Origin of the sequence: Agromyces sp. NPDC056389 (genome assembly GCF_042262385.1) — a bacterium.
GTDB lineage: Bacteria > Actinomycetota > Actinomycetes > Actinomycetales > Microbacteriaceae > Agromyces.
The window spans coordinates 1469726-1700411 of record NZ_JBHJPN010000001.1 but is presented as its reverse complement, the minus strand read 5'-3'; the positions used below and the strand labels follow the sequence as shown (position 1 = coordinate 1700411).

The 230686-nt window shown below is 69.8% G+C and carries 197 protein-coding genes, 3 tRNA genes and 1 pseudogene (2 of these 201 cut by a window edge); 134 read left to right on the top strand and 67 right to left on the bottom strand.

Translation table 11 applies throughout. The features are described 5' to 3' along the window. The 6 genes in view from ACFCVM_RS07910 to ACFCVM_RS07885 are tightly spaced (at most 55 nt apart) and all read right to left on the bottom strand, a layout consistent with a single transcriptional unit that may run on beyond the window. Nucleotides 1-60, bottom strand: the start of a protein-coding gene (locus ACFCVM_RS07910) for a RidA family protein (protein WP_375835572.1). The gene continues 327 nt to the left of window position 1, outside the view; the window shows 60 of its 387 coding nt (coding positions 1-60); the start codon lies at nt 58-60; its stop codon lies off the left edge, out of view. 1 nt (nt 61) lies between these two features. Then, on the bottom strand, nt 62-919 hold the full coding sequence (locus tag ACFCVM_RS07905; protein WP_375835571.1) for a fumarylacetoacetate hydrolase family protein: 858 nt from the start codon (nt 917-919) through the stop codon (nt 62-64). Continuing rightward, the gene (locus tag ACFCVM_RS07900) at nt 916-1377 is read right to left on the bottom strand and encodes a nuclear transport factor 2 family protein (RefSeq protein WP_375835570.1); all 462 of its coding nucleotides are present in this window, start codon (nt 1375-1377) and stop codon (nt 916-918) included. Before ACFCVM_RS07900 ends, ACFCVM_RS07905 begins: the two co-directional genes overlap by 4 nt. Then, entirely contained in the window at nt 1374-2651 is a 1278-nt protein-coding gene (locus ACFCVM_RS07895) for an FAD-dependent monooxygenase (RefSeq protein WP_375835569.1), read from the bottom strand. The genes ACFCVM_RS07900 and ACFCVM_RS07895 overlap by 4 nt, the downstream gene beginning before the upstream one ends. A 55-nt stretch (nt 2652-2706) precedes the next feature. Continuing rightward, entirely contained in the window at nt 2707-3501 is a 795-nt protein-coding gene (locus tag ACFCVM_RS07890) for a dienelactone hydrolase family protein (RefSeq protein ID WP_375835568.1), read from the bottom strand. 49 nt (nt 3502-3550) lie between these two features. After that, nucleotides 3551-4450 (bottom strand): LysR family transcriptional regulator, encoded by a 900-nt coding sequence (locus ACFCVM_RS07885; RefSeq protein ID WP_375835567.1) that lies wholly within the window; start codon nt 4448-4450, stop codon nt 3551-3553. A 320-nt stretch (nt 4451-4770) separates the two neighbouring features. Between ACFCVM_RS07885 and ACFCVM_RS07880 the strand changes: the two genes are divergently transcribed. From ACFCVM_RS07880 to hpaD, 6 genes are all read left to right on the top strand, one after another. Continuing rightward, a complete protein-coding gene (locus ACFCVM_RS07880) occupies nt 4771-5817 on the top strand; it encodes an amidohydrolase family protein (protein WP_375835566.1) in 1047 nt (348 codons plus the stop codon). A 97-nt stretch (nt 5818-5914) separates the two neighbouring features. Continuing rightward, entirely contained in the window at nt 5915-6931 is a 1017-nt protein-coding gene (locus ACFCVM_RS07875) for an ABC transporter permease (protein WP_375835565.1), read from the top strand. A gap of 93 nt (nt 6932-7024) precedes the next feature. Beyond that, a complete protein-coding gene (locus tag ACFCVM_RS07870; RefSeq protein WP_375835564.1) occupies nt 7025-8212 on the top strand; it encodes a substrate-binding domain-containing protein in 1188 nt (395 codons plus the stop codon). Further along, nucleotides 8209-9846, top strand: coding sequence for a sugar ABC transporter ATP-binding protein (locus ACFCVM_RS07865; protein WP_375835563.1), 1638 nt, complete (start codon nt 8209-8211; stop codon nt 9844-9846). The genes ACFCVM_RS07870 and ACFCVM_RS07865 overlap by 4 nt, the downstream gene beginning before the upstream one ends. Then, entirely contained in the window at nt 9843-11192 is a 1350-nt protein-coding gene (locus ACFCVM_RS07860) for a DUF3500 domain-containing protein (protein WP_375835562.1), read from the top strand. The genes ACFCVM_RS07865 and ACFCVM_RS07860 overlap by 4 nt, the downstream gene beginning before the upstream one ends. Nucleotides 11193-11260: 68 nt before the next feature. Continuing rightward, on the top strand, nt 11261-12256 hold the full coding sequence (gene hpaD, locus ACFCVM_RS07855) for a 3,4-dihydroxyphenylacetate 2,3-dioxygenase (RefSeq protein ID WP_375835561.1): 996 nt from the start codon (nt 11261-11263) through the stop codon (nt 12254-12256). Nucleotides 12257-12390: 134 nt separating this feature from the next. On the opposite strand, the gene ACFCVM_RS07850 is transcribed toward hpaD, so the two are convergent. Both ACFCVM_RS07850 and ACFCVM_RS07845 read right to left on the bottom strand, forming a co-directional pair. Next, complete coding sequence (locus ACFCVM_RS07850) at nt 12391-13581, bottom strand: hypothetical protein (protein ID WP_375835560.1); 1191 nt, start codon at nt 13579-13581, stop codon at nt 12391-12393. 34 nt (nt 13582-13615) lie between these two features. Continuing rightward, the gene (locus ACFCVM_RS07845; protein ID WP_375835559.1) at nt 13616-14176 is read right to left on the bottom strand and encodes an RNA polymerase sigma factor; all 561 of its coding nucleotides are present in this window, start codon (nt 14174-14176) and stop codon (nt 13616-13618) included. Between the two features lie 106 nt (nt 14177-14282). Between ACFCVM_RS07845 and ACFCVM_RS07840 the strand changes: the two genes are divergently transcribed. The 3 genes from ACFCVM_RS07840 (at nt 14283) to ACFCVM_RS07830 (ending at nt 17852) form a co-directional block, all read left to right on the top strand. Continuing rightward, entirely contained in the window at nt 14283-14762 is a 480-nt protein-coding gene (locus tag ACFCVM_RS07840; protein ID WP_375835558.1) for a pyridoxamine 5'-phosphate oxidase family protein, read from the top strand. A gap of 254 nt (nt 14763-15016) precedes the next feature. After that, a complete protein-coding gene (locus tag ACFCVM_RS07835) occupies nt 15017-16453 on the top strand; it encodes an MFS transporter (RefSeq protein ID WP_375835557.1) in 1437 nt (478 codons plus the stop codon). 46 nt (nt 16454-16499) lie between these two features. Further along, complete coding sequence (locus tag ACFCVM_RS07830; protein WP_375835556.1) at nt 16500-17852, top strand: hypothetical protein; 1353 nt, start codon at nt 16500-16502, stop codon at nt 17850-17852. 38 nt (nt 17853-17890) lie between these two features. On the opposite strand, the gene ACFCVM_RS07825 is transcribed toward ACFCVM_RS07830, so the two are convergent. Further along, nucleotides 17891-18313, bottom strand: coding sequence for a helix-turn-helix domain-containing protein (locus tag ACFCVM_RS07825; protein ID WP_375835555.1), 423 nt, complete (start codon nt 18311-18313; stop codon nt 17891-17893). 71 nt (nt 18314-18384) lie between these two features. Here ACFCVM_RS07825 and ACFCVM_RS07820 point away from each other — a divergent pair, with 71 nt between their 5' ends. Beyond that, nucleotides 18385-18825 carry a hypothetical protein gene (locus ACFCVM_RS07820; RefSeq protein WP_375835554.1) on the top strand — a complete coding sequence of 147 codons (441 nt, stop codon included), beginning with the start codon at nt 18385-18387 and terminating at the stop codon, nt 18823-18825. Between the two features lie 180 nt (nt 18826-19005). Next, nucleotides 19006-20232 (top strand): hypothetical protein, encoded by a 1227-nt coding sequence (locus tag ACFCVM_RS07815; RefSeq protein WP_375835553.1) that lies wholly within the window; start codon nt 19006-19008, stop codon nt 20230-20232. 120 nt (nt 20233-20352) lie between these two features. Here ACFCVM_RS07815 and ACFCVM_RS07810 read toward each other — a convergent pair whose 3' ends face one another. The 5 genes from ACFCVM_RS07810 to ACFCVM_RS07790 form a co-directional block, all read right to left on the bottom strand. Beyond that, nucleotides 20353-21273 (bottom strand): G5 domain-containing protein, encoded by a 921-nt coding sequence (locus ACFCVM_RS07810; RefSeq protein ID WP_375835552.1) that lies wholly within the window; start codon nt 21271-21273, stop codon nt 20353-20355. A 105-nt stretch (nt 21274-21378) separates the two neighbouring features. Then, entirely contained in the window at nt 21379-22251 is an 873-nt protein-coding gene (locus ACFCVM_RS07805) for a YDG/SRA domain-containing protein (protein WP_375835551.1), read from the bottom strand. A gap of 113 nt (nt 22252-22364) precedes the next feature. After that, complete coding sequence (locus ACFCVM_RS07800; protein ID WP_375835550.1) at nt 22365-22766, bottom strand: (deoxy)nucleoside triphosphate pyrophosphohydrolase; 402 nt, start codon at nt 22764-22766, stop codon at nt 22365-22367. A 20-nt stretch (nt 22767-22786) separates the two neighbouring features. Continuing rightward, a complete protein-coding gene (locus ACFCVM_RS07795; RefSeq protein WP_375835549.1) occupies nt 22787-24424 on the bottom strand; it encodes a DNA/RNA helicase domain-containing protein in 1638 nt (545 codons plus the stop codon). Between the two features lie 76 nt (nt 24425-24500). Then, nucleotides 24501-24821 carry a nucleotide pyrophosphohydrolase gene (locus ACFCVM_RS07790; RefSeq protein ID WP_375835548.1) on the bottom strand — a complete coding sequence of 107 codons (321 nt, stop codon included), beginning with the start codon at nt 24819-24821 and terminating at the stop codon, nt 24501-24503. Between the two features lie 182 nt (nt 24822-25003). Here ACFCVM_RS07790 and ACFCVM_RS07785 point away from each other — a divergent pair, with 182 nt between their 5' ends. Both ACFCVM_RS07785 and ACFCVM_RS07780 read left to right on the top strand, forming a co-directional pair. Continuing rightward, the gene (locus ACFCVM_RS07785) at nt 25004-26308 is read left to right on the top strand and encodes a hypothetical protein (RefSeq protein ID WP_375835547.1); all 1305 of its coding nucleotides are present in this window, start codon (nt 25004-25006) and stop codon (nt 26306-26308) included. Nucleotides 26309-26419: 111 nt separating this feature from the next. Then, nucleotides 26420-26692 (top strand): DUF4242 domain-containing protein, encoded by a 273-nt coding sequence (locus ACFCVM_RS07780; protein WP_375835546.1) that lies wholly within the window; start codon nt 26420-26422, stop codon nt 26690-26692. A gap of 31 nt (nt 26693-26723) precedes the next feature. Here the strand turns inward: ACFCVM_RS07780 and ACFCVM_RS07775 are convergent, their stop codons facing one another. Then, entirely contained in the window at nt 26724-29618 is a 2895-nt protein-coding gene (locus ACFCVM_RS07775) for an AAA family ATPase (protein ID WP_375835545.1), read from the bottom strand. A gap of 167 nt (nt 29619-29785) precedes the next feature. Between ACFCVM_RS07775 and ACFCVM_RS07770 the strand changes: the two genes are divergently transcribed. Then, nucleotides 29786-30058 (top strand): hypothetical protein, encoded by a 273-nt coding sequence (locus ACFCVM_RS07770; protein WP_375835544.1) that lies wholly within the window; start codon nt 29786-29788, stop codon nt 30056-30058. 76 nt (nt 30059-30134) lie between these two features. Here the strand turns inward: ACFCVM_RS07770 and ACFCVM_RS07765 are convergent, their stop codons facing one another. Then, nucleotides 30135-32330, bottom strand: coding sequence for a glycosyl hydrolase 53 family protein (locus ACFCVM_RS07765; protein WP_375835543.1), 2196 nt, complete (start codon nt 32328-32330; stop codon nt 30135-30137). 147 nt (nt 32331-32477) lie between these two features. Continuing rightward, nucleotides 32478-34466, bottom strand: a complete 1989-nt coding sequence (locus ACFCVM_RS07760) for a beta-galactosidase (RefSeq protein WP_375836682.1) — start codon at nt 34464-34466, stop codon at nt 32478-32480. Nucleotides 34467-34777: 311 nt separating this feature from the next. On the opposite strand from ACFCVM_RS07760, the gene ACFCVM_RS07755 reads away from it, so the two are divergent. The 4 genes from ACFCVM_RS07755 (at nt 34778) to ACFCVM_RS07740 (ending at nt 39105) form a co-directional block, all read left to right on the top strand. Next, entirely contained in the window at nt 34778-36085 is a 1308-nt protein-coding gene (locus ACFCVM_RS07755) for an ABC transporter substrate-binding protein (RefSeq protein ID WP_375835542.1), read from the top strand. Between the two features lie 73 nt (nt 36086-36158). Next, a complete protein-coding gene (locus ACFCVM_RS07750) occupies nt 36159-37142 on the top strand; it encodes a carbohydrate ABC transporter permease (protein WP_375835541.1) in 984 nt (327 codons plus the stop codon). 99 nt (nt 37143-37241) lie between these two features. After that, nucleotides 37242-38069, top strand: a complete 828-nt coding sequence (locus tag ACFCVM_RS07745; RefSeq protein ID WP_375836681.1) for a carbohydrate ABC transporter permease — start codon at nt 37242-37244, stop codon at nt 38067-38069. 19 nt (nt 38070-38088) lie between these two features. Further along, on the top strand, nt 38089-39105 hold the full coding sequence (locus ACFCVM_RS07740) for a LacI family DNA-binding transcriptional regulator (RefSeq protein ID WP_375835540.1): 1017 nt from the start codon (nt 38089-38091) through the stop codon (nt 39103-39105). 60 nt (nt 39106-39165) lie between these two features. Here ACFCVM_RS07740 and ACFCVM_RS07735 read toward each other — a convergent pair whose 3' ends face one another. Together ACFCVM_RS07735 and ACFCVM_RS07730 are read right to left on the bottom strand one after the other, a co-directional pair. Next, nucleotides 39166-39786, bottom strand: a complete 621-nt coding sequence (locus tag ACFCVM_RS07735; RefSeq protein WP_375835539.1) for a dihydrofolate reductase family protein — start codon at nt 39784-39786, stop codon at nt 39166-39168. 15 nt (nt 39787-39801) lie between these two features. Then, the gene (locus tag ACFCVM_RS07730; RefSeq protein ID WP_375835538.1) at nt 39802-41190 is read right to left on the bottom strand and encodes an FAD-binding oxidoreductase; all 1389 of its coding nucleotides are present in this window, start codon (nt 41188-41190) and stop codon (nt 39802-39804) included. Nucleotides 41191-41352: 162 nt separating this feature from the next. On the opposite strand from ACFCVM_RS07730, the gene ACFCVM_RS07725 reads away from it, so the two are divergent. After that, on the top strand, nt 41353-41718 hold the full coding sequence (locus tag ACFCVM_RS07725; RefSeq protein WP_375835537.1) for a hypothetical protein: 366 nt from the start codon (nt 41353-41355) through the stop codon (nt 41716-41718). A 160-nt stretch (nt 41719-41878) separates the two neighbouring features. Next, entirely contained in the window at nt 41879-43336 is a 1458-nt protein-coding gene (locus ACFCVM_RS07720; RefSeq protein WP_375835536.1) for a cellulase family glycosylhydrolase, read from the top strand. Nucleotides 43337-43430: 94 nt separating this feature from the next. Here the strand turns inward: ACFCVM_RS07720 and glsA are convergent, their stop codons facing one another. Together glsA and ACFCVM_RS07710 are read right to left on the bottom strand one after the other, a co-directional pair. Continuing rightward, the gene (gene glsA, locus ACFCVM_RS07715; RefSeq protein ID WP_375835535.1) at nt 43431-44651 is read right to left on the bottom strand and encodes a glutaminase A; all 1221 of its coding nucleotides are present in this window, start codon (nt 44649-44651) and stop codon (nt 43431-43433) included. 62 nt (nt 44652-44713) lie between these two features. Next, nucleotides 44714-45235 (bottom strand): hypothetical protein, encoded by a 522-nt coding sequence (locus ACFCVM_RS07710; protein WP_375835534.1) that lies wholly within the window; start codon nt 45233-45235, stop codon nt 44714-44716. Between the two features lie 165 nt (nt 45236-45400). Between ACFCVM_RS07710 and ACFCVM_RS07705 the strand changes: the two genes are divergently transcribed. Further along, nucleotides 45401-46612, top strand: a complete 1212-nt coding sequence (locus ACFCVM_RS07705; protein ID WP_375835533.1) for a sensor histidine kinase — start codon at nt 45401-45403, stop codon at nt 46610-46612. After that, entirely contained in the window at nt 46609-47220 is a 612-nt protein-coding gene (locus tag ACFCVM_RS07700; RefSeq protein WP_375835532.1) for a DNA-binding response regulator, read from the top strand. Before ACFCVM_RS07705 ends, ACFCVM_RS07700 begins: the two co-directional genes overlap by 4 nt. 31 nt (nt 47221-47251) lie before the next feature. Here the strand turns inward: ACFCVM_RS07700 and ACFCVM_RS07695 are convergent, their stop codons facing one another. Further along, nucleotides 47252-47833: a TetR/AcrR family transcriptional regulator gene (locus ACFCVM_RS07695; RefSeq protein WP_375835531.1), complete on the bottom strand. Its 582-nt coding sequence runs from the start codon at nt 47831-47833 to the stop codon at nt 47252-47254. Nucleotides 47834-47929: 96 nt separating this feature from the next. On the opposite strand from ACFCVM_RS07695, the gene ACFCVM_RS07690 reads away from it, so the two are divergent. After that, complete coding sequence (locus ACFCVM_RS07690) at nt 47930-48553, top strand: NAD(P)-dependent oxidoreductase (protein ID WP_375835530.1); 624 nt, start codon at nt 47930-47932, stop codon at nt 48551-48553. 47 nt (nt 48554-48600) lie between these two features. Here the strand turns inward: ACFCVM_RS07690 and ACFCVM_RS07685 are convergent, their stop codons facing one another. After that, nucleotides 48601-48888, bottom strand: a complete 288-nt coding sequence (locus ACFCVM_RS07685) for a DUF1905 domain-containing protein (RefSeq protein WP_375835529.1) — start codon at nt 48886-48888, stop codon at nt 48601-48603. Nucleotides 48889-49103: 215 nt separating this feature from the next. Here ACFCVM_RS07685 and ACFCVM_RS07680 point away from each other — a divergent pair, with 215 nt between their 5' ends. Further along, nucleotides 49104-49316: a hypothetical protein gene (locus ACFCVM_RS07680; protein ID WP_375835528.1), complete on the top strand. Its 213-nt coding sequence runs from the start codon at nt 49104-49106 to the stop codon at nt 49314-49316. A gap of 69 nt (nt 49317-49385) precedes the next feature. On the opposite strand, the gene ACFCVM_RS07675 is transcribed toward ACFCVM_RS07680, so the two are convergent. Then, a complete protein-coding gene (locus ACFCVM_RS07675; RefSeq protein WP_375835527.1) occupies nt 49386-50480 on the bottom strand; it encodes a hypothetical protein in 1095 nt (364 codons plus the stop codon). Nucleotides 50481-50616: 136 nt separating this feature from the next. On the opposite strand from ACFCVM_RS07675, the gene ACFCVM_RS07670 reads away from it, so the two are divergent. From ACFCVM_RS07670 to ACFCVM_RS07660, 3 genes are all read left to right on the top strand, one after another. Beyond that, nucleotides 50617-51318 (top strand): hemerythrin domain-containing protein, encoded by a 702-nt coding sequence (locus ACFCVM_RS07670; protein WP_375835526.1) that lies wholly within the window; start codon nt 50617-50619, stop codon nt 51316-51318. A gap of 225 nt (nt 51319-51543) precedes the next feature. Beyond that, complete coding sequence (locus ACFCVM_RS07665) at nt 51544-52056, top strand: methylated-DNA--[protein]-cysteine S-methyltransferase (RefSeq protein WP_375835525.1); 513 nt, start codon at nt 51544-51546, stop codon at nt 52054-52056. 121 nt (nt 52057-52177) lie between these two features. Next, on the top strand, nt 52178-52615 hold the full coding sequence (locus ACFCVM_RS07660) for a hypothetical protein (protein WP_375835524.1): 438 nt from the start codon (nt 52178-52180) through the stop codon (nt 52613-52615). A gap of 26 nt (nt 52616-52641) precedes the next feature. On the opposite strand, the gene ACFCVM_RS07655 is transcribed toward ACFCVM_RS07660, so the two are convergent. After that, complete coding sequence (locus ACFCVM_RS07655) at nt 52642-53454, bottom strand: MOSC domain-containing protein (RefSeq protein WP_375835523.1); 813 nt, start codon at nt 53452-53454, stop codon at nt 52642-52644. Between the two features lie 62 nt (nt 53455-53516). On the opposite strand from ACFCVM_RS07655, the gene ACFCVM_RS07650 reads away from it, so the two are divergent. Then, on the top strand, nt 53517-53891 hold the full coding sequence (locus ACFCVM_RS07650; RefSeq protein WP_375835522.1) for a VOC family protein: 375 nt from the start codon (nt 53517-53519) through the stop codon (nt 53889-53891). Between the two features lie 24 nt (nt 53892-53915). On the opposite strand, the gene ACFCVM_RS07645 is transcribed toward ACFCVM_RS07650, so the two are convergent. Beyond that, nucleotides 53916-54362 carry a pyridoxamine 5'-phosphate oxidase family protein gene (locus ACFCVM_RS07645; RefSeq protein ID WP_375835521.1) on the bottom strand — a complete coding sequence of 149 codons (447 nt, stop codon included), beginning with the start codon at nt 54360-54362 and terminating at the stop codon, nt 53916-53918. 114 nt (nt 54363-54476) lie between these two features. On the opposite strand from ACFCVM_RS07645, the gene ACFCVM_RS07640 reads away from it, so the two are divergent. Then, complete coding sequence (locus ACFCVM_RS07640) at nt 54477-55016, top strand: MarR family winged helix-turn-helix transcriptional regulator (RefSeq protein WP_375835520.1); 540 nt, start codon at nt 54477-54479, stop codon at nt 55014-55016. Next, entirely contained in the window at nt 55013-55879 is an 867-nt protein-coding gene (locus ACFCVM_RS07635; protein WP_375835519.1) for a 3-hydroxyacyl-CoA dehydrogenase, read from the top strand. Before ACFCVM_RS07640 ends, ACFCVM_RS07635 begins: the two co-directional genes overlap by 4 nt. 31 nt (nt 55880-55910) lie before the next feature. Here the strand turns inward: ACFCVM_RS07635 and ACFCVM_RS07630 are convergent, their stop codons facing one another. Further along, nucleotides 55911-56873 carry a transcriptional regulator TrmB gene (locus ACFCVM_RS07630; protein WP_375835518.1) on the bottom strand — a complete coding sequence of 321 codons (963 nt, stop codon included), beginning with the start codon at nt 56871-56873 and terminating at the stop codon, nt 55911-55913. A 137-nt stretch (nt 56874-57010) separates the two neighbouring features. Between ACFCVM_RS07630 and ACFCVM_RS07625 the strand changes: the two genes are divergently transcribed. Continuing rightward, nucleotides 57011-60922: a S8 family serine peptidase gene (locus ACFCVM_RS07625; RefSeq protein ID WP_375835517.1), complete on the top strand. Its 3912-nt coding sequence runs from the start codon at nt 57011-57013 to the stop codon at nt 60920-60922. 75 nt (nt 60923-60997) lie between these two features. Here ACFCVM_RS07625 and ACFCVM_RS07620 read toward each other — a convergent pair whose 3' ends face one another. Beyond that, nucleotides 60998-62275 carry a nitrate/nitrite transporter gene (locus ACFCVM_RS07620; protein ID WP_375836679.1) on the bottom strand — a complete coding sequence of 426 codons (1278 nt, stop codon included), beginning with the start codon at nt 62273-62275 and terminating at the stop codon, nt 60998-61000. A 210-nt stretch (nt 62276-62485) separates the two neighbouring features. Here ACFCVM_RS07620 and ACFCVM_RS07615 point away from each other — a divergent pair, with 210 nt between their 5' ends. The 6 genes from ACFCVM_RS07615 to ACFCVM_RS07590 all read left to right on the top strand — a co-directional run bounded on the left by ACFCVM_RS07615 (nt 62486) and on the right by ACFCVM_RS07590 (nt 73157). Next, nucleotides 62486-63502: a LacI family DNA-binding transcriptional regulator gene (locus ACFCVM_RS07615; RefSeq protein ID WP_375835516.1), complete on the top strand. Its 1017-nt coding sequence runs from the start codon at nt 62486-62488 to the stop codon at nt 63500-63502. A gap of 114 nt (nt 63503-63616) precedes the next feature. Further along, a complete protein-coding gene (locus tag ACFCVM_RS07610) occupies nt 63617-64882 on the top strand; it encodes an ABC transporter substrate-binding protein (RefSeq protein ID WP_375835515.1) in 1266 nt (421 codons plus the stop codon). 7 nt (nt 64883-64889) lie between these two features. Next, nucleotides 64890-65855: a carbohydrate ABC transporter permease gene (locus ACFCVM_RS07605; RefSeq protein ID WP_375835514.1), complete on the top strand. Its 966-nt coding sequence runs from the start codon at nt 64890-64892 to the stop codon at nt 65853-65855. Further along, entirely contained in the window at nt 65848-66714 is an 867-nt protein-coding gene (locus tag ACFCVM_RS07600) for a carbohydrate ABC transporter permease (RefSeq protein WP_375835513.1), read from the top strand. The genes ACFCVM_RS07605 and ACFCVM_RS07600 overlap by 8 nt, the downstream gene beginning before the upstream one ends. Nucleotides 66715-66725: 11 nt before the next feature. Then, entirely contained in the window at nt 66726-67940 is a 1215-nt protein-coding gene (locus tag ACFCVM_RS07595; RefSeq protein WP_375835512.1) for a Gfo/Idh/MocA family protein, read from the top strand. 114 nt (nt 67941-68054) lie between these two features. Then, nucleotides 68055-73157, top strand: a complete 5103-nt coding sequence (locus ACFCVM_RS07590) for a discoidin domain-containing protein (RefSeq protein WP_375835511.1) — start codon at nt 68055-68057, stop codon at nt 73155-73157. A gap of 87 nt (nt 73158-73244) precedes the next feature. Here the strand turns inward: ACFCVM_RS07590 and ACFCVM_RS07585 are convergent, their stop codons facing one another. The 3 genes from ACFCVM_RS07585 to ACFCVM_RS07575 form a co-directional block, all read right to left on the bottom strand. Continuing rightward, the gene (locus tag ACFCVM_RS07585) at nt 73245-76394 is read right to left on the bottom strand and encodes a M14 family zinc carboxypeptidase (protein WP_375835510.1); all 3150 of its coding nucleotides are present in this window, start codon (nt 76392-76394) and stop codon (nt 73245-73247) included. Nucleotides 76395-76592: 198 nt separating this feature from the next. After that, on the bottom strand, nt 76593-78710 hold the full coding sequence (locus tag ACFCVM_RS07580) for an ABC transporter ATP-binding protein (protein ID WP_375835509.1): 2118 nt from the start codon (nt 78708-78710) through the stop codon (nt 76593-76595). After that, a complete protein-coding gene (locus ACFCVM_RS07575) occupies nt 78707-80440 on the bottom strand; it encodes an ABC transporter ATP-binding protein (RefSeq protein ID WP_375835508.1) in 1734 nt (577 codons plus the stop codon). Before ACFCVM_RS07575 ends, ACFCVM_RS07580 begins: the two co-directional genes overlap by 4 nt. Nucleotides 80441-80706: 266 nt before the next feature. On the opposite strand from ACFCVM_RS07575, the gene ACFCVM_RS07570 reads away from it, so the two are divergent. The 4 genes from ACFCVM_RS07570 (at nt 80707) to ACFCVM_RS07555 (ending at nt 84204) form a co-directional block, all read left to right on the top strand. Beyond that, the gene (locus tag ACFCVM_RS07570) at nt 80707-82386 is read left to right on the top strand and encodes an acyl-CoA dehydrogenase family protein (RefSeq protein WP_375835507.1); all 1680 of its coding nucleotides are present in this window, start codon (nt 80707-80709) and stop codon (nt 82384-82386) included. Nucleotides 82387-82439: 53 nt separating this feature from the next. After that, nucleotides 82440-83021 (top strand): hypothetical protein, encoded by a 582-nt coding sequence (locus tag ACFCVM_RS07565; RefSeq protein WP_375835506.1) that lies wholly within the window; start codon nt 82440-82442, stop codon nt 83019-83021. Nucleotides 83022-83281: 260 nt separating this feature from the next. Then, on the top strand, nt 83282-83854 hold the full coding sequence (locus tag ACFCVM_RS07560; protein ID WP_375835505.1) for a hypothetical protein: 573 nt from the start codon (nt 83282-83284) through the stop codon (nt 83852-83854). Between the two features lie 62 nt (nt 83855-83916). Beyond that, nucleotides 83917-84204, top strand: coding sequence for a hypothetical protein (locus ACFCVM_RS07555; RefSeq protein ID WP_375835504.1), 288 nt, complete (start codon nt 83917-83919; stop codon nt 84202-84204). Nucleotides 84205-84234: 30 nt separating this feature from the next. Here ACFCVM_RS07555 and ACFCVM_RS07550 read toward each other — a convergent pair whose 3' ends face one another. Then, the gene (locus ACFCVM_RS07550; protein WP_375835503.1) at nt 84235-85221 is read right to left on the bottom strand and encodes an N-acetylglucosamine kinase; all 987 of its coding nucleotides are present in this window, start codon (nt 85219-85221) and stop codon (nt 84235-84237) included. A 119-nt stretch (nt 85222-85340) separates the two neighbouring features. Between ACFCVM_RS07550 and ACFCVM_RS07545 the strand changes: the two genes are divergently transcribed. The 5 genes from ACFCVM_RS07545 (at nt 85341) to ACFCVM_RS07525 (ending at nt 91058) form a co-directional block, all read left to right on the top strand. Further along, complete coding sequence (locus ACFCVM_RS07545) at nt 85341-86642, top strand: sugar ABC transporter substrate-binding protein (protein ID WP_375835502.1); 1302 nt, start codon at nt 85341-85343, stop codon at nt 86640-86642. 19 nt (nt 86643-86661) lie between these two features. Continuing rightward, nucleotides 86662-87657, top strand: coding sequence for a carbohydrate ABC transporter permease (locus ACFCVM_RS07540; protein ID WP_375835501.1), 996 nt, complete (start codon nt 86662-86664; stop codon nt 87655-87657). Further along, a complete protein-coding gene (locus ACFCVM_RS07535) occupies nt 87654-88484 on the top strand; it encodes a carbohydrate ABC transporter permease (protein ID WP_375835500.1) in 831 nt (276 codons plus the stop codon). The genes ACFCVM_RS07540 and ACFCVM_RS07535 overlap by 4 nt, the downstream gene beginning before the upstream one ends. A gap of 2 nt (nt 88485-88486) precedes the next feature. Then, the gene (locus tag ACFCVM_RS07530) at nt 88487-89947 is read left to right on the top strand and encodes a glycoside hydrolase family 3 protein (protein WP_375835499.1); all 1461 of its coding nucleotides are present in this window, start codon (nt 88487-88489) and stop codon (nt 89945-89947) included. A gap of 184 nt (nt 89948-90131) precedes the next feature. After that, nucleotides 90132-91058, top strand: coding sequence for a MurR/RpiR family transcriptional regulator (locus ACFCVM_RS07525; protein ID WP_375835498.1), 927 nt, complete (start codon nt 90132-90134; stop codon nt 91056-91058). Here ACFCVM_RS07525 and ACFCVM_RS07520 read toward each other — a convergent pair. Next, nucleotides 91031-92188: a YbdK family carboxylate-amine ligase gene (locus ACFCVM_RS07520; protein ID WP_375835497.1), complete on the bottom strand. Its 1158-nt coding sequence runs from the start codon at nt 92186-92188 to the stop codon at nt 91031-91033. The genes ACFCVM_RS07525 and ACFCVM_RS07520 overlap by 28 nt on opposite strands. Nucleotides 92189-92368: 180 nt before the next feature. Here ACFCVM_RS07520 and ACFCVM_RS07515 point away from each other — a divergent pair, with 180 nt between their 5' ends. Further along, a complete protein-coding gene (locus tag ACFCVM_RS07515; protein WP_375835496.1) occupies nt 92369-92743 on the top strand; it encodes a YciI family protein in 375 nt (124 codons plus the stop codon). A gap of 6 nt (nt 92744-92749) precedes the next feature. Then, nucleotides 92750-93982, top strand: coding sequence for an RNA polymerase sigma factor (locus tag ACFCVM_RS07510; protein ID WP_375835495.1), 1233 nt, complete (start codon nt 92750-92752; stop codon nt 93980-93982). Between the two features lie 80 nt (nt 93983-94062). Here the strand turns inward: ACFCVM_RS07510 and ACFCVM_RS07505 are convergent, their stop codons facing one another. From ACFCVM_RS07505 to ACFCVM_RS07495, 3 genes are read right to left on the bottom strand one after another with little or no spacing between them, the layout of a single operon-like run. After that, nucleotides 94063-94887: an NINE protein gene (locus ACFCVM_RS07505; protein WP_375835493.1), complete on the bottom strand. Its 825-nt coding sequence runs from the start codon at nt 94885-94887 to the stop codon at nt 94063-94065. Beyond that, nucleotides 94877-95704, bottom strand: a complete 828-nt coding sequence (locus ACFCVM_RS07500) for a sulfite exporter TauE/SafE family protein (protein ID WP_375835491.1) — start codon at nt 95702-95704, stop codon at nt 94877-94879. Before ACFCVM_RS07500 ends, ACFCVM_RS07505 begins: the two co-directional genes overlap by 11 nt. 47 nt (nt 95705-95751) lie before the next feature. After that, nucleotides 95752-96309, bottom strand: a complete 558-nt coding sequence (locus ACFCVM_RS07495) for a VanZ family protein (protein ID WP_375835490.1) — start codon at nt 96307-96309, stop codon at nt 95752-95754. A gap of 365 nt (nt 96310-96674) precedes the next feature. On the opposite strand from ACFCVM_RS07495, the gene ACFCVM_RS07490 reads away from it, so the two are divergent. From ACFCVM_RS07490 to ACFCVM_RS07480, 3 genes are all read left to right on the top strand, one after another. After that, nucleotides 96675-96878, top strand: a complete 204-nt coding sequence (locus ACFCVM_RS07490) for a cold-shock protein (protein WP_022893782.1) — start codon at nt 96675-96677, stop codon at nt 96876-96878. Between the two features lie 441 nt (nt 96879-97319). Further along, the gene (locus ACFCVM_RS07485) at nt 97320-97526 is read left to right on the top strand and encodes a cold-shock protein (RefSeq protein ID WP_022893778.1); all 207 of its coding nucleotides are present in this window, start codon (nt 97320-97322) and stop codon (nt 97524-97526) included. Between the two features lie 214 nt (nt 97527-97740). Then, nucleotides 97741-98070 (top strand): zf-TFIIB domain-containing protein, encoded by a 330-nt coding sequence (locus tag ACFCVM_RS07480; protein ID WP_375835487.1) that lies wholly within the window; start codon nt 97741-97743, stop codon nt 98068-98070. Between the two features lie 46 nt (nt 98071-98116). On the opposite strand, the gene ACFCVM_RS07475 is transcribed toward ACFCVM_RS07480, so the two are convergent. The 3 genes from ACFCVM_RS07475 to ACFCVM_RS07465 are packed head-to-tail and all read right to left on the bottom strand — an operon-like array spanning nt 98117 to nt 100945. Next, nucleotides 98117-98818 (bottom strand): type 1 glutamine amidotransferase domain-containing protein, encoded by a 702-nt coding sequence (locus tag ACFCVM_RS07475; protein WP_375835485.1) that lies wholly within the window; start codon nt 98816-98818, stop codon nt 98117-98119. Between the two features lie 41 nt (nt 98819-98859). Next, entirely contained in the window at nt 98860-99699 is an 840-nt protein-coding gene (locus ACFCVM_RS07470; protein WP_375835483.1) for an aldo/keto reductase, read from the bottom strand. A gap of 34 nt (nt 99700-99733) precedes the next feature. Beyond that, on the bottom strand, nt 99734-100945 hold the full coding sequence (locus ACFCVM_RS07465) for an MFS transporter (protein ID WP_375835481.1): 1212 nt from the start codon (nt 100943-100945) through the stop codon (nt 99734-99736). 119 nt (nt 100946-101064) lie between these two features. Here ACFCVM_RS07465 and ACFCVM_RS07460 point away from each other — a divergent pair, with 119 nt between their 5' ends. Beyond that, nucleotides 101065-101523, top strand: a complete 459-nt coding sequence (locus tag ACFCVM_RS07460) for a MarR family winged helix-turn-helix transcriptional regulator (RefSeq protein ID WP_375835480.1) — start codon at nt 101065-101067, stop codon at nt 101521-101523. A gap of 38 nt (nt 101524-101561) precedes the next feature. On the opposite strand, the gene ACFCVM_RS07455 is transcribed toward ACFCVM_RS07460, so the two are convergent. Continuing rightward, nucleotides 101562-102473 (bottom strand): LysR family transcriptional regulator, encoded by a 912-nt coding sequence (locus tag ACFCVM_RS07455; protein ID WP_375835478.1) that lies wholly within the window; start codon nt 102471-102473, stop codon nt 101562-101564. Nucleotides 102474-102603: 130 nt separating this feature from the next. Between ACFCVM_RS07455 and ACFCVM_RS07450 the strand changes: the two genes are divergently transcribed. The 6 genes from ACFCVM_RS07450 (at nt 102604) to ACFCVM_RS07425 (ending at nt 109201) form a co-directional block, all read left to right on the top strand. Next, entirely contained in the window at nt 102604-104199 is a 1596-nt protein-coding gene (locus ACFCVM_RS07450; protein WP_375835477.1) for an ABC transporter substrate-binding protein, read from the top strand. Between the two features lie 74 nt (nt 104200-104273). Continuing rightward, nucleotides 104274-105290: an ABC transporter permease gene (locus ACFCVM_RS07445; RefSeq protein WP_375835475.1), complete on the top strand. Its 1017-nt coding sequence runs from the start codon at nt 104274-104276 to the stop codon at nt 105288-105290. Continuing rightward, nucleotides 105287-106180 (top strand): ABC transporter permease, encoded by an 894-nt coding sequence (locus tag ACFCVM_RS07440; protein WP_375835473.1) that lies wholly within the window; start codon nt 105287-105289, stop codon nt 106178-106180. The genes ACFCVM_RS07445 and ACFCVM_RS07440 overlap by 4 nt, the downstream gene beginning before the upstream one ends. Next, nucleotides 106177-107151, top strand: a complete 975-nt coding sequence (locus tag ACFCVM_RS07435) for an ABC transporter ATP-binding protein (protein ID WP_375835471.1) — start codon at nt 106177-106179, stop codon at nt 107149-107151. The genes ACFCVM_RS07440 and ACFCVM_RS07435 overlap by 4 nt, the downstream gene beginning before the upstream one ends. Beyond that, on the top strand, nt 107148-108014 hold the full coding sequence (locus ACFCVM_RS07430) for an ATP-binding cassette domain-containing protein (RefSeq protein ID WP_375835469.1): 867 nt from the start codon (nt 107148-107150) through the stop codon (nt 108012-108014). The genes ACFCVM_RS07435 and ACFCVM_RS07430 overlap by 4 nt, the downstream gene beginning before the upstream one ends. Then, a complete protein-coding gene (locus ACFCVM_RS07425) occupies nt 108011-109201 on the top strand; it encodes a serine hydrolase domain-containing protein (protein WP_375835467.1) in 1191 nt (396 codons plus the stop codon). The genes ACFCVM_RS07430 and ACFCVM_RS07425 overlap by 4 nt, the downstream gene beginning before the upstream one ends. Before the next feature lie 49 nt (nt 109202-109250). On the opposite strand, the gene ACFCVM_RS07420 is transcribed toward ACFCVM_RS07425, so the two are convergent. Next, nucleotides 109251-109670 (bottom strand): VOC family protein, encoded by a 420-nt coding sequence (locus ACFCVM_RS07420; protein ID WP_375835465.1) that lies wholly within the window; start codon nt 109668-109670, stop codon nt 109251-109253. A gap of 204 nt (nt 109671-109874) precedes the next feature. On the opposite strand from ACFCVM_RS07420, the gene ACFCVM_RS07415 reads away from it, so the two are divergent. The 3 genes from ACFCVM_RS07415 to ACFCVM_RS07405 are packed head-to-tail and all read left to right on the top strand — an operon-like array spanning nt 109875 to nt 111257. Beyond that, nucleotides 109875-110315, top strand: a complete 441-nt coding sequence (locus tag ACFCVM_RS07415; protein ID WP_375835464.1) for an ArsR/SmtB family transcription factor — start codon at nt 109875-109877, stop codon at nt 110313-110315. Beyond that, on the top strand, nt 110312-110785 hold the full coding sequence (locus tag ACFCVM_RS07410) for an SRPBCC family protein (protein ID WP_375835462.1): 474 nt from the start codon (nt 110312-110314) through the stop codon (nt 110783-110785). The genes ACFCVM_RS07415 and ACFCVM_RS07410 overlap by 4 nt, the downstream gene beginning before the upstream one ends. A 31-nt stretch (nt 110786-110816) precedes the next feature. Further along, nucleotides 110817-111257 carry a VOC family protein gene (locus tag ACFCVM_RS07405; RefSeq protein WP_375835460.1) on the top strand — a complete coding sequence of 147 codons (441 nt, stop codon included), beginning with the start codon at nt 110817-110819 and terminating at the stop codon, nt 111255-111257. Nucleotides 111258-111375: 118 nt separating this feature from the next. On the opposite strand, the gene ACFCVM_RS07400 is transcribed toward ACFCVM_RS07405, so the two are convergent. Further along, nucleotides 111376-111987: a GyrI-like domain-containing protein gene (locus ACFCVM_RS07400; RefSeq protein ID WP_375835458.1), complete on the bottom strand. Its 612-nt coding sequence runs from the start codon at nt 111985-111987 to the stop codon at nt 111376-111378. Between the two features lie 154 nt (nt 111988-112141). Between ACFCVM_RS07400 and ACFCVM_RS07395 the strand changes: the two genes are divergently transcribed. Next, the gene (locus tag ACFCVM_RS07395; protein WP_375835456.1) at nt 112142-113131 is read left to right on the top strand and encodes an aldo/keto reductase; all 990 of its coding nucleotides are present in this window, start codon (nt 112142-112144) and stop codon (nt 113129-113131) included. Nucleotides 113132-113152: 21 nt separating this feature from the next. On the opposite strand, the gene ACFCVM_RS07390 is transcribed toward ACFCVM_RS07395, so the two are convergent. Beyond that, nucleotides 113153-114475: a sugar MFS transporter gene (locus ACFCVM_RS07390; protein ID WP_375835455.1), complete on the bottom strand. Its 1323-nt coding sequence runs from the start codon at nt 114473-114475 to the stop codon at nt 113153-113155. 244 nt (nt 114476-114719) lie between these two features. On the opposite strand from ACFCVM_RS07390, the gene ACFCVM_RS07385 reads away from it, so the two are divergent. Further along, the gene (locus ACFCVM_RS07385; RefSeq protein ID WP_375835453.1) at nt 114720-115364 is read left to right on the top strand and encodes a hypothetical protein; all 645 of its coding nucleotides are present in this window, start codon (nt 114720-114722) and stop codon (nt 115362-115364) included. A 70-nt stretch (nt 115365-115434) separates the two neighbouring features. Here ACFCVM_RS07385 and ACFCVM_RS07380 read toward each other — a convergent pair whose 3' ends face one another. Then, a complete protein-coding gene (locus ACFCVM_RS07380) occupies nt 115435-117897 on the bottom strand; it encodes a phosphoketolase (RefSeq protein WP_375835451.1) in 2463 nt (820 codons plus the stop codon). Nucleotides 117898-118015: 118 nt separating this feature from the next. Here ACFCVM_RS07380 and ACFCVM_RS07375 point away from each other — a divergent pair, with 118 nt between their 5' ends. Both ACFCVM_RS07375 and ACFCVM_RS07370 read left to right on the top strand, forming a co-directional pair. Next, nucleotides 118016-118936, top strand: a complete 921-nt coding sequence (locus ACFCVM_RS07375) for an AEC family transporter (protein WP_375835449.1) — start codon at nt 118016-118018, stop codon at nt 118934-118936. Between the two features lie 64 nt (nt 118937-119000). Next, nucleotides 119001-119723, top strand: a complete 723-nt coding sequence (locus tag ACFCVM_RS07370; protein WP_375835448.1) for a DUF1353 domain-containing protein — start codon at nt 119001-119003, stop codon at nt 119721-119723. 12 nt (nt 119724-119735) lie between these two features. Here the strand turns inward: ACFCVM_RS07370 and ACFCVM_RS07365 are convergent, their stop codons facing one another. Beyond that, nucleotides 119736-121943 carry a hypothetical protein gene (locus ACFCVM_RS07365; RefSeq protein WP_375835446.1) on the bottom strand — a complete coding sequence of 736 codons (2208 nt, stop codon included), beginning with the start codon at nt 121941-121943 and terminating at the stop codon, nt 119736-119738. A 319-nt stretch (nt 121944-122262) separates the two neighbouring features. Here ACFCVM_RS07365 and ACFCVM_RS07360 point away from each other — a divergent pair, with 319 nt between their 5' ends. Both ACFCVM_RS07360 and ACFCVM_RS07355 read left to right on the top strand, forming a co-directional pair. Continuing rightward, on the top strand, nt 122263-123006 hold the full coding sequence (locus tag ACFCVM_RS07360) for an LGFP repeat-containing protein (RefSeq protein WP_375835444.1): 744 nt from the start codon (nt 122263-122265) through the stop codon (nt 123004-123006). Between the two features lie 102 nt (nt 123007-123108). Beyond that, on the top strand, nt 123109-125592 hold the full coding sequence (locus tag ACFCVM_RS07355; protein WP_375836677.1) for a DEAD/DEAH box helicase: 2484 nt from the start codon (nt 123109-123111) through the stop codon (nt 125590-125592). A 39-nt stretch (nt 125593-125631) separates the two neighbouring features. On the opposite strand, the gene ACFCVM_RS07350 is transcribed toward ACFCVM_RS07355, so the two are convergent. Further along, nucleotides 125632-126564: an EamA family transporter gene (locus ACFCVM_RS07350; RefSeq protein ID WP_375835443.1), complete on the bottom strand. Its 933-nt coding sequence runs from the start codon at nt 126562-126564 to the stop codon at nt 125632-125634. A 242-nt stretch (nt 126565-126806) separates the two neighbouring features. Between ACFCVM_RS07350 and ACFCVM_RS07345 the strand changes: the two genes are divergently transcribed. The 6 genes from ACFCVM_RS07345 to ACFCVM_RS07320 all read left to right on the top strand — a co-directional run bounded on the left by ACFCVM_RS07345 (nt 126807) and on the right by ACFCVM_RS07320 (nt 137166). After that, nucleotides 126807-131369, top strand: coding sequence for an ExeM/NucH family extracellular endonuclease (locus tag ACFCVM_RS07345; RefSeq protein ID WP_375835442.1), 4563 nt, complete (start codon nt 126807-126809; stop codon nt 131367-131369). 153 nt (nt 131370-131522) lie between these two features. Beyond that, nucleotides 131523-133553 carry a DNA helicase RecQ gene (recQ, locus tag ACFCVM_RS07340; RefSeq protein WP_375835441.1) on the top strand — a complete coding sequence of 677 codons (2031 nt, stop codon included), beginning with the start codon at nt 131523-131525 and terminating at the stop codon, nt 133551-133553. A gap of 258 nt (nt 133554-133811) precedes the next feature. Next, complete coding sequence (locus ACFCVM_RS07335; RefSeq protein ID WP_375835439.1) at nt 133812-134489, top strand: helix-turn-helix transcriptional regulator; 678 nt, start codon at nt 133812-133814, stop codon at nt 134487-134489. A 162-nt stretch (nt 134490-134651) separates the two neighbouring features. After that, nucleotides 134652-135683: an ATP-binding cassette domain-containing protein gene (locus ACFCVM_RS07330; protein WP_375835437.1), complete on the top strand. Its 1032-nt coding sequence runs from the start codon at nt 134652-134654 to the stop codon at nt 135681-135683. Continuing rightward, complete coding sequence (locus tag ACFCVM_RS07325; RefSeq protein ID WP_375835435.1) at nt 135680-136510, top strand: ABC transporter permease; 831 nt, start codon at nt 135680-135682, stop codon at nt 136508-136510. The genes ACFCVM_RS07330 and ACFCVM_RS07325 overlap by 4 nt, the downstream gene beginning before the upstream one ends. 119 nt (nt 136511-136629) lie before the next feature. Then, nucleotides 136630-137166: a hypothetical protein gene (locus ACFCVM_RS07320; RefSeq protein WP_375835433.1), complete on the top strand. Its 537-nt coding sequence runs from the start codon at nt 136630-136632 to the stop codon at nt 137164-137166. A gap of 89 nt (nt 137167-137255) precedes the next feature. On the opposite strand, the gene ACFCVM_RS07315 is transcribed toward ACFCVM_RS07320, so the two are convergent. Further along, complete coding sequence (locus ACFCVM_RS07315) at nt 137256-138503, bottom strand: TetR/AcrR family transcriptional regulator (protein WP_375835432.1); 1248 nt, start codon at nt 138501-138503, stop codon at nt 137256-137258. Nucleotides 138504-138626: 123 nt separating this feature from the next. Here ACFCVM_RS07315 and ACFCVM_RS07310 point away from each other — a divergent pair, with 123 nt between their 5' ends. The 6 genes from ACFCVM_RS07310 (at nt 138627) to ACFCVM_RS07285 (ending at nt 145558) form a co-directional block, all read left to right on the top strand. Continuing rightward, a complete protein-coding gene (locus ACFCVM_RS07310) occupies nt 138627-139439 on the top strand; it encodes a histidine phosphatase family protein (RefSeq protein WP_375835430.1) in 813 nt (270 codons plus the stop codon). A 98-nt stretch (nt 139440-139537) separates the two neighbouring features. After that, nucleotides 139538-141385 carry a glycoside hydrolase family 3 protein gene (locus tag ACFCVM_RS07305; protein ID WP_375835429.1) on the top strand — a complete coding sequence of 616 codons (1848 nt, stop codon included), beginning with the start codon at nt 139538-139540 and terminating at the stop codon, nt 141383-141385. Nucleotides 141386-141555: 170 nt separating this feature from the next. After that, entirely contained in the window at nt 141556-141972 is a 417-nt protein-coding gene (locus ACFCVM_RS07300) for a hypothetical protein (RefSeq protein WP_375835428.1), read from the top strand. Continuing rightward, complete coding sequence (locus ACFCVM_RS07295; RefSeq protein ID WP_375835427.1) at nt 141973-142371, top strand: hypothetical protein; 399 nt, start codon at nt 141973-141975, stop codon at nt 142369-142371. A gap of 176 nt (nt 142372-142547) precedes the next feature. After that, the gene (locus tag ACFCVM_RS07290; RefSeq protein WP_375835425.1) at nt 142548-144677 is read left to right on the top strand and encodes an acyl-CoA dehydrogenase; all 2130 of its coding nucleotides are present in this window, start codon (nt 142548-142550) and stop codon (nt 144675-144677) included. 119 nt (nt 144678-144796) lie between these two features. Further along, nucleotides 144797-145558 carry a TetR/AcrR family transcriptional regulator gene (locus ACFCVM_RS07285; protein ID WP_375835423.1) on the top strand — a complete coding sequence of 254 codons (762 nt, stop codon included), beginning with the start codon at nt 144797-144799 and terminating at the stop codon, nt 145556-145558. Between the two features lie 16 nt (nt 145559-145574). Here ACFCVM_RS07285 and ACFCVM_RS07280 read toward each other — a convergent pair whose 3' ends face one another. Together ACFCVM_RS07280 and ACFCVM_RS07275 are read right to left on the bottom strand one after the other, a co-directional pair. Further along, complete coding sequence (locus ACFCVM_RS07280) at nt 145575-145754, bottom strand: HPP family protein (protein WP_375835422.1); 180 nt, start codon at nt 145752-145754, stop codon at nt 145575-145577. A gap of 30 nt (nt 145755-145784) precedes the next feature. Next, nucleotides 145785-146798, bottom strand: coding sequence for a malate dehydrogenase (locus ACFCVM_RS07275; protein ID WP_375835420.1), 1014 nt, complete (start codon nt 146796-146798; stop codon nt 145785-145787). Between the two features lie 300 nt (nt 146799-147098). On the opposite strand from ACFCVM_RS07275, the pseudogene pip reads away from it, so the two are divergent. The 6 genes and pseudogenes from pip to ACFCVM_RS07245 all read left to right on the top strand — a co-directional run. Further along, a pseudogene (pip, locus tag ACFCVM_RS07270) lies at nt 147099-148049 on the top strand (prolyl aminopeptidase); the annotation flags it as partial. Between the two features lie 252 nt (nt 148050-148301). After that, a complete protein-coding gene (locus tag ACFCVM_RS07265) occupies nt 148302-149180 on the top strand; it encodes a neutral zinc metallopeptidase (protein WP_375835418.1) in 879 nt (292 codons plus the stop codon). Nucleotides 149181-149277: 97 nt separating this feature from the next. Next, on the top strand, nt 149278-149535 hold the full coding sequence (locus ACFCVM_RS07260) for a hypothetical protein (protein WP_375835417.1): 258 nt from the start codon (nt 149278-149280) through the stop codon (nt 149533-149535). Between the two features lie 205 nt (nt 149536-149740). Next, a complete protein-coding gene (locus tag ACFCVM_RS07255) occupies nt 149741-150388 on the top strand; it encodes a hypothetical protein (RefSeq protein WP_375835415.1) in 648 nt (215 codons plus the stop codon). Nucleotides 150389-150390: 2 nt separating this feature from the next. After that, nucleotides 150391-151743 (top strand): MFS transporter, encoded by a 1353-nt coding sequence (locus tag ACFCVM_RS07250; RefSeq protein ID WP_375835414.1) that lies wholly within the window; start codon nt 150391-150393, stop codon nt 151741-151743. Next, the gene (locus ACFCVM_RS07245) at nt 151740-152747 is read left to right on the top strand and encodes a TolB family protein (protein WP_375835412.1); all 1008 of its coding nucleotides are present in this window, start codon (nt 151740-151742) and stop codon (nt 152745-152747) included. The genes ACFCVM_RS07250 and ACFCVM_RS07245 overlap by 4 nt, the downstream gene beginning before the upstream one ends. Before the next feature lie 25 nt (nt 152748-152772). Here ACFCVM_RS07245 and ACFCVM_RS07240 read toward each other — a convergent pair whose 3' ends face one another. After that, nucleotides 152773-157527, bottom strand: a complete 4755-nt coding sequence (locus tag ACFCVM_RS07240) for a DUF4082 domain-containing protein (protein WP_375835411.1) — start codon at nt 157525-157527, stop codon at nt 152773-152775. Between the two features lie 335 nt (nt 157528-157862). On the opposite strand from ACFCVM_RS07240, the gene ACFCVM_RS07235 reads away from it, so the two are divergent. The 12 genes from ACFCVM_RS07235 to ACFCVM_RS07180 are packed head-to-tail and all read left to right on the top strand — an operon-like array spanning nt 157863 to nt 171348. Beyond that, the gene (locus ACFCVM_RS07235) at nt 157863-158960 is read left to right on the top strand and encodes a Gfo/Idh/MocA family protein (RefSeq protein ID WP_375835410.1); all 1098 of its coding nucleotides are present in this window, start codon (nt 157863-157865) and stop codon (nt 158958-158960) included. After that, on the top strand, nt 158957-159952 hold the full coding sequence (locus ACFCVM_RS07230) for an NAD-dependent epimerase/dehydratase family protein (RefSeq protein WP_375835408.1): 996 nt from the start codon (nt 158957-158959) through the stop codon (nt 159950-159952). Before ACFCVM_RS07235 ends, ACFCVM_RS07230 begins: the two co-directional genes overlap by 4 nt. Continuing rightward, nucleotides 159949-161109, top strand: a complete 1161-nt coding sequence (locus ACFCVM_RS07225) for a DegT/DnrJ/EryC1/StrS family aminotransferase (RefSeq protein ID WP_375835406.1) — start codon at nt 159949-159951, stop codon at nt 161107-161109. The genes ACFCVM_RS07230 and ACFCVM_RS07225 overlap by 4 nt, the downstream gene beginning before the upstream one ends. Further along, nucleotides 161106-161741 (top strand): acetyltransferase, encoded by a 636-nt coding sequence (locus ACFCVM_RS07220; protein ID WP_375835404.1) that lies wholly within the window; start codon nt 161106-161108, stop codon nt 161739-161741. Before ACFCVM_RS07225 ends, ACFCVM_RS07220 begins: the two co-directional genes overlap by 4 nt. Continuing rightward, complete coding sequence (locus tag ACFCVM_RS07215; RefSeq protein WP_375835403.1) at nt 161738-162886, top strand: DegT/DnrJ/EryC1/StrS family aminotransferase; 1149 nt, start codon at nt 161738-161740, stop codon at nt 162884-162886. Before ACFCVM_RS07220 ends, ACFCVM_RS07215 begins: the two co-directional genes overlap by 4 nt. Further along, complete coding sequence (locus ACFCVM_RS07210; protein ID WP_375835402.1) at nt 162883-164172, top strand: glycosyltransferase family 4 protein; 1290 nt, start codon at nt 162883-162885, stop codon at nt 164170-164172. Before ACFCVM_RS07215 ends, ACFCVM_RS07210 begins: the two co-directional genes overlap by 4 nt. Beyond that, complete coding sequence (locus ACFCVM_RS07205) at nt 164169-165410, top strand: glycosyltransferase family 1 protein (RefSeq protein ID WP_375835400.1); 1242 nt, start codon at nt 164169-164171, stop codon at nt 165408-165410. Before ACFCVM_RS07210 ends, ACFCVM_RS07205 begins: the two co-directional genes overlap by 4 nt. Beyond that, nucleotides 165407-166930 (top strand): lipopolysaccharide biosynthesis protein, encoded by a 1524-nt coding sequence (locus ACFCVM_RS07200; RefSeq protein WP_375835398.1) that lies wholly within the window; start codon nt 165407-165409, stop codon nt 166928-166930. Before ACFCVM_RS07205 ends, ACFCVM_RS07200 begins: the two co-directional genes overlap by 4 nt. After that, complete coding sequence (locus tag ACFCVM_RS07195; RefSeq protein ID WP_375835397.1) at nt 166927-168267, top strand: glycosyltransferase family 4 protein; 1341 nt, start codon at nt 166927-166929, stop codon at nt 168265-168267. The genes ACFCVM_RS07200 and ACFCVM_RS07195 overlap by 4 nt, the downstream gene beginning before the upstream one ends. After that, entirely contained in the window at nt 168264-169847 is a 1584-nt protein-coding gene (locus ACFCVM_RS07190; protein WP_375835396.1) for an acyl-CoA ligase (AMP-forming), exosortase A system-associated, read from the top strand. The genes ACFCVM_RS07195 and ACFCVM_RS07190 overlap by 4 nt, the downstream gene beginning before the upstream one ends. Beyond that, on the top strand, nt 169844-171070 hold the full coding sequence (locus ACFCVM_RS07185) for a pyridoxal-dependent decarboxylase, exosortase A system-associated (protein ID WP_375835395.1): 1227 nt from the start codon (nt 169844-169846) through the stop codon (nt 171068-171070). The genes ACFCVM_RS07190 and ACFCVM_RS07185 overlap by 4 nt, the downstream gene beginning before the upstream one ends. A 20-nt stretch (nt 171071-171090) precedes the next feature. Next, nucleotides 171091-171348: an acyl carrier protein gene (locus ACFCVM_RS07180; protein WP_375835394.1), complete on the top strand. Its 258-nt coding sequence runs from the start codon at nt 171091-171093 to the stop codon at nt 171346-171348. Nucleotides 171349-171378: 30 nt separating this feature from the next. Here ACFCVM_RS07180 and ACFCVM_RS07175 read toward each other — a convergent pair whose 3' ends face one another. Further along, nucleotides 171379-172242: a hypothetical protein gene (locus tag ACFCVM_RS07175; protein ID WP_375835393.1), complete on the bottom strand. Its 864-nt coding sequence runs from the start codon at nt 172240-172242 to the stop codon at nt 171379-171381. 158 nt (nt 172243-172400) lie between these two features. Here ACFCVM_RS07175 and ACFCVM_RS07170 point away from each other — a divergent pair, with 158 nt between their 5' ends. Both ACFCVM_RS07170 and ACFCVM_RS07165 read left to right on the top strand, forming a co-directional pair. Continuing rightward, a complete protein-coding gene (locus tag ACFCVM_RS07170; protein ID WP_375835392.1) occupies nt 172401-173273 on the top strand; it encodes a glycosyltransferase in 873 nt (290 codons plus the stop codon). After that, nucleotides 173270-173923 carry a polysaccharide deacetylase family protein gene (locus ACFCVM_RS07165; RefSeq protein WP_375835391.1) on the top strand — a complete coding sequence of 218 codons (654 nt, stop codon included), beginning with the start codon at nt 173270-173272 and terminating at the stop codon, nt 173921-173923. Before ACFCVM_RS07170 ends, ACFCVM_RS07165 begins: the two co-directional genes overlap by 4 nt. Before the next feature lie 13 nt (nt 173924-173936). Here the strand turns inward: ACFCVM_RS07165 and ACFCVM_RS07160 are convergent, their stop codons facing one another. Next, entirely contained in the window at nt 173937-174638 is a 702-nt protein-coding gene (locus ACFCVM_RS07160) for a hypothetical protein (RefSeq protein ID WP_375835390.1), read from the bottom strand. A gap of 103 nt (nt 174639-174741) precedes the next feature. Between ACFCVM_RS07160 and ACFCVM_RS07155 the strand changes: the two genes are divergently transcribed. The 3 genes from ACFCVM_RS07155 to ACFCVM_RS07145 all read left to right on the top strand — a co-directional run bounded on the left by ACFCVM_RS07155 (nt 174742) and on the right by ACFCVM_RS07145 (nt 178070). Further along, nucleotides 174742-175578, top strand: coding sequence for a hypothetical protein (locus ACFCVM_RS07155; RefSeq protein ID WP_375835389.1), 837 nt, complete (start codon nt 174742-174744; stop codon nt 175576-175578). Next, a complete protein-coding gene (locus ACFCVM_RS07150; protein WP_375835387.1) occupies nt 175575-176894 on the top strand; it encodes an O-antigen ligase family protein in 1320 nt (439 codons plus the stop codon). Before ACFCVM_RS07155 ends, ACFCVM_RS07150 begins: the two co-directional genes overlap by 4 nt. 108 nt (nt 176895-177002) lie before the next feature. Further along, nucleotides 177003-178070, top strand: coding sequence for a glycosyltransferase family 2 protein (locus ACFCVM_RS07145; protein ID WP_375835385.1), 1068 nt, complete (start codon nt 177003-177005; stop codon nt 178068-178070). Between the two features lie 44 nt (nt 178071-178114). Here the strand turns inward: ACFCVM_RS07145 and ACFCVM_RS07140 are convergent, their stop codons facing one another. Continuing rightward, nucleotides 178115-179119 carry a hypothetical protein gene (locus ACFCVM_RS07140; protein WP_375835383.1) on the bottom strand — a complete coding sequence of 335 codons (1005 nt, stop codon included), beginning with the start codon at nt 179117-179119 and terminating at the stop codon, nt 178115-178117. Nucleotides 179120-179298: 179 nt separating this feature from the next. Between ACFCVM_RS07140 and ACFCVM_RS07135 the strand changes: the two genes are divergently transcribed. Together ACFCVM_RS07135 and ACFCVM_RS07130 are read left to right on the top strand one after the other, a co-directional pair. Further along, nucleotides 179299-180198: a glycosyltransferase family 2 protein gene (locus ACFCVM_RS07135; RefSeq protein ID WP_375835382.1), complete on the top strand. Its 900-nt coding sequence runs from the start codon at nt 179299-179301 to the stop codon at nt 180196-180198. A gap of 50 nt (nt 180199-180248) precedes the next feature. Next, complete coding sequence (locus ACFCVM_RS07130; protein ID WP_375835380.1) at nt 180249-181457, top strand: glycosyltransferase; 1209 nt, start codon at nt 180249-180251, stop codon at nt 181455-181457. Here the strand turns inward: ACFCVM_RS07130 and ACFCVM_RS07125 are convergent. Together ACFCVM_RS07125 and ACFCVM_RS07120 are read right to left on the bottom strand one after the other, a co-directional pair. Then, nucleotides 181423-182781 carry a DUF4082 domain-containing protein gene (locus tag ACFCVM_RS07125; protein ID WP_375835378.1) on the bottom strand — a complete coding sequence of 453 codons (1359 nt, stop codon included), beginning with the start codon at nt 182779-182781 and terminating at the stop codon, nt 181423-181425. The genes ACFCVM_RS07130 and ACFCVM_RS07125 overlap by 35 nt on opposite strands. A 61-nt stretch (nt 182782-182842) precedes the next feature. After that, nucleotides 182843-183472 (bottom strand): acyltransferase, encoded by a 630-nt coding sequence (locus tag ACFCVM_RS07120; RefSeq protein WP_375835377.1) that lies wholly within the window; start codon nt 183470-183472, stop codon nt 182843-182845. Nucleotides 183473-183782: 310 nt separating this feature from the next. Between ACFCVM_RS07120 and ACFCVM_RS07115 the strand changes: the two genes are divergently transcribed. Continuing rightward, nucleotides 183783-184229 (top strand): VanZ family protein, encoded by a 447-nt coding sequence (locus ACFCVM_RS07115; protein ID WP_375835375.1) that lies wholly within the window; start codon nt 183783-183785, stop codon nt 184227-184229. A gap of 5 nt (nt 184230-184234) precedes the next feature. Beyond that, a complete protein-coding gene (gene lhgO / locus ACFCVM_RS07110) occupies nt 184235-185452 on the top strand; it encodes an L-2-hydroxyglutarate oxidase (protein WP_375835374.1) in 1218 nt (405 codons plus the stop codon). A 3-nt stretch (nt 185453-185455) separates the two neighbouring features. Here the strand turns inward: lhgO and ACFCVM_RS07105 are convergent, their stop codons facing one another. Together ACFCVM_RS07105 and ACFCVM_RS07100 are read right to left on the bottom strand one after the other, a co-directional pair. After that, complete coding sequence (locus tag ACFCVM_RS07105; protein WP_375835372.1) at nt 185456-186979, bottom strand: sugar transferase; 1524 nt, start codon at nt 186977-186979, stop codon at nt 185456-185458. A gap of 310 nt (nt 186980-187289) precedes the next feature. After that, nucleotides 187290-188231, bottom strand: coding sequence for an EamA family transporter (locus ACFCVM_RS07100; protein WP_375835370.1), 942 nt, complete (start codon nt 188229-188231; stop codon nt 187290-187292). 151 nt (nt 188232-188382) lie between these two features. On the opposite strand from ACFCVM_RS07100, the gene ACFCVM_RS07095 reads away from it, so the two are divergent. Both ACFCVM_RS07095 and ACFCVM_RS07090 read left to right on the top strand, forming a co-directional pair. Then, nucleotides 188383-189426 (top strand): zinc-dependent alcohol dehydrogenase family protein, encoded by a 1044-nt coding sequence (locus ACFCVM_RS07095; RefSeq protein WP_375835368.1) that lies wholly within the window; start codon nt 188383-188385, stop codon nt 189424-189426. A gap of 78 nt (nt 189427-189504) precedes the next feature. Continuing rightward, complete coding sequence (locus ACFCVM_RS07090) at nt 189505-190299, top strand: DUF2510 domain-containing protein (protein WP_375835366.1); 795 nt, start codon at nt 189505-189507, stop codon at nt 190297-190299. A gap of 50 nt (nt 190300-190349) precedes the next feature. Here the strand turns inward: ACFCVM_RS07090 and ACFCVM_RS07085 are convergent, their stop codons facing one another. Next, complete coding sequence (locus tag ACFCVM_RS07085) at nt 190350-191792, bottom strand: MFS transporter (RefSeq protein WP_375835364.1); 1443 nt, start codon at nt 191790-191792, stop codon at nt 190350-190352. 151 nt (nt 191793-191943) lie between these two features. Here ACFCVM_RS07085 and ACFCVM_RS07080 point away from each other — a divergent pair, with 151 nt between their 5' ends. After that, on the top strand, nt 191944-192957 hold the full coding sequence (locus tag ACFCVM_RS07080; protein ID WP_375835363.1) for a PHP domain-containing protein: 1014 nt from the start codon (nt 191944-191946) through the stop codon (nt 192955-192957). Between the two features lie 55 nt (nt 192958-193012). Next, nucleotides 193013-193393 (top strand): DUF2255 family protein, encoded by a 381-nt coding sequence (locus tag ACFCVM_RS07075; RefSeq protein WP_375835361.1) that lies wholly within the window; start codon nt 193013-193015, stop codon nt 193391-193393. A gap of 26 nt (nt 193394-193419) precedes the next feature. Here ACFCVM_RS07075 and ACFCVM_RS07070 read toward each other — a convergent pair whose 3' ends face one another. Further along, the gene (locus ACFCVM_RS07070) at nt 193420-194304 is read right to left on the bottom strand and encodes an alpha/beta fold hydrolase (RefSeq protein ID WP_375835360.1); all 885 of its coding nucleotides are present in this window, start codon (nt 194302-194304) and stop codon (nt 193420-193422) included. 254 nt (nt 194305-194558) lie between these two features. On the opposite strand from ACFCVM_RS07070, the gene ACFCVM_RS07065 reads away from it, so the two are divergent. After that, a complete protein-coding gene (locus tag ACFCVM_RS07065; RefSeq protein WP_375835358.1) occupies nt 194559-196484 on the top strand; it encodes a glycoside hydrolase family 5 protein in 1926 nt (641 codons plus the stop codon). Nucleotides 196485-196543: 59 nt separating this feature from the next. Here the strand turns inward: ACFCVM_RS07065 and ACFCVM_RS07060 are convergent, their stop codons facing one another. Together ACFCVM_RS07060 and ACFCVM_RS07055 are read right to left on the bottom strand one after the other, a co-directional pair. Further along, nucleotides 196544-197662: a metallophosphoesterase family protein gene (locus ACFCVM_RS07060; protein ID WP_375835357.1), complete on the bottom strand. Its 1119-nt coding sequence runs from the start codon at nt 197660-197662 to the stop codon at nt 196544-196546. Beyond that, complete coding sequence (locus ACFCVM_RS07055) at nt 197659-199737, bottom strand: DUF5054 domain-containing protein (RefSeq protein WP_375835356.1); 2079 nt, start codon at nt 199735-199737, stop codon at nt 197659-197661. Before ACFCVM_RS07055 ends, ACFCVM_RS07060 begins: the two co-directional genes overlap by 4 nt. A gap of 243 nt (nt 199738-199980) precedes the next feature. On the opposite strand from ACFCVM_RS07055, the gene ACFCVM_RS07050 reads away from it, so the two are divergent. The 4 genes from ACFCVM_RS07050 (at nt 199981) to ACFCVM_RS07035 (ending at nt 205160) form a co-directional block, all read left to right on the top strand. Continuing rightward, a complete protein-coding gene (locus ACFCVM_RS07050) occupies nt 199981-200958 on the top strand; it encodes a carbohydrate ABC transporter permease (RefSeq protein WP_375835354.1) in 978 nt (325 codons plus the stop codon). Between the two features lie 137 nt (nt 200959-201095). Further along, the gene (locus ACFCVM_RS07045; RefSeq protein WP_375836675.1) at nt 201096-201902 is read left to right on the top strand and encodes a carbohydrate ABC transporter permease; all 807 of its coding nucleotides are present in this window, start codon (nt 201096-201098) and stop codon (nt 201900-201902) included. Nucleotides 201903-201974: 72 nt separating this feature from the next. Beyond that, complete coding sequence (locus ACFCVM_RS07040; RefSeq protein ID WP_375835353.1) at nt 201975-203303, top strand: ABC transporter substrate-binding protein; 1329 nt, start codon at nt 201975-201977, stop codon at nt 203301-203303. Between the two features lie 78 nt (nt 203304-203381). Then, nucleotides 203382-205160, top strand: a complete 1779-nt coding sequence (locus ACFCVM_RS07035) for a beta-galactosidase family protein (RefSeq protein ID WP_375835352.1) — start codon at nt 203382-203384, stop codon at nt 205158-205160. 35 nt (nt 205161-205195) lie between these two features. Here the strand turns inward: ACFCVM_RS07035 and ACFCVM_RS07030 are convergent, their stop codons facing one another. Continuing rightward, complete coding sequence (locus ACFCVM_RS07030) at nt 205196-206239, bottom strand: LacI family DNA-binding transcriptional regulator (RefSeq protein ID WP_375835350.1); 1044 nt, start codon at nt 206237-206239, stop codon at nt 205196-205198. A 47-nt stretch (nt 206240-206286) separates the two neighbouring features. On the opposite strand from ACFCVM_RS07030, the gene ACFCVM_RS07025 reads away from it, so the two are divergent. The 3 genes from ACFCVM_RS07025 (at nt 206287) to ACFCVM_RS07015 (ending at nt 210049) form a co-directional block, all read left to right on the top strand. Further along, nucleotides 206287-208503, top strand: a complete 2217-nt coding sequence (locus ACFCVM_RS07025) for an alpha-galactosidase (protein ID WP_375835348.1) — start codon at nt 206287-206289, stop codon at nt 208501-208503. Further along, entirely contained in the window at nt 208500-209345 is an 846-nt protein-coding gene (locus tag ACFCVM_RS07020; RefSeq protein ID WP_375835347.1) for an EamA family transporter, read from the top strand. The genes ACFCVM_RS07025 and ACFCVM_RS07020 overlap by 4 nt, the downstream gene beginning before the upstream one ends. A gap of 470 nt (nt 209346-209815) precedes the next feature. Further along, nucleotides 209816-210049, top strand: a complete 234-nt coding sequence (locus tag ACFCVM_RS07015; RefSeq protein ID WP_375835345.1) for a hypothetical protein — start codon at nt 209816-209818, stop codon at nt 210047-210049. A gap of 65 nt (nt 210050-210114) precedes the next feature. Here the strand turns inward: ACFCVM_RS07015 and ACFCVM_RS07010 are convergent, their stop codons facing one another. Beyond that, a complete protein-coding gene (locus ACFCVM_RS07010; RefSeq protein ID WP_375835343.1) occupies nt 210115-210318 on the bottom strand; it encodes a hypothetical protein in 204 nt (67 codons plus the stop codon). Nucleotides 210319-210982: 664 nt separating this feature from the next. Between ACFCVM_RS07010 and ACFCVM_RS07005 the strand changes: the two genes are divergently transcribed. Continuing rightward, complete coding sequence (locus tag ACFCVM_RS07005) at nt 210983-214561, top strand: tetratricopeptide repeat protein (protein WP_375835342.1); 3579 nt, start codon at nt 210983-210985, stop codon at nt 214559-214561. A 732-nt stretch (nt 214562-215293) separates the two neighbouring features. On the opposite strand, the gene ACFCVM_RS07000 is transcribed toward ACFCVM_RS07005, so the two are convergent. From ACFCVM_RS07000 to ACFCVM_RS06990, 3 genes are all read right to left on the bottom strand, one after another. Beyond that, nucleotides 215294-215366 (bottom strand) — tRNA-Phe (locus tag ACFCVM_RS07000). Nucleotides 215367-215437: 71 nt separating this feature from the next. Beyond that, nucleotides 215438-215511: transfer RNA gene (locus ACFCVM_RS06995), tRNA-Asp, on the bottom strand. Nucleotides 215512-215564: 53 nt separating this feature from the next. Continuing rightward, a tRNA-Glu gene (locus tag ACFCVM_RS06990) sits at nt 215565-215637 on the bottom strand. A 314-nt stretch (nt 215638-215951) separates the two neighbouring features. Between ACFCVM_RS06990 and ACFCVM_RS06985 the strand changes: the two genes are divergently transcribed. Together ACFCVM_RS06985 and ACFCVM_RS06980 are read left to right on the top strand one after the other, a co-directional pair. Then, nucleotides 215952-217181, top strand: a complete 1230-nt coding sequence (locus ACFCVM_RS06985; protein WP_375835341.1) for a M23 family metallopeptidase — start codon at nt 215952-215954, stop codon at nt 217179-217181. Next, complete coding sequence (locus ACFCVM_RS06980) at nt 217174-218445, top strand: C40 family peptidase (protein ID WP_375835339.1); 1272 nt, start codon at nt 217174-217176, stop codon at nt 218443-218445. The genes ACFCVM_RS06985 and ACFCVM_RS06980 overlap by 8 nt, the downstream gene beginning before the upstream one ends. A 93-nt stretch (nt 218446-218538) precedes the next feature. Here ACFCVM_RS06980 and ppa read toward each other — a convergent pair whose 3' ends face one another. Then, nucleotides 218539-219024 (bottom strand): inorganic diphosphatase, encoded by a 486-nt coding sequence (gene ppa / locus ACFCVM_RS06975; RefSeq protein ID WP_375835337.1) that lies wholly within the window; start codon nt 219022-219024, stop codon nt 218539-218541. Between the two features lie 94 nt (nt 219025-219118). Here ppa and tilS point away from each other — a divergent pair, with 94 nt between their 5' ends. From tilS to ACFCVM_RS06910, 13 genes are all read left to right on the top strand, one after another. Further along, nucleotides 219119-220174 (top strand): tRNA lysidine(34) synthetase TilS, encoded by a 1056-nt coding sequence (gene tilS, locus ACFCVM_RS06970; protein ID WP_375835336.1) that lies wholly within the window; start codon nt 219119-219121, stop codon nt 220172-220174. Nucleotides 220175-220302: 128 nt separating this feature from the next. Then, nucleotides 220303-220854 (top strand): hypoxanthine phosphoribosyltransferase, encoded by a 552-nt coding sequence (gene hpt / locus ACFCVM_RS06965; RefSeq protein ID WP_375835335.1) that lies wholly within the window; start codon nt 220303-220305, stop codon nt 220852-220854. A gap of 42 nt (nt 220855-220896) precedes the next feature. Beyond that, nucleotides 220897-222582 carry an MFS transporter gene (locus ACFCVM_RS06960; RefSeq protein WP_375835334.1) on the top strand — a complete coding sequence of 562 codons (1686 nt, stop codon included), beginning with the start codon at nt 220897-220899 and terminating at the stop codon, nt 222580-222582. A 43-nt stretch (nt 222583-222625) separates the two neighbouring features. Beyond that, nucleotides 222626-223342, top strand: coding sequence for a DUF2652 domain-containing protein (locus tag ACFCVM_RS06955; protein ID WP_375835332.1), 717 nt, complete (start codon nt 222626-222628; stop codon nt 223340-223342). Between the two features lie 97 nt (nt 223343-223439). Beyond that, entirely contained in the window at nt 223440-225458 is a 2019-nt protein-coding gene (gene ftsH / locus ACFCVM_RS06950) for an ATP-dependent zinc metalloprotease FtsH (RefSeq protein ID WP_375835330.1), read from the top strand. Between the two features lie 41 nt (nt 225459-225499). Beyond that, nucleotides 225500-226096 carry a GTP cyclohydrolase I gene (gene folE, locus ACFCVM_RS06945; protein ID WP_375835329.1) on the top strand — a complete coding sequence of 199 codons (597 nt, stop codon included), beginning with the start codon at nt 225500-225502 and terminating at the stop codon, nt 226094-226096. Continuing rightward, the gene (gene folP / locus ACFCVM_RS06940) at nt 226089-226901 is read left to right on the top strand and encodes a dihydropteroate synthase (protein WP_375835328.1); all 813 of its coding nucleotides are present in this window, start codon (nt 226089-226091) and stop codon (nt 226899-226901) included. Before folE ends, folP begins: the two co-directional genes overlap by 8 nt. Then, nucleotides 226894-227280, top strand: coding sequence for a dihydroneopterin aldolase (gene folB, locus ACFCVM_RS06935; protein WP_375835326.1), 387 nt, complete (start codon nt 226894-226896; stop codon nt 227278-227280). Before folP ends, folB begins: the two co-directional genes overlap by 8 nt. Next, nucleotides 227277-227762 carry a 2-amino-4-hydroxy-6-hydroxymethyldihydropteridine diphosphokinase gene (folK, locus tag ACFCVM_RS06930; RefSeq protein ID WP_375835324.1) on the top strand — a complete coding sequence of 162 codons (486 nt, stop codon included), beginning with the start codon at nt 227277-227279 and terminating at the stop codon, nt 227760-227762. The genes folB and folK overlap by 4 nt, the downstream gene beginning before the upstream one ends. Beyond that, nucleotides 227759-228232 (top strand): DUF3180 domain-containing protein, encoded by a 474-nt coding sequence (locus tag ACFCVM_RS06925; protein WP_375835323.1) that lies wholly within the window; start codon nt 227759-227761, stop codon nt 228230-228232. Before folK ends, ACFCVM_RS06925 begins: the two co-directional genes overlap by 4 nt. Further along, nucleotides 228225-228755, top strand: coding sequence for a PH domain-containing protein (locus ACFCVM_RS06920; RefSeq protein WP_375835322.1), 531 nt, complete (start codon nt 228225-228227; stop codon nt 228753-228755). Before ACFCVM_RS06925 ends, ACFCVM_RS06920 begins: the two co-directional genes overlap by 8 nt. Then, on the top strand, nt 228752-230605 hold the full coding sequence (locus ACFCVM_RS06915; RefSeq protein ID WP_375835321.1) for a PH domain-containing protein: 1854 nt from the start codon (nt 228752-228754) through the stop codon (nt 230603-230605). Before ACFCVM_RS06920 ends, ACFCVM_RS06915 begins: the two co-directional genes overlap by 4 nt. Then, nucleotides 230595-230686 carry the 5' end (the start) of a Rossmann-like and DUF2520 domain-containing protein gene (locus tag ACFCVM_RS06910; protein WP_375835320.1) on the top strand. 667 nt of this gene lie beyond the right edge of the window, so 92 of the gene's 759 nt are visible here — the first part of the coding sequence; the start codon lies at nt 230595-230597; its stop codon lies off the right edge, out of view. Before ACFCVM_RS06915 ends, ACFCVM_RS06910 begins: the two co-directional genes overlap by 11 nt.

Sequence of the window (230686 nt, the reverse complement as noted above, 5' to 3'; positions counted from 1 at the left end):
GGCAGGAATCGGGTTGCGATGCACGTGACCCGGAAGGTGGATGCTGCGGCGACGAGGCATCTCAACGCCCCTCGAGCACCACGCGGTTCTCGATCGCGCCGAGCCCGTCGATCTCGGCACGTACGACATCGCCGTTCACGAGGAATCGGCCCGTCGGTGCACCGATGCCCGCGGGCGTGCCGGTGGCGAGGATGTCGCCCGGCATGAGCGTCATGACCTGCGTGAGGTAGGCGATCTGCTCGGAGATGTCGTAGATCATGTCGTCGGTGCGGAAGCGCTGCCGCTCGTCGCCGTTCACCGTCAGGCGCATGTCGAGCGCGAGCGGGTCGTCGATCTCGTCGTCGGTCGTGAGCCACGGGCCGATCGGGCCGTGCGTGTCGAACGACTTGCCGAGCGTGAACGTGGGGGAGCGCTTCTGCAGCCAGTCGCGCACCGAGACGTCGTTGACGACGAGGTAGCCGGCGATGACCGAACGTGCGTCTTCGACGGCGACGTGCCGGCAGCGCCGGCCGATCACCACGCCGAGCTCGATCTCGTAGTCGAGCGCGTCCGACACGAGCGGCTTCTCGATGTCGTCGAACGGTCCGTTGATGCACGAGACCTGCTTGTTGAACCACATCTGGCTCGTGGGGGTCGGGATGCCGGCGGCCGCGGCCTCGACCGCGTGCTCGCGGTAGTTCATGCCGATGCCGAGGAACTTCTGCGGGTCGTCGATGGGCGCCTCGAGCCGCACCTCGGCGATGCGGTGCACCGGCCCGCCGGCACCCTCGATCGCGGCGCGCAGCTCGCCGAGTCGCGGCAGGATCGCCCGGAGCGAGGTGCCGACGCCGGGCACGTCGCTGAGGTCGGTGACGGTGTCGCCGTCCACCCGGCCGATCCTGATCGGGCCGTCGTCACTGCGGAACCGTGCGAGCTTCATCGGGTCTCCTGTCGTGCCTGGGCGTCCTGCTCGGAGGGCAGCGCGCCCCAGGCCTGCTCGGCGGTCGGCGTCAACTGGAAGAGGATGAACCGCCAGCCGTACGAGGCATCCGCTGCTCTCACCAGCACCTGGGTGGCGACGCCGCCGAGGGTGCGCTCGCCGCCCTCCTTGGTGCGGAGCCGGTTCTCGAGGTCGCCCGTCATGACGGCGACGTCGCCGATGAGGCGGATGTCGAGGTCGCCGCGCTTCGTGCCGAGGTAGGGCCTGCGGGTCGCGACGTGCTCGAGCAGCTGCGTCTTCGAGTGCGTCAGTCCGGGGGCGTGGATGTGCACGAGCGTCTCGTCGAAGAGCGCGTCGAGGGTCGCGAGGTCGCCGTCGAAGAGGGCCTGCAGGCGGCGTTCCTCGACCGCGCGCAATGCCCCGGCGGTCGCGGCATCCGCCGTCGTCACCTTGGTCATCGCGCAGCTTCCTCAGCGTCGCGGGTGCGGAAGCCGGTTGCCTCCCCGGCCTCGAAACCGGGTCGTGGCTGGCCGACCAGGCGGTGGTAGCCGCTGAAGATCTCATCGGCCTCGGCCAGGGGCAGCACCTGCTCGATGTCGTCGAACGGCTTGCCGTCGGTGCGCTCGGCGACCATGCGGCGGATCACCTCGTAGCCCTCGCCGCGCATCGACATGATGATGCGGTTGACGCCTTCGCGGCGCGCGGCGTCGTAGGCGACGAAGGCGGCGTGCGGGTCGTCGTGGTTCGCGAGCTGCTCGGCGACGACGCGCGCGTCGAGGAACGCCTGGCACACGCCGTTGCCGCCGCGCGGGTACATCGCGTGCGCCGCGTCGCCCAGCAGCACCACGCGGCCGTCGACCCAGTCGTCGAGCGGTTCGTGGCGGATGAGCGGGAAGAGGTAGACCTCGCGCGCGTCGCGGATCAGCTGCTGGATGTCGACGTAGTCGATGTCGACCGTCTCGTAGAGCGGCACGATGTCGTCGACGGAGCCGAGCTGGTTCCAGTCCTCGATCGTCTCCTCGCCCTCCTTCTCGACCACCCAGTTGACCAGCTGCTTGCCGGTGCCCTCGAAGTCGTCGACGATCGGGTACACGATCATCGTCGAGATGCGGGGGTCGCCGATGTGCAGGATCGTGTGGCCGTCGCGGATCGGTTCACGGAGTGTGGTGCCGCGGTACATCGTGATGCCCGAGTAGACGGGCTCCGCCTGGTTCGGGTGCATCTGGCGGCGCACGGGCGACTTGATGCCGTCGGCGGCGATGACCCCGTCATGACGCACCTGCTCGGTGCGGCCGTCGCGGTGCTCGATGTCGAGCGTGACGCCCGTCTCATCCTGCGTGTACTGCACGACCCGGGCGCCGAGCACCACCGACTCCTCGCCGAGTCGCTCGAGCACCGTGCGGTAGAAGAGCATCTGCAGCGAGCCGCGGTGCACGAAGCGCTGCTCGTGCTCGTAGCCCATGTGCACGCCGCACTTCTCGGCGTAGATCTCCTGGCCGTAGTGGTTGTAGAAGATCGAGTCGACGGCGTCGACCGACATGGCGCGGAACTCCTCGAGCAGCCCGAGCTCCTCGATCTCCTTCGTGCCGTAGACCTTGATGTCCACGCCCACGCCGAGGGGCTTCAGTTCGGGGACGCTCTCGTAGATGCGCGTGCGGATTCCCTGCTGGTGCAGGCGCAGGGCGGTGACGAGGCCGCCGGGCCCCGCACCGATGATCGCGATGTCGTGCATAGTGGAATGGATCCTCTCTCATGCGCGCACGTTCGCGCGCTGGTCGTGTCGACGCTCAGGCGCCGTCGCGAGCCTCTTCGCCGAAGCGCTCGGCCAGAAACTGCCGGGTCGACTGCCACGAGCGCGCCGTTGCGCGTGCGCTGTAGCCGACGCCGGGCGGCATGCCCGGCAGGTCGGATCGCGGGTTCGTGTACGCGTGCCTCACGCCGCTGTAGAGGTCGACCTCCCAGCCGATGCCCGCGCCGTCGAGGTCGGTCTCGAGCGCCGAGCGGTGCTCGGCCGTGGCCATCGGGTCGGCCGAGCCGGTGCACACGAGCACGTCGATTCCGGATGTCGCGGCCGACCAGTCGCGGTCGAGCAGGTCGAGGCCGCCGTGGATGCTGACCGCGCCGACGACGTCGCCGCCCGTGCGCACGAATTCGAGTGCGCCGGCCCCGCCGAAGCAGTAGCCGAGCGCCACGATGCGCTCGGCGTCGACCTCGGGCCGGGCCGCAGCGGTGCGATGGGCGGCGGCGACGCGCGCCATCCATTCGACGCGGTCGGCCGCCATGGCGCCGATGAGTGGGCCGATGTCGGGGCCGCCCGCCGGCTGGTGCCGATCGCCCCACACGTCGGCGGCGAACACGGCGTAGCCGAGCTCGGCGTACCGCCGGGCGTGCGCGATCGTGTCGTCGCCGAGGCCGAACGCGTCGTGCAGCAGCAGCACGGTCGGCAGGCCGACGGCGCCCTCGGGGGCGACGAGCAGGCCGATCATCCGAGTGCCGTCGTGGCCGTATTCGACGTCGTGAGTCTGGATGTCGCGAGTCTCCATGTCAGGAGTCTCGATGTCACGGGCGGTCAGCGCAGGCATGGCGCTCCTCTCGGGGAACGCGGCGCCGGGCGCCGGCTGCGGCGACTCGTCAGCTCGACGGAGCGCGCTTGAACCAGTCGGTGATGAACCTGAGGAAGATCTTGACCCGCTCGGGAGTGGCGTCGCCGGGTGCGTGCAGTGCGTACAGCGAGCGCGTCGGCGGGGGCAGGTGCGGCAGCACCTCGACCACCTCGGCTGCGCGCGTCGAGTGCTGCACGAGGGTTCGCGGCACGTGGCCGATGCCGCATCCGAGCTCGATCATCTGCTCGATGATCGAGTAGGCGTTCGAGGTGAACGCCGGATCCTGCACGCGGAGCCGCGTCGCCTGATCGCCCTCGCCGAGATGCCACACCGGGTCGCCGGTGTGCGTCAGCAGGTCGTGATCGCTGAGCTCCGGCGGCGACGCCGGCGTGCCGCGGCGTTCCAGGTAGCCCGACGACGCGGCCAGCATGAACGGCAGGTCCGTGATGCGTCGCACCTTGACCCGCGAATCCGACGGATGCCGCGCATGGAACGCGATGTCGAATCCCTGGTCGAGGAAGTCGTGCGTGCGGTCGGAGATGCCGCCGAGCTGCAGCTTGACGCGGATGCCGGGGTGCTCGAGCCGGAACTCGCCCACTGCGAGACCGAGCTCCTGCAGGCCGATCCACTTCGGGCTGATGATCGACAGCCGGCCCTCCGACGAGCGCTTCGTGTGCGACAGCGTGGCATCCTGCTCGTCGATCTCCGACAGGATTCGCTCCGCGAACTCCGCGTACTGCTCGCCGTCGAGCGTGAGCGAGACCGACCGGGCCGTGCGGTTCACGAGTCGCACGCCCAGCTGGTTCTCCAGGTCGGCGACATGACGAGAGACGAGCGAGGGCGAGATGCTGAGCTCGGCCGCTGCGGCGCTGAACGAGGGCGCATGTGCGACTGAGACCAGCGTCCGCATGACGGCGAACCGGTCCACGACTACGCTCCTTCAGGTCCGTGACGCTGCGGATCGCGCTCCGGGGGAGGCGTCCGCACGGGTTCGAAGTATATCGACGCACGTCATGCCTCCCTCTGGGTGCGTGCCGCTCCGGATGCGGAGCGGCGTTCGGTTCCGCCCGGCGACAGCCGGGCGTGATTGCAGGCTAGCCACGGGGAGGGCGTGACGGACCCGCGATCTGTGCAAACTAAGCGTGCAGGCCGCGGCCTGTCGCCCGGGGCATCCGCAACGTACATTTGCGGCCAGTGCCACTCGCACCGCACCATCGCCCCACCGCCCACGCAGAGGAAGCCGGACCAATGACGGTCGTCGACATCAACATCCACCACCTGCCCGAGGATCTGTTCTCGAACGAGAAGATCCTGAACGGGTTCCTCGGCAGCGCGCCGCGCGGCTTCGGCGAGATCGCCCGGGTCGAGACGATGGAGTCCGGCAAGCGGCACCTCATCCTCGAGAAGCCAGCCGGCCACCAGAACCTCAACTACGTCGAGGGCGACTACTCGGCCGACGCGAAGCTCGCCGCGATGGACGAGGCGGGCGTCGACTACGGCATCATGCGGGTGCCGGTGTGGCAGGAGTGGCTCGACCTCGAGACCTGCAAGGCGGTCAACGACAACGCGTTCTCGATCGCCGAGCGCTCGGGCGGCCGGCTCTTCGCCACCGTGTGCCTCCCGCCGTGGGGCCGAGCCGACATGATCGACGAGCTCAAGCGCTGCGTCGATCGCGGCGCCGTCGGCGTGCAGCTCGCCTGCCACTACGGGCAGCTCTACCTCGACGACCCGACCTTCGAGCCCTACCTCGAGGTGCTGAACGAGCTCGGGCTGCCCGTGATCGTGCACCACACCCCGCTGCCGGTCGAGTGGCGCTCGGTCGTCGACTACACGAACCTCCGCCGCGAGTACGGCCGCATCATCGACCAGTCGACCGCCGTCGGTCGCGAGCTCTTCAGCGGCATGTTCGACCGTTTCTCGAACCTCCGCTTCATCCACACGATGCTCGGCGGCAACTGGTTCGCGAACACGGCGCTCATGACGCCCCACCGGCCGAACAAGGCGGAGGCGCTGCAGCGGCTCGACCCGACCGGCGGCGAGAAGATCCAGCAGTACCTGCGCGAGAACATCTTCTTCGACCTCACGCACCCGCACTCGTGGGGCAAGACCCAGATCGAGGCCGCGCTGCAGATCAACGGCGCCGACCACTACCTCTTCGGCTCCTCGTTCCCCGTCTTCTACAGCTGGATGAGCCAGGGCGTCGAGTTCATGAACCACGAGGTCGAGATCTCGGCCGCCGACCGCGAGCTCGTCATGTCGGGCAACGCGAAGCGCATGTTCGACCTGCCCATCTAGTCCAAGAATCTGTCGTCACAGGACGGCACCCAGATCCCGCGGCGCACACGCCGCGAGCCGAGTCGCGCGACGAAGCGCAGACAGGAGTGACCGCGCCATGCCCGGTTCCGCGATGAAGACCATCCCCGAGACGGCCGTCGTGCAGCGCGTCGACCCGACGCCGCCGCCGCGTTCGTGGGCCAGGGACATTCCCCAGCGGTTCGCCGTGATCGGCGTCTGGATCGCGATGGCGGTGCTGTTCGCGGTGCTCCTGCCGCAGACGTTCCTCACCTACGGCGCGTTCCGGGCGATCTTCGGCGGGCAGCAGGCGCTCGTCTTCCTCGCGGCCGCCCTGCTCGTCACCATCATCGTCGGCGAGTTCGTCGACATGTCGGTCGCGGCGAACTTCGGGTTCGCGGCGATCGTCGTGCCGGTGCTGTACACGACGTACGGCTGGAACGTGTGGCTCGCGATCATCACCGCGATCGTCGCCTCGACGCTCGTCGGGCTCGTGAACGCGTGGCTCATCGTGAAGGTCGGCGTCAACACGATCGTCGTGACGCTCGGCATGTCGACGGTGCTGCTCGGCATCTCGCTCGGCATCGCGAACATGACCGCGGTGAGCGGGCTGCCCGGCTGGCTCGGCCAGGCGCTGCAGTTCAACCTCCTCGGCCTGCCGATCACCTTCTACCTGGGCCTCGTGCTGATGCTCGGGTTCGCCTACGTGCTCGCCTTCACGCCGCTCGGTCGCAACATGCGCTTCGTCGGCGCGAACCGCGAGGTGGCGAGGCTCGCCGGCGTGCGCGTGACGCGCATCCGCATGGGCGCCTTCGTCATCGCCGGCCTGATCGCCGGACTCGGCGGCGTCATCGCGGCCTCGGCGACGGGCGGTTTCGACCCGAACGTGGCGAACATGTACCTGCTGCCGATGTTCGCGGCGGTGTTCCTCGGCACCGCGATCCTGCAGCCGGGCCGCTTCACCCCGCTCGGCGCGCTCATCGCCGTCTACTTCCTCGCGACCGGCGTACTCGGCCTGCAGCTGCTGGGCGCCTCGTCGTGGGTCTCGAACGTCTTCTACGGCGGGGTGCTGGTCATCGCCGTCACCCTGTCGACCGTGCTCAGCCGAAGACGCTGAAACCGCACCATCCGCACCGAATCGAACCGAACCGCACCGCACCGCACCGCACCGCACCATCCGCTCCTCGCAACGACGCCCAGGAGGCACACCATGCACATCACTCCCACCACCAGCACCAACCGACGGTCGCGCCGCGGGCGCGCCCTCGTCACGGCCGGCACGATCGGCGCCGCCGTCATCCTGCTCTCCGCCTGCTCGGGCGGGGCGACGGCCGACCCCTCGGCCTCGCCGGGCGCGAGCGACGGCTCAGCCTCCGACCTCGAGGCGGCGGTCGCGGCGCTGCTCGAACCGCGGGACGAGTACCCCGTGCCGACCGAGCCGACGGGCGACGTCGCGTCGCTCGCCGGCACGACCGTCTACTACGTGCCGCTCACCCAGCAGTCGCCGCAGTTCAACGTCACCGGTGAAGCGGTGACCGAGGCGTTCGCCGCGGTCGACGTCGACGTGCAGATCTGCAACGGCAACGCGACGCCGACCGAGATCGACTCGTGCATCACCCAGGCGACGCAGGCCGACGCCGCCGCGATCATCACCGACGCGATTCCCTACGGCATGGCGTCGAATGCACTCGACGCGGCGCAGGCCGCCGGCATCCCCGTCGTGCTGAACAACAACTACGAGATGCCCGAGCACCCGGCATCCGAGACGCTGCAGTACGGCCCCGACGCCGCCGTCGACCAGCTCGTCGGCCTCTTCCAGTGGATCGCGCTCGACTCCGGCGGCACCGGCAACGTGCTCTTCAACGAGGCCACCGACGGCTCGGCGGCGCTCACCGCCGAGGAGGCGCTCGCGCAGGCCAACGAGGTGCTGCCCGACGGCGAGATCATCGTCAACGAGATCTCGAGCTCGAACTTCCCCCTCATTCCATCGTCGACGAGTTCGGCGCTGCTGCAGCACCCCGAGATCGGCTACGTGTTCCCGCAGTTCGCGAACCACCTCCAGCCGACGCAGGGCGGTGTCGAGCAGGCCGGTCGCCTCGCCGACACCAAGGGCGCCGTGAGCGCCGCGCAGCTCGGCGCGCTGCAGCAGCTCGAGGCCGACAACTTCCTCTACGCCGCAGCCGGCCAGGCCTCGGTGTTCCAGGGCTGGGTCGCCGCCGACATCGCGATGCGCATGCAGCTCGGCACGGAGCTGCCCGAGTACGAGATCCCGTTCCGGCTCTTCACGCGCGACACGATCGGCGACGTCGAGCTGACCGCCGAGGCCGAGGCATCCGGCGAATGGTTCGGACCGGCCACGTTCCGCGACGACTTCCTCGCGATCTGGGGCGCCGAGTGACGACCCCGCACTCGTCGGTGGCACGGGCGGCGACGCCCGTGCCACCGGCACCCCGACTCTCGGTGCAGTCGCTGAACGTGACGTTCGGCTCCACCCGGGTGCTGCACGACGTCGACGTCGTCGTCGCGCCGGGGGAGATCCACGGCCTCGTCGGCCAGAACGGCTCGGGCAAGTCGACGTTCGCGAAGGTGCTCACCGGCCTGAACCTCCCCGACGAGGGCGCCGTGGTGGCCATCGACGGCTCGCCGTTGCCGTTGCCGATCCGCCCGCACCAGGCGCGCGACTACGGCATGTCGGTCGTGCACCAGAACCTCGGGCTCGTGCCCGAGATGACCGTGCTCGAGAACATGCGCATGGGCCGCCTCGAAGGCCACGGCCTCTTCCGCCGCATCGACTGGGCGAAGGAGCGCGCCGAGGCGATGCTCGCGTTCGAGCGCATCGGCCGGCTCGTGCCGCTCGACTCCCGGGTGTCGTCGCTCAGCGAAGAGGACCGCACCGCGGTCGCGATCGCGCGAGTGCTGCAGGATGCTACCCCGGGCGCCGGCCTCATCATCTTCGACGAGTCGACCCGCGCGCTCGGTCGGCGCGCGCTCGAGAACTTCTACCAGGACCTCGACGACATCGTCGCCACCGGCACCTCGGTGCTGCTCATCACGCACCGCCTCGAAGAGATCGTCGACGGCGCCGACAGCGTCACGGTGCTGCGCGACGGCCGCGTCGTCGAATCCGCACGGCCGGTCGAGGGGCTCACCGAGGCCGAGCTGACCACGCTCATCCTCGGCCGCACGATCATCGACCTCGGCGAGCGCATCGTGCACGAGCGCCACGACGACACCCCCGAGCTGCGCGTCGAGGGCCTCACGGGCCTGCGCCTGCGCGACCTCTCGTTCTCGCTGCACCAGGGCGAGGTGCTCGGCATCACCGGCATCGGCGGCTCGGCGTACGACGACGTGCCCTACCTGCTCGCCGGAGTCACTCCGGCCGAGGGCGGCACGATCGAGCTGCCCGATGAGACGATCGAGCTCACGGGGCTCGACCCCGCTCGCGCCATCGAGCACGGCATCGCGATCGTGCCGCAGGGCCGCGAGCACGCGGGCCTCGCGATGAGCGAGACCGTGCTCGAGAACGCGGCGTTCCCGCAATCGGCCCGGCGTCGCCCGCTCTCGCGGCTGCAGCTCGCAGCGGAGCGAGCGCTCGTCGACGACTGGATCGGGCGACTCGACGTGCGCCCGCCGCGGGCGGACGCGATCGTCGGCACCTTCAGCGGCGGCAACGCCCAGAAGGTCTTCATCTCGAAATGGCTCGCGACCGACCCGCGGATGCTGCTGCTGCACGAGCCGACCCAGGCGGTCGACGTCGGCGCGCGGCAGACGATCGTCGAGGCCGTGCGCTCCGCCGCGGAGGATCGCTTCGTGATCGTCGCCGGATCGGATGAGAACGAGCTCGCGCTCCTCTGCGACCGAGTGCTCGTGCTCGTCGACGGCCGCATCGACCAGGAGCTCACGGGCGAGCTGTCGCCCGACCGCATCGTCGAGGCGATCTACTCGGGCAGCTCCCGCGCGAAGCTGCGCGACCGCACGCTGACGGGCAGACTCGATGCACCCGGCCCAGAGGAAAGGCAGGAACGATCGTGACCGCAGATGCAGGAGCAGGTGCAGGCACGGGAGCCGCCGCCGGCGCAGCCGACGAGCAGCTCGACGGCTTCTTCTCGACCGCGCGGGTGACCGCGCGCGACGAGGCGATCGAGCTCGCCGGCACCGACTTCCGCCGGTTCCTCTACGACCACGACGACGAGACGCTCGCGCCGTGGCGGGGCATGGGCTACCAGGAGTTCTCCGACGCGCGCCGTGACGACCGGTTCCTGCAGGCGCTGCTCGACGAGTGGAACGCGAAGCTCGACGAGCCCTTCGCCGGCGTCACCTCCGACGGGGTCGTACGGCCCGGGCTCTACGAGCTGGCCGAGCGCGGCGACGACGCCGAACTCGTCGCGGCAGCCGAGCACGCGATCGCGACGCTCTCGGACTCCCAGCAGTACGCGTTCCTCCACCCGCTCGACTCGAACGAGTGGCGGGCGTGGAGCAACCCCGAGTTCGTCTTCCACCGCGTGGGCCTGCGGCTCGAAGACCTCTCCGAGGAGCAGGTCGCCGCGATGCTCCGGCTCGTCGAGGCGTCGCTCAGCGCCGAGGGGTACGAGCGCGTGCGCGAGGCGATGCAGCTGAACGGATTCCTCGGCGAGCTCGTCGACCTGCCGACGATCCTGAACGACCGCAGCTACTGGGTCGCGCTCTACGGCGATCCGGTCGCGGGCGGGGCATGGGGGTGGCAGCTGTTCGGCCACCACGTCGCCGTGCACTTCGTCACCGTCGCGGGTCGCCACGTCGTCGCGCCCGTCTTCATCGGCGCCGAGCCCGCGCTCTCCGACGGCGAACGGCCGCCGATCTTCGAGGCGCGCGAAGAGACCGCGCTCGAACTCGCGGCCTCGCTCACCGACGAACAGCGGGCGGCCGCGGTCGTCTACACCTCGGTGCTCGACCCGAAGATGCCCGCGGGGCGCCTGCACCCGGCCGACGAGCGGCACGTCGCCGGCGCGTTCCACGACAACCGGCTCATCCCGTACGAGGGCATCTCGGCGTACGACCTCGACGACGAGCAGTGGGCGCTGCTGCTCGACCTCGTCGAGGACTACCTGCTGCTGCTGCGCCCCGATCAGCGCAGGCTCACTCGCGCCGACGTCGAGGAGCACCGCGACGAGACCTGGTTCGTCTGGTACGGCGGCACCGACGGCACGCAGCCGTTCTACTTCCGCATCCAGAGCCCGGTGATCGTCGCCGAGCTCGACCACCACGCCGGGGTGTGGCTGAACAACCGGGTGCCGCAGCGCTTCCACGTGCACTCGACCCTGCGCCTGCCGAACGGCAACGACTACGGCCGCGCCTACATCGAGCAGTGGCGCGCGCGACAGGGCGACGCGCAGGCCTGACCGGCTCGTTCACCGCACCCGCACCACGCACCCGCATCACCGCACCACCGCACCACGAGGAGCCAGACATGCTGCCCACCACGAACTTCGACCCGCCCTTCGCGATCACCCGCGCGAGCCACGTCTCGCTCGCGGTCACCGACCTCGAGGCGAGCCGCGACTTCTACCGCGACGTCATCGGGCTCGTCGTGACCGAGGAGGCCGACGACGTCGTGTACCTCCGCGGGCTCGAAGAGGCGGCGCACCACTCGCTCGTGCTCGAACGCGCCGACGAGGCGAAGGCCCTGCGCGTCGGCCTGCGGGTGCGGGAGGACCGCGACATCCTCGCCGCCGAAGCCTGGTGCCGGTCGAACGGTGTCGAGCATGAACGTGTCGAGCGCCCGCACCAGGGGCCGACGCTGCAGTTCACCGACGCCGTCGGCACGCGCATGGAACTCACCTCGTCGATGGCGCAGGTGCCGCGCAAGATGCAGGAGTTCCACGAGTTCGTCGCGGGTGCGCCGCAGCGCCTCGACCACTACCAGGTCGTCACCTACGACGTGCAGGCGGCGACCGACTTCTGGACCGGCCTCGGCATGCGCATGTCGGAGTACACCGCGACCGATGGCACCGACGAGCTGTGGGGCACGTGGATGGAGGTCAAGGGCAACACCCACGACCTCGTCTTCACCAACGGCCGCGGCCCGCGGTTGCACCACTTCGCCTACACGGTGCCCGACGCGACCGCCCTGCTGCATGCAGCGGATGTCGCGGGCTCACTGGGCTTCGGCGACGAGATCGACCGCGGGCCCGGCCGTCACGGCATCTCGAACGCGCTGTTCCTCTACCTGCGCGACCCCGACCAGCACCGCGTCGAGCTGTTCACGACGCACTACCAGTTCATCGACCTCGAAGACCAGCCGATCCGCTGGGACGCCAGCAACCCCCGCCGCGCGCAGCTCTGGGGCATGCCCGCCTCGCGCCGCTGGTTCTTCGAGGCGAGCGAGTTCCCGGGTGCCGAGGTGCACGACCCGCGGCTGCAGGCGACGCCCGCGACGCTCGAAGACGTGCTCAGCCTGCACTGACCGGCCCGGCCGCTGGGAGCGGTCGCCGGGGGGCGTCCGAGAGCAGATGCGACTGAAACGGCGGCGGCGGATGCCGCGGCTCGCGCCGCGGCATCCGCCGTTCTCATCGTGCGTTCGCGTCGTCGCGACCTTCGTCAGCGGTTGCTGCGCTGAGCCAGCACCGCCTCGGCGAGTGCGATCGCCGTGTCGCGGTCGCTCGCGCCGACCGTGAGCCAGTCCTGGTCGATCCTGAGGTCCACCGCGCAGCTCCCGTCGAGGGCATCGTCGCATCGGATCGCTGCGGCATCGTCGGGCCGATTGCCGACGAGCTCGACTCGGGAACTCGTCCCGGCGAGCAGCATCCGTTCGAACGCCCAATGTCCGCCACGCAACCAGTCCACGTCCGCCACGCCTGCCTCGGTTTCGGGGATCAGCCACCGGCAGCCCGCATTTCCGGCAGTACGGCGAGCCTCGTCCGTCGAGCTCCAATTCCCATGCGGACCCTTCGGCCAGGTGACGGCATCGGAGGCCCCGGTGATGGATCGTGCACTGTCGAGCGGGAGGATCCCCTCGCAGTCTTCAACGGTCGTCATGCTCGTCTGCTCGGGACTGCTCGGCGGCGCGGCGGGCCCGGCTGCGGCGACCGAACTCATGATCGCGTCGACCACCGGCTGCCACGCTGACGCGTGGAGGGCGTTCGAATCACCGCCCTCCGCGGTGACCGTCACCCAGGCATCGCCGAGCACCGCGGTTCCGATGCAGCTGCTCTCGTTGCAGAAGTTCTGGTCGGCGGGCTGGCCATAGGCAGCCGCGGCTTCGCTCCACCCGGCCAGTGGACGAGGAACAACCGACACCATGAGCCCGGCGTACTCGGAGTTCCAAGCGGCCTGCATGCTGTCCATTGCGATGCCGTTCGACCACTCGCAGACGGTGCCGCCAACTGCGAGAACCGACGAATGCGTCGGGATGCCGATGCCGACGCCGGACTCGGTGACAATGGGATCGGTCGGTGAGACGTCGCCGGCGAAGAGGTCGGTCACAAGGGCTCCGTCGACCAGCGTCTCGCAGGAGAGGTCGTAGCGTGGCGCCGGTTGCCCTGACGACACCGCATACTCACTCGGAGTGGGTGTCGGTGCCGACGGGGCGGGTGTCGGCGTGACATCCGCTGCCGGTGCAACGCTCTCGGGAGCTGACACGACGCCGAGCGCGAAGGCGGCGCCGGCGCCGAGGCCGAGAAGAACGACGATTCCGAGAATCAACCCGGCGACTCGGTCGCCCGCAGCCGATCGCTTCTTCGGCGGGGGTTCGTGTGCGGCCCGTTCGAGCACGTTGTGTTTGACTGACACGAGCAGGCGTGTCAGTTCGTCACCTGTCGGTGGTTCAGACCTCATCGAGGGTCACCGCCTTCTTCAGTCGGGTACGGCTTCGGGATACTCGTTGCTTCACGGCACCGACGCTGAGGCCGAGTTGCTCGGCGGCGTCGGCATAGGGCATTCCTTCGATGAGGCACAGTTCGCACACACGCCGATCGACGGGTTCGAGGCGCTCGATCTCGTCGAGCACCCAGCGCAGGTCGTCGCGAGCCGTCTCGGAGTCGTGATGCTCCTGCACCGTCTTCGCGGCCCTGATCGAATTCTCATCGAGTTCATCGGCGCGGTTTCGTGCCGCTTTGCGCAGGACATTCATTGCGAGGTTCCGGCACGTCACGAGCAGCCACGGCAGCAGCGACGCCTCGGCGATCGTGATCCCGGCAGCCTTGCGCCACATCGTCAGGAACGTGTCTTGAACGATTTCTTCGACGTCCTGACGGTTCGCCGCGAGTGCCCATGCGTACCGTGTCACTGCAGCAGCATGCCGATCGAACACGATCGGCAGTGCTCGCTGGTCGCCGCTCGCCAACTTCGTCAGAAGATCGGCGTCGGTGCCTTCATTCTCGTCCACGTGCACCTCCTCACCTTAGAGATGTCGCTCGATGCGAAAAGGTCACACGTACGATGCAGGGTCGGGTCTCTCGTGGCCGGCGCCGTACTCGGCTACCGTGGCGCCCATGCAGAGCGATGCGGCACCGAACTCGCCCGGAACGCCATCCGAGATGGCGCAGCGTCTGATCGAGCAGAACACCTATCTCACCCTCGCGACCAGCGACGGAGGCGGGCGTCCGTGGGCGAGCCCCGTCTGGTTCGCGCCGCGCGGCCTCGCTGAGTTCTACTGGGTGTCGCGAACCGGCCGACGGCACTCGCGCAACATCGAGGCGCGCCCCGAGGTGGCGCTCGTGGTCTTCGACTCGACGGCGCCCGTCGGCCATGCCGAGGCCGTGTACGTCGATGCGGTCGCCGGCCAGGTCGACGACGTCGACCTCGCGGCCGCGCTCGCGGTCTACAGCGGGCGTTCGGTCGAGCGTGGGCTTCCGGCTTGGGATGCCTCGGCGGTGACTGGCGATGCTCCGCACCGCCTGTACGTGGCGCGCGCGATCGACGTGTTCGTGCTCGACGAGACCGAAGGGCGCGTCAGCGTTCCCGTGAGGTGAACGGCCGACCCGCATCTCGCCGACTCGGCGCCCATCGGCTTCTGCTTTGTCCGGTGCGTTTGCCAGTTCCCCCTCAGCGCTGAGGCGGAACTGGCATACCTGCTTGGCAACTGTCTCTGCAACGCCAGCGTCGGGGCCATCGACCGTATCTCGGCCGATCCGCGGGAACGTGTCGATCTCGCCCGCTGCGATTCGACGCATGAGTAGAGGCATCCGCTTCTGGAACATCCGCTCTCATGACGTAGGAGAAGATCGTGTCGACTCCCCGGGCCCTTCGGCCGCTGCGCAACCCCGCCTACCGCTGGCTCGCGGCGGCGCTCGTGTCCTCACTCGTCGGTTCCGGCATCTGGCTGGTCGCGCTCGTCTGGCAGATCGTGGCGATCGGTGGCGGCGCGGCCGAGCTGTCGCTCGTCGCGGGCGCGTCGGCGGTCGGCATGCTGCTGACGACGCTGCTCGGCGGTGCGCTCGCCGACCGCATCCCGCAGCGGAGGATCCTCGTCGTCGTCGAGATCGTGCGCACCGCGAGCGTCGGTATCGTCGCGCTGCTGTCGCTCACGGGCACCCTCGCGGTCTGGCAGCTCGCCGCGGTGGCCCTCGTCGGCGGCGTGATGGCCGGGCTGTACTACCCGGCCTACTCGGCGCTGCTGCCGAGCGTCGTGCCCGAAGACCAGCTGCTCGCCGCAAACGGGTTCGAGGGCATGGCCCGTCCCGTGCTCATGCAGGCCGCGGGCCCGGCGCTCGCGAGCGCGCTCATCGCGGTCTCGTCGCCCGGTGCGGCACTCGCCGTGGCCGCGCTGACAGGTGCAGCAGCGGTCGGATTCCTCGTGAAGGTGCCCGACCTGCCGCTGCGGAGCGAGCAGCTGGGCGAACCGGCCGGCGAACGCGGCGAGCATGGCGAGCACGGCGAACAGTCCGAGGCGGGCATCGGCGGCACGCGGCATCCGGCAATCGCATTGCTCGTCGACGTGCGCGAGGGCTTCGTCTACATGGCCCGCACGCCCTGGCTGCTCGGCACGCTCGGGTTCGCGTCGCTCCTCATCCTGCTGATCATGGGGCCGTTCGAGGTGCTCGTGCCGTTCGTGATCAAGGATGCCGCCGGCGGCGGCCCGCAGGAGCACGCGCTCATTCTCGCGGCGTTCGGCATCGGCGGCGCGTTCGGCTCGATGGTCGTCGCCTCGCTCAGGCTGCCGCGTCGCTACCTGACGGTGATGAACCTGCTGTGGGCATTCGGATGCCTCCCGCTCGCGGTCTTCGGACTGACCGACCAGATCTGGCTCATGGCGATCGCGGCGTTCACCGTCGGTGCGGCGTTCAACGGCGGCGTCGTGATCTGGGGAACGCTGCTGCAGCGCCGGGTGCCGCCGGCCATGCTCGGGCGAGTCTCGAGCCTCGACTTCTTCGTCTCGCTCGCGTTCATGCCCGTGTCGATGGCCATCGCGGGGCCGGCGGGGGAGACGGTCGGGCTGCCCGTGGTGTTCCTGATCGCGGGGGTCGCACCGGTCGTGATCGGCGTGGTCGCGATCGTGGCGGCGAGGATGACGCGCGACGAGATCGCGCATCCGCTCGACGCGGGCGATGACGCGGTGGCCGAAGCGGTGACCGATGCCGTGGCTGACGCGGGTGACGCGGGTGATGCGCCTGCCGAAGGTGCGGATGTCAGCACCCAGGGCCTCGTGCCGGTCGGGGCGTGACCGACCGCCTCAGCAGCCTCCCAGCCGCGCCCATAGGATCAATGGCATGGCCGGATTCTGGGGCAAGCGCAAGCGTGACGAGCAAGAACTCAACGCTCAAGATGCCGTCTTGGCGCAGCGGGCCGGCAGCGCCCTGGTCGCCGCCGATGAGCGCGTGCGCGTCACCGCCGACGAGCTCGCCTTCGCCGATGCCGAGCTCGGCCACGACGCGACCGCCGAGCTGCGCACCGCGCTCGCCGCGGTGAAGGAGCACCTCGGCGAGGCGTTCCGTCTGAACCAGCTGAACCACGACGAGATTCCCGACACCGCCGAAGAGCTGCGCACGCGCAACGCCCGCATCGTGCAGCTCTGCGACTGGGCCGAAGACGTGCTCGACGAGCACATGTCGACCCTCGCTGACAAGATCGCGCGGGCGCGCCGGGCTCCCGAGATCATCGCCGGAGTGCGAGCGGATGCCGCGCGCCTCCGCCTCCGCATTCCGCAGGCCAGCGAGACCATCGACCGGCTGGCCGCCCGCTACGCGCCCGAGGCGCTCGCCCAGGTCGAGGCCAACCCCGCGCAGGCCGAGCAGCTGCTCGGATTCGCCGAGCACAGCGCCGGTGTCGCCGAGCGTCGCCGCGAGGCCGGGCAGCGCGAGCAGGCGAACCTCGCGCTCGAGGCCTCGACGGAATCCGTGCGCCGTGCCGCGACCCTGCTCGACGCGGTGGAGACGTTCGAGGTCGAGGCGCTGCGCGCCGAGTCGACGCTGGCCGCGATCGTCGAGGACTCGCGCGGCGACGTTGTCGCCGCGCTCAAGGAGCCCCAGTCGGCCGGGGTCGCGACCGCGATCACCGCGCTGCAGGGAGCCCTCGCCTCCCTTCCGGCGGCCGGTGTGAACACCGACCCGTTCTCCCTGCTGAGTCGCCTGCGCGATGCGAATTCAGGGCTGGATGCCGCGATCGCCGCGGCCCGCGAGCGCGCTGCGCGCCCGATCCCGCCGCTCGAACACGTGCACCACGCCATCGACGACGCCGACCGGCAGCTCGCGGTTGCCCGCGACGTCATCGCCGGCCATCGCGGCTGGATCGGCGCCGATGCCCGCACTCGCCTCGCCGAGTCCGAGCGCGTGCGCGTCGACCTCGACCGCTTCCTCGGCACGCCCGCCGCGACGGTTTCTGTCATCGACGAGGATCACCGTGAGCAGGCGATGCTGATGGCGAGGCGCGTCGCCCACCTCGCGGCCGAGGCACTGCAGCTTGCGCAGCGCGATATCGACTCGTCACGCCCGCAGGATCGCGGGCAGTGGGGCGGCGACAACTGGGGTGGTGGCGGCCGACGTGGTGGCGGGTCGTCGGATGTGATGGGCGGGATCCTCGGCGGGCTGGTGATCGGGAGCATCCTCGACGGGATGTTCGACTAGGCCGCCCGCTCGACTCGGGTAGAGCCGTGGCTGGTGCGTCAACGGCGCCCTTGTTCGATCCATGAGGCGCTGACATTGCATGCCTCCGCCCAGACGCGGACGGTCGCGCCGTGTGGCTGCACGACCCCTCGCTCGGCGTTGCTGATCGTCGCACGAGAGATCCCAGCGGCCCGGGCGAGCTCGTTCTGCTCCAGACCGGCCGTCTCGCGGGCCTTCCTCAATCTGTCGGCGATCGTCCACTTCGGAATGGTCGTGCCATGTCCGCGGTCTCCACCACCCGTCGACGCGTTGGGCTTCGGTGTTCGGACAGAGTCGCTCGGAACCCGCCATCGTCCATTGACCTTGTAGGCGCCAGGAAGTTGGTCATGTGACAACCATCGATGCAGGGTTCGTCTCGAAACTCCGGCGATCGCGAGGTAGCCATCGAATGTGAGATAGTCGGCGGTAACACGTGGATGCATGATGTGACGGTATCGCAGAGGCCATCGGATGGAAACATGACATTTGGGCTGTCATGACATGTCAGGGTGACATGTCACCCTCGATTCTGCTGCTCGAGCACGTGCACCACGCCATCGACGACGCCAACCGGCAGCTCGCGGTCGCTCGCGATGTCATCGCAGGTCACCGCGGCTGGATCGGCGCTGACGCCCGCACTCGCCTCGCCGAGTCCGAGCGCGTGCGCGTCGACCTCGACCGCTTCCTCGGCACGCCCGCGGCGACCGTTTCTGTCATCGACGAGGATCATCGCGAGCAGGCGATGCTGATGGCGAGGCGCGTCGCGCACCTCGCGGCCGAGGCGCTGCAGCTCGCACAGCGCGACATCGACTCGTCACGCCCGCAGGACCGCGGGCAGTGGGGTGGCGACAACTGGGGCGGCGGCGGTCGACGTGGCGGCGGGTCGTCGGATGTGATGGGCGGGATCCTCGGCGGGCTGGTCATCGGAAGCATCCTCGACGGGATGTTCGACTGAGACTGATGCCGCCCGGGGTGCCGGGCGGCGCGTGCCAGGCGCACGCCGTGCCAGGTCGTGGCGTGCGTGAGTCCCTTTCGCCGTAGCGTGCTTCGAGCGGCGAACTTACGATGGATCATGGCCGGGTTCCGGATCGGGCGCAGACGCCCTGCGCAACTTCTCGAGGTCCACGACGCTGACTTGGCGAAGCAGGCTGGGCAGGTCCTCGTCGTCACAGACGACCGCATTCGAATCGCCGCCGAAGAGCTCGCCTTCGCCGAGGCCGAGCTGGGGGCCGACGCCACCACGCCACTGAGCGAGGTGCTCGTCGAGGTTCGCAGACGCTTGAGTGACGCGTTCCGTCTGAACCGGCTCAATCACGATGCGATCCCCGGCACCGTCGACGAAGTGCGCGCTCGCTACCTGCGCATCGTGGAGCTGTGCGGATGGGTCGACGACGTGCTCGAAGAGCACACCTCCGGACTCGCCGACCGGATGCGGCGGGCGCGGCGCGCGCCCGAGATCATCGCCGGTGTGGGAGCGGACATCGAGAGCCTGCGCCCACGGATCCCCGTCGCGGGCGACACCATCGAACGGCTTTCTGCTCGCTATGCGCCCGGGGCGCTGGGCCAGATCGAGGCGAACCCTGCGGAGGCCGATCAGTTGCTCGGGTTCGCCGAGCACAGCGTGCGCGTGGCCGAGCGGCGGCGATCGGCAGGGCAGCGCGAGCAGGCGAGCATCGCGCTCGAGGCATCCGTCGAATCGGTGCGCCGAGCAGCGACCCTCCTCGATGCGGTGGAGACCTTCGAGGTGGAGGCGTTGCGAGCGGAGTCCGCGCTGGCCGCGATCGTCGAGGATTCCCGTCGGGATCTCGCCGCGGCGCTCGAAATGCCCCGCTCCCGCCGCGTCGCAGACGCGATCGGCGAGCTGCAGGCAGCCCTCGCCGCCCTCCCGCCGACCGGCGTCAACACGAACCCGTTCGCCCACCTGAGCCGACTGCACGACGCTCGCGGGGTGCTGGATGCCGCCATCACGTCGGCCCGCGAGCGCGCATCGGATCTGATTCCCCTGGTCGACGACCTGCCCCACGCGATCAAGGACGCAGACCGACAGCTCGACATCGCCCGGGATGCCATCGCCGCTCACCCGGGATGGATCAGCCCCGAGGCGCTCACGAGCCTGGCCGAGTCCGAGCACGCCCGGATCGATCTCGGCCACTTCCTCGGCGGCTCGGGGGCGGTCATCGCCACGACCGACCTGGAGCGCCGAGAGCAGGTGATCGCGATGGCCCGGCGGATCGCATCACTCGCGAGCGAGTCCCTGCAGCGGGCTCGGAACGACATCGAAGCGGCGCGGCGTCATGCGCGACCGCTCGGGTCGCGTGGCCGGGCCGGATCGGTCGCCGACGAACGACGCCTCGTGGGCTGAGCGGCTCGAGGGATTGCGTTGATCTTCGCCCACCTCGGTCGACGCGAGATGGGCGATGATAATCACCCCAAATTCAACGAACGAAAACGCGAACAGTCCCACAACTAACGAGGGACGGGACTACGCGTCGCAGGCGATGCCGTCGCCGTCTCGGTCGAGGTCATAGACGTCGGATCCAACGATCCATACAGGCCCCTGCACATAGTCGGGCCCGTTGCCACTTCCTCCAGCACAGTCGACGTCAGACGAGATCGGTACGCAGGCACCCTCGTAGTTTGGGTCGCATCCGTTGTTGGCGGGCGGCGGGGGAGGCGGCTGGCGGGAACCGACCGCAATGACCTCGTTCACCGGCTGCACGGCGATGACTTCTTCGACCACTTCTCGCGAGACCTCAACGCCATCGACCTCAATCACTCGTATCCGAGTAACCTTCTGGCCGTTTGCGCCGGGAGTCGCCACAGCTGTGAGGCCCACGTCAAGATTCGGGTCGTCGATGTTCGATGTCGTGAATGCGATGGGAGCCTGCTCCTCGATAATCACTTCCTTCCGCACGGGAGTAGGTGTCGGAGTTGGCGTCGCAGCCCGCGGCGCACTCGTCGGGGCGTCGACGAAAGTCGCGACCTGCTGTGCGGCTGGTTGGCTCGCTGTGAGAGCGGCCCCACCGATGCTTGACGCGAGTATGCCTCCGACGAGAAGCGACACGGCGACCGGGCGTGTTCGAATGCGGAGCCGACCGATTGGACCTTTAACGACAGCAAATAGGCCGATTGCGACGGCAGCGAGGCCAGCGATGAGAAGCAACGCGGCGGGGCCCCAGAAGGCAAGGATGACCACAACGACTACGGAGAAGGTGATGATCGCAGCCTTCAGATTGCCTCCTCGCGTCGCTGTCACCGCGGCGACGGGCCCCTCCGGTGTGGGTCCGCGGTCGATCACTGCCCCAGTGGTCGCATCAAGATAGAAGTCGGTCCACTGCTCGCCATCCCAATATCGCCGCTGGCCCGAACCGTCGTCGAACCAGCCTTTCGCAGCAGCGGGCATGGACGTACTCCTTCGGACGGGTCTCCCGCGACGCTAGCCCGTCAAACGTCAGGGAGCGCGCCCCAGTACTGGGGGCCTGTTGAGTTTCCTTCCCGATGTCGGGCGTTACCTCACCCGCCAGAGAGACCGGTGATACTCCACGTTCGCTGAATCGACGCGGTGATCACGACGCCATCGCAATTGCTCGATCGGTTCATTCGTGTTCGCGTCGATGGCCACCATGTCGTTCGAGATGTACATGCCGCCAATATCGAGCTGAGTGTGGTGGTTTGGACAAAGGCACAGCAGGTTGTTGCGGTCGTCGTGACCTAGGTGAGGTCGGCCAAGTGGACGAACATGCGCGCCCTCTGCGTAGAGGCGTCCTTCGTACGCCCCGATCTGAATCCCACAAACTTGGCAGGAGTAGTCATAGAGCTTCTTGATGGACCGCGACATCGCGGTATCACGAATGCGTCGTGAGACTGTGACGTTCCGGAATGAAGGGTCCAGTTCAATCTTCGGCGCGGGCTCGACGGCCGTCTGCTCTTCGATCGCGTCCAGGCGGTATAAAACAACCTGAAAACCGTTGGTGCCTTCATCAGTCCACCAAGATGAAACGCTGTAAAGGCCTGAGTAGACGTATCCGTTCGGCGGGGCGAATGGTGAGCCCTTGTGGGGTCCGCGGATGACTCGCACCGGGAGCCCCCGAACCATGCTTGTGATGAGGCCGGCGTTCCCGGGGGCGTCAGGAGTCTGGTCCGCGATCTGCCGTCGCGAGTTCGGATCTTTGCCGCCGTGGCCTGTGTAGATGATGTAGGCACCGCGGTCCTGATCGTCGGCGTACCCGCCGGAGACGACGATAGAGTCAGCGCCTTCGGCGGCGGTGCCACTGATGCCCGCCTGAAGCGGGCGATGGACGAACGCATCGTGCAGCTCGCGACGGTCGATGAAGAACTGCCCGGCATGAACGCCGTCGGGAGTGCCGAAGAATCGAGCCATGCGTGAACCGTATTCGCTACTGCAGGAACGACGCGCTCAACACGCCCGAGGCGGTGGCGAGCCTGCGGTGACACTAAGGCGAGACCACAGTGTCGCTAACACAAGCCCCGCGTCTAGCTACTCGACCGGGCGATAAGTGCGGCAACTGCAGGAAGGTCCGGTTCTGCCCAGTCGAGACTTACGAGCTCGTTGAGGTCGAACCAACCAAGCCGATCGTGGTCCGTGCTTTGAACCGGTCGACTGTCGAGGAGGGTCACTTCGTACGTGGCCAAATCGATGATGACGTCACCGACTCTCGTTTGAGATCGATCCAACAGATCACCGACTGCCACGTCTACCTCAAGCTCCTCATGCAGTTCTCGCGCGAGAGCGGCTCTTGGGTCTTCGCCCACCTCGATTTTTCCGCCAGGGAACTCCCATCGGCCGGCCGCTGCTTTGCCCGGTGCTCGACGGCACGCGAACAGCTGCCCTTCGTCGAAGATCGCACCGGCGACAACCTCAAGCTCGACCGTCATGGCACGAACCTATCGTGCGGTCAGACCGCGATGAACTGCCGGAGGTGGTTTCGGAGATCCGGATCGCACACGTACACAAAGGTGCCACGGGCGCCGCGCGTGAGCAGGACACCGTAGATGTTGCTCACGAGTCGGAGCAGATCGTCGTCGTCGTATTTGATGCCGAGCCGAGGGTTGTTCTCCTTCCCTTTCGTGTCGTGGTAGCTGGCACGGTCAAAGATGAGCTTTCGCTGGAGTGGGTCGTAGCGCAGATCAGGCCCGATGATTACGCCGGCGTAGTTGAGGTCGTATCCCTGCACGGTATGAATCGAGCCGACCTCGTCAATAGCACCTCTTGAGTTGATCCAATCGACCGCGGTGCGGTTCCATTGCAGGTGGCACCCGTCCAACTCGATGTCATACTCCTTCGAGTTCTTCTTGCTCCGCCACGGCCACGCGAATCCGGCTACGAGCCGGGCGAGGCCACCTGCCGCATCCTTCTCTCGGAGCTGCTGGCACATGTCGAGCAGGTTGTCGTAGAGGCGGAATTCGTATCCAGGGAACTCCTGGTAGGAAACGTCTACTGCCGGCTCAGGTGAAAGGATACGGCGGACGTAGTCGACATAGTCGGCGCCCCCTCGAACGCGCATCTGAGACCAGAGCGGATAGACCCTCCCCTTTGCCTTCGTTGACCTCACGAGGCCGTTCAACGTCTCGGTCGGAAGATCGGCTGGCCGAACGCGCTGTGCGCTATCAAGCAAGAAGAGTTGATGGCGGCTCTGGGCAATGATCCAGTCGAGCTGAGTCCACGACGTATCGTCCGATCCGAAGAGCTGAAGATTGATCTCAGTGAACTTGGCGTTGAGCACGCCTGATGCCTGATTGGCGCGCTGGTTCAGGCGGTGTGTTTCGTCGACGATGAGGATATCGAATGGGTCGTTGCTTTCGCCGACTTGGAACGGCGACAGCACCATGTCGGCGCTCAGACCTGGTGTTCGGGCGAACACCTGCCTGATTGAAGCGCGCAGCGACTGTTGCGGAACGACGAGCGCGATTCGTAAGTCCTCGAGAAGCTCACGGTGACCCTCGGCAAAGAACTCCGCGAACATGGAGTCGCCGCTGAGGTCCTCGGGGGCGGGGATAGTCGCGATGTCTCGAAGAAGCTTGGTCAGGTAGATCGCGACGATCGTCTTCCCAGTGCCTGGGTCGCCCTGGACAACGATCGTGCTCGGCTGATCCGTCTCAAGATCGAGAAAGAGCCCTTCGAGGATGTCCTCCATTGCAATCGCCTGATCTGGGGTGAGGGCCTTGAACGGCGAGAGCTTGAACAGATCGCTGTTCATGATCTCCGCCACTGGTCTCTCGAAGACGTTCGCCGCACGGAGCTCTTCGAAGATCTCGTCGAATTTGTCGCGGTAGTTGGCTCGGTCGAAGTAGTCGGAATCCGTAATGCCGTCATTTCGATTCAGCACCCGGTACTTGCCGTCGCCGGCGAGCAATCGAATCAACTGAGACTCAAGGTCGAGGCAGACAGACTTGTTGAAGGTCTCGTCGAGGATGACCCGGACGTCGTCGAGATGCTGCTTCTCTGGAGCGGCAAGATGCTGCCGCATCCGGGCAGCAAGATTGACTGACTCACCGACGTACACATCACGGGAGCCATTGAGGGTGTAGACCACAGGCCAGTTCGAATAGCGGGCATCGAGGTGCGAGAGCGACCTGACGGATTCGGAAACGAATGGAATGCGTTTGACCCTAGAGTTCGTCATACTTCACAGCCCGACCACGCGCTTTCTCGACGGGATACTTGAGCTTGGTCGACGCCAACTTTGCGAGGACGATTTCGTTCGGGTCTACCCCGAGTGCGTCCGTGAGCAGAAGACAGTACGTAAGTACATCGGCGAGTTCGGCGTGGACGCGTGTGGGTTCCGGCTCAGCTCCCCATTGGAAGCACTCGAGTAATTCCCCAGCCTCAATCGCGATGCTCTTCGCAAGGTTCTCCTGAGAGTGGAACTGGCCCCAGTCGCGCTCCGCGACAAAGGACCTCAGTGCGTTGATCACGGCCTCGTCAGTCACGTTGTCACCGTAACAGCGGAGCAATTGCCGGCATCGACCGGCACTCGGCTTGTTTCCACATCTGCAGCTGCAGCGTTGCAGTCTCGTTCCCAGCCGCTACGCCCGGGACCATTCCATATGATGAACAGACCGCTGCGAAGAAACTGATCCGTGCGCGAGTCACCAGGAGTATCCTCACCCCCATGGGGCGATTCATCGTCCCGGCACTGCACCAGGTCATCGTCGACCTGGCCGATGCCGGCGCCGACACCGAGCTGCTCGCGGCAACGCCGGGCAGCAGCCTCAGCACGGCCATTCTGCCGATCATCGCGCTCGTCGCTTCGCTGACCGCCGCGGTCTGCGTCGGCACGCTCGTCGTCGCGTGGCTGCGGCCGCCCCCGCCGGGCGATGCGCTGGCCATCGTCGACGCTGAGACCGCAGGAGTGCTGCCGGTCGGGTTCGTGTCGGGGGAGGCCGCGACGCGGTGGCTGCCCGCGACGGTCGTGCTTCTCGCTGTCAACAGGGTCATCGCGATCGAGGATCGCCGCGACATCCGTGAAGCCGCCGACCTTCCAGAGGGGGAGCGAGGGCGGGCGAAGGACATCCGTCTGGTGTTCGACGGCGACTATCCGCTGGCGGCTCGCAGCGACGTCGAGAACGAGGGCGCCGACGGCACGGTGATCGCCATGCTCGCGCCTGGACTCGTGGGCGGGTCGCGCACGCTTGCGCGTGGCACGAGCGTCGATGTCGACCGGGTCGTGAAGAACAACCCGCAGCTGCTCGCGGTCACGCGCGACGGGTTCCGCGACGCGGCGGCCTGGTATCGCGAGAAGCGCCCCGGCCTGCGATTCCGGGTGACGACGTACGCGGGCCTCACGGGCGTGGTGCTCGGGTTCATCAGCCTCACACTGCGCGACGATCCCTCGAAGTCGGTCGCCTGGAGCGCGATCGTGATCGGCGCGGCGGCGGTCGCGGTGCGCGTGTTCCTGCCGCGGGCGATTCCGCTGAACGCGGCCGGCATGCAGTTGCGCGCGCGGGCGAACGAGCTGCGGGCGGCGATCGAGGGGGCGGATGTCCCGTCCGTCGCCGCAGGCGAGAAGCTGTTGCCGTGGGCGGTCCTGTTCGGCGAGGCATCCGTGCTGCGCAGCTTCGCGGAGGTCGCGGCGACGTCGGGCACCGCGCCGACTTGGTACCGCTCGACGGCCCCGCTCTCGGTCGATCGCCTCGCGTCGTGCCTCGCGATTATCGCGGCCGAACTCGTGCAGCCCATCGGCGTGGGCGGCGGCCTGCTTCAGCGCACCGACGACTCCCGATTCGGCGTGCCGATGATCGCCGACACCAAGGGGTGGGGCGGCGGGTACCTCGCGGGCGGCGACGGCACGTTCGGCGATGGTGGTGGCGGCGGATACGGCGACGGAGGCGGCGGGTTCGACGGCGCAGGCGGCTTCGACGGGGGCGGCGGCTTCGACGGCGGCTTCGGCGGCGGCGACGGTGGCGGGGGCAACTGAGCGACCCGCGGCATCCGATCCAGCGCCCCGCGGCATCCGATCCAACACACTGAGGCCGCCGCGGCGCATCAGGAGTAGCCTGTGCCCCACACGCGCAAAGGGGGACTACCGATGCCGTACTTCATCATCGAGCGCAACTACGCCGAAGACGTTCCGGTGCCGCTCGAAGCCGCCGCCGACATCAACCTCATCAACGATGAAGAGGACGTGCGGTGGCTCTACTCGTTCCTGTCGGTCGACCGTCGCAAGAGCTACTGCCTCTACGAGGCGGCGTCGATGGAGGCGATTCGCGCGGCGGCCGTGCGCGCCGGCATGCCCGCCGACGTCATCACCGAGGTCGACGGTCGCATGATGCCGACCGGACTGCTCGCCGCCGTCGGCTGACGGCAGCCGGCACACGACGGCAGCCGCACGCCTAGACGGCGTCGCCCGCGAGCCCGTGCTCGCGCGCGAACATCGCCGCCTGGGTGCGGTTGACCGCCCCGATCTTCGTCAGGATGTTGCGCACGTGGTTCGCCGCCGTGTGCTCGCTGATCACGAGCGCCGAGGCGATGTCGCGGTTACTGCGCCCCTCGGCGATGAGCCCGATGACCTCGCATTCGCGCGCGGTGAGTCCGTTCGCGCCCCCAGCGGATGCCCCGGTGCCGGCGTGGAGCGCCCGCAGCACCTTCACGAGGCCCGCCGGCTCGGCGATCGCGAGTGCTCGGGTGGCGAGTGCGCTCGCCGCGGGCGATCGGGGGTCGGCCCGGCGCAGATGCGCCGCGTGGGCGGCGAGGGCCCGGGCGGCATGGAGCGAGGCGTCGCTGCGGTCGGCGAGGTCGAGCGCGGCGTCGAAGCGTTCGCTGGGCGAGCCGAACCCGCAGAGGGACTCGACCTCGCCGAGGTAGCAGTCGGCGGCGCCGAACGGCGCGATGAACAGGCCCGACATGAGGTTCAGCCCCGCGTACTCCTCGAGCCAGGGGTGCAGCACCGCGGCGGTGGCGGTGTCGCCCAGCCAGAGCGCCGCCTCGGTCATGAACACGAGGCGGGCGGGCCAGTCGCTCGAGTTGCTCGGCTCGGCCTCGGTGTGCTCGAGCATCCACGCGAGCGTGCGGCGCGCGGGCCGCTCGAGTTCGAGCTCGGTGTAGAGCGCGAGCAGCCCCGGCGCCCACCGCTCGGTCGGCGACTCGTCGCCGCTGATGAGCGGCCGCACGGCGTCGAGCCGGCCCGACTCGCGGCGCACCATGTAGTCCTGCAGCGCGCTCGCCGCCGACGTGGCGTCGCCGCGGAACACGCTCTCGCGGCGCCGAGCCCGCCGCGCGGCCGTGTCGGCGCTGTCGAGACGGCCCGCGACGAGGGCGCGCGTGTACCGCACGCACTCGATCCAGTAGCTCCAGTGGCGTTCCCAGTTGCGGCTCATCTCATCGAGCTCGCGTTCCGAGTCGTCGAGGCCGACGCGATCGCCGACGAGGTACGAGAACGCCGCGTGGTGCATGGTCGCTGCACCGTGCCAGTCGTTCTCGGCCGAGCGGGTCAAGCCGATGAGCTCCGCGGCGCGCTCGAGGCGCCCGGTGATGCCCCGCGGCCGGAGCGTGAGCGTCACCGAGGCGCGCAGGGTCGCCGCGAGCAGGTGCTGGTCGCCATGGGCGCGGGCGAGGGCGACCGCCCGAGCCGCGATCGGCTCGGCCGCGTCGATCGCGCCCGTGAACGCCGTCGCCCGGGCGAACGCACCGAGCGCCTCGATGTAGAGCGGATCGTCGTCATCGGCCGGCACCGCCTCGAGCGCATCGGCGAGCATGTCACGGGCACGGAATCCGGGCAGACCGGGGCGCCACGAGGCATCCTCGTAGCCGATCGCCGCGCGCAGGCGCTGCCGCGCGTTGCCCACCTCGCTCGCCTGGCCGAAGAGTGCGCGGGCACGAGCGGTGTCGGCGGCGAGATCCCAGCACTCCGCCGCACGCAGCAGCAGATCGGCGCGGTTATCGGCGTCGGGCGTGATCTCGGCCGCCCGCACGAACAGCGCGCCCGCGTCGTCGTGCGCGATGCGGCCCTTCGCGAGTTCGGCCGCCCGTGCGAGATACGTGACCGCCCGATCGCCGAAGCCGAGGGCGCGCGCCGCCGTGTAATGGTGCGCGAGCCGCTGCACGAGTCGCGGCGCTGCCGGGAAGTCGGCCTCGAGCGTCTGCGCGATGCGCGCGTGCGTGCGCAGCACCTCGGTCGCGGGAATGACGTCGATGATCGCCTGCCGCGCGATCGCGTGCGTGAAGCGGTAGTGGTCGCCCGCGCGCCGCGGCGGCTCGATGAGGCCGCCGCGCACCGCGGCATCCATCGCCCCCAGGGTCTCCTCGACGGATGCCTCGCTGATGCCGAGCACTTCGGTGAGGTCGACCTCCTGGCCGAGCACGGCGGCGAGCACGAGCACCGACCGCTGGGTCTCGTCGAGCCGGGCGATGCGCGAACGGGCCATGTCGCTGACCGTGTCGGGCAGCTCGATGACGCGCTCGCCGCCGTGCCGATCGGCCTCGACCACCGGGCGCCACATCGCGCGCAGCAGGAACGGATTGCCGCCCGTGAGCTCGTGCAGCACGTCGGCCGAGTCGAGTGCGCGCTCGCGGGGGAGCCCGGCGCGGGCCACGACGTAGTCGGTGATCTCATCGACGGTGAAGGGCGCGAGCGCGATGCGCTGCACGCCGTGCAGCCGGGCGAGCGGGGTGAGCGAGTCGGCGAGCGGCTGCGAGCGGTCGGGCGGTGAGTTGCGGAACGTGCCGACGAGCAGCACCCGCCGGTCGGTGGTGCCCTCGACGACCCGGCTGAGCAGTCGCATGGCCGCCGGCCCCGCCCAGTGCAGGTCGTCGAGGGCGAGCACCACCGGGCGGGTCGTCGCCGCCGCACGCAGCACCTCGACGACCGCGGTGTACACGCGCTCCTGCCCGGTCGAGCGGTCGGCGGCATCCTGATCGGCCTGCTCGAGCACCCGTTCGAGCAGCTCGACCGATTCGAGAGCGGATGCCGCGGCGGCATCCGCTCGGTAGGCCGGAAGCACTGCTCGCAGCGGTTCGTCGAAGGGCTCGAACGGGGCGCCGATCTCCTGGATGCAGGAGCCGGTGAGCACCGCCGCACCGCTCGCACTGAGCCGGGTGCAGACCTCGCTCACGAGCCGGGACTTGCCCGACCCGGCGTCGCCGCTGATGAAGACCGCCCGCCCGGCACCTGCGAGCGCGTCGGCCCATGCGGCATCGAGCGCCGCGACTTCGTCGTGTCGCGCGATGAACGGGGGCTGGCCGGAGGTCGTCCAAACCGCCGGCAGCGCCGGGGCGGACCAATCCCGCATGCCCCTCACGATAGTCCGCGGTCGCGCGCACGGCGATGACGCGAATTGACTACGCGAGCGTGCGCTCGAAGATGGTCGGCTCGCGTCATGTGGCGCGGCCGCGCCCTTCCTACCGTGAGTCCCAGCGGTGCTCTTCCAGGAGCCCGCATCACGGAAGGAAAGGGATCATGAACGCACGTGCGTTCCTCATCATCCCGGCCGTGCTGACCCTGGGCGTGCTGGCCGGTTGCGGCCAGACCGACGGCGGCACCGGCGGGGGAGCGGGCGACGGTTCGACCCGCGTCAAGATGGGGTCGACCGAGGTCTGTCACATGGCCGCGTACATTCGCGAACGGGCCCCCGAGGGGCTCTGCGATGGGGCCGGGAATGCCCCCGCGACCGAGGACGTCGAGGGAGCCGTCGTCGTGGACGACGACCTGTCACCGCTGAGGGGCGAGTGAGGTGGCGATCGAGACCAACGGCTGAGACGACGAAGGTGGGCGGATGCTGCGGCACCCGCCCACCTCGTCGTGCGGCCTACTTCTGCTTGATCCGCTTGAGCTGTTTCACCGCCTTCTCGACGAGCTTCGTCACGTCCTTCACATCGCGCGCCGTTGCGCGGGACCCCGCGAGCACGACCTCGCCGGTCGCGACGGCGTCGTCGAGGTTCGCGAGCGAGGCATCCGTGTACTTCGATCGATCGACGGCCGCGGCACTCGCGAGCGCCGCCTCGAGCTTCGCGGTGTCGGCCGGGGCGGCCGACGACTCGGGAGCGACCAGCCGCACCTCGTCGAGCACGCCCCATGCGCCCGCCGACAGCGAGAACTCGGCCGCGATCTCGACGATGCCGTCGGCGCCGACGACCACCTGGGGCACGGTCGCAGTGTGGAACTCGTTCCACGCCGTGAACTCCATCGGTGCGCTCCACGATCCCGCCGAGGTCGTCGCCGAGAGCACTCGGCTGTCGGTCGACGGGCTGTTCGTGCCCTGCGTCGTCGCCTCGAGCACGTAGGTGCCGGCGGGCACGCCCGTGAGGGTCTGCTTCGCCGACGTCTCGTAGGCCCAGCCGTTCCAGAACGTCACGCCGAAGTCGCCGGCCGATGCGTCGGCGGTCTCGGCGCGCGCCGCCGGCTCGGTGAGCCGCCACGCGCTCATGTCGCTCGCCTCGAAGCCGGGGTTCTGCACGAAGTTCGGCGCGACCACGTCGACGGTGGCCACCACGCGCAGGCCCGACTCGGTCGTGCCGGGAATCGAGTAGGAGCCCGGCCCGCGGATCCACTCGACCGCACGGCTCCACTCGACCGACGGATGCTCCGTGCTGCCGTCGTTGAAGTTCACGGCGATCGTCTCGGGCAGGCTCACCGGCGAGCCATCCGTCACGGTCACCGCGACCGGCTCGATCGTCGTGATCGCGCGCGGGGCGACCGCGCCGGTGACGACGTACTCGAAGGTGCGGAGGGACTCGAGCGGCGTGCCGTCCCACGCGAAGAGCGACTGGTTGTCCCACGCCGAGCCGCCGTAGAACTCGCCGACGTGCACGGGGTCGTAGTCGCTCGCGGCGCTCGTCGCCCAGCCCGAGCCGTCGCGCTCCCAGAGCACGCGGTTCGCCTCGACCGCTGCGGCGGGGCCGACGGGCAGCCAAGCCGGCTCCCAGTAGAAGACGCCGAGGCCCGCGTCGCCGACGGCGGTGACCGCGGCGATCACGTCGCGCAGCTGCGTAGCCTGGCCCTGCACGCTCACGGGGTACTGACCGGTGGTGCCGGCCGCGCCGATGACGTTGCCGTACCCGTCGCCGTCGTCGAGGGTGCGCGCCCACGACGTCTCAGCGACCATGACCTGCTTGCCGTAGCTCGTCGCGATGTCGCTCAGCACCGAGGTGAGGTTCTCGGTGGTGCCGTGCCAGAACGGGTAGTACGAGCTCGCGAAGACGTCGTAGTCGACGCCGAACTGCGCGAGGCCGGCGGCGTAGGTCGCGTAGCGGCCGGGCGTCTCGGGGTTCGTGAAGTGCACCGCGACGAGCGCGTCGGGCAGCGTCTCGCGGGTGGCGGCGCTGCCCGCGGCGACGAGCGCCGCGAACTGGGCGTCGATCTCGCGGCCCGGGCGGGTGTGCCCGGCGATGGCGTTGTTCGTCTCGTTGCCGATCTGCACCATCGAGACGTCGACGCCCGCCGCCTCGAACGCCTGCAGTGACGACACGGTGAAGTCGTGCAGCGCGGTCACGGTCTCGGCGTCGGAGAGCCCGGCCCAGGCCTTCGGCGCGAGCTGGCGGCCGGGGTCGGCCCAGAAGTCGGAGTAGTGGAAGTCGACGAGCACCTCGAGGCCCGCCGCGGTCGCCCGCTGCCCGATCTCGACGGCGCGCGCGACGTCGACGTCACCGCCGCCATAGCCGCGTCCGGCCGCGTCGAACGGGTCGTTCCAGACCCGCACGCGCACGGTGTTCACGCCGTCGGCCGCGAGCACGTCGAACAGGTCGGCGGGCGCCCCCGACTCGTCGCGGAAGACGACGCCGCTCTCTTCGAGCGAGAGCACCGTCGACACGTCGACGCCGTTCACGAAGTCGGGCGAGAGCCCGTCGACCTTCTCGACGGAGATGCCCGCCTCGACGGGGCCGTCGCCCGGGGCATCAGCCGATTCGGATGCCGCGGCCGCCGAAGCGCCGGCGGGTATCGCGATCAGGGTGGCGAGCGTCGCCGCAAGGGCGGCGGCCCCGGCCCTTCTTGGATGTCTCTGCACGATCCGTTTCCCTCTCGATCTGGCAGCCTCGCGGGTCGCCGCCCGAGTCGGGCGAACGGATCCGCGACGTTGCGGTGTTCGTTCTGGTGGTGCTGGTGGTGCTGGTCGGGTGGGCGGCTGCGGTGCGGCAGCCGCCCGTCGGTGCGGCTAGCCTTCGTTCGTCGAGAGCCGGATGACGCGGGTGCCGCCGGCGGGCACGAGCGTCGAGGCATCCGTCGCCGCACCGGTCGCGACGTCGACGCCCGCTGCCGCGATCACGGCGTCGGTCTCGGCGTGGTTGATCGCGACGAGGTAGTGGGTGCCGTCGCCCGAGACGCGGATGACGCGTTCGAGGCCGGGCGGCGGCGTGGTGACCTCGAGGCCGGCGTCGGCGAGCACGCCGCCGATGAACGCGGCGAGTTCGCCGCCGTCGAGCTTCGTGGAGAGGTACCAGGCGGCGCCGTCGCCGAGCGCGTTGCGGGTGACGGCGGGCAGGCCCGCCGCCGGCCCGTCGACGAAGCGCTCAACGGCGGCCGCGCCCTCGAGGTGGATCTCGTCGGTCCACACGGCGCCGGTCGACCCGTCGGTGAGGGCGACGACGCCGCCCTCGCGAAGCGGCTGGAACTCCTCGATCGCAAGGCCGAGCACCTCGCGCAGGCGGCCCGGGAACGGACCGGCCGGCACGGCGTCGAACTCGTCGACGATGCCCGAGAAGTACGACACGGCGAGCACGCCGCCGCCCGCCACGTAGCCCTGCAGGTTCGCGGCCGAGGCCTCGTCGAGCAGGTACAGCGACGGCGCGAACACGGCCGAGTAGCCCGACAGGTCGGCGCCCGGGTGCACGAAGTCGACGGTCACGCCGAGCTGCCACAGCTCGGAGTAGAACGCCTCGAGTCGTTCGCGATGCGAGAGGTCGACCGAGGGCCGCCACTCGAGCTCCTGCGCCCAGAACGACTCGGTGCTCCAGATCACGGCGACGGATGCCTCGACGCGGCTGCCGCGCAGCTCCGACAGGTCGCCGACGAGCTCGCCGAGCCCCACGACCTCCTTCCACACGCGCGACGAGCGGCCGGCGTGGGGGAGCATCGCCGAGTGGAACTTCTCGGCGCCGAAGCGGCTCGCCCGGAACTGGAAGAACATGATCGCGTCGGCGCCGCGGGCGAGATGGGCCATGCTGTTGCGCGCGAGCTCGCCGGGGCGCTTCGCGACGTTGCGCGGCTGCCAGTTGACGGCCGAGGTCGAGTGCTCCATGAGCACCCACGGGCGGCCGGCCGCGAGCGAGCGGGTGAAGTCGGCGTCCATCGCGAGCATGACGTGGGCGTCGATGCGCGAGGCCGTGAGGTAGTGGTCGTTCGAGACGATGTCGACCTCGGGCGCCCACTTCCAGTAGTCGACCGAGGGGCAGCTCGTGGCCATGAAGTTCGTCGTGATCGGCTGCGCGGCATGCCGGCGGATCGCGTCGCGCTCGAGCACGAAGCACTCGAGCAGCGCGTCGGAGCTGAACCGCTTGAAGTCGAGCTGGTGGGCCGGGTTCGAGACGCTCGCCGACTGGCGGGGCGCGTCGACCTCGTCCCACTCGCCGTACACCTGCCCCCAGAACGTCGTGCCCCACGCGCGGTTCAGCGCGTCGAGCGACCCGTAGCGATTCGCGAGCCAGTGCCGGAAATTGACGACGGATGCCTCGTCGAAGCTCTCGGAGACCGGGGCGCCGTACTCGTTGTGCACGTGCCACATGACGACCGCGGGGTGCTGCGCGTAGCGCTCGGCGAGCCGCTCGGCGATGGCCGCCGCCGCGCGGCGGTACTCGGGGCTCGACGGCGAGACGATGCCGCGCGAGCCGAAGCCGAGGGCCACGCCGTCGCGGGTCACGGGCCGTGCCTGCGGGTACGCCTTCCAGAACCAGGCCGGCGGCACGGTCGTGGGCGTGCCGAGGTCGACGTCGATGCCGGCGCCCGCGAGCAGGTCGAGCACCTCGTCGAGGAAGGCGAAGTCGTACTCGCCCTCGCGCGGCTCGAGGAGCGCCCACGAGAAGATGCCGACGCTCACGAGGTTCACGCCGGCCTCGCGCATGAGCTCGATGTCCTCGAGCCAGGTCTCGCGGGTCCACTGCTCGGGGTTGTAGTCGCCGCCGAAGCGGATCGCCGAGGTGCCGGGCATCCAGCCGCTCGACGACGAAGCGGAAGCGGAAGCGGTTGCGCTCGCCGTGGCGGTGGTCGCCTCGGCGCCCGTGACGGGGGCTGGGCGTGAGGTCGGCGCAGGCTGCGAAGGCATGGAGTGTTCTCCCTTGAAACTGTGTGCGGTCACAGTTCTAACACAGGATGAGATCGTTACGCCATCTGTTGATCCCGGAGTTGACACGAAAGCGTGGCTGTGCGTTACTGGGATCGCTCACAGGCACAACGTGGTCCTCTCTCGATCGCGTGCGGCCACGGGGCATCCGCAATCACAGCTTTCGACAAGGAGGACGAATGCGTGCAGCATTCCGCACCGGCGCCGTTGCAGCCGTTGCCGCAGCAGCGCTGATCATGACCGGTTGCTCGGCAGATGCAGGCTCAGAGGGCAGCGCCGACGACCCGGTGGAACTCACCTACTGGGCCTGGGCGCCGAACCTCGACAAGGTCGTCGACCTCTGGAACGACGAGAACCCCGACATCCAGGTCACCGTCAACAAGCAGGACGGCGGCGACCCCGCGATCACCAAGCTGCTCACGGCGATCAAGGCCGGCAGCGGCGCACCCGACCTGATCCAGGCCGAATACCAGAAGATCCCGACGCTCGTCTCGAGCGACGCGCTCGCCGACCTCGCCGGCACGAGCGCCGCCGACCTCTCGGGCGAGTTCCCGTCGGGCGTGTGGGACTCGGTCACCCTCGGCGGCGACGCGCTCTACGCGATCCCGCAGGACACGGGGCCCATGATGTTCTACTACCGCGACGACATCTTCACCCAGCTCGGCCTCACCGTGCCCACGACATGGGACGAGTACGCCGAGACGGCACGCGCACTGCACGCGGCCGACCCCGCCAAGTACCTCGGCACCTTCTCATCGAACGACGCCGGATGGTTCGCCGGGCTCGCCCAGCAGGCCGAGGCCGAGTGGTGGTCGATCGACGGCGACGCCTGGGGCGTCGGCATCGACGAGGAGCCCACCCAGAAGGTCGCCGACTACTGGGGCGGACTCGTCGAGGAGGGCGTCATCGACAACAAGCCGATGTACACGCCCGAGTGGAACGCGGCCCTGAACGACGGCACGCAGGCCGGCTGGCTCGGCGCCGTCTGGGGCCCGGGCGTGCTGAGCGGCAACGCCGCCGACACCGCCGGGCTGTGGAAGGCCGCGACGCTGCCGAACTGGGGTTCCGACGCCTCCAACGGCAACTGGGGCGGCTCGTCGACGGCGGTCACCTCGCAGTCGAAGCACGTCGACGCCGCGGTGAAGTTCGCCACCTGGCTGAACACCGACCCCGACGCCGTCGCGGCCCTCGTCACCGAGACGGGCATCTACCCGGCCTCGACGGATGCCGCGGCATCCACCCTCTCGGAGGCGCCCGAGTTCTTCAGCAACCAGCCCGACTTCTACGACGTCGCGGCCGAGGCCGCGCAGTCGGTCGCGCCCTTCCAGTACGGCCCGAACGTGAACGTCGCCTTCAGCGCCTACAACGACGAGTTCGCGAAGGCCGCCGAGTCGAAGACCCGTCAGGCGTTCCTCGACGCGGTCGCAGCGATGCAGCAGATCACGGTCGACGACCTGGAGTCCAGCGGCTTCACCGTCGCCGAATAGCTCGAGTACGAGGGGGCGCTGCGCCGCGGCGCCCCCTCGCACCAGTTCCACTCGCCCCTGGAAGGACCGACACATGACCGCAACGGTCGACGCCCCGAGCGACGGAACCCGGCCGGTACGGCCGGCGCCGCAGCATCCGGCGAAACGGCGCAGCGCCGCCCGCCGTCACGTCACCCCGTGGATGATGCTCGCGCCCGGCATCGTGCTCTTCACGCTGTTCATGGCCGCGCCGATCCTCTACACCTTCGCGCTCTCCTTCCAGAAGGAGCTCGTGTCGGGGCTCGGCCTCGGCTCGGGCTCGCGCACCCGCGCCTTCGCCGGCCTCGAGAACTACATCGCGACGTTCACCGACCCCGAGTTCCTCGCGAGCGTCGGCCGGGTGCTCGTCTACGGACTCATCCTCGTGCCGACGATGCTCGGCCTCGCGCTGCTCTTCGCGCTGCTGCTCGACGCGCGGCGCACGGGAGCGAAGGGCTTCTCGCGGGTCTCGATCTTCCTGCCGTACGCGGTGCCGGCGGTCATCTCCTCGCTGCTCTGGGGCTTCCTCTACCTGCCCGCCGTCAGCCCCTTCTACTGGATCTTCGAACAGCTCGGCTGGGACGACGTGCCGTCGCTCCTCTCACCCGGCCTCGTCGTGTTCGCCATCGCGAACATCGGCCTGTGGGGCGGCGTCGGCTTCAACATGATCGTCATCTACACCTCGCTGAAGGCGGTGCCGACCGAGATCTACGAAGCCGCGCGCATCGACGGCGCGAGCGAGCGCCAGATCGCACTGCGCATCAAGGTGCCGATCATCATGCCCGCGCTCATCATGACCGCGCTGTTCTCGATGATCGCGACGCTGCAGGTGTTCGCCGAGCCGACGACCCTGCGGCCGCTCACCAACAGCCTCTCGACCACCTGGTCGCCGCTCATGTACGTCTACCGCGACGCGTTCACGCGCGACGACATCTACTCGGCCGCCGCCACCTCGGTGATCATCGCCGTGGCGACGTTCGCCATCTCCTTCCTGTTCCTCCGCGTCGTGCAGCGACGCGCCTTCGGCCAGGAGGACTGAGCCGTGACCATCACCAACCAGACCCGCGCCATGGTCGTGCCCGACTTCGACGAGGCATCCGATCGCCGCAGCCGAAGGGGCGCGAAGGGCGACCAGCGGATGCCCCTGGCCGTCGGCACCACCGCCGTGCTGCTGCTCGGCGCCCTCTACTGCCTGCTGCCCGTCGCCTGGGTCGTCATCGCCTCGACGAAGGACGCGTCGGAGCTGTTCTCGACGTTCACCTTCGCGCCGAGCACGCACCTGTGGGACAACATCGTCGAGCTGACGAACTACCGCGACGGCCTCTACTGGCGGTGGATGGCGAACACGGCCCTCTACGCCGGCTTCGGCGCGATCGTCTCGACCTACGTCTCGGCGCTGTCGGGCTACGCGCTCGCGAAGTACGTGTTCCCGGGCAAGAACGTCGTGTTCCGGGTGCTGCTCATGGGCGTGCTCGTGCCGGGCGTCATCGTCGCGATTCCGCAGTACCTGCTGCTCGCGCAGGTCGGGCTCACGAACACCTACTGGTCGGTGCTGCTGCCGCAGCTCATCAGCCCCTACGGCATCTACCTCGCCCGCATCTACGCGGCGGCCGCCGTGCCGACCGACATCATCGAGTCGGCCCGCACCGAGGGGGCGCGCGAGCTCTCCATCTTCCACCGCATCGCGTTGCCGATGATGGGGCCGGGGCTCGTGACGATCTTCCTGTTCCAGTTCGTCGCCGTGTGGAACAACTTCATGCTGCCCTACATCATGCTCGGCAACGACGAGCTGTTCCCGATCACGGTGGGGCTCTCGGGGCTCCTGAACCAGGGGGCGTCGCTGCCGGCGATGTACACGCTCGTGATCACGGGAGCGCTGCTGTCGATCGTTCCGCTCATCGCGCTCTTCCTCGTGTTGCAGCGGTACTGGCGCGTCGACCTCGCTGCCGGTGCCGTGAAGGCATGACCACTCATACACTGGCCACGTGACTGAGAACGCGCCCCGCCGGCGTCCTACCATCGAGGACGTCGCCCGCGAGTCCGGGGTGTCCCGCGGCACGGTCTCCCGCGTGCTGAACGGCGGTCACTGGGTGAGCCCCACCGCCCGCGAGGCCGTCGAACGCGCCATCAAGAAGACCGGGTACCGCATCAACCCGCACGCGCGGAACCTCGCGACGGCCCGGGCGAACTCGATCGCGTTCCTGCTCACCGAGTCGCACGACCGGCTCTTCGAGGACCCGAACTTCGCGGTGCTCATGCGCGGGGCGGCCGATGCGCTCGCCGAACGCGACCTGCCGCTCGTGCTGCTCATGGCGGGCTCCGACGACGAGCAGCGGCGCGCGACCGAGTTCATCACGGCCGGTCACGTCGACGGCGCCCTGCTCGTCTCCTCGCACCTCGGCCGGGAGGGCTTCCTGAAGTCGCTCGTCGATGCCGAGGTGCCCGTCGTCGCGTGCGGAGTGCCACTCGGCTACGAGCGCCGCATCGGCTACGTCGCCGCCGACGACCTCGAGGGCGCCCGCGACATGGTGGCCTACCTCCGCGACTCGGGCCGGCGACGCATCGCCACCATCAGCGGGCCGGTCGACACCTCGGGCGGCATCGGCCGACTCGAGGGCTACCGGCTCGAGCTCGGCGACGCCTTCGACGAGCGTCTCGTCGCCGTCGGCGACTACTCCCGCGCGAGCGGGGCGCAGGCCATGGCCGAGCTGCTCGAGCGCGCGCCCGACCTCGACGCCGTCTTCGTCGCCAACGACGTGATGGCCGCGGGCGCTGTCGAGGTGCTGCAGTCGCGCGGGCGCCGTGTGCCCGACGACGTCGCCGTCGCCGGGTTCGACGACGCGCCCATTGCGACGCGCGTCGATCCGGCACTCACGACGATGCGCCAGCCCTTCGAGCGCATCGCCCACGAGATGGTGCGCATGCTGCTCGACGTGATCGACGGCCGACCGGCCGGGCGCATGACGCTGCCGACCGAGCTCGTGCGGCGCGAGTCGGCCTGATCGCGGGTCGGAGCTGAAGCCGCGGCTGGCGCCGGTCTCTGTCAGCAACCCTCGGCGGCGTCAGCCCGCATGGCCCGCGGTGCCCGCGGCGCTCGCCGTATCGCGCGGCGCGTAGCGCGACAGCGTGATGCCGGTGCTGGTCGTCAGGCTGCTGAGCAACGTCAACTCCTGGTGCACCCCCTCGAACATGCGCTGACCGGTGCCGAGCAGCACGGGGTGGATGATCAGCACGTACTCGTCGATCAGCCCGGCACTCGCGAGCGCGCGCACGAGCTCGCCGCTGCCGAGGATCGAGAGGTCACCGCCATCCGTCGCCTTCAGCTCGGCGACCGTCTGCGCGGCGTCGCCTGCGACGACCGTGGAGTGCTGCCAGTCGAGTTCGAGTGAAGGGTTGCGCGTCACCACGTACTTCTCGGTGCGGTTGAGGTGCTCGGTGAACGGGTTGCCGTCGGTCTGGTGCGGCCAGAATGCGGCCATGTTGTCGTAGGTGCGATGACCGAAGAGCATCGCGCCGGTCTCGGCCATGCCCTTGCCCATCTCGGCGCCGAGCTCGGGATCGGCGTTCGCGCCGAGCGCCCAGCCGCCGAGGGCGAAGCCGCTGCGGGTGTCTTCGTCGGGCGACATCGGCGCCTGCATCACGCCGTCGAGCGAGATGTTGTTGGTCACCGTGATGGTGCGCATGTCGGTTCGTGCCCCTCAGCCCGGCGGGATGTTCTGGTTCAGCCGGAAGAGGTTGCCGGGGTCGTACGTGCGCTTGAGCGCCTTCAGCCGGTCGTACTTCTCCGGGCCGTACGCCTGGCGGATGCGCTCCTCGCCCTCGTCCATGAGGAAGTTCATGTAGACGCTCGTGTGGAAGGGCTCGAGCGCCGACCAGAAGTCGCGGACCCACTCGCGTTCGGCATCGAAGCCCTCGGACGACGCCGTCGCCGCGTTGATGTTGAACGTGTGCCCGACGCCGCGTCCGCTGAACGCCATCTCGTCGTCACCGACCCGCGCGACCGCACCGCCGACCTGCCAGATCGGGAAGCTCGTCAGCGGCGACTGGATGCGCCGCGTGTGCTCGACCGTGATGTCGATGACCTCGTCGCTCAGCTCGGCGACGTCGCACGAGCGGAAGTAGTACCAGCGACCGGGAGGGAACGACGGGTCGAACATCGCCTGGTGCTCGATGAAGGGCTTCGGCACGCACTGGTCGAGCACCGGCGAACCGAACTGCTTCATCGGGCGCACGACCCGCTCGCCCTCGTCGACCGGCCCCGTGTAGCAGCAGACCACGCCGACGATGAGCGTGCCGTGCAGCTCCGGGGGAACGAAGGGGAGCGGCGGCGCCTTGCGATGCATCACGATCGTCATCAGCTCGTCGGGCGCATCGGCGATCCAGTCGCGGTAGAAGCGCAGCACCTGCGGCGACTGCTCGATGGGCCAGAAGATGGGGCCGGCGACGACGGTGGGGCCGACCTCGCACAGGTTGAAGCCGAAGGCGGTGACGATGCCGAAGTTGCCGCCGCCGCCGCGCACGCCCCAGAACAGGTCGGCGTTCTCGGCCTCGCTCGCGATCACGCGCTCGCCCTCAGCCGTGGTGAGCTCGACCGACGACAGCTGGTCGATGCTCAGGCCGTACTTGCGCATGACCCACCCGATGCCGCCGCCGAGCGTCAGGCCGGCGACACCGGTGTGCGTGACGATGCCGCTCGGCACCGCGAGCCCCGACGGCTGCGTCGCACGGTCGACGTCGCCGAGCAGTGCCCCGCCCTGCACATGCGCCGTGCGCGCCTCGGGGTCGACGGTGACCGACCTCATCGGCGCGAGGTCGATCACGATGCCGTCGTCGCACACCGAGAGCCCGGGAAAGCTGTGTCCGCCGCCGCGAACCGCGACGGGCAGGCCGGTTCGGCGGGCGAACGTGAGCGCCGCACCGACGTCGTCGGCTCCGACGCATCGGGCGATCACGGCGGGACGGCGGTCGATCGAGCCGTTCCAGACCCTGCGGCACTCGTCGTAGGCACCGTCGTCGGGCCGCACGATCTCGCCAGCGAACCCCGATTCCAGCTCGCTGAACGCGGCTGCATCGACCGCCACGGCCATGCCGTCAAGCTACTCCTCGGGTCTCGTGCCCGCCAGCGGGAATCGAGCCGGGCGCGGCACCCGACACAACCCGGGTCCGGCGCCCGACACGACCCGCCGAGACATCCGCTCGATCGTCGCGGTATCGTCGTCTGGCCATACGACCGAAGGAGCTCGAAGCCCATGCCCGAACTCATCCTCGCCGGTACCGACCAGCAGACCGTGCCCGTCGTGATCTCGATCGCACAGGGCCTCGGCTACGAGGCGACGCAGCCGTCGCAGTCGAGCATCAAGCTCGAGCGCGGCAACCTCACCAAGACGCTGCTGCTCGGGGCGATGGCGGGCAAGAACTTCCACATCTCGTTCACGTTCGACATCGGCGTCGACCAGCACGGCAACACGTGGCTGCGCTTCGACCAAGATGGAGCGCTCGGCGCGGTCAAGGGCGGCGCCATCGGCTACGCGAAGAGCAAGAACGCCTACGGCGAGTTCATCGACGCGATGCGCGCCGAGACGACGCAGCGCGGGCTGCCGCTCGGCGAGCGGTAGCGCGCGGAGGGCGCGCTGAGCGGCGTTGCGGCGGGCGACGAGGGGGCGCTGCGGCGGGCTGCGATCGAAAGCGGGGTAAGTTCTCCGGATTACTAGGTCATTTGACCCACTTGCCCTACGCTCGATCGCACACGGTCGTTCGATGCGCAAAGGAGCGCCAATGCCCACCCTCTTGCACCGCGCCGCAGCAGGGCTCGCCCTCGCCACTGCGGCCGCGCTCGCCCTCGTTCCGACGGCCGCGGCGGCGGCCGCGCCGGCGGGCGCCGAGACGAGCAACTCCCGCACTGCCGGCAAGCCGGGCCACGGGGCATCCGGTCATGGGAAGAAGTCGACCGTGACCACCCCCGACGGCCGCGTCTTCATCACCGACGAGCAGGGCCGCGCGCTGCAGCTGCGCGGCTACAACGCGGCCAAGTACGTGCACGACCGGCTGACGCCCGACGACATCGAGTCGATGGCCGACCAGGGGTTCAACTTCCTGCGGCTCGTCGTGCAGTGGCAGTACTTCGAGCCGGAGCAGGGCGAGTACGACGAGGCGTACTTCGACTACGTCGAATCGGTGCTCGACGCGGCCGACCGCGAGGGCGTGCACGTCATGCTCGACATGCACCAAGACGTCTACGGCCCGGTGTTCGGGGCTTCTGGAGCGCCCGAGTGGGCGACCCGCACCGACGGGCTGCCCTTCGTCGACGACCCGGCGAACTGGTTCAACAACTACTTCCAGCCCGCGGTGATGCGCGCGTTCACGCACCTCTACGACGATGCCGACCTGCGCGCGGCGCAGCAGCAGCTGTGGGTCGAGGTCGCCGACCGCTTCGAGGGCCACGACAGCCTGCTCGGCTACGACCTGTTCAACGAGCCGTTCGGCGAGTTCGCCGAGGGCGAGGACTGGGTCACCGCCTCGGCGCGCATCGAGTCGACCAAGATCAGCGACATGTACGACCGGCTGATCGACGCGGTGCGCTCGGTCGACGACGAGTCGTGGATCTTCGTCGAGCCCACCGTGCTCGTCGGCTACGGCGTGCCCACGCAGCTCCGCACCTTCGACGACCCGAAGGTCGGCTACGCGCCGCACTTCTACAACACGGGCGTCGAAGAGGGCGGCGACTGGACCGGCGACGACTTCGTCGTGAACTACGAGGCCGCGATCTCGGCCTACCCCACGGCGAACGGCATGCCGATGATCGTCGGCGAGTGGGGCGTTCCGAACTCGCGCACGCCGGGCAACGCCGCGCTCGTCGCCGCGCAGGTCGCCGCCATGGAGCGCTTCGCGAGCGGCTGGTCGATCTGGTACTACTGCCGCGCAGACGGCGGCGGCTACTGCGCGATGGATGCCGCGGGCGGGGCCGCTCCCGGCAACGAGCCCGCATTCGGGCCGTACGCTCGAGCGATCTCCGGCGTGCCCGGTGCCGAGCACTTCGACGCGGCGAGCGGCGACTACACCGTGAGCTACACGGCCGGCCCCGGCCAGACCGAGATCTGGGTGCCGGAGACGGCCTACGAACGGGCGCCGAAGGTGTCGATCACGGGCGGCAAGGCGCACTACAACGCGAAGAAGCAGACCCTGCGCATCACGGCGAAGCCGGGGTCGGCGGTCACGCTGACGCTCGAGAGGTGAGCACCCGCTGACGCGTTTCCCATGACCGCGGCGCCGGCTCGATCCTCGGATCGCCGGCGCCGCAGCATTTCGCGGCAGCCACTCGGTCGACGACTCAGTCGAGCGAGAGCACGCCCTCGGGGTCGCGCACCGCGACGCGGGCGCTGCCATCGGGCGCGCGGCCGACGAGTTCGGGCGCCGCCGCGAACACGCGCTTCGATCCGTCGCCGACCCGGGTCACGCCCGTGAAGTCGAGCACGAGGCACGCGTCGTCGCTCACGAATGGGGCCAGTCGCGTGAGCACCTCTTCGGCGCCCGAGAACATGATCTCGCCGCGCAGCACCGCGACCGTGTCGACGCCCTCGCGCTCGAGCGAGGCGATCGGCGAGAGCGGCACCCCGTGGTGCTGCAGCATGTGCAGGCCGTGCCGCTCCGACAGCAGTTCGAGGGTCGCGACGCCGCGCACGCTGTTGCCGCGGGCATCGAGGCGCGGGCTGAACGTGCCGATGCCGAACTGCCCAGGCTGCACCGCCGCGATGCCGCCGCCGACCCCGCTCTTCGCCGGCAGTCCGACTCGCACGAGCCAGTCGCCCGAGGCGTCGTACATGCCGCAGCTCGTCATGACGGCGGTGGTCCAGCGGGCCGCGTTCTCGCTGACCACGCGTTCGTCGGTGACCGGGTTCACGCCGCCGGTGGCGAGCGTCGCCGCCATGATCGCGAGGTCGCGGGCGTTCACGGTGAGCGAGCACTGTCTGAAGTACGCGGTCGTCGCGACATCCGCCGTCGACCCGAGCGTGCCGGCCGAGCGGGTCAGGTGGGCGAGCGCGAGGTTGCGATCGCCGGTGGATGTCTCGGAGGAGAAGACCTCCTCGTCGACCTGCAGGTCGCGGCCGGCGAACCGCTCGATGCCGGCTCGCACGACCTCGAACTTCTCTGCGGCCGTGTCGCCGCGCATGAGCGACGTCGTCACGATCGCGCCGGCGTTGATGAGCGGGTTCAGCGGCCGGCCGGTGTCGGCCTCGAGGCTGATCGCATTGAACGGCTCGCCGCTCGGTTCGAGGCCGACGTGCTTCGTGACCTGGTGGAGGCCGAGCGCGTCGACCGCGAGGGCGAACACGAACGGCTTCGACACCGACTGGATCGTGAACTCCGCATCGGCGTCGCCGGCCTCGTGCACGACCCCGTGGGTGCTGGCGAGCGCTGCGCCGAGTTGCTCCGGCTCGACGTTCGCGAGCTCGGGGATGTAGCTCGCGACCTCGCCGTCGGTGCGTTCTCGCACCGCCTCGAGCACGGAGTCGAGCGCGTGTCGTACCGGATCTCGCAGATCGGCTGGCATGGGGTCAGCATACGACCGGGTCGCCGCGTGAGCGAGACCCGGTCGTCGTCTGGGCGGGGCGGTCAGCGCGACAGCGAGACCCCGAGCGTTGCGAGCACGCCGAACACCGTGCCCCACAGCACGATCGAGATGATCTGCCAGAAGATCACGGCATTGCGGTTCGCGCCGAACGACACCATCGCGGCGGAGGTGAACTGGCTCGGCAGGATGGCCGGGCCGACGAGGCTCACCCCGGCGACGCCGTACTTGTCGAACGCCCGGCGGATCTTCTCCCGTCGCGGCGACTCGTCGGGTGCCTCACCGACGTCGGACCCTGAGGCCGACCCGGCGGCAGCCCCGCGGGCGGCCTTGCCGGCGACGACCTTGCCGCGCACACCGTGCGCCGTCATCACGAAGATCAGCATCGAGATGACGTTGCCGACGACGGCCACGCCGATCGCGAGGGCGGTCGGCAGCCCGATCAGCACGCCGATGACCGCGCCGAAGTACGAGTCGATGAACGGGATCGCCGCGACGAGCATCACCCCGAACCACTGGAGGAACGAGGGGAGGGAGGTGGTGAAGTCCTGCAGGGCGTCGATCACGACGAGTCCTTTCGTAGGGAGTGTGAAGCTGCTCGGTCGGTGCCGGATGGCGTGGTTCAATCCTTCGCGGTGGGGCACCGCGGCGGCAGTGCCGCGGTGTCAGGCGATCGCGTGGGAATCCGCACCTCGGACCGTGACAAATGTCACTGCCCTAGGCTCGAATCCATGCCCGCCGAACCCGCCCGCAGTGTGCAGACCACGTGGTTGTACACGCTCGGGTCGATCGTCTTCTTCTTCGGATTCCTCGACCTCGTCGTCGTGCTGTCGATGCTCGAGACCTACTTGCGCACCGACGACGTCGTCACGGCCGTGCTCGTCGTGCTGCTGCTCGTCGCGTCGGCGATGCAGCTGCGGTACTGCTGGTTCCTGCGCGTCGGTCGCGGCGGCGGCCTGCCGAACCCGTGGTGGACCGCGTCGCTCGTGGTACCAGCACTTGCCGTCTGGGTGCTCGGCCTCTTCTCATCGGGCAACGAGCTCGCGGCCGCGGTGCCGCTCTGGGCGGCTGCCTCCCTCGTCGCCTGCCTGCTGCCGAAGCCGCAGCGGCGCCTCGTGCTGCTCGTCGGCCTCGTCACGGTCATCGCGCACCCGATGCTCGCCACCGCCGTGACGGGGGTGCCGTTCTCATTCGGGCGCAACTCCGACACGTGGATGATCGCCATCTTCGCCGCGATGCTGCCGATCATGCTGCTCACGAGCATGTGGTGGTGGGAGGTCGTGGTGCAGCTCGACCGGCATCGCCGCACGGCCGCCGAACTCGCCGTGACGCAGGAGCGACTGCGCTTCGCCTCCGACCTGCACGACATCCAAGGGCACCACCTGCAGGTCATCTCCCTGAAGTCCGAGCTCGCCGAGCGCATGCTCGAGATCGACCCGGCCGCCGCCCGCGAACTCGTGCACGAGACCCGCCTCATCGCGAAGCAGGCCCTTGAAGAGACGCGCTCGCTCGTCGCCGGCTACCGGCACGTCGCCTTCGACGACGAGCTCGAGAACGCCCGCGAGGTGCTCACCGCGTCGGGCGCCGAGTGCACCCTGCGACTCGGCCAGCTGCCCGCCGACGCCCTCGCGCAGAGCGCGCTCGCGTCGGTCGTGCGCGAGGCGACGACCAACATCCTGCGACACAGCGAGGCCACGACGGTGACGATCGAACTGACGACGACGGCCGAGCGCACGGAGCTCGCGATCGCGAACGACGGCGTGCCGGTGGCGGATGCCCCGGCGCCCGGCCTCGCCGCCTTGCGTGCCCCGGGCTCGGGGCTCGCCGGCCTGCGCGAGCGGCTCGCCGCCGTGGGCGGCACGCTCGAGACGTCGACGGATGCCTCGCGCGCCCGCTTCGAGCTCCGGGCCACGGTGCCCGTGGGTGCGCGGGTGACGGCATGAGCGGCGGCATCCGCCTGCTCATCGCCGACGACGAGCACCTCATCCGCGGCGCCCTCGTCGCGCTCCTGAATCTGGAGCCCGACATCGAGGTCGTCGCGAGCGCCGACAACGGCGTGACCGCCGTCGAACTGGCGATCGCGACCGCGCCCGACGTGTGCCTGCTCGACCTCGAGATGCCGCACGCCGACGGGCTCGAGGCCGCCGCGCGAATCCTCGCCGAGGTGCCGACGCGCGTCGTGATCGTGACCCGGCACGCGCGCCCAGGTGTGCTGCGGCGCGCGCTGGCGTCGAAGGTCTCGGGGTTCGTGCCGAAGTCGACGCCCGCCGAAGACCTCGCGCACGTCATCCGCGACGTCGCAGCGGGGCGCCGCTACATCGACCCCGAGATCGCCGCGACCGCGCTCACGGCGGAGCGCTGCCCGCTCACCGATCGCGAGCTCGACGCGCTGCGCTTCAGCCGCTCGACGACGAACGTGCAGCAGATCGCCGAACGCCTGCACCTCGCGCAGGGCACCGTGCGCAATTACCTGTCGTCGGCTATGACGAAGCTCGACGCGTCGTCGCGGCACGAAGCCGCCGAGAAGGCGTGGCAGCAGGGCTGGATCTGAGGGCTGCGCACGCGCGGTGCGGCGCTGCCGATCAGGGCGCGAGCCCCGGCACGAGCATCTCGACGCTGCGCTCGGCGAAGGCCGCGGCATCCGTCACTTCGCGCTCGCCTTCGTACGCGGCGAGGAATGCGCGGTGGAACGCGACACCCACGATCAGCCGAGCGGCCGACTCGAGATCGGCATCCGCGCGGATGCGTCCGGTCGCCTGCTCCTCGCGGAGCAGGCGTGCAACGAGTGGCACGACCCTCTCGGGGCCGTAGCCGCGCGCACGCACTCCCTCGCGATGCTCGGCGAGCAGTTCGGGCGCGCCGAAGATCGACGCCGACATCGGAAAGGTGCGCGTGAAGAACGAGAGCAGCGCGGTCACGATGCCCGCGAGCGTCTCGGGCAGCGCACGGTCGGTTGCTTCGGGCAGTTCGATGCGCGGCATCCGCTCGGTGAGCACGGCGAGGAAGAGCTCCTGCTTGTCGGCGAAGTGCTTGTAGATGAGCGCTTCGGAGCACCCGGCGGCGCGGGCGAGCTCGCGGGTCGTCGCGCCGACCACACCACGATCGACGAGCACGATCGCGGCGGCGTCGAGGATGCGGTCGCGGGTGGTGGGGAGCTGCGGCATCCTGGCCTTCCACTTGACAGGTGAGTGTTTGCTCACCGTATCATCGAAGCGGGTGAGTAAATGCTTACTCACCCGACTTCGACCGAGGGATGAGTCATGAGAATCGCAGTACTGGGAGCTTCGGGCCGCACCGGCGGCCTCATCGTCGACGAGGCGCGAGCGCGGGGCCACGAGGTGGTCGCGGTCGTGCGGCGACCGGCATCCGCGCCGAGCGGCGCCACCGAGCGCATCGCCGAGGGGCGCGACGCCGACGCGCTCTCCGCCGCGCTCGAGGGCGTCGACGCTGCGGTGTTCGCGATCGGGCCGACCTCGGCCAGCACCGACCACACCGTGATGCGCGAGAGCATGCCGGCACTCGTGACCGCCATGCGCGCCGCCGACGTGCGACGTCTCATCGTCGTCAGCGCGAGCGGGCCGTTCAGCGACGGCGACGACCCGTTCCTGAGGTTCGTCGCGAAGCCGATCGTGCAGCGCATGCTGCGCGAGCCCTTCTCCGACTTCGTCGCGACCGAGCCCGTCGTGCGATCGAGTGCGCTCGACTGGACGATCGTGCGACCGCCGCAGCTCAAGGACGGCGAGGCGCGCGGCCGCTACCGTCGCGCGAACGGCGGGGGAGTGCCGTTCGGCATCTCGATCCGCCGGGCCGACCTCGCCGCCGCGGTGCTCGATGTGCTCGACGACGACGCAACCGTCGGGGCGACGATCACCGTCGCGGCGTAGGCGAAGGACGGTGCGGCCGCGCGGTCGTGCCGGTGCTCGGCGTCGGGTCAGCCGTCGAGCACGTCGAGGTCGACCTCGATCTCGTCGCCCTCGCCGATGCCCTCGGCTTTCAGCACGGCCTTCTTGAGCGGCAGCGCGTAGGTGTCGCCGCCCGGGAAGATCGAGGTGCTCCAGGTCGTGCCGCCGACCGTCGCGACCACGCGCACGGAGTCGAAGCCGCGCGGCATCCGCGGCTGGTCGGAGATGTCGGCGCTCGGCTCGGGCGGCACGTCGACGAAGAACCAGTTGCGTCGCGCGGTCCATTCGTAGATCTCGGCGGTGAAGCGGATGCGCATGTCGCGATCGTACTCGTGGCCGATGAGACCGGCGCCGCGACGTCAACCGGGCGCGTCTAAGGTAGGGCGGTTCATCTGAGGTGGCCGGCGCCCGTCTGAGGTGCTGATTCCCGCCGAAGATGAGGCACTCGCCCGATACGCACCCCCTACCTCAGCGAGGAATCTGGTCTCAGTGGCCGGAACCCGGCCCAGCAGGTCTCGAAGGGATCGGAATCATGAACCTCGCATACGGCTACGTTGCACAGACGCTGCAGATGCACGACGAGCTCGACGCGGGTCGCCTCAACGAGCGGCGTCGGAACGCCGCCGACCGCCGAGCGCTGGAGGGCGAGCGCGCCGACGGCGGTCACGGCCTCGCAGGCCGGTTCGCCGAGTGGCGTCAGGGCCGCTCGCGGCAGCGCATCCACGGCCTCCCGGCCGCGCACTGATCGGGCGACCGTCTCGGTCGCTCCTGGTCCGGCCCCGCCTCATGGGCGCGGGCCGGAGTTCTGCGTCGGTCAGCCGGCGGCCGCGATGACCTCGCGGTGCAGGGCGAGCAGGCTCGCCGTGCGGTCGGCCGGACCGCGGCCGAAGCCGCACTCGGTGCCGATGCCGAACGAGCCGACGCCCGCGGCCGCGAACGCCTCGCGGGCGGGAGCGATGCGGGCGAGTGCACCGTCGACGCCGTCTTCGTGGTGCACGAGGCCGAGGAACGGCGTCGTCCCGGCGGGCAGCGCCCACCCCGCCAGCGGCGCGAAGTACGCGGCATCCGCGCGCTCGATCGGCACGGGCAGGTGCACCCAGTCGATGGGCCGGTCGAGCTGGGCCCCGAGGGCGTTCGCGACGGCGACGAGTTGGCCCGCGTCGGTCGGCTCGACGAAGTGCTTCTCGGCGACGTCGCCGTAACAGAGGTGGAACCCGAGCTGCGCTCCCGCAGGCACGTGAGCGGCGAGTTCGGCGGCCAGCCCCGCGATCGCATCGACGAGCCCCGGGGCCTCCGCGACGCCCTCGGCGAAGAAGGCCTCGAGCGGGCCGCCGCCGAGGCTCACGCCTTCGAGGTAGGCGAACTCGGTCGCCAGGTCGATCTGCACGGCGAGGTCGTCGGCCGGAATCGCCGCGGCGATGCGGTCGACCTCGGCCGCGAGGGCCGCGGCGTACGCCGGGTACACGGCGGCGCGATCGGCCGGCGCGACATACGTCGTGATGGGTGCGAGCGGCGACGGCAGGCACACCTGGAAGCGCGTGCCCGCGGCGATGACGCCCGCGTCGCGCAGTCGTGAGAAGTCCGCATAGCTCGACGCCGCGGCATCCGCGTAGCCGAGCGAGCCGAACTCGAGGTCGGATGCCTCGACCGAGCCGTCGAGCACGAGCGGGCGCAGGTCGAAGCCCGCGACGATGATCGGGTCGATCGGCACGCGGGCGAGCCCGTCGACGGCGTCGAACGCGGCGCCCTGGAACAGGATCCAGTGGAACCGCTCGCCGACCTCGCCGTCGGGGATGCGCGCGAGCTCGCCGCCGAGCTCCGCTGCGACGACGCGGAAGGTCGCCTCGGCGGTGGGCTGGTTGATCGATCCGACGAGGTGAGCACCGGTGACGCGGGGGAGTTCAGGCATCCAGCAATCGTAGATCGGCGCCGCGGCGCATGACGCGAGAGCATGCCGAACACCCCTCGGGCGGGGTCTTGCCGCGGCATCCCGCTCGTCGTAGGGTCGCATGCGACGTCGCCACTCACCGACGATCGGAGTCGACATGCCCGCCACCGCGCTTCCCTCGAACGGCGATCCGCTCGGCCCCGCGAGCGGACCGAAGACCTGCGATGCGAGCGGCATGGCCGAGATCCACCGCTTCTTCCGTGCCGGGTTCGGCGAGGGTCGCGCGCTCGTCGAGGGCGTCAGCGAAGCGGATGTCTCGCATGCCGACGTCGTCGGCGACCACCTCTCGATGCTCTCGGTCGGGCTGCACGCCCATCACGAGGGCGAGGACACGATGCTGTGGGGTGCGCTCGAGCAGCGCGCGCCCTCGTGCGCCGTGCACGTCGCGCGCATGAAGGAGCAGCACGCGCTGATGCTCGTGCACCTGAACTCGCTCGACGCCGCGCTCCCGGCCTGGCGGGCGAGCGGCCGGTCGACGGATGCCGCGGGCGTGCTCGCCGCCCTCGACGGCATCACCGCAGCCCTCGCCGCGCACCTGCCCGACGAGGAGACCAACATCGTGCCCGTCATGGAGGTGACGCTCACGCCCCAGGAGGTCGACGCGCTCGCGGATCACGGCCGCAAGGCGACTCCGAAGGGCAAGACCTTCGTGCAGCTCGGCGCGATCCTCGCGGCGCAGCCCGATGGCGGCGCCGAGTGGCAGCGCACGCACCTGCCGGCGCCGGTGCGGCTCATCTGGCGCGTGGTCGGCAAGCCGAAGTACGAGGCGAATCGCGCCGCGTTGCTCGGGCGGCGGTGATCGGGCGGTCGCTTTCGTCCGGTCACCCCGTGATCGCACGTTGCACTCGTCCGTGGCCGCACTCGACTCGTCGTCCCAGATTCTGTGTGCCAGTTCCTCCTCATCGATGAGGGGGAACTGGCATATCGATTCACGGAACATCACGACTCGATTCGCGGAGCATCATGACTGATTTCCGCTACCGGAGCAGGGCGACGGCGGCCCGGCGAGGGAGATGATGGAGTCATGACCCGACGCCATGCCATGCTGCCGACAGCGCTCGGCGAGCTGCTCGTCGTCGCCGACGGCGAGGCGCTGGTCGGCATCTACTTTCCGGGACACTGGCACCCACCGGCATCCGGTTCGATCGGTGTCGAGGTGGAGGCCCGCGGCGACGCCCTCATGACGCGACTCGGTGCCGAGCTCGCCGAGTACCTCGCCGGCGATCGAGCGGCGTTCGACCTGCCGATGGCGCCGGTCGGCGACGAGTTCCAGCAGGCCGTCTGGGCGATGCTCCGCGACATCCCGATCGGCACGACGACGAGCTACGGCGAACTCGCCGCGCGGCTCGGCGACCGCAACCTCGCGCGTCGTGTCGGCAACGCCGTCGGGCGCAACCCGCTCAGCATCATCGTGCCGTGCCACCGAGTGGTCGGCGCCGACGGGTCCCTCACGGGCTACGCCGGCGGACTCGAGCGCAAACGCCACCTGCTGGAGCTCGAGGGCGCACCGGTCGTCGCGCAAGGGCGGCTCTTCTAGCGGATACCGCCCCCGACACCAACGGGACGCCGGGCCGGAAGGGAATGGCCGCGACGTACAATCGCGGTGAGGGCGAAGCCCCAGGCCGAGATTCCGGCACCGGTGCGACGGAGGGGCCAGGATGTTCCGTTCGAAGAAGAAGCTCGATGATCTGATGGCGCAGCTCAGGCCCGACCTGAGTCGCGAATCGCTCGGCGTCGGGCCCGACTTCCCGGGCGTCGCCCCGAACCCGCTCCTGAGCGGTGATGCGCGGAAGCGCAATGCGGAACTGCGTACGGGCGCGCTCGCGCTCGGCGTTCTCGTCGACTGGCGGGAACTCAACAGCAACCCACGCGTGGTCCTGATGTTCGACGTCGAGACCGCCGACGGCATCTCGTTCCGCGGTATCGCAGACGAAGACCTCACGATCACCGAGCTCACCCGGCTCGCCCCCGGACAGGCGTTGCCCGTGCGCTACCGGCCTGCCGTCATGGACCACTACGTCGCCCTTGCGCGCGACGCGGACCCCGCCCATGTGCAGCAGCTCTCCGACGAGATCGCCGGCCGCAAGCGGACCTGACCCGAAGCCATCGGCCGGGTGCGGTCCTAGGCGTCGGTGACGGGTCGCACCGCGTCGCCGACCGCGATCGATCCCGCCGACTGCGGCACCATGAGCACGCCGAACCACGTCTGGCCGCCCCATCGGCGGTGCTTCGCGAGCGTGCGGATCGGCTCCTTGCCGCGAGTGATGGTCTCGGGGTCGATCGTCGTCATCACGCAGCGGTCGCAGACCTTCGTGATGCGGAAGCGCACCTCGCCGAGGTCGACGAACGGCCAGCCGTCTTCGGCGAACGGCTCGTCGCCGTCGATCACGATGTTCGGCCGGAAGCGCAGCATGTCGAGGTACGGCGTCTCCTCATCAGTCCAGGCGTTGAGCTGGGCGAGCGACGCCTCGCTCGCGAGCAGAACGGGGGCGGAGTCGGCCAGGGTCAGTCGATCCCCGGCGAGGCCGCCGTTCTTCGGGTTCACCGTGCGTTCGCGCGGATCGGGCTGCCAGACGAGTCGTGCATCCATGCCGAGCCGCGCGCTCAGCCAGGCGGCGGCCTCGTCGCCGGCGGGCAGCGCGCTGCCCTGACGCGAGTGGCCGACGGGGATCGGCGCGGCATCCGTCGGGAGGTCGACCCGGAGCGGGTCGCCGGCGCCTCCGCGCTCGCCGAGCAGGAGCCCGCCGTCGGCGAGCAGCTCGGCCGTCAGCGCGAGCATGCCGTTCTTCTCGCGAGCCGTCACCTGGGCGCCGGATGCGTCGACGACGCCCCAACGACGATCGCCCGCGAGACCCCACGGCAGCACCTCGGCTGAGTCGACGTCGAACCCGGCGAACGACTTGACGGGATGGATCCGGAGGCGGGTCACGTGCATTCGAGCATGCTAGCGAACCCCGCCGGGTCGGTCCTGTCGGTGGCCGGTGGGAGCCTTCGGGCATGGCAATCCATGAACATCGCATCCCGCTGACCATCGACTACGTCGAGATCTCCGCCACCGACCTGGCCGCCGCGCAGGCGTTCTACGGCGAGGCGTTCGGCTGGCAGTTCACGCCGTACGGCGACGAGTACGTCGGCATCCGCACGTCGGCCGAGGCCGAGGGCGAAGAGGCCGGCGGGCTCACCCTGGCCGCCGAGATCCCGAAGGGCGGACCGCTCGTGCTGCTCTACAGCGACGACCTCGATGCCACGCTGGCCGCGGTCACCGCCGCCGGCGGCACGGTGATCAACGGTCCGTACGAGTTCCCCGGCGGTCGTCGCTTCCACTTCACCGATCCGAGCGGCAACGAACTCGGCGTCTGGTCCGAGCGGTAACCCGCAACGCGTGCCCCGGCAGGCTCACCAGGCGATGAGCTTGACCGGGGTGACGCGGAGCACGGTGCTGTAGCGCGCGGCCATCGAGGCGGGGGTGAGCTCGAGCGGCGGCAGGTCGTCGGCGTACTTCGCGAAGTAGTCGTCGCCGATTCGGGGCATCCACTCGGGCGAAGCGCCGTCGAACACCTCGACGGTGCCCTGCAGCACCGTCAGCTGCTCCTCGTCGGCGCCCGATTCGAGGTGCACGAGCACCTTCGGATCGCGCTTCGCGTTGCGCACCTTCACGGCGCCCGGTTCGCTCAGCACGATGACGGCGCCGTCGTGCCAGAGGTACCAGACGGGCACGGCGTGCGGAAAGCCGCTGCGGCTCGTGCTCGTGAACCACGCGATGCGCTCGACGGCCAGGCGGGCGAGGGCGCGCGCGTGCAGATCGTCGGCGGGGTCGAGCACGAGCGGTGCGGCGTCGGTCATCGTCTTCCTTCGTTCGGCGTTCTCCGACGCTACCGGGCGCGACGGGTTCAGCCAGATTTGTGTTGCGGAATGCAACAGACAAGCCTATTGTTGCAATAAGCAACAGGAGGAGCCATGGCCAGCGGATCGAACAGCGGAACGCCGACGGAGCGCGGCAGCGCGACGGCCGACATCCTGCGTGCGCTCATCGTCATCAGCCGCCGTGGCGTCGCCGACGCGCGCATCGCGAACATCAGCCTGAGCATGACCGACCAGTCGATCCTCGGCTACATCGTCGACCACCCCGGTTGCCGTTCCATCGACATCGCGCAGGCGTTCCGCCTGAACCGCTCCACCGTCTCGCGTCAGCTCTCGGGCCTCATGAAGCTCGGCGTCGTCAGCGAGAAGTCGGATGCCTCGGGCCGCGGCCGCCCGCTCGAGCTCACCGATTCGGGCTGGGCGGCCTACGACGAGGCCATCGGCATCCTGCAGTGCGTGGTCGACGAGAACCTCGACGGCTGGACCGACGCCGAGGTCGCCCGCTTCGCTCACGACCTGCAGCGATTCAACACCGGCGCCGCGGGGGAGACCCGCCCGCGGCATCCGTTCGAGGCGCCTCCCGCGTCTCACGACAGCGCCCCACAAGGGACGGAAGGAAAGAAGGAACAGCAATGACCGCACTGCGCAACATCACCGTGCTCGGCACCGGAGTGCTCGGCTCGCAGATCGCGTACCAGACCGCCTATCGCGGCTTCGACGTCGTCGCGTACGACATCGACGGTGCCGCGCTCGAGGCCGCGAAGCAGCGCTTCGCCGGACTCGCCGACACGTACGTGGCGGAGGGAGTCGAGGGTGCCGCCGACGGCACGGCGCAAGAAGCCCTCGGCCGCATCACCCGCTCATCCGATCTCGGCGAGGCCGTGGCGAATGCCGACCTCGTGATCGAGGCGATCCCCGAGAACCTCGAGATCAAGCGCTCCACCTATGAGCAGCTCGCGGCGCTCGCTCCAGAGCACACGATCTTCGCCACCAACTCCTCGACGCTGCTGCCGAGCGACCTCGCGTCGTTCACCGGCCGTGCCGACCGATTCCTCGCGCTGCACTTCGCGAACCGGGTCTGGGCGCACAACACCGCAGAGGTCATGGGCACCGAGGCCACGAGCCCCGAGATCTTCCAGGCCGTGGTCGAGTTCGCCGGCGAGATCGGCATGGTCCCGATCGAGATCAAGAAGGAGAAGGCCGGCTACCTGCTGAACTCCCTGCTCGTGCCCTTCCTCCAGGCGGCCGGCGAGCTGCTCGTCGACGGCATCGCCGAGCCCGACGCGATCGACAAGACCTGGCGTATCGGCACCGGCGCCCCGATGGGGCCGTTCCAGATCTACGACATCGTCGGCCTCACGACGGCCTACAACATCTCGATGATGGGCGGCGCGAAGCAGCAGGCGTTCGCCGCGCTCATCAAGGAGCGCTACATCGACCAGGGCAAGCTCGGCGTCGCCACGGGCGAGGGGTTCTACAGCTACCCGAAGGGCGAGTAGCCGCGAGCGCCGGGGTCGCAGCACGCGTGGGTCAGACCCACGACCGTCGCGCGGCCTCGGCGCCGAGCTGTATCCGGGTGGTGACGCCCGCTGTTTCCATGAGCTCGGCGACGCGCCGCTGCACGGTGCGCACCGAGATGCCGAGCTGCGCCCCGGCCGCTGCGTCGGTGAGACCGAGCAGCAGGAGCTTCAGCAGGTCGCGGTCGACCGCGTCGTGCGTTCCCGGCAGTTCGCCGGTCGAGATGAACCCGGTCGAGGTCGCCCAGTACTCCTCGAAGATCGCGATGACGAGGTCGAGCAGGCCGCTCGGATGCACGAGCAGCGCCCCCGATGAACGATCCTCGCCGCGTGAGCGCATCGGCAGCAGCGCCATGTCGTCGTCGGCGATGATGAGCCGCGTGGGCAACGTCGGCAGCACGCGGATCTCTTCGCCGTAAGGTGCGGACTCGCGCGCGGCATCGATGAACCCGGGCCACTCGAGCACCGCCTTCTCGACGATCACGCGATAAGTCACGCCGCGCTCGAGGGCGTCGTCCTCCGCGGTGTTCTGCTCGGCGTCGAGGAATGCCACGTCGCTCAGCATGAACACCCGCACCTGTTGCCTGGCCGACGCCTGCAGCTGGGCGAAACGCTGGCGCACGGCATCCGCACCGATCACGACGTCGACGACGTCGGGCGTCTCCCGCTGGGCCGCCCCGCGCCGGTAGATCTCGCTCAGTTCGACGAGCGCCTCGTGCGCCTGGGTGAGGCGCCGCTCGCGATCGAGGAGCATCGGCTGCAGCGCGAGCGACGGCGGCGAGGCGACGACCCGATCGGGGGCGGACGCCTGCCTCGCGAGCAGGCCGAGTCGCTCGAGCTCGGCGACGATCGCGCCCACCTCGGCGGGCGACTTCGCGACGGATGCCGCGAGCTCGTCGACGCTCGCCGACGGCGACTGCAGGATGAGCCGGTACAGCGCGGTGTGCTCGTCGTCCAGTCCGATCGCTTCGAGCACGAACGCCTTCCGTTCCTCGTCACGCCGATCCGCCGTCGTGGCGGATCGAAGCCATGGCATCTCTCCGCCACCACACTAGCCACCGGCCCGTGAGAGGTTGCTTGGCAAGTCAGTCCGAACGCGTGAGAGGTATCCCTATGCCACGAAGCATCAGACCATCCGCACATCGACGCCGATCGATCGCAGCCGCCATCAGCGGGCTCGCGATCGGTGTCGCCGGCGTCGGCGCGGCCGCACTTCCGGCCATCGCCGACCCGGCCGGGGGCGGCACCCCGCCCCCGGCCTCGACGTCGGCACCCGCCCCGGCGGGCGGATCGCACACCGTCACCCTCATCACCGGCGACCGGGTCACCGTGACCGATCTCGCCGGCGGCACGCACGCGGTCGAGATCGACCCCGTCGACCCCGGCGAGGGGTTCCAGACCCTCGACGTCGCGGGCGAACTGCACGTGCTGCCTCGCGGAGCGATGCCGTACGTCGCTGCGGGCGTCGTCGACGGCGACCTCTTCAACGTCAGCCGGCTCATCGAGTACGGCTACGACGACGCGTCCGTCGATGCGACGCCCGTCATCCTCGAACTCGAGGGCGACGCGGCAGCGCGCAGCTTCGCGGCACCCGTGCCGGGCGTCGCGCTCGGCACGCCGCTCGCGAGCATCGGCGGTGCAGCCGCATCGGCCGATCACGCGAGCGCCGAATCGACCTGGGCCGCGTTGACGGATGCCGCGGCATCCGATGCCCGGAGCTTCGGCGCCGATGAGCCCGACGCGGTGAGCCTCGGCGGCGGCGTCGCGGCGATCCACCTCGACGGCAAGGTGCAGGCGACGCTCGACGAGAGCGTTCCGTACATCGGCGCACCCGAGGCGTGGGCGGCCGGGTTCACCGGCGACGGCGTGACGGTCGCGGTGCTCGACACCGGCTACGACGACACCCACCCCGACCTCGCGGGCCGCGTGCTCGCCGAGTCGACGAGCTTCGTTCCCGACGAACCCGTCTCGGACGACCCCAACGGCCACGGCACCCACGTCGCCTCGACGATCGCCGGAACCGGCGCCGCGAGCGGCGGCACCCACCGCGGCGTCGCCGACGGCGCCGACCTGCTCGTCGGCAAGGTGCTGAGCAACGCGGGCGAGGGCCAGGACTCGTGGATCATCTCCGCGATGGAGTGGGCCGCCGAGCGCGCCGACATCATCTCGATGAGCCTCGGCACGCGGTACGGCGACGACGGCACCGACCTCATGTCGGTCGCGCTGAACGAGATCTCGGCCGAGACCGACGCGCTCTTCATCGTCGCCGCCGGCAACTCCTCGGCACCCGAGACGGTCGGCTCACCGGGTTCGGCCGCGAGCGCGCTCACCATCGGATCGGTCGACGACCCGAGCGGAGAGCTGTCGTGGTTCTCGAGCCAGGGCCCGCTCGTGCGCTCGGGCGCGATGAAGCCCGACCTCGCGGGCCCCGGCAACGACGTGACCGCCGCCCGATCGGCCGACAGCCCGGGCGAGGGCTCGTACATCGGCATGAGCGGCACCTCGATGGCGACCCCGCACGTCGCGGGCGCCGCGGCGATCGTGAAGCAGCAGCACCCCGAGTACACGGCGGCGCAGCTGCGAGCGGCGCTCACGAGCACGGCGACGGATGTCGGGCTCACGCCCTACCAGGTCGGCGCCGGCGTCGTCGATGTGGCCGAGGCGATCGAGGCCGACATCGTGGCTTCGGGTTCCGGCGACTTCGGCATGCTCTCGTGGGGCGAAGACGACGCCCCCGTCACCCGCACGATCGAGTACGCGAACCGCGGTGACGCCGAGGCGACGATCGAGCTGACCGCGACGCTCACCGACACGACGCCCGGCGCGGGCGGCGGCGGTCTCGAACCCGGACGCGCGGCCGCCGAGGCATCCGACGTGCTGACGATGGATGCAGCTTCGCTCACGATCCCGGCCGGCGAGACCCGCTCGGTCACCCTCACCGCCGACCCGGCGAAGGTGCCCGCCGGAGCGCAGCTCTCGGGCACGCTCACCGCGGCGATCGACGACGACACCGTCACGCGCACCGCGCTCGGCATCATCGCCGAGGCCGAGCGCTACGACCTCACCGTCACGGCGACCGACTTCGACGGCGAACCGCTCGCGACCTACGGATGGATCTGGAACGCCGAGACCGGTTGGTACACCTCCTTCGGGGTCGACGGCGAGACCACGCTGCGGCTGCCCGCGGGCCTCTACTCGGTGATGTCGTTCATGGACGTCGCCCGAAACGCCGACACCCAGGCGATCGCGCTCGTCGGCGACCCCGACGTCGTGCTCGAGGGTGCGACGACGGTCGCGTTCGACGCCCGTGCCACCGAGCCCGTCACCGTCGACGTCGGCGAGAAGGGACTCGAGGCGACGGTGCGCCGCATGGACTACCAGGTCGACGGCTTCACCGGCAGCGCCATGGCCCCCGTCTGGGTCGATGAGCTCTACGCGCAGCCGATGGACGCGCCAGAGGCCGAGAGCTTCGACTTCACGACGAGGTGGCGACTGCAGGAGCCGACCCTGTCGCTGAAGGCCGGCAAGGAACAGCTCGACCTCATCGCACAGGCGGGATCCACGCTGCTCGACGGTGAGATCCGCGCACGTGCCGTCGACGTCGGACTCGGCAGCGCCGAGGAGTTCGCGGCGGTCGACGTGACGGGCAAGGTCGCGGTCGTGACCCGCTCCGACGTCGTCTCGGCTCCCGAGCGTTCGGCCAACGCCGTCGCCGCCGGGGCGGCACTGCTCCTCGTCGTGAACGACGCCGACGGCGAGCTCAGCGAGTGGGTCGGCTCCGCCGACTACCTCGCCGACACTCCCATCCCGGTCGCCGCGATCAGCGGCGTGCAGGGTCGACATGTGCTGGAGGCGATCGCGAAGAAGAAGGTCACCGTCGCCGGTGAGGGCATCGTCGACGCCGACGAGATCTGGGACATCGCGCGCTACAGCGACGGCGTCATCCCCGAGAACCTCGACTACCGGCCACGCAAGCTCGCCCGCATCGACACGACGTACTACGGAGCGCCCGCCCTCGTCGGCGAGTTCCGGTGGGACTTCGTGCCGGGCGTCGAGTACGGCACGGGCTATCCGATGCGCACCACGCGCGGCCTCGAGCGCACCGAATGGGTGAACACCGACCAGGTCGAGTGGTACCAGGACGCGACCGTCGTCGACGCCGGGTGGCAGATCCGGGACGTCAAGCGCGGCTACGCGCCGGGCGAGCAGCTCGAGTCAAGCTACTTCGGCGCGATCGTGCGGCCCAACGTCGGCCCGGGCTACTGGGCGCCGAACCGCAGCGGCGACTACGCGCAGGTCAACCTGCCGTCGTGGGCCGACGGCGCGACCCCCGACCGCACCGGTGCGTTCGACACGTACTCCGGCGCTGAGGACCGGTCGCAGCTCATCGAGGTGTACCTCGACGGCGAGCTCGCCGACTCGTCGGCGTACCAGGGTGCGACCGTCTGGGGCATCCCCGACGGCGAGTCCGAGTGGCGCGTCGTCGACACTGCGACGCACGACGGCACGTACCTCGAGTCGTCGACGTCGACCAGGACGGAGTGGACGTTCACCTCGACCGGATCGGCCGACGACCGCGCTCGCCAGCTGCTGCCGATGATGCAGGCGTACTACGAGGTCGACCTCGACGAATCGGGCGTCGCCGGAGCCGGGCGCAAGCGCGGTGCCCCGGTGAAGCTCGAGCTCGAGCTCGGGCACGTCGCCGAGGCATCCGGCATCGCGGCCATCGCCGACGCGACGCTCGAGGTGCGGATCGACGGCGGCGAATGGAAGCCCGTCGCGCTCGACGTCACCTCGGCCGACGGCACGGTCGACGAGCCGTCGGAGGACGGCCCGCCGATGTTCTCCGAGGGTCGCGACGTCGTCACGGCCTACGCCGCGAAGCTCCGGGTGCCCGACGCGGGTGCATGGGTCGACCTTCGAGTGACGGCGACGGATGCCGCGGGCTCGACCTTCACCCAGGAGATCGAGCGGGCGTTCGAGGTCGCTGCGGCGAAGAAGGGCGGCGGGCACGGCGGGCACTGACCGCGACCGAAGAGGTCGCCGGTTGCCGGTGATCCGATGAACGGCTGAGGCTCGAGCGACACCGACGCTCGGGCCTCAGTCGTCGCGGTCGGCGCTCGGCTTCTCGTTGCGCCTGCGGCGCGGTTCGTCGAGCCCGATGTGCACGCGCGTGCGCTTGCGCTCGAAGACGATGAACCCAGCACCGAGCGCCCAGAGCGGCAGTTGGGTGAGGAAGGCCAGGCGGAACGCCGCGAGGCTGTACGTGTCGGGCGTGCCGGCGCCCTGCGCGTCCATCGCGACGCCGATGAGCAGGATCGCGAGCAGCGCGGCGAGGAACCCGCCGACGTTCACGATGCCCGTCGCGGTGCTGAGCCGGTGGCTCGGGTTGTAGGTGCGGGCGTGGTCGAAGCCGATCATCGATGCCGGGCCGCCGGTGCTGAGCGCGAGGGCGAGCGCGAAGAGCAGCCAGAGCGGAGCGGGGCCCGGCCACAGGATGACGGCGAGCCACGCGACGACCTGGATGCCGATGATCGGCAGTACGAGCATGCGCGAGCGCCGCATCGGGTGACGACTCGAGAGCGCCCCGATGACGGGGCCGACGACCATGCCGGCGACGACGTAGACGCTGAAGATGAGCGAGGCCATCGCGGGCGTGAGGCCCTCGCCGACCGTGAGGAACGGGAATCCCCAGAGGAGGATGAACGCCGTGCCCGAGAACGGCGTCGTGAAGTGCGACCAGAACGCGAGCCGCGTCGCCGGGTGCGCCCACGACTCCGTGAACCCCTGGCGGAGGTCGGCCGACGACGTCACGGCTCGAATGGCGCCCGTCCGGGTGTCGACGCTCACGTCGGCGTCGCGACCGGGCGGGCGATTGCGGATCACGGCGAACGTCAGGACGGTGAAGAGCACGCCGAGCCCGGCGAGGCTGCCGAACGCGACGGTCCAGCTCGTGGCGTGCATGAGCGCAGCCAGCGGAAGGATCGCGAGCAGCTGGCCGCCCTGGCCGACGATGCCGGTCAACTGCACCATGAACGGCGCCTGCCGCACGGGGAACCAGACCGCGACGACGCGCAGCACGCTCGGGAAGATCGCCGCATCGCCGGCGCCGAGCAGGATCCGGGCGAGGATCGCGGTGCCGACGTCGGGCGCGAACGCCATCACGAGTTGGCCGGCCGCCATCAGGAACATGCCGATCGTGATGATCGGGCGCGCGCCGAACCGGTCGAGCAGCACCCCGACGGGGATCTGCATCGCGCCGTAGACGAAGAGCTGGATGACCGCGAACATCGAGAGCGTCGAGGCATCCGCGTCGAATCGCACGGCGGCGTCGACGCCGACCGCCGAGAGCGAGGTGCGGTTCGTCACCGAGAGCATGTAGGCGGCGACGCCGACGCCCCACACCAGCCAGAGACGCCATGGGCGCACGGGCTCGGGCAGGATCGTCACGGGCTCCCCACTGCGGCTCATCCGACGACGGACGACTCCGGTCGGTGGTTCCAGCGTATCCCGAGGGGCCGGGCCCGAGCGGCGGTCGTCTGCTCGCAGGCCGGCCGGTGGTCGTCTTCCCACTAGGCTTCTGGGATCATGAGCCGAGCATCGGGGGAGTCGCGCGCGCGAGTGACGCTGCGCGACGTCGCGGCCCATGCCCGCGTCTCGGTGGCGACCGCGTCCTACGTGCTCTCCGGCACGGAGCAGGAGGGGGCGCGGTACTCCGACGAGACCGCCGAGCGGGTTCGGGATGCCGCGGCCGAACTCCAGTACCTTCCCAACCGCATGGCCCGTTCGGTGCGCACCGGGCGAACGGGCGTCATCCAGCTCGTCCTGCACATGCTCGGCGACCCCTGGACCTTGAGCATCGCGGAATCGTTCACCGAGCGGGCACCGGAGCACGGGCTGACGACGTTGATCGCCATGGACTCCGACTTCGCAGCGGCGCTCGCCCGGAGCGAGTTCGACGCGGCGTTCGTGGCGGCCGCCGGCGTCGCGGAGACCGCGCAGTGGCGCGCGGTGCTCGGGCCGCTGGCCCGCAAGGTCGCGGTCTACTCCCCGGTACTCGAGCCCGACGGATTCGACGTGATCCGGTTCGACGATCGGCGGGCCTCGCGGGTGGCGGTGGAGCACCTGCTCGAGCGTCGCCGTCGCGTCGGTTGCCTGGCGGTCGCGGCCGACGTCGACCAGCCACGGGGGAGCGCTCGCCGCCAGGAGTACATCGAGGTGCTGCGCGAGGCGGGCCTCGGTGTCGCCGAGGGCGATATCGCGGAGTACGAGAAGGACCTCCTCGACCCGTATCGGGCGGCCCGCGCGCTGCTCGACCGTGCGGACCGCCCCGACGCCGTCTTCGCCGAGGCGGACTTCGCCGCATTCGCGGCAGTGCACACGGCGCGGGAGCTCGGGCTCCGCGTGCCGGAAGACGTCACCGTCATCGGCATCGGCGACTCGCGGCAGTCCGAGCACGCCGACATCAGCTCGGTCGGTGCAGTGGACATGCGCGCGCGGATCATCGAGTTCGTGCTCGAGCGCGCGCTGGATGCGACGACGCCGACGAACCGGATCCTCGACCTCGAACCGACGCTGTTCGCGCGCGGATCGACGACGCCGTAACCAGCCTTGACGCAAACGTCACATCTTTGCTAGCTTCTGCGTAATCGTTTAAGCAACTTCCGCTGTCCAGCGGAATCGACTGGCGCCGCAGTGCTGCGGCGGAGAGGAATCGACATGCGATCACGAGTCTTCCGGTACGGCATGGGTGTGTTGGGAGCGGCTGCGGCGGCGAGCCTCGTCCTCACCGGCTGCTCCTCCGGCGGCGGTCAGGCCGCCGGCGACGGGCCGGTCACCCTGAACTACACGATCTGGGACCAGAACCAGGAGCCCGCGTTGCGCGAGGCGGCCGACGCGTTCGAGGAGCAGAACGAGAACGTCACGGTCGACATCACCGTCATCCCGTCCGCCGACTACTGGACGAAGATCCAGATGCAGCTCTCGGCGGGTTCCGGACCGGACGTGTTCTGGGTGAACGGGCCGAACTTCCAGCTGTACGCCTCGAACGACCAGCTCGCTCCGCTCGACGACGCGGGCATCGACACCGGTGACTACCCGGAGTCGCTCATCGACCTGTACTCGTACGACGACACGCTCTACGGGGCACCCAAGGACTACGACACGATCGGCGTCTACTACAACAAGGCGCTGTTCGACCAGGCCGGCCTCGAGTACCCCGCCGCCGGATGGACGTGGGACGACTTCGTCACCGCCGCCGAGAAGATCACCGACCCGGCGGCCGGCGTCTACGGCACGGCGGCCGCGCCCTACGGCCAGATGACCTACTACAACACCGTCTTCCAGGCCGGCGGAGAGGTCCTCACCGACGACGCGACGAAGTCCGGCATGGACACGCCCGAGGCGGCGGAGGGCGTGCAGCTCTGGGTCGACCTGATCGAGAAGGGTGCATCGCCGACGCTGCAGCAGCTTGCGGACACCTGGCCCGGCGACACGTTCAGCTCGGGGAAGATGGGCATGTTCTTCGACGGCTCATGGGCCGCCGGAACCTACAGCTCGGCCGAGGCGATCAAGGACGTCGTCGGCGTCGCCCCGCTCCCGGCCGGCCCCGTCAGCGACACGTCCGTCATCCACGGCCTCGCCAACGCGGCATCCGCGAGCTCGAAGAACGTCGAGTGGGCGAAGAAGCTCGCCGTGTTCCTCAGCGGTGAGGAAGGCGCCGAGATCCAGGCGAAGACCGGCACGGTCATCCCCGCCTTCAACGGCACCCAGCAGGAGTGGGTCGATGCGCTGCCGACGATCGACGCGCAGATCTTCCTCGACGAGGTGGCGAACGCGACGCCCCTGCCGATCTCCAAGAACACCGCGGCCTGGATGCCCATCGAGGAGAAGTACATGAAGGAGATCCTCTCTGGGCAGACCGACACCGAGACAGGTCTCGCCGCCATGGCCGAGGAGATCGACGCGAAGCTCGCCGAGGAGTAGGGCGAGCATGATCGACACCGCCATCGACGAGGTCGCCCCGGGCGCTGCCATCGCGCAGCGCCCGGGCGGCCCCGCCGCACCGAAGCGCCGGTCGCACGGCCGCAACCGGGCGTGGTGGGCCCTGCTGTTCATCGGCCCCGCCGGCCTCGGGCTGCTGGTGTTCTACATCTGGCCCATCGCGCGCGGCATCTACCTCTCGTTCCAGAAGGTCGGACCATTCGGCGGCGAGACCTTCGCAGGGCTCGACAACTTCATCACCGTCTTCCAGGAGCCCGACCTCGGACGGGCGCTCGTCAACACCCTGCTGTACGCCGGGATCGCGCTGCTCGGCATCCCGATCGCCATGGTCGTCGCCGTCCTCCTGAACACGCGAGGGCTGCGGTTCCGCGGCCTGTTCCGCGTGCTCTTCTTCATCCCGGTCGTGACGATGCCGGTCGCCGTCGCCCTCGTCTGGAGGCTGCTGCTGAACGTCGACTACGGCGTCGTCAACCTCACCCTCGGTGCGGTCGGGCTCCCCGGCCTCGCGTGGCTCTCCACTCCCTGGGTGAACATCGTCATCCTCGCCGTGATCGGCATCTGGATGGCCCTCGGCACGCAGATCATCATCCTGACGGCCGGGCTCCAGGGCATTCCCGAATCACTGCTCGAAGCCGCAGAGCTCGACGGGGCCGGACCGATCCGCCGATTCTGGTCGGTCATCGCCCCGCTGCTCTCGCCGACGACGTTCCTGCTGTGCGTGCTCAGCGTGATCGCGTCCATGCAGGTGTTCGATCTCGTCTATCTCATGATCGACCGGATCTCGAACCCGGCCTTCGCCCAATCGAAGACGCTCGTCTACCTGTTCTTCGAGAAGGGCTTCATCCAGCACGACCTCGGGGCAGCCGCGGCGATCGCCTGCATCCTGCTGCTGATCATCCTCGGGCTGAGCGCCGTGCAGTTCTGGCTCCAGCGGAAGTGGGTCCACTATGAGTGAGACGACCGCAATCCTCCAGGTCGACGCGGGGCGGAGCCGCTCCGCCGGGCGGTCGCTCGTCTGGGTGTACGTGCTGCTGATCGCAGGATCGTTCTTCATGGTGTTCCCGTTCATCTGGGAGATCCTGACGTCGTTCAAGACCGTCTCCGGCGCCTCGTCGGTGCCGCCCCAGATCTTCCCCGACCCGATCACGTTCCGGGCCTACGACAAGGTCTTCGACACGCTTCCGTTCTGGAACCTGCTCGGCAACTCGGTGCTGCTCACCGTGCTCCGCACGGCCGGCCAGGTGATCCTCTGCACCATGGCGGGGTACGGATTCGCCCGATTCTCGTTCCCGGGCAAGAACTTCCTGTTCGTCGCATTCCTCGCGGTGCTCATGGTTCCCGGCCAGCTGTTCATCCTGCCGCAGTACGAGATCATCCAATCGCTCGGACTCATCGGCACCATCACCGGCATCGCCATCCCGGGTCTGTTCAGCGTCTTCGGCACCTTCCTGCTGCGGCAGTTCTTCCAATCGCTGCCGCTCGACATGGAAGAGGCAGCGCGGCTCGACGGCGCCAACGAATGGCAGATCTTCTGGCACGTGATGCTGCCCCTCGCGAAGCCCGGGATCATCGCCCTCACCGTGCTGACCGCGCTGTGGTCGTGGAACGACTTCCTCTGGCCCCTGGTCGTCGCCGGCAACGTCAACTCGATGCCGTTGAGCGTCGGGCTCAGCCTGCTCACGGACCTGCGGCTGAAGGACGACGCGCTCCTCATGGCCGGAGCGCTGCTGAGCTCGCTGCCGATGATCATCGTCTTCCTGGTGCTGCAGCGCCAGTTCATCCAGGGCATCGCCTTCACCGGGTCGAAAGGTTGAGAAACAGAGATATGGAAAACACACGGATGCCGGTCGGCGTCATCGGATTCGGGGTACGAGCGCTGCTCACCGAGGAGCTCATCGCCCGGCCGGACGTCGAGATCCGGGCCATCTGCGACCCGTCCGAGTCCGCGCAGGTGCGCGCCGGCGAGCAGTTCCCCGAGGCGCTGATCACGGGCGACCTCGACGAGCTGCTCGCCGCCGGCGTCGAAGCCGTGTTCGTGCTGACGCCCGACCACACCCACGCCGAGGTCGTCGGCCGATGCCTCGCCGCCGGAGTCGCCGTGTTCTGCGAGAAGCCGATCGCGATCTCGGTCGAAGACGCCGATCGCATGCTGGAGCTCGCCCGGTCGACCGGTGCCCGGTTGTACCTCGGCCACAACATGCGGCACATGCCGGTCGTCCGCCTGATGCGCGAGATCATCCAGTCCGGTCGCATCGGCCAGGTGAAGGCGATCTGGTGCCGGCACTTCGTCGGCAACGGCGGCGACTACTACTTCAAGGACTGGCACGCCGAGCAGTCGCAGGTGAACTCGCTGCTGCTGCAGAAGGGCGCCCACGACATCGACGTGATCCACTGGCTCGCCGGCGGGTACACCCGGCGGGTCTCCGCCATGGGCGGCGTCACCGTCTACGGCGACCCGGCACTGCACGGCACCCGCGCCGGCGAGATGATGACCGACTGGATCAGCGTCGACAACTGGCCGCCGACGGCGCAGACCGGGGTCAACCCGAATGTCGACGTCGAAGACCTGTCGATGGTCACGATGCGACTCGACAACGGCGTGTTCGCGAGCTATCAGCAATGCCACTACACGCCGGACTACTGGCGCAACTACACCGTGATCGGCACCGAGGGGCGGATCGAGAACATCGGTGACGGACCGGACGGCGTCGTCAACGTCTGGACGAAGCGGCATCCCGGCTTCGCCGCGCCCGACGAGGCGATCCAGATCCCCGAGGCATCCGGATCGCACGGCGGCGCCGACCCGGTGCTGCTCGACGAGTTCCTGCGGTTCGCCCGGGAGGGCGGAGCCACGGAGACGTCGCCGATCGCGGCACGGCAGGCCATCGCGGTCGGCGTGCTCGCCGCCGAATCGTTGCGGAGCGACCAGGGTGCCCGCACCGTGCCGCCGCTCGCGCCGGAGCTGATCCGATACTTCGACGACGGGCAGCCGGGTTCGCACGGCGGCGTCCCCATGGCCGCCACCGTCGCTGAACACTGACCCCCATCCAGCACCATCCAGCACCACCCGGAGAGGCACGCCTTCCGCGCACCCGACGCGTGAGCCATTCCCGATCTCGATTCACCGAAGAACCGATCATCCGCAGGAGGACTCATGAAACACACGCGAACGAAACCGATCGCGATACTCAGCGCCTCGGCGCTCATCACCACGGCGATGGCCCTCGGCGCAGCCGCCGGTCCGGCGAACGCCCAGCAGGTCGGCGGGAACGCGCCGTTCATCAACTCGTGGTTGGTCTCCGGGCCGTTCGACACCCCGGTGGCAGATGAGATCTACGGGTGCGAGATCGCCGAGGCGGTGAACCTCGCTCGAACCGCGAAGGCCACCGCCTCGTCGTCGCTCGACGCGAACCCGCCGGCCCAGCTGATCGACGGAGACCTCCGCAAGCAATGGGTGGCCGAGAACGACGCCGCTCCGACGGTGACGCTCGCGTGGGACGCGCCCATTTCGCTCAACGAGGTGCGGCTGGCGCAGTGGGGCGACGCCCGCCATGTGAACGGCTCGTACGCACTCACCTTCACGCTCGCAGACGGATCGACGATCACGTCGCCGACGGTCGCGAGCACGTCGGGTTCGCCGTCGTCCCCGACCGTGTACTCGCACGGCGAGACGATCGCCGACGTGGTGTCGATCTCGGTCGCCATCGACGCCGGACTGACGCCGTACCCGTCCGTCACCGGTCTGTCGGAGATCGAGGTCTACGAGCGCGTCGAACCGGCCGAAGGCGAGGCGTCGATCGATCCCGCCGTCGGCGGGACGCTCGGTGACGACGCGGAGTCGAACGAGTGGGAGTACTTCGACGACCGCGTGTACAACCGCAACTACGACGACTACCAGGACCTCTACGGCTACTACTCCGTCAAGAAGGGCGAGGACACCAGGAACAAGTTCGTCTACGCGCACACGTACGTCTACAGCCCCGAGGCGCGGAAGGGCTTCGTGAACGTCGGCGCGAGCGGCTCGTACCGTCTCTTCGTCAATGACGACTGCGTGACCGGGACGAGCACGCCCGTCGAGGTGCAGAAGGACTTGACCAAGCAGGAGGTCGACCTGAAGCAGGGCTGGAACAAGGTCCTGCTCCAGATCGAGCACACCTACACCGAGGACGTCAACGGCAACGGCGTGCCGATCGCCAAGGACCAGGACGTCGCCTACCTCGGCTTCTACGGCCGGGTCGGTGACGCGAACGGCAACCGGATCGACGGCATCGTGAGCTCGGTGAACGGCCCGTCGGACAAGCTGAAGATCGACACCCGCCCTCTCGAGGCGGCCGGAGCCGACGAGAAGGCACTGCCCGACGGCGCGCTCCCGACCGGATACCTCGAGTGGCCGTACGTGTGGAACAAATCGGTCACCGGGAGCCAGCACGGGGTGTCGGCTTCTTCGTTCCAGTTCATCGCGAGTGGCGGAGAGCCCGGCTACACCTGGGAACTCGTCGACGGCGAACTCCCGAAGGGGCTCGAGTTGAACGCCGACGGCACGATCGCCGACGGGCTCGTCGACGGCAGACCCGACCTCGCGAGCACGAAGGGCATTATCAGCCCCGATGCGCGCATCGGCGACTACGAGTTCACCCTCGAGGTGACGGATGCCGACGGCGCCACCACGACGAAGGACTTCACGCTCACCGTCGAGGACCGCCCGAACCGCAAGTTCGAGGAGGGCCGGGTCGGCGCGCTCACGCACGCCACTCCGGTCTACAGGTACTTCGTCGACCCGAACTACTCGGTGGATCAGTGGGCGCAGCGCGCGAAGGAGCAGGGCCACTCGCTGGTGTCGATCGAAGCGCTCCAGCAGAACTACTACTGGCCCTCGAAGTTCGCCGACCCGGCGCACGACCGGAACAAGTACCTGCCGAAGGACGCCGACGGCAAGGTCGTCGACGGGCTGAAGCCCTTCGCCGACGCCGTCAAGCGCTACGGCATGGACTTCGGCCTCTACTACGCCACCGAGGGCGGCGGCCTGCAGCACTACTCGACCGACGTGTTCGTGCAGAACGTCGAGGACCTGCTCGACCGCTACGACCCGGCGTACCTCTACTTCGACGGTCCGCAGACGATGCCCAACGCGAACTACGACGTCATGTACAGCGCGGTGCGCAACCACGGCGCCGAGGTGATCATCGATTCGAACGCCTGGGGTGAGGAGTACGGCGACCCGGACCTCCGCACCGCCGAGGCATCCCACATCTTCGCCAACACGAGCGCCGATCACCTGGTGAAGCGCACGCCGATGGAGCCGTGGAAGATCGTCCTCACCGATCACGAGCGCTCGCCGTACTACGGACAGCGCGATGACTTCCGGCTGGTCACGCAGGAGATGATCATGAACGCGGGGCGCGGCTACGTCGACAACAACGACCAGACCGTGACCAACAGCCGCGGCCCGAACTGGGATTCGCCGACCGACATCGCGACTCGTTACCCGCGTGCTGCGCAGGAGTACATCGATGTGCGCGAGGGCCTCGCGGACTGGTTCGCCTCGTCCGGCGTCGACCTGCACGAATCGACCACCGGCACGACCCCGTTCTTCCTTCCCGGCTATGGCTACGACGACGACGGACTCGGCAACTACGACCGGTTCGCCTTCCCCGGGGCCGACGTCGGCCCGCAGTGGGGCTATGCCACCCGCCGCGACAACGTCATCTACCTGCACATCCTCGCCGGACCCGACGGGAAGAAGGGCTTCGACGCTCTCGAGGGTGGGCGGCTCTCACTCGGTGGCATCGAGCACGAGGTCACCGCGGTCACGCACCTGAACACCGGAACGGAGATCTCCTCGTTCACCCAGGACGGGGAGGAGGTCGCCCTCGACCTGTCTGCCGTCGCGGTCGACCCGGTCGACACGATCATCAAGATCGAGACGGATGACGCGGCGCGCACCTACGAGCTCACCGACGCGACCATCGACGCCAGTCCGCTCCGATCGGGGCGCCTGAAGCTCATCGCGGGCGGGTACATGACGTATCCCGCGCTGGCGGCGGAGCTCGACAAGGTGGTCTTCACCGCACCGGACACCGGTGTCGCGAAGGTCAACCGGAACGGGACCGTCATCCCGCGCGCGGACGGCTCGGTGGAGGTCGAGGTCGCCGTGAAGTCGGGCGAGGTCACGAAGAAGACCCGCGTCACCGTGTCGGTGAAGGACGGCGTGGCGTACATCGGCGACGACCTGTCGTCGGCCGTGCTGCGGATCGGGGGCAAGGAGGCGTACACGGAACTCCCGATGAACGCGCAGCCGGACTACGCCCTCGAGGGCCGCTCGGGTCACGGCCAGTCCGTGCGCCTGGATGCCGCCGACATCACCTGGCATGCCGGCATCGTCGACCTCGACGGCGGCACCAAGACCGAGCCGATCGCCATCACGGAGGTCGACACCTTCGGCTTCGCGAAGGGCAGGGTCACGACCCCGCAGGTCGCCGAACCGACGCGCGGCGTCGTGTGGGCGGAGGTCTCCCTCGACGGGAAGACCGTCACCAGCAACCGGGTGTTCCTCGACCTTCTGCCGACCCGCGAGGTCGCGGCGACCGCGTCGGTCACGACGAGCGACGGGTCCGAGACGGGGTCGAAGCTCACCGACGGCATCGTCATCGATGCGGAGCACCTCACCGGATCCGGTTGGAGCACGGCGGCCGACGGAGCGTCGTGGGCCCGATTCGACCTCGCCGCCCCGGCCGAGCTGTCCAGCATCGGTCTCCAGTTCAACAAGTCCGGACAGCGCTACGCGAACACGCCGCGGAAGATCGTCATCCAGACGAGCGTCGACGGCGACACCTGGACCGATGCGCAGTCCGCGGCGGGTCCCGATGGGTCCGTGTACTGGGGTGCAGTGAACGCCTACCCGGTCACGGGGGTCGCGCAGCACGTGCGGATCTCGTTCCCGGAGGGGTCGGCCGGCGCCACGCTCGACCTGCTCGAAGCGCAGATCCATGCCACGCACGAGATGACCGGACTCGCGAGCATCGAGGCGGAGCCGAAGCTCAGGGGCAACAAGCGCACCGCCAAGGTCGAGGTCACCGGTACCTCCTTCCAGGGCGATGCCGTCTCGGTGCGGTCCAGCGCGGTGAAGATCGTCACGGGCGATGCCGATGTCGTCGCGGTCGACTCCCGAGGGGTCATCTCGGCGGTCGGTGAGGGGCGGGCGACGATCACGGTCGACGCGAACGTCGACGGCTATCGGGCGTCGGACTTCTTCGACGTGATGGTCGATGCGGATGGCCGTCTGTCGCTGCCGATGTTCATGGAGAGCGTGCAGCTCTCGCTGAGCGGCAGCAGCGTGCGCGTCGGGCACCCGGTGGTGGCGGACGTCGAGGCGAAGCTCAACACGGGAGCTGCGGCGAACCCGGCTGAGCTGACCACGAAGCTCGAGTTCAGCGACCCCCGGTTGGCACAGGTCGAGGGCACGAACACGATCGTGCTGCCCGAGCCGGTCGCGGGTTCCGTCTCCGCGACGGTGCGGGCCACGGTCACGTTCGACGGCCAGACGCTGACGTCGGGTCCAGTCGCGCTGACCATGACGGGCGACAACCTCGCGAGCGCGGCGACCGTCACGGTCTCGTCGGTGCGCGACCGCAGCGGCGTGCCCGACGGCGACGACCGGGATGACCGCTACGTCGGCGCGAAGGCGGTCGATGGGGACACGGCGACCTCATGGGCGTCGAAGCAGACGGATGTCTCGCCGTGGGTGAGGCTCGACTTCGGCGGCCCCGTGCAGGTCGACCGCGTCAATCTCGTCGATCGCGGTCACGACGTCAATCAGATCGTCGAGGGACTGCTCGAGTGGGAGGGCGGCAGCAAGCACGTCACGGGGATCCGATGGGAGGGGCAGCCCGACAACATGATCACGCTCGACGCACCGGTCACGACCTCATGGCTGAAGTTCACGATCGATCCCGACAACGTGTTCGACAACCAGGTGGTGCACGGTGAGGCCGGCCTGGCCGAGTTCGGCGTGTACGCGGCCGCGGCGGAGCGCAGCATCGTGTCGGCGACGTTGGTCGCGGCGGAGACCACGATCGGTCAGCAGCCGACGCTGCCGGCCGAGGTCGGTGCCGTCTACAGTGACGGCACCACCGGTGCCGTCGCAGTCAGCTGGGACGCCGTGCCGGCCGAGAAGCTGGCCGAGGCCGGATGGTTCATCGTCGAGGGTGCGCTCGAGGGCGGCGAGGTGCGGGCCCGAGCGGTCGTCGCGGTGCGGTAGCCGCAGCACGGAGAGCCGGCCCGGCGCCCCTTGACGGGGTGCCGGGCCGGCGGTGTCGAACGTCGGATTCGACGGCCGGGTCGACGGCTACCCGAGCAGGTGCGCGAGCACCCGCTCGACCACCGCTGCGCGCTCGGCATCCGACGACAGCTGCTCGAGGCCGAAGCCGAAGAGCAGTGAGTCGGGTGTCGCCGTCGCCGCGATGATCGCGCCGAGCCCCTCGGTGCGCTCGAAGTTCGAGCTGTTGCCTGGGCTTCCTTCGGGTGCCTCCAGCACCTGCCACGCGCCGAGGCCCGTCTCGAAGCCCTCGGTCTGGGTGTCGGTGCCCGCGACGACGAGCTTGGTGTCGTCGAGGATGAGCCCCATCTCGCCCGAGGACGGGTCGGTGACGTAGCTCACGACCACCTCGACCTGACCGCCCGCGTAGGCGCTGAGGTCGAACGCCACGGGCACCCAGCCGCCGGAGGACCCGGTGAACGAGTTCCACGAACCGCTCGAGCCCGTCGGCGTGCACGGGTTGCCGCCGGTCAGGTAGTGCTCGAGGTTGGCATGCTCGGCCAGGAGGAATCCGGCCTCGCATTCAGCAGGAACCTCGGTCGAGGTGCCGCCGTTCAGGTCGGGGAGCGTCGTCCACTCCTCGGTGCCCACCGGACGCGCTTCGACGATCACGTGGTCGTAGCCGACCTCCGTCTCGAAGGCCATCTGCGCCTCGAACGTCGGTGCGTCGGCCGCCGGCACGCCGGTGAGGTCGAACGTGCGAGCCAGTCGCTGGTAGCCGTCGTCGATGTGCGTCGCCGCGACCGCCCACGCTCCCTCGACCGGCACGACCCGGCCTTCGGCATCGACGTAGTCGGCCGCGGCCCAGCTCTCGAACTGCGGGAACTCGGCCACGGGCAGCACCTCGCTCGTGGGCGTGAACGCCCCGACCTCGTCGATCGGGTTGTCGACCGTCGCCGGTCCGCCGAAGAGCGCCTCGACGCCGGTGAGCGGCTCGGCCGTGCCGGTCACTCCCGAAGCGACGAGCGGCGTTCGGTTGTACCCGCCCAGCCAGTACTGCGTGAAGTCGTCGGCCAGCAGCAGGCAGTCCGAGAAGATGTCCTGCGTGACCACGCAGTCCTCCTCCGGCGCGCCGTCGAGCCCGTAGTAGATGCCGCCGAGCGCGTCGCCCAGCAGGCCGAAGTACCCGGCGGTCTCGCCGGAGACCGCGAGCCTGCCGCCCTCGTTCATCCAGTCGCGCACCGCGATCGTGAGGTACTGCTGCCGTTCGGCGACCGAGAGGTCGGGGAGCGGTCCGAACTGGAAGGTGTCGGTCAGCGCGTCCTCCGGGTCCTGCGTGAGCCGGTTGTCACCGAGGTACCAGAACGCCGACTCGTAGTGCGACAGCACGGCGAGCGGATGCGGCACTCCTTGCGCGTCGACGTCCCAGGTGTCGGGCGTCACGCCGTTCGCCTCGATGGCGGCGACGTGCTCGTCGAGGTACTTCGGCTCGGTCGTGCCCGGCGGGTAGGTCGGGTTCACGCCCGTGTAGTCCTCGTTCGCGATCACGAGCACCGGGTTGCCGGTGTCCTGCGCGAGCGTGTAGGTGAAGTGCTCGCTCTCGATCTTCTTGAACTTCTCGCCCTTCAGCACGTCGCGGATGGACGGGAACGCCGAGAACCACACCTCGACGGTGTCGCCGGGGCTCGCACCCTTCACGGTGCCCCGGTACTCGGCGTAGTAGTCGTCGTTCTCGTCGCCGTACCGTTCGCCGCCCTGCCATTCCTTCACGGGCGCGAGGCGCATGCGGCCGTCGTTGATGCGGTACTGCATGAACTTCGCCGTCAGGTCGCGCTTCGCGACGACGGCCACCGGCTGCGGGTCGCCGTACGACACGTCGAAGCTGTCGACGACGAAGTCGGCGGCATCGCGGTCGACGACCGAGATCGGGTCGTTCGGATCGAGCGCCGATTCCGCGACCGCGAGTGCGAACGGGATGTTCTTCTCGAACTCGGTCTGGATGAGCGCCTCGTCATCGGGGAAGTTGAAGCCGCTCTGGCAGTCCTCCGCCAGCCACTCGTCGTCGGGCACCGAGTCGGATGCCGCTTCGCACGTCGACATCTCGGGCGTGAAGCCGAGCGTTCCGTACGCCTCCTGCATGTGCGAGTCGGTGTCGCCGTTCGTCGTGTAGAGCTCGGCCGAGATGTCGGGGTCGTAGCCGGGAACTGCCGGAGTCGCGTCGTCACCGACCATCGCCTCGTAGAGCACGTCGTCGGGCGACGGCGTCGCGACCTGCCAGCCGATCCCGTGCAGGAGCAGCTCGGCCGCCGAGTGGTAGTTCACGAGGAACTCCGGCGTGATGTTCGCGAAGAGCGAGTCGAGCGCCTGCGTCTCGGGTTCGGATGCCGGCGCGCTGCCGCGATAGGTCTCGCTTCCGGGGTTCGGCGAGGAACCCTCGTTGTCGTAGCCCCATCGGGTCGGGAAGTTGCGGTTCAGGTCGACACCGTCGCCGGGCGTGATGACGCCGTTGCCGTCGATGTCGCGCAGGTTCTTGCGCCAGAGTCGCTGGCCGTCTTCGAACGTGAAGTCGTACCCGTCGGGGTTGGCGACCGGGATGAACCACATCTCGGTTGTGTTGACGAGCTTCGTGATGCGAGGGTCGGTGCCGTACCCGGTCAGCACGTGGTCGAGCAGGCGTCGCACCATCTCGGGCGTGATCCACTCCCGCGCGTGCTGCGCTGCCGAGAACACGGTCGCCGGTCGCTTGCCGTCCTTCACCTTCGAGGCGTTCTTCGTGACCCGCACGGCGGTGATGTCCTGACCGTTGATGGTCTGGCCGATCACCACGAGTTCGGCGATCGTCGGGTTCTCGGCGGCCTGCGCCACCAGCTCCTCCTGGAGACCGCCGGGGCCAGAGTAGGTGCGGAACACGCCGTCGCCGGGCGCCAGTGCCCGACGTTGCACGGAGACCTTCTGCTCGAGGTCGGCGCCGGACTTCGCCAGCTCGGCGACCTGCTCGCCCGAGAGGATCACCTCGATGTCGACGGTCCCGGCCTCGGGGGCCGGCGTCGCCACGATCTCGCTCCGATCGACGCCGAGCGCGACGATCGCCGCGAGTCCCGCGGCATCCACCTCGCCGGTGTAGACGGCCAACTGGTCGTCGCCGCCGGGCGGAGGCGCCGGCTTCGCCACGCTCGGCGTGGCGCTCACTACGGTGAGGATCAGTGCCGCTGCAGTGGCGACGGCGAGCTGACGGAACATGGCGTACCCCCTTGTGCGCGATGGCGCGTCGGTCACGGTGTGTCCACGATCGTTCGTGCGGGGCATGGTGAGCCCGGGCTGAACCTTCCTCATCTTTCCGGTCGCGTCGGTGGTCGTCAAGGGCTTGCGCCCCGAACGCCGACTGCCCGCCGGACGCCTCGGCTGAGGCATCCGACGGGCAGTCGGGTGGAGCGGGTGTCAGATCTTCGCGGTGTCGGGCTCCGAACTGGGTTCGGTGTCGCCGGCCGTTGCCGCGGCGGATTCGGCATCGGCGCTCTCGGTCTCGCCGTCGGCCGAGGTGACGACCGTGCCGTCTTCGGCGGCAGCGAGCTCCGCGTCGATGTCGGTCGCCGCCTGCTCGAACTGCGAGTTGTAGAGGCGGTAGTAGGCGCCCTTCGCAGCGATGAGCTCGTCGTGCGTGCCCTTCTCGACGATGTCGCCGTGCTCCATCACGAGGATGAGGTCGGCATCGCGGATGGTCGACAGACGGTGTGCGATCACGAACGACGTGCGCCCCTCGCGGAGCGCCGCCATCGCGTGCTGCAGCAGCAGCTCGGTGCGGGTGTCGACCGAGGAGGTCGCCTCATCGAGGATGAGCACCGACGGCTGCGCCACGAACGCACGGGCGATCGTGATGAGCTGCTTCTCACCCGCCGACACGTTCGACGCCTCCTCGTCGAGCACGGTGTCGTACCCGTCGGGAAGCGAGTGCACGAAGCGGTCGACGTAGGTCGCCTGCGCCGCGGCCAGCACCTCGTCATCGGTCGCCGACTGGCGACCGTAACGGATGTTGTCGCGGATCGAGCCCGCGAACAGCCACGGATCCTGCAGCACCATGCCCGTGCGCGCACGCACGTCGTGACGCGTGAGGTTCGCGATGTCCTGGCCGTTCACGAGGATGCGGCCGCCGTTCAGCTCGTAGAACCGCAGGATGAGGTTCACGAGCGTCGTCTTGCCGGCACCGGTCGGACCGACGATCGCGACCGTCTGCCCGGGCTCGACCTGGAACGACAGATCCGTGATGAGCGGGCGCTCGGGCGTGTACGAGAACGCGACGTGGTCGAACACGATCGTGCCATCGCCGTCGGCGGGCGCCGGGGCATCCGCTGCGTCGGGTTCCTGCTCTTCGGCGTCGAGCAGTTCGAAGACGCGCTCGGCCGAAGCCGTGCCCGACTGCACCACCGCAGCCATGCCGCCCAGCTCCGACAGGGGCTGGGTGAACTGCTGCGAGTACTGGATGAACGCCTGCACGTCGCCGAGACGCAGCTGTCCGGTGGAGACCATGAGCCCGCCGAGCACCGCGATGCCGACGTACGTCAGGTTTCCGATGAACATCATGCCCGGCATGATGATGCCCGACAGGAACTGCGCCTTGAAGGATGCCTCGTAGAGCTCCTGGTTCTCGGCCTTGAACTTCGCACGCGAGTCCTCTTCGCGGCCGAAGACCTTGACGAGCGCGTGGCCCGAGAAGGACTCCTCGACGCGGGCGTTCAGCCGGCCGACCTTGCGCCACTGGATGCCGAACGCCTTCTGCGACTTCGGACCGATGATGCCGAAGATGACTGCCATGAGCGGCAGCGACACGAGCGCCACGAGTGCGAGCTGCCACGAGATCGTGAACATCATGATGAGCACGCCGACGACGGTGAGCACCGAGGTGACCACGGTCGACAGGGATTGCTGCATCGCCTGCGTGATGTTGTCGATGTCGTTGGTGACTCGCGAGATCAGCTCACCGCGCTGCACCTTGTCGAAGTAGCTCAGCGGCAGGCGGTTGATCTTCGCCTCGACCGACTCGCGCAGGCGCCACATGGTCTTCACCATGATGACGTTGATCACGTAGCCCTGCAGCCAGGTGAGCACGGATGCCACCATGTACAGCGCGAGCACGAGGATGATGACCTGGCTCAGGCGAACGAAGTCGACCCCCTCGCCGGGCACGACGCCCGCCGTCGCGACGACGTTCGCCAGGTCGTCCTGGCCCGCCGCCCTGAGCGCGTCGACGGCCTGCTCGGTCGTGCTGCCCGCGGGCAGCTGCTGGCCGATGACGCCGGCGAAGATGATGTTCGTCGCCTCGCCGAGCACCTTCGGTGCCCACACCGTGAGCACGACGCCGATGGCGCCGAGGATGGACACCAGGGTGAACGCGAAGGCGTGCGGCTTCAGCAGCCCGATGAGGCGGCCGAAGCTCTGCCCGAAGTTCTTCGCCTTGCCCGGTGCGACGGCGCCGCTCCAGTCGTCGGCGTTCAGGCGTGCCTGCTCGCCGAGCTCGATCTCGATCTGCTCCTCAGCGGAGAGTGGGGTCTGTGCGGTCATCGGGCGGCCTCCACTCCGAGCTGGGATTCGACGATCTCGCGGTAGGTCTGCGAGGTCTCGAGCAGTTGTTCGTGCGTACCGAGTCCGACCATGCCGCCGTCGTCGAGCACCACGATGCGGTCGGCATCGGTGATGGTCGAGATGCGCTGGGCGACGACGATCTTCGTCACCTCGGGCAGTTCGCGCCAGAGCGCCTGCCTGAGCCTGGCGTCGGTCGTGAGGTCGAGCGCCGAGAACGAGTCGTCGAACACGAGGATGTCGGGGCGGTGCACGATCGCGCGGGCGATCGCGAGTCGCTGCCGCTGACCACCCGAGACGTTCGTGCCGCCCTGGGAGATCTTCGCGTTCAGCTGCCCGTCCATCTCCTCGACGAAGTCGCGGCCCTGGGCGATCTCGAGCGCGTGCCACAGGTCTTCGTCGGTGGCGTCCTCACGCCCGTAGCGAAGATTCGAGGCGATCGTTCCGGTGAAGAGGAACGGACGCTGCGGCACGAGGCCGATCGACGACCAGAGGTGGTCGAGGTCGGCTTCTCGCACGTCGACGCCGCCGACCTTCACGCTGCCGCCCGTGGCGTCGAAGAGCCGCGGGATGAGCGAGACGAGGGTCGTCTTGCCGGCACCCGTCGATCCGACGATCGCGACCGTCTCACCGGGAGCGGCTCCGAACGTGATGCCCGAGAGCACCGGGTGTTCGGCACCGGGGTAGGTGAACGCGGCGTCGGTGAACTCGACCGAACCCGGCGTCGGGAAGACCGTCACCGGGTTCTCGGGACGAGCCAGCGTCGAGGTCGAGTCGAGCACCTCGCCGATGCGCTCGGCCGAGACCGCGGCGCGCGGGATCATGATCGTCATGAAGCTCGCCATGAGCACACCCGTGAGGATGAGCATCACGTACTGCATGAAGGCGAACAGCGTGCCGATCTGCACCTCGCCGGCATCGACGGCGAACGCGCCGAACCACACGACACCGACGACCGTGACGTTGAGCACGAGCATGAACAGCGGGAAGAGCAGCACGAAGAGCGAACCGACCTTGCGGCCGACGACCATGATGTCGGTGTTCGCGCCGCGGAAGCGCTCCTCTTCGATGGGTTCGCGCACGAACGCGCGCACGACGCGAACGCCGGTGAGCTGCTCGCGCATGATGCGGTTCACGTTGTCGAGCTTGTGCTGGTAGCTGCGGAACAGCGGCACCATGCGACTGATGACGATGATCGCGATGATCAGCAGGGTGGGCACCGCGACCGCGATGATCCAGCTGAGGCCGACGTCTTGCTGCAGGGCGAAGATGACGCCGCCGATCGCGAGGATCGGAGCGGTGACGAGCATCGTCGCACCCATCATCGCGAGCATCTGCACCTGCTGCACGTCGTTCGTGTTGCGGGTGATGAGCGAGCCGGGGCCGAACCTCGACACCTCGCGCTCGGAGAAGCCCGAGACGCGATCGAACACGTGGTCGCGGATGTCGCGACCCGCGCTCATCGCGGCGCGCGCTGCGAAGTACGTGGCGATGATCGACGCCGTGATCTGCCCGAGGGAGATCAGGAGCATCAACGAACCGGTCGACCAGATGTAGGCGGTGTCGCCCTTGCTGACGCCGTTATCGATGATGTCGGCGTTGAGGCGCGGCAGATAGAACGTGGCGAGTGCGGAGATGAACTGGAAGATCAGCACACCGAGCAGGAGCCACTTGTAGGGTTTCAGGTAACGGACAAGGATTTTTCCGAGCATGACGTCTCCATTGCGAGGAGTCAGGGAATCGAGCGGACACCGCCTGCCGAGGCGCGTTCGTGCGCGCACAGCACCGGCCAGGGCAGCCAACCCCTCGCTCGACCTGCAGCATCGCACCCCCGTACGACATTGCAGCGTTACAGCCTCACACGCTGGGCGGGGTGACGCAAGCGCGAGGGGGGCATCCGGGGGCCGCGTTCACCCAGAGCGAAATCGTGGGCCATCAGCACATTGCGGAAGCGCGAGAATGGGCGCGGAGGTCGAAGATGATCAGCACGCACGAGGTCGAGAACCAGGTGCCCGCGCGAGAGGGCGTCGACGAGTACACGGCGAACACGCCGCTCGTCGAGGCGGTCGCGCGGTGGGGGAGCGGCGGCGAGGCATCCGCTCGGCCCTCGCTCGCCGACGTCGGCGCGCTCGTGGGTTCCTCGGCCTTCCAGCGCGACGCCGAGCGCGCGAACACGCACCCGCCGGTGCTGCACACGTTCGATCGCTGGGGCCGTCGCCTCGACGAGGTCGAGTACGACGACGCCTACCACCGCGTGATCGGGGCGGCCGTCGCCGCCGGCGCGCACACGAGTGCGGCTGCAGCGCCCGGACCCGGTGCGAACGTCGATCGGGCGGCGGCGTTCCTGCTCTTCGCGCAGGTCGAGCCCGGCCACGCCTGCCCGGTTTCGATGACGCACGCTGCGGTGCCGACGCTCGAGCTCGCGGCATCCGGTCTGCGAGACGAATGGATGCCGCGGCTGCTGAGCCGGTCGTACGACCCGGCGCTCGACGGTGGTGGCGGGGCCAAGGCGTCGGCGCTCGTGGGCATGGCGATGACCGAGAAGCAGGGCGGATCCGACGTGCGGGCGAACACGACGCGGGCCGAGCGGCGCGGCGGCTCGGGCTCGAGCGGCGGCGCGGGGTCATGGGGCGCCGAGTACGGGCTGACGGGCCACAAGTGGTTCTGCAGCGCGCCGATGAGCGACGCGTTCCTCGTGCTCGCGCAGGCGCAGCACGGACTCAGCTGCTTCTTCGTGCCGAGGGTGCTGCCCGACGGCTCGCGGAACGTGTTCCGCATCCAACGATTGAAGGACAAGCTCGGCAACCGGTCGAACGCATCGAGCGAGATCGAGCTCGACGGCACGACGGGCTGGCTCATCGGCGAAGAGGGGCGGGGCGTCGCGACGATCGTGCAGATGGTCACGCGCACCCGTCTCGACTGCGTGATCGGATCGGCGGCGGGCATGCGGCAGGCGGTCGCCGAGGCAGCGTGGCATGTGCGGCATCGCCGCGCGTTCGGTGCGCTGCTCGTCGACCAGCCGGCGATGGCCGCGGTGGTCGCCGACCTGGCACTGGAGTCGGAGGCGGCGACGCTCACGGCGATGCGGCTCGCGCGGTCGTACGACACTGATGCCGATGACGCGGAGCAGGCGTTCCGCCGCCTGGCGACGGCGGTCTCGAAGTACTGGGTGTGCAAGCGCGGTGCCGGGCACGCCGCCGAGGCGCTCGAGTGCCTCGGCGGCAACGGCTACACCGAGGCGTTCCCGCTCGCGCGCCGCTATCGGGAGCAGCCGTTGCTCGCGATCTGGGAGGGATCGGGCAACGTCATCGCACTCGACGTGCTGCGCGTGCTCGTGCGCGAACCCGAGGCGTTCGAGGCGTTCTTCGACGAGGTCGGGGCGGCGACGGGGGAATCGGCTGTCTTCGACTCCGCGCTCGAAGCGGCCCGGTCGCTCGTGCGCGAGCTGTCGGTGACGGATGCCGCGGGCGCCGCGTTCCTCGCGCGGGAGCTGACCGAGCGGCTGGCCCTCGTGCTGCAGGGTTCGCTCATGCTGCGGACGTCGCCCGGCGCAGTCGCCGATGCGTTCGTGCGCACGCGCCTCGGCGACGAGGGCGGCCGGCAGTACGGGGTGCTGCCGCGCGGGGCCGACGTGGCGGGGATTCTCGCGCGGGCGTGAGCAGCTGTGGATAACCGTGGTCGGCCGACGGCAGCTCGCCTAGGGTGATCGCCATGTCCCTCTCCCGATCGACGCGGTGGCCGAGCCCGAGCGCTTGTGCCGCGCTCGCCGCGGCCGGTGCCATCGCGCTGTTGTTGAGCGGGTGCGCCGGCGCTGTTCCAGCGCCATCGCCGAGCCCCTCTGCGGATGCCGCGGACCCGATCTTCGCCTCGGATGAGGAGGCGCTGGCGGCGGCTGTTGAGGCGTATGAGGCATACATCGCGGTCGCCGCAGAAATCGGTCAAGACGGCGGCAGCGATCCCGAGCGTGTGCTCAGTGTTGTGTCCGAAGGGTACTCAACGGAGGCGATCGCAGACTACGAGGACCTCGCTAGTCACGGCTACAGAGTGCTCGGGCAGAACTCGATCGACACCACATCACTCGTTGAGTTGTCCAATTACGGGAGGAAGACCGAAGTCACCATCTACGGATGCGTGCGGGTGGGCACGACACGGATCATCGATTCCAACGGAAATGACGTCACACCTGCTGGGCGCGATAGTGAGGTCCCGCTGGTGCTCGTTTTCGAAGGCACAAGTGCGAATGAGCTGAAGCTGACAAAGAGTGATCTGTGGACCGGCAACGACTTCTGCTGAGTGGCCTAGTCGGAGCTGCGATTGCTTGTGCGATTGTCGCAGCACCGTTGCCTGCCGCGGCATGCACGCTAACGCAGATTCAGGCTGGTGGCTGCGTCGTCGATTCGGACGGATCCATCGAGGATTCTCACGTCGATATCTGGGCAGAAGGAGCGAATGATGGCCCTTCACTGCCTCACGTTGAAGGTCAACCGGAGCAATCGGAGTTGGTCGAGCCGCAGGATGAAGAAGCGGAACCAATCGCTGAGTCGGAACCGACGATGCCCGAGAACTGCAGCCCGCTGAACTCGGCGCTGTGCGCGACGCCGCCAACGGTTCCCGAGGACCCCGCCGCACCCGCCCCGGCCGTGGTCGTCACACTCCGCGACATCGCCTCATTCATCCCCGCGAAGCCGGGCAACGGCATGGAGCCCGGCGGCTGGGCGGTCGAGGACCTTCCGGCCAACTTCGTGGCCGCGGCATCCGTGCAGGTGGTGTCGGGCACGCTGCTCGGCCAACCCGCCGACGTGCGGTTCACCCCGGTCGGGTACCGCTGGCAGCACAGCGACGGCGTCGTCGTCGAGAGCGGCGAGCCGGGCGCGACGTGGGCGGCGCTCGGGCAGCGCGAGTTCACGGCGACGGGCACGAGCCGCGTCTTCGCCGATTCGGGCGAGTACACCGTCGCGCTCGAGGCAGTGCTCCGGGCCGAGTACCGATTCGCCGGCTCCGGCTGGCGTTCGATCGCCGGCACGCTCGCGGTTGCCGGAGACCCGCAGCGCGTGCTCGTCGGCGACTTCGACACCGTGCTCACCAACGGCGACTGCAACGCGAACCCCTCAGGTCCGGGCTGCTGACGCCTCGCGATCTCCCTCGCGCGACGGATGCGGCGATGCGTGCGATGGAGTGAGCTGTACCCATGACCGAGACGCCCGACTCCCCGCAGGGGGCGAAGCCGCCGCCTCGGTCCGTCGAGGGCTGGGGCATCGGACTCGCGCTCGGCACCGGCATCGGGGTCTCGCTCGGCGTCTCGCTCGACAACCTCGCGGTCGGCATCGGCATCGGCGTCGCCATCGGTCTCGCCTTCGCCCTCGCGTTCGGGGCCGGCAAGAAGCCCTCGAGTGAGGGAACAGCTGCGCCGACGGATCAGCGCCCGGCCGGCGACGACCCTCCCACTGGAGACGCTCCCACCGACAGCGCCCGCTGATCCGTCAGCGACGGGTGTAGCGAGTACTCGTCAGCGCCAGAGGAACGGCGGATGCCCCGCAGGCACCTCGCCGCTCGCGGCGAGCCGAGCCAGGTGCACCGCCCCGTCCAGCGGGCCGCCCGCTGCGGGCACGAGCGATGCGTCGGGCGCGAGTCGCGCGAACTCGCGCTCGAATGCGCTCGTGAAGGCGCCGCCCGCGGCGAAGACGCCACCCGTGCCGGCGGCGAGCTTCGGACCGGGCAGCGCGGGGTCGAGCGCCGTGGCGAGCGTCGCTGCGACGAGGGCGCCCGCCTCGGCCATGATGCGCGTCGAGACGTCATCGCCCACGGACGCGAGGCCCGCGACATCCGCTGCGAAACCCGCGAGCACCGAGCCGCGATCGTGGCGCGTGTACAGCTGTGCGGGCCAGTCCGGCGCCGGGCCGAAGCGCGACTCGGCCGCGGAGAGGAGCGCCGCGGCATCCGTCGTCACGCCGTCGTGGGTCTGGATCGCGGCCTTCAGGCCCTCGATCCCGATCCACGCGCCCGAGCCTCGGTCGTCGTAGAGGTGACCCCATCCGCCCACCCTGCGCCAGACGTCTCGCAGGTCGGTGCCGATCGCGATCGAACCGGTGCCCACTGCGATGACCGCGCCCGGCCGGCCGCCGAGCGCGCCGAGGTGCGCGGTCACCGCATCGATCGCGAGCGCGACCGGTGCGCCGCCGGCCGCCTCGCGCAGGGCGGCGAGCGATGCGGCGGGCGAGGAGACGAGCGAGGCGAGCCCGGTGGCGCCGATGCCGACCGCGCTGATCTGCGACGCGGGCCACTCGGACCGGGCGCGCTCGATCAATGAACCGACGACGCCGAGTGCGGTGCTGCCGCTCGGCGTGATCGACACCGGTGGGCCGTCGAGCGCACGGCGGGGCCCGCCGTCGGCCTCGTCCGTCGTCGTCGCTGCAGGCTCGAGGGCGGCCCGGCTTCCCGTGCCGCCGACGTCGATGCCGAGCACCCATTCCGTCGATTCGGAAGTTTCTTGCAAACTGACCGCCATTCCCGAATACTACTTCCAGAGTCCGTTCTGGTTCAGATGCACATCCGTTTCAGATTCACAGCTGGGCACACGCGTGCCACTGACAGTTTCAACGAGGAGACCCCCTTATGAACAAGCGCTTCCTCCCGGTCGCAGCGCTCGGCCTCACCGCCGCGCTCGCCCTGGCAGCCTGCTCGAGCGGCGAGACGCCCGCTGCAGACAACGGCCCCATCGACGCGAAGGGCGAGACCCTCACCGTCTGGATCATGGAGGGCACCAACCCCGACTCCGAGCCCTTCTTCGAGAAGGTCGGCGAGGCGTTCACCGAGGAGACCGGTGCGACCCTCGACGTCGAGTACGTGCAGTGGGCCGACGCCCACGACCGCTTCGTCACGTCGATCGCAGGCGGCACGACGCCCGACGTCGCCGAGACCGGCACCACCTGGACCGCCGAGTTCGCCGACGCCGGCGCACTCGCGCCGCTCACCGACTACGTCGCCGCCGAGAAGGGCCTCGAGAAGGACCTCGTCGACGGCCTCGAGGTCGCCGGCACCTACGACGGCGACCTCTACGGCATGCCCTGGTACGCCGGCGTGCGCTCGATCGTCTACCGCGCCGACGTCTTCGAGGAGCTCGGCCTCGAGGCACCGACGAGCTGGGACGACATCGTCGCAGCCGGCGAGGCCATCAAGGCCGCGCACCCCGAGATGCTCGCCTTCGCCGTGCCCGGCAACGCCGAGTTCGGCGTCTACCCGTGGGTCTGGGGCGCGGGCGGCGAGGTCTCGACGCTCAAGGGCGACGAGTGGACCTCGGGCCTCGCGAGCAAGGAGTCGCAGGAGGGCATCCAGTTCTACACCGACCTCGCGCTGAAGCACGGCTTCTCGTCGGCCGGCGCGACGACGTGGAAGGAGACCGACGTGCGTGACGCGTTCACGCAGGGCAACGTCGCCATGATGCTCTCGGGCTCGTGGACCCCGAAGGCGCTCATCGAGAAGGCTCCCGACCTCGAGGGCAAGATCGCCGCTGCGGTCATCCCCGGCCAGGAGGAGGGCATCTCGCCGTCGGTCCTCGGCGGTTCGCACCTCTCGGTCTTCAACACCTCGAAGAACCAGGACCTCGCGTTCGCCTTCGTGAAGCTCATGACGACCGGTGAGTTCGCAGCCGAGTGGGCCGACTCGACCGGCTACTTCCCGGGCCTCGAGTCCCTCATGGACGACGCGCTCGCGTCGACCGACCCGCTCGTGCAGCCCTTCGCGCAGCAGATGGTCGAGGGCGGCGCATCCGTGCCCGTCACGCCGACCTTCGGCGCGGTGCAGGCCAAGCAGACGACGAACACCATGATGCAGGCCATCCTCAGCGGTCAGAAGACCGTGGAGCAGGCGACCAAGGACGCCGCTGCCGAGATGGACACCATCATGAACGGCAACTGAGGCGACTGAGGCATCCGCTTTGTCGAATCTCGCACCAACGCTGCCGGTCACGGGTGAGGGCGCTCCGGCGTCCGCGCCCGTGGCCGGCGGCCCGGGTGGCCGCGGCCCCCGTGGCCGCCGTCTCCTGACCTGGGCGAAAGCCCGACCGTGGGTGCTGCTGGCACCTGCGCTCATCATCCTCGGCGGCCTCATGCTGTGGCCGCTCATCCGCGTCGTGCTCTTCTCGCTGCAGGACTACGGTCTGCGCGAGATCGTCAGCGGGAAGCCGAACTTCATCGGCCTCGACAACTACGTCGAGGCGTTCACCAATCCGACGCTCTGGTCGGTCGTGCTGCCCAACACGCTCGGCTTCGCCGTCGCGGCCGTCGGCGGCACGGTCATCGTCGGCACGCTCGTCGCCCTGCTGCTCGCCTCGCTCGGCACGCTGTGGCGCACGGTCGTCGCGAGCGCCATCATGATCGCCTGGGCGATGCCCGCGGTCACCGGCACCTACGTCTGGGTCTGGATCTTCGACGCCGACCGCGGCATCGTCAACTCGACGCTCATGGCCATGGGACTCATGGACGAGCCGTACAACTGGTTCACGAACCAGTGGACCTTCTACGGCATCGTGCTCCTGAACGTCATCCACCACGGATTCCCGTTCGTGGCCATCACGATCCTCGCGGGCCTCCTCGGCGTGCCCAAGGAGATGCTCGAGGCCGCCGAGATGGACGGCGCCGGCGCATGGCGCCGCTTCTGGAAGATCATCTTCCCGACGCTGAAGCCCGTCTTCTCGGTCGTCATCATCCTGTCGACGATCTGGGACTTCAAGGTCTTCGCGCAGGTCTACCTGATGCCGGGAGGCGCCGGCTCCAATCGCTCGGTGCTGAACCTCGGCGTGTGGTCGTACGTCGAGTCGTTCGGCCAGAACCGCTACGGCTTCGGCTCGGCGCTCGCGGTGCTGCTGACGCTCGCGCTGCTCGCCATCACCGTGGTCTACATCCGCACGCTCTTCAAGGAGGAACAGCTGTGAGAAGGCGTTCCCCCGCGCGCAACCTCGGCAAGATCGTCGCCGTCGTCGCGCTGCTGCTCTTCACCCTCTTCCCGGTCTACTGGATGGTCTCGAGCGCGTTCGACGCGCAGGCCTCGAGCGGCGGCCAGTCGCTCGTGCCGAAGGAGTTCACCTGGGACAACTTCACCTACGTGCTGAACGAGGGCGGCTTCGACGTCTTCCTGCGGAACTCCGCGATCGTCGCGATCGTGACCGTGCTCGCGAGCGCGGTCGTCGCCCTGCTCGCGTCGGTCGCGGTCGCGCGGTTCAAGTTCAAGTTCCGCACGGCGATGCTGCTCATGATCCTCGTCGTGCAGATGGTGCCGCTCGAGGCGCTCGTGATCCCGCTGTTCGTGCAGGTGCGCGACCTCGGCCTGCTGAACACGCTCCTCGGCCTCATGGTCGTCTACGTCGCGCTCTCGCTGCCGTTCGGCATCTGGATGCTGCGCGGCTTCGTCGCCGCCGTGCCGGTCGAGCTCGAGGAGGCCGCCTACATCGACGGTGCGAGCTGGTGGCGCATGTTCCGCTCGGTCATGCTGCCGCTCGTGATGCCCGGGCTCGTGGCGACGAGCGTCTTCTCGTTCATCACCGCGTGGAACGAGTTCATCTTCGCGATGACCCTGCTCGGCGGAGCAACGGAGAACTACACCGTCGCGATCGGCCTGAAGTCGTTCTTCGGCCTGCACTCCAACGAGTGGGGCTACATCATGGCGGCCTCGACGCTCATCACCCTGCCGGTCATGATCTTCTTCGTCATCGTGCAGCGTCGACTCTCGTCGGGCCTCGTGGCCGGCGCGGTCAAGGGCTGATCGTGGGCGCCATCGACGACCGGGCGCTGCGCGCGCTCGTGAACGGCGTGCTCTGGCCGGGATTCCTCGGGCGGAGCGTGCCCGAGTGGCTTCGCGACGAACTCGACGCGGGCCTCGCCGGTGTCGTGCTGTTCGCCCACAACCTCGGCGACGAGGGCGAGCGGATGTCGCTGGCCGTCGAGCTCCGGAGGCACCGCCCTCCGCTCGTGGTGGGAATCGACGAGGAGGGCGGCAACGTGACCCGCGTCGAAGCCGCGGCCGGCTCGACGCTGCCGGGCGCCGCGCAGCTCGGGGTCGTCGACGACCTCGCACTGACCGAGGCCGTGGGCCGTGAACTCGCCCGGATCTCGCTCTCGGTCGGCGCCAACGTCGTGCTCGGGCCCGTCGCCGACGTCAACACCGACCCCCGCAACCCGGTGATCGGGGTGCGCTCGTTCGGCGAGACGCCCGGGCTCGTCGCCCGGCACGCGGTCGCGGCGCTCCGGGGCATCCGCTCGTCGGGTGCAGCGGCGTGCGTCAAGCACTTCCCGGGCCACGGCGACACCCATCTCGACTCGCATCACTCGATGCCGGAGCTCACCATCGGGCTCGACGAACTCGAGCGCGTGCACCTGCCGCCGTTCCAGGCGGCGGTCGACGCGGGCGTCGAGGCGGTCATGACGGCGCACATCATCGTGCCCGAGTGGGGCGAGCAGCCGGCGACGCTCAACCCGATCGCCCTCGGCCGCCTGCGGGCGATGGGCTTCGACGGCGTCATCATCACCGACGCGCTCGACATGGCGGCGGTGCGCGAGTCCGTCGGCGCGGGAGCGGGCGCCGTGCAGGCGCTGATCGCGGGCGCCGACCTGCTCTGCATCTCGAACCCCACGAACCTCGGCGCCGAGGCCGCGATCGACCAGGACGTGCGCGAGTTCCGCGAGGTGCAGCACGCGATCCTCGCGGCGCTCGACGACGGCACCCTGCCGGTCGACGTGCTCGAACGCGCGGTCGCCCGCGTGCAGCGGCTCGCGGCCGCCCTCGCGGCACGTGAACACGGCGAGTCGTCGCCCTTCGACGGTGCCGACGTCGCCCGCGCTGCGATCACCGTCGACGGCGTGATCGCGCCCGCACCGGGCCCACGCACCGTGCTCGATGTGCGCGGCCGCTCGACACTCGCCGTCGCCAGCGACCGGGACTACGTCGAGGCGACGATCGCCGACGGCGGCGACGTGCTCCGCGGCGATGCCGCGGTGCCAGGGGCGGGGCCGCTCGTCGTGCTCGTCGACTCGATCGGCACCGACAGCGCGCAACGGCGACGAGTGGAGAACGTGGCACGCATGCGGCCCGATGCCGTCGTCGTGAACGTCGGCGTCCCCGTTGCACCGGGAGCTGCACTGCCGCTGCCGACGCTCCATGTGCGAGCCGCGAGCCGGCTGACCGCGACCGCGGTGCGCGAGCTGCTCGAGACGGGGATCTCGGCGTGATCGCGCTGCGCCCGGTCGCCCTCGGCCGCGCTCGAGGGGCCTCCGTCGCTGTGACCCGGACTGGGGTGGCGCGTCGCTTCGCATTCGCCGCCCTCGCCCCCGAGGATGGAGTGCTGGTCGGCACCGTCCCGGGCAGCGGCGCTGCATCCACCGGCGCCCGAACCCCGGAACAGAGGCCCCTGTGATGTCGGCGAACGTGCTCACCGCCGTACGAGATGCGCTGCCGCGCCTGAGCTCGTCGGAAGCGCGGGTGGCCGACGTGATCATCGCCGACCCGACGCTCGTCGTCGACCTGACGATCACCGACCTCGCAAGCGTCTGCGGCACCTCGCTCTCGACCGTCGCGCGGTTCTGCCAGACGGTGGGCTACAGCGGGTACCGCGAGTTCCGCATGGAGGTTGCGAGGGCGGTGAGTCGCGAGGCCGCCGAGCGCGACCGCTTCGGACTCGCCGACTCCGACATCAGCCCGGATGACTCGGCCGACGACGTGCTCGCGAAGATCGCGTACCACGAGGTGCTCGCCATCGAGCAGACGGTCGCGGGGCTCGACACGACGGCGCTCGACGCCGTGGTCGACGCGATCGATGCTGCGGGGCACGTCGACCTCTACGGATTCGGCGCGAGCGGGCTCACCGCGCAGGACCTGCAGCAGAAGCTCGCGCGCATCGGCATCTCGGCGTTCTGCTCGGTCGACATCCACCTCGCGCTCGTCTCGGCCGCGCTGCGGAAGCCGAAGGACGTCGCGATCGGCATCTCGCACTCGGGCCTCACGACCGAGACGATCAACGCGCTCGCCGCGGCGCGCGATTCGGGCGCGACGACGGTGGCGATCACGAACTCCCCTGAGTCGCCGATCGTCGAGTTCGCCGACTTCGTGCTGCTCACGCGGGCCCGCGAGTCGAGCTACCGCATGGGCGCGATGTCGAGTCGCATCGCCCAGCTCGCGCTCGTCGACTTCCTCTTCGTGCGCGTCGCGCAGCGCAGGCACGGCGACGTCGCCGTACCCCTGCGCCGCACCCACGAGGTCACCGAGTCGCACCGGCTCGCGGGCAAGCGCGGCAAGCGGAACGGGACCGGCGACGATCAGGAGTCCGCTGCCGCCGGCGTGTGAGGGCGACGCGAGGCAGACGCCGCGAACGTCGACCCGTACAGCTCGCGCAGGCCCGGCATGCCGCGTGCGGCGAACGCCGTGCGTTGCCGAGCAGCGCCGGTGCCGTCGACGAGCAGCCGGGCCACGCCCTCGCGCGCGAGTTCGAGGTCGCCTGCGGCCTCGAGCGCAGGCTGCAGCACGCTGAGGCAGCGCTCCAACGTCTCCCCGGCGGGCCGGAGCTCTGCGAGCACGGGGTCGAGCACGCCACCGCTCAGTCCCGAGTGCGCCGAATGCATGAGGGACGCGTTCAACAGCTCAGGGCCGGGAGCGGACTCGGCGCTCGGCTGCACCGACGCCTCTCGATCCAACGACTCGTCCACGACGCACGCGACGAGTGCGCGGAAGAGTGCGGCGAGCAGCACGGAGGACCAGGCCTCGAGTTGGGCATCGGCGACGCGCACCTCGACCGTCGGCACGTGCGACGAGAGCCGGGCGTTCCACATGATGATCGCCTGGTCCTTCATGCCGCCGACTCCGATCAGTCGTTTCAGGCGGCGGTCGTAGTCGGCGCCGTCGCGGAACACCGGCGGGCAGCCCGTCGTGGTCCACCGTCGCTGCGAGACGTTGCGCCAGCTCTCGAATCCCGTGTCGTGGCCGCGCCAGATCGGTGAGTTGCCGGTCAGGGCAGAGAAGAGCGGAAGCCAGGTTCGCGTGACGTTGAGCGCGCGAACCCCGTCGTCGTGGTCGGCGACCCCCACGTGCACGTGGAGTCCCTGGATCTGGTGGTCGGCGATGACGCCGCCCATGTCGTCGAGGATGCGGAGGTATCGAGGCAGGTCGGTGACCGTCGGGAAGCCATGCGCATCGGGAGGTGCGCCGATGCTCGCGATGACGACCCCGAGCCGTTCCGCCTCGTGGGCGAGCTCGCGGCGGAAGCTCACGAGGGAGTCGAGCGCCGCGTCCGCCGAGGTGAACACCGTCGAGGCGTGTTCGACCTGGGAGGCGAGGAACTCGCGATGCGTGATGCGCTCCAATCCCGGCCGCGCGATGAGGCGCTCGAACGCGCCCCCCGCGACATCCGTCGGTCGAAGGGTCGCCGGGTCGAGGAAGACGAACTCCTCCTCGATGCCGAAGGTCGATACCGCGGCCATCGCAGCCCTCCTCCCGAGCACGACCCCTGAGCACGATGCAGACGCTCGAACTCTCCTCAGCGGGGCGCGCGCTGTCAAGCCCTACCGGACGGAGCGATCCTGCTGTCGAAATCCCGAGCACAGCCTCGACATACTGGTGGGAGCGCGGTTCTGCCTCCCCAGATCGAAGGAGCGATTCCGATGAAGTACCTGATCCAGATCTACAGCAACCCCGAGTCGCGCGCCGTGTGGAGCGCCTTCACTCCCGAAGAGCAGGCCGAGGGCTACGAGTTCTACGAGGCCATCAGCACCGAGCTCGCCTCGAGTGGCGAGTACATCGCGGCAGAGGCGCTCGCCGACATCTCGCTCGCCAAGCGCGTCACGAACGGTGACGACGGCACCGTCGCGAGCGATGGGCCGTTCGCCGAGACGAAAGAGCTGCTCGCCGGCTTCTACCTCGTCGACTGCGAGAGCGAAGCTCGGGCGGTCGAGATCGCCGGACGGTTCCCCGAGGCGCAGTTCGGCCTCGTCGAGGTGCGCCCGGTGCTCGAGATGGCATCGGGCGCCGACGCCTGATCCCCGATGGCTGACGAGGCCGACGCCGTTCGGGCGCTGCGAGCCGCCGCACCGTCGGCGCTCGCAGTGCTCGTGCGGCGGCACGGCGACTTCGCCGCGTGCGAGGACGCGATGCAGGAGGCCCTCATCTCCGCGGCCGAGCAGTGGCCGTCGAGCGGGGTGCCCGACAGCCCGCGCGCCTGGCTCGTGCGCGTCGCGTCACGGCGACACATCGACGAGGTGCGATCGGATGCCGCGCGCCGACGCCGCGAGTCCCGCGCGATCGAGCTCGAACCCGAGCCCGCTCACGTGACCGCCGTCGACGACACGCTCACCCTGTTCCTGCTCTGCTGCCACCCGGCACTCGGCCGGCCGGCGCAGCTGGCCCTCACGCTCCGCGCCGTCGGCGGGCTCACGACCGCCGAGATCAGCCGCGCGCTCCTCCTGCCCGACCCGACCGTGGCGCAGCGAATCTCACGCGCGAAGGCGCGCATCCGTGCGAGTGGAGAGGGCTTCCGGATGCCGCGCCCGCCCGAACTCGAGGCGAGGCTCGCGGCGCTGCGCCAGGTGCTGTACCTCATCTTCACCGAGGGCCACACGGCGAGCTCGGGCGACGAGCTCGCCCGGGTCGACCTCTCCGCCGAGGCCATCCGGCTCGCCAGGCAGTTGCGCGAGGTCGACGCCGATGCCTCGGGGGAGACGACCGGGCTGCTCGCCCTCATGCTCCTCACCGACGCCCGCCGGGCGGCTCGGGCCGACGCTGCGGGCGCCCTCGTGCCGCTCGACGAGCAGGATCGCTCCCGTTGGGACGGGGCCATGATCGACGAAGGCGTCGCGCTCGTGACGGAGGTGCTCGACCGTGCCCCGATCGGCCCGTACCAACTGCAGGCCGCGATCGCCGCCGTGCACGACGAAGCGCCCTCCACCGCCGAGACCGACTGGATCGAGATCCTCGGTCTCTACGACCTGCTCGGGCGCCTCAGCCCCGGCCCGATGGTCTCGCTCGGCCGGATCGTCGCGCTCGCCATGGTCGAGGGGCCGCAGGCGGGGCTCGCGGCGCTCGAGGCGTCCGAATCATCGGCGGGCGGCACGCTCGCCGAGCATCACCGCACCTGGGCGGTGCGCGGGCACCTGCTCGAGCTGTCGGGCGCGACGGATGCCGCGTCGCTCGCGTTCACCGAGGCGGCACGCCGTACGCTCAACGGCCCGGAGCAGCGCTACCTGGCCGCGAAGGCGGAACGGCTGCGCGCCGGGCGCTGAGGGTGCGGGGCAGCGCGTGATGCAGCGCTACCTGGCGGCGAAGGCGGAACGGCTGCGCGCCGGTCGCTGAGGGTGCGGGGTCAGCGCACGAACAGGCTGGCGATTCCCGACGCGATGCCCGAGAGCACCCAGAGGCCCACGACGCCGCCCGTCACGATCCACGCGGTGCGCTTGTGCTCCTCGTACCCCTCGAGCGGTCGCCCGTCACGATCGCGCTGCGACCCGGTGAGCACGAGCAGCAGGTCGACGAGCACCCAGATGCCGAGGCCGCCGAGCGTCAGGAGCTTCGCGATCGCGGTGCCGAACTTGCCGAGGTAGAAGCGGTCGGCGCCCCAGACGCCGAGGAGCATCGCGAACAGCCAGGTCGCGACGAAGGTGCGACCGGCCGTGCGGTACGGCTCGTACGAGAACTGCGGGCCGGGTGCGCCGACGTACCCGGGCGGGAGCGGCGCGGTCGTCTGCTCCTGGAGGCCGTACCCGGGAGGCGCGGGCAGCGTGTACGACGGGAACTCTGCCGAGGCGGCGGGCGGCGGCGGGAACGCGGCCGCCGCAGCGACCGGGTATGCGGGCGCGGCGGGAGGTGCTCCGGCCGCTGCGAACGGTTGCTGCGGTGCGGAGCCCATGGGCCGTGCCGTCGTCGACTCGTCGATGTCGTCGAATGCGGGCGCCGTGCCGAATGCCGGAATCGGAGGACCGGCCGGAGCCGGCGGTGCCGCGGCCGGCGGTGCAGGCGGCGTCGACGGCGCGCTCGGCGCCGCTCCGGCACCTCCTGCGACCACGCGCAGCGGATTCGGTGCGGCGTCGGCGGGCCTCGGGGCGGTGTGCGGCGTCCAGGCGGTGCCGTCCCAGTAGCGCAGCAGCGCGGCATCCGATTCGTCGTCGTACCAACCGGCTTCAAGCGACACGTTCGCTCCTCTCCTTCTTCTGCAGCCGAACGGCTCGCACCGAGAGCTGCACCGCGGCGATCACGACGAGGGTCGCGAACAGCCAGGTCGATACTTCGGGCGACATCAGGTGTGCGAGGGCGACCCCGCCCAACGAGGCCACGGTCGCCGCGATGCCGGCGATGATGCCCGCGCGCAGGTCGACCACGCCGCCGCGGGCGTTGGTCACGGTGCCGCTGATCGCAGTGGGGATCATCACGGCGAGCGAGGTGCCCTTGGCGACGAGGTCGCCCATGCCGAAGAAGAGCATGAAGGCGGGCACCATGATGAGCCCGCCGCCGATGCCGAAGAGACCGGATGCCACGCCGATGACGAGACCGAGCGCCACCATGCCGATGATCGTGAGCGCGTCGAGCTCGAGGTGCATCGCTGCGCGCTCGGGCACGAAGAGCAGCATGCGCACCGCGACGGCGACGAGCAGGGCGATGAACATCCAACGCAGCCAGCCGAGGGGGAGACGGCGCAGCAGTCGCGCACCGATCCACGAGCCGATGATGCCGCCTGCGGCGACGAACAGGGCGGGGATCACGTCGACCTCCCCGTTCACGAAGTACGTGATGGAGCCGACGATCGCGGTCGGCACGATCGCCGCGAGCGAGGTGGCCGATGCGCGGCGCTGGTCCATGCCGGCGAACATCACGAACAGGGGCACCATGAGGATGCCGCCGCCGACGCCGAATGCGCCCGAGAGCAGCCCGCCGACCGCGCCGATGACGGCGAGGCGCGCCCATCCGGCGCGCCGATCGGTGTCGGGGGCGGGCGAGTCGGCTGAAGTCACCCGCCTACTGTACTGGCGCGAATCGCTCCGGGAGGGGGAATGCCCGACTACGCCGCGCGGTCGACCTGCGCCGTCACGAGAACGGGCTCGGGCACGACGGCGACGGCCTCACCTCGTGCGGAGACGGGCGCCGGGACATCCGTCAGCTGTTCGGGGATCTGCTCGGGGATCTGCTCGACCAGGGCCGCGGCCATGAGGCCGGCATGGCGCACTCCGCGCGCGAGCACGACGATCAGTACGCCGAGGACGGCGCCCGCCGTGTTCATCACGAGGTCGCGGGGGTCGGAGATGCGAGTGGGCTCCGGCACCTGCACGAGCTCGATGAAGACGGTGAAGCCGAACCCGGCGAGCATCGCGAGCGGCCAGCGATGGCGGGGGATGAGCAGTGCTGCCAGCACGCCGACCGGCAGGAAGATCGCCACGTTGAAGGCGATCTCGGCGAAGTAGCCGGTGGTCCAGGTGACGGGAGCGGTCCACGCGTCGGGATTCAGGATGCCGCCGTCGAGCTGGTGCCCCGCCGTGCGCCACGGCGCCGGACCGATGGTCGCCCACAGCACGGCCGCTGCGTACGCAGCAGCGACGAGACCGAGGGGGCGGCGGTTCATGCCCACGATTCTCCACCCATTTGCTGCAAGCGTTCTGACATCGTGCCGAGTTTCACCGATGGTGAGGAATTCGGCGGAAAGACTTCCCAGGTCACGATTCGGTCGCGTAGCCTGTGAACCTGAACGTCACCCGATAGGGTATGTTCACTGATTCCTCCATCAAGCGGGCGCTCGCCCGTGCCTCCACCTGATTGCCCGGAGGCGGACCGATCCGCGTGGCATGACCCGATACGAGACGGCGGATGCCTGAGCGCACTCCCGCCCCTCGCCCCCCCGCTCCGTCGGCAACCCGCCGTGCGGGGCAGCGATCGACCGTCGATCGCATCGGGCCGCACCAGCAGCCCATAGGACAGAAGGACAGCAGTATGGCAACCGGAACCGTCAAGTGGTTCAACGCCGAAAAGGGCTTCGGCTTCATCGCTCCCGACGACGGCTCGGCCGACGTCTTCGCGCACTTCAGCGCCATCTCGGGCAACGGCTACCGTTCGCTCGAAGAGGGCCAGAAGGTCGAATTCGAGGTCGCACAGGGCCCGAAGGGTCTGCAGGCCGAGAACATCCGCGGCCTCTAGGCCTCGGCAAAGCACCACTCGAACGCCCCCTCAGCGCAGGCTGCGGGGGCGTTCGTCATGCTCGTCGCTGGGCGTCTCCGAAAGTTTCCCAGCGCTTGCACATGAGAAGGGGCTAGAGTCGAGTCATCTGCAGTGGGGTTCTCTCCCCACATGACACGGCTGGGAAGTCGACGACAGTCGGGACGAAGCAACATCTCTCACGCCGAAGCACTCGGTGCGATGACGGCGATGAAGCCCCGCACCGGATCCTCCCGCTGGTCACTGATCGCGGCGTCTCGCACGCCGGCCCGTTCAGCCGCACGCCGGGCGACGAACCCCATGCGACTCGCTCGCACCACCATGAACTTCCGGCGGCGGACGTCGCCGTCGGAACCCTGCACGACCTGAGGTCGTGCACGTCGCAGCCGCTTCGGCGGCTCGGCTTTACAGAAGGAAAAGAATATGGCTACCGGAACCGTCAAGTGGTTCAACGCCGACAAGGGCTTCGGCTTCATCGCTCCTGACGACGGCTCGGCCGACGTCTTCGCGCACTTCAGCGCGATCGCATCGGGCGGCTACCGCTCGCTCGAGGAGAACCAGAAGGTCGAATTCGAGACCGCCCGCGGCCCCAAGGGCCTGCAGGCTGAGAACATCACGGTCATTTCGTAAGTTCTCGCATCCCTTTCGATCGGGTGCCGGTGCGCTGAGCGCGCGGGCACCCGATCCACGAGCGGATGTCGCGGCAGCCGCCTCCTCGCGAGGCAGGCGCCGCGGCATCCGCTCTGTGCATTTCACTGGGCTTCCTCGGAGATTCGCTCTCTAGGCTCGACCATGTCGACCCACCCCGATCGATCCCGGTCGGCCCCGAAGAAGGAGCCCCCCAATGCAGTGCCCCACCGACGGAACCGTGCTCGTCATGAGCGAACGCAGCGGCATCGAGATCGACTACTGCCCGACGTGTCGCGGCGTGTGGCTCGACCGCGGCGAACTCGACAAGATCGTCGAGCGTGCAGCGCGCGAGTTCTCGGCGCCGGCTCAGGCCGCGTCGGCCCCGCCCGCTCCGCCGACGCAGCCGCAGGCGCCGGCGTATGGCCAGCCCTCGTACCAGCAGCCGTACGACAACCGCGGCTACGATCGCGGCTACGACAACCGCGGCCAGGGCGACTACCGCAAGAAGAAGAAGGAGAGCTGGCTCTCCGAGCTCTTCGACTGATCGGCCAGCGCTCCGCCTCCGGTTCGGAGGCGGAGCGACGCGCTCGTCAGGCCGCGAGCGCGTCGACGACCCGGCGCGCGACCGAGGCGCTCGACTGCGGGTTCTGTCCGGTGATGAGGTTGCCGTCGACGACCACGTGGTCGCTCCACGGTGCGGCCGAATCGATGACGAGGCCCGCCTCGCGCAGGGCGGACTCGACCCACCAGGGCGTGTTCGCGCCGGTGCCCCCCGTGCGCTCCTCCTCGTCGGTGAAGACGGTGACGGTGCGGCCGGCGAAGGCGTTCGAACCGTCGCCGAGCTTCGCGGAGAGCAGTGCGGCCGGCCCGTGGCAGAACGGTGCGATGACGGCGCCCGCATCGTTCGCAGCGATGAGCACCCGGCCGACGTTCGGGTCGAAGGCGAGGTCGGTCATCGGCCCGTGGCCGCCGGGCAGCACGATCGCCGCGTAGTCGGCGGCGTCGACGTCGGCGACCGGCACGGCTGCCGCGAGTTCGTCGGCGATCGCGTCGAGGTACTCGGCGAACGCGCGTGCGTGCGCATCGCCGCCGGCCTGCGATGGGGCGAGGCTTCCGGCGTCCACGGTCGGGGTGACGCCGCCCGGCGTCGCGATCGTGACGGAGTGCCCGGCCGCGACGAGGTCGCGGTGCGCGGTCACGAGCTCTTCGGCCCAGAAGCCGGTCGGATGCTCCGAGCCGTCCTTCAGCGTGAGCGCGTTCGCGCCGGTGACGATCATGAGGATGCTGCTCATTCGTGTTCCCTTTCCTGTGCTGGTGCTGGTGCGGATGGCCGTCAGGCGGCGTTGAACTGGGCGGGGTGCGGGCCCGTGCGGCCGTCGCGCTCGAGGGCGTCGATCGCGTTCAGCTCCTCGGCGGACAGCTCGAACCCGAAGACGTCGAGGTTCTCGGCGATGCGGCTCGGCGTCACCGACTTCGGGATCACGACGCGCCCCTGCTGCAGGTGCCAGCGCAGCACGACCTGTGCGGGCGTCGCATCGTGGCGTGCCGCGATGGCGACGACCGATGCCTCGCCGAGCACGGCGCCCTGCGCGAGCGGGCTCCACGCCTCGGTGACGATGCCGTGCCGCTCGTTCGCCGCGACCGTGGCGCGATTCTGCAGCGCGGGATGCAGCTCGACCTGGTTCACCACCGGCACGACGGTCGTCGCGCCGACGAGTCGTTCGAGGTGCTCGGGCTCGAAGTTCGAGACGCCGATCGCACGCACGCGCCCATCGGCGTAGAGCCGTTCGAGTGCACGCCAGGTGTCGAGGTAGCGACCGCGCTCCGGCGTCGGCCAGTGGATCAATGAGAGGTCGAGCTGCTCGAGGCCGAGCTTCGCGAGGCTGTCGTCGAACGCGCGCAGGGTCGAGTCGTAGCCCTGGTCGGAGTTCCACACCTTCGTCGTGATGAAGAGCTCGTCGCGGGCGAGCCCCGACCGGGCGAGGGCCCGGCCGACGCCCGATTCGTTGCCGTAGATCGCGGCGGTGTCGATGCTGCGGTAGCCGGCGGCGAGGGCGGTGGCGACCGCGGCGGTCGTCTCGTCGTCGGGCACCTGGTAGACGCCGAAGCCGAGCTGCGGCATCTGCACGCCGTTGTTGAGGGTGACGGCGGGCACGGTGGTGAGGTCGGTCATGGTCTCGCTTTCAGGGTTCCGAGTGTGATGGAGGTCAGGCGGCGGATGCCGCGGTGGAGGAGGTGTCGAGACGGGCGGGGCCCGAGGCATCCGATCGGGGGAGTCGTCGCGCGGTCATGGCGGCGACGATCATGACGACGAGGGCGGCGGCGGTGATGACCGCGCCGACCTGGATCGGCGAGGTGTAGCCGAGGCCCGCCGCGATCGTGAGGCCGCCGGCCCAGGCCCCGAGCGCGTTGCCGAGGTTGAACGCGGCGATGTTCGCGCCGGAGGCGAGGGTCGGGGCGCCGTCGGCGTACCGCATCACGCGACTCTGCAATGCCGGTACCGTGCCGAACCCGAACCCGCCCATGGCGGTCAGGAGCACGATCGTGGCGACGGGGTTCGGGGCGAGCCAGGCGAAAAGCACGAGCACGACGAGGAGCGCCGAGATGAAGCCCAGCAGGGTGCCGTCGATCGAGCGATCGGCGAGGCGTCCGCCGACCCAGTTGCCGACGACGAGGCCGCCGCCGAACAGCACGAGCAGCCACGGCACCGCGCTCGAGGCGAAGCCGCTCACTTCGGTGAGCGTGTACGCGATGTAGGTGAACGCGCCGAACATACCGCCGAAGCCGAGCACCGTCACGGCGAGCGAGAGCCAGACCTGGCCGGAGCGGAACGCGGTGAGTTCGCGGCGGAGGCTCGGTGCCGGCCCATCGGTCCGAAGGTTCGGCACGAGGGTGGCGATGCCGACGAGCGCGATCACGCCGATCGCCGAGATGGCCCAGAAGGTCGAGCGCCAGCCGAACTCCTGGCCGAGGAACGTGCCGAACGGCACCCCGAGCACGTTGGCCGCGGTGAGGCCGGTGAACATGATCGCGATGGCGCCGGCGGCCTTCTCGGGCGCGACGAGGCCGGCGGCGACGACCGAGCCGATGCCGAAGAAGGCGCCGTGGCAGAGCGCCGCGACGATGCGGCCGGTCATCATGAGTTCGTACGTCGGGGCCATCGCCGAGATCGCGTTGCCGGCGATGAACAGCACGAGCAGGCCGGTGAGCACCGGCTTGCGGGGGAGCCGGGTCGTGGCCGCCGTCAGGCCGAGGGCGCCGACGACCACCGCGAGGGCGTAGCCCGAGATGAGCCAGCCCGCGGCGGCCTCGGTGACGCCGAAATCGGCCGCCACTTCGGGAAGCAGGCCCATGATCACGAACTCGGTGAGTCCGATGCCGAAGCCCCCGATGGCGAGGGCGATGAGTCCGAGGGGCATGGGTGGTTCTCCTGTTACACTCGTACGAATAGTTGCAGACGCGCTCTATTGCACGACAGGCGTTAATACTTGCACGCGCAAATAGAAAGCGCAAGCAACTACTTTACCGAGGAGGAGACATGGGCATCGCCGACGACGCCGTCGAGGTGCGCGCGCAGGGCTGGCGCACGCTCGCCGCGCTGCACGGACTCATCGAGGCCGAGCTCGAGCGTGCGCTCGCGGCATCCGTCGACCTCTCGGTCGTCGAGTACACGGTGCTCGACGCGCTCAACCGGCAAGACGGCTGGCACATGCGCATGCAGCAGCTCGCGCGAGCCGCGGCGCTCAGCCCGAGCGCCACGACGCGGCTCGTGAACCGGCTCGAAGACCGGGCGCTGCTCACGCGCATCCTCTGCGCCGACGACCGGCGCGGCATCTACACCGAGCTCACGGCCGCGGGTCGCGCGCTCTACGAGCGGGCGAGGCCCATCCATGACGAGACGCTCGAGCGGGTGCTCGCCGAAGCGGGCGACCAGCCCGAGCTCGCGCCCGTCGTCGAGGCGCTGCACGGGGTGGCCCTGCCTGCAGCGCTCGGCTGAGCGCCGGCCTCAGTCAACCGGCCGAATGCCGAAGTCGTTCAGCCGACCGCGCCGTCGACCCCGAACTTCATGGTCTGCGGGTACAGCTCGGCGTTGAACGTGCTGAGCTCGGCGAGGCACGCGGCGATGTGCTCGCTCGCGTAGTGCATCTCGTCCCAGACGCCGAAGAGGGTGATGATGAGTTCGCCGCCGGGCGCCGAGATGGGCACGGCGACGAGGTCGTAGTGCGGATCGTCGGAGAGCACGCAGACTCCCCGGCCGGCCGCGGCGAGCGCTTGCGCGAACACGGGGGAGGTCGTCTCGACCGAGGCGGTGAAGGCGAGCCCGGCGCGGGCGGCGGCGGAGTCCAGCATCTGGCGCACGCCGTGGGCGCGGCTCATGACGATGAGCGGTTCCTGCACGAGTTCGGCGATCGGAATGCTCGGCCGGTCGGCGAATGGATGCCACGCCGGCATCTGCGCCCACAGGTACGCGTGCCCCAGCACCATCGAGCGCAGCTCGGCGGGCGGAATCCGGGTGCCGACGGCGAAATCGGCGTCGCCGCGTTCGATCGCGTTGTAGACCAGTTCGGGCATGGCCTCGATCGCGTTGCCGATCACGCCGGCGGCGCCGGCGCGCACGATGAACGGTGAGATGACGTCGGCGACGGTCGTCGGTGCGGCGACGACCGTGAGATCCGACACGGTTCCGCGGGCGATCGACCGAGCGGTCGCGCTCGCCTGGGTCGCCCGCGTGAGCAGATCCTCGGCGACCGGCAGGAACGCGCGGCCGGCCGCCGTGAGGCTGAGGCCGCGTGCGGATCGCTCGAACAGCTCGAAGCCGAGGTCGTGTTCGAGACGGCGGATCTGCCGGCTGAGCGAGGGCTGCGCGACATGCACGACCGCCGCCGCGCCGTGCAGGGTGCCGCTCTCGCAGACGGCGAGGAAGTAGCGCAGCAGGCGAAGGTCCATCGATGCCTCCCAGGTATCGCTTTGACGGTAACTAAGTATTGGTGTGTTATGGCTCGGCGTCCATAGACTGGCCGAACTTCGCCGCAGAAGCCCGAGTGGCGGCGATCCCACCGCAGCAGGAGGCACAGACATGGCAGTCACCCGAGCGCGCAGTCGTCGCGCACTTTCTCTTCTGGCCGTCGGGGTCGTCGGCGTCGCCGGCCTCGCGGGATGCGCCGCCGGCGGCACACCGACCGCCGCGGACTCCTCGGTGCTCACGGTCGCCGCATCGGCGGCGATCACCACGTGGGATCCGGTGCGATCCTTCTCGACCGAGGCGCTCTACCTGGGAAACGTCTACGAGCCGCTCCTGTGGAAGAACGCCGAAGGCGCCGCCGAGGAGTTCACCCCCGGCATCGCCGAATCGTGGGAGACGAGCGAAGACGGCCTCACCTGGACGTTCACGATCCGCGAGGGTGCGACCTTCCACGACGGCGAGCCGGTCGACGCCGAGGCGGTGAAGGCGAGCATCGAGGCCGCCAAGGACCACGCGGGTGCCTCCTTCATCTGGGCTCCGCTCGAATCGGTCGAGGCGACGGATGCCTCGACGGTGGTCATGCACCTCGCGTACTCGGCACCCATGGACCTGGTCGCCGCGTCGACCTACGGTGCCTGGATCGTCTCGCCGAAGGCGCTCGAGGCCTCCGCGGCCGACGAGCAGTACTTCGAGGCGGGCATCGATGCGGGCACCGGCCCGTACACGGTGAAGTCCTACACACCCGGTGAGAAGGTCGTGCTCGAGTCGTACGACGAGTACTGGAACGCGGATGCCGCGCCGCACTACGACATCGTCGACATCGCCATCACGCCCGACGCGGTCACCGCCCAGCAGATGCTGACCTCGGGTGAGGTCGATCTCGCGACCAGCCTGCCGCTCGAGAACATCGACACCGTGGCATCCGACCTCGGCGGCGAGGTGCGCACGGCGAACTCGCCCTTCAACTTCGTCGCATTCTTCAACACCACGAAGGCGCCGCTCGACGACCCGAAGGTGCGTCAGGCGCTCAGCCTCGCGGTGCCGTACGACGACATCATCGAGGTCGGCGGTGCCGGGTATGGCACGCAGGCGCACGGACCGGTGCCGAAGGGCATCTTCCCGTACTCCGAAGACGTGCCCCAGTACAGTCAGGACCTCGACGAGGCGAAGGCGCTGCTCGACGAGGCCGGCGTCGCCGACGGGCTGACGCTGACGCTCACCTATGCGTCCGAGAACTCCTCCGAAGCGCGCTTCGTGCCGCTCATCAAGGACGCATTCGCGAAGATCGGCGTGAACCTCGAGGTGCGCGCCGAGCTGTTCAACCAGCAGTGGGAGAACGCGAAGGCCGACCCGGCCACGGCACAGGACATCTTCGTCGTCTACTACTGGCCCACCTACAGTGACGCCGGCGCCGACAACCTCTACTCCCTGTTCCACTCGAGCGAGACGCCGTTCTTCAACCTCAGCTACTGGAACGACCCCGAGTACGACGCGCTCATCGACGAGGCGGGCACGCTGACCGGCAGCGACCGCGAGGCCGCGCAGGCGAAGTACGAGGAGGCGATGAACCGGCTCGTCGACCAGGCCCCCGGCATCTTCCTCTACGACGCGCAAGCGGTGAGCATCGCGCCGACGGCCCTCGAGGTGGCGGACTTCAACGAGAACTACCCGTTCACGACCTTCTTCGCCCCGATCCGCCCCGTGAGCTGAACTCCGACGATCCATCCGGTCGGCCCGGCTTACCCGGGCCGACCGGCCATCTCTTCCACCCTTCAGGAGTCATCATGTTGCGCTTCGTCGCTCGTCGACTCGGGACCGCAGCGCTCGTCGTGCTCGTGCTCACGGTCGTCGTCTTCGTGCTGTCGCGAGTGATCCCGGCCGATCCGGCGGTCGTGTACGCCGGACCGAAGGCCCCGCCCGAGGAGCTCGACCGCATCCGCGAGCAGCTCGGCTTCGATCAGCCCCTCGTCGTGCAGTACTTCCAGTACCTCGGGGGCCTCGTCACCGGTGACTGGGGCAACTCGCTCGCCACGAAGCGGCCCGTGCTCGACGAGCTGGCCGCACGACTGCCCGCCACGCTCGAACTGCTCTTCGCGGCGATGCTCATCGCAGTGGTCGTCGGCATCGTCCTCGGGGTCGTGGCGGCGAAACGCCCGGGTAAGGCGCTCGACGGCGCCATCCGCTTCCTCGCCATCGGCGGCGTCTCGATGCCGGCCTTCTGGCTCGGCCTCCTCTTGCAGGTGCTCTTCGTCGGCCGACTCGGCTGGCTGCCCGCGACCGGACAGTTCAGCACGCAGATCGAGTACGTCTCGCCGATCACGACCGTGACCGGATTCCCCCTCTTCGACAGCCTGATCACCGGGAACTGGGCCGCGTACTCCGACGGCCTGGCGCACCTCGTGCTGCCGGCGATCACGCTCGCCGCGTATCCGCTCGGCCTCGTCGCCCGCATGACCCGGGCCTCCATGCTCGAGGCGCTCGGCCAGGACTACGTCTTCACTGCGAGCGCCTATGGACTCCACGACCGGCTCATCCGGTGGAAGCTCGCCCTGAAGAACGCGATGCCGCCCACCATGACCATCATCGGCCTCGCGGCCGCCTACGCCCTCACCGGCACCTTCTTCGTCGAAGTGGTCTTCAACTGGCCGGGCATCGGCCAGTTCGCGGCCAACGCCATGCTCGCCGTCGACTACCCGTCGATCATGGCGATCACCCTGCTCGGCGCCGCCGGCTACCTGATCGCGAACTTCGTCGTCGATCTCATCCAGGCGCGACTCGACCCGAGCGTGAGGCTGTCATGACCGCGACGACCGCGCTGCCCGCCTTCGTGCCGATGGGCGGCAGCACCCTCGGCCGCGTGGTGCGGGTGCTGCGCACCGACCGGCTCGCCGCCCTCGGGCTCGGGCTGATGGTGCTCGTCATCGTGCTCGCCGTCGCCGGGCCGTGGATCGCGCCGTACCCGGCGCAGGGCTTCGGCGAGACGAGCGTTCCCGACCGCAACCTGGCACCGAGCATGCTGCACTGGTTCGGCACCGACCAACTCGGTCGCGACATCCTCAGCCGCGTGATCATCGGCGCGCGGCCCGCGCTCACCATCTCCCTGTTCGTCGTCGGCATCGCGGCCATCATCGGGATCCCGCTCGGCGCCATCGCGGGGTACCGGGGCGGATGGCTCGACGAGGTGCTGATGCGCGTGACCGAGGTGTTCCAGGCCTTTCCGCCGCTGCTGCTCGCCATGGTGACGGTCGCCATCCTCGGCCCGAGCCTGACGAACGCGGGGCTCGCGCTCGCGATCTGCTGGTGGCCCTGGTACGCCCGGCTCGTGCGCGCCGAGGCGAGGTCGCTGCGCGACCGGCCGTTCGTCGAGGCCGCGCGTTCGATCGGCGTGCCGGCCTGGCGGATCCTGCCACGGCACATCCTGCGCAACTGCCTCACGCCCATCCTCGTGCAGGCGACCGTCGACGTCGGCAGCGTCGTGCTCGCGGCCGGGTCGCTCGCGTTCATCGGCCTCGGCGCCCAGCCGCCCGCGCCCGACTGGGGCCTCATGGTCGCCGAGGGACGTGGGCAGATCTTCACCGCGTGGTGGATCTCGACCTTCCCTGGCCTCGCGATCTTCGTGACGGTGCTCGGCTTCAACCTGCTCGGCGATTCGCTGCGCGACTTCTTCGACCCCAGGCAGGTGAAACGATGACCGGCGACACGATGACCGACCTCCTCCTCATCGACGATCTCGAGATCGCGTTCGCCGAGCGCGGCTCGCTGACGAACCGCCCCGTGCGCGGCATCACACTGGCCGTGGCGGCGGGGGAGGTGGTCGGCATCGTCGGCGAGACGGGGTGCGGCAAGAGCCTGACCGGCCTCGCCGTGCTCGGCCTGCTGCCGAAGGGCGCCGTGCCGAGCGGCCGCATCGTGCTCGACGGCGTCGAACAGCCGCTCGACGGGCCGGGCTCGGCGCGAGGCGACGCGATCTCGATCGTGTTCCAGAACCCCGGCACCGCGTTCAACCCCGTGTTCACGCTCGGCCGGCAGATGCGCGATGTCGTGACGAGGCACCGGGTGGTGCCTCGTGCGGAGGCGAAGGCGCACATCCTGCACTACCTCGAGCAGGTGGGCCTGCCCGAGCCCGAGCGCATCTTCCGCAGCTACCCGCACGAGCTCTCGGGCGGCATGCTGCAGCGCGCCATGATCGCGATGGCCCTCCTCTGCGAGCCGCGTCTCCTCATCCTCGACGAGCCGACGACCGCACTCGACGTGACGATCGCCAAGCAGATCCTCGAGCTCATCCTGTCGCTGCGAGACCGCTTCGGGTTCGGGGTGCTGCTCATCACGCACAACCTCGGCGTCGTGCGCGAGGTGTGCGACCGCATCGCCGTGCTCTACGCCGGCCGCATCGTCGAGAGCGGACCGACCGACGCGGTGCTCGCGGCGCCGATGCATCCGTACACCGAAGGGCTCCTCGGCGCGCTGCCGGCCCGGCACCGGCCCGGTCAGCCGCTCGACGCGATCCGCGGGGCGGTGCCGGCGAACCTCCTCGACGTCGTCGGCTGCTCGTTCCGCGAACGCTGCCCGATCGCCGTGGCCCGCTGCGCGACGATCGATCCGCGACTCGAACCGGTCGCCCCACTGCATGAAGCCGCGTGCATCGAGGTGAGCGGGCGATGACGGCGATGCTGAAGGTCGAGAACGTCGTCAAGGTCTATCGAGCGCACGGCACTCAGGTGCGCGCCGTCGACGGGGTCTCGTTCGAGGTGGAGTCGGGCACGACGTTCGGGCTCGTCGGCGAGTCGGGCTCGGGCAAGAGCACCGTCGCGCGCTGCGCGCTGCGGCTCATCGAGCCCACCTCCGGAACGTCGTCGATCGACGGCGAGCCGGTCACCGGCATGACCGGGCACGCGCTGCGCGCCCTGCGCGCCCGAACCGGCATGGTCTTCCAGAACCCGGTCGCCGCGCTCAACCCGCGTCTCACGATCGAGCAGTCGATCGGCGAGCCGCTGCGCACGCACACACGCCTTCGCGGGCGTGCGCTGGCCCAGCGAGCGCGCGAGCTGCTCGACGAGGTCGGGCTCAGCCGGGCGCACGCCGAACGGCTGCCCCATCAGCTCTCGGGCGGTCAGTGCCAGCGAGTCGGCATCGCCAGGGCACTCGCGACGAGACCGAGGCTGCTCGTGCTCGACGAGCCCACGAGCGCGCTCGACGTGTCGGTGCAGGCGCAGGTGCTGAACCTGCTGCAGGAACTCCGTCGCGAGCACGCGCTGAGCTACCTGCTCATCTCGCACGACCTCGACGTCGTGCGGTACATGAGCGACACGGCGGGTGTCATGCGGAACGGCCGTCTCGTCGAGGTCGGGCCCGCAGCAGAGGTGCTCGTGAGGCCCGCGCACGAGTACACGCGTCAGCTCCTCGCGGCGATGCCCGAGACACCGGGCGCCGTGCCGCTCGGCGCGAGCACCGAGCCATCCGAACCATCCGAGCCATCCGAACCATCCGAGCCCAACGACTCCAGCGAGAACAGGATCCTGTCGTGACTTCACTGCTGCCGCACCGCATCGGCCGCGACCTGCACCAGCCGCGCGTCGCCGGCGCACCGATCGGCGAGCCCAGCCTCGAGACCTGGCAGGATGCCCCGCACAACCGTTGGGCCTTCGCCCACGTCGCCGAGTTCGTGCCGACGGCGCCGATCGCGCGCCGACCGTCGATCGACGAGCAGCACGACGGACCGGGGCTCAGCGCACTGCGCGACACGCTCCCCGATCTCGAGGAACGGCTCGAGCAGAGCTTCACCGACGCCCTCGTCGTGGTGCGCGGCGGCGAGGTCGTGGCCGACTTCTACCGCGACGGCTTCGGGCCGACTGCTCCGCACCTGCTGATGAGCGTGTCCAAGTCGATCTGCGGCCTGACCGTCGGCACGCTCGTCGACGACGGGCTGCTCGACCCCTCGCGGCGAGTCGACCACTACGTGCCCGCGCTCGCCGGCAGCGCCTACGGCGACGCGACCCTGCAGCAGGTGCTCGACATGACGGTCGACGTCGACTACGACGAGGACTACCGCAACCCCGCATCGCACGTGCAGGCGCAGGACCGGGTCGCCGGCTGGCGCCCCCGCCTCGCCGGCGACCCGGTCGACACCTATGCGTTCCTGCCGACGCTCCGGGGAGGCGGGCGGCACGGCGAGCGGTTCAGCTACTGCTCGGCGGGCACCGACGTGCTGGCCTGGGTCGTCGAGAACGTGACGGGCGGCCGCTACGCCGAAGCCGTCTCCGAGCGGCTCTGGTCGCGCCTCGGCTGCGAGCACGACGCGAGCATCACGATCGACCCCGGCGGGTTCGGGTTCGCGAACGGCGGCATCTCGTGCACGGCACGCGACCTCGCCCGGGTCGGCGAGCTCATGCTCGGCGACGGCGCGATCGACGGACGCCGAGTGGTCTCACCCGACTGGGTGCTGCGCACCCTCACGGGAGGCGATCCGGCCGCGGCATCCGGAACGGTGTTCCAGCGCGTGCACCCGGGCGGCTCGTATTCGAACCAGTGGTGGCTGACCGGCAGCGAGCGCGGCGAGTACTACGCCGTCGGCATCCACGGCCAGTTCATCTGGGTCGACCCGGCGACCCAGACGGTCGTCGCGAAGTTCTCGTCGTGGCCGGAGCCGGTGACCGAGCGGTGGAATCGATTGCACGCCGAGCTCTTCCGCGACATCTGCGACGCGACGCACTGAGGGGCCGTTCCCGGGACGCCGTGACCCGGCCCCGGGCTCCCGGGGCGGGTCAGGCGTTCGCAGAGATGTTCACGAGCCAGGTGACGCCGTAGCCGTCGGTGCACATGCCGAACGCGTCACCCCACGGGGCCACCTCCAGCGGCACGATCTGGGTGCCGCTCGCGAGGAGCTTCTCCCAGTAGCCGCGGAGCACCGCGTCGTCGTCGCGCCCGCCCGAGAGCGAGACCGAGATCGGACCGCCGGTTCCGGGGTCGCCCATCGAGCTCGGCGTGTCGGCGCCCATCAGCACGACGCCGCCGGCGCCCTCGAGCTGGCCGTGCATGATCTTGTCGGCGTCGGCCGGATCGTCGGCCTGGCCGAATTCGGCGAAGGTGCTCGTCGTGAGTTCGCCGCCGAACACCGAATGGTAGAACTCCAGTGCTTCCTTCGCATTGCCCGGGAAGTTGAGGTACGGGTTGAGCGTGACCATGATCCAAACCCTTTCGATCTCGACGAGGCTGTCGAAGCCGATACTCGTCGTTCGCAGGGCCCACGGCAACCCCTGTCGGCGAAGGCGAGTGCGTCGTTCCGGATGCGGCTGACGGGAACGCCGGGAGGGTCTTGACAGCGGTATCCGTCCGGCGTACGTTGTAATCAACCAAATGGTTGATCAATGAATGAGTTGGGAACGGTGATGATCTTCGATCCAGGCGCAGACGACCGCCTCGACCGCGCCTTCATGGCGCTGGCCGACCCGGTGCGCCGCGGCATCATCGCCCGTCTGAGTCGAGGGCCGGCCACGGTCAACGAGCTCGCCGAGCCGTTCGCGATCACCAAGCAGGCCGTCTCGAAGCACATCCAGGTGCTCGAGCACGCGGGGCTCGTCACGAGGACACGTGACGCGCAGCGCCGTCCCGTGCACCTCGACGCGGCCCAGCTCGAAGCCCTCACCGCGTGGATCGACCGTTACCGGCTGATCCACGAGCAGCAGTTCCGCTCGCTGGACGCGCTGCTCGCCGATACCCCCGGCCCGGACGCCGGGGCATCCGTCGCCTCCCATGCGCCGATCGCGCACCGCGGCGACATCCATGAAGCCGGCGCAGCCGGCCGCACCGGAGAAGAGAACGAATCATGACGAACCCCGTCACCATCACCGCCCCCGAAGGCCTGCCCTTCGTCGAGATCGAGCGCGAGTTCGATGCACCCGTCGCCGCCGTCTTCAACGCGCACCGCGACCCCGAGCTCGTCAAGCGCTGGCTCGGACCGTACGGCTACGAGATGAAGGTCGACCGTTGGGACTTCGTGCCGCAGGGCGGGTACCGCTACCTGCACGTCGACCCCGAGGGCGAGGAGTACGCCTTCAACGGCACCTTCCACTCGGTTCGCGAGAACGAGTTCGCGGTGCAGACCTTCGAGTACGAGGGCTTCCCCGACGTCGTCGCAGTCGAGTCGATGTCGTTCGAAGACCTCGGCGGCGGGCGCACGCTGCTCCGCATCCACTCCACCTACCCGAGCCTCGAGGCCCGCGACGGCATGATCCAGAGCAACATGGAGCAGGGCCTCACCGAGGGCTACGCGCGTCTCGACGGCGTCCTCGCCGCCTGACCGGGCTCCACCGCACCGAACGGAGCACCCCATGGACTGGACACTGGAAGTCGTCATCGTGCCGGTGAGCGACCTCGACCGATCGATCGCGTTCTACCGCGACCAGCTCGGCTTCGCCCTCGACCACGACACGCGAAACGGCGACATGCACATCGCGCAGCTCACGCCCCGCGGCTCGGGCTGCTCGATCGTGATCGGCTCGCTGCCGTCGCAGAACGAGATGGCGCCGGGCTCCCTGCACGGCCTGCAGCTCGTCGTCGCCGACGCCGCGGCCGCTCGCGACGAGTTGATCTCGCGGGGAGTCGAGGCGAGCGAGATCACCGTCTTCGACGAGCGCGACGGCGGCACCTTCTTCGGCTTCGCCGACCCCGATGGCAACACCTGGGCCGTGCAGCAGATCAAGGCCCGCGGCGAGAAGCCGCTCATCCCGCTCGATGCCCGCCAGCGCTTCGGCGCCGAGCAGGAGGCCTGAGCGAGCGACGGCGTCGATCGGCGGGATGCCGCGGGGCGGCCCTCATCGAGGGCGGCGCCCCGCGGCATCCGCACGCCTGACACGCACTGGCGGTCAGCGACCCGCGGCGTCCCGCGGGTCAGGCCGGCGCAACCGGCTGTCTGAGGATGGTCTTGAGCTTCTCGGGAGCGGTGCGCCGGGGGTCGCCGAGGTAGACCTCGTGATGGCGCCCGTTGAACCGCAGACCTTGCTCGGGCATGAACTCGTCGTGCAGGCGGGCGAGCGTCGGGCCCTCGTCGTCGTACGAGCCGAGGTGGAGCGTCTGCACCGAGCGCCCCTCGGCCAGCCGTTCGAAGCGCACGAGGTGTGCGGCCGGCGCCTTCGCGGCCGCCTTCGCGACCGCCGAGGCGATGAGCTCGGTGGAGAGCCAGTCGGGCTGCCAGATCATCATCGTCCACGACCAGGCGGACTTCTCGCGCGTGACGAACGTCGCCGGGTCGTCGGCGCTCCAGAGTCCCTCGAGCGGCCCGACGACGTAGTCGCGATCGAGCTCTCGCTTGCTCTGGAACTTGGCGGCGTACGACACGGCGTACAGTGCCTCGACCGCGGCGACGTACTCGGGCGAGCTGTTGGGGTCGCCGTGCCCGTCGACCATGCAGTACGCGATCTCGGGCACCTCGATGATCTCGAAGCGGTCGCGCGGGGCGGTGTAGCAGGCGAGTTCGCGCTTCACGTCGTATTTGTCAGCCATGCACACAGCTTCGGCGGCACCACCGACATGACACCCGATGCGTTGGTGCGGATGCGGTCGCCGCGCTCGCATGACACGATCGAGCCCGGGCCGTCCGGCACCGATCCGACCTCGGTGCGCCCGACGGTCCTCCCTCGACCAGCACAGGAGCATCATGCAGACTCGCACCCTCGGCCGCACCGCACGCACCGTCTCGGTCGTGGGCCTCGGCACCTGGCAGCTCGGCGCCGACTGGGGCGAGGTCGCAGAGGGCGACGCCTTCGCCGTGCTCGATGCGGCGCACCGGGCGGGCGTCACGTTCTTCGACACTGCCGACGTCTACGGCGATGGCCGGAGCGAAACGCTCATCGGCGCGTGGCTCCGCGCGAATCCGGGCGCGGGTGTCACGGTCGCCACCAAGATGGGCCGGCGGATGACGCAGCAGCACGCCAACTACTCGGCCGAGCACTTCCGCGAGTGGGTCGACCGCTCGCGTGCGAACCTCGGCGTCGAGACGCTCGACCTCGTGCAGCTGCACTGCCCGCCCTCGTCGGTGTACGGCGACGACCTGGTCTTCGACGCGCTCGATGCACTCGTCGACGACGGTTCGATCGCAGCCTACGGTGTGAGCGTCGAGCGGGTCGACGAGGCGCTCGCGGCCATCGCGCGACCGAACGTGGCGACCGTGCAGATCATCCTGAACGCGTTCCGGCTGAAGCCGCTCGACGAGGTGCTGCCGGCCGCCGTCGCGGCGGGGGTCGGCATCATCGCCCGGGTGCCGCTCGCGAGCGGCCTGCTCTCGGGCCGCTATACGAGCGACACGATCTTCGCCGCGAACGACCACCGCAGCTTCAATCGCCATGGCGAGGCCTTCGACGTCGGCGAGACCTTCTCGGGCGTCGACTACGAGACCGGCGTGCGCGCGGCATCCGAGTTCACCGCACTCGCCCGCGAGGCGGCGCCGACCGCGTCACCCGCCCAGGTCGCCCTCGCCTGGATCGCGGCGCAGCCGGGCGTGAGCTCGGTGATCCCGGGTGCGCGTTCGCCGCAGCAGGCGCGTGCGAACGCCGAGGCCGGGTCCCTGCGACTGCCGCCGTCGTTCGACGAGGCCGTGCGCGAGCTCTACGACCGCGAGATCCGGGCATCGGTCCACGACCGCTGGTAGCCCAGCCGGCTCGCGGCTGCTCTACCTGCTCCGCTCGGGACGACCCGTGTCGCTCGGGACGGTGGATGTCGTCGGTCCCGTGCGAGACGAGTCATCCGGTGCCGGCTCCATCGGGCGCCGCCGAACCTGCCCGGCGACCGAGAGGCTGACGATCATGACGGCGCCGATCGCTGCGAGGGCGTAGCGCGCTCCGACGGCGTCGGCGAGGAGCCCGAGCAGCGGCGGTGCGGTCAGTGAGGAGATCGTCGAGAACGAGGTGACGACCGAGACGCGCTGGCCGGCGCGATCGGGGTCGTCGGATGCCGCGGAGATCGCGATCGGGTTGCCGAGCGCCGCACCGCAGCCCCAGAGCACGATGCCGATCCACGCGACGGCGAGGTTCGGCCCGAAGACGAACAGCGCGAGACCGCCGAGCGCTGAGACGCCCGAGGCGCGCAGCACGGCCACCCGCCCGAAGCGGTCGATGAGGCGGGTGCCGACGAAGCGGAAGACGGTCATCGCCCCCACGAACGTGGCGTAGGCGATCGCGCCGACGGCCTCTGCCGCCTCGAAGCCGTCGACGACCGCGAGCGAGAGCCACGTGGTGGCCGAGCCCTCGGCGAGCGACGCGGCGAGCAGCACCACGCCGAGCAGCAGCGTGCGCGGCTCCCGCCAGGCGCCGAGGGCCGACTTCACGGCACGGCGGTTGCGACGGCCGGTCCCGTGGGCGTCGATCGACCCGGTCGCCGTGGTGACGGCGGCGCGCACGGTGAGCGCCGTCGCCGGTCGCAGCAGCCAGAGGCGCAGAGCCGTCACGGCGAGCGTGACCACGACGATCTGCGTCGCGATGTGCACGCCGGCCAGTGCGAAGCCCGCGCCGACGAGGGCGCCGCCCGCCGCGCCGATCGAGAACGCCGCGTGGAAGTGCGGCAGCACCGCGCGCCGCAAGTGCTGCTCGACCGAGGCCGCATTGATGTTGACCGGCACGTTGATGAGCGCGCCGCAGAGTCCGTTGATGAACACGCCGGCGATGAACGGCGTGAGATCGCCGTTCGCGAGGCCGACGGCATCGAGCCCGAAGCCGACGACGTTGCCGATGGTGCCGGCCAGCAGCGTCGCACGGCTGCCGAACCTCGCGACGATCGCGCCGACGCCGACCGCGCCGATGAGTGATCCGATGCCGCCGATGATGAGCAGCGAACCGAGTTGCAGCGCGCTGATGTCGAGGGACTCGCGCACCGAGGGCATCCGGCTGGTCCACGACGACATGATGAGCCCGAAGAGCGCGAACTGGGCCATGAGCGACCAGCGGGCACGGGAGACGAGCGTGATCGGCACATCCGCGACCATATCGCGAAAGAACATTTCACGTTCTGTGCGCCGACACTCGCCGTCGATTGCGCGAAACTCCCCCCGAACGGGGTGCGAGATCGATACGCTGCACAGGTGTGGTGTTAGCGGGGGGCTGACAGTGACGATTCCGGGTGCACGGCACGGCGACCCTTCGCCGTGCCGTGCGAACGAACACGGCGTCGCCACGAACCCTCCTTCGACCCGTCGAACCGACGGGCAGATCCGAACACTCGGTCCGTACGAAGGAAGGAATCGAATGATCACCAAACGAGTCACGACGTTCGAGCGCGGCGGGGTCGCCGCCGCGCAGTTCGGGGGCGGTTCAGGCAGGTTCCGGGCCGACCGGATGCTCGGGTTCGCGCTCGCGGGCCTGATCGTGGTCGCCGTGGGCATCGCCGGCCAGGCGCAGAGCGCCGAGGCGTCGGCCGATCTCACGAGTGCGAGGCAACTCGCGATCGCCGAGGTCGGCGGGCAGGTCGGCATCGGGGCGGCCGGCGTCGACGTCGCAGGTCTCAGGAATGCCGCGGTCGCGCACTCGGCGACCGAGGCGCTGCGCAGTGCGCTCACCGCCCACGGCGAGGCGATCGCCGCGCGGGTCGCGGCCGAGGCGGCGGCCGCCGAGGCGGCTGCGGCCGAAGCTGCGGCAGCGGCGAGCGCTGCCGCCGAGCAGGTCGCCGACGAGGGCGATGACTGGTCGGGCGGGTCGGATGCCGCGGCATCCGCTTCTGGCGAGGCAGCCGCGGAGCCCGCGGGAGCCGCTCCGGCAGCGAACCCGTACACGTCCGAGTTCTACCCGGGGCTCCCTGCAGCCCCTCGTGACGAGGACTGCGGGCCGTGCACGGGCAAGGAGATGGTGCCGGTCTACTACAACGGCTCGTACGTGTGGGGTTGCGACGCCTGATCGGATCGAGGCAACGCGGCGGGCGCTCGGGAGACCGGGCGCCCGCCGTCGTCTCAGGGGCGCGTCGCGCCTACTGCGGGTCAGGGGCGAAGTGCCAGTCGGTGATCCACGCGGGGTCCTCGCCGTGCTCGTACGCGTACTCGCGCGCCGCGGCGCGCGCCGCGTGCCATTCGTCGGCGATCTCCGCGACGCCGGGGCGGCCCTGGAGGCCCGGCACCCGGTGCAGCACGTCGAGGGCGAGCCGGTAGCGGTCGAGGTCGTTCAGGTGCAGCATGTCGAACGGCGTCGTCGTCGTGCCCCGCTCCGCGAAGCCGCGCACGTGGATGTTCGCATGGTTGGTGCGCCGGTAGGTCAGCTGGTGGACGAGCGACGGGTACCCGTGGAACGCGAAGACCACGGGCGCCGAACGGGTGAAGATCGCGTCGAACTGCGCGCCGGGCAGCCCATGGGGGTGGTGCTGCGGATCCTGCAGGCGCATCAGGTCGACGACGTTGACGAGCCGCACACGCAGTTCGGGCAGCCGGTCGCGCAGCAATCGGGCGGCCGCGATCGCCTCGGCGGTCGGCACGTCGCCGGCGCACGCGATGACGACGTCGGGCTCGGATGCCGCGGCATCCGCTCGCTCGGAATCGGGTTCGCTGCCCGCCCACTCCCACACGCCGAGACCCGCCTCGACGTGGGCCGCGGCCTCGGCGGGTGAGAGCCACTGCGGGTGCGGCTGCTTGCCCGCGACGACGACGTTGACCCGGTTGCGAGTGTCGAAGGCGTGCCGCATGACCTCGAGCAGGGTGTTCGCATCGGGCGGCAGGTATACGCGCACGACATCGGCCTGCTTGTTCACCACGACGTTCAGGAACCCGGGGTCCTGATGCGAGAACCCGTTGTGGTCCTGCCGCCAGACGTGCGAGGAGAGCAGGTAGGTGAGGCTCGCGACGTCGCCCCGCCAGGGCACCTGCTTCGCGGACTCCAGCCACTTCGCGTGCTGGTTGAACATCGAGTCGACGATGTGGATGAACGCCTCGTAGCTCGTGATGAGCCCGTGCCGCCCGGTCAGCAGGTACCCCTCGAGCAGGCCCTGCATGAGGTGCTCGCTCAGCGCCTCGATGACGCGGCCCTCGCGCGCGAGGTGTTCGTCGAGCGGATGCATCGCCTCCGCCCATGCTCGCGCGGTGACGTCGAACACGGCGCCCAGCCGGTTCGAGAGCACCTCGTCGGGCCCGAAGAGGCGGAAGTCGTCGGGGTTGTCGCGCATCACCTCGGCGAGCCACGCTCCGAGCACCCGCGTCGCCTCGCCCGTGTCGCCGCGCTCGCCGGGGGCGACCGCGACGCCGTGCGGCGCGAGCGACGGCAGCTCGAGCGGCCGGGCGATGCCGCCGTTGACGTGAGCGCTGGTGTTCGCGCTCATGCGCATCTCGCCCTCGGGCCGCACGGCACCGAGCCGGGCGACCGGGCGCCCCTCGCCGTCGAAGAGCTCTTCAGGGCGGTACGACCGCAGCCACGCCTCGAGCATCGCGAGGTGCTCGGGGTTCTCGCGCACGCCGGCGAGCGGCACCTGATGGGCGTGGAACGTGCCCTCGACCTGCACGCCGTCGACGACGGCAGGACCGGTCCATCCCTTCGGCGTGCGCAGCACGATCGCGGGCCAGCGCGGCGCGGCCTCGGCGAACGCACCCGCCGCGGCATCCGCCCGGATCGCGGCGATGCGCGCGTAGGCGACGTCGATCGCGTCGGCCATGCGACCGTGCACCGCCATCGGGTCCTCGCCGTCGAACCCGCCGGTGACGAGCAGCGGTTCGTAGCCGTTGCCGCGGAAGAAGTCGACGAGTTCGGCCTCGGGGATGCGTGCGAGCAGCGTCGGGTTCGCGATCTTGTAGCCGTTGAGGTGGAGGATCGGCAGCACCGCGCCATCCGTCAGCGGGTTCAGGAACGAGTGCCCGCGCCAGCTCGCCGCGAGCGGACCGGTCTCGGCCTCGCCGTCGCCGATGACGCAGGCGACCACGAGCCCCGGGTTGTCGAGTGCTGCGCCGTACGCGTGCATGAGCGAGTAGCCGAGCTCGCCGCCCTCGTTGATCGAGCCGGGCGTCTCGGGCGCCGCGTGCGACGGGATGCCGCCCGGGAACGAGAACTGGCGGAAGAGCCGCCGCATGCCCTCCGCATCGGCGCCGATCGCGGGGAAGAGCTCCGAGTACGTGCCGTCGAGCCACGTGTTCGCGACCATCGCAGGACCGCCGTGGCCGGGTCCGCAGACGTAGATCGTCGGCGTCCCGCGCTCGATGATCGCCCGGTTGAGGTGGGCGTAGACGAGGTTCAGCCCGGGGGAGGTGCCCCAGTGCCCGAGCAGTCGCGGCTTGATGTCGCCGGGCTCGAGCGGGCGGGCGAGCAGCGGGTTCGCCATCAGGTAGATCTGGCCGACGCTGAGGTAGTTCGCGGCCCGCCACCATGCGTCGACGATGTCGAGCGGCACGGATGCCCCGCGCACCTGCTGCCCGGTCTCGTGCTCGTGCTCGTGCTCGTGCTCGCCTGCGTCGGCCATGGCTTCCCCCGTCGGCTCCAGTGCACTTCGAGCCTAGGTCGGTCGTGCGGCGGGCACCACCGATAGGGTCGAAGGCGATGAGCAGCGCATTGCACCCGGGTGAACGCGGAGGCGATGCATGATCCAGATCTTCACCGGCTTCGCGGTGATCGCGCTCGCCGTCTTCGTCGGCTGGATCGCCGGGCGCACCGGCGTGCTCGGCCCCGAGGCCCGGCCGATGCTCGCCCGGCTGAACTTCAGCGTGCTCGCGCCGTTCCTGCTGTTCTCCGTGCTCGCGACGGCCGACGTCGGTGCGCTGTTCTCGGTGCTGCTCCCGGTCTCGGCCATCGCCGCCGTCTCGATGATGCTCGTCTTCGGCCTCGTCGCGATGCTCCTGTGGCGGCGGCGCCTCGAGCACACGGTCATCGGCTCGCTCGCCTCGGGGTATGTCAACGGCAACAACTTCGGCATCCCGATCGCGGTCTACATGCTCGGCGACGCGGCGTACTCGGCGCCCGTCGTGCTGCTGCAATTGCTGCTGTTCGCACCGGTGGCCCTCGCGATCCTCGGCGCGCGCGTGCACGGCCACACCTCGGTGACGGCGATCGTGCGCACGACGTTCACGAACCCGATCATCATCGGCTCCCTCGCCGGCGTGATCGTCGCGGTGTCGGGCATCGAGCTGCCGCCGATCGTGATGGAGCCGATCGAGCTCATCGGACACGCGGCGGTGCCGCTCATGCTGATCGCCTACGGGCTGTCGCTGCACGGGCAGCGACTCTTCGCGCCGGGCAGCGGCCGTCGCGAGGTGGCGCTCGCCACGGCGTTGAAGCTCGTCGTGATGCCGATCACCGCGTGGGCGGTCGGGGCCTTCGTCTTCGGGCTCGAGGGCCTCGACCTCTATGCGGTGACGGTGCTCGCGTCGCTGCCGACGGCGCAGAACGTCTTCGTCTACGCCCAGCGCTACGAGACGGCGGAGGTCGTGGCCCGCGACACCGTGTTCCTGACCACGATCGGCTCCGTGCCGGTGCTCATCGCGGTGGCGCTCCTGCTCGGCTGAGCTCCGATCGCGGTGGTCGGGAGCAGGATGGGCATGAGCGACCGCCCGAGCGAAGGAGTCCGCGATGCCATTCCTCACCGATGACGATCGGCCGCTCGGTGAACTGCTGCTCGCCCAGCGCCCCGCCGACGGGCATCGCTTCCAGGTGCGCGCTCCGTTCGCCTACCTCGACCCGGTGAGCGGGTCGCGCTACGACGTGCCGGTGCAGGATGCCGCGGGCGACGACTCCGACCTCGCCTCCGTGCCGACCCTGCTCTGGGGCCTCATCGCGAGCTACGGGCGGCAATCGGCGCCGGCGCTGCTGCACGACCACCGCTCGGTGCTCGCCGCGAACCTCGCCGATCGGCGGGCCGCGCTCGCGCAGCGACGGGTCGACGACCGGGTCTTCCGCACCGCGCTTCGCGAGCAGGGTGTGCCGCTGCTCAGGGCGGCCGTGATGTGGGCCTGGGTCTCCGCGGATCGCGAGCGGCAGTTCGGCGGCGCCGCCGGTGCGGCGTTCGTCGTGCAGGCCGTGCTCGGCGGCATCGTGGTGGCCGGGGCATCCGTCGCCGCGTTCTGGAACCCCGTGTGGCTCGTGCTGCTCGTCATCGTCGTCGTGGCCGCGCTGGCGTGGGGTCGACTCGCGCCGCCGCAGCTCGTGCTGGCGTTCTCGATCGGCTGGCTCGGTCCATTCGTGCTCGTGCAGTTCGCAGCCGTCGTGCCGTTCCGGCTCGCCGAGGCAGCGGTCGAGCTCGTGACCGGCGGCGACCCGGCCGGGGTGTTCCGGCCGACGTTGCGCGGGCGCTGAACCCGCCGGTTCCTAGTCGGTCGTCGCGACGGCCTCGGGCACCGGGTCCTCGGCCGACTTCGGCCAGTTGTGGAACCATCCTGCCCAGACCTCCGCGCGCCAGCCCTGCGGGCTGAGCAGCCGCCGTCGTGCCGCGAGGTCCTGCTGGAACCCGTCGGTCGCCACCGCGTCGCGGAGCTTCATCGGTGCGGGGATCCCGGCCAGTGCCAGGGTGTTCGCCGCATCGTCGTCGGTGCGCGCAGGCACGATCACCGGAACGGGCGCGTAGAGCGGCTCGACGAAGACGAAGACCGCCACGATCAGGAGGCCTACGGCGCTCCCGACGAGCACCTCGAGCGGAGGCCGGATCCAGGCGAAGATCGCGAACCACGTGCAGACGACGGCGCCGGCGACGTAGGCCGCGCGGGGGATCGAGCTCAGCACGAGCCAGTGGCGAGGTTCGATCGGGCACCGGTCCCACTCACGCGACCGCCTGGTGACGGTCGAGAGCCGCTGGTTCAGCCAGATCAGCACGGCGAGGGTGAAGCCCGAGGCGATGAGCCAGGTCCACGGGTTCAGGCCATCGGGGTCGGTCACGAACGAAGCCGCGGCGATCGTGGCCGGCACCGCCTCGGCGACGTCCTGACCGCCGGGGAACACGCCGATCATGAAGCCGATCGCGCCGGCCACCCAGCTCGCGAGGGTCGCGAAAGCGGCGTAGACGCCCGGCAGGCCCGGCAGGATCGCGGCGATGACGACGGCCGCGAGCATGTTGATGCCGAGCGACTTCTTGTCGATGACCGAGAGCAGGTTCTCGACCTGTGCGACCGGAACGGGGGCGGGCGGGAAGTCGGGTCCGAGCAGGTGCCGCGCCGTGGGCTCGACGACCTGGATCGTGTTCTGGAAGTACACGGAGTGGTCGAGGAAGGGCTGGCTCGTGTTGTGCACGGCGTGCTCTTCGGGCCCCTGTGCGGTGGAGCGTCCGGGGAAGTAGGCGTTGCGCCACCGCTCACGGCGGCCGGGGGCGGTGTCGGCGATGGGGCCGGCCGAGAACGGATCCCAGATGGCCCAGTAGTTCGCCCACTTCACGCCGCGGTGCGGCTCGGCCTCCGCATTGCGCTTGAGCCAGTCGCTGACGGGCTTGTACTCGTCGGGTCGGCCGAGCCAGCGGTCGCGCCCGAGCAGCACCACGGCCGCGCCGACCGTGGTGAGCCGGCTGACGTTGTAGTCGCTCGGCTTCAGCTCTTCGAAGAGCGCGAGCGTCGCGACCGCTGCGCCTTGCGAGTGAGCGAAGAGGTGCACGTCGCCGTCGTCGCCGACGAGCTCCTTGGCGCGGGTGAGCGCGTCGCGCACGACGAGCCGCATGGCCGAGGCGCGCACGGGGCGCTCCTTCCAGGCGGCGACGTCGCCGATCGACTCGATGATGCCGTCGATGACCCCCTGCGCCACGTTCTTGAACCAGGGGATGAGCAGGAGCGGGCTGATGAGCGGCAGGATCGGCGTCAGCACCGCCGCCAGCAGCACGAGGAACACCCAGGTCACGGCGAAGGCGATCGAGCAGACTGCGAGCCGGACGGCGTCGATCGCGAGGTCGACGATCTTCGGGAGCTTGCGAGGTGCGCCCGGCGGCTTGTTCCAGTGCCGCACGAGGGTGTACCAGGGCACGAGCACCATGGTGCCGAGGAAGAGGTCGAGCACGCGCCGGATCAGGCGCCACATGAAGACGACGGCCCATTGGAAGATCTGACCCCGGCTCATCGGCACGAACGACTCCGACCAGCGCGCCTCGATGATCGCGATCCGCTGCACGACGTCGTCGTCGTCCTCGGCGGGGGCGCCCGCAGCCTGCGCCCGCGGCCCGGGGGAGCGCACGGTCGCCGTGATGATGGGCAGGTCGCCCGACAGGTCGGACTCGTGGATCGCGACGCCGTGCCGATCGGCGGCGCCGATGACCCGGTCGCGTGCCAGCCAGTCCATGCGGCTGAGCAGCGGCTCGGCCCACTCGAGCAGGATCTGGCTGCGATAGGCGTTGCCCATGCCGTGCACGACGACGAGGGCGCGGTCGAACGCTCCGATGTCGGATGGCGCGGCCGGTGCCGCGGTCGAATCGGCGTGGTCGGCGCCGCCGTCGTCGGCAGCCGCGTCGGCCTCGGCATCCGCAGCTTCGTCGATCTCGGCATCGACGTCGGACGGCGACGTGGCCGCGGAGTCGTCTGGCGTGGGGCTGGGTGCGATCCGCATGGATTCTCCTCGAGCGAGTGCGTCTGAGCGAACGCTAGCGGCTCGACCGGCCCCGTGTCGCCTGTGTCTTCGCGGAGGCACGGCCAGTGCAGGCCCTGAGAACCGGGGTGCGCGGCGAGCAGAGTTCAGGGATAACCCTGATTCGCGGCATCCGTCTCGCTCCTACTCTGGGTACCGATCGCCGCTCCGCGAACTGCAGGGGGAACTGTCGCCGCGGGTGTCGATCGGATAGCCGGTCAGCATCGAGTCCCGAAACTCGGCGCAGGCCGGCTTCCCCCGTTTCCGGCGCCGACGGCGCCGGGTGGAGAAGGGCAGGGCGATGACCGAACGGATGATGCACCTCACGCGCCATCGTCAGGGCGGGCCGGCGCGCGCAGAAGTGCGCTCCGCGCACGTCGATCGTGCGCTCAGCTGGAGCGACTTCCGCACGGCCGTGAGCTACGACCCCGCCAACCAGCTGCTCCTCGCTGTGCCCGCGATCAGCGCGAAGCGCGCAGAGCACTCGTGGCTCGGCGAGGCGACGGCGCCGCACACGCGCCTCGGCGAGGGCGAGATGTACCGCCGCGAGTTCGAGCGCGGCGCCGTGTACTGGTCGGCGCGCACCGGCGCCCACGAGGTGCACGGGCCGATCGCCGAGCACTGGCACGGCGTGGGCGCCGAGACCTCGTTCCTCGGCTTCCCGACGACCGACGAGCAGCCGCTCGCCGCCTCCGAGCTGGGCGGCCGGCTCCCCGGCGGATTCGCGCACTTCGAGGGCGGTTCCATCTACTGGACGCCCGACCACGGGCCCGCGATCGTCTTCGGCATGGTCCGAGACATCTGGGCGCTGCTCGGGTGGGAGCGTTCGGCGCTCGGCCTGCCGGTGCAGGACGTCGACCTCGTGCCGTCGACCGGCGTGCTCCGCGGCGTCTTCGAGCACGGCACGGTGGAGTGGTCGTCGTCGACCGGGCCGGTCGTCGTCATCGATCCGTCGAGCGGAGGCTCCGGGTCGGCCGGTGCGCTCGACGCGGTCGAGGAGGACACGCTCGACCGTCTCCGCTCCGACTTCGCGCCCGGAGTCTGATCGGTCGCGGGCGCGGCAGAGTCGTTCGCGCTCGCGTGACAGACTCGACGGGTGACCCCGACCCTGCCTGAGCTCGCGCCGAGCCCGTACGACGCCGACGCGATGTACGACGCCTTCGTCGACTGGGCGGAGGGCCGAGGCCTCTCCCTCTACCCCGCCCAGGACGAGGCGATCATCGAGATCGTCTCGGGCGCGAACGTCATCCTGTCCACGCCCACGGGCACCGGCAAGTCGCTCGTCGCGGTCGCCGCCCACGCGGCATCACTGGCCCGAGGCGGGCGCAGTTACTACACGGCGCCCATCAAGGCGCTCGTCTCCGAGAAGTTCTTCCAGCTCGTCGAGATCTTCGGCGCGATGAACGTCGGAATGGTCACGGGCGACAGCTCGGTGAACCCCGATGCCCCGATCATCTGCTGCACCGCCGAGATCCTCGCGAACCTCGCGCTCCGGCACGGGCCGGGCGCCGACGTCGACCAGGTCGTCATGGACGAGTTCCACTACTACGGCGACCCCGAGCGCGGCTGGGCCTGGCAGGTGCCGCTGCTCACGCTGCACCGAGCGCAGTTCGTGCTCATGTCGGCGACCCTCGGCGACGTCACGGCGATCGCCGCCGATCTGAAGCGTCGCACGGGGCGGGAGACCGCGCTCGTCACGGGCGTCGACCGGCCGGTTCCGCTGCACTTCTCGTACGCGAAGACGCCCGTGCAGGAGACCGTCGAAGAGCTCATCGAGACGCGGCAGGCGCCCGTCTACATCGTGCACTTCTCGCAAGCCGCTGCGATGGAGCGGGCCCAGGCGCTGTCGTCGATCCGCGTCGTCACGCGCGAGCAGCGCGACGAGATCGCCGAGGCGCTCGGCGGCTTCCGCTTCAACACCGCGTTCGGCAAGACCCTCTCGCGACTCGTGCGCGCGGGCATCGGCGTGCACCACGCCGGCATGCTGCCGCGCTACCGGCGCCTCGTCGAGACCCTCGCCCAGCGCGGGCTGCTCCGCGTCATCTGCGGCACCGACACCCTCGGGGTCGGCATCAACGTGCCGATCCGCACGGTGCTCATCACCGCGCTCGCGAAGTTCGACGGGCAGCGGATGCGGCAGCTCACCGCACGCGAGTTCCACCAGGTCGCGGGACGGGCGGGGCGGGCCGGCTACGACACCGCGGGCACCGTCGTCGTGCTCGCACCCGAGCACGAGATCGAGAACGAGGCATCCGTCCGCAAGGCGGGCGACGACCCCAAGAAGATCAAGAAGATCGTGCGCAAGAAGGCGCCCGCCGGCCAGATCACCTGGGGCGAGGCCTCGTACGAGCGGCTCGTCGCGGCCGAGCCCGAGCCGCTCGTGCCGCAGCTGAAGCTCACGGCGGCGATGCTGATCAACGTGATCGCCCGCGGGGGAGACGTGATCGGCGACATCCGCTCGCTCGTCTTCGACAACCACGAACCGCGCGCCCGGCAGTTCGAGCTCGCGCGGCGCGCGCTCGAGATCTTCCGCACCCTGCGCGACGCGGGCGTCGTCGAGCTGCTGCCGCCTGCGGGCGACGGCCTGCCGATCGTGCGCCTCACGGTCGACCTGCAGCCGAACTTCGCGCTCAACCAGCCGTTGTCGCCGTTCGCGCTCGCGGCGATCGAGCTGCTCGACCCCGAGGCCACCGCCGAGAACGGTGCCGGCACCGGCCACTACGCCCTCGACGTCGTGAGCGTCATCGAATCGACGCTCGACGACCCGCGACCGATCCTCTCGCAGCAGCAGTTCAAGGCGCGCGGCGAGGCGATCGGCCGCATGAAGCAGGACGGCATCGAGTACGACGAGCGCATGGAGCTCGTCGAACTGGTCACGTGGCCGAAGCCGCTCGACGAGCTGCTCGCCCAGTCGTTCGAGGTCTTCGCCTCGAGTCAGCCGTGGGTGCGCGACTTCGAGCTGTCGCCGAAGTCCGTCGTGCGAGACATGTTCGAACGCAGCATGTCGTTCGGAGAATACGTCGGCTTCTACCAGCTCGCCCGCAGCGAGGGGCTCGTGCTCCGCTACCTCAGCGACGCGTATCGGGCGATCCGCCAGACGGTGCCGACCGAGGCGAAGAACGAGGAACTGCTCGACATCATCGAGTGGCTCGGCGAACTCGTGCGGCAGGTCGACTCGAGCCTCGTCGACGAGTGGAACGAGCTCATCGACCCCGCCGCCCACCTCCCCGAGGACGAGGTCGCGGTCGTGCCGCCGGCACCGCCGTCGGTCGTGACGAACCGCCGCGCCTTCACGGTGCTCGTGCGCAACGAACTGTTCCGCCGCGTGCAGCTCGCGGCCCTCGAGCGCGACGACGAGCTCGCCGAGCTCGACCCCGACGCCGGCTGGCCCGACGCGCTCGACCGCTACTACGCCGAGCACGACGAGATCGGCACCGGACCGGCGGCCCGGTCGCCGCGCCTGGTCGCGATCGACGAGGCCGATACCGCGAACGGCATGTGGCGCGTCGAGCAGACGATCGACGACCCGGCGGGCGACCACGACTGGCGCATCAGGGCCGAGGTCGACCTCGACGCCTCCGCCGAGGAGGGCGCGGCCGTCGTGCGCGTCACCGAGGTCGTTCGGCTCTAGGGCCCTCCGCTTCGTCGGTCGGGAACGCCCGCGCCGCCGTCACGCGAGCGCGAGCATGCCCGCGGCGGCGAGGGCGAGCACGAGGCCGACCCATTGCACGGGCGCGATCCGCTCGCGGAGCACGAGTGCGGCGAGCAGGATCGTGCCCGCCGGGTACATCGCCCCGAGCACCGCGGCCACCGAGAGGTCGCCCGCGCGGATGCCGGCGAGCAGCAGGCCGTTCGCGATCACGTCGACCATGCCGCACGCGATCGCGAGGCGGATGCCGGTCGCCGTCGCCGAGCGGGGTCGAGGTGCGGTGGCTGCACCGAGCGACGTGCGCTGCGGCATCCGCTCGCTCGGTGCCGTCGTCGCCGGTGCGGTTCGTCGCCGCGCCAGCGCGACGAGCGCGACCATGCCGACTGCGGTGAACATGATCACGCCCGTGACGGCTCGGTTCAGGAGCAGCGGCACGATGCCGCTCTCGTCGGAGGTCTGGTCGATCGTGATGTAGAAGCCGCCGATCGCGATGCCCGAGCCGACCGCCATCACGAGCCCGCGGAGGCTCGGGCGCACGGCCCCCTTCTCCGGCACGAAGCCGACGAGCACGACGGCGAGGAGCGCGAGGCCGAGGGCCCAGTAGCCGAGCGCCGTGAACCGCTCGCCGGTGACGAGGCCCCACGCCATCGGCAAGACCGCCGAGACGACCGCCGTGAGCGGCGACAGGATCGACATCGGACCGATCGCGAGGCACGCGTACAGCAGCGAGATCGCGATGGCGCCGCTGACGCCCGAGACTGCGCCCCACCAGACGTCATGCGCGGTCCAGGCTCCGCCGATCAGCGGATACGCGGCGGCGAGCACCACGAATCCGACGACCGCCGCGACCGCCGTCGCGAGGATGGCGCTGATGCGCTTCGCGGCGAGGCCGCCGAGGAAGTCGGAGGTGCCGAACACGAGCGCCCCGGTGAGCGAGAAGACGGCCGTGAGCATGCTCGCCAGCGTAGCGATGGCTCGCGTTCCGCTCATTCGAGCACTCGAGCCGATGCCGTTTGCTCATGTGCGCAGCATCCATGAACAGCACGTGAAATCAGGCGGATGAATCGACGCAAGCCCCTTGGCACGGCCGCAGCCCGCTCATAGGCTACGGGCAATGTCCCCCCGAGCCGGGCGCGCATCCACGCGGTCCGTCGGCGGGGTCCGATCGCACTGATCCGATCGCTCTGAGGAGAGTCATGCATCGTCGCCGCACCATCCCACGTCTGGCGGCCGTCTCGGCCGCATCGATCGGAGCACTCGTCGTCGGGTTGCTCGGCGCTCCGCCCGCATTCGCGGCCGTCGACGGCTCCGGCGTCGTCATCAACGAGGTGTACGCCCGTGGCGGCAGCGCGAACCAGCCGTTCGCCGGCAAGTTCGTCGAGCTGTACAACCCCACCGGCGCGCCCGTCTCCCTCGCAGGGTGGTCGCTGCAGTACCGCAGCGCCACGAGCACCGCGGCCTCGAGCGGCGTCGGCGCCCTCGCCGGTGAGATCGAGGCCGGCGGCTACTACCTCATCGCCCTTCCCGGCAACGGCTCGGTCGGCACGGCGCTGCCCGAGCCCGACGCGACGCTCGGGCTGAACCCGAGCGGCACGAACGGTTCGCTCTTCCTCGCGAACGTGCCCGGTGCGATCAACCCCGGCACCGGTTCCATCGTCAACAACCCGCAGGTGGTCGACTACGTCGGCTACGGCACCTCGGTGAACTTCGAGGGCGCCGCGGCGGGCTACCCGGGCGGCAACGCCGACCCCGGCAGCATCGTCCGCACCGGCTTCGCCGACACCGACGTCAACGCCGCCGACTTCACGTTCTCGTCGACCGTCACCCCGCAGGGCTCGGGGGGCGGCACCGATCCGGTCGACCCGACGGCCACGACGATCGCTGCGGTGCAGGGCACGGGCGACGCGACCACGATGGACGGCGAGCTGGTCGTCGTCGAGGGCGTCATCACCGCCGACCACCGGGCGGGCGGCTACAACGGCGTGACCATCCAGACTCCCGGCGCCGACACCACTCCCGGCGCATCCGACGGCATCTTCGTCTTCCAGATGCCCGCCGTCGGTGCGATCGGCGACCTCGTGCGCGTCACGGGCACCGTGAGCGAGTACTTCGGTCTCACCCAGATCACGACGAGCGCGACCGGCGCCGAACTCGTGACCGCGGCCGTCGGCGTGCCCGACGCCGTCGACCTGCCCGCGAGCACCGTGGGTTCGGCCCGCGAGCCGCTCGAGAGCATGCTCGTCGCACCCTCCGGGAACTACCTGCTCTCGAGCACGCACGAGGCCTACAACTTCGGCTCGCTGTGGATGGCCGCAGGCGACTCGCTGCCGGTCAAGAGCACCGAGCTGCTCGACGCCGGCCCCGACGCGAACGCCGCCGCCGTCGCGAACCGAGGCCGGCTCCTGATCCTCGACGACGGATGGAACGCCGCCGTGACCTCCGCGGGGCACCCGGCGGACCAGCCGTACCTCACGAAGGACGTGATCGTCCGCAACGGCGACCGCGTGATCCTGCCCGAGACGCCGTACGTGCTGAGCTACGGCTTCGACGCGTGGCGCCTGCAGCCGACCTCGCCGATCGACAGCACCAGCCCGGCATCCGTGAAGCCGACGTTCGAGACGCTGAACCCGCGAGTCGACACCGCCCCCGCGGTCGGTGGCGACATCCAGGTCGGGGTCTTCAACGTGCTGAACTACTTCACCACGCTCTCGAGCCAGAACGCGAACGCGCGTGGCGCCGCCACCGCCGAGGAGTTCGCCCTGCAGGAGAAGAAGATCGTCGCGGCGATCACCGGGCTCGGCGCCGAGGTCGTCGCGCTGCAGGAGATCGAGAACTCGTTCAAGCTCGGCGAGGCGCGCGACGAGGCGACCGCGACGCTCGTCGCAGCGCTGAACGAGGCCGAGGGCTCCGACGTGTGGGCGTACATCCCGACGCCGGCCTCGCTCACGGCCGCGACGACCGACGTCATCCAGAGCGCGATCATCTACCGGACCGCTGCCGTCACCCCCAAGGGCGACGCGCAGACCGTGATCGACGAAAGCGTCTGGGGCAACGCCCGCGAGCCCATCGGCCAGGTCTTCGAACTGCCGAACGGCAACGACTTCTCGGTCGTCGCCAACCACTTCAAGTCGAAGAGCGGATCCGGCGCGCAGCCGGCCGACGGCCAGGGCTTCTTCAACGCCGACCGCGTCGCGCAGGCGAACTCGCTGCTGACGCTGGCGAACTCGCTCGCGGCCGAGGCCGGCGAGGTGTTCCTGCTCGGCGACTTCAACTCGTACGCCGAAGAGGACCCGATCCAGGTGCTCACGGGTGCCGGGTACTCCGACCTGCTGCCCGATCTGACCGACGACCAGTACACGTACACGTTCGACGGCGAGCTCGGCTCGCTCGACCACGCGCTCGGCAACGCCGCAGCCGTGCAGGGCGTGACGGGCATCGGCCGCTGGGCGATCAACTCGCCCGAGTGGAGCGACCGCCAGTACGAGAACGGCTCGCCCGACGACGGCTCCGTGTTCCGCTCGAGCGACCACGACCCCCAGGTCATCGGCCTCGACAGCGCGAAGCTCAACGACGTGGTCGACATCAGCGTGATGACGATCAACGACTTCCACGGCCGTATCGAGCAGGCTGCGCCCGCCGCGGGTGCCGCGGTGCTCGCGGGAGCCGCCGACGCCGTCCGGGCCGAGAACCCGAACACGGTCTTCGCGGCGGCGGGCGACCTCATCGGAGCCTCGACGTTCACGTCCTTCATCCAGAAGGACTCGCCGACGATCGCCGCGCTGAACGCGGCCGGACTCGACGTGAGCGCCGCAGGCAACCACGAGTTCGACCAGGGCTGGGCGGACCTCCGCGATCGCGTGCAGGGCGAGGCCGACTTCGAGTACATCAGCTCGAACGTCTTCCTCAAGGGCACCGACGAGACGGCGCTCGCGCCGTACTACACGAAGACCTTCGAGGGCGTCACGGTGGGCTTCATCGGCGCCGTCACCGAAGAGCTGCACTCGCTCGTCAGCCCCGCCGGCATCGCCGACCTCGACGTTCGCCCGATCGTCGAGTCGGTCAACGCCCAGGCCGACAACCTCACCGACGGCGACCCCGCCAACGGCGAGGCCGACGTGCTGATCCTGCTCGTGCACGAGGGTGCGGCCACGGCCGCCAAGGAGTCCGTCACCGACGGCTCGGTGTTCGGCAAGATCGTCGCCGGTGTCGACCCCGCGGTCGACGCGATCGTCTCGGCGCACACGCACCTGCCCTACAACCACGTCGTCGACGGCCGCCCGGTCGTCTCGGCCGGCCAGTACGGCGAGCAGTTCGGCCTCATGAAGCTCGAGGTCGACGGCAAGACGAAGGAACTCGTCTCGATCACCAACGAGCTCAAGCCGCTCATGACGACCGCGACGACCAACCCGCCCGTGCCCGCCAAGGCGCTCTACCCGGCCGACCCCGAGGTCGCGGCGATCGTCGCCGCCGCCACGTTGAAGGCCAACGAGCTCGGCGGGGTCAAGGTCGGCGACATCACGGCCGACTTCAACCGCGGCCAGATGCCCGGCAAGGACGCGAACGGCAACCCGATCACGGTCGAGGCGCGCGGCGCCGAGTCGACGATCGGCAACTTCGTCGCCGATGTGCAGCTCTGGGCGGCCCAGCAGGACGGCGCAGCCGACATCGCGTTCATGAACCCGGGCGGCATGCGCACCGACCTGAAGTTCAAGAGCTCGAACGCGGCCGACCCCGACGGCAACGTCACCTACCGCGAGGCCGCCAACGTGCAGCCGTTCGCGAACACCCTCTTCACCCAGACGCTCACCGGCGCCCAGGTCAAGCAGGTGCTCGAGGAGCAGTGGCAGCCGGCCGGCGCCTCCCGTCCGTTCCTGAAGCTCGGCGTCAGCGCCGGACTCGAGGTCGTCTACGACCCGACGGCGGCAGCGGGGTCCCGCGTGACCCACGTGTCGCTGAACGGCGTAGAGCTCGACCCGGCCGGAAGCTACCGCGTCGTTGCGAACTCGTTCCTCGCGGCCGGCGGTGACAACTTCTTCACCCTCGGCAAGGGAACCGGTCGCGCCGACACCGGCAAGGTCGACCTGCAGGCGATGGTGGACTGGTTCACCGTGAACAAGACGGCGACGCCCGACCTGGCGCAGCGCTCGGTGGGTCTGGTGCTGCCGGCCCCGGCCAACGGCACCGCCTACGTGCCCGGCGAGACGCTGAACCTCGCGCTCAGCTCGCTCGACTTCAGCACCACCGAGGTCGCCGCGGGAGAGGTCACCGTCTCGATCGGCGGAATCGCCGTCGGCACGGCACCGGTCGACCGCACGGTCGTCGCGACGACCGACGAGGGCGGCCGTGCATCGCTCACGATCACGATCCCCGAAGGCCTCAGCGGCGCACAGCAGCTCGTCGTCTCGGTCGCATCGACGGGCACGAGCGTCGAGGTCCCGGTCACGATCGAGCAGCCGGTCGCCGAGGTCGACACGACGATCGTCGGTGTGCCGAACAAGCTGCTGGCGAAGGTCGGCAAGAAGATCAAGTACAGCGGTGTCGTGGTCGCCCACGACGGCTCGAAGCCGGTCGGTACGGTGACCATCACCGACGGGTCGACGGTCATCGCGACGGTCGAACTCGACGCCGCCGACAAGGGTCGCTTCTCGGTGACGCTGCCCGATCTCGCCCGTGGTGTGCACGTGCTGCGCTCGAACTTCGAGAGCACTGAGCCGTACGCCGACTCGCGGTCGTTCGCGGTGCCGGTGCTGGTCTGGTAGACAGCGCGCGCTCATGACGGGGCGGGGGCGAGCGGATGCGACATCCGCTCGCCCCCGTCTCGTTCGCTGCCGCACCGCTCCTCCACAGCCCCGGGTTCGCGTGCTTGCCTCGCCACGGCGGAGTGCGTCGGCGGCGCTCGTTAGACTCGACGAATGAGCTGGAACGCGGAACCCGCCTGGACCGACGAGGTCCCGTGGGACCCCGACGAACTCGCTCCGCCGCCCGATGACGAGTGGGTGCCACCCGTCGACGACGCCCAGTTCGTCGGTGCGCGCACCTCGGCCCCGCAGCGCTCATCCGAGGCGCAGGGTCGACCGTCCGGAGCGGTCGGGTCGGGCCGTCGCGCCGCTGCGCCCGCGCGGTTCGCCACTGCGGCCGAAGCGCTCCACACCGTGTTCGGGTACGACAGCTTCCGCGGCGAGCAGGCCGAGATCATCGCGCAGGTCGCCGGCGGAGGCGACGCCGTCGTGCTCATGCCGACCGGCGGCGGCAAGAGCCTCTGCTACCAGATCCCGTCGCTGCTCCGCGAGGGCACGGGCATCGTGGTCTCGCCGCTCATCGCGCTCATGCACGACCAGGTCGACGCGCTCGTGCGCAATGGCGTTCGCGCCGCGTACCTGAACTCGAGCCAGCAGTCGCACGAGCGGGCCGAGGTCGAGCGGGCGTACCTCGCCGGCGAGCTCGATCTGCTCTACGTCGCCCCCGAGCGACTCGGCAACGAGGCGACCAAGCGCTTCCTCGAGCAGGGCGCGATCGCACTCTTCGCAATCGACGAGGCCCACTGCGTCGCGCAATGGGGGCACGACTTCCGGCCCGACTACCTGGCGCTCTCCGAGCTCGCCGAGCGCTGGCCCGATGTGCCGCGCATCGCCCTCACCGCCACGGCGACCGAGGCGACGCATCGCGAGATCACCGAGCGGCTGAGCCTCGGGGGAGCCGAGCACTTCGTCTCGAGCTTCGACCGGCCCAACATCCAGTACCGCATCGACTCGAAGCTCGAGGTGCGCAAGCAGCTGCTCGAGTTCATCCGCAGCGAGGGTCGCGACGCCGCCGGCAACCCCGTCGCGGGCATTGTCTACGCGCTCTCGCGGGCGAGCACCGAGAAGATCGCCGCGTACCTCGCCGAGCACGGCGTCAACGCGATGCCGTACCACGCCGGTCTCGATGCCGCGGTCCGCCGTCGCACGCAAGAGCGGTTCCTCCGCGAAGAGGGTGTCGTCGTCGTCGCGACCATCGCCTTCGGCATGGGCATCGACAAGCCCGACGTGCGATTCGTCGCCCATGTCGACCTGCCGAAGTCGGTCGAGGGCTACTACCAGGAGACCGGTCGCGCCGGCCGCGACGGGGCGCCGGCGACCGCCTGGCTCGCCTACGGCCTGCAAGACGTCGTGCAGCAGCGGCGCATGATCGACGAGAGCCCCGGCGACCTCGCCCACCGGCGGCGTCTCGCCCAGCACCTCGACGCGATGCTCGCGCTCTGCGAGACGGTGCAGTGCCGTCGCCAGAACCTGCTCGGCTACTTCGGTCAGCCGAGTGAGCCGTGCGGCAACTGCGACACCTGCCTCGAGCCGCCCGCCTCGTGGGACGGCACGGTGCCCGCTCAGAAACTCATGTCGACGATCGTGCGCCTCCAGCGCGAGCGCCGGCAGAAGTTCGGCGCGGGCCACCTCGTCGACATCCTCCGCGGCAAAGAGACGCCGCGCGTGCGACAGTACGGTCACGACGCACTCGCGACCTGGAGCATCGGGCAAGACCTCAGCGACCAGCAGTGGCGCGGGGTCGTGCGGCAGCTGCTCGCGCAGGGCCTGCTCGCCACGCACGGCGAGTACGGCACGTTGACGGTGACGGATGCCGCGGCCGACGTGCTCTCGGGCAAGCGGGTCGTGAAGCTCCGCACCGAACCCGAGCGCGCCGCGCGCTCACGCGGTCCTCGGGCGGCCGCTGCTGCCGTCGACCTCGAGCCGGCGCAGGTGGAGCTCTTCGAGCAGCTCCGCACGTGGCGAGCCGGCGAGGCGAGAGAGCAGGGTGTGCCCGCGTACATCGTCTTCGGCGACGCGACACTGCGCGCCGTCGCGGTCGCGAGGCCCGCGAGCCTCGCCGATCTCGACGGCATCACCGGCATCGGCGCCAAGAAGCGCGAGGCCTACGGCGAGGCGCTGCTCTCGGTCGTCGCCTCGGCCTGACACTCTCTTCGGTCGCCAATCCCTCCTCGCCCGGCTCGAGCCGAGCTTGTTCGACCTGACTCGCGCGTGTTCGGCTCGCCACCCTTGCTCGCCGCCGCGATCAGGAGGAGATCTGCGATTCCGAGGAGCGAAGCCGCGGAATCGATCCTCGAAATCGCTGATCTCCTCACGAACGTCGGCGGGCGTCGGCCGGCGGCCGCCGACCCTTGACGCATCCTCACTCGCGATATACTCTGAACAAAGTATTTGGAGGTGAGTATGTCGCGTCGACCGGTGAGCAACCCGCTCGCACTCGCAGTGCTGGCGAGCCTGTGGGAGCGGCCGATGTACCCCTACGAGATCACGACGACCCTGCGCGAACGCGGCAAGGAAGACAGCATCCGGCTGAACTTCGGCTCGCTCTACGCGATCATCAAGTCCCTCGAGAAGCACGGCCTCATCGAGGAGGCGAGGGTCGAGCGCGAGGGCAATCGGCCCGAGCGCATCGTCTACGCGATCACCGACGCCGGCCGCGCCGAGGCGCACGACTGGATGCGCGAGCTCATCGCGGTGCCGGTCAAGGAGTACCCGGCGTTCGAGTCGGGTCTCTCGCTCATCGCACTGCTCGCGCCCGACGAGGCCATCGCCCTCCTCCGCGAGCGCCTCGAGCGCCTCGACGCCGAGCTCGCATCCCGAGCCAGGCTCGCCGAGCAGTCCGACGAACTCGGCCTGCCCGAGCTGTTCCTCGTCGAGTTCCACTACCGCGTCGCCATGACCCGCGCCGAGCGCGAGTTCGTCGCGGGCATGCTCGAGCGCCTCGAAGCGGGCGAACTCGGTGGTCTCGACGCGTGGAAGGCCATGCACGAGCTGATCGAGTCCGGCGCGACCGCCGAAGAACTCGAGGCGCAGCTCGCGCGCTACCTGGCGGAAGGAGCCGCAGACCAGCAGCAGCACTGACGAGCAGCAAGAGCTGTACACAGATCGATGGCCCGGATGCGGCAACACCCGAGCCATCTCGCAACCGAGTCGTTCAACGTGAATCGAATCCACCCCAGTGCGTACGGTCATTCTACCGACGCGCCATCACGACCGAACGGCTCCCCACCGAAGGAGAGCCTCATGGCTGCATCACCCGACGGGATGGCCCTCGTGGCCGCCGATCTCGTCAAGACCTATTCGCAGGGGCGCGGAAAGCCCCCGCTCCGAGCCCTCGACGGGCTCACGTTCCAGGCCGAGGAGGGCACGATCTTCGGCCTGCTGGGGCCGAACGGCGCCGGCAAATCGACGACCGTCAAGATCCTCTCGACCCTCTCGCGTGCCGACTCGGGCACGGCCACAGTGGCCGGCATCGACGTGGGGCGCCACCCCGGCCGCGCGCGAAGCGCGATCGGCTTCGTCGCCCAGAAGCAGGTCTCCGACCCGATGGACACCGGTGTCGAGAACCTCGTGCTCGCCGGCCAACTGCACGGCATGTCGACGCGGGCTGCACGCAGCCGGGCGGGCGAGCTGCTCGAACGGTTCGCGCTCACGACCGCAGCCCGCCGCCAGGTGAAGACCTACTCGGGCGGCATGGCGCGCAAGCTCGACGTCGCGATCGGCCTCATGCATCGCCCGCAGGTGCTCTTCCTCGACGAGCCGACGACCGGTCTCGACCCTGAGGCGCGCGCCGAGATGTGGGCGGAGATCGAGCGGATGTCCCGTGAGGAGCGCATGACCGTGCTGCTGACCACCCATTACCTCGAAGAGGCCGACCGGCTCGCGAGCCGACTGGCGATCGTCGATGCCGGGCGCGTCGTGACCGAGGGCACGCCCGAGCAGCTGAAGAGCGAGCTGCGCGGCGATGCCGTGGTGATCGAACTGCACGAGGCATCCGTCATCGCTCGGGTGCTCGAGTCGCTCGATCGGCTCGGCGGATTCCGCGAGGTCGCCGCCGAGGGGCGTGCGGTGCGCGCCCGGGCGGACGACGGCGGCGCAGCGCTGCCGCTCGTGCTCGCGGCGCTCGACGCAGAGGGTGTCGCCGTGGCGTCGGCGACCGTGTCGCGGCCGAGCCTCGACGACGTCTACCTCGCCCGCACCGGTCATTCCTTCGCCGCGGTGCACGCCGGCTCGTCGACCGAAGGCCGCTCCGAACTCGAGGAGGTCGTGTCATGACCACGCTCACGAACCCGGCCCGCGTCGCGGCCGCGACCGCGTACGCCCGGCCGAGCTTCTTCCGGCACACCGCCGTCCTGACGCTCCGGCAGTTGCGGGCGGCGGTGCGCATTCCGGCATTCATCGTCATGAATGTCGTGCAGCCGCTCATCTGGCTGCTGCTGTTCGGGCAGCTCTTCACGTCGGTCGTCGACATCCCGGGATTCACGGGCGGCGACAACTACCTCGAGTTCCTGACGCCCGGCATCGTCATGATGATGGCGCTGTTCGGCAGCGCGTGGGCCGGCACGAGCTACATCCAGGACATGGATCGCGGCGTGATGGACCGGTTCCTCACCTCGCCGACGAGCCGGGGGGCCCTGATGGTCTCGACGCTCGTGTACCAGGCACTGCTCACGCTCGTGCAGTCGCTCATCGTGCTCGGTGTCGCCTGGCTCGGCGGCGCCCGGTTCGACGGCGGCCTCGGCGGCATCCTGATTCTGCTGCTCGCGGCGATGCTGCTCACCGCCTCGTTCTCGGCGCTCTCGAACGCTGCGGCACTGCTCGCGCGCAACCAGAACGTGCTGATCGGCATCTCGCAGCTCATCACCATCCCGCTCATGTTCCTGAGCTCTGCGCTCATGGACACGAGCCTGTCGGCCGACTGGGTCGCGGATGTCGCACGCTTCAACCCCTTCGAGTGGGCGGTCGTGGCCGGCCGAGAGACGCTCGGCGCGAGCCCCGACTGGGCGAGCGTCTGGGGTCACCTCGGGCTGCTCGCGGCGTTCGCCGCGGTGCTCGCGTGGGTCGCGACGAGGGCCTTCCGGTCCTATCAGCGGAGCGCATAGAAGCGGTCTCCCGACTCTGCGTCGTGCGGCACGCGCGGCGCGCGCAGGGTCGGGAGGCCTGCCGGCCGATGGCGTCGGGCGTCATTGACGCGGCGTACTCGCCCCACGATGCTGGAGCGGTGACCACCGAACCGCCGATCGAGGCCGCCGCCGTCGCGGACACGACGACCGCCGTGACCGACGGCGTGACCGACGGCGTGACCGACGCCGCGCTCCCCCCCGGGATCCGCATCAGGTGGGGCTGGTTCCTCGCCTGCATCGTGCTCGGCCTCGCCGCCATCGTCGCCGGCTGGTTCCTCGTCTCGCCCGAGAGCCGCCTCGGCTACGTCGGCGGCGTGTTCGCCGGCGTCGGCACCACGTTGCTGCTCGTGGGCATCGTCGTGCTGCTCGAGCGGCGCATCGTGGACACCGCGGCGCGGGTGGTTCGGGATGCCGCGAAGGAGGCGCGCATCAAGACCAACGAGGAGGTGCGCGCCCAGATCCGCGACTTCGAAGACCGGGTCGCCGGCATCTGGGAGACCGCCACCCCGGAGAGCGCCGCTGAAGCGACCCGCCGAATGAGCGACGAGTTCACCGAGCGCGTCGTCGGCGCCTATGCCGGTGACGACGATCCGCCCCCCCGAGAGCTCGTCGGGCGAGGGCGCGTCTCGTCCTGATTAGTGCCGGTCCTCGACGCTGGTGCCGTCGAGGGTCGAACACCGAGCGACACGACCGGATGCCCCGCCGAGTCGGCAGGCATGCCATGTCACGCGGCGACGAGATCGCGGAAATGGGCCCGCAGGTGCGCTCCGACCTCGATCGAGGGGTCGTAGAGCCACTGGATCTGCAGCCCGTCCCAGGTCGCGATCAACCACGCCGCTTCGCGGCGCGGGTCTCGATCCGGCTGCAGTGACCCCTCGTCGCGCATTCTGCGGAACAGGTCGGTGAAGTAGCGGCGGCTCTCACGGAACCGACGCTCGAAATGATCGTGAGCCGGATGCCCCGGTGTGGCGCCCTCGCAGGAGAGCACGGCGTACAGCTCGATCAGCCCGGGGTCGGCGGCGGCGCGGTCGGCGACCTCGGCCAGCGCCGGGAGTCGGTCGCGGGCGGGGCCGGCGGGCGCGTCACCGGTGATGGTCCGGCGGTCGCGCAGCCGCAGCACCGACGTGAGCAGTTCGTCCTTCGATCCGATGTGGTGCAGCAGGGTCGACTTGGGGATGCCGCTGCGTTCCGCGATCTCGCGCAGGCTCGTGCCGTGGTAGCCGCTTCGGGCGAAGAGCTCGATCGCGCTGGCGTCGATGCGGGCGCGCTGCTCGCGGCCCACGCGTCCGGGCTCCTCAGGCTCGAGGATGATCGTCGCTGCGATGGGTGCTGCGTCTTCAGTCTCGGAGCGGTCGTCGTCGGCGAACGGCAGGGCCGGCGCGCCGCGCAGCCAGCGCTCGTGGCGGGCGAGATCCCCGACGAGGTCGACGTCGTCGGGGGAGTATCGCTCCTGGAGTTGCAGGCCGTCCCACGCGGCGATGACGAGTGCGGCGTGCACATCGGGGTCGATGCCCGCTCGCACGGGCTCGGTGGCGAGCTGGTCGGCGACGGCTGCCCGCACGCGCGCATAGCGCTCGCGCATGTGAGCGTGCGCCGCGTGGCTCGCGCTCGTCGCCTCGCCCGAGAGCGCGGTGTAGAGCTCGAGGTATCCGGGGGTGCCGGCGTTGCGACGAGCGAGCGCGGCGAGGCCGAGCGAGAACTCGTCGTGCGGCTCGTGCTCGATCCACGATTCGTTCGCACGGTCGAGTCGCTCGACGACCGCGCCGAGCAGTGCGTCCTTCGACGGGAAGTGGCGCAGGAGGCCAGGGTGGGTCACGCCGGCACGGGCGGCGACATCACGCAACGACACCGCCGTGATGCCGACGGAGACGAACATCGCGGTCGCAGAGTCGAGGATGCGCTCCCGCGTCGCCGCGGACCGGGCTTGACGCGTCGGTACCGGGAGCTCGGCGAACGCCGGTGTGCTCGTCAACGGGGCTCTCTCATCGAAGTCGAGGCTAGTCGGTTGCCGTCCGAGTAAATGTTACCAAGCGGTCGGCTTTCCCGATACGATGCAGCTCACATCCACTCCCGCATCCCGAAAGGATCGATGACAATGTCGTCACGCCGCACTCTCCGCGTCGCGATCGCCGGCACCGCCGCCGTCGCCGCACTCTGTTCGCTCGCCGCCTTCTCGGCGCCCCAGGTCGCCAACGCGGACAAAGGTTCGAAGGGCCAGTCCGTCACGATCTACCTCACCCGTCACGGCGAGACCATGCTCAACACGCTCGACCGCGTGCAGGGCTGGTCGGACTCGCCGCTCACCGAAGAGGGGCGCGAGACCGCCGAGAACCTCGGCGAGGGCCTCGCTGAAGCCGGCATCACGTTCAAGTCCGCCTACTCGGCCGACATGGTGCGGCACTGGGAGACCGTCTCGCTCGCACTCGGTGAGCTCGAGTACAAGCGGGATGCCGTTCGCGACGAACGCCTCCGCGAGATCGCCTTCGGCCGCTTCGAGGGTGCCGGCAACGAGGAGATGTGGTCGGAGATCGCGACCGAACTCGGCTACGCCGATGTCGGCGAACTCTTCATGGACCCCGAGTTCGACTTCAACGCGGCGCTCGAGTCGATGGTGCGCCTGAATGAGGGCAGCGGACTCACGGCCGAGACGCCATCGCAGGTCGCCGACCGCGCGGTCGACGCGTTGACCGATATCGCAGCCGAGCGAGCGAAGAAGGGCGGTGGCAACGTGCTCGTCGTCTCGAGCGGCATCACGATCATGGCTGCGCTCGAAGCGCTCGGCGGTGACCTCAGCGGTGTCGAGGAGGGCATCGAGAACGGTGCGGTGAGCGAACTTCACTATCGCAACGGCACGTGGACCGTGCGCACGGTCAATGACCTGAGCTATGTCGAAGCAGGGCAGGACTGACCGACCCGAAGAACATCGATACCAAAACCAAGCGGCATTCGGTTTATGATGAACCGGATGCCGCTTGGCTGTCGATTCGAGCATGAAGGAGTGCTGGCATGACCGATCAGTTGAACCACGAGACGGATGCCGCTGATGCATCCGTCACCACCGAGGCCGAGCTCGACCTCCGCTTCCGCGACGCGAGCCTGCCGATCGCCGAGCGCGTCGAGATCCTGCTCGGCCAGATGACGCTCGAAGAGAAGGCCGGCCTCTTCTTCCAGACCATGATCGGCACCGAAGCCGACGGCAGCCTCTCGGCGGGCGACCAGACCTTCGGCCTGCCCTCGACCGACGACTACGTGTCGGGCCGGTTGATGAACCACTTCAACCTGCTCCAGACGCCGCCGACGCCCGAGCTGATCGCAGAGTGGCACAACCGCCTCCAGGAGCTCGCGGCATCCACTCGCCTCGGCATCCCAGTGACGATCTCGACCGACCCGCGCCATTCGTACACCGACAACCCCCTCGCGGGCATGCTCGCCGGTTCGTTCTCGGTCTGGCCCGAGACGATGGGCCTCGCGGCCATCGGCGACGAGGCGCTCGTCGAGCAGTTCGGCGACATCGCACGGCAGGAGTACACCGCGGTCGGCATCCGCGTCGCGCTGCACCCGCAGATCGACCTCGCGACCGAGCCGCGCTGGTCGCGGGCGCTGCAGACCTTCGGCGAAGACGTCGAACTCGCCGGTCGACTCGGTGCCGCCTACATCCGCGGGTTCCAGGGGGCCGAACTCGGCGCCGACTCGGTCGCAACGATGACGAAGCACTTCCCCGGCGGCGGTCCGCAGCAGGACGGCGAGGACCCGCACTTCGCGCACGGGCGCGAGCAGGTCTACCCCGGCGGGCAGTTCGAGCTGCACCTGAAGCCGTTCGAGGCGGCATTCGAGGCGGGCACGAGCCAGATCATGCCGTACTACGGCATGCCCGTCGGCACCGAGTACGAAGAGGTCGGGTTCGGCTTCAACAAGTCGGTCATCACCGGGCTGCTCCGTGAGCGCTACGGCTTCGACGGCATCGTCTGCACCGACTGGGGACTCATCAACGACGCCGAGATCATGGGCGCCCCCTTCCCGGCACGCGCGTGGGGCGTCGAGCACCTCTCTCCCCGCGAGCGCATGAAGAAGGTCATCGAAGCCGGGGCCGACCAGTTCGGCGGCGAGGCGGTGCCCGAAATGCTCATCGAGCTCGTGCGCTCGGGCGAGGTCTCCGAGGAGCGGCTCGACGTCTCGGCGCGGCGCCTGCTGCGTGAGAAGTTCGTGCTCGGCCTCTTCGAGCAGCCCTATGTCGACGTCGAGCGCGCGAAGCGCGTCGTGGGCTCGCCCGAGTTCGTCGCCGCGGGCGAGGCCGCGCAGCGTGCTGCGATCACCCTGCTGGTGAACCGCGAGCAGACGGATGCCTCGGGCGCCGAGCGCCCCGCCCTGCCGCTCGTACGGGGGCTCCGCCTCTACGTCGAGGGCATCGACCCCGTGATCGCGGCCGAGTACGGCGAGGTCGTCGACTCGCCGGCGGCGGCCGACGTGGCGATCCTGCGCCTGCAGGCGCCGTTCGAGAAGCGCCCGACGTTCTTCGAGAACTTCTTCCACTCGGGCTCGCTCGACTACACCGACGAGCAGATCGCGCACGTGCGCGAGATCGCCGCGGCAGTGCCGACCGTCGTCGACGTGTTCCTCGACCGGCCCGCGATCCTCACGCCGTTCGTCGGCGACCTCGCGGCGCTGACGGCCAACTGGGGTGCGAACCCGCACGCGGTGCTCGACGTGCTCTTCGGCGCGGCTGCACCCCAGGGCAGGCTTCCGTTCGACCTGCCGTCGAGCATGGCGGCCGTCGAGGCGAACCGCCCCGACGTGCCGTTCGACACGGCCGACCCGCTGTTCCGCTTCGGACACGGGCTGAGCTACCCGGCCTGAGCCAGCGCTGCGGCGCGCCGTTCGCGCACCTCGAGACCCTCGCCGAGTCGGCGGGGGTCTCGAGCGTTTCCGGCCCCGACCCGGCCGAAATCGAGACACGCGAGCCTCGACGGCGCTAGCATCGCCCCAGGGGCGCCGTGTCGACGGCGCATGGGGCAAGGGGGTTCGGCATGTCCGATCAGATGGCTCGGCCGATGGGCGTCACCATCGTCGCGATCCTCGCGTGGATCGCGGGGGCGCTCGACATCGTGTCGGGCACCATCCTGTTGTTCCAGGCCGGCGTCGAATCCGTCGTCGACGGTCTCGGCGGCACCGGCCCGCTCTATGCGGCCGCGATCGGCTCGATCGTGCTCGGCCTCATCGTCGTGGCCGTCGCGGCGGGGCTGCTCACCGGCAGCTGGGTGTCGCGCATGATCATCACCGTCGTCGAGGTGCTCTCGATCATCGGCTCCCTCTTCCTCGCGTTCGCGTACCTCGGCGGTGCGGTCGGCGAGTGGCTCGGCATCGCCGTCTCGCTCGTCGTGCTGTTCCTGCTCTGGGGGCACAAGTCGAGCGTGTTCTTCGGCAGCCGTCGGCCGGAGGCCTGAGTGAACTCGGTCGGCCGTCCCGGCGGCGTCACGTTCATCGCGGTGCTCACGTGGATCTCGGGCTTCCTCGACGTCATCGGCGGCACGATCCTGCTCTTCCAGACGAGCGTCGCGGCCACAGTGGAGCAGTTCGGCGGCGCGAGCCAGCTCATCGCCTCGGCGATCATCTCGATCCTCATCGGCGTCGTCGTCATCGCCGTGGCCGGCGGCCTCCTGCGCGGCAGCGCCGGGGCGCGCATGTTCATCACGATCCTGCAGGTGCTCTCGATCGCGAGCTCGATCTTCCTCGCGATCGCCTACCCGGCGGGCGCCATCGGCGAGTACTTCAGCATGCTCATCTCGGTGATCGTGCTCGCGTTCCTCTGGTCGGGGCGAGCGAACGCCTTCTTCCGCAGCTGAACCTCCTTGTCGGTATCCCATCGATGCCGAGAGTGCCTTTTGTAGGGTCCTCACAGTGGCGTCCGACGCGCCGCCGGGCCTGTTTGTAGGGCTGGGACGCAGGGTTTCCTCGCCGAATGCCGTCGACCTACCGTGGAATGAAGCCCAGACCGCACACGAAGGACGAGACACCGACGATGGTTGACACGGCACCCCGCACCGCCTCGAAGCAGCAGAAGACGACACCCGAGCGCTCGGCCGACACGGCGCCGCCGAAGGCCGCGCGCACCGCGGCATCCGCCCCGCAGCCCGCACCGCCCGCCCAGCCGTCGATCGACGTGGCGACGCTCGGTCGGCAGCTGCTCGGCACCTGGGCCGACTTGCGACTCGCCGCTCGCGAGCGCGCCGCCCACCCCGATCTGCAGCGCATCGAGGGCCAGTCGATGGCCGAGCACCGCGAGCGCGTGCTCGGGCAGCTGAAGATCCTCGTCGACCAGCGCGCCGTGCACCGTGCCTTCCCGACGTCGCTCGGCGGGTTCGACGACCACGGCGGCAACATCGCCCAGTTCGAAGAGCTCGTGATCGCCGACCCCAGCCTGCAGATCAAGGCCGGCGTGCAGTGGGGCCTCTTCGGCGCAGCAGTGCTGCACCTCGGCACCGAGTACCACCACGAGACCTTCCTGCCCGACATCATGTCGCTGAAGGTGCCCGGCGCGTTCGCGATGACCGAGACCGGTCACGGCTCGGATGTCGCGGCGATCGGCACGACCGCGACGTACGACGAGGCGAAGCAGCAGTTCGTGATCGACACGCCGTTCCGCGGCGCGTGGAAGGACTACCTCGGCAACGCCGCGGTGCACGGCACCGCCGCGGTGGTGTTCGCGCAGCTCGTCACGAAGGGCGTCAACCACGGCGTGCACGCGTTCTACGTGCCGATCCGGGGCGCCAAGGGCGGATTCCTCAAGGGCGTCGGCGGCGAGGACGACGGCCTGAAGGGCGGCCTCAACGGCATCGACAACGGGCGCCTGCACTTCACGAACGTCCGTGTGCCTCGCGAGAACCTCCTGAACCGATACGGTTCGGTCGATGAGGACGGCACGTACTCGAGCCCCATCTCGAGCCCGGGTCGCCGCTTCTTCACGATGCTCGGGACCCTCGTGCAGGGGCGCGTCTCGCTCGACGGCGCGGCGACGACCGCCGCCGCCATGGCGCTGACGATCGCGATCACCTACGGCAACCAGCGCCGCCAGTTCAACGCGGCGAGCGACACCGACGAAGAGGTGCTGCTCGACTACCAGCGTCACCAGCGTCGACTCCTTCCGAAGCTCGCGACGACGTACGCCCAGGTCTTCGCGCACGACGAGTTCCTCGTGAAGTTCGACGCCGTGTTCTCGGGCGCCGCCGACACCGACGACGACCGTCAAGACCTCGAGACGATCGCCGCGGCCCTGAAGCCGCTCTCGACCTGGCACGCGCTCGAGACGCTGCAGGAGGCACGCGAGGCCGCCGGCGGTTCGGGGTTCCTCGCTGAGAACCGCATGGTCGGGCTGCGCCAGGACCTCGACGTCTACGTGACGTTCGAGGGCGACAACAACGTGCTGCTCCAGCTCGTCGCGAAGCGCCTGCTCACCGACTTCTCGAAGCAGTTCGCGAAGGCGGATGCCGGGGCGATGGCGCGCTACGTCGTCGCGCAGACCGCCGACCGCGCCTACCACGGCACCGGCCTCCGCAGCCTCGCGCAGACGATCGCCGACTTCGGCTCGACCGCGCGCTCGGTCTCGGAGCTGCGTGACGAACGGACGCAGCGGGAGCTCCTCACCGACCGGGTCGAGGCCATGATCTCCGAGATCGCCGGCCGCCTGCGCGACGCGCGCAAGCTGCCGAAGGCCGACGCGGCCGCGGCGTTCAACCGCAACCAGAACGAGCTCATCGAGGCGGCGCGCGCGCACGGCGAGCTGCTGCAGTGGGAGGCGTTCACCCGGGCGCTCGCGAAGACGACCGACCCTGGCACGAAGCAGGTGCTGACGTGGGTGCGCGATCTCTTCGGCCTCGGGCTCGTCGAGAAGCACCTCGCCTGGTACCTCATCAACGGCCGGCTCTCGCCCAAGCGCGCGCAGGCCGTCACCGCCTACATCGACCGACTGCTCGAGCGGCTGCGTCCGCACGCGCAAGACCTGGTGGACGCGTTCGGGTACGGACCCGAGCACCTGCGCGCGAAGATCGCATCGGGCGCGGAGCAGGAGCGGCAGGACGAGGCGCGCGCCTACTACGCCGCCCAGCGCGCCGCCGGCACGTTGCCCGTGCCGGAGAAGTCGAAGAAGAAGTAGCGGCACTCGACGAAGGCCGGGCGTCCTCGGACGCCCGGCCTTCGTCGTGCCCGGTCCGCGGGTTTCGCGGGCCGCGACAGCGTGACCGTATGGCGTACGGAGAATATAGGCTGTCCCGCATGGCGGGAGAATCCACAGGCAGCGAACCCGACCGCACACTTCGGCTCCTGTGGCGGTCGCATTTCGGGGAACCCGTCGGTTCTCGAGGTCCGAAGCAGCGGTCGAGCGTCGACGAGGTCGTCGCAACGGCCGTGCAGCTCGCCGATGTCGACGGCATCGATGCCGTCTCGATGCGCCGCATCGCCGATCGGCTCGGATTGAAGCCGATGTCGGTCTACACGTACGTGCCGGGCAAGGCCGAGCTCGTCGACCTCATGGTCGACCGCGTCGCCGGCGAGATGGCGCTGCCGCGCCTCGACGGCGATCTGCCCGAGCGACTCGCGCAGATCGCACGACAGCAGTGGAACGAGTACCTGCGGCATCCGTGGCTGCTCTCGATCGACACCAGCAGGCCGCCGCTCGGCCCGAACGTCTCCGACCACTGGGAGTGGTGCCTGCGCGCGATCGACGGCCTCGGGCTCTCCGATCTCGACATGGATCGCATCGTCACGCTGCTGCTCGGCTTCGTGACCGGGCCCGCACGCGCACATGTCGATGCCGAGCGGCACCGCGAAGTCGACCAGGAGTCGGCCGTCGACTGGTGGGAGCGCAATGAGCCGCTGCTCGACGAGATCCTCGACGCGGAGCGCTACCCAGTGTCGGCACGGGTCGGGCAGGCCGCCGGTGCCGCGGAGCCCGCAGGGCCATCGGACGCGTTCGAGTTCGGGCTCGCGCGCCTGATCGACGGCATCGTGGACTACATCGGGGTCTCAGCCCGGTAGCCGGCGGACCGGCCGGTCAGTCCTTCGACGGCGGTCGCATGAGGAGCCCGGTGACGATGCCGACCACGACGCCCGCGGCCAGCCACAGCCAGAAGCCCGTCCAGAGGCTCACGCCCACGCCGACGAGGATGCCCACGATGAGCCCGACGATCAGCTGATTGCGACGGGCATTGCGTGCGGGGGTCTGCTCGGCCATGCCTTCAGCCTACGTCGACGCCGGTCGTCGTCAGAGCAGCCCGAGCGAGCGCACCGCGTCGCGCTCCTCGACGAGTTCGGCGACGGATGCCTCGATGCGGCGCCGTGCGAAGTCGTCGACCTCGAGCCCCTGCCTGATGCGCCAGGCGCCGTCGACCGAGTCGACCGGGAACGAGGAGACGAGGCCCTCCGGCACGCCGTAGGAGCCGTCGGAGACGACCGCGGCGCTCGTCCAGCCGTCGGGGGTGCCGAGCACCCAGTCGTGCACGTGGTCGATCGTGGCGCTCGCGGCCGAGCCGACCGACGAGGAGCCGCGCACCTCGATGATCTCGGCGCCGCGCTTGGCCACGCGTGGGATGAACTCGTCGACGAGCCACTCGCGAGCGCCGTCGGGTCCGCCGAGGCGGCGGGCGAGGATCGCCGGCACCGAGTCGCCGGCAGCGGTCGCGTGCGCGACGTCGGGGAACTGCGTCGCCGAGTGGTTGCCCCAGATCGTGACGCCGCGGATGTCGCCGACGGGCGTGTCGACGGTGGCCGCGAGCTGGCCGAGGGCCCGGTTGTGATCGAGACGGGTGAGTGCCGTGAAGCGTTCGGCCGGGACATCCGGTGCATGGGCCGACGCGATGAGCGCGTTCGTGTTCGCGGGGTTGCCGACCACGACGACGCGGATGTCGTCGGCCGCACCGGCGTTGATCGCCGCACCCTGCGGGCCGAAGATGCCGCCGTTCGCGGTGAGCAGGTCGCCGCGCTCCATGCCGGCGGTGCGCGGGCGCGCACCGACGAGGAGTGCGACGTTCGCTCCGGCGAACGCCCGGTTCGCGTCGTCGTAGACCTCGACGTGGGAGAGCAGCGGGAAGGCGGAGTCCTGCAGTTCGAGTGCCGCGCCCTCTGCCGCGCGCACGCCCTGCGGAATCTCGAGGAGGTTGAGTCGAACGGGGGTGTCGGGTCCGAGCAAGGCGCCGGAGGCGATGCGGAACAGGAGGGCATACCCGATCTGGCCGCCTGCGCCCGTGAGCGTGACGGTGATCGGCTTCTTCGCGGCCATGCTCCGAGCCTAACCGGCCGTCGGCATCCGGGCCGTCGCCGGGAACCGCCGTCGATGAGCCGCGATCCGGTTTCGGCGCGGCGCTCGGCCGCGGCATCCGCTGGTCGGCATGGTGCGAGCCGCCATGCGGTTCCGGCGCGTCACCCGGCCGCGGCATCCGGTGGTCGGCATGTTGCGAGCCGCCATGCGGTTCCGGCGCGGCACCCGGCCGCGGCATCCGCTGGTCGGCATGTTGCGAGCCGCCATGCGGTTCCGGCGCGGCACCCGGCCGCGGCATCCGGTGGTCGATACCGTGGCGCCATGAGAGAGATGTATCCGGAGATCGAGCCGCTGGAGACCGGCATGCTCGACGTGGGGGACGGCCAGCACATCTATTGGGAGGTGTCGGGCAATCGGCAGGGGAAGCCGGTCGTGTTCCTGCACGGGGGACCGGGTGCGGGGACCACGCCGGATCACCGCCGCCTGTTCGACCCCGAGCGGTACCGCATCGTGCTCTTCGACCAGCGCGGCTGCGGACTCTCGATTCCGCACGCGAGCGAGCCCGAGGCGAATCTCGCCGCGAACACGACGTGGCACCTCATCGCCGACATGGAGCGCCTCCGCGGGCATCTCAGCATCGACACCTGGCAGGTGTTCGGCGGGTCATGGGGGAGCGCCCTCGCGCTCGCGTATGCGCAGACCCACCCCGAGCGCGTCACCGAGCTCGTGCTTCGCGGCATCTTCACGCTGCGCCGCCAGGAGCTCGACTGGTTCTACGAGGGCGGGGCCTCCGCGGTCTTCCCCGACCTGTGGGCCGACTTCGTCGCCCCGATCCCCGTGCTCGAGCGCGCGCACCTCGTCGAGGCGTACGGGCGGCTGCTCGCCGACCCGAACCCCGAGGTGCACGAGCCCGCCGCCATCGCGTGGGCGCGGTGGGAGTCCTCGACGATCACGCTGCTGCCGCAGGCCGCGAACGTCGCGCGCTACACGGCGCCCGAGTACGCCACGGCGTTCGCGCGCATCGAGAACCACTACTTCCGGCACGGCGGCTGGTGGGAGGAAGGGCAGCTGATCCGGGATGCCTCGCGGCTCCGCGACATCCCCGCCGTGATCATCCAGGGCCGCTACGACGTGTGCACGCCGATGATGACGGCGTGGGACCTGCACCGGGCGTGGCCCGAGGCCGAGCTCACGATCATCGACGACGCCGGTCACGCGTTCGACGAACCCGGGATCCTCGACGCGCTCATCACGGCGACAGACCGCTTCGCCGGTGGCGACGGGTTCGGCGGAGATGCCGTGGTGTACGAGCGTCGTGATGAACTCGACGCTGACGACGACGACGTTGATGACGACGACGATGACGATGTTGACGATGTTGACGACGATGACGACGATGACGACGATGACGACGATGACGACGACGACGATGACGACGATGACGACGACGACGAAGACGAAGATGAGGATGACGACCGGCGCAGCGACCGCGACGACGGCCCCGGCACCCGGTAGCGTCTGATCATGACGTTCAATCCCGACGCCGACATCAGCAAGGGCAAGGCCTCCAAGCGCGGCCGCAACACGGGCATCGCCGTCGCGGGCGGCGGCATCGGCGCCCTCGCGATCTTCCTGATCTCGCAGTTCCTGGGTGTCGACCTGACCGGGATCGTCGGCGGCGGTGCCCAGCCCGAGGCGAGCGACTCGACGCTCGAGCGGTGCCTCACCGGTCAGGACGCCAACGAGGACGTCGAATGCCGCATGAAGGGCGCATCGGCGTCGCTCGAGGCGTACTGGGCCGAAGAGGCGCCGGCGCTCGGCGTGAACTACAACGCCCCGCAGGGCTTCGTGCTCTTCGACCAGGCGACGACGACCGCGTGCGGCAGCGCGTCGTCGGCGACCGGGCCGTTCTACTGCCCGCCCGACCAGACGATCTACATCGACGTGACCTTCTACGACGAGCTGCGCAACCGGTTCGGCGCGAACGGCGGCACGCTCGCCGAGATGTACGTCATCGCACACGAGTGGGGTCACCACGTGCAGAACCTCGCGGGAGTGCTCGAGCGCTCGCAGGACGGGCAGACCGGGCCGTCGTCGAACGCGGTGCGGGTCGAGTTGCAGGCCGACTGCTTCGCCGGCGCCTGGGTGGCGAACGCCTCGACGGTGCCCGATGACGAGGGCGTGCCGTTCCTGCAGGAGATCACCGAGGCGCAGCGCAAGGACGCCCTCGATGCCGCTGCGTCGGTCGGTGACGACCACATCCAGCAGGCGACGCAGGGACAGGTGAATCCGCACTCGTTCACGCACGGCACGAGCGAGCAGCGGAAGTACTGGTTCGAGACCGGCTTCACGCAGGGGGCCGAGGCCTGCGACACGTTCACGGTCAGCCCCGGCCAGCTCTGACGGCGCGAAGCGATTCGCGGGACCCGCGTCATGATCCGGCGGGATCGCCGTCTCTCCAGTAAGCGCACCGTGACGTGCGCAGGACGGAGCGACGAGCATGGCACGACGACGACGCGAGACCCCCACCCCCCACCGCGAGTTCTTCCGTGCGGTGACGATCGACGAGACCGTCGCGCTCTCGTGCTCCTGCAGCCGCGGCGTCGACCACTGGTACGCGGAACCGATGGGCGGTGCGCCGCGGAATGACGGCACCCGCCTCGGCACGAGGCTCGGGAAGACTGCGACGCCCGAGCCCGGCGGGCCGGCGCTCAGCGTCCGGGCGCCGCGACGATCGGCTGCTCGACCGGCTTGGTGAACCGCCGTCGGACGCCGATCGGCGCCGCGCGGCGGTCGCCCCCGGAATTGGGGGAAGCGCGCGCGACTCCACGGTCGTAACGTGGTCACGTCCGTGGAGTGCACTCCCTGCGCACAGCACCGAGGCGGAACAGACACGCGAAGTCGCACACGCTCCAAGGGCCTCGTCGAACACTCGGACGAGACGCTGAACCGAGGAGGGGGACATGGCGTGGACGACGCGGCGCATCCTCATCGCGGTCGGCGCCTCGACGGTCGTCATCCTCGCGATCGCCGTCACCCTCGATCGGCTCGCCGCCGAGGGCGGGGCCCCCGACTCCAGGCCGGTTGCGACCGCCGGGGCCGATGCGGGCACGGCGGCCGGCTCTGACGGCGCGGACTCCACCGCGAAGGCGACCGCGCCGCCGACCTCGTCCGGCGACGACGGGAAGGCGAGTGAAGTGCTTCCGCCCATCGAGCCGTCGTCGGGACTGCCCGATCCCGTCCTTCCCGCGCCGTTCGTCTCGAGTCCGTTGCCACCTGACGCCGCGGCGTCGGGCGCCCTCGTCGACGGCTTCCCGTCGGGCATCGCCGTGTACGGGGCATCCGAAATCGTCTCGAGCTCTGTGAGCTCGGCGGGAGAGCACATGCAGGCGACGCTCGCAGCGCGAACGGATGCGGGACCGCAGACCGTGCTCGACTTCTACGCGGAGCACTTCGGATCGCTCGGACTCACCTCGACGACGGTGCCGGCCGTGGGCGGTTCCCGGGCGCTCAGCTTCGGGTACGGCGGGGACTCCCTCGTCGTGACGGTGACCGGCGGCTCGGCGGGCACCGACTACACGGTGTTCGCGACGCTGACCGCGCAGGGGTAGCCGTGTACCTCTCATTCTCGGATCTGCGCAAAGCGAAGCAGCAACCCGCCGGTGAGGTCGAGGCGCCCGTCGCGTCCGACGGCGCCGACGCACCGGCCGGCACGCCGGGCGGCAGCGCGAAGACCGTGCGGGTCGCGTCGGCGCGCGTCTCCTCGGTCGTCATCGCCCTCGGCATCGTCAGCATGTTCACCGACATCTCGTCGGAGGCGACCGCGGCGATCCTCCCGCTCTACATCACCGGCGTCATCGGCCTCTCGACGGTCGCCTACGGGTTCATCGACGGCCTCTACCAGGGGGTGAGCGCCGTCGTGCGCATCGCAGCCGGGTACGCGGCCGATCGCGGCGATCAGCCCAAATGGGTGGCCATGTTCGGATACGGCATCTCGGCGATCGCGCGAGTCGGACTGCTCTTCGCCACCGGATTCGCTGCGCTGACCGCGGTCGTGGTCGTCGACCGACTGGGCAAGGGCGCACGAACGGCACCGCGCGACGCGCTCATCACCGCGTCATCCGAGCCCTCCAACCTCGGCCGCTCGTTCGGCGTGCATCGCATGCTCGACACGGTCGGAGCCGCCGTCGGGCCCCTCCTCGCATTCGTCATCCTCCTGTTCATCCCCGACGGGTACACGACCGTCTTCGTGGTGTCGCTCGCGTTCGCGGTGCTCGGCGTGATCATCCTCGGAATCCTCGTGCCGAACAAGCGACCGCGTGCCGAAGGAGCCGCCAGCGGCGGCGCGGCCGCACCGTTCCGATGGAAGCACCTGAGAGACCCCCGGCTCACCCGGCTGCTCGTCGTCGCGGCGTTGTTCGGAACGGTCACGATCGGCGACGGGTTCGTCTACCTCGTACTGCAGAGTCGCGGCGCGTTCGCCGCGGAGTGGTTCCCGCTGTTCTACGTCGGCACCAATATCGCCTTCCTCGCCCTCGCCGTCCCGTTCGGTCGGCTGGCCGACCGATTCGGCAGCGCCCGGATCTTCGTCATCGGGCACGTCGCCCTCCTCGGCACCTACGTCCTCGCCGCCGTCCCCGTCAACGGTGCGCTCATCACGATCTCGTGCCTCGTGCTGCTGGGGGCCTTCTACGCGGCGACCGACGGCATCCTCGCCGCGCTCGCGAGTCGGTGCACCCCCGTCGCCGCACGCGCGAGCGGGATCGCCGCGGCGCAGACGGTGGTCGCGGTCACGCGACTCATCGCCTCCGTCGGCTTCGGCCTGCTCTGGTTCGCGATCGGACGGGCGGAGGCGGTCGTGGTCGTGGCCGTCATCCTCGCGCTCATCATCCCGCTGGCGGCCTGGTTGCTCCTGGGGGCGAAGGGGAGGTCGCGAGACGAGGGCCGCGCGGAGACCGTCGGATGACGCCGAAACTGAAATGGACGCTCGTCGTCGCGGCGGCGATCATCCTGCTCGGCGGCTCGCTGGTGTACGCGGTCTCGGCGTTCCTCCGGTTCCAGGCCGTCGCATCGACCTCCGGCGAATACACCGGCCCGCCACTCACCAGGGTCGAGCCGGGCCAGATCGTCTTCCGATCGACCGATCCCGGATCCGAGTACGGGCATGTCGCCTCCGTGCCGATCGGAGAGCCGAGCGCGGTGCGGGCCGTCGCCGATCTCACGTGCGATCGGGTCGATGCGACCGCCGCGCTCGTGTCCTGCCTGCGCACGCAGCGCGGGATCGTGACGACGTTCGACTGGGAGGTGCTCGACGAGCGGTTCGACGATCGGTGGGACGGCCCGCTGCCCGGCGTCCCGAGCCGCACGAGGGTCGCGGATGACTCGAGCTACTGGGCTTCGACGGCCTTCGTCACCGGGCACAGCTATGCGACGGTCGGCTTCTCGACCGCGACGGTCATCGTCGGCGCCGATGGCACCGACTACGGCAACCTCGAGGACTTCGCGTTCACCGTCAACGGCGAGTCGGTGACCGCCGTCGATCGGAACTTCTGGGGGGTGACGTTCGAACCCGGTACCGATGCCTTCTTCGCGACGGCGGCCGCCGGCGGGCGCACGTGGCTGGTGCGCGGGGACCTCGGCGATCGGACCCTCGTCGCCGTCCACGATGCGGTCGAGTGCCCCTCGCTCTCCCCGGACGGCGAGCGCATCGCGTTCAAGAAGTCCGTCGGCGAGGGGCCGGCGAAGACGTGGACGATCGCCGTGCTCGACCTCGCGACGGGCGAGGAGGTCGTCCTGCCCGAGTCGCGCAACGTCGACGACCAGGTGGAGTGGCTCGACGACGAGACGATCGTCTACGGGCTCCCACGGGCCGCCGCCGGAGACAGCGATGTCTGGGCGATCGCCGCCGACGGCGGCGGGGAGCCCGAGCTGCTCATCGAGCACGCATGGTCGCCCGCGGTCGTCCGATAGCCTGCGGGCCCGCGGTGTCGGAGCCTCAGCCGCTGACGACGATGTCCGCCCAGAGGTTGTGGGCGGAGATCTGGCCCGGGTAGCTCGTACCGGCGTAGGTGTAGACCCCGCCGTTCGGAAGCGTCGCCAGCGAGCCGCGCACGACGGATGCGGCGAGTGCGCCCAGATCCGCTGCATAGCGACCACGGGTGGTGAGGTACGTCGCGCGGTACTCCACGCCCGGATCGAGCACGACCGAGGTGGGGAACTGGACGGTCTGCCAGCCCGAGGCGGTCTCCGTCGTGCTGGTCGCGGTCGCGAGCGGGGTCACGGTGTTGGCGCCCCAGAGGAACACCTGATGGGTGGCGGCATCGCCCGGTGCCTTGTAGAACCGGATGGCCGACACCCGCACCGGGGCGGAGGTGGTGAACCGCACGCCGAGCTGCACGCTGGTGGCGTCGTCCCACGAGGTGTTCGACGGCGTCTGACCGGCGAAGAACACGGGGCCGGTCACGGCCGAGGCCGTCGTGAACGACCAGGTGCCGCCGCCGACGCTGCCGTTGCCGGTCCCGCCGGCGACCGTCACCGTCGCCGTGAACTTGGTCGACGCCGGCAGCGGGCTCGTGGGTGTGAATCGCACCGTGGAGGCTCCGGCGTCCCACGCGGAGACACCGGGGACGGCGCCGCCGGGTCCGCTCAGCGCGATCTGCGGCGTACCGCCGAGCAGGTCGCCGCCGAGCACCGCACGGACGACGGTCAGGGGATCGACGAGGGCGGCACCGCTCGCAGGCACGGAACTCACGAGCAGGGCCGGCTTCGGGGGATCGGGCAGATCGCGGAACACGACGTCGACGAAGTAGTTCGTGCGATTCCAGCTGAAGGCCGGGATCTCGGCACCGGCCCCGTACCGGTACCGGCCGTTGAGCTCGGCGACCGCGGTGAGCGGGCCCTTCACCTGGGCGACGGCGAAGTCGTTCGACGTGTACGCGTAGTTCCCGTTCGGTGCCAGGTACGACGCGACGTACTCGCGTCCGGGCTGGATCGCCACCGGCGTCGCGAACGAGGCCTGCTGCCATCCGCTCGGCGATTCCGCCGCGAACGTCACGGTCGCGAGGCGTTGCCCGGTCGCCGCGTCCCACAGCGATCCCGTGTGCGTCCCGGTGTTGCCCGCGCCCTTGTAGAAGCGGATGCCGGTGACCTCGCCGTTCGTCGTCGACGTGAACGCGACCCCGAGTTCGACGGAGGACGGGTCGTTCGCCGCGGGGACCTCGGGCGTCCGATCGCTGAAGAGGCGGAACACGTCAGGGGGGACCGGCGCCGTGACCTGGAAGCTCCAGGTCCGATCGGCGAGCGAACCGGGGCCGTCGAATGCGGTCACGTTCTTGAGCGAGACGGTGACGGTGGCACCCGGAGCGAAGTCCGCGGCCGGGTCGAAGGTGAGGAGCTTCCGGTCCGCGGACAACGTGGTCGTTCCGGTGATCGACGTGCCCGCCGCACTGGCGGTGAGCGAGGAGCCGTCGGCGATCTTCGCGTTGAACGCGACCGAGATCGTGGAACCGACCGTGACATCCGTCGCATTCTCGGCGGGAGTCGTCGAGACGACGGCCAGCGCCGTGGGGGCCGGATCGAAGACCACGTCGACGAGGTAGCTCGACGTGCTGCGGCTCGAGGGGAAGTCGCCGCCGTAGCTGTAGGCCCCGGCCCCGGCGGTCGTCGAGAGCGGGCCCACGCTGAGCGGCGACGCCAGCGCGCCGATCGTGGCCGAGTAGTGGCCGGCCGGAGCGCGGTACGCCGCGATGTACTCCGTGCCCGCGGTGACGGCGACGGGGGTGGCGAACGTCAGCGTCTGCCAACCGCTCGTCGTCTCCGCGGTGAACGTCCCGGTCGCCAGCAGCGTGCCCGATGCCGTCCACAGGCTCCCCGTGTGCGTTCCCGTGTTGCCCGCTCCCTTATAGAACGACACTCCGGTCACCTTGCCGTTGACAGCCGTCTTGAACGCGGTGCCGAGCACGAGGCTCACCTGCTCCGGATTGTCGAGGACGCCCGGGACCGTCGAGTCGGTGAAGAGGCCGCACGGGCAGGCGCCGGGCACGGGATCGGGCTTCGCCGTGCGGAAGGTCCAGGTCGCCCCTGCTCCGAGCGGGAGCCCGGTCGCGGTGGTGGCGGTCACCTGCACGGTGTAGTTCACGAAGCCGGCGAGCCGGTTGGTCGGGGTGAAGGTGAGCGTCCGGGTCGCCGCGTCGTAGACGGTCGCACCTGCCACGACCGACCCCAGCTCGTCGGCGACGCGGACCTCGTAACTGGTCACCGGCTTCGACAGCGTGGCCGAGATCGTCGTGTTCGTGGCGACACTGGACGAACCGGGCATCGGCCAGCGCGAGACGGCAGTGACCGGGGAGGTGTCGTTCGTGTCGAAGAGGACGTCGACGTAGTAGTTCGAGGCGTCCCAGGACTCTGCAGGCATCCAGCCCTGGATGCCGAACACTCCTGCCGGCTGAGCGCCGAGCCCGCCGGGCAGCAGGAACGGATCCCGCTCGAGACCGCTCGCGGTGAATGCGTGCGGCACCGCGGCGTAGTGGCCGTTCGGAGCCCAGTAGGACGCGGTGTAGGTCGTTCCGGCGCTCACTTCGACCGGTGTGGCGAAGCGGAGCACCTGCCACCCCTCCGCGCTCTCTCCCGTGAACGTCCCCGTCGCCAGCAGCGTCCCGTTGGGCGCCCACAGCGAACCGGTGTGGGTGCCGGTGTTGGCCCTGCTCTTGTAGAACCTGACGCCCTGGACGAACCCGCCGACCATGGCGGTGAACCGCAGCCCGAGTTCGACCGGTGATCCGTCACCTGCATCGGGCACGACGGGCGTCTCGGCGCCGAACGCGGAGTAGGGGCCGGTGACCCGCAGTTTCACCTCGGTGCCGGCGGCGGGGAAGTTGGCGCTGTCGTCGATGGCACGGGCGAGCACGGAGACCTCGCCCATGCCGTGCAGCGCGAACGAGTAGCTCCAGTTCGTGAGGCCGGTGGCGGGGTGCCACGACGCGCCGCCGTCGGTCGAGACCTCGACTCCGGCGACCACGCCGCCCGTGTCGCTCGCCGTGCCGGTGAGGGTGACCATCGACCCGTTCGCGACCTGGGTCCCTGTCGCCGGTGAGCTGATCGTCAGCGTCGGGGCGACCGTGTCGGTGCTCCGCGTCGCAGCCACGAGGCCCGACTGCAGCGAGGCCGGGAACGCGCCCATGTCCGCGAGCAGGTTGACCTCGGCCTGCTGCATCCTGGGGTCGGCGGCGGCGCCGTCTCCGTCGTGCCCCTGGTCGAGTCCCCAGGTCCACTGGATGCTTCCCGAGGAGAACACCAGTGCACCGCTCTTCGCGCGGTACAGGGTCACGTGGTGTTCGGTGGTACCGGGCGCGACGCGATTGCCGAAGTCCTGGAGGTACTCCGGAACAGCGCCGGTCGTCGTCGAGAGACGGATCAGGCCCGGTGGCCGCCGACCGTTGTCGATGTCCTCGTCGGACTCGTAACCCACGGTGTGGGCGGCCAGCTGTGTCGTGCTCCCCGCCGGTTTGGTCGCGAGCACGGTATTGCGCCAGAGCCGTGTCTTCCCCTCCTGGGCGGACACGGTGACGGGCAGATCGGAGTGGTTCGACATGTACATCGTGCCGAGGAGCTGGTTCTCCGGGAGGTTCCCGCCGTTCGCCGTCGTCGCGAACCGGGGGTCGCGCCAGGTTCCGGTCCACTCGGGCGAGGGGTCGACCTTCCCGTTGGACCACGTCTCCTTGTAGCTCACGAGGGTGCGATAGGGCGAGGCTGAGGCATCGGCCGAGGGCTCGTACCGGGTGCGCCAGTACCCGACGTTGCCGCCGAGGAACTGGATGTCGACGCCCGCGTCCCGTGCCGCCTGGATGTTCGCCCGCTGCGCGCCCGACCAGTACTCGTCGTGCCCGACGGAGAGGAACACCTCGTGCTTCAGCAACGCCGCCCCGTTGCGCGCGGTGTCGACCCCGCTCGCGTAGGTGACGTCGTATCCGTTTCGTTCGAGGAAGCGGACCATCGCGAACTCGGCCGAGAAGTAGAAGTCGCGGGACGTCACGCCGTCCCTCGTCGAGAACGGCCGGTTGTAGCTCAGCTTGTAGGCGCGACCGTTCGCCGCGCCCGCGTAGAAGTCCGATCCGCCGTACAGGTTGTACGCGTGCCAGGTCGGGTCGGAGGTCTGGAACATGACCGCGGCGGTGCTCGCGGAATCGCGCACGATGAACGTGATGTGGCTCTGACCGCCCGTGTCGGCACGGGTGAGCAGCGCGACGTACACGCCCGACACGGCGGTCGACGGCACCGCCCATGAGGCGGAGACGCGCCAGTTGCCGCAGTCGTAGAGTTCGGTGCTGACATCCGTGATGCACTGGGGCTGGCTCTGGGGGAGCGTCACCTTCGGTGCGACGCTGGTGATCTTGCGCGCTCCGAGGCCCTGATACCAGCCCGTGCGGTAGATGTCGATCGTGTAGGCGCGCGCGTTCGTGTCGATCTTGAAGTCGACGGTGCTGCCGACGTTCACGCTGATGTCGGTGGCGAATCCCTGGATCGAGTCATCGCCGGCACCGTCGATCTGCCAGACGGATGGGTCGGTGCCGGGGAGCGCGTTCTCGCAGGCGATCGGGTTGGCACAGGCGGCCGCGTCGGCGCTCGTCGCGGAGGTCGTGATGCCGAGCGCGGCGGTCAGTGCGACGACGGCCGCGAGGCCGAGAAGGCGACGCCGAGCGGTCTGCGAACCCGGGTTCGCACCAGTCTCGACTCGATCGTGGACTGCATTCACGGTTGGGTATCCTCACCCTTGGTGGCTCGGGTCGCCCACGCGGGCAGCGGCCCTCGGTACACACCTACCGCAGATCACTGCCCGACGCGCCCCCCACTTCAGAGGTCACGGCCCGGTTCTCGGCGGCACGCCCGGCGTTTCAGAGGCCCGCCCGACCCGTCGGAGCGCGGCTCGCCCCCGCCCCCGCACTGGGGGATTGTCGGCCACTGGGCCGTATGCGACTCTCGGAGAGCAACCGCGTCGCCGTGGTGCATCGGCACTCCGACGACGCGGTGCACCAGTGAGAACCCGAACCCCGAATGGTGCGGCGCATCCGCCCTGCAAGGAGGACGCCCATGTCCTACCCTCTTTCGGTCGCAGTAGTCGGAGCCGGCTACTGGGGGCCGAATCTGGCTCGCAACTTCAACCTGAGCCCCGACTGGAACCTCGTCGCGATCTGCGATCTCGATGTCGACCGCGCGGCCGCGCTCGCGTCGCAGTTCCGGGACGTGCGCGGGGCGGGCGATCTCGAGGAGCTGCTCGCAGATCCGGAGCTCGACGCGATCGCGATCGCCACCCCCGCCAGGACCCATTTCGCGATCGCGACGGCCGCCATCCGGGCGGGCAAGCACGTGGTCGTCGAGAAGCCGATCGCCGACGGCACCGAGAAGGCGGTCGAGATGATCCGCGCCGCTGCCGAGGCCGACGTCGTGCTCATGACCGACCACACCTACTGCTACGCGCCCGCCGTCCTGAAGATCCGCGAACTGATCCGGGCGGGCGAGCTCGGCGAGATCCTCTTCGTCGACTCGGTCCGCATCAACCTCGGTCTGATCCAGCCCGACGTCGACGTGTTCTGGGATCTCGCACCGCACGACCTGTCGATCATCGACTTCATCCTCCCCGGCGGATTGCACCCGGTGTCGGTGGCCGCGCACGGCGCCGACCCGCTCAAGGCGGGCAAGAGCTGCATCGGATACCTCTCGCTGCCGCTCCACGGCGGTGCGGTCGCCCACGTCCACGTCAATTGGCTGAGCCCGACGAAGATCAGGCAGATGATCATCGGCGGCTCGAAGCGCACCCTCGTCTGGGACGATCTCAATCCCCAGCAGCGCGTGAGCGTCTTCGACCGGGGCGTCGACCTCGGCCAGCAGGCGATCGACGAGGCCGACCGGAGCGCCGTGACCGTCTCGTACCGACTCGGCGACACCTGGTCTCCGGCACTCCAGGAACGCGAGGCACTCGCCTCGATGGTGTCGGAGTTCGCGGACTCGATTCGCGAACGGCGCACCGCGCGCACCGACGGCGGCTCGGGGCTCAGGGTGCTGCGTGTGCTCGAGGCGGCATCCGAGAGCCTCGACGGCGGTGGGAAGGTCGTCGCCCTTGCGGACCCCGTGGTGCCGGCGGCACTCGACGGAGCGCGGTCGGTGCAGCTGGCGGGAGAACCCGCATGACGCAGTTGCAGGGTGCGACCGTACTCGTCACGGGCGGTGCCGGCACGATCGGGTCGACGCTCGTCGACCAGCTCCTCGACGCAGGTGTCGACCGCATCGAGATCCTCGACAATCTCGTGCGCGGCCGCGTCGAGAACCTCGCGCCGGCCATCGCGTCGGAGCGCGTGACCCTCGTCGATGGAGACATCCGGGATCGGGATCTGGTGCACGACCTCACGCGGGGCAAGGACCTCGTCTTCCACGAGGCCGCGATCCGCATCACTCAATGCGCGGAGGAGCCGCGCCTCGCGCTCGAGGTGCTGGTGGACGGGACCTTCAACGTGCTCGAGGCCGCGGCCGAGCATCGGGTCGCCAAGCTCGTGACGGCGTCGAGCGCGTCGGTCTACGGGATGGCCGAGGAGTTCCCGACCGGTGAGCGGCACCACCACCACAACAACGACACCTTCTACGGTGCCGCGAAGTCGTTCAACGAGGGCATGGTCCGGAGCTTCCATGCGATGTACGGCCTGGATCACGTGATGCTTCGGTACTTCAACGTCTACGGACCGCGCATGGACGTGCACGGCCTCTACACCGAGGTGCTCGTGCGCTGGATGGAGCGGATCGCCGACGGCGAGCCGCCGCTCATCTTCGGCGATGGCCTGCAGACGATGGACTTCGTGTTCACCCGCGACGTCGCCCGGGCGAACGTGCTGGCCGCCGCGAGCGACCTCCGCGAGGGCGTCTACAACGTCGCGAGCGGCAGCGAGACGAGCCTGCTCGAGCTCGCGCAGGCGCTGCTGCGCGTGATGGGTTCCGATCTCGCGGTCGAGCACGGGCCCGACCGCCCGGTGAACGGAGTCGTGCGGCGGCTCGCCGACACGTCGGCGGCGCGCCGAGATCTCGGCTTCGTCGCCGAGGTCGGGCTGGAGGAGGGGCTCGCCGAGCTCGTCGAATGGTGGCGACCGCAGCGTGAGGCGATCGCCGCAGGGCGGTCGACGGCAGTCGCATGAACACCGGAGCGCTCGCGCGCATCAACGTGATGAAGCCGTGGTTCGGCGCCGAGGAGGTCGCCGCGCTCGCCGACGTCATCGAGTCCGGCTGGGTCGCCCAGGGGCCGAGGGTCGCCGAGTTCGAGCACGGCTTCGCCGCCGCGATGCAGGCGTCCGAGGCCGTCGCGACCTCGAACTGCACGACCGCGCTGCACCTCGCGCTCATCGTCGCCGGCGTCGTCCCCGGAGATGACGTCGTCGTCCCGTCCTTCTCGTTCATCGCCACCGCGAACGCGCCGACGTACGTGGGCGCGCGCCCCGTCTTCGCCGATGTCGACGCCGAGACGGGCGATCTCACCGCGGAGACCGTCGCAGCCGCCCTGACTCCGCGGACGACCGCGGTGATCGTCGTCGATCAGGGCGGCGTTCCGATCGACCTCGACTCGATCAGGGCGTTGTGCGATCCGCTCGGCATCGTCGTGATCGAGGATGCCGCGTGCGGCGCCGGGTCGACGTTCCGCGGCCGCCCCGTCGGGGCCGGCGCCGAGATCGCCGCATGGTCGTTCCACCCCCGCAAGATCCTGACGACCGGTGAAGGCGGCATGATCACCACGAGTCGTCCCGACTGGGCCGCGCGTGCGCGCCGGCTCCGCGAGCACTCGATGAGCCTCTCGGCGGCCGAGCGGCACGCGAGTCTCGTCTCGCCGCCCGAGGAGTACGGCGAGATCGGCTTCAACTACCGCATGACCGACCTGCAGGCCGCCGTGGGCCTCGTGCAGCTCGGCAGGCTCGCCGAGGTCGTCGAGCGGCGGCGCGCCATCGCGGCGCGGTACCGCTCGGCACTCGCCGATGCTTCGGGCGTGCGACTCGTCGGCGACCCCTCATGGGGCACGAGCAACTTCCAGTCGCTCTGGATCGAGGTGCTGCCCGAGTACCCGATCGATCGGGAGGGCCTGCTGGTCGCGCTCGCCGAGGCGGGCGTCTCTGCACGGCGCGGCATCATGGCGGCGCACCGGCAGCCCGCCTACGCCGACCGCGACACCGGCGATGCAGCGCTGCCCGTCACCGAACGCCTCACCGACGGCACGATCGTGCTGCCGCTCTTCCACCAGATGACCGATGACGAACTCGAGCGCGTCACGGCCGTCGTGCTCGAGGCAGGACGCTCCCGACCGTGAGGAGCCTGGTGCTCATCGGGTCGAGCGGCCTCTCCCGTGAGGTCGTGCCCGTGCTGCGCGAAGCCGGACGGGAGATCGTCGGCGTGCTCGACGACCGCCACGCCGGGCTCGCCAGCACGATCGGCGGCGTACCCGTGCTCGGCGGTGTCGACGACGTCGTCCGATATCCCGATGCCGACGTGCTCGTCTGCATCGGCTCGGGCCTCGTGCGTGCTGAGATCGTCGAGCGGATGTCTCGCGCCGGAGTCGATTCGGCCCGCTACGCCACCCTGACCGACCCGTCGGTGCGCAATCCCGGAGGCTGCGTGATCGGCGCAGGGTCCATCCTGCTCGCGAACGTGACGATCACCGCCGACGCCGTGCTCGGCGGGCACGTCGTCGTCATGCCGGGAGTCACCGTCACCCACGACTGCCGCGTCGATGATTTCGCGACCCTGGCAGCGGGCGTGTCGCTCGGGGGCCGGGTTCGCATCGGTCGGGGAGCGTACCTCGGCATGAACGCATCGGTGCTGCCGGGCCGTGCCGTCGGGGCGGGTGCGACCGTCGGCATGGGCGCGGTCGTGCTCGCCGATGTGCCCGACGAGGAGACCTGGGCCGGCGTGCCGGCACGGCGACTGGGAGGCCTGGCATGAGCATCGTCCCGAGCACGAGCGTGCCGTTCCTCGATCTCGCGGCGCAGCAGTTCGAGGTCGCCGACGAGGTGCTGCCGGTGTGGCGTGCCCAGTTCGAATCCGCGTCGTTCATCGGTGGTCCCGAGGTCGCCGCGTTCGAGCGCGACTACGCCGACTACATCGGCGTCGAGCACTGCATCGGCGTCGGCAACGGAACGGACGCCGTCGAGCTGGCGCTGCGCGCCGTGGGCATCGGGCCGGGCGACGAAGTGGTCATTCCCGTCAACACGTTCATCGCCACGGCCGAGGCGGCGTCGCGGATCGGCGCGACGCCGGTGTTCGTCGATGTCGACGACGACCACCTGCTCATCGACCCGTCCGCCGTGGAGGCGGCGATCACCCCGCGGACGCGTGCGATCATTCCCGTGCACCTGTACGGGCAGACCGCACCCGTCGAGGCGCTGCATCCCATCGCCGAGCGCCACGGCCTCGCCATCGTCGAGGATGCTGCGCAATCGCAGGGCGCCTCGTCGGCGTTCGGACGAGCCGGCGCGCTCGGGAGGGCCGCGGCGACGAGCTTCTATCCGGGCAAGAACCTCGGTGCCGGTGGCGACGCCGGCGCGGTGCTGACGGACGATCCGGACCTTGCGGACTTCGTGCGCAATTTCGCGGCGCACGGCAGCGTCGTGAAGTACGTGCACGACCGCGCTGGGGCGAACTCACGCCTCGACGCCGTCCAGGCGCCGCTGCTGCGCGCGAAGCTGCGCCGGCTCGACGCCTGGAATGCCGCGCGTCGCGCGGCCGCGGCGCGCTACGGCGAACTGCTCGCCGACGTGTCGGGTGTGCGTGCGCCGGCGGTCCGACCGGGAAACGACGATGTCTGGCACCTCTATGTCGTGCGCGTCGACGAACGGGACCGCGTCTTCGCCGAGCTCGGCGCCTCGGGCGTCGGGGTCGGCGTCCATTACCCCACGCCCTTGCACCTCACGGCCGCGTACGCCGGTCTCGGGTACCGCGAGGGCGAGTTCCCAGTGGCGGAAGCGGCTGCTGCGCAGATCCTCTCGCTGCCGATGTTCCCGCACCTCACGGCAGCGCAGCAGGAGACCGTGGTCGCCGCGCTCAGCCGGATCGCCACCCCTCGTCCCGCGATGGCGCGACGGCCATGAACGCCCGACCCCGTGTCCTCGTGCAGCTCGACAACCTCGAGCTCGGCGGGGCGCAGATCAACGCCGTGCAGCTCTCCGCCGGAGTGGCGGCGCACGGCTACGACAGCCTCCTGGTCGGCCCGGAGGACACCCTTCCCGTCGAGGGGCCCTCGTTGCTGGACGTCGGGCGCGAGTACGGGGTGCAGATCGAGGTGTATCGGCGACCGGCGCCGCTCATGGCCCATGCGCGCGCGATCTCGCGACTCGCCGATCGCTGGGAGGCCGACCTCGTGCACGCGTTCAGCTCTTCGGAGCGGGCCGCGTATTGGGGGGCGGGACTGCTCGGACGACGCGCGCTGGTCCGCACGATCTACGAGAACTCGTTCGACCCGAGGACGCATCACTCCGTGCCGGTGGTGATCGGGACGGGCTATCTGCGGGACCAGTTGGCGGGCCGGCCGGGCGGTGCGGTCCTCATCAGCCCTCCGGTCGACACGTCGCGCGATGCATCCGGAGTCACTGATCGCGACTCGTTCCGGCGCAGGATGGGACTGGGCGGCGACGCGGTGGCGCTCGTCATCGTCAGCCGACTCGCCACGGAGCTGAAGAGCCGGGGGATCGAGGACGCGATCAGCGCCGTCGAGCGCGCGAACGACCCCCGGATTCACCTGATCGTCGTGGGCACCGGTGATGCCGAGGAGCGGCTGCGCGGTCGTGCCGTCGCGGTCAACGAACGCCTCGGACGGTCCGCGATCGCGTTCCCGGGGCCGATGTCGGACCCCCGGCCCGCGTACGACGCCGCAGACGTCGTGCTCGGAATGGGCAGCTCCGCCGCACGGGGGCTCGCCTTCGGCAAGCCGCTCGTCGTGCTGGGCGAGCGCGGCTGGAGTGCGGTCTTCCGTCCGCCCGACACCGAGGCGATCCTCCACAACAACTTCTGGAGCCCGCAGAGCGTGACCGACGGTGCGGGCCTGCTCCTCGAGCACATTCGCGAACTCGTCGACCACCCGGAGTACCGCGCCGCGCTCGGACGAACGTCACGGCAGTTCGCAGAGGAGCACTTCGGGCTGTCGACGATGGCGCTGCGCCTGGCCGACGTCTATGAGGCCGCGCTGGAGTCGAGGTCCGCCTCCGCATGGCTCGGGGACCTGCGGATGGAGGGCCGGATACTCGCAGCCAAGGCGGAGCGGACGGCCGGCCGGATCACCGGCGGCCGGTTCTCGAGCGGGCGGGTGTCGGCGTCGCTCGCCTGGAATCGACACGGTCCGGACGGAACGCTGCAGGTCGTCGAGCGGACCACGCGATGAGCGCCGAGGAGACGCGGGGAAACGCATCTCGTCGAACCGGGGCGAGGGCGGCGAAGGCGGCCGGCATCCTCCGCGACGGCGGCCCGCGCGCACTCGCCCAGCGAGTGGTTCGGCACGCGTTCAACCGGCTGCACGACCCGAGCCTCGACGAGCCGCTGCTGGATGGCGACATCGCCGATTCGACGCAGTTGGACCTGGCGAGTCCCGACCGTCGCCCATCGCGATCGCAGCAGCTCCGCATCGGGTGGGTGACGACGCCCCCGCGGGCGGGATCGGGGGGCCACACGACGCTGTTCCGGATGGTGGAGGCGGTCGAGCGCGCCGGTCATCGCTGCGAGCTCTTCCTCTACGACCGCTACGGCGGCGACGTCCGCGAGCACGAGCGCGTCATCCGGGGCTGGTGGCCGGGCATCGCTGCCGGCGTGCACGACGCGTCCGCCGGGATCGCGGGGGTCGACGCGTGCGTCGCCTCGTCGTGGGATACCGCGCATGTGCTCGCCCGACGCGGTACCGCGCCGATGCGGCGTCTCTACTTCATCCAGGACTTCGAGCCGTTCTTCTACGCACGCGGGTCGATGTACGCCCTGGCGGAGGACACGTATCGGTTCGGGTTCCGCTGCATCGCGCTCGGCGAGATGGTGGCCGAGCTCCTCCGATCGGAGGTCGGCATCGCTCCGGACGTGACCGAGTTCGGGTGCGACACCTCGGTGTATCGACTGCTCCCCGGTCATGAACGCACGGGCGTGGTGGTGTACGCGCGCCCAGACGTGCCACGTCGCGGCTACTGGCTCGCGAGGCTCGCGCTGGAGCAGTTCCACGAGCTCCATCCCGAGATCGACATCCACATGTACGGAGCGGAGATCACCGGGCTGTCGTTCCCGGCCGCTCAGCACGGCAGGCTCACCCCGACGGAACTCAACGAGCTCTACAACCGCAGCATCGCCGGGCTCGCGATGTCGTTCACGAACATCTCCCTGGTCGCCGAGGAGATGCTGGCGGCGGGCGCGATCCCGGTCGTGAACGACTCCTCGCATTCACGCGCGGACCTCGTGAACGGGCACGTCGCGTGGGCGACCCCGACGCCGCGCGGGATCGCCGCGGCGCTCGGCGACGTCGTGGCGCGCACGGATCGGGATGCGGCAGCGCGGACCGCGTCGGAGTCGGTTCGCCGGTTCGGCTGGACGAAGGCGCAGGCCGACGTCGTGCGGATCCTCGAGGACGAGGTGTACGGATCATGACGCCCGCAGAGCGCGAACCCCGGGCGCACGACTCCGCAGAGCTGTCCGTCGGCCGGCAGGCGGCGTCGGGCGTGTTCTGGCTGACGGTCCAGAAGTGGGTGATCAGGCTCTTCGGGTTCGTCATGATCGCGATCCTCACCAGGCTGCTGACGCCGGAGGACTTCGGTGTCGTCGCGGCCGCGTCGAGCGTGCTGCCGTTCTTCTACCTGCTCGCGGATCTGGGGTTCTCCGCGTACATCGTGCAGGCCGACACCGCCGACCGTCGCATGCTGAGCACCGGCTTCTGGTTCTCGACCATCGCCGGCCTCCTGCTGTGCGGCCTGGTCGCCGGGCTCGCGCCGGTCTTCGGGTCCGTGTTCGGTTCCGACGAGGTCGTTCCCGTGCTGCAGGTCATGGCGCTCGCAGTGGTGCTCGTCGCCGTCGCCTCGGTGCCGATCGCGCTGCTCCGGCGAGCGATGCGGTTCCGCGCGTTGGCGGTGCAGGGGACGATCGCCGCGTTCGTCGCCCAGGTGGTCGCCGTGACCATGGCATTCACCGGCTTCGGCGTCTGGGCCCTGGTCGGCCAGGTGCTGGGCACCGCAGCGGTGACCGCCGTGCTCGCGTGGATGACGGCCGGCTGGCGGCCCTCGTTCGCGTTCTCGCGCACGGAGTTCACGACCATGGCCCGGTTCGGCAGCCAGGTGCTCGGCGTCGAGTTCGTCGGCATGTGCCGCGTGTTCGCCGAGACCGCCATCATCTCGGGCGCGCTCGGCATGGCGGCGCTCGGGTACTTGAACATCGCGCAGCGGCTCGTGCAGATCGTCCAGGACCTGACCGGCTCGGCGCTCCTGCCGGTGTCGTCGGTCGCGTTCGCCAAGATCCGCGACTCCACCGAGCGTCTGCGCCGGGCGTACGTGCGCGCCCTTCGCATGACGTACGCCCTGATGACCCCTCCGCTCACGGTCGTGGCGGTGGCCTCGCCGCTGATCATCCCGATCGTCTTCGGCAAGGGATGGGCGGAGAGCGCGCCCGTCGCCCAGATCCTCGCACTCGCCGGGATCGTCGTCGTCGGCGCGACGCTCGATCACGGCCTCTTCTACGGACTCGGCAAGCCCGGCAAGTGGTTCGTCTACGCCGTCGTCGTCGATGCGTGCACCGTCGCCACGACGGCGGTCACGGCCCAGTGGGGGCTCGTGGCCGTCGCGCTCGGCTTCCTCGTGATCGCCGTGCTCGCCACGGTGAGCCGCTGGTTCCTGGTCGCCAGGCTGCTCGAGGCGTCGCCGCGGACGCCGGCCGGTCCGTTCGGCTTCCTCGTCGCCTCGGTCGTGGTGGGGTTCGGAGCCGGATGGGCGGCGCTCGCGTTGTCCGACGGACTCCTCCCGATCGTCAGGATCCTCATCGTGGGCTTCGCGGTGCTGGTGGCGGACCTCGTGCTGGTGCGACTGCTCGCCCGCCCCGTCTTCGACGACGCGGTCGAAGCACTGTCCCGGTTCGGCCGGGGCAGCCGGATCCCCTCCCCGCAGCAGGAAGGACGACGATGACCGGTGCAGCCACCCCGCCCCCGCACGTCCTGATCATCGTGCAGAACCTGCCGGTCCCGTTGGATCGTCGCGTGTGGCTGGAGTGCCAGGCCCTGGTCGCTCGCGGGTACCGGGTCAGCGTGATCTGTCCGAAGGGACCGGGCGACCCGGCTCGCCAGCGCCTCGCGGGCGTCGAGATCTACAAGTACGCACCGGCGCCCGAGGCGGACGGGCTCGCCGGGTTCGCGTGGGAGTTCGCCTACAGCTGGGTTCGCACCGCCTGGCTGTCGCTTCGAGTGCGACGCAATCGCCGATTCGACATCATCCAGGCGTGCAATCCGCCGGACACGTACTGGCTGCTGGCGTTGCTGTGGCGGCCGTTCGGAGTGCGCTTCGTCTTCGACCACCACGACCTGAACCCCGAGCTCTTCCTCTCCCGCTTCGGTGCGCCGCGCGGCGGGCTCAAGCGACTCGAGTACCGAGTGCTGCGCTGGCTCGAGCGGCGGACGTTCCGTGCGGCGGATCGCGTCATCTCGACGAACGACTCGTACAAGGCGATCGCGGTCGAGCGGGGGCGCCGGCGCCCGGCGGACGTGACGGTCGTCCGCAGCGGGCCGGACACCCGGCAGATGCGCCCCATCTACCCCGACGACCCGCGGCCGCTCGACGGGATCAACCTGGTGTACCTCGGCATCATGGGGCCGCAGGACGGGGTCGACCAGGTACTGCTGCTGGTCGACGAGCTCGTGCATCGGCGCGGTCGGGCGAACGTGACCGCGACGCTCCTCGGGTTCGGCGACTGTCTCGCGCAGCTCAGGGCCCAGGCCGTCTCCCTCGGGCTTGACGGTCACGTGACCTTCACGGGGAGGGTCGACCGAGTCGCCATCGCCGAGTACCTCAGCCGTGCCGACATCGGGATCTGCCCCGACCTGAAGACGCCGCTCAACGACCTGTCCACGATGAACAAGACGATGGAGTACATGTCGTACGGTCTGCCCGCGGTCTCGTTCGACCTCAGGGAGACACGAGTGTCCGGTGCCGACACGGTGCTGTACGTCGCGTCGGGCGACCTCGGGGCGCTGGCGGATGTGGTCGAGGAGCTCATCGACGACCCCGATCGGCGCGCAGAACTCGGAGCGCAGGCGCGCGCCCGCGTCGCCGCAGTCCTCGATTGGCGCCCGCAGGCGGCGGCGTACGTGTCCGTCTACGACAGCCTCACGGGATTCGGGGGCCCGGTCGCGGCCGTTCCCGAGTCCGGGGACGCCCCCGACGCCACCGACCAGCAGGGCCGGAGCTACGTCGACCTCGACGATCACGAGGAGTTCCGGCGGTATCTCGTCGAACGGAGAGCACGATGACCCCGGTCAGGACGGCCGTCCACGACCTGCTGGCGCACGCGGCCGCCAGCACTCCCGATGCGCCAGCGCTGAGCTATCGGAACCGCACGGTCTCCTACGCCGAGACTTGGGGGAGTGTCTGCGCCATCGCCGAGCAACTGCGGGCCCTCGGCCTCGGGCACGGCGATCGCGTGGCGATCTACCTCGAGAAGCGGATCGAGACCGTCGTCGCGATCTTCGCCGCCTCCGCCGCAGACGGCCTGTTCGTGCCGATCAACCATGTGCTCAAGCCGGCGCAGGTCGGTCACATCCTCGTCGACAGCGGTGCGCGAGTGCTCATCACGTCGGCCGAACGGCTCACCCAGCTGGCCTCGATCCTGCCGGGCACCGAGGTCGCCCACGTGATCCTGATCGGCGCTGACGGCGCTGATCACGATGGGGCCGACCAGGACACGCCCTTCCGGATGCATCGCTGGCGCGACGGGCAGCAGGCGGGCGGCGAGGTCCGCCGATCCGCCTGCATCGACATCGATCCGGCCGCGATCCTCTACACCTCGGGCAGCACCGGTGGTCCGAAGGGCGTCGTCGTGAGCCACCGGAACCTGATCGCCGGCGCCGAGAGCGTGAGCTCCTACCTGGGCAACGTCAGTGACGACGTCATCCTGGGCGCCCTGCCGCTGAGCTTCGATGCCGGTCTGAGCCAGGTGACGACGGCGTTCTCGGTCGGCGCCCACTGCGTGCTCATGAACTACCTGCTGCCGCGGGACGTCCCGAAGCTGTGCGAGCAGTACGGCGTCACCGGCCTGACCGGCGTCCCGCCGCTCTGGCAGCAGCTCGCGGATGTCCCGTGGCCGGAGGCGGCCGCGCGGCGACTCCGGTACTGGGCGAACACGGGCGGACGGATGCCGCGGACGTTGCTCGCCCGACTCCGCGAGACCTTCACCGAAGCGAAGCCGTACCTCATGTACGGACTCACGGAGGCGTTCCGTTCGACCTACCTCGACCCGGCGGAAGTGGATCGTCGCCCCGACTCGATCGGGAAGGCCGTCCCGAACGCGCAGATCGTCGTGATGCGGCCCGATGGCACGCCGAGCAACCTCGGAGAGGAGGGGGAGCTGGTGCACCGCGGCGCCCTCGTCGCACTCGGCTACTGGAACGACCCGGTTCGGACGGCTGAACGGTTCCGCCCGGTGGACCACGCCGATTGGCGCGCCCCCGAAATGGCAGTGTGGTCAGGAGATACAGTGGTGGCCGATGAGGAGGGCTTCTTGTACTTCGTCGGCCGCAAGGACGAGATGATCAAGACCTCGGGGTATCGGGTGAGCCCGACCGAGATCGAGGAGGCCGCCTACGCCACCGGGCTGGTTCGCGACGCGGTGGCGTTCGGCGTCGATGACGCCGTGCTCGGACAACGGGTCGTCCTCGTCGCCGCACCGGCGGGCGCCGGACTCGACGGGGGAGCACCCGTGCTCATCGCCGCCCTCCGACAGGTCCTCCCGCTGTACATGGTTCCGTCCACGGTGGACCTCCGCGCGGAGCTGCCCCGATCCCCGAACGGCAAGTTCGACCGCAATCTGATCAGGGCCGAGGTGGCCGGATGAATCCGAACGAGCACATCGCCGGGTTCGGCACGATCGGCGGCGAGCTCGAGGTCGGCGGACTGCCACTCAGCAGGCTGGCCGCCCGTGTCGGCTCCACTCCGTTCTTCGCCTACGACCGCGCGCTGTTGGACCAGCGCGTCGATCGGTTGCGCTCGGTGCTTCCGGCGCAGGTCGAACTCAGCTACGCCATGAAGGCGAACCCCATGCCCGCGGTCGTGCAGCACCTGGCGCATCGGGTCGATCGGATCGACGTGGCGTCGTCATCGGAGATGCTGACCGCGCTCGACACCCCGATCCCGGCGGACCGGGTCAGCTTCGCCGGGCCGGGCAAGACCTCGGCCGAGATTCGCCGCGCGGTCGCCGCCGGAGTCATCGTGGAGATCGAGTCCGCGACCGAGTTCGGCCGCGTCGTCGCCGCAGGCGATGAGCTCGGCATCGTGCCGACCGTCGCCGTTCGCGTCAATCCGGACTTCGCCGTGAAGGGGTCGGGCATGCGGATGGGCGGAGGCCCGCAGCAGTTCGGCATCGACGCCGAGCAGGTCCCCGCGGTGCTGCGCGACTTCGCAGCGGCGGGGGTGGACGTCATCGGCTTCCACGTCTTCGCCGGTTCGCAGAACCTGAATGCGGCGGTCATCAGCGAGGCGCAGCGACGCACGGTCGACCTCGCGACCGAGCTCGCCGCGCATCTGCCGGCGCCGTTGCGGTATCTGAACCTCGGTGGCGGGTTCGGCATCCCGTACGTCGATCGGGACCGCCCACTCGACCTCGACGAGGTCGCGGCAGGGCTGCACGAGCTCGTCGACGGCGTCATCGCGGAACGGCTCCCGGATGCCACGCCGGTGATCGAGCTCGGACGCTACCTCGTCGGGGAATGCGGCGTGTACGTCACCCGGGTGCTCGATCGCAAGGTGTCGCGCGGCACGACCTACCTGGTGGTCGACGGCGGGATGCACCATCAGCTCGCCGCGTCCGGGAATTTCGGGCAGGCGATCCGGCGCAACTACCCGCTCGCGGTCGGCAACCGTGCCGATGCCGCGGCCGGGCACGGCGTCACCGTGGTGGGGTGCCTCTGCACGCCGCTCGACCTGCTCGGCGACGACGTGGAGCTGCCCCCGGCCGAGATCGACGATCTCATCGTGATCTTCCAGGCGGGAGCGTATGGCCTGACCGCGAGCCCGACCGCGTTCCTGGGGCATCCGGCCCCGGTCGAGGTCCTCGTCTGACCGGATGACAAGGAGCAAGCATGGATGACACGTTCGCCGCGGTTCGCGAGGTGCTGGTCGAGACGCTCGAGCTGCAGCAGCGTCCCGACGACCTGCACGCCGACACGGCACTCTTCGGGTCGCTGCCGGAGCTGGACTCGTTCGGAGTGGTGCAGCTCGTGGCCGCGCTCGAGCAGCGGTTCGACATCACCGTCGACGACGACGAGTTCGGGGCCGAGCTCTTCGAGACGGTGGGCAGCCTGACCGAATTCGTCGACGCGAAGCTCGCCGCCGCGTGATGCTGCTCCGGCCGCCGCCCTGCGCACCGGCTACCAGGGGACGAGGGTCAGTTCGCTGTACAGGTAGTCGACGGTGTCGGCTTCGAGCCGGCTGCCGCGGAACATCTTCGGCCGTGGTCGCGCGAGATCCATTCCGAGGCGCGGTGCGAACCCGAGGACCCGTCGTTCGGCCAGGGTCGCGACGAGCCCCTGACGAAGCAGGTGGGCGGCGACGCTCGCCCAGGCGGCTTCGAGACATCCGGAGTCCCCGCCCGCGTACAACGGCGAGGCGAACGTGCGGATCCCCTTCCTGGCATCCCGCCGGAACATGAGGTACCCGTGCGCATCGGCGTGCGTCACGAGCAAGTGGTGGGCCGCGGGCGCGCGCCGATGGTCGCGGTAGATCTCGGCGTCCCTCCCGCGGAGCATGCGGTCGATCGCCTCCGGATCGCTCGTGACGCGGGTTCCGCGCCGCGGGACCCACGGCAGGTTCGGCACCAGCTTCGTGCTGGTGTCCAGTCGCCTGAATCCGAGGCGTTCGTTCAGCGCGACCACGTTCCCGCTGGGGGAGAGGTCGGTGAACTCGTAGCCCTTCTGCGAGAGGAGCGCGCGCACGAGCCTGAGGCCGTGCACGCGGTGGTCCTCCAGCACGCAGAACGCCGCCAGGTTGCAGACCCGCACCTGCTCGCCACCGAGGTCCCGCAGCGAGTACACGGCGGCATAGACGCCGACGACGCCCTCGTCGCCCACGAGCTGGAACCCGTGATTGGGGGCCGAGTCGTCCCACGGAGGCGCGACGATGCTCGCCCAGGCCTCTGCCGAGACGTTCCGGTTGAGGTGCTCATGGAGGAAGGTGCCGACCGGCGCGAGATCGGCGGTCAGGATGGGACGGAGTTCGACGGCCGATCCTGCCATGCCGCTCAGCCTACGCGGCGGATTCCCCGCGTGGGCAGCCCATATCGGGGGGTCGTCGGCCGCTCCCCGTCCGCGATGAAGCGGACTATCCTGCTCGGCAGGGGAGGAACCGCGATGTCAGCTCGGGTCGAGGGCGGCGACGGCGATCGAGGCGCACGATGACCAGCGTGGTGATCGCGGCGCACAACGAGGAGCACGTGATCGGTGCGTGCCTCGACGCGCTGCTCGGCCAGCGCGGCCCCGAGGCGACCGAGATCGTGGTGAGCGCCAACGGCTGCACCGATCGCACCGCGGCCGTGGCGGCCCGCTCGGGTGTGACGGTCATCGATCGAGCCGAGCCCGGCAAGACCGCAGCGCTCAACGCCGCAGAGCTGGTTGCGACCGGCTTCCCGAGGATCTATCTGGATGCCGACATCGTCGTGCCGCCGGGCGGCATCGCCGCGATCGCAGAGCGCTTCGAGGCGTCGCCCAGGCCGCTGGCGGTCGTGCCCCGGCGCCGTCTGAACACCGCGGGCCGACCGTGGCCGGTCAGGGCGTACTTCTCGATCAACGAGCGGATGTCGCCCTTCCGGCACGGGCTGTTCGGACGCGGCATGATCGCCGTCTCCGAAGAGGGTCGTGCTCGGTTCGATGTCTTCCCCGGTGTGATCGCCGACGACCTGTTCCTCGACTCGCAGTTCTCGGACGCCGAGAAGGCCGAGGCGAGCGAGGTCGAGGTCGTCGTCGAGACTCCGTTCACGACCTCGGACCTGTTGCATCGCCTGGTGCGCGTGCGCCGCGGCAACCGGCAGTTGCGTGCTTCGGCCGAGACCGGGCGCGTCGTCGCGCAGGTGCGACCGGTCGATCGCTGGGCGTGGCTCCGCGACGCGGTGGTGCCCGAACCCCGGCTGGTGTTCGCCGCCGTTCCGTACCTGATCATCACCGTCACCGCGGCCGTACTCGCCCGCCGCCCTGCCAAGGAAGGCCGCGAGTGGGGCCGTGACGAGAGCACCCGCGGGCGTCGGCCGGAGCCGGAGGGCGGCAGCACGTGATCATCAACCTCTGCTTCCACGGCGTCGGAACCTGCGCTCGAGAGCGTGAGCCGGGCGAGGCCGGATACTGGGTGGGAAACGAGCTCTTCCTCCGCATCCTCGACGAGTTCGGTTCGCATCCCCGGGTCCGCATGAGCTTCGATGACGGCAACCGTTCAGATGTCGCGGTGGCGCTTCCCGCGCTGCAGGAGCGGGGGTTGCGCGCCACCTTCTTCGCCCTCGCCGGCCGTCTCGATGACCCCGCGAGCCTGAGCGCTTCGGAGCTTTCGCAATTGCGGGCAGCGGGAATGGGGATCGGCAGCCACGGCTGGTCGCATTCGCCGTGGCGCGGGATGGACCCCGACGACGAACGCCGGGAACTCGTGGAGGCCCGGGCCGTGCTCGCTGAGGCCAGCCGCGGCCCGATCGACGAGGCCGCGCTCCCGCTCGGTCGCTACGACCGTCAGCTGCTCACGCGGCTGCGTCGGCACGGCTACCGTTCCGTGTACACGAGCGATCGGTTCCCAGCTCGCCCCACGGCGTGGCTCCAGGCGCGCTACAGCGTGACGGCGGGCGACACGCTCGAATCGGTCCGCTCGATGGTCGCGCGTTCGCACGGGTTCGATGAGACGCGCAATCGCGTGGCATCCCTCGCGAAGCGCATTCGCTGAACGCTCGACGCGGTCATTGCGCTGCGGAGATCCGCGCGGCGCCCGCGGTGGCGGGTTCTGCGCCCTTCGCTCCTGCTGTGCCGGCTCGTCGACGCGCAAGGTTCTCGGCGAGGACGACGCAGGCGATCGTCGCGCTGACGCCGAGCACGCCGACGACGGCCAGCGCCCTGATCGTGCTTCCGCCGACGTCGCGGATCACGCCCGTCTCGGGAACCACGGACACGGTGATGTCGTTCACCGGATCGACGCCCGCATCACGCTGCAGCGCGTCCATCTCGAGCCGGATGCGATCGACGAGTTCCCGCTGTTTCGCCAGCGCCGCCTCACGGTCGGCCGCAACGACCTCCACGATCAGCGACTGGCTCGAGAAGTTCGATGCCCACTGTCCCCCCGTGTCCGGGAGGCGCACCGCCCAGCCGTCTCGAACTCCGAGCCCGATGAGCGTGACGCTCGGGTCCGCGAACTTCGTGACCTTCCCCGGCCCGGAGATCGCCTTCGAGACGACGCCCGCGGTGATGATGAGGTCTTCGGAGGTCGTCTTGAGCGAGTTCGGATTCATCTCGCTCGACGGAGCGAGGAACACCACTTCGGTGCGTGCATAGGCGACGCCGTCGCCGCTCATCGCGAGATACCCGAGCGCAACCGTGCAGACGGCGCCCGCCAGCACGATCGGCCAGCGGCGGATCATCGAGCGGACGAGGTCTGGCAGTGTCACGGCTGCTTCCGGCGGGATCTCTTCGTGCGTGGTTCGGAGGGTTGCAGGAACATGATATAGGGGGAGGGGTCGGGCCGGCTTCTGACGGGTACACTCTGTCCGTATGGTGGTGACCGACTTCCTCCGCGCACTCGGGCGCCGATGGTACGTGCTGATCGTCGGGCTCATCGCCACGGCGTGGCTCGGATATGTCGCGGTCGACATGACCCCGCCCGAGTACACGGCGCGAGGGCTGGTGCTGCTCCTTCCGTCCCAGGACGTCGTGGGACAGGGCGGGAACCCGTTCCTCGCGATGGGTGATCTGGGACTGCCCGCTTCGATCCTGGCCGCGTACTTCCAGAGTTCCTCGGTCCAGGCGGAAGTGGCCGAAGTGTCTCCCGATGCGAAGTACTCGGTCGCCATCGAAGCCTCCACGCGCGGCCCGTTGATGTCGATCGACGTCACGGACATGTCGGCCGACGGCGCCCTCACCACGCTCGACTACCTGGCTGCGGCGATCCCGTCGAACCTGGCCAGACTGCAGCAAGAGGTCGGGGCCCCGCCGGAGTCGACGGTGACCTCGATGCCATTGACCATGGACTCGGAGGCGACGGAGCACACCGACGGCACGGTCCGCATCCTGATCGTCGCGGTCGCCGTCGGACTCCTCGCAACCGTGACCCTGACCTTCACGATCGATCGTCTGATCCTCAGGCGGGCGCAACGGCGAGGCGGCGACGACGCGGAGCCTGCCGACGCGGCCGACCTCGGCGAGAGCACCGACGACGGCGACGTCGCGGAGGGTTCCGAGGCGGCGGAGGGTGACGCCGGCACCGACGTCGCGGACGGCGACGTCGCCGAAGACGCCGACGTCGCCGAAGTCCGGCCGCCCGTCGTGGTGAAGGAACCCGCAGCCGATCTCGTGCTGCAAGCCCCGGAGAATCTCGAGCAATCTCGGTGACATCCCGAGTCGGCATCGAGCGCAGGTCGCGTACGAGCGGAGATGCCGTCACGTGGCTCAGCGTCTACGTGCTGCTCCTCTTCTTCATCCCGTCGAAACTCGTCGTCGGCGCCCTCGGCAGCGCCGGCGCGCCCTCGATGATCTTCGGTCTCGTGAGCCTGGTGCTGTGGTTCCTGTTCCGGCTCTGGACCCTCCTCCGCTTCGAGAACCCGCGACGACGGGCTCCGGCGCGCCACGAGCCGATCCGCACCGCGCTCTGGATCTTCCTCTTCTGCGTCGGGATCACCTACGCGATGGCGATGTCGCGCCCGATCAGTCCCGATGAGGTCAGCCCGGCCGACGTCGCGCTGCTCGCGGCTGCGTCGTGGACCGGAACGCTGCTGATCGCCCACGACGGGATTCCCAGTCGCGATCGGCTGGAGTCCTTCCTGTGGCGCCTGGCCGTCTGCGGTGCGCTCCTCGCAGGACTCGGCATCGTCCAGGTGCTCACCGGGCAGGCATGGGTCGACCGCATCTCCATCCCGGGCCTGACGGTGACGGAGGTGCCCACGCTGTTCACCCGCGGCGCCTTCCCCCGTCCGTCGGGCACGGCGGTGCACCCGATCGAGTACGGGGTGCTCGTGACGATGCTCCTCCCGCTCGCACTCTACGTGGCGTTCAACCAGGTCGAGCGAGGCTGGATCCGGTGGCTCCCGGCCGCGGCGCTCGCGGCCGTCATCCCGTTGACGTCGTCGCGATCGGCCTACATCGGGGCCGTCATCGGCTTGGCGATCGTCATGCTCGGGTGGCCGAAGATGCGCCGACGGGTGATCGCGCTGATCGCCGTGGGGGGCATCGCGGCGATGTCGGTCGTGACCCCCAACCTGCTCAACTCCATCGTCAACCTGTTCGTCGGCGCCCCCGAGGATCCGAGCGTCGGATCGCGCACCGGGAGTTTCGACGTCGCGTTCCAGTTCATCGCCGAGCTTCCGCTCTTCGGTCGAGGACTCGGGACGTTCCTGCCCAAGTACCGGATCTTCGACAACCAGTACCTGGGCCTTCTCGTCACCATCGGCATCATCGGCACCCTGGCGTTCGTCGCGCTCGGCGTCGTCGCGGCGATCACGATGCTGCGACTCCGACGCGCCAGTTCGGATGATCGCACTCGGGACCTGGCGCTGACCCTCGTCGCGGCGATCTCCGTCGGGTTCATCAGCCTCTCCTTCTTCGACGCCTTCGCCTTCCCGATGACGATGGGCTCGCTCTTCCTGCTCCTCGGAGTGTGCGGGGCCCTGTACCGCCTCGAGCACGACGGCGGCACAGCACGGTTCGGCTGAGTGCAGCGGGCGAGTCCCCCGGACGGGGAGTCGCGAGAGCAACGTCGGCTCGGCTAGCCTCGACCGCGCATCGCCGAGGTTCGATCGAATTCACGCGGTTCGGGGGTCATGATGAAGTTGAGCCGGTTCATCCAGCTCCCCGTCGGTGCGACACCGCACGTGGAGGTGGTCGTGCCGTGCTACAACTACGGCCACTACCTGCCCCAGTGCGTCGAGAGCATCCTGAGCCAGGCGGGCGTGCGCACGACGGTGACGATCGTCGACGACGCGTCGACCGACGACTCGGCGCTCGTGGCGGAACGGCTCGCCGGTGCGCACCAGGGTGTTCGCCTCATCCGGAACGAGGCGAACCTCGGCCACATCCGGACCTACAACGTCGGTCTGCGCGAGGCGGACTCCGACTACGTCGTGCTGCTCTCCGCCGACGACATGCTCGCTCCCGGGGCACTCTGGCGAGCGGCAGCGCTCATGGAGGCGAACCCGACCGTCGGCTTCACGTTCGGTCACGCGCAGAAGTTCGTCACCGAGCCCTCGCCTCGCACACCGATGCCGACTGTGACCTGGGCGACCTGGCGTGGAGCGGAGTGGATCGGACTGCAGATGCGACGAGGCTGGAACAACATCTCCTCTCCCGAGGCGGTCGTGCGCACGACGGTGCAGCATGCGGTGGGCTACTACAACCCCGATCTCCCGCACTCGGGTGACGTCGAGATGTGGCTGCGCATCGCTGCCGTCGCCGACGTCGGCCATGTCAACGGCGTCGACCAGGCGTACTACCGTCGGCACGCCTCGAACCTCTCGACGGGCTACAGCGGTTATCGGGACATCGAGGAACGATGGAAGGCCTACGAGGGGTTCCTCTCCCAGTGGTCGCGGACGAACGACGCCGCCCGCCTGGGCGCGGTGATGCGCCGGCGCCTCTCGGACGAGGTGCTGTTCGACCTGCAGCGAGATCTCGATCGCGCCGAGGTGCCCGCCGACCGCGTGGACTGGATTCTGGAGCTCGCGAACCGCATCGACCCCGAGGTCGTGGGCCGCGGGCCATGGACGGATGTGCGGGTACGGCGCCTGGGCGGTCGGCCGCGCGGCATCTCACCGGCCATGCGCTCCGCCGGCCGTGAACTCGCCGCCTGGACACGATGGCATCGGTGGCGCAGGTTCCGCTACCTCGGTTGACCTCGCGACTGCTCGGCTGAGCCGCGTGTTCGGCGTCGAGGAGCTCAGACGGGTACCTGGCGGATGCGGAGCGCACGGCGCACACCGCGCTGCGTCGTGTCGAGGAGCGCGAGCGGCACTTCCCGCAGCGCCGGTGATCCGATGCTCGCGAGCAGCCGCCCGAAGCCGGTGACGGGGACCGCCCACTCGACGGGTTCGTCCAGTTCGGCGAGATGCGGCCCCGCGGCGGAGACGAACGGGGTGAGGTCGAGGTGCAGCTGCTCCCATTCGGTTCCGAGGCGTCGACGGAGGCTCCCCGCGCTCCGCTCGGGACGCGACCAGGGCTTCCGGCCCATGGCGTGCACGAGGGTCGGCAGCCGGCGCCGGGCGGCCCAGCGCTCCCTCACGGTGAATCCGGATGGCCCGAAGCACTGCGCGATGTCGACCCCGCGGCGGAGCTGCACGAGCGGCACGCTCGTATACCCGCTCGAGCCGAGCAGCCCGCCGAGCACCTCCTGATCGCCGAGGTAGGCGACCGGGCGACGCGGGATCGGGGCATCCTGTGCCGCTGCATACTCCGGGGTCCCGAGCACCGCGGCCCAGTGCTCGAGAAGCGGTCGATGCGCCGCCGAGACGCGGAGGACGCCGGAATTGATCGACCTCGGCAGCACCCGGCCCACCTCGAGGCCGAGCGTCGTCGTTCGCACCGGCGAGCACTGGTGGTAGCCCCAGTAGTACTCCTCTGCGGCGATGAGCACGTCGTCGGGGTGCGGGTCGAGCAGGGGGCGGATGTCGCGAGTGGCGATGATGTCGGTGTCGAACCAGAGCACGGGATCGGCTCCCTCGTCGAGCAGGTGCAGCAGCACGGTCGGCTTGACGTCCCAGCCCGTCGCACGCAGCGAGTCCGGCACGTCGATCACCGTGACGCCGTGAGCCGTCGCCCAGGTCCGGAAGCGATCGGATGCATCGGGCACCATCGCGCGGACATCGAGGCCGGGACTCGTGGCCCGGAGGCTGAGGGCGGCGAGCTTCAGACCCGTCAGGGCATCGGGCCGATCGTCGTACAGCACGACGACCAGGGGCCGCGCGGAACCCCCCGGCGGCGTCGCGCGGAGTCGGGTCGGATCCACATCCCCAAAGGCCGGGTCCACAACTTCAAAGTAGGGCACAACGGCGCGCGTCGACACCCCATCTCGCCCCACGTTCTGGGGCGAGACCGCCGCGGACCCACCCGCCTAGGATGAACGGCGTGACAGTCGATGTCGCCGCGGTCGTCGTAACCTACAACAGCGAGCAGCACATCTCGGACCTGCTCGATACTCTCCCTGCCGCATTCGCGACGACGTCGTACTCGGTCGTGGTCGTCGACAACGGTTCGACCGACGGAACCATCGAGCTGCTCAGCCGTCGCACCGACTGCACGGTCGTGCCCTCGACGAACGACGGATACGCGGCGGGGATCAACCTCGCCGTCCGGTCGTCTCCCGAGGCCGAGGCAATCCTCATCCTGAACCCCGACACGAAGCTCGACGCCGATGCCGTGCCTCGCATGCTCGCGGTGCTCCGCAGACCGGGGGTCGGCATCGTCGCGCCGCGCATCCGGGAGCAGGACGGCAGCCTCTCCCGCACCCTCCGCCGGGCACCGACGCTCCGTCGCGTCGGCGGATTGAGCTTCACCGGCCTCGCATCGTTCGCCGAGCGGATCGAGGATGCCCGAGCGTACGAGCACGAGCAGGAGGTCGACTGGGCGGTCGGCGCGATCCTGCTCGTCGGCCGGCAGTGCTACGAAGCCGTCGGAGGGCTCGACGAGTCGTACTTCCTCTACTCGGAGGAGACGGATTTCTGCCTGCGCGCGCGGGGCGCCGGCGGAGTGACGGTCTACACGCCCGTCGCGGGTGCCATGCACATCGGCGGCGGGTCGGGCGAGAGCGTCACGACCCACACGATGAAGGCCGTGAACCGGGTGCGCGTCTACCGCCGGCAGACGGGGCCCGTGCGCGCCTGGCTGTACTTCTCGATGACCGTGCTCATCGAGGTGCGTCGCGCCATCCGCTGGCATGGCGCCTCCTGGCCGACCGTTCGCGCCCTGCTGCGCCCCACGGAGCGGCCGGCCGCGCTCGGCGCGAGTGACACGTTCCTGCCGGGATGAGCGGTGCAGGCGTGTCGGGGAGCGAGCGGTCCGCCGTGACGAGGGTCCTGATGATCGCGCCGACCTGCGATGGTTCGGACGTCGGCGAGTCCTGGCTGGCGCACCAATGGGCGAGCCTCCTGTCGCAGGGCCTCGACCTGACCCTCGTGACGACCTTCAAGCGAGGCCATGTGCCGCCCTCCCGGCAACTGCCCGGCATCCGCGTGGTCGAGTGGCCCGAGCCGATCGGCGTCGGTCGCTTCGAGCGCCTCAACAGCCTGATGGAGCCCGGGTACCTGCCGTTCTACGTGAAGGCACGACGATGGATCCGCGCCCGGCTCGCCGAAGGGGAGCAGTTCGACATCGCGCACCAGGTCATCCCGGCGTCGATGCGCTACCCCTCTCCTGCGGCGGGTCTCGGGATCCCGCTCATCCTCGGACCGCTCGGCGGCAGCCTCGACTCGCCGCCCGCCTTCGTCTCCGAGGAAGGCGCGATCCCGTGGTACCAGCGGCTGCGGAGCATCGACGCGTTCCGCCTGCGACATGATCCACTGCTCCGCCGGTCGTTCGAATCGGCCGACTGCGTCGTCGGGATCGCGCCCTACGTTCGGGAGCTGCTCGCCGGCCTGTCGATCCGACGCTTCGAGGCGATGAGCGATGTCGCGATGCACGAGGTGCGTCCGCCGGTGGACCGCTCGGGACGCAGCGGACCCGTGCGGCTCCTCCACGTCGGACGCATCGTCAGGACGAAGGGGCTGCGCGATGTCATCCGGGCCGTGCACCTCCTGCGCGATCAGGACCTCGCCCTCGACGTCCTCGGCGAGGGCAACGACCGCGAAGCCTGCGAGGAACTCGTCCGCGACCTGGGCCTCGACGACCGCGTCACGTTCCATGGACAGGTGCCACGCGCCGTCGTCGACGGGTTCTACGAGCGGGCCGACGTGTTCGTCTTCCCGAGCTATCGCGAGCCCGGCGGCAGTGTCGTGCTGGAGGCGATGTCGTTCGGCCTGCCACTCGTGGTCTGCGACCGCGGAGGCCCTGCGGCCAACGTCGATGAGTCGTGCGCGTTCCGGATACCGGCGGTCTCGCCCGGACAGATGTCATCGGACTGCGCGTCCGCGCTGCGAGCGCTCGCTTCGGATCCCGAGCTTCGCCACCGCATGGGGGCGGCAGCCCGAACGCGCGCAGCGTCGACCCACCTCTGGGCGCATCGTCTCGAGCGGATGACTGCGCTCTACGCCGCTGTCAGCCGCCGTCTCCCGAGCACCGCAGACGACTGAGCGGGACGGGCTGTCCGGCCGCGTCGAGCGTCACCACGCGTGCCTGCCAGGTCTCGACGACCGAGCAATGGACGTCGACCGGTGCGAAGCCCCAACTGCCGTCGACGACATTGAGGTTCCGGATCGATCCCGGCATGCCGTTGCGGAACGAGTAGCCGCCGCCGCTGACGATCAATCCGTCGATGTCGACCGAGGTGTTCTCCTGACCGCTCGGGTAGAAGAACGGGGCGGTTCCGTGGCATCCGCCCGTCTCCTCCATCAGGATCGTGGACTGTCGGACTTCGAGATGCGGTCCGTCATAGCCTTGGATGCCGTCACCGTGCCAGTCGCCGCAGACCTCCGGGGGAGTGATGCGGATGAAGGTGAACTCGACGGTCACGGTCTCGCATCCGACGCCCTTGCCTCCCGCGCGGAGTCCTTCCGGGACGCCGTCGATGGCGGTGTTCCGAACGGTGTAGCCACCGGGGCCGATCACCTCGAAGCCGTTGGTGCCGCTCGAGGTGAACTCGGAGTCCTCGACGAGAAGGCCGTTCTTGCACACGTTGCCGTAGTCGTTGACGATCCGGGCATCGACGGCTTGAATGCGGCGGAAGGTCACGTTCGGGGCCTCGACGTAGATCGTGCTGTCGGTGTACCGGACATCCTCGATCACGGCGCCCGCCTCGCGGATCCAGACCTCGCCCGTCTCCTCGCGCTCCGGCTCCCAGCCATCGGGCAGGCCGACGGTCTCACGGGTCGGGAAGACGCCCTGCGCGGTCAGCGGCGTGGGTGTCGCGTCGGTGACGAAGGTGACATCCACCCAGTACTGGCTGGAGCGCCAGCTCGCGCGAGGAACGGCGTCGCGCGACTCGTAGGAGAAGACCCCGGAATCCGTGATGCCGACATCGAGCGCATCGCTGTGCGACCCGCCCGAGTGGTCCACCGTCACACCGTAGCCGCCGCCCTGCGGCACTCGGTACGAGACGATGTAGGTCTGGTCGGCCTCGAGTTCGACGGGGTGCGCGAACTCGGCGCTCTGCCAGCCCGATGAGGTCTCGGACGTGAAGGCGGCATCAGCGAGCTTCCCGCCGTCCTCCGACCACAGGGTTCCCGTGTGCTTCCCCGTGGCCCCCTCGGCCTTGTAGAAGCGGATGCCCGTGGCGACTCCGCCGACGGTCGGAATGAACACGGTGCCGAGCTCCACCGATTGCGGATCGGAGGAGAACTCCACGCCGGGCGGCCGCTCGGTACCCCAGATCGTGGTCGGGGCGGCCGCGGCCCCAGTCGTCACCAGGACGGTGAGACTCACGACGACGGTGACGGCCGCGACGAGAACCACGGCCACGGCGAGGAGACGTCTGCGACTCGTGTCGGGTGTGGAGATCGATCGTCGCACCATGTCCCACTCAGCGGGCCTGCTCCGAAAGCACGCCATCGACCTCGGTGTAGCGCGCTCCGGTGCGCGGACAGGTCCAGCGCCCATCGGGCTCCAGGGTGAGCGGTACGCCCGCCCTCCCGACCCAGCCCACCTGCCGGGCCGGCGTGCCGACCACGAGTGCGTGCGCCGGGACGTCCTTCGTGACGACCGCCCCCGCCGCGACGAGTGACCACGCCCCGATCGTCACGGGTGCGATGCACACCGCGCGAGCGCCGATCGATGCACCCTCGCGCACGGTGACGCCGACGGCGTGCCAGTCATCGGCCGACTTCACCGTGCCGTCGGGGTTCACGGCGCGCGGGTACTCGTCGTTCGTGAATACGACGGCCGGTCCGATGAAGACGCCGTCCTCGAGCACTGCCGGCTCGTAGACGAGAGCGGAGTTCTGGATCTTGCACCGGTCGCCGATGACCACCCCGGGACCGATGTAGACGCCCCGCCCGATGGTGCAGTCCGACCCGACGACGGCATGCTCCCGGAGCTGGGACAGGTGCCAGATCCGCGTGCCGTCGCCGATCGTCGACGAGGGGTCGATCTGAGCACTCGCGGCGACGGAGACGAGCGGTTCGGCGTCAGATGGCGACGAGGCGACAGTCAACTCAGCACGCTCCTTCGGCGACAGCGACGGAGACGGTGACGGTGACGATCGTGATCGGTTCGGGATCATGGAGCGTCGGATGATCACCGAGTCGCGGTTCCCCTTCGACGGGTCGAGCGATCGGCATCGCCGACCACTCGCCCAATCGAGAAACTACTCGTGCGGAACCCATGCCCGCCTCCCCCAGTCAGGGGGAGTCGAGGGTGGGAATGGTCGCGATACGCTGGCCGGGCCGGGCAGGATCGCGGAAGCCGCAGCGTTCCGAGGCTTGCGCGCGACCAGGTTCGAAGCGAGGCGGGTTGTGGAGCGGATGCGTCACCAGTGGGCCCTCTGGGTGTCGGCGGTCTACCTGCTGCTCGCTGCGGTCGTGCTGATGGCGCCACTGTCGTTCGGAGCGATCACCCAGGCGATCGCAACGTGGGCGAACGATGAGCTCGGGATCCCCGGGGTCCGCGACGGAATGGTCGAGTTCGCTGCGAACATCGCATTCTTCGTTCCGTTCGGACTGCTGCTGACCCTCTCGACGCGACGATTCTGGCTCGGCCTGACATCTGCCGTGGTGTTGTCGGCGTCGGTCGAGCTGGTGCAGCTCGTCCTCCCTTCCCGAGTGGCGAGCCTGCGGGACGTGCTCGCGAACGTGCTCGGGGCGGCCATCGGCAGCCTCATCGCCCTCGTGATCCTGCATTCGAGATCCCGCCGGAAGCGTGCGACGGCGATCAGTGCCGGCCGGTCGCGGTCGGCGACGCCGTCGGGATGAGGCGCATGGACGACATCATCATCATCGGGGCGGGCATCGTGGGCCTGGCGACGGCGCGCGCCGTCCTCGAGCGCGAGCCCGAGGCCCGCATCACGATCGTCGAGAAGGCCGACGCCGTCGCGACGGGGCAGACCGGGCACAATTCGGGGGTCATCCACGCGGGCATCTACTACGAACCCGGGTCGTTGAAGTCCGAGCTCTGCCGAGCCGGCAGGCTCGCGACCATCGAGTTCTGCGAGGAGAACGCAGTGCCGATCGGCCGGATCGGCAAGCTCGTCGTCGCGACCGATGAGCGGGAGCGGGAGCGCCTCGATGCCCTGGCAGAGCGCTCGGCGGCGAACGGAATCGAAGTCGAACGGATCGACGCGGCCGAGATCGGCAGGCGCGAACCGAACATCCGCGGCGTCCAGGCCGTCTTCTCGCCCGGGACGAGCATCGTCGACTTCGGCCTCGTGGCGCGCACCATGCAGGCGCGACTCGAGGCCGCAGGGGTGCGTCTGGTCTTCGGCGCCGAGGTGACGTCGATCACCGAGCACGGCTCGGCAGGCGCAGGCGCAGGCCCAGGCGAGGTGCGCGTGCGCACAGCCGACGGCGCCGAGCATCGTGCGAAGCGGCTCGTCGCGTGCGCCGGGCTCCAGGCCGACCGGATCGCCCGACTCGGCGGGCTTCCGGTCGACTTCCGGATCGTCCCGTTCCGCGGCGAGTACTTCGAGCTCGACGGGCAGGCGGGTTTGGTGCGGCACCTCATCTATCCCGTGCCGGATCCGTCGATGCCCTTCCTCGGCGTGCACCTGAGTCCGACGATCGACGGTCGCATCACCGTCGGCCCCAACGCGGTGCTCGGGCTCGCCCGCGAAGGCTACCCCCGGGGGGCGATGTCCGCCCCCGACATGTTCGACTACCTGCGATATCCGGGGTTCTGGCGGATGGCGGTCCGGCATCGCCGCGCCGCCGCGATCGAGGCGCGGAACTCGCTGTTCCGCCGCAGCTACCTCGCAGCGTGCCGTCGGTATGCGCCCGGTCTGCGGCTCGACGATCTCGGCAGGAGATTCGCCGGCGTTCGGGCGCAGGCCGTCCGTCGCGACGGCTCGCTCGTCGAGGACTTCCTCTTCGAGCGCACGGCCAGGCAGCTGCACGTGTGCAACGCGCCGTCGCCCGCGGCGACGTCGGCGATCCCGATCGGTCGGCTCATCGCCGAGCAGTTCGCCGCCGGAACCCGCTGACGATCAGTACGCGCCGACCGACCGTACGACGACACGCACCGTGCGCCAGATGAGCATGAGGTCGCCCGTGAGCGACCAGTTCTCGACGTAGTACAGATCCAGGCGCACGCTCTCCTCCCAGCTCAGGTCGGATCGCCCGCTGACCTGCCAGAGGCCCGTGAGTCCCGGCTTGATGAGGAGCCTGCGGTGCACCTGCTCGGAATACCGGTCGACCTCCTCCGCGAGCGGCGGCCGGGGGCCCACCATGCTCATCTCACCGCGGAGCACGTTCCAGAGTTGCGGGAGTTCGTCGAGGGAGTGCTGCCGAAGGAACCGGCCGATGCGAGTGACCCGGGGGTCGTCCTTGAGCTTGAAGAGCAGGCCGGCGGCCTCGTTCCGTTCGAGGAGTTCCGTGCGCACCTGATCGGCGCCCGGAACCATCGATCGGAACTTCAACAGCCTGAACGTCTTGCCGTCGCGGCCGATGCGCTCCTGCATGTAGAGGATCGGGCCGGGACCGTCGAGCTTGATCGCGACCGCGATCGCGATCAGTATCGGTGCGATCGCGATGAGACCGAGCAAGGCCGCGATCACGTCGAAGCCTCGTTTGAGGGCGTGCTTGCCGCCGTCGAACTGGGGGATCTCGACCTGGATGAGGGGGAGCCCGGCGACCGGGCGGAAGTGGATTCGGGGGCCGGCGACGTCGGTCAACCGCGACGAGAGCACGAGTTCGGTCGCCGTGCCCTCGAGCGCCCAGCTGAGCTGTCGGATGGCATCGCCCGCCGAGTTGTACTGCCCGGTGACGATGACCGCGTCCGCATGAAGCGCCGCTGCCGCGGCCGCGGCAGCGGCGATGCCGTCGAAGACGGGAATCGACCTGCCGTCGGCGGTGAACTCCGAACTGTCGCCTTCGTCGATCGCCGCACCGACGACGACGAATCCGGCGCCGGTGTCGTGCGCGATCTGACAGGCGACGTACTCCGCGTCGATGCGCGAACCGACCACGATCGCGCGCGAGAGGAAGCGACCGCGGCGGCGTTCGGTGTAGAGCCATCTGCGCCAGAGCCATCTACCGGCCAGCAGGCCGGCCACGCCGACGGGAGCCCCGATTCCGAGATACCACCGCACGTTCGGGGGCTGCGCGACGAGGAAGACGATGGCCACGACACCGACGGTGGTCGCGCTGGCGTTGAGCACCCGCTTGTACTCGAGTGCGCCGCCGCCGAGGATGTGCGGTTCGCGAGTGCGGAAGGCGACGAGGGCGAACAGCCATGCAGCTGCGATGGCGACGGGCGCGCCGATCCGCTCGGTGGCCATCTCGTCGAGGATGTTCGGACCCATGATCGCGGATCTCGCGGCGACGGCGGTGAGCATGGCGACGGCGACGATCACCGCGTCGGTGACCCGCAGCCGATCGCGATACCGCCGGGCCCACCGGGCGCCCGAGGTCGCGCCCTCGTCGGCATCGACGGCGATGGGCGCACCGGAACCGTGGAACCGCGCGACGTTGTTCGCGGGCGGTTCCATCGGCGCGGGGAAGCCGGTCATGAGCGCGCTTCTCTGCTGGCGGAGAGGCCACTACGGGGTCGACGAGAACGCCGGCGGGTTGCAGGCATGGCAGGTTCGTTTCGGGTACGGGCGAGCGGGGGTGATGCCGGGTCACCCCGGCATCGGTTCCGACTCGCGACTGAACCAAACGTCGACGAGTCGGTGACAGTTCCTCGAGGAGGAAGTTGCCCCTGACGCTACTCGGCTGCTAGGGTGCGCACCTTACCCAAAACAGGGCACACGATCCTCGTGACCAGCACCTCGGACCGGCGCTCGTCGCCGAGGGGCCGCGCCGCGACGGAATGCGCGATCAGCCGACGGCGACCCGGGGCCGCCTGCCGGTCCCCGCCGTCGCGAGCACGACGATGCCGGCGGCGAGCACGAGGAGGCCGAGCAGTGCGCCGGCGGTGAGGTCTTCGCCGAGGAGCGCGACGCCGAGGACGCCGGCGGTCAACGGCTCGGCGAGGGTCAGGGTGGAGACCGTCGCCGGGGTGAGGCCGCCGAGCCCGTAGCCGAAGAGCAGGTAGGCGACGGTCGTCGTGACGAGGCCGAACCACAGGGCCATCGCCAGCCCCGGTCCGGTCGCGAGCCATGAGGCATCCGTCGTCGCCAGCAGGGGGATGCTGAAGACGGCCGCGACGCCGAACAGTGCGCCCATGCTCGACGATCCCCGCCAGCCGCGGTCGAGCAGGGCCTTCGCGGCGAGCGTGTAGACCGCGTAGGAGGCGCCCGCGCCGAGCGAGGCCGCGAGGCCGAGCGGGTCGGCGCCGGCGGCCCCTCCGCCGCCGGTCGCGGCGGCGAGGATGCCGACCCCGAGCGTCGCGATGGCGGTCGCGACGGCCCATCGGTGGCCGGGGTACCGGCGGCGCAGCGCCCAGTCGAGGCCGCCCGTGATGACGGGAGCCGAACCGAGCGCGACGACCGTGCCGACCGCGACGCCGTTCGCGGCGGTGCCTGCGAAGAACGCGGGCTGGTAGGCGAGCACCCCGGCGGCGCCGGTCGCGACGAGCAGCCACGCGGGCAGCGGATGCCGCGTGCCGACGCCGGGCGCCGGCGCGGCGGGTGTCCCGGCCGCACCGCGCCGGCGCCCGGCGAAGATCGGAATCAGGGCGATGAGCCCGAGGGCGCCACCGCCGATCAGGATTCGCGCCGCCCCGACCGAGGCCGCGCTCGCGTCGGGTCCGAGCGCCTGCGCGGTGCCCGTGGTGCCGAAGCAGACGGCCGCGAGCAGCACGGCGGTCACGAATCGCATGGCATATTGTTACACAATCTGGAGCTGTCCGCCGGAGCGCCCGTTCGGGCACCGTCCCGCAGGCCGATAAGCTCGCGGATGTCGCGCGCGCGATCCGGCGACGATGCCCGAGCGCCGCCGACATCCGTGACCCGAAACGGAAAGGACTCCTGTGCGCGCCGTGCTCTTCAACGCCTTCGGTGAGAACCCCGAACTCGTCGACGTGCCGGAGCCGGAGTGCCCGCCGCGGGGCGCCGTCATCCGGGTTCGCGCGACCGGCGTCTGCCGCAGTGACTGGCACGCCTGGATGGGCCACGACGACACCGTCTCGCTGCCGCACGTGCCCGGTCACGAGTTCGCCGGCGAGATCGCGGTGCTCGGTTCCGAAGTCGACCCCGAAGCGGGTTGGGCGGTCGGCGACCGGGTCACCGCCCCCTTCATCTGCGCATGCGGGCGCTGCTCCGAGTGCCTGACCGGCAACGAACAGGTCTGCGACCAGCAGTCGCAGCCCGGATTCACGCACTGGGGCTCGTTCGCCGAGTTCGTCGCGATCGACGAGGCCGAGCTGAACCTCATCCGCCTGCCCGAGTCGCTCGGCTTCGTCGAGGCCGCGTCGCTCGGCTGCCGCTTCGCGACCGCCTACCGGGCGATCGTCTCGCGCTCGCGCCTCGCCCCGGGCGAACAGATCGCGGTGCACGGATGCGGCGGGGTCGGCCTCTCGGCGATCATGATCGCCGTCGCGGCCGGCGTGAAGGTCTACGGCGTCGACGTGTCGGATGCCGCGCTCGCCGCGGCCGAGGGGCTCGGCGCCGTGCCGTTGCAGGGCGGCGAGGGCGCGGCCGAGCGCATCCTCGAGGCCTCGGGCGGGGGAGTGGACGTCTCGGTCGACGCGTTCGGCTCGACCGAGACCTCGTTCGCCTCCGTGCGGAGCCTCAAGAAGCGCGGCCGCCACGTGCAGATCGGGCTCATGGTCGGCGACTCCGCGCTCGCCGCGATGCCGATGGACGCCGTGATCGCCGGCGAGCTCGAGATCCTCGGCAGCCACGGCATGGCCGCCCACGAGTACCCCTCGATGCTCGGTGCGGTCGCGTCGGGCGACTTCCGGCCGATCGAGCTCGTCGGTCGGCGCATCACGCTCGACGAGGTGCCCGAGGCGCTCGCGGCGATGAGCACGGCCGGCGGCGGCGGCTCGGGCATGACGGTCGTCGAGCTGTAGCGGCATCCGCTCGCTCGTGCTCCTCGGTGCAGCGATGGTCGTGCCCGTAGCATGTCCGAGAACCCACAGGAGGAATCGATGAGCGATGGTCGTGCGGCACCCGCCGGCTGGTATCCCGACCCGAGCGACGCCTCGGCGCAGCGCTGGTGGGACGGAGCGCAGTGGACGGAGCATGTCGCGCCGGCTGCCCCCGTGGTTCCGGTCGCGCAGGCCGTTCCCGCGGCGTCGGTGCCGCCCGTCGTCGCGCCCGCGGTCGTCGCCCCCGCGTACGTCCCTCCGGTGACCCCCGCGTACGCGCCCGCCTACGCCTCAGCGCCCCCGTACGTCGCGACGGCGCCCGCATACGGGCAGCCCGCGCCGTACGGCGGTGTCGCGGCAACGGCCCGCGTGCCCGAGGGCACCCCGGTCGACACGATCTGGATCTGGCTGATCGTGGCGCTGCCCGTGCTCTCGATGCTGCCGCTCTTCTTCTGGGACGTCCAGTCGTACATGGAGCAGTCGATGTCGATGTCGGCGTCGACGAACCCGATGGCCAACGCACTCGGGCCGTACACCGACCCGTGGTACCTCGCCGCGACGTTCGGTGGATGGATCTTCTACGGCCTCGCCGTCTGGTTCGCCGCGCTCGACAGCGCGGCCCTCGCGAGGCTCGGCTACCAGCGCCGGTTCCACTGGGCCTGGGCGTTCCTCTGGTCGCTCGTGTACGTCATCGGCCGCTCGGTCGTGGTGCGGCGTCAGTCCGGTCGCGGGTACCTGCCGATGGCCGTGGCGATCGCGCTCACCGTCGTGACCACGATCGGCGTGATCGTGTGGTTCGTCGTGATCGTGGTGGGCGTCATCAACACTTCGATGGAGATGTACCCCGCCTACTGAGCCCGAGCCGTGCTCGCGGAAGCCGATGCCGGCCTCCACGAGCACGCGGTTCACGCGTCGACCATCTCCTCCGTCGGCGCGCTCGCGCGTCGCGGTGCCGGGCGCAGGAGCAGGGCGGATGCCACGAGCCCCGCGACCGCCAGCACGGCGGCGCCGATGAACGCCGACGAGTACCCGGCCGTGAGCGCGGCGGCATCCGCAGCCCCCGCGGTCACCGCGCCGGCGGTGACGGCGGCGCCGACGGCGGTCAGCGCTGCGAGGCCGACCGCCGAGCCGATCTGGTAGCTCGTGTTCACGAGGCCCGACGCCACGCCCGTCTCCTCGGGGCGCGCGGCGCCGATCGCGGTGCCGAGCGACGGCACGAATGCGAGCGCCATGCCGAGTGCCGCGACGAGCGAGGCGGGCAGCACGTCGATCGCGTAGCTGCCGTCGGGGCGCGCGAGCGCGAGCCAGCCGAGGCCGACCGCGAGCAGTGCGAACCCGCCGACGATGAGCGGCTTCGCCCCGAACCGGGCCTGCAGCCGCGGAGCCAGCGCGACCATGCCGACCACGATGAGCGCGGTCATCGGCAGGAGCGCCGCGCCCGAGGCGAATGCGCCGGCGCCGAGCACCTGCTGCAGGTAGAGGTTCAGGAAGAACCACATGGACACCCACGCGCCGCCCAGGAGGAGCTGGGCGAGGTTCGCCGCGCCGAGCTGCGGGGCCCGGAAGATGCCGAGCCGCAGCAGCGGCGTGCGGCGCCGGGCCTGGATCGCGAAGAACGCGATGAGCAGTGCGGCGCCTGCGGAGAGGGCGATGATCGTCTCCGCCGAAACCCAGCCGGCCTCGGGGGCGCGCACGACCCCGTAGACGATCGCGGCGAGTCCGGCGGTGGCGGTGAGCGCGCCGGCGAGGTCGACGCGCCCGCGTCCGCCGTCGACCCGGGGGAGTGCGAACGGCGTCAGCACCATGACGAGCACGGCGATCGGCACGGTCACGTAGAAGACCCAGGGCCAGCTCGCGTACTCCGTGAGCACGCCGCCGAGGAAGACCCCGGCGGTGCCGCCGATCGGCGCGGCGGCGCCGTACACCGCGAACGCGCGGGGCAGGTCGGCGGTTCCGCCGAACAGCGTCATGAGCAGCGTGAGTGCGGCCGGGGCGATGAGTGCCGCACCAGCGCCCTGCACGGCGCGGCCGGCGATCTCGAGGCCGACGTTGCTCGCGGCTCCGGCGAGCACGCTGCCGATGATCAGCGTGAGCCAGCCGGCGATGAACACCCGGCGCGCTCCGAAGACGTCGGAGAGGCGGCCTCCCAGCAGCAGGAGGCCGCCGAAGGCGATGACGTAGGCGTTGAACACCCACGACAGGGACTCGGGGGTGAACCCGAGCTCTGCCTGGATGTCGGGCAGGGCGACGCCGATGATCGACGTGTCCATGATGACGACGAACTGTGCCGCCGCGATGAGCGCGAGGCCGAGCCACCGACGTCTCGCCGGCGGAGTGGATGCTGACATGGAAGTACTCCTTCTCTGAATACCCCTAGGGGGTATAGGTCCAGATATATCCATCCCGGCGCGGGCTTGTCAAGCGGCGTCGCCTCGCGTGACGGGAGGGGCCCGACGCCCGGCGCTGGCCACCGCCTGCACGACGCGCCACAATGGGGCGATGGACCCGGTGGCGGCGCTCGAGGAGATCGCGTTCCTGCTCGAGCGCGATCGCGCCTCGGCGTTCAAGTCGAAGGCGTTCCGGCGCGCGGCCGAAGTGATCCGCCCGCTCGACCTCGACGAGATCGCGGTTCGTGTCGGCGACGGTCGCCTGCAGCGCACGAAGGGCATCGGCGACACGACGTTCACCGTCATCGCCCAGGCGGCTGACGGCGCGGTACCCGACTACCTCGCCGACCTCCGCGCTCGCGCCGGCCTCGCGCCGAACGGTGCGCGCTCCGGGCTCCGGGCCCAACTGCGCGGCGACCTGCACAGCCACACCGACTGGTCCGACGGCACGACGAGCTTCGAGACGATGGCCCGCGCCGCAGAGGCGCTCGGCCTCGAATACCTCGCGATCACCGACCACTCGCCGAACCTCCGGGTGGCCAACGGTCTCAGCGTCGAGCGACTCACGGCGCAGCAGCAGGCGATCGCGGACGTGCAGGCGGAGGTCGGCGGCATCCGTCTGCTTCGCGGCATCGAGGTCGACATCCTGCTCGACGGCACTCTCGACCAGACGCCCGAAATGCTGGGCCGCCTTGACGTCGTGGTCGCGAGTGCGCATTCCAAGCTCCGCACCGAGGCGCCCGAGATGACGAAGCGGATGCTCCGCGCCATCGCCGACCCGCACACGAACGTGCTCGGGCACTGCACCGGCCGGCTCGTCGAGGGCGCTCGCGGCACCCGCCCGCAGTCGACGTTCGACGCACTCGCGGTGTTCGAGGCGTGCGCCGAGCATGGGGTCGCCGTCGAGATCAACTCGCGGCCCGAACGACAGGACCCACCCGACGAGCTCATCGCGATCGCGCTCGAGGCCGGGTGCCTGTTCTCGATCGACAGCGACGCCCACGCGCCGGGGCACTTGACGTTCCTCGAGCTCGGCGCCGCGCGCGCGACGGCGAACGGCGTGCCCGCCGAGCGCATCGTCACGACGTGGCCGGTGGAGCGACTGCTCGAGTGGGCCCGCCCGTGAGGCGCGGGGCTCCGAGCTGCACGAACGGATCACGTCGACCACCGGAAGGACGCCCATGACCGCCTGGACCACCGAGGAGCTCGACCGCATCGGCCGAGCCGAGGAGCTGCAGATCGCCTCCTGCCGCGGCGACGGCTCGCTCCGGCCGTACGTCACCATCTGGGTCGCGCGCGTCGGCGACGAGCTGTTCGTCCGCTCCGCATACGGGCCGGGCAACCCATGGTTCCGCCGAGCACAGGCGAGCGGCACCGGCCGCATCCGCGCCGGCGGCGTCGAGCGCGACGTCGTGTTCGCCGAGCCGCCCGCCGACGTGCACGGGGCCGTCGACGCCGCGTACCACGCGAAGTACGACCGGCACGGCCCGAGGATCGTCGGCACCGTCGTCGGACCGGAGGTCGTCGCGACGACGCTCCGGCTGGAGCCCGTCGCCGACTGAGTCGCGCCGTCCGTCGACTCGGGACGCTACGTCTCGCGATGCGGCGGCAGGTGCGTGCCGCGATGGATCTCGGTCAGGCTCGCGTGCCCCGGGGATGCGGGGTCGTCGACGATCGGCTTGTCGGCCATGAACAGCCGGATCAGGTGGGCGAGCTCGCCCGAGTGGCTGAAGTTGATGGCGTGCGCCGCGCCCTCGATCCTGACGAGCAGCACGTGGTTGTCGGTCGCGGCGGCGACCTCCTGCACGCGTGACGGACCCGGCATCAGCGGATCGCGGTCGCCGATCACGACGAGTGTCGGGATGTGGAGTTCGAGCAGACGATCGAGGGTCGGGTACTGGGTGAGTGACCGGAACATCTTGAACGTGCTCGGCACGCCGAAGCGGAGGTAGTCGGGCACGGCCACCTTCATCATGCGAGGGGGCTCCCGCCCGCCGTCGCGAGTGAGCTGGCCGACGGCGCGACGGAGCGGCTGGTTGAAGAGGCCTCCTGCCGGGGAGACGAGCACGGCGCGCTCGATGCGCTCGGGGTAGTGGTGCGCGAACTCGAGGATGACGGGGCATCCCATCGAGTTGCCGACGAGCGTGACCTTCTCGATGCCGCGGTCGTCGAGGAACCGGACGGCGGCATGCGCGAGGTCGGGCACGTCGAGCGCATCGGCAGCCCGTCCGCTGCGACCGAATCCGGGCAGGTCGGGCACGAGGGTGTGGAACTGGTCGGCGAGTCGTTCGGCCGTCGGAAGCAGGTACCGGCCCGAGAGGCCGAAGCCGTGCAGGTGCATCATGGCCGGCGCGTCGGGTGGCGACGGGGACTCGCGGTAGAACATCTCGACGCCGTCGACCGTGGTCCATCGCTCGGCCAGACTCGATTCCGGCCGCCGGGGCGGGCGGTGCGCAGCGGTCCTCGTGCCCATGCATCGATCATCCTCGCCGCTCGATTTCCCGTCAACGAGTCGACGCAGAGCTCGTGACGCGCGCCGGTCGACGGCGAAGCTGCCGGAAACTCGCGCAGCGACGGCATCCCGAATGTTTACGTTGCCTTAACTCGGCATGTTTACGTTGACATCGCGATGATCCCGCCAATACCCTGACCAAGTCAGGAGCCTGGGCGGAGTCCTCGCAACATGGCGGGGTGTGCCGCGCAAGGCAGAACAGAGAGGTTCGCAGAATGCATCGTCGTACCCTACGGGTCGCGGTCGGACTCACGGCAGCAGCCCTCGCGATATCGGTCGCGAGTCCCGTGTACGCAGCAACACCAGAGGATCCGATCCCCGTGCTCACGGGCCCGGAACTCGCGGCATCGTGGACGGCGCCGCTCAGCACCGTCGGCCGGTACGTCGTCGACGCCGACGGCGACCGCTTCAAGCTCGAGTCGGCCAACTGGGACGGCGCGCAGGGGCACTGGAGTGGGAGCGGCGACAAGAACGACGCCGCCAACCACAACAGCGGCATGAGCTACGACATCCCCATGGGGCTCGACCGCGCGCCGATGGCGACCCTCATGAGCGACTTCCACGGACTCGGGATCAACAGCATCCGGCTCTCGTACTCGAACGAGATGCTCGGCATGACGGCACCGGTGCCCGATGCCGCGGTGGCCGCCAACCCGTCACTTGCGGGCAAGACTCCGCTGCAGGTCTTCGACGCCGTCGTCGAAGCACTCACGGCCGACGGCTTCGCGGTGATCCTCAACAACCACACCACGACGTCGCGCTGGTGCTGCGGCGCCGACGACGGCAACTCGAAGTGGTACAGCAGTCAGACCACCGAGAAGTGGATCAGCGACTGGGTGATGCTGACCGAGCGCTACGAGGACAACCCCCGGGTCGTCGGCATGGACCTCCGCAATGAGGTCCGCCGCGACATCTGGAACGACCCGAACTGGGGCATGGGCGACGGCAACGACCTCTACCAGGCCTTCCAGCGGGCCGGCATCGCCATCCAGCAGGCGAACCCCGACGTGCTCGTCATCATGGAGGGCATCAACTGGCAGGGCATCCCGCTCGACGGCTTCTTCCACGACCGGCCGACCCTCAAGCCCGTCGCGAACCTCTCGAACGCCCTCCCGTATCCGAACAAGCTCGTCTACGCGGCGCACATCTACGCCTACACCGGACCCCAGCACACCGGGGCCACCGGACTCGGCGAGACGCACGACGCCCGCTACCGCGACCTCAGCCGGAGTGAGCTCACGGCCGAGGTGAACCGGGCCGCGGCGTACGTCAACACGGCCGGCCAGCACTACACGGCCCCCGTGTGGTTCAGCGAGTTCGGCATCGGGCATGCCAGCGACACCGGCGCCCTCGACAAGGCCTGGTGGGTGAACTTCACCGACATCCTCATCGCCAACGACAGCGACTTCGCCGCGTGGCCGCTCGTGACGCAGGCGAACGCCGACGGCACCTTCGCCGACGGCTACTCGCTGCTCGCCTACAAGCCCGACGGCACCAAGCTGAGCATCGCCGACGACTGGCGCTACCCGCAGTGGAAGAAGCTCGTGACCGCGAACGGCAAGACCGGCCCCGTGGCATCCGTGCCGCGCTGGAACATGCTCGGCAGCGGCAGCTTCGTCGACAGCCAGTCGTCGCTGCGCATGCTGGCGGCGGGCGACTGGTCACCGGGTCAGTGGAAGGGCACCTGCCCCGACAGCCAGCGTCTGCAGGGCATCGCGCGGGGCACCAACCGAGCGCTCTGCACGGATGTCGGCGGCGTCACGACCTCGAACCCGCGGGTGCAGAGCGGGCAGGGCAACATCACGAACGACTGGGCCTCGGGCTACGACAAGCTGCAGTGCAACCCCGGCGAGGTCGCAGTCGGCTACAGCCTGGGCACGGGCGGCGGCACCAAGGCCGCGATGTGGAACCTCGCCTGCGCGACGAGCACCACGGCGCTCCCGGCGAGCCAGGGCCGCCTGATCTGGTTCGACAAGGGCGACAACCGCCCGGCCGGCGGCGGATCGACGGCGAGCGACTGGGCCCCCGGCTACTACAAGGGCCAGTGCAAGGACAACGAGTACATCGCGGGCGTGGCCTACACGTACCGATGGAACCACGGCGGCGTGCCCGACGCGCTGCTCTGCAAGCCGCTCAGCTGATCGGCGGATGACGAAGGGGCCGGGTCGCGACTGCGACTCGGCCCTTGCTCGTTCATCCGTCAGGCGAGCGGCGGAAGCCGCACCTCGTGGTGCACCGTGCCGGCGAGGTCGCGCAGCGTCAGCACGAGTCCGTCGTCATTCGCGGTGCCCTCGATCCAGGCGGCCGCCTCATCGGAGGCCACGTCGAAGTCGGGCCCGCCGCTGATGAGCTGCGCGTACGGGAACTCCTCGGTCGCAGGCATCCAGGTGCGGTAGTGCGTGTGCCCCGACACGATGATCTGCGCGCCCCACTCGACGAGTGCGTCGTGCCAGGCGTCGCGGCTCATGCGGCTGAACCAGTCGTAGCCGTCGGCGTCGTAGTCGACGACCGTCTCGTCGATCCAGCGCAACGGGATGTGGCAGAACACGACCCGGTACGGGGCGTCCGCGAACTCTGGCCGCGCGGTGACCTCGCGCAGCCACTCCGCCTGCTCGGCACGCAGCGGTTCGAAGGCGACGCGGCCCTCGAACGTCGGGTGCGCGTCGGGCTTGTCCTCGCCAGTGTGCAGCACGATGCATGCGACCGGCCCGATGCGGAAGGCCGTGAACGGCCGCCCCTCGGGCGTGGCCACGAAGTCCTCGAGCTGGTACGCCCAGGTGCCGCGCACGTCGTGGTTGCCCACCACGATCGCGAGCGGGCGGCCCGCGCTGACGTCGAGGCCCGCCGGGTTCAGCACCGTCGAGGTGAACCACGACGGGTCCTTCCAGTCGTTGCAGAGGTCGCCGTTCCAGAGGAGCACGTCGACGTCGGGCGTCGCCTCGTGCAGCGCGCGCATGGTGTCGTCGCGCTGGTGGGTGTCGTTCCAGACCGCGAAGTGCGCGCGGTCGGATGCCGCGTCGAGCGTGCGCACCGACTTCCACTCGCTCTCGTGGCGCTCGTTCGGCGCCTCGACCGCCTCGGTGACCGAGCGCACGCGCAGCGACGTGCCCGCGGGCCACCCTGCGGTACGGACGCGCAGCACACGGTCGCTCTGGGGCACCATGCCGAAGGCGTCGGCGGTCGCGGTGCCGCGCGTGCCGTCGGCCGCCTCCCATTCGAGCCATCCGCGGCTCAGGCGGCCCACGCCCCAGACGACCTCGAAGCCGTCGGGGCGGGGCGCCATCACGACGGGCGGACTCGTCACGAGCGGCTGGTTCATCGAGCGATTCCGAGGTCGATGGTGAAGCGGAATCGCAGGTCGTCGTCGAACCACATCGTGAAGTTCGTGCCCCACATGTTGTTGTGCAGGTTCACGTGGAGGCCGTCGCTCGGGTCGGGCACCGTGTTGTCGAAGCGATACAGCGCGGGGCGGCCGACCGCGACCAGGGCGGCGTCGACCGGGCGAAGTGAGAAGGTGCGCTCGGCGGTGTGGGTCGCCTCGGCGACCGCGTGCAGGCTGCGGTTGCCGTTCCGCACGACCGACTGCGGGTCGACCGGGGTGTCGAGTTTCGTGAGCCGCCAGTCGCCGGGCTCGGTGCGCGGGCGGAATCCGAGCCAACTCGCCTCGGGCAGCCGGGAGGCGTCCTTGTCGCGCAGGTCGAGGGTGACCCCGATCGGCCCCGACGCCGCGGGGAAGCGATAGGCGAGACGGATGTCCCGGGCTCCGCCCCACAGCTCGCACGCCGCCTCGGGCAGCTCGAGTCGCAGTGAGACGACCGTGTCGCCGCCGTCGGTCCAGCGCACGGCGGAGACCGCGCGCGGCGCGAACGTCGTCGCCGGCAGCTTCTCGGCGATCGCGAGTCCGGGCTTCGACTGATCGGGCACCGCCCAGAAACCGGTCACCTCGATGTCGCGGCAGTACTCCTCGATCCAGCGGGCCTCGTCGCGCTCGTCGAACGTCTCGTAGCGGTACGCGGCGAGCGGGTGCTCCGGTCCCGCCCACTCCGTTCCCTCGGCGTCGACCAGGGAGACGAGGGCGCCATCGGCGCCGAAGCGCACGCGGTAGGCGCCGACCTCGTGCTCGGCCTCGAGGTCGAGCGGAGCGGCGGCGGGGGCGCCCTCTTCGGCCGGTCGGGTCTCGGCGATCGCCGCTTCCGCCGCGGCGCGACGTTCGGGCGAGAGCGCCGCGAGCGCGCGGTCGATGTGCGCGCGCTGCTCGGCCCACGAGCGCTCGAACGCCGAGTAGCGCAGGCCCTGCGCGCTCGGGTGCTCGGTGTACGCCCAGGCGTACACATCGAACTCGGCGGGGTTCGCGGCCGGGTCGATCTCATCGGCGGCGCGGGCGCGCTGGAAGTCGGCCTTCTCGTAGTTCACGTAGTCGGGCAGGTAGGTCTTGAGGTCTTCGCCCCACGTGTGCTCGACGACGAGGAGCAGACCATCGCCGAAGGCGTCGCACTCCTCGGTGCCGGGCACGAGTGCGCCCGACGCGACCCACTCGGTGCGCAGGCGGAGCAGTGCGCGAAGCCGAGCGGTCTGCACGGGATCGCTCGCGACGCCGTGGATCCACGAGTCGCCGATCTCCTGTTCGAGCACCGGGAGGCTCGCCCGCGCGGCGACCGCCTCGCGACTGAACGCGTCGAGCGTCGAGGCGATGACCCGGGCGTCGGGGTACTCGGCCTGGAGCTGGGCGAACAGCTCCTCGACCTCTTCCACCGGGGGCGGGCCGAAGTTGTCGCCCGTGTGCGCGAGGTGGAGCGCGTCGGACCCGCCGGGGACGACCGCGACGCCGAGCTCGGTCGCGCCGTAGCTCTGCGCGTAGTTCACGACGACCTCGCTGCCGTCGGGTGCGCGCCAGACGAAGAACTCCGGTACGTCGGGCACAGCGGATGCCCCGTTGACGCCGAGGTGCAGGAAGTCGAGGCCGCCGCGGGCGAGGAAGGGGACGAGGCCGATCGTGTGGCCGGGGACATCCGTCATCTTCGCCGCCTGCGTGCGACGGCCGAATCGCGCGTCGAGCTTGCGGCCGATCGCGATGCCGTGCTCGACGAGCCCGGCGTCCATGAGCTCGGTGTGCGTCGTCAACGGCAGGCCGTGCCAGGTGACGTGCCCGGCGCCGATCGCCCGCTCGAGTGCCGCGCGTTCTTCGGGACTGCCGAGGCGGAGCGCCTCGTGGATCATCCAGGATCCCGTCGTCCAGATGAAGCGGGCGGGGCCGCCGCGTCGCTCGAGCTCCTCCGCGAGCGCGATCGCGCGCGGCAGGTATTCGTGCACGTAGCGGTCGGTGACGTTCGCCGCGGTGTCGGTGAAGCCGAGGTCGAGGTGGGTCTTGAAGACGACGTGGATGGTGGAGATCATGCGTGGATCCAAACGGCGGTGTCGGGGAGGGATGGTCAATTGTGGTCTGCAGGTCCGCTGGATCACGAGACGTTCTCCGGCCGCGATGGCCGGCGTGACTGCATTGTGACCTTCGATCGTGCATTTCTGTTTGCGCAAACATCATCCTCGCCTATACTTCGATGGGAACGCAAACATTCACGAAGGAGTGCGTACGCGCATGACGAAGAAGTCGCCCACCCGAGGCGCGGAAGCAGGCCGCAGATGACCGTGGCCCACGTGCACGCAGAACCACCGGTCGGTGTCTCGACCGAGACGTACGCATACTCGACGGCCACGGCCGCCGAGGCGCCCGGCCGCCGCCGGAAGAAGGTCCGCCGCAACTGGTCGGGTTGGTGGTTCGTCGGCCCCTTCATGCTCATCTTCGCGCTCGTCTTCATCGCGCCCCTCGTCTACGCGATCTACCTGAGTCTCTTCCGCGAGACCCTCATCGGCGGCAACTCCTTCGTCGGACTCGAGAACTACGCCAAGGCCCTCGTCGACCCGAAGTTCTGGGACGCCATGTTGCGCGTCACGATCTTCCTCCTCGTGCAGGTGCCGATCATGCTCGGCCTCGCGCTCTTCGCCGCACTCGCCCTCGACAGCGCGCGACTGCGCTGGGTGCCCTTCTACCGCCTCTCGATCTTCCTGCCGTACGCCGTTCCCGGCGTCGTCGCGGTCATGATCTGGGGCTACATGTACGGCTCGCAGTTCGGGCTCGTGGCCGACATCAACCGGTTCTTCGGCGTCGAGCTGCCCTCCCCGCTCGCCGAGAACCTGATCATGATGTCGATCGGCAACATCGTGACGTGGGAGTTCGTGGGCTACAACATGCTCATCTTCTTCTCCGCACTGAAGGCCGTGCCGCAGGAGCTCTACGAGGCGGCCGAGATCGACGGTGCAGGAGCCTTCCGCACCATCTTCTCGATCAAGCTCCCGTCGATCAGGGGCGCCATCGTGATCGCGACGATCTTCTCGGTGATCGGCAGCTTCCAGCTCTTCAACGAGCCGTCCATCCTGCAGACCATCGCGCCGAACTCGATCACCTCGTACTTCACGCCGAACCTGTACGCGTTCAACCTGTCGTTCACGGGTTCGCAGTTCAACTACGCCGCGGCGATCGCCATCGTCTCGGGCATCATCACCATGGTCGTCGCCTACCTCGTGCAACTCGGCGGCGAGAAGAAGGAGAAGAACGCATGAGCGCCGTTGAATCGGGCGTCCGCTCGGGCCGCGCGCCCAGCAAGCTCGCGAGCGGCAGCCTGCCGGCACCCGCGGTCGTCAAGCGGCGGACCGCCACGCCCCGGCACAAGCGCGCCTCCATCACCCTCGGCATCCTCATGACGGCGATGCTGCTCTACTGCCTCGTCCCGCTGTGGTGGCTCGTGGTGAACTCGACCAAGACGATGGACTCGCTCTACGACTCCTTCGCCTTCTGGTTCAGCGGGGAGTTCGCCCTCTTCCAGAACATCGCAGAGACCTTCACGTACGCCGACGGCATCTTCCTGCGCTGGCTCGGCAACACCGTGCTGTACGTGGTCGTCGGGGCCGGCGGCGCGACCATGCTCGCGACCCTCGCCGGCTACGGGCTCGCGAAGTACAACTTCCCAGGTCGCAAGTGGGTGTTCGCCGTCATCCTCGGTGCCATGGCGATCCCGGCCTCCGTGCTCGCCGTGCCGCAGTTCCTGCTGTTCAGCAACCTCGGCCTCACGAACACGCCGTGGTCGGTGGTCATCCCGTCGATGGTGAGCGCCTTCGGCCTCTACCTGGTCTGGGTGTACGCCCGCGAGGCGATCCCCGATGAGCTCATGGAGGCCGCTCGCCTCGACGGTGCGGGCGAGCTCCGCATCTTCTTCCAGATCTCGCTGCGACAGCTCGCACCCGCGCTCATCACGGTGCTGATGTTCGCGGTCGTCGCGACCTGGAACAACTACTTCCTGCCCCTGATCATGCTGAGCGACGAGCGCTGGTATCCGCTTCCCGTCGGTCTCGCCCAGTGGTCGGCGCAGGCGAGCGGCGTCGGCACCGATCCCATCCCGAACCTCGTCATCACGGGTTCGCTGCTCACGGTCATCCCGATCTCCGCAGCCTTCCTCTACCTGCAGCGCTACTGGCAGTCGGGCCTGACCGCCGGAAGCGTCAAGTAGGCCGGCCGGGCCGGCCCTCGAACCTGCACCACGACCTGCACAAGACCCACACCAAGAAAGGGAATCACAACCATGGAACGAATCACCTCCCGCCGATGGGCGCGACTCGGGGCCGTCGTCGGCACCGGTGCGCTGCTCGTCGGAGTGCTCGCGGGCTGCAGTGCTGCAGCGCCGGGCGCCGACGCCGGTTCGACCGACACCGACGCAGCGCTGAAGGAAGACGTCACGCTCACCTGGTGGACCTGGAGCGACAGCACCCAGGAGCAGGCCGACGCCATCTCGAAGGCGTACCCGAACGTCACGTTCGACGTCGTCAAGCTCGAGAACCCCGACGCTGCGGTCACCAAGCTGCAGAACGCGATCAAGGCCGGCAAGGGCGCCCCCGACCTCGTGCCGGTCGAGTACCAGACGCTGCCGCAGCTCGCCCTCGGCGACGCGCTCGCCGACCTGACCCCCTACGGCCTCGGCGACTACGCGGACTCGTTCACCGCGTCGACGTGGAACGCCGTGAACGTGCAGGACCAGCTCGTCGGCCTGCCGCTCGACTCCGGCCCCATGGTCATGATCTACAACAAGGACCTCTACGACAAGGCCGGCATCACCGAGGCGCCCGCGACGTGGGACGAGTTCGCGACGGCATCGGCCGCCATCCACGCCTACGACCCCGAGGCCTACATCGCGAACAGCGGCGACGCGGGCTTCTTCACCAGCATGATCTGGGCATCGGGCGGCAAGCCCTTCACGACCGACGGTGACAACATCACCATCGACCTCGAGGACGAGGGCACCACGAAGTTCGCCGACTTCTGGGGCGACCGCCTCCACGCCGGTGAGCTCTCGGGCGTTCCGACCTGGTCGGACGAGTGGTCGAAGGCGCTCACGCAGGACAAGCTGGGCACCCTCATGATGGGCTCCTGGATGATCAGCGGCATGGACGACTACGGCACGCTCGGCAAGTGGCGCGTCGCGCAGATCCCGTCGTGGGACGGCCAGCCGGCTTCGGCCGAGAACGGCGGCAGCGCGCTCGCCGTCAGCTCGCAGAGCGCCAACAAGGCCGCAGCGGCCGGCATCCTCAAGTACCTCGCCGAGGGCGACGGGCGCGAGCTGATCAACCAGGGCGGCTTCCCGTCGACCATCGCGGACCTTGAGAACCCCGAGTTCCTCGACTTCCCGTTCGAGTCGTACGCCGGCCAGCCCGCCAACCAGGAGGGCGCGCTGTCCTCGAAGTCGGTCGTCCCCGGATGGCAGTACCTTCCCTACCAGGGCTACGCCAACAACGTCTTCACCGACTCGGTCGGCAAGGCGCTCGGCTCCGACGGCGACCTGAACGCCGCGCTCCTCGAGTGGCAGGACACCCTCGTCGAGTTCGGCAACGAGCAGGGCTTCACGGTCAACAAGTAACAGCACATGCACCACTCCGCGGGGCAGTCGCCGTCACGGCGGCTGCCCCGCGGTCCATTTCTCGACACAGGACAGCGAATGCCCAGTTTCTCCATCGGTGACACCGACTTCCTCCTCGACGGCTCGCCGTACCGCGTGCTCTCCGGCGCGCTGCACTACTTCCGGGTCCACCCCGACCAGTGGAGCGATCGCATCCGCAAGGCCCGGCTCATGGGCCTGAACACCATCGAGACGTACGTACCGTGGAACGAGCACTCCCCGACGCGCGGCGAGTTCCGCACCTCGGGCAACCTCGACCTGGCACGATTCCTCGACCTGGTCCACGCCGAGGGCATGCACGCGATCGTGCGCCCCGGCCCCTACATCTGCGCCGAATGGCACGACGGCGGGCTGCCCTCATGGCTCGTCTCCGACCAGTCCATCGTGCTGCGATCGCACGACCCCGCCTACCTCGAGGCCGTCGGCGAATACCTCGACGAGGTCTACGAGATCGTGCGGCCACGCCAGATCCAGCACGGCGGACCGGTGATCCTCGTGCAGATCGAGAACGAGTACGGCGCGTACGGCGCCGACAAGGACTACCTGCGTCGGCTCACCGAGCTGACGCGCGAGCACGGCATCGACGTGCCGCTGACCACCGTCGACCAGCCGATCGACGAGATGCTCGAGCACGGCAGCCTCGACGAGCTGCACCGCACCGGCTCGTTCGGTTCGCGCGCCGCCGAGCGACTCGCGACGCTGCGCCGCTTCCAGCCGACCGGCCCGCTCATGTGCTCCGAGTTCTGGTGCGGATGGTTCGACAGCTGGGGCGAGATCCACCACGTCACCTCGGCCGAGGACTCCGCACGCGAGCTCGACGAGATGCTCGCGGCCGGGGCATCCGTCAACGTCTACATGTTCCACGGCGGCACGAACTTCGCCTTCACCTCGGGCGCGAACGACAAGGGCACCTATCGTTCGATCTCGACGTCGTACGACTACGACGCCCCCCTCGCCGAGGACGGCACGCCGACCGAGAAGTTCTGGAGGTTCCGCGAGGTCATCGCGAAGTACGCGCCGGTGCCCGACGAGGTGCCGGCCGAGCGAACGGATGCCCCGGTGCTCGAGGTCGATCTCGACCGGAACGCGTCGCTGTGGCAGATGCCGATCATCGCCGCACAGCGGTTCGACCACCTGCCGGTCGCGGCCGAGTTCGGCTCGACCCGCGGGTTCATGTGCTATTCGACGCGCATCGAGCACGGCGGCCTGCTCAGCTTCGGGGAGGTGCGCGACCGGGCCCAGGTCTTCCTCGACGGTGCGCTCGTCGGCGTGCTCGACCGGGAACTCCACGAGCGGGTGCTGCCGCTGCCCGAGGGCGACGGCGGCGAGCTCACGGTGCTCGTCGAGAACCTCGGGGGAGTGAACTACGGCTCGCGCCTCGGCGAGGCGAAGGGGCTCATCGCCCCTGCGACGCTCGACGGGGTGCCGCTGACCGACTGGACCGCCGGAGCGGTCATGCTCGACGACCTCGACCCCGTCCGCGCGGTTCTCGCGGCTGGGCCGCGCATCGAGACCAGCGAGACCGGCACGGACGCGGCAGCGCCGCTGTCGGGTCCGGTCTTCGCCAGCGGGGTGTTCACGCTCGACGAGCCGACCGACCTCCACATCGAGCTGCCGGGCTGGAACACCGGGATCGTCCGGGTGAACGGCGTCAACCTCGGCCGCTACCGCAGTCGCGGTCCGCAGCGCACGCACTACGTGCCAGCGCCCGTCGTGCGAGCGGGTGAGAACGAGATCCTCGTCTTCGAGACCGTCGGCGCGGCCGCGGCCGCGGTGCGCTTCGCAGCACGGCCCGATCTCGGTCCGACCGAGGCGTGACGGCCCGCACGCAGTGCACCCCGGCGCGGTCGGCGCTACGCGCCGCGCGCCGGGCCGGTGCTGTCCCGCACCACGAGGTGAGTCGGGATCAGCTTGTTCTTCGGCACCGGCTCGCCGTCGATGAGCGAGACGAGCAGGGTCGTCGCCCGCTGGCCGACCTCGTCGAAGTTCTGATGCACGGTGGTCAGCGACGGCCAGTAGGCGATGCTGTCGTCGGCGTCGTCGAATCCGACGACGCTGATGTGCCCGGGAATGCTCCAGCCGCGCTCGTGGAAGGCGTGCATGACGCCGAGGGCCATCTGGTCGTTGGCCGCGAAGACGGCGGTCGGCGGTCGGTCGGATGCCGCGATCTCGCGCCCGAGCGCAAGACCAGACGTTGCCGTCCAGTTGCCGACGAGCACGGGCTGCGTGGGGAGCTCCGCCGCCTCCATGGTGCGCCGGTAGGTGTCGGCTCGTCGGCGGGCCGAGAACGAGGACGCGGGCCCTGCGACGTGCAGGATGTCGCGGTGGCCGAGCCCGAGCAGGTGCTCGACCGCGAGTCGCGCGCCCTGCTCCTGGTCGGTGTCGACGATCGTGTACGGCTGAGTCGCGTCGGAGTCGACGATGACGAGCGGCAGGCCGGCCGTGAGCTTCAGCTCATCGGGCGAGCCGATCTCGGCGGACATGATGAGGATGATGCCGTCGACGGCCTGCTCCTCGAGCCGGCCGAATGCGCCGGCGACCTCGAGCTGGGTCGGGTCGGCGACGGGCAGCAGCGTCGTCGTGTAGCCGGCAGCGGCCGCGGCCTCGGCGATGGCGTCGAGCGTGCGTTCGTTTCCGAGGGTCTCGAGATTGAAGGTGACGACGCCGATGCTGCGGAACCTGCCCGACTTGAGGTTGCGGGCGGCGCTGTTCGGCCGGTACCCGAGTTCTCGCATCGAGGCGAGCACGCGGTCGCGGGTCGCCGGTCGCACGTTGTTCTGCGCGTTGGCAACGCGCGAGACGGTCTGGGCGGAGACTCCGGCGTGCACGGCGACGTCGTTGATCGACGCGCGCGCTCTGGGCGCGTACTCGGACGAACTGTTCGATGCAATCGTCATGGTGACGTAAACACTACTCTGAAGGCAACCTCGAGAGGAATCCGAAAATGACCGAAACCTCCACTTCTGGCCTGGTGCTCCGCGCCGGCGGCGTCGCACTCGTGCTCGACCTCGCCGAGGGCGCGCTGCCCTCTGTGGTGCACTGGGGCGCCGACTGCGGCGAGCTCGGCTCCGCGGGGTACGCGGCACTCGTCGCGGCCGGTGTGCTGCCGGTCGCCGCGAGCGAGGTCGACGTTCCCGTTCGCCTCTCCCTCCTGCCCGAGCATGCTCGAGGGTGGATGGGCCGGCCCGGGCTGAGCGGCTCCCGTGCGGGTTCGGCGTGGTCGCCGCTCTGGCGCGTGACGTCGGCGAGCCTCGACGGCGCCGTGCTCGCCGCGGCATCCGGAGCCCGCGTGGTGAACCATGGAGCGGGTTCGCTCGTCGTCACGGCGACCGACGACGCGGCCGAGCTCGCCCTCACGCTCACGGTCGAGCTCAGCGAAGCCGGCGTCGTGCGCACCCGCGCCGAAGTCGAGAACCTCGGTGAGCTGCCGTACCAGGTCGACGAGCTGCTGCTCTGCCTGCCGACCCCCGCCATCGCGAGCGAGGTGCTCGACTTCGCCGGCCGCTGGTCGGGGGAGCGAGCGCCGCAGCGCCGCGCGATGACCGTCGGCGCCCACCGGCGCGAAGGGCGTCGCGGCCGCACCGGCCTCGACTCGGCGATGATCCTCACGGTGGGCACGCCCGGCTTCGGCTTCGACCAGGGCGAGGTCTGGGGCGTCCACACCGCGTGGTCGGGCAACCACGTGCACCAGGTCGAGCGCGTGCTGACCGGCGAGCAGCTGCTCGGCGGCGGCGAACTGCTGCTGCCCGGCGAGGTGCGCCTCGCGCAGGGCGAACGCTACGAGAGCCCCTGGGTCTACGGCATCTACGGTGCCGGTCTCGACGATTCGGCACGACGGATGCATCGCCACCTGCGCGCTCGCCCGCAGCACCCGCGGTCGACTCGGCCGGTCACGCTGAACGTATGGGAGGCGGTGTACTTCGACCACGACGTCGACACGCTCGTCGAGCTCGCCGACCGTGCCGCCGAGATCGGCATCGAGCGCTTCGTGCTCGACGACGGGTGGTTCGGCGCCCGCCGCAACGACCGTGCCGGCCTCGGCGACTGGACCGTCTCGAGCGAGGTCTGGCCCGATGGGCTGCATCCGCTCGTCGATCGCGTGCGCGGCCACGGCATGCAGTTCGGCCTCTGGTTCGAGCCCGAGATGGTGAACATGGACTCCGACCTCGCGCGGAGCCACCCCGAGTGGATCATGGCGACCGGCGATCGCCTGCCGGTCGAATCGCGCCACCAGCAGGTGCTGAACCTCGGCATCCCCGAGGCGTACGCGCACGTCAGGGACGCCATGTGCGCGATCCTCGACGAGTACGACATCGCGTACATCAAGTGGGATCACAACCGGGATCTCGTCGACGCGGGCACCAGCTCGACCGGGCTGGCGGGCGTGCATGAGCAGACCCTCGCGTACTACCGGCTCGTCGACGAGCTCAAGTCGCGCTACCCCGCACTCGAGATCGAGTCGTGCTCGTCGGGCGGCGGCCGGGTCGACCTCGGGGCCCTCGACCGCACCGACCGCATCTGGGTCTCCGACAACAACGACCCGATCGACCGGCAGCAGGCGAACCGCTGGACGACCCAGCTCGTGCCGCCCGAGCTGATGGGCGCTCACATCGCCTCGGGTGCCTCGCACATCACCAACCGGCTCCACGCGCTCTCGTTCCGCGCGATCACCGCGCTGTTCGGGCATCTCGGGGTGGAGTGGGACCTGCGCAAGTCGACCGCGGCAGAGCTCGCCGAGCTCGAGGAATGGATCCGGCTGCACAAGGCGAACCGCGAGCTGCTGCACGGCGGCGAGCTCGTGCGACTCGACCACCCCGATGCGACCATCAGCGTCAACGGCGTCGTCGCAGCGGATGGCTCGGCCGCACTGTTCGCGTACGTGTCGCTCACACGGGCGTCGGTGGCGAGCCCTGGACGCATCCGCCTGCCAGGTCTGCTGCCGACGACGCGCTACCGGGTGGAGCCCGCGCTCGTCGGTGGCGTGCCGCACGGCGCCGACCCGGCGCCGTGGTGGGAGGCCGGCCCGCTCGAGCTGAACGGTGCGGCGCTCGCGTCGATCGGCGTCGTCATGCCGTCGCTCCGACCCGAGCAGGCGGTGCTGCTGCGCGTCGAGCGCGTCGGCGGGATCGACGGGGGCACCACAGGCAGCCGCACCGCGTGAGCACCGGCGTCCTCCTCGCCGTTCTCGGCGCTGCGCTGCTGCACGGCAGCTGGAACGCCATCGCCAAGGCGATCCCCGCTCGGCTCGTCTCCTCGGCACTGATCGGCACGGTCTACCTGTTCGTGGGGGCGATCGGATGCGTCGTCTTCCCGCTCCCACCGCAGGAGGTCTGGCCGTACCTCCTGATCTCGGCCGCCGTGCAGACCGCCTACCTCGTGCTGCTGACCGCGGCCTACGCGAAGACCGAGTTCGGTCGCACCTACCCGCTCACGCGCGGGATCGCCGTGCTCGGCATCACGCTGATCTCCACGACCTTCCTCGGAGAGTTCATGACGCCGGCCCAGATGGCCGGTGTCGCCGTCGTCGCCGTCGCGCTGTTCGCGCTGTCGTGGTCGCCGAAAGGACGGAGCGGCCCGGCCGGAACCCTCCTGGCCGTCGCCGTCGGCATCACGATCACGGCCTACTCGGTGATCGACGGCATCGGCGTGCGTCTCTCGGGGGAGCCGTTCGGGTACGCGTCGTGGCTGTTCCTCCTGCAGGGCATCTCGATCCCGCTCGTCTGCTTCCTGCTCTCGCGCGATCGGAGGGAGATGCTCCGCGGGATGCGGATCCATGCGCCGATGGGCCTGGTCGGCGGCATCCTCTCGCTCGCCGCGTACACGATCGTCGTGTGGGCGCAGTCGCTCGCGCCGCTCGCAGTGGTCTCGGCGCTTCGCGAGACCGGGGTGCTCGCCGCAGGGGTGATCGGCTACTTCGTCTTCCGCGAACCGTTCAGCAAGTGGCGGCTCACGGCGACCGTCTGCGCGGTCTCGGGAATCGTCGCGATCCGCCTCGGTGGGTGATGGCTAGGCTGACCGGATGACTCAGGGCCGCCGGTTCCCGACCCCGCCCGTTGTCGTCGGACTGGCCAGGGTCGCCGTGGGCGTGAAATGACATTGCCCCCGGCGAACCGGGGGCAATGTCGGCGCGAGGATGCGGCATTGGTCGAGAAGCGCTTCGCGCGATTCGAGAGATGTACCCGTGCGTCAGGCTAGCGGCGCTCAACGACAATGCCGGGTCGCGGGGGTTCTGGGACAGCGTGGGGTGGGTCCGTCACGAGTCGCCGCATTCACGGCTCCGCTCCGAGCGAGTCACCTACTCCGAAAGGTGAGCACCGTACTGCGGGCGGGTTCTGGCCAGCCACGGTGGATCTAGCTTCATGAGCCCCGCTAGCCGATCCACGTGCGGGCGTTCGAAGTTCGGCAGATAGGTTCATCTCGCGACCAGCCACGTGTTCTAATCCGCCAGCGGCGCTCTCGAATACCCTCATTGAATGACCACCCATCCGACGGTTCCGATCCATCTGTGGACCGAGGACGCCATCGTCCTCTTCGATTGGCTGAACACGGTCGACCTCGATGCAGTACCTGCGGAACACCAGGCGGTGAAGCAAGCGCTTACGGATCTGGCCTCCCGCCTCGAGGAGTCAGTACCCTACTTCGCCGACCTCACGGAGGAACGGATCGCCCGCGCCCGCGATGAGGTCAGCAAAGATACGGACTGGTAGACGGTCCCCCTCAGGCAACCCGCATCCGGATCCCGCAGACGGATCGGGCACGGGCGCCACCCTGATCACGCCAAATTGTCAGGTGCGCGGTCGACCGAGCCCGGCCCGGACTCTTGGAGCGGCGCACCGCCAACGAAACCGAAGTCACCCACAGGTTGGTATGCGAACCATCCGAAAGTGGCGGTCGGTCCCGGGAGCAGTACGAGAACGAGCCCGAGAACAGCGAGAGCCCCTGCCACGATGATGATCGCCTTGAGGCCGGTCGTCATCAGTTGCTCCTACGGGTCGGGACCCTGACCAACGGTATCCGAACGTGCGAATCGGCCGCGGACACCAAGCGATGGCCCGAAACAGGATCCGACATCGGGCGGTCAGCTCAGCGCCCGTTGTCGGATCCGCTTTCCGGCCACAGCCGCGTGTCTGCCGCAGATTCCATGTCACTGCGGAACCACCTCATCGGCTCAGGCCGACTTCCGGCGTGCTCCGGGTTGTGGTGCCCCGATTGAAGCTGGTCCCGTCCGGCGGACGTACTTCGCGTCGTCGCTTGTCCGTGCCGCTCGAGAGGCCGCGCACGGCCTCTCCGCAGCGGCCGTCGCGTTCGCGAGTCCACGATCAGCGCGACCGCGTTCCAAGGCGAGCGCGACCGATCGGACTCGAGGTAGCGGCGCGCGTCTGCCCCGGACCCCGGAACAGGACTACGCCGCCTTTCATCGCCGATCTCCGAGCTAGTTCAGGTTCTTGCAACTATCTACGAATGCATACGTGCATTCGGTTCAATCAGGCTTTGTTCATGGTCCAAAGTCGATCGGCGTCATCTCTCGTACTGAGACCGAGTGCGATGGCGTGGTGACGAGAAGGACTTCACAGCGCGGACAAGGATGGTAGGGCAAGCGTGGCACCGCCCTACCCGCGACAATCACGAAAGGTCGGCCTATGACGGAACCTTTGCTGACCGGCGCCGAATTCGCCGGTGGACCGATCGTGCGCGGCATCAAACGGCTCACGCGCGAAATCCGGGTCGCAATCTCAGTTCGCCGCATCATGCGACGCGACGGGTACACCATTGACAGCAAGGCTCTTCGACTGGTCATGTACAAACCTGGCTTTGCCGACCGGCTCGCACGTCTCCCGCGCGACGACGACGAACTCACGAGAGCGCTCGCTCGCGTCATCTCGCCCAGCACGCCCGATGGGGTCACGCTGCTGCGAAGCGCTCTCATTCGTGCGTTCCGTTCCCGCCTTGAGGGCAGCACCGCAGCGTCTGAATTCACAGAAGGGCAGATGGCCGCGCGACATGAGGAGGTCCTGACTGTCGTTATCGAAGCCGAGGACATGGCATGGGAGGCGCGGCTCGCGGCGATGCCGCCCCTTCGAGCGACGCAATTCCGCGACCTGCGAACCGAGTGGCCGGTCGTGACCCGGGTGGTCGCAGACATCGCATCGAGCGCTGACCGCGCTGCCCTACTTCGGCGGTGGGCGCGGTATACGCCAACCTTCCTTTCCGACGCCCCGCCCGAGATATTCGGGGCTCTTGCCGATGTCTCTGCCGACCTGCCTTCACCCGAGGACCAACGCGTCGCGGAGCAGTTCATCGAGCGTGGCCTTGAGCGCGGCCTCGAACCGCGGCCTTACTGGCGGCTGCGGATCCTCTCCTCTCGTGGTATCACCGCCATCGATGACGCGGCCGAGTACCTCCGAGACCACCGAGGCCACCCCCTCGTCGAGGCGGCGCTTCACACTGAAGGCCCAGCGGCTGCGATCGAGGCCCTTGAGGGGTGGCAAACCGATAACCACCGCGATGAGCTGCAGCGGCGGATGACTCTCGCCGAGTACTACCTCATGACACGGCGTCTTGACGAAGCGGTGACGCTTGCCCGACAAACTGCCGCAGAGTTCGACTCCACCGTCGCCCTTCTACTTGCAGCACGGGGGCTCATCGCGCGCCATATGATCGAGCCGACCGCAGTGCACCGAGCCGACCTGTCTATCGCACTGCGTCTCACCATGGAAGCCCGCGCCAAGCGCAGGCAATGGGGACTCGACTCCGGGCTGGCCCTTGCGATGGAGATCCGCACGCGGCGAATGCTGTCCGATCACCAGGGAGCTCTTGACGCAATCAACGGCGTCGGCGAGATCCCTGCCTCCAGCGAAGAATTCCAGAATCCGGAACTGATTGCCGAAGCTGCAATCCTCCAGGCCGAATTCGGCGACGCCGACATCGCCAAGCGGCTCCAGAGCAGCGCATCTCCGAGCAAACGGGAGCACATCGCTGCACTTCTCGCAGAGCGCGATGAGCGGGCGGACGACGCGATCAGGCACTGGGAGGCCTCGCTCGACGCAACCGGCGATTGGGGCGAGAAGGCAGATCTCGCGCTCCAGCTCGCGTTCCATGGCGTGCGGTCGGACTTCCTCGACGAGCTCGGACCGGACAATGCGCAGGTGGCATCGGAGATCGGATTGATCGCTGGTCTCTTCGGCCATCAGCACGGGGCCCTTGAAGAATTCCGCGGGTTCGCGAACGGTAATCACCGCGGAACGATGATTCTCTACACCTACTACGATCGCGACGGCGACCTTGATTCGGCGGCAGCGGTAGCGCGGGCCGGTGCCGTCCGTTGGAACGACCCAGACCTGTGGGTCCAGTCGGGACGGTTCCGCCTGAACCAGGGGCGGTTCGCGGACGCGATCTCGGACCTTCAGTCGGCGCTCGCGGCTGCACCGGACAGCTGGGGTCGACGATCCACCGCCTACCGGCTGCTTACTGAAGCGCACTCTGCCGCCGGAGATTGGCAAGAAGCGCTTAACGCCGCGGCCCGGCTCCTTGCGGAAGAACCCACTGATCCCAGTGCCGCTTGGGCGGTGGCCATCTGCCAGGCCAGGACGCAGGACGTTGCCGGTGCCAAGCAGACCTGGCTTCAGAACGGCTCACCGGAGCCGCAAAGTCAGTTGGAGATCGCCGCGTGGATGGAGCTGGTCAGCGAATTCGGCGACGAGATCGGGAATCCGCAGGATGCGCTCAAGATCGCCGCGCGCTACCCAACGGATGAACCGATCCGGCGCGGCCTCCTGGGAGCCTTCATGGCGGGGCGCCGACCCGCCGACGAACCGGATGACATCGACGAAGACACGACGGAGGCCGATGAGACCGAGGCTCCCGATCCGGGTCGCGACGCATTCCGGGAACTCCTCAGTGACTACCTGCGCGACTTCCCTGATGGTGGAATCCGGCAAGTTCAGATCGACATGGAGAACCCGCTCCAGGCAATGCAGGACCTGAGCGGGGAACGGGCGAGCAATCCGGAAATTGAGAGCCAGATCCTCAATGGTCAAATGCCGGTGGGTATGGCCGGACTGATGTTCGGCAAGGGATATCTCGACGTCTTGCTCGCACGCGAGCACGGCCCGGTGTTCAGTGGTTCGAGAGATCTCGAAAGCGAGCCTGCGGCGATCCAGGTCGCTCATGAATCTGGAGTCGTCCTTGACCTCTCTGCGCTGGTTTCTCTGGCTCGCCTTCCCGAACCACTCCGGACGCAGCTCATTGGCCACTTCGCGAATGCCCGCGTACTCGCCGACCAGCATCGCGACGCCGCCTCCGGCGCGCGCATCCGGAGCCGGGACAGCGGGCTGAGCTTTCAGCCTGGGTCGGGCGGTAAGCCGGGTATCATTCAGCATCGAAGTCCTGACGCAGTCAAGGCCACGAACGAGCTCGCCGATCGGGTCGTGAGCTCCTTTAGTCAGTTCGTCACAGACACGCATCCAGTCCTCACCGCGTTCCCTATTGGAGGCGCGGAGTCGGTCGATGCGATCTTCTTGCTGGCGGCCGACCACTCCGTGTCGTCCGAGCTGCCGCTCTGGGCAGACGACCACGCGTTGAAGGACCTCGTCCGCCAGCAAGGGGGCTGCGCGTTCGGCACCCCGGAATTGCTTCACCATCTGCGCGATGAAGGCGTCGTCGATGCTGCCCTCATCGACCTCGCCGAAGCGACTCTGCTGAACTCCGGGTACACCGGGCTGCGATTCCGTCGTGACGTCTGGGACCTGGCGGTCACCCTCGCCGTGGTGCCCCAGGGCGTTATCAATGCGTTCAAGTTCGGCGGGAATGAGCAGGCCAAGGATCGTGCTCAGTGGGCGATGTCCCAGATCGAGAGCAACATCGACGACCCACACCTGATGGCCGGTTACGTCCACGCGCTCGCGCAATGGTTGGTAAGGATCGCGCCCGAACCTGCGGCAGCGACGCACAACATCCAACTACTTGTGCAAGATCTCCTTAGTCGTCGCTGGATGAACTCGTCCGCCCTCCCCTACTTCGTCAATGCTGTCCGCGCCACCGATGCGCCGTTCGACGGAGCAACCGTGATGCTGCAGGAGGTGTATCGCAGATTCGAGCAGCTTGCCGCTGCCATTGATGAACAGCAGGCCGCTCTTGCGGTGTTCGAGCTGATCAGCAGGTTGGATCCGCCTGATGCGTACCGCGTGCGGTCGGCCATCCTCGCCCGGTCGTTCGAGTAACGCCAATCAGTTCTAGCCGCTGGGCGTACCTCGCGCAACGACGTTGAGCTCGCGGGGTGATTGAAGCCCATCGAGCGTGAGTCATTGCCGGCTGCGGGAGCAACGTATCGAGCTCTGGGCGTTACCCCGCCTGGCCCGCCGCCCAGGCGGGAGCAGGCCGCGCTCGCGGGTCTTCGTCACCCCCCTGCGCCGTCGACAGGGCGACCCCATTGACCTCCGCCATCGTCGCGCTCGGCTTCGCGTCGCCCTGCTGCGTGAGCCACGCGATGTCCCGCTGATCGACGCGCTGCTCCCGTACGCTGAGACCGCCGCGAGAGGCAAGCAGGCGAACGACCTGGTGTTCGCCTGACCCGACGGCGGCCGACTCACCAAGCGCAACGCGCGACGAGGAGTCGACTGGGAGACGCTTCGGCAGGCGATCGGCCGGCCCGATCTGCGCATCCACGACCTCCGGCACACCTTCGCGACGGTCCTGTTCGACGTCGACGGCAGTGCTCCTGGCGTCTGCAGGTCACCGAGCGCTACTCGCGCGCCCGAGAGGGCGTCGCGCTTCGCGCCGGCGCGGTGCTGAATGACGCGCTCAAGAACGCAGCAGGCGAACCATCGAAACGAACCACACGGCAGGCCCACGCCGACCTTAATGGCACATTAATGGCACAGCCTCACCGGCGCCCACGCGAGATCACCCGCTGAAGCCAGAAAGCCCCCGGCGAACCGGGGGCTTCTTGAGTGTGGCTCCGACGGGCGTCGATCCCGTGACCTCACGATTTTCAGTCGTGCGCTCTACCAACTGAGCTACAGAGCCTCGAAGTGAAGAATCACCCCGAATAAGGAGAAAGCCCCTTCTCTCGTAAGGGAAAGGGCTTGTCGCCTGAGCGACCCTGACGGGACTTGAACCCGCGACCTCCGCCGTGACAGGGCGGCACGCTAACCAACTGCGCTACAGGGCCTCGTGGTGCCTTTCGGCACCGGAGCTATTCAATTATACGTACTGGTCGTGCAGTGACCCCAACGGGATTCGAACCCGTGCTGCCGCCGTGAAAGGGCGGTGTCCTAGGCCACTAAACGATGGGGCCGGAGGGCGTTCCCTGGGTCACGCCCGCCGACAGCCAAGCATACGTGCAGTCGGCGCAGATGGCAAAACGAGGGTCGCGGATGCCTCGTGGCCCGCCACGCGGCATCCGCGGACATGCGCTCGAAATGCCCGGAATGCGCCGAACTCCCGCCTATCGTGGGGCTGCCAGTGCCCGAACCGAGAGTTGAGGAGCGCGGGGACCCGAGCCCGCGTGGACGGGGAATGATGTACCGCACCACAGACCGAACACCCGCCGAGCGTGCTCGAACGAGCCCGGTCCCCGGGGGAGCCCGGGTCGCCGGCCGACCGCGAACGGTGCGGCGTCTCATCGCCGTCGTCGCGATCCTCGCCGCGGCGCTCGTCGTGCCGATCGTCGCGCCGCCCCAGTCGGCGTTCGCGGCGACCTATCCGAGTTGGGACGAGCTGCAGGCGGCGAAGGCGAACACCGCCGCCGGCGCCGCAGCGGTCGAGCAGGTCACCGCGCTCATCGTCGAGCTCGAGGCGAACGTCGAGTTCACGCGGGCCGAAGCCGAGCGCCGCACCGACGAGCTCTTCGTGGCGCAGCAGAAGTACGACGAGGCCGTGATCCGGGCCGATCAGATCCAGGCGCAGGCCGACGCGTCCGCCGCCGAGGCGCAGACCGCCGAGACGAACGCCGGTCAGGTCGCCGCCCAGCTCTACCGCTCTGGTGGCAGCGACGTCGGCGTCAACCTCTTCCTCGACGCCGGTGACGCGAAGGCGACCGACGCGCTGCTCTCCAAGCTCGGCAACATGGAGAAGATGGTCGAGCGCACCTCGAGCATCTACGACCGCGCGCAGGAGAAGAAGAACACCGCCGAGGCGCTCAGTGGGCAGGCCGAGGTCGCACAGGCCGAGCGCGAGAAGCTGCGGCTCGCGGCCGAGGCGGCGCTCGTCGCGGCGCAGGAGGCGCAGGCCGCCGCCGAGGCGGCGCTCGCCGAATCGCAGGCGAAGAAGATCGAGCTCGACGCCCAGCTCGCCTTCCTCAAGGACACCGAGGCGAAGACCGCGGCGGCCTACCAAGAGGGTGAGCGGATCAAGGCGGAGGAGGAGCGGAAGCGCCGCGAGGAGGCGGCCCGCTCCGGATCGCCGGGCGGTGTCGCGACCTCCGGATGGGCGAAGCCCGCCGCCGGCCGCATCACGGGCGACTTCGGTCCGCGATCGCCGATCTGCGCGGGCAGCGGATGCTCCGGTTCCTTCCACTACGCCGTCGACCTCGGCACCGGGTGCTCGTCTCCGATCTATGCCGCGAACAGCGGTGTGGTGACGTTCTCGGGTTACTCGGGCACCTACGGCAACTTCATCAAGATCGACCACGGCGGCGGCATCTCGACCGGCTACGCGCACATCCGCGACGGCGGGCGGTTCGTCGGCGTCGGCGCGTGGGTCGACGCCGGGCAGAACATCGCCTCGAGCGGCACGACCGGCGCATCCGACGGATGCCACCTCCACTTCGAGGTCTACAGCGGCGGCAGCCGCATCGACCCGCAGCCGTTCATGGCCGATCGGGGGATCTACTTTGGCTGAGAATCGCACCAGGCCCGTGTCGCGCGTGAAGCCCGTGACCGTCTTCTCAGCGGTCGCCGTCGGCGCCGTCACCGCATCGGTCGTCGCCGGCGGCGGGCCAGCCATGGCCGAGCCCGACTACCCGTCGTGGAGCGAGATCGAGCAGGCGAAGGGCAACGAGGCCACGAAGCAGGCCGAGATCGATCGTGTCGGCCAGTTGCTGGCCGGGCTGCAGCAGGTGGCGGATGCCGCGATCCAGTCGTCGCAGATGGCGGCGGAGTCGTATCGCGTCGCCGTCGACCAGCGCGATCGTGCCGCCGAACGGGAGGCCGCCCTTGCCCAGCAGGCCGACGAGGCCGATGCCGTCGCGGAGATCTCCAAGATGCGGGCCGGGCTGCTCGCCGCTCATCTCGCGAAGACCGCGGGCAACGACCTCACCTCCGAACTCGTCTTCTCGGGCGATGACACCGACGGCCTCCTGAAGCAGCTCGGCATGGCGTCGAAGCTCGGCGAGCAGTCGCAGGCCGTCTACGAGCAGGCGGTCGCCGACCGGAACACCGCCGACTCGCTCCGCGCACAGGCCGCAGCGGCCGCTGCGGAGCGCACCCGTCTCGCAGCGCTCGCCGAGACGAAGGCGAAGGAGGCGGCGACAGCTGCCGAGGCCGCGATGGCGGCCGTCACCGCGCAGGAGCAGCGTTCCGCCGAGCTCTACGCGCAGCTCGCGACGCTGAAGGACACGACGGCCGAGCTCGAGCGCGAGCGGGTCGAGGGCCAGGCTCGTGAGGCCGCCGAGGCGGCGCTCGAGGCGAGCCGGCCGACCACCCCGACACCGCCGTCCGGTGGCGGTGGCGGCGGCGGCGGGAACAGCGGCGGCGGAACGCCCGCCCCCAATCCCGATCCGGCACCGCCGAACGCGAGCGCCGTCGAGACGGCGATCTGGTTCGCGAGCCAGCAGCTCGGCGAACGGTACGAGCTCGGCGGTGCCGGCCCCGACGCGTGGGACTGCTCTGGCCTGACGCGAGCGGCCTACGCCGCGGCCGGCATCGGCATCGGCACGCACTCGGCGACGAACCAGTACTACACGCTCGCGGGCCGCGGCAAGGCGGTCTCGCTCGGCAACGTGCAGCGCGGCGACCTGCTGTTCTGGGGCTCGGGCGGCGACTACTACCACGTCGCCATCTACCTCGGCGGGGGCCGCATCCTCGAGGCCTCCGACTACGGCAAGCCGGTGCGCGAATGGCCGGTCTGGGGCAGCCCCTCTGCTGCGGCGCGCCCAGCCGGCTGAGCCGGTTCAGACGCACGGAAGGGGCGGGCCGAACGGCCCGCCCCTTCTGCGTGGATGCCGCGAGCTCGCGGCATCCGATCGGTTCATGCCGGCTCAGTGGCCGGGGAACGCCTCGATCGCCTTCTGGATGAGCGCCTCGGCCTCGGCCGCGTTCGCCCAGCCCTCGGTCTTGACCCACTTGCCGGGCTCGAGGTCCTTGTAGTGCTCGAAGAAGTGCTCGATCTCCTTGCGCGTGAACTCGGGGATGTCGTTCACGTCCTGGATGTGGTTCCAGCGCGGGTCGCCGGCGGGCACCGCGATGACCTTGGCGTCGCCGCCGCCGTCGTCGGTCATGTGGAAGACGCCGACGGGGCGCACCTTCACGCCCACGCCGGGGAAGAGCGGGAAGTCGAGGAGCACGAGCACGTCCAGCGGGTCGCCGTCGTCGCCGAGGGTGTTCTCGAAGAAGCCGTAGTCGGTCGGGTAGACGAACGTCGTGTAGAGCACGCGGTCGAGGAAGACCCGGCCGGTCTCGTGGTCGACCTCGTACTTGTTGCGGCTCCCCTTGGGGATCTCGATGATGGCGGCGTACTCGCCCATGCTGGTTCTCCTTGTGTTGGAAGGCGCTTCTCGAAGCTTGGCCCGCGGCCGACCCGTTCGGGGTCGGGCGCGATCGGCGGAATAAGGTTACTTGATGCCTCCTGACCAGCAGACGGATGCCCCGGCTCCCCGCCGCCCGCGCCTGACCCCGCCGATCGCCGACGTGCGGCGGGCCGTGCGGGCGGTGCTTCCTGCCGGTTCCGATACCGCAGGCAGTGCACTCGTGCTCGTCGCGCTCTCGGGCGGCGCCGACTCGCTCGCGCTCGCCGCGGCCACGGCGTTCGAGGCGCCTCGTCTCGAACTTCGCGCCGGCGCTGTCATCGTCGACCACGGGCTGCAGCCGGGGTCGGCGGAGGTCGCGGCTGCGGCCGCGGCGACCGCGCGCGAGCTCGGACTCGACCCCGTGCTGGTGCGGCGCGTCGAGGTGGCGGGCGAGGGCGGGCCCGAGGCATCCGCTCGCGACGCTCGCTATGCCGCGCTCGACGCGGCCGCCGCCGAGACCGGTGCGGCACTCGTGCTGCTCGGCCACACGCTCGACGACCAGGCCGAGACCGTGCTGCTCGGGCTCGCTCGGGGCTCGGGTGCCGCGAGCCTCTCGGGGATGCCCGCTCGTGCCGGTCGCTACGCCCGTCCGCTCCTCGGCATCCGCCGGACGTCGACGCGGCAGGCGTGCCTCGACGCCGGACTCACCCCGTGGGACGACCCGCACAACCTCGACCCCGCGTACGCCCGCGTGCGTGTGCGCGAGCAGGTGCTGCCCGTGCTCGAGGCGGAACTCGGGCCGGGCGTCGCCGAGGCGCTCGCTCGCACGGCCGAGCAGCTCCGCGAAGACGAGGCGGCGTTCTCGGAGCAGATCGAGGAGTTCATCGAGGAGATCTGCGAACCGGCCGAGGCCGGCATCGCGATCTCGGTCGGCGCGCTCGCGGCGAACCCCGCTGCGCTGCGACAGCGCATCATCCGGCACGTCGTCGGCAGCGAGTTCGGGGTCTCCCTCTCACGCGCGCAGACGCTCGAGGTCGCGCGTCTCGTGACCGACTGGCACGGACAGGGCCCGATCGACCTGCCGGGCGGCGTGCTCGCGACGCGCGCCGGACGGCACGTCGTACTCAGCACGACCGGGTCGACCGAGATCCTTCCCCACGATCACTGAGCGACCGCGTGCACGAACACGAACGCGGCCGAACGCGAACGTCGAGCGGCGCGGCGTAGGCTCGTTTGCAACCGTTCGCCGCGCACCCACGGCGACGCGCCCCGATCGCCCCCCACAGGAGAGCAGCCATGTACGCGAACGAGATCGAAGCCGACCTGACCGAGGTGCTCGTCACCGAAGCCGAGATCCACGCGAAGCTCGCCGAGCTCGCCCGCCGCATCGAAGCCGACTACGACGGTGAAGACCTGCTGCTCGTCGGCGTGCTGAAGGGTGCGGTCATGGTCATGGCCGACCTCGCGCGCGAGCTGCGTCCGCACATCAACATGGACTGGATGGCGGTCTCCTCATACGGCGCCGGCACGCAGTCGTCGGGCGTCGTGCGCATCGTGAAGGACCTCGACACCGACCTCACCGGGCGTCACGTGCTGATCGTCGAGGACATCATCGACTCGGGCCTCACGCTCAGCTGGCTGCTCGGCAACCTCGAATCGCGCGGAGCGAAGTCGGTCGAGATCTGCGCGCTGCTCCGCAAGCCCGACGCGGCGAAGGTCGAGGTCGACGTCAAGTACCTCGGCTTCGACATCCCCAACCAGTTCGTCGTCGGCTACGGCCTCGACTTCGCGGAGAACTACCGCAACCTCCGGGATGTCGCGATCCTCGCGCCGCACGTCTACAGCTGACGTTTTCGCGCGGTGACCGGGGAGAAGCCCTAGAGTCATCGCATGGGCGATGGTCGGCGCCGCGGCCGGGTGCGCGACGCTGCCGCAGCGTTCGCGAGCAACTGGCGCAATCCCAACCTGCGCCGCGCGCAGTTGAGCTTCCTCGGCGCATGGACGGCCGAGTGGGCCTTCACGGTCGCGCTCGGCATCGTCGCCTACCGTGATGGCGGCGCCGCGGCGCTCGGCCTCGTCGGGCTGCTCCGCATGGTGCCGTCGGCGATCCTCGCGCCCTTGCTCTCGCCCATCGCCGATCGGGGGCGACGCGAGCGGGTGCTCATCCTGGTGTCGATCGTGCGCGGGCTCGCGACGGCGGCAGCCGCCGTGGTCGCGGCGGTGGCAGGGCCCCCGGCCGTCATCTACGCGCTCGCCATCCTGTCGACGATCGCCGCGACGCTCTACCGCCCGGCGCATTCGGCCCTGCTCCCGTCGCTCTGCCGCACGGGGCACGAGCTCGCGAGCGCCAATGTCGTGCGGGGGCTGCTCGACTCTGCGGCCACCCTCATCGGTCCGCTGCTCGCGGCCGTGCTGCTGCAGTTCACCGGCGTCGACGTCGTGTTCGCCGTCGCCGCGGCCGCCTCGTTCTGGGCTGCGGCGCTGCTCGCACGCCTGAAGTACGACGCGCCGCCGCGCCCGTCTGCGCCCAGGCGCCCGAACCTCGCCAGGGAGGCGGCCGACGGCGTGCGGGCCGTCACGGCGAACCGCGACCTGATGCTCATCCTCGGTCTCGCCGCGGCGCAGGCGCTGACCCGGGGAGCCCTCACGGTGCTCTCGGTGGTCGTCGCGATCGAGCTCCTCGGCACCGGGGAGCCCGGGGTGGGCGCCCTGATGACGGCGGTCGGCGTCGGTGCCGTGCTCGGTTCGCTCGCGGCATCCCTGCTCGTCGGCACCGGCAGGCTGGGCATCTGGTTCGCCGCCGGGGTGGGACTCTGGGGGCTGCCGTTCACCCTCGTCGGGCTCGCGCCAGCCGAGGTGCCGGCCCTCGGGCTGCTCGCGTTCGTCGGTGTCGGCAACGCCCTGATCGATGTCGCGGGGTTCACGCTCATCGCCCGGATGGCGCCCGACGAGGTGCTCGCCCGCGTCTTCGGTGTGCTCGAGAGCCTCGTGGCGGTCTTCATCGGCATCGGCGCCGTCGTCGCCTCGGTGCTCGTCGAGTGGTTCGGCGTGCAGACGGCGCTCATCGCGATCGGCCTCGTGTGCCCGGTGCTCGCGCTCGCGTCGTTGCGACGGCTCCGCGGCATGGACCGCACCGTCGACGTGCTCGACGAGGACATCGGGCTGCTCCAGCAGGTGCCCATGTTCCGGAGCCTCCCGCTGCCCTCGATCGAGCAGCTCGCGCGAGGACTCGAGCCGGTCGCGGTTCCCGCCGGCGCGGCCGTGTTCGCGCAGGGCGACGTCGGCGATCGCTATTTCGTGATCGAGGCGGGTGAGGCCGACGTCGTCGGCGACGGCCGGGTCGTCGCGACGCTCGGTCCGGGGGAGGGCTTCGGCGAGATCGCGCTGCTGCGCCGCACCCGCCGCACGGCCTCGGTCGTCGCGAAGAGCGCCCTTGCACTGCGGGCACTCGGCTCCGAGCGGTTCCTGCCCGTCGTGCTCGGATACACCGCGAGCGCGCAAGAGGCGGCGATCGTCGTCGAAGACCAGCTCGAGCGGTACTCGCCGAACGAGCCGTTGGACGACGCACCCTCCTGAACAGGGGTGTTGAGGAGAACTCATGTCAGTGGGATCGTGAGGCATGGACTCCGGCCGTGCCGTGCTGCTGATCGCAGACATCGGCGGATACACCGACTACATGAGCTCCCACCGGATGAGCCTCGCGCACGCCGAGGTCAACACCGGTCGCATGCTCGAGCGCATGATCGACGCCGCTCCCGGATTCGACCTCATCGAGATCGAGGGCGACGCCGCCTTCCTCTCCCTGCAGGTCGACGACGGCGATTCGGATGCCTCGATCCCCGAGATCCTCGACGCCGCGGTCGCGATGCACCGCGCCTTCCATCTCGAACGCCAGTACGTCACCGCGAACCTGTGCCCGTGCAAGGGGTGCAAGGGCGCGGCCGACCTCAAGCTGAAGTTCGTGGCGCACGTGGGCGAAGTGGCGACCCAGACGATCCGCGACCGCATCAAGCTCGTGGGCATCGACGTCATCCAGGTGCATCGCATGCTCAAGAACCCCGTCGACATCCCCGAGTACGTGCTCTTCTCCGAGGAGCTCTACCGCACCGGTGACGACTCCGTGACGGCTCCCGTGCGCGAGGTGTCGCCCGAGCTCGAGGGCTTCGGCAGGGTGCGTGCGTACTTCGTCGACGTGGGCGACCTCGAGGCGTCGCCCGAGCCGCTGCCGACGCCGTCGTGGCCGAAGCGCATCGGGCAGACGTTCGCCGCGGTGGGCCCGGGGCTGCCGTACATGCTCGGTATGCGCGACACCCGCCGTGCGGTATCCCCTCGGTGAGTCCGACCGTCGCCGCGCAGCACGAGGCGCCGCTGCGAACCGCCCTCAGCGAACACTCGGCCGCCATACGGCGACTGCAATGTAGCCTGTGAGCACCATGAACATCAAGAAGATCCTGCGCGGGCCGATCATCTACATTCTGCTCGCCATCGTCGCCGTATGGATCGGGTCGAGCCTCATCACCGCGTCGGGTTTCAAAGAGGTGTCGACGCAAGAGGGCCTCGAACTGCTGAAGGACGGAAAGGTCTCCGCGGTCAAGATCGTCGACGGCGAGAACCGCGTCGATCTGACGCTCGCGAAGGAAGACGAGAAGCTCGGCACGCAGGTGCAGTTCTACTACGTCACCCCGCGCGGCGCCGACGTCGTCGCCGCGGTCGACGCGGCCGACCCGTCCGACGGCTTCAACGATGAGGTTCCGCAGCCGAACTGGTTCCTCTCGATGCTCGGCATCCTGCTGCCGCTCGTGCTCATCGGCCTGTTCTTCTGGATCATGCTGTCGGGCATGCAGGGCGGCGGCAACAAGGTCATGCAGTTCGGCAAGTCCAAGGCGAAGCTCGTCTCGAAGGAGAGCCCGAAGGTCACCTTCGATGACGTCGCAGGCGCCGACGAGGCGATCGAGGAGCTCCACGAGATCAAGGAGTTCCTGAAGGAGCCGGCGAAGTTCCAGGCCGTCGGCGCGCGCATCCCGAAGGGCGTGCTGCTGTACGGCCCTCCCGGCACCGGCAAGACGCTGCTCGCCCGCGCGGTCGCGGGTGAGGCGGGCGTGCCCTTCTACTCGATCTCGGGCTCCGACTTCGTCGAGATGTTCGTGGGCGTCGGCGCATCCCGTGTGCGCGACCTCTTCGACCAAGCGAAGCAGAACGCACCCGCCATCATCTTCGTCGACGAGATCGACGCGGTCGGCCGCCACCGCGGCGCCGGCCTCGGCGGCGGGCACGACGAGCGCGAGCAGACCCTCAACCAGCTGCTCGTCGAGATGGACGGCTTCGACCCGAAGACCAACGTCATCCTCATCGCGGCGACGAACCGCCCCGACATCCTCGACCCCGCGCTGCTGCGCCCTGGCCGCTTCGACCGCCAGATCGGCGTCGACGCGCCCGACCTCAAGGGCCGTCAGAAGATCCTCGAGGTGCACTCGAAGGGCAAGCCGCTCGCCAACGGCGTCGACCTCGAGGTGCTCGCACGCAAGACCCCGGGCTTCACCGGTGCCGACCTCGCGAACGTGCTCAACGAGGCCGCGCTGCTCACGGCCCGCTCCAACGCGCAGTTGATCGACAACCGTGCCCTCGACGAGGCCGTCGACCGCGTGATCGCCGGACCGCAGCGCCGCTCCCGCGTCATGAAGGACAAGGAGAAGCTCATCACGGCCTACCACGAGGGCGGCCACGCCCTCGCAGCGGCGGCGATGAACTACACCGACCCGGTCACCAAGATCACGATCCTGCCGCGCGGCCGTGCCCTCGGCTACACGATGGTGATGCCGCTCGAAGACAAGTACTCGGTGAGCCGCAACGAACTGCTCGACCAGCTCGCCTATGCGATGGGCGGCCGCGTCGCGGAGGAGATCGTCTTCCACGACCCGTCGACCGGCGCCTCGAACGACATCGAGAAGGCCACCTCGACGGCACGCAAGATGGTCACCGAGTACGGCATGAGTGCGAACGTCGGCGCCGTCAAGCTCGGTCAGTCGCAGGGCGAGGTCTTCCTCGGCCGCGACATGGGCCACCAGCGCGACTACTCCGAAGAGGTCGCTGAGACCGTCGACCTCGAGGTGCGCGCGCTCATCGAGCAGGCGCACGACGAGGCCTGGCAGGTGCTCAACGACAACCGCGACATCCTCGACAAGCTGGCCGCCGAACTGCTCGAGCAGGAGACGCTCGACCACAAGCAGATCGCCGAGATCTTCAAGGACGTGAAGAAGCTGCCCGAGCGCCCGCTCTGGCTCTCGAGCGACAAGCGCCCGGTCTCCGACCGTCCGCCGATCGCGTTCCCGACCGAGAAGATGCCGATCGACCAGGGCGCCGTCGACGGCGGTGTCGACTCCGGCCAGCTGCCGGTCGAAGACGAGGCGCCGGCGCGCGCACCGCAGTCGAACCCGCGGCCCGCGACGGCCTAGTCGCGGTCGCAGCGAGTCCGTCGACCCGAAGAGGGGGAGCCATGGCCGGAGTGGACGCCGAGCGCATCCAGCGCGCCGTGCACGAGATCCTGCTCGCGATCGGTGAAGACCCGTCGCGACCCGGACTCGAGCGTACGCCGCAACGGGTCGCCGAGGCCTACGCCGACTTCTTCGGCGGCCTCGACGTCGATCCGCTCAGTCACCTCGCCGACACGGTTCCGATCGGGGCGACGGATGCCGGTGTTCCCGCGACGTCCGACGCGGTCGTGCTCCGGGATCTCGCGTTCCGCTCGGTCTGCGAGCACCACCTGCTGCCGTTCGTCGGCACCGCGCACGTGGCCTACCTCCCGGGCGACCGGGTCGTCGGGCTCGGCCGCATCCCCGCCGTGGTCGACACGCTCGCCCGCCGGCCGCAGCTGCAGGAGCGGCTCACCGAGGAGATCGCCGACGCCCTCGTGGCCGGGCTCGCCCCGAAGGGCGTGCTCGTCGTGCTCGACGCCCAGCACCGCTGCGTGACGACGCGCGGCTCACGACAGGAGCGCAGCTCGACCGTGACGATCGCGAGCCGCGGCGCGCTCTCGGAGCCCGCAGCCCGGAGCGAGATCATCACGCTCATCGGGGCTCAGACGAATGCCTGATCGCACGCTCGTCATGGGTGTGGTGAACGTCACGCCCGACTCGTTCAGCGACGGCGGCCGTTGGTTCGACGCCGAGGCGGCGATCGCGCACGGGCTCGAGCTCGTCGCCGACGGCGCCGACATCCTCGACGTCGGGGGCGAGTCCACCCGGCCCGGGGCCGCCAGGGTGGCGCCCGACGAGGAGCTTCGCCGCGTGGTACCCGTCATCAGGGAGCTCGCCGGCCGCGGCATCCGGGTGAGCGTCGACACCATGCGCGCCGCCACGGCCCAGGCAGCGGTCGAAGCGGGGGCCGAGATCATCAACGACGTCTCGGCCGGCCTCGCCGATGCGGCGATGGGACCGATCGCCGCCGAGACCGGTGCGCGCTATGTCGCCATGCACTGGCGCGGTCACTCCGACCGCATGGACTCGCTCGCCGACTACGCCGACGTCGCCGTCGAGGTGCGCGACGAGCTCGCCCAGCGGGTCGACGCGCTCGTCGCCGCGGGTGTCGCCCCCGAACGGCTCATCCTCGACCCCGGTCTCGGCTTCGCGAAGCGCGGTGATCAGAACTGGCAGCTGCTCGGCCGCCTCGAGGTGCTCGAAGGGCTCGGGCTGCCGATCCTCGTCGGTGCGTCGCGAAAGCGGTTCCTCGGCGCGATGCTCCCCGAAGACGCCTCCGTCACCGACCGCGACCTGCCGACGGCCGTCGTGAGCGTGCTCTCCGCACAGGCCGGTGCCTGGGCGGTGCGCGTGCACGACGTGCAGGGCACGCGCCGCGCCCTCGACGTCCTCGACGCATGGCAGAGTGGACGACGTGACTGAACAGCGGGGTCGTGGGCGAGGCGACCGGATCACCCTCACGGGGCTTCGCGTCCGCGCGCACCACGGCGTGTTCGACTTCGAGCGCACCGAGGGGCAGGAGTTCGTGATCGACGTGTCGGTCGCCGTCGACCTCGCGGCCGCAGCGGCATCCGACGAACTCGACCGCACCGTGCACTACGGCGAGCTCGCCGAAGCCGTCGTCGCCGCGGTCGAGCGCGACCCGGTCGACCTCATCGAGACCGTCGCCGAGCGGGTCGCCGCCGTTGCGCTCGGCTTCGCCGCCGTCGACGAGGTCGAGGTCACCGTGCACAAGCCCCAGGCGCCCATCACCGTGCCGTTCGGCGACGTCGCCGTCACGATCGTGCGGGGCCGGGCATGACGCGCGCCGTCGTCGCGTTCGGGGCGAACCTCGGCGACCGCGAGGCGACGATCGCCGCGGCCGTGCGCGAGCTCGCCGATGCATCCGGTGTCGATCTCGTCGCGGTGTCGCCGATCTACGAGACGGCGGCCGTCAAGGATTCCGGCGTCGACGTCGACGCGCCTCGTTACCTGAACGGCGTCGTCGTCGTCGAGACGGTGCTCGAGCCGCATGCGATCCTCGAGCTGCTGCAGCGCATCGAGCTCGAGCACGGCCGAGTCCGCACCGAGCACTGGGGCGACCGCACGCTCGACCTCGACCTCATCGACGTCGAGGGCCTCGTGCTCGACGACGAGCGGCTCACGCTGCCGCACCCCCGCGCCTGGCAGCGGGCGTTCGTGTTGGCGCCATGGCTCGACCTCGAACCCGATGCCGAACTCCCCGGGCACGGGCCCATCGCCGCGCTGCGCGATGCTGCCGCCGATGAGGTGGTTCGCCGATGAAGCGCACGCACCCCTCGACCATCATCGCCTTCGTGCTCGCGGGCATCGTCGCCGGATACCTCATCGACCTCGCGATCGTCTCGAACGGATCCAAGGCGATCGTGCCCCCGCTCTCGCTCCCGATCACCCTCGCGGGGGTCGCGGCGCTCGTCGTGGCGTTCGCCTGGCCGATCCGGCGTGCCGTGAAGGGCAAGGCGACCAAGCATCTCGACCCGTTCCGGGCCATGCGCACCGCGGTGCTCGCAAAGGCGTGCAGCCTGAGCGGGGCGCTCATGCTCGGCTTCGGTCTCGGCATCACCCTGTTCCTCGTGACCCGCAGCGTCGTGCCGTCGCCGGCCACCATCTGGCTCGCCGTCGCCACCGCGATCGGCGCCGCACTCCTCATGGCCGGCGGCCTCGTCGCGGAGTTCTTCTGCACGCTGCCGCCCGACGACACCGACACCGAGAAGAAAGAGCACGCGCATGCCTGAGGCGCCCGGCCTCCACCCCGAAGAGAGCGTGCACGACGAGCCGCAGCAGCCCGAGGCATCCGACACCGGCTGGCTGCGGGTCTCGCCGAAGTACGTGCTCGTCGAGGTCGTGGGCTCGATCATCGGAATGCTCATCTTCGTCGGCGTCGCGCTCGGCGCCTACTTCCTGCTCGACTGGCAGTGGGCGCTCTGGGTCGCGGGTGCGATCGCCGTGGTGTCGCTCGTCGGCATCGCGTTCGAGCCGCGCCGTGTGCGGTCGATCCAGTACCGCCTGCGCGCCGACGACCTGCTGTTCCGCCGCGGCATCATGTTCCAGCGGCAGGTCGCGGTGCCCTACGGGCGCATGCAGCTCGTCGACATCACGCGCGGGCCGGTCGCACGCGCCCTCGGCCTCGCCGACCTCAAGTTCGTGACCGCAGCGGCGTCGAGCGCCGTCACCGTGCCCGGTCTGCCCATGGCGGAGGCCGATCGGCTCCGCGACGAGCTCGTCGCCCTCGCCGAGTCGCGTCGGGCGGGGCTGTGAGCGGAGTCGCCCGCCCGCAGGGAGTGGTGAACCTCGCCGACGGCGAGTGGCACCGGCTCCACCCGGCGAGCCCGCTGCTGCGCGGGGGGCTCGTGTTCATCGCCGTGCTGGGGTTCATCATCGCGAACCTGCGCGAGCGGGTCATCGAGATCTTCCTCGCGATCTTCGCTCCCGAGTCGAACGGACCGATCGACGCCGAGTACGGCGAATGGCAGCAGGACTGGGCGAACGACCCGGTCGGCGGCATCGTGTCGAACGGCCTCGTGGGCTGGGCCCTGCTCGCGCTCGCGGCGATCATCGTCGCGGTCGTGATCGGATTCTGGCTGTCGTGGCGCATGCACACGTTCCGGGTCACGCGCGAGGCGGTGGAGGTGCGCAGCGGCATCCTCTTCCGATCGCATCGGAGCGCCAGGCTCGATCGCATCCAGGGCATCAACGTCAACCGGCCGCTCTTCGCACGCCTCTTCGGCACCGCGAAGCTCGAGATCTCGGTCGCCGGGCAGTCGGCGAACGTACAGCTCGCCTACCTCGGCTCCACCCTCGCCGACGCACTGCGCGCCGATGTGCTGCGCCTCGCGTCGGGCGCGCGGGCCGAGCGGGCGCAGGGAGCGGCCGCTCCTGCTGCGACCGACGGGCGAGCGGATGCCTCGGCGATCGTCGCTCCCGGACTCGTGGCGACGCCCGGCACCGTGCCCGAACCCGGCCTCGCGATCGCCGACGCCGACGCCGGCGTCGACGGCGCCGCGGCCGATGCCACGGCAGGCACCGAGGTCGCGGCGGGCCAGCGCACCCCGGTGACGGCCCGCGCCGGCGCGCTCGTCACGCAACGCGTCGACGAGTTCCTCGCTCCCGAGCTCGATCCCGACCTCGCGCCGCCCGAGTCGGTCGTGCACCTGCCGATCGGCCGCGTGATCGGCTCGACCGTGCTCGGCGGGTCGACGATCTGGGCGATCATCCTCGTCGCGATCATCGTGGTCGGCGTCACGAGCGGCCAGATGTGGGTGCTCTTCAGCTTCGTGCCCGCGGCGATCGGTCTCATCAGCTACATGTGGTCGCGCATCACGAAGTCGCTGCGCTACTCGATCGCGGGCACGCCCGACGGCGTGCGCATCGGGCACGGCCTGCTCTCGACGGGCAACCAGACGATCCCGCCCGGGCGCGTGCACGCCGTCGAGGCCACCCAGTGGGTGTTCTGGCGGCCGTTCGGCTGGTGGTCGGTGCGCATCAACGTCGCCGGGCAGTCGGTCTCCGCCTCGGGCGATGCCGCGCAGCGCACCATCGTGCTCCCGGTCGGCACCACGGCCGACGTGCATCGGGTGCTCGCCCTGCTGCTGCCCGATGCCGCGGCCGAGGTCGAGGCGCTCGTCGACGCCGGTCTCGTGGGCCGTGGCGACGCCGGCGGCTTCTCCGTCACCCCGAAGCGCGCAGCGTGGTTGCGACCGTTCTCCTGGCGGCGCATCGGCCTCGCCGAGACGGCGGGCGTCGCCGTCATCCGTCGTGGCGCGCTCATTCGCAGCCTCAGCCTCGTGCCGCTCGCGCGCATGCAGTCGGTCGCCCTGTCGGTCGGCCCGATCGAGCGAGCACTCGACCTCGCGACACTCCGGCTGCACACCGTGACCGGCCCGGTCAGCGCCCTGCTGCCCGTCGCCGACCGGCCGGTCGCGACGGCGCTCTTCGAGCGACTCGCCCACGAGGCGATCGAACGCGCGGCGAGCGACACCTCGCATCACTGGGGCGCCAGCCGAGTCGCGGCCGACGCGTACGCCGGCCCGCTCACGGCGCCTGCGGAAGCGCCCGCGGAATCGCCCGCACCACCGGCCGCCGAGACGGAGGCCCGACATGTCGACTGATCGCCCGGGCCGGCTCGGCGTCGGCACCATCGGCGCCGGCCGCGTCGGCGCCGTGCTCGCCTCGGCCCTCGCCGGCGCCGG

Coding starts and splice junctions, on each gene's coding strand:
- ACFCVM_RS07595 (WP_375835512.1), top strand. CDS start 66,726: ATGGAAAACACACGGATGCCGGTCGGCGTCATCGGATTCGGGGTACGA.
- folE (WP_375835329.1), top strand. CDS start 225,500: ATGGCCGGAGTGGACGCCGAGCGCATCCAGCGCGCCGTGCACGAGATC.
- ACFCVM_RS07745 (WP_375836681.1), top strand. CDS start 37,242: ATGCCCCTGGCCGTCGGCACCACCGCCGTGCTGCTGCTCGGCGCCCTC.
- ACFCVM_RS07475 (WP_375835485.1), bottom strand. CDS start 98,818: ATGAGCAGCATCCTCATGATCGTCACCGGCGCGAACGCGCTCACGCTG.
- ACFCVM_RS07380 (WP_375835451.1), bottom strand. CDS start 117,897: ATGGCCGACGCAGGCGAGCACGAGCACGAGCACGAGCACGAGACCGGG.
- ACFCVM_RS07685 (WP_375835529.1), bottom strand. CDS start 48,888: ATGCGCATCCGCTTCACCGCCGAGATCTACGAATGGACCGCGCGACGC.
- ACFCVM_RS07510 (WP_375835495.1), top strand. CDS start 92,750: ATGGCTGACGAGGCCGACGCCGTTCGGGCGCTGCGAGCCGCCGCACCG.
- ACFCVM_RS07820 (WP_375835554.1), top strand. CDS start 18,385: ATGTCACCCTCGATTCTGCTGCTCGAGCACGTGCACCACGCCATCGAC.
- ACFCVM_RS07445 (WP_375835475.1), top strand. CDS start 104,274: ATGTTGCGCTTCGTCGCTCGTCGACTCGGGACCGCAGCGCTCGTCGTG.
- ACFCVM_RS07080 (WP_375835363.1), top strand. CDS start 191,944: ATGGACCCGGTGGCGGCGCTCGAGGAGATCGCGTTCCTGCTCGAGCGC.
- ACFCVM_RS07620 (WP_375836679.1), bottom strand. CDS start 62,275: ATGCTCTCGGTGACGAACCGCACCTCGCTCTCGGCGGTCGGCGTCGAC.
- ACFCVM_RS07695 (WP_375835531.1), bottom strand. CDS start 47,833: ATGCCGCAGCTCCCCACCACCCGCGACCGCATCCTCGACGCCGCCGCG.
- ACFCVM_RS07405 (WP_375835460.1), top strand. CDS start 110,817: ATGGACTGGACACTGGAAGTCGTCATCGTGCCGGTGAGCGACCTCGAC.
- ACFCVM_RS07440 (WP_375835473.1), top strand. CDS start 105,287: ATGACCGCGACGACCGCGCTGCCCGCCTTCGTGCCGATGGGCGGCAGC.
- ACFCVM_RS07640 (WP_375835520.1), top strand. CDS start 54,477: ATGGCCAGCGGATCGAACAGCGGAACGCCGACGGAGCGCGGCAGCGCG.
- ACFCVM_RS07730 (WP_375835538.1), bottom strand. CDS start 41,190: ATGGCCGTGGCGGTCGATGCAGCCGCGTTCAGCGAGCTGGAATCGGGG.
- ACFCVM_RS07545 (WP_375835502.1), top strand. CDS start 85,341: ATGAACAAGCGCTTCCTCCCGGTCGCAGCGCTCGGCCTCACCGCCGCG.
- ACFCVM_RS07455 (WP_375835478.1), bottom strand. CDS start 102,473: ATGGACCTTCGCCTGCTGCGCTACTTCCTCGCCGTCTGCGAGAGCGGC.
- ACFCVM_RS07575 (WP_375835508.1), bottom strand. CDS start 80,440: ATGCTCGGAAAAATCCTTGTCCGTTACCTGAAACCCTACAAGTGGCTC.
- ACFCVM_RS07100 (WP_375835370.1), bottom strand. CDS start 188,231: ATGCGATTCGTGACCGCCGTGCTGCTCGCGGCCGTCTGCTTCGGCACC.
- ACFCVM_RS06920 (WP_375835322.1), top strand. CDS start 228,225: ATGCCTGAGGCGCCCGGCCTCCACCCCGAAGAGAGCGTGCACGACGAG.
- ACFCVM_RS07660 (WP_375835524.1), top strand. CDS start 52,178: ATGTTCCGTTCGAAGAAGAAGCTCGATGATCTGATGGCGCAGCTCAGG.
- ACFCVM_RS07485 (WP_022893778.1), top strand. CDS start 97,320: ATGGCTACCGGAACCGTCAAGTGGTTCAACGCCGACAAGGGCTTCGGC.
- ACFCVM_RS07555 (WP_375835504.1), top strand. CDS start 83,917: ATGACCGAGACGCCCGACTCCCCGCAGGGGGCGAAGCCGCCGCCTCGG.
- ACFCVM_RS07830 (WP_375835556.1), top strand. CDS start 16,500: ATGGCCGGATTCTGGGGCAAGCGCAAGCGTGACGAGCAAGAACTCAAC.
- ACFCVM_RS07420 (WP_375835465.1), bottom strand. CDS start 109,670: ATGGTCACGCTCAACCCGTACCTCAACTTCCCGGGCAATGCGAAGGAA.
- ACFCVM_RS07415 (WP_375835464.1), top strand. CDS start 109,875: ATGATCTTCGATCCAGGCGCAGACGACCGCCTCGACCGCGCCTTCATG.
- ACFCVM_RS07760 (WP_375836682.1), bottom strand. CDS start 34,466: ATGCCCGGCACCTCGGCGATCCGCTTCGGCGGCGACTACAACCCCGAG.
- ACFCVM_RS07805 (WP_375835551.1), bottom strand. CDS start 22,251: ATGGCTCGATTCTTCGGCACTCCCGACGGCGTTCATGCCGGGCAGTTC.
- ACFCVM_RS07460 (WP_375835480.1), top strand. CDS start 101,065: ATGGGCATCGCCGACGACGCCGTCGAGGTGCGCGCGCAGGGCTGGCGC.
- ACFCVM_RS07225 (WP_375835406.1), top strand. CDS start 159,949: ATGAACACCGGAGCGCTCGCGCGCATCAACGTGATGAAGCCGTGGTTC.
- ACFCVM_RS07195 (WP_375835397.1), top strand. CDS start 166,927: ATGACCGGTGCAGCCACCCCGCCCCCGCACGTCCTGATCATCGTGCAG.
- ACFCVM_RS07800 (WP_375835550.1), bottom strand. CDS start 22,766: ATGACGGTCGAGCTTGAGGTTGTCGCCGGTGCGATCTTCGACGAAGGG.
- ACFCVM_RS07330 (WP_375835437.1), top strand. CDS start 134,652: ATGGCTGCATCACCCGACGGGATGGCCCTCGTGGCCGCCGATCTCGTC.
- ACFCVM_RS07705 (WP_375835533.1), top strand. CDS start 45,401: ATGCCCGCCGAACCCGCCCGCAGTGTGCAGACCACGTGGTTGTACACG.
- folP (WP_375835328.1), top strand. CDS start 226,089: ATGCCTGATCGCACGCTCGTCATGGGTGTGGTGAACGTCACGCCCGAC.
- ACFCVM_RS07085 (WP_375835364.1), bottom strand. CDS start 191,792: ATGTCAGCATCCACTCCGCCGGCGAGACGTCGGTGGCTCGGCCTCGCG.
- ACFCVM_RS07450 (WP_375835477.1), top strand. CDS start 102,604: ATGGCAGTCACCCGAGCGCGCAGTCGTCGCGCACTTTCTCTTCTGGCC.
- ACFCVM_RS07190 (WP_375835396.1), top strand. CDS start 168,264: ATGACCCCGGTCAGGACGGCCGTCCACGACCTGCTGGCGCACGCGGCC.
- ACFCVM_RS07410 (WP_375835462.1), top strand. CDS start 110,312: ATGACGAACCCCGTCACCATCACCGCCCCCGAAGGCCTGCCCTTCGTC.
- ACFCVM_RS07590 (WP_375835511.1), top strand. CDS start 68,055: ATGAAACACACGCGAACGAAACCGATCGCGATACTCAGCGCCTCGGCG.
- ACFCVM_RS07235 (WP_375835410.1), top strand. CDS start 157,863: ATGTCCTACCCTCTTTCGGTCGCAGTAGTCGGAGCCGGCTACTGGGGG.
- ACFCVM_RS07070 (WP_375835360.1), bottom strand. CDS start 194,304: ATGGGCACGAGGACCGCTGCGCACCGCCCGCCCCGGCGGCCGGAATCG.
- ACFCVM_RS07035 (WP_375835352.1), top strand. CDS start 203,382: ATGCCCAGTTTCTCCATCGGTGACACCGACTTCCTCCTCGACGGCTCG.
- ACFCVM_RS07050 (WP_375835354.1), top strand. CDS start 199,981: ATGACCGTGGCCCACGTGCACGCAGAACCACCGGTCGGTGTCTCGACC.
- ACFCVM_RS07700 (WP_375835532.1), top strand. CDS start 46,609: ATGAGCGGCGGCATCCGCCTGCTCATCGCCGACGACGAGCACCTCATC.
- ACFCVM_RS07040 (WP_375835353.1), top strand. CDS start 201,975: ATGGAACGAATCACCTCCCGCCGATGGGCGCGACTCGGGGCCGTCGTC.
- ACFCVM_RS07305 (WP_375835429.1), top strand. CDS start 139,538: ATGACCGATCAGTTGAACCACGAGACGGATGCCGCTGATGCATCCGTC.
- ACFCVM_RS07170 (WP_375835392.1), top strand. CDS start 172,401: ATGACCAGCGTGGTGATCGCGGCGCACAACGAGGAGCACGTGATCGGT.
- hpt (WP_375835335.1), top strand. CDS start 220,303: ATGTACGCGAACGAGATCGAAGCCGACCTGACCGAGGTGCTCGTCACC.
- ACFCVM_RS07580 (WP_375835509.1), bottom strand. CDS start 78,710: ATGACCGCACAGACCCCACTCTCCGCTGAGGAGCAGATCGAGATCGAG.
- ACFCVM_RS07370 (WP_375835448.1), top strand. CDS start 119,001: ATGCCATTCCTCACCGATGACGATCGGCCGCTCGGTGAACTGCTGCTC.
- ACFCVM_RS07780 (WP_375835546.1), top strand. CDS start 26,420: ATGCCGTACTTCATCATCGAGCGCAACTACGCCGAAGACGTTCCGGTG.
- ACFCVM_RS07735 (WP_375835539.1), bottom strand. CDS start 39,786: ATGCGCACCATCACGGTGACCAACAACATCTCGCTCGACGGCGTGATG.
- ACFCVM_RS06960 (WP_375835334.1), top strand. CDS start 220,897: ATGGGCGATGGTCGGCGCCGCGGCCGGGTGCGCGACGCTGCCGCAGCG.
- ACFCVM_RS07810 (WP_375835552.1), bottom strand. CDS start 21,273: ATGCCCGCTGCTGCGAAAGGCTGGTTCGACGACGGTTCGGGCCAGCGG.
- ACFCVM_RS07385 (WP_375835453.1), top strand. CDS start 114,720: ATGATCACCAAACGAGTCACGACGTTCGAGCGCGGCGGGGTCGCCGCC.
- ACFCVM_RS07655 (WP_375835523.1), bottom strand. CDS start 53,454: ATGCACGTGACCCGCCTCCGGATCCATCCCGTCAAGTCGTTCGCCGGG.
- ACFCVM_RS07015 (WP_375835345.1), top strand. CDS start 209,816: ATGACCACCCATCCGACGGTTCCGATCCATCTGTGGACCGAGGACGCC.
- ACFCVM_RS07755 (WP_375835542.1), top strand. CDS start 34,778: ATGCGTGCAGCATTCCGCACCGGCGCCGTTGCAGCCGTTGCCGCAGCA.
- ACFCVM_RS07615 (WP_375835516.1), top strand. CDS start 62,486: ATGAGCCGAGCATCGGGGGAGTCGCGCGCGCGAGTGACGCTGCGCGAC.
- ACFCVM_RS07280 (WP_375835422.1), bottom strand. CDS start 145,754: ATGGCCGAGCAGACCCCCGCACGCAATGCCCGTCGCAATCAGCTGATC.
- ACFCVM_RS07275 (WP_375835420.1), bottom strand. CDS start 146,798: ATGGCCGCGAAGAAGCCGATCACCGTCACGCTCACGGGCGCAGGCGGC.
- ACFCVM_RS07480 (WP_375835487.1), top strand. CDS start 97,741: ATGCAGTGCCCCACCGACGGAACCGTGCTCGTCATGAGCGAACGCAGC.
- ACFCVM_RS07600 (WP_375835513.1), top strand. CDS start 65,848: ATGAGTGAGACGACCGCAATCCTCCAGGTCGACGCGGGGCGGAGCCGC.
- ACFCVM_RS07665 (WP_375835525.1), top strand. CDS start 51,544: ATGACCCGACGCCATGCCATGCTGCCGACAGCGCTCGGCGAGCTGCTC.
- ACFCVM_RS07680 (WP_375835528.1), top strand. CDS start 49,104: ATGAACCTCGCATACGGCTACGTTGCACAGACGCTGCAGATGCACGAC.
- ACFCVM_RS07430 (WP_375835469.1), top strand. CDS start 107,148: ATGACGGCGATGCTGAAGGTCGAGAACGTCGTCAAGGTCTATCGAGCG.
- ACFCVM_RS07870 (WP_375835564.1), top strand. CDS start 7,025: ATGCACATCACTCCCACCACCAGCACCAACCGACGGTCGCGCCGCGGG.
- ACFCVM_RS07750 (WP_375835541.1), top strand. CDS start 36,159: ATGACCGCAACGGTCGACGCCCCGAGCGACGGAACCCGGCCGGTACGG.
- ACFCVM_RS07675 (WP_375835527.1), bottom strand. CDS start 50,480: ATGCCTGAACTCCCCCGCGTCACCGGTGCTCACCTCGTCGGATCGATC.
- ACFCVM_RS07365 (WP_375835446.1), bottom strand. CDS start 121,943: ATGCGGATCGCACCCAGCCCCACGCCAGACGACTCCGCGGCCACGTCG.
- ACFCVM_RS07435 (WP_375835471.1), top strand. CDS start 106,177: ATGACCGGCGACACGATGACCGACCTCCTCCTCATCGACGATCTCGAG.
- ACFCVM_RS07355 (WP_375836677.1), top strand. CDS start 123,109: ATGTACGACGCCTTCGTCGACTGGGCGGAGGGCCGAGGCCTCTCCCTC.
- ACFCVM_RS07520 (WP_375835497.1), bottom strand. CDS start 92,188: ATGGCCGCGGTATCGACCTTCGGCATCGAGGAGGAGTTCGTCTTCCTC.
- hpaD (WP_375835561.1), top strand. CDS start 11,261: ATGCTGCCCACCACGAACTTCGACCCGCCCTTCGCGATCACCCGCGCG.
- ACFCVM_RS07075 (WP_375835361.1), top strand. CDS start 193,013: ATGACCGCCTGGACCACCGAGGAGCTCGACCGCATCGGCCGAGCCGAG.
- ACFCVM_RS07130 (WP_375835380.1), top strand. CDS start 180,249: ATGATCGCGCCGACCTGCGATGGTTCGGACGTCGGCGAGTCCTGGCTG.
- ACFCVM_RS07205 (WP_375835400.1), top strand. CDS start 164,169: ATGAGCGCCGAGGAGACGCGGGGAAACGCATCTCGTCGAACCGGGGCG.
- ACFCVM_RS07570 (WP_375835507.1), top strand. CDS start 80,707: ATGATCAGCACGCACGAGGTCGAGAACCAGGTGCCCGCGCGAGAGGGC.
- ACFCVM_RS07215 (WP_375835403.1), top strand. CDS start 161,738: ATGAGCATCGTCCCGAGCACGAGCGTGCCGTTCCTCGATCTCGCGGCG.
- ACFCVM_RS07105 (WP_375835372.1), bottom strand. CDS start 186,979: ATGACCGGCTTCCCCGCGCCGATGGAACCGCCCGCGAACAACGTCGCG.
- ACFCVM_RS07690 (WP_375835530.1), top strand. CDS start 47,930: ATGAGAATCGCAGTACTGGGAGCTTCGGGCCGCACCGGCGGCCTCATC.
- ACFCVM_RS07770 (WP_375835544.1), top strand. CDS start 29,786: ATGAACGCACGTGCGTTCCTCATCATCCCGGCCGTGCTGACCCTGGGC.
- ACFCVM_RS06955 (WP_375835332.1), top strand. CDS start 222,626: ATGGACTCCGGCCGTGCCGTGCTGCTGATCGCAGACATCGGCGGATAC.
- ACFCVM_RS07400 (WP_375835458.1), bottom strand. CDS start 111,987: ATGGCTGACAAATACGACGTGAAGCGCGAACTCGCCTGCTACACCGCC.
- recQ (WP_375835441.1), top strand. CDS start 131,523: ATGAGCTGGAACGCGGAACCCGCCTGGACCGACGAGGTCCCGTGGGAC.
- ACFCVM_RS07560 (WP_375835505.1), top strand. CDS start 83,282: ATGCCCGAGAACTGCAGCCCGCTGAACTCGGCGCTGTGCGCGACGCCG.
- ACFCVM_RS07900 (WP_375835570.1), bottom strand. CDS start 1,377: ATGACCAAGGTGACGACGGCGGATGCCGCGACCGCCGGGGCATTGCGC.
- ACFCVM_RS07155 (WP_375835389.1), top strand. CDS start 174,742: ATGGTGGTGACCGACTTCCTCCGCGCACTCGGGCGCCGATGGTACGTG.
- ACFCVM_RS07390 (WP_375835455.1), bottom strand. CDS start 114,475: ATGTTCTTTCGCGATATGGTCGCGGATGTGCCGATCACGCTCGTCTCC.
- ACFCVM_RS07145 (WP_375835385.1), top strand. CDS start 177,003: ATGATGAAGTTGAGCCGGTTCATCCAGCTCCCCGTCGGTGCGACACCG.
- ACFCVM_RS07490 (WP_022893782.1), top strand. CDS start 96,675: ATGGCAACCGGAACCGTCAAGTGGTTCAACGCCGAAAAGGGCTTCGGC.
- ACFCVM_RS07605 (WP_375835514.1), top strand. CDS start 64,890: ATGATCGACACCGCCATCGACGAGGTCGCCCCGGGCGCTGCCATCGCG.
- ACFCVM_RS07180 (WP_375835394.1), top strand. CDS start 171,091: ATGGATGACACGTTCGCCGCGGTTCGCGAGGTGCTGGTCGAGACGCTC.
- ACFCVM_RS06925 (WP_375835323.1), top strand. CDS start 227,759: ATGAAGCGCACGCACCCCTCGACCATCATCGCCTTCGTGCTCGCGGGC.
- ppa (WP_375835337.1), bottom strand. CDS start 219,024: ATGGGCGAGTACGCCGCCATCATCGAGATCCCCAAGGGGAGCCGCAAC.
- ACFCVM_RS07300 (WP_375835428.1), top strand. CDS start 141,556: ATGTCCGATCAGATGGCTCGGCCGATGGGCGTCACCATCGTCGCGATC.
- ACFCVM_RS07060 (WP_375835357.1), bottom strand. CDS start 197,662: ATGAACCAGCCGCTCGTGACGAGTCCGCCCGTCGTGATGGCGCCCCGC.
- ACFCVM_RS07825 (WP_375835555.1), bottom strand. CDS start 18,313: ATGCATCCACGTGTTACCGCCGACTATCTCACATTCGATGGCTACCTC.
- ACFCVM_RS07200 (WP_375835398.1), top strand. CDS start 165,407: ATGACGCCCGCAGAGCGCGAACCCCGGGCGCACGACTCCGCAGAGCTG.
- ACFCVM_RS07045 (WP_375836675.1), top strand. CDS start 201,096: ATGACGGCGATGCTGCTCTACTGCCTCGTCCCGCTGTGGTGGCTCGTG.
- ACFCVM_RS07350 (WP_375835443.1), bottom strand. CDS start 126,564: ATGCTCACGGCCGTCTTCTCGCTCACCGGGGCGCTCGTGTTCGGCACC.
- ACFCVM_RS07720 (WP_375835536.1), top strand. CDS start 41,879: ATGCCCACCCTCTTGCACCGCGCCGCAGCAGGGCTCGCCCTCGCCACT.
- folK (WP_375835324.1), top strand. CDS start 227,277: ATGACGCGCGCCGTCGTCGCGTTCGGGGCGAACCTCGGCGACCGCGAG.
- ACFCVM_RS07635 (WP_375835519.1), top strand. CDS start 55,013: ATGACCGCACTGCGCAACATCACCGTGCTCGGCACCGGAGTGCTCGGC.
- ACFCVM_RS07115 (WP_375835375.1), top strand. CDS start 183,783: ATGCGTCACCAGTGGGCCCTCTGGGTGTCGGCGGTCTACCTGCTGCTC.
- ACFCVM_RS07470 (WP_375835483.1), bottom strand. CDS start 99,699: ATGACCGACCTCACCACCGTGCCCGCCGTCACCCTCAACAACGGCGTG.
- ACFCVM_RS07465 (WP_375835481.1), bottom strand. CDS start 100,945: ATGCCCCTCGGACTCATCGCCCTCGCCATCGGGGGCTTCGGCATCGGA.
- ACFCVM_RS07265 (WP_375835418.1), top strand. CDS start 148,302: ATGACGTTCAATCCCGACGCCGACATCAGCAAGGGCAAGGCCTCCAAG.
- ACFCVM_RS07290 (WP_375835425.1), top strand. CDS start 142,548: ATGGTTGACACGGCACCCCGCACCGCCTCGAAGCAGCAGAAGACGACA.
- ACFCVM_RS07055 (WP_375835356.1), bottom strand. CDS start 199,737: ATGATCTCCACCATCCACGTCGTCTTCAAGACCCACCTCGACCTCGGC.
- ACFCVM_RS07495 (WP_375835490.1), bottom strand. CDS start 96,309: ATGAACCGCCGCCCCCTCGGTCTCGTCGCTGCTGCGTACGCAGCGGCC.
- ACFCVM_RS07395 (WP_375835456.1), top strand. CDS start 112,142: ATGCAGACTCGCACCCTCGGCCGCACCGCACGCACCGTCTCGGTCGTG.
- ACFCVM_RS07005 (WP_375835342.1), top strand. CDS start 210,983: ATGACGGAACCTTTGCTGACCGGCGCCGAATTCGCCGGTGGACCGATC.
- ACFCVM_RS07325 (WP_375835435.1), top strand. CDS start 135,680: ATGACCACGCTCACGAACCCGGCCCGCGTCGCGGCCGCGACCGCGTAC.
- ACFCVM_RS07645 (WP_375835521.1), bottom strand. CDS start 54,362: ATGACCGACGCCGCACCGCTCGTGCTCGACCCCGCCGACGATCTGCAC.
- ACFCVM_RS07875 (WP_375835565.1), top strand. CDS start 5,915: ATGCCCGGTTCCGCGATGAAGACCATCCCCGAGACGGCCGTCGTGCAG.
- ACFCVM_RS07030 (WP_375835350.1), bottom strand. CDS start 206,239: ATGACGATTGCATCGAACAGTTCGTCCGAGTACGCGCCCAGAGCGCGC.
- ACFCVM_RS07670 (WP_375835526.1), top strand. CDS start 50,617: ATGCCCGCCACCGCGCTTCCCTCGAACGGCGATCCGCTCGGCCCCGCG.
- ACFCVM_RS07255 (WP_375835415.1), top strand. CDS start 149,741: ATGGCGTGGACGACGCGGCGCATCCTCATCGCGGTCGGCGCCTCGACG.
- lhgO (WP_375835374.1), top strand. CDS start 184,235: ATGGACGACATCATCATCATCGGGGCGGGCATCGTGGGCCTGGCGACG.
- ACFCVM_RS07375 (WP_375835449.1), top strand. CDS start 118,016: ATGATCCAGATCTTCACCGGCTTCGCGGTGATCGCGCTCGCCGTCTTC.
- ACFCVM_RS07890 (WP_375835568.1), bottom strand. CDS start 3,501: ATGCCTGCGCTGACCGCCCGTGACATCGAGACTCCTGACATGGAGACT.
- ACFCVM_RS07585 (WP_375835510.1), bottom strand. CDS start 76,394: ATGTTCCGTCAGCTCGCCGTCGCCACTGCAGCGGCACTGATCCTCACC.
- ACFCVM_RS07185 (WP_375835395.1), top strand. CDS start 169,844: ATGAATCCGAACGAGCACATCGCCGGGTTCGGCACGATCGGCGGCGAG.
- ACFCVM_RS07840 (WP_375835558.1), top strand. CDS start 14,283: ATGCAGAGCGATGCGGCACCGAACTCGCCCGGAACGCCATCCGAGATG.
- ACFCVM_RS07610 (WP_375835515.1), top strand. CDS start 63,617: ATGCGATCACGAGTCTTCCGGTACGGCATGGGTGTGTTGGGAGCGGCT.
- ACFCVM_RS07515 (WP_375835496.1), top strand. CDS start 92,369: ATGAAGTACCTGATCCAGATCTACAGCAACCCCGAGTCGCGCGCCGTG.
- ACFCVM_RS07725 (WP_375835537.1), top strand. CDS start 41,353: ATGCCCGAACTCATCCTCGCCGGTACCGACCAGCAGACCGTGCCCGTC.
- ACFCVM_RS07525 (WP_375835498.1), top strand. CDS start 90,132: ATGTCGGCGAACGTGCTCACCGCCGTACGAGATGCGCTGCCGCGCCTG.
- ACFCVM_RS07175 (WP_375835393.1), bottom strand. CDS start 172,242: ATGGCAGGATCGGCCGTCGAACTCCGTCCCATCCTGACCGCCGATCTC.
- ACFCVM_RS07065 (WP_375835358.1), top strand. CDS start 194,559: ATGCATCGTCGTACCCTACGGGTCGCGGTCGGACTCACGGCAGCAGCC.
- ACFCVM_RS07895 (WP_375835569.1), bottom strand. CDS start 2,651: ATGCACGACATCGCGATCATCGGTGCGGGGCCCGGCGGCCTCGTCACC.
- ACFCVM_RS07905 (WP_375835571.1), bottom strand. CDS start 919: ATGAAGCTCGCACGGTTCCGCAGTGACGACGGCCCGATCAGGATCGGC.
- ACFCVM_RS07360 (WP_375835444.1), top strand. CDS start 122,263: ATGACCGAACGGATGATGCACCTCACGCGCCATCGTCAGGGCGGGCCG.
- ACFCVM_RS07335 (WP_375835439.1), top strand. CDS start 133,812: ATGTCGCGTCGACCGGTGAGCAACCCGCTCGCACTCGCAGTGCTGGCG.
- ACFCVM_RS07650 (WP_375835522.1), top strand. CDS start 53,517: ATGGCAATCCATGAACATCGCATCCCGCTGACCATCGACTACGTCGAG.
- ACFCVM_RS07345 (WP_375835442.1), top strand. CDS start 126,807: ATGCATCGTCGCCGCACCATCCCACGTCTGGCGGCCGTCTCGGCCGCA.
- ACFCVM_RS07010 (WP_375835343.1), bottom strand. CDS start 210,318: ATGACGACCGGCCTCAAGGCGATCATCATCGTGGCAGGGGCTCTCGCT.
- ftsH (WP_375835330.1), top strand. CDS start 223,440: ATGAACATCAAGAAGATCCTGCGCGGGCCGATCATCTACATTCTGCTC.
- ACFCVM_RS07090 (WP_375835366.1), top strand. CDS start 189,505: ATGAGCGATGGTCGTGCGGCACCCGCCGGCTGGTATCCCGACCCGAGC.
- ACFCVM_RS07025 (WP_375835348.1), top strand. CDS start 206,287: ATGACCGAAACCTCCACTTCTGGCCTGGTGCTCCGCGCCGGCGGCGTC.
- ACFCVM_RS07210 (WP_375835402.1), top strand. CDS start 162,883: ATGAACGCCCGACCCCGTGTCCTCGTGCAGCTCGACAACCTCGAGCTC.
- ACFCVM_RS07230 (WP_375835408.1), top strand. CDS start 158,957: ATGACGCAGTTGCAGGGTGCGACCGTACTCGTCACGGGCGGTGCCGGC.
- glsA (WP_375835535.1), bottom strand. CDS start 44,651: ATGCCAGCCGATCTGCGAGATCCGGTACGACACGCGCTCGACTCCGTG.
- ACFCVM_RS07565 (WP_375835506.1), top strand. CDS start 82,440: ATGTCCCTCTCCCGATCGACGCGGTGGCCGAGCCCGAGCGCTTGTGCC.
- ACFCVM_RS07625 (WP_375835517.1), top strand. CDS start 57,011: ATGCCACGAAGCATCAGACCATCCGCACATCGACGCCGATCGATCGCA.
- ACFCVM_RS07880 (WP_375835566.1), top strand. CDS start 4,771: ATGACGGTCGTCGACATCAACATCCACCACCTGCCCGAGGATCTGTTC.
- ACFCVM_RS07775 (WP_375835545.1), bottom strand. CDS start 29,618: ATGCGGGATTGGTCCGCCCCGGCGCTGCCGGCGGTTTGGACGACCTCC.
- ACFCVM_RS07245 (WP_375835412.1), top strand. CDS start 151,740: ATGACGCCGAAACTGAAATGGACGCTCGTCGTCGCGGCGGCGATCATC.
- tilS (WP_375835336.1), top strand. CDS start 219,119: ATGCCTCCTGACCAGCAGACGGATGCCCCGGCTCCCCGCCGCCCGCGC.
- ACFCVM_RS07260 (WP_375835417.1), top strand. CDS start 149,278: ATGGCACGACGACGACGCGAGACCCCCACCCCCCACCGCGAGTTCTTC.
- ACFCVM_RS07785 (WP_375835547.1), top strand. CDS start 25,004: ATGGGGCGATTCATCGTCCCGGCACTGCACCAGGTCATCGTCGACCTG.
- ACFCVM_RS07310 (WP_375835430.1), top strand. CDS start 138,627: ATGTCGTCACGCCGCACTCTCCGCGTCGCGATCGCCGGCACCGCCGCC.
- ACFCVM_RS07285 (WP_375835423.1), top strand. CDS start 144,797: ATGGCGGGAGAATCCACAGGCAGCGAACCCGACCGCACACTTCGGCTC.